The sequence below is a fragment of the Rhodococcus sp. NPDC019647 genome (genome assembly GCF_044389235.1).
GTDB classification, from domain to species: domain Bacteria; phylum Actinomycetota; class Actinomycetes; order Mycobacteriales; family Mycobacteriaceae; genus Rhodococcus_F; species Rhodococcus_F oxybenzonivorans.
Genome location: NZ_JBIRXS010000006.1, coordinates 171015 through 374321, shown reverse-complemented (window position 1 = coordinate 374321; position 203307 = coordinate 171015). Strand labels below are relative to the sequence as shown.

The following is a 203307-nucleotide window of genomic DNA, read 5'->3' as shown; positions in this document are numbered from 1 at the left end:
TGAGTACGCCCGAGTGGCGTGGCGATCTGTGACCAGGATCGTCACCCGTGTCGTCGACGATGCCGTCGGGCGTACTGATCGGCTCCAGGGTTTGCGGCGCTTGGGGATCGACGAAATCGCCTACCGTAAAGGTCACCGATACCTCACCGTGGTGGTCGATCACGACACAGGCCGACTCGTATGGGCAGCCGAAGGGCACAACGAGAGCACCTTGAATCGATTCTTCGACGAGTTGGGTGAAGAACGCACAGCCCGTCTCACACACATCAGTGCTGATGCTGCGAAGTGGATCGCGTCGACCGTGCGTAGTAGGGCGCCACAGGTGAAGCGGTGTATGGATCCGTTTCATGTGATTCAGTGGATGACGCGGGCTCTGGACCGACTACGGTCGCGTGTGTTGTCGCGGCTGTGGGGATTCACCGACCGGGATCGACGGCACCTGCGGTGGGCATTGTTGAAGAACGTCGAGAAACTCACCCCCGCGCAGATCTCAGTCCGAGCAAAGATCCTCGAAGACAGAAACAGCGAACTCTGTCGAGGCTACGTCATGAAAGAACAACTGCAACACGTCTACTCCGGCTCAAAAAAGAGAGCCTCGGTACGACTGCGAGCATGGGTGCAAATGGCCCAGGACAGTCAAATCCCGGAACTAGTAGGATTGGCTAAGAGCATCGTTCGCTATCGCCGCGAGATCCTCAATGCCATCGAATACGGCCTGTCTAATGCCCGCGTCGAGGCCAACAACACCCACCTGCGGTCGCTGACGAAGCGATCCTACGGATTTCACAGCCCAGAGGCCCTGATTGCGATGGCGACACTGACCCGAGGAGGGGCCTGCCCAGCTCTGCCACATCATTAATCGCCCATCAAAGGGTCAGGACAGCCACGCCGGTTCGACGAGATACGCGCCGGGACGGAGCCGTCGCCACTCTCCTCGCGAGTAGCGGCGCCGTATCTCGTCGTCTGTGAACCCGGCCGCTAGTGCGTCCTGCCTCAGAATCAACTCCGCCGAATCGTGTTCCATAGCGATGATCCTCGCGGGCGCCCACTTCAGCCGCATTACCGATCTTCGATCTGTGGACAACTCCCGCACAGCCGCACCCCTTCTCGGCATCCGCATACGAAATGGGGCGCGAGAATGAGTGCGCTTATCCAGAAGGGGTGCGGCTACTCGCCGTCGTCGGGGTCGGGCTTCGGCGCCGGGGACGGGGTGGCGGAGGGAGAGGTGGGGGCCGCCGCGGGGGTGCGATCGTCGGGCTTGGGGGCGGGGACAGGTTCGGGTGCTTCGCACTTCACGATCGGCACGGGGTCGTAGCGCACGGTCCGGGTGTTGCGGGAGATCTCCCGGCCGGTGGCGCGGTCGGTGATCACGCGGGTGTCGCTGGCGGTGAAGCCGGGCGCGCCGCTCGACGGGATGCAGTGATCCCCGGCGGGCAAGGTGACCGTATCGGGAGTCGTGGGTCTGGTGCGATTGCCGGTGATCGAGTCGACGTCGACGGTCTTGGTGCCCCAGAACCTGATCGTCAGTTCGGAACTGCCGCCGATCGCCTGGATCATGACCCCGGTCTTCGCGGTGTTGCGGAACTGGAGATCGATGGCCCCCTCGAAAACCGTGGCCTCCCGCGCCTCCGGATAGCGCGAAATGTAGTAGGAGTGCTCGGTGTGCGCCACGTCTTCCATGCCGGCGAAGTAGGCCGCGTTGTAGAGCGTCGTCGCCACCTGACTGACACCGCCGCCGACGGCCGTATCCGGGCGGCCGTTGTTGATGATCCCCGACTCCACGTAACCCTGAGCGGCTCCACGCGGACCGGTGTGTCCGTTGAGGGAGAACGTGTCGCCCGGCTTGATCAGCGCACCGTTGATTTCGCTGGCCGCCAGCCTGATGTTGGTACCCGAAGCCGCGGAGAAGCCGCCGGTGGTGAATTCGCTGATCACCTCGTTGACGCCGAGGGCTTGCGCCGCCTCGGTGGTCAGGGCCGGCGGGACCGGGCCGTACACGGCCGGGGTGGTGTGCGAACCGGGAGTCGCGAGGAGCTGCGGCAATGTCTCCAACGTCTTGGGCCACTGGATCAGGTCACCGACGACTGCGGGAACGACGCGGGGCGATCCCCCGTCGAGCGTGATCGTGGCGTCCTTGGGTGCGATCTCCGTCGAGACGAGCTGCGGTGCGAGTATTCCGATCGCAGCGTCGACGTTGTACTCGGGCGTCAAGCCACCGTTCCCGTCCGGGCGGAATCCGAGCACGGCGCCGATCTGCTGCCGCGGCAGGGTTGCGACCGAGCCGTTCCGGCCTGGGACGACCAGGTCAGCGGAGGCGGCCGGCACCGCGATCTCGTCGAGCGCCCTCTGGACGCCCTCTTTGGTCACGGTCACCGGCACCGCGTCGACAGGCAACTCCACCGGGCCACCGAACGCCCAGTTCTCCACGATTGCCGCCTCGGCGCCCTCGCCGTTCAGGTTCTGGCCCGCGGACGGGTCGACGGGGACAGGTGTGGGCCCCTCGAACACCACCGTGCCCTCGCGGGATGCACGGTCGGTGCGGGACCGCAGGTTGTCGATGGCAGCCGCCAGCGCGGACTCGTCCCGCGTCGACACGACACCGATCTCGTCGGAAGTGAAGAACGACGCCACTCGGGTGAACGGATTGAGTGGCTGGGCATCGGCCCGTTCGAGCGTGGCCTGCCAGTCGACGTCGAGTCCCGCCTGGGCAGGCACGAGCTCAGCGAATACGTCGCCGGCCTTCACCGACACCGGCTGATTCACGAGCGGCCCGACCTGCGCTTGGAGGATGGCTTCGGCGTCGGCGCGGGACGAACCGCCCACGTCGACCCCGGCCACCGTCACTCCGCGCGGCAGTTTCCCGGACGACATCGCGAGGTCGGCGGCGTAGGCGATGCCGATGATCGCGAAGACACCACCGATGACCGCGGCGATCTTTCCCCACCGGGGCCCCTTCGGACCACCCGCGTCGAGGGGCAGAACGGCCGGGGGCGGCGCGGCGGGGGGTGGCGCGGCGGGGGGTGGGACGTCGCCGGTTGGTTCTCCACCCGCCGGAGACGCCGCTTGCGGAGATGCGGGCGCGAGAACTGTGGGTTCGTCGTCTGCCGGAACTGCCGTGTACGCCTGTGTCGGTCCGCCCGCGGCGTCCGGTGTGATCACCGGGATCACCTGGGTCTCGTCCTCGTTGGGCGCAGGTTCCACCCACAGCGGTTCGGGGCGTGCTGCCAGATCGCCGAGGTCCAGTCGAGTGGTGGGCGCGTCGTCGTCAGCGCCCGGCGGTGTGGGCTGAGGGTCGGGCGATACCGGGCTCTCGGGAGCAGCATCAGGCGTCGACCGTTGGGGTGCTGCGCTCCCTGCTTCGCGGTCTTCGTCGTTCACCGTGGCCCTCTCACCGAGTATCTTCGTTGCCGGCTTCAGCTTGCCGTCGGCGCTCGGTGCATTTCAAGCGGCGTCCGATTTCAGCGATCTCCGGTCCGGACCCCCCACGACAGACTACCGGCCGCCGAAAATGCAGGAGCCCCGCGCTGCTGCCAGGTCGGGGGTCAGGCAGCAACACGGGGCTGATGGGAGTATCGCCAGCTAATCTCCAGCGTTACACCTGCGGAGAAACTTTTCGGGGATTCGACCACCCCTCGTCGCCGGATCCCTTCGCCGGACGCGCGCGAACTGGCCTTTCCGATCTGACAGCTACCAGAAAGGCCAGTCGAATCACGCCTCTATGATTGCCGTCACACCCTGCCCGCCGGCGGCGCAGATCGAGATCAAACCGCGGGCCGAACCGTTGGTGCCGGCCTTCTCGCGAAGCATCTTGGCCAGCGACGCCACGATGCGCCCGCCCGTCGCCGCGAACGGGTGACCGGCCGCCAGCGACGACCCGTTGACGTTCAGCTTGCTGCGGTCGATCGAGCCGAGGGCGCCGTCGAGCCCCAGACGCTCCTTGCAGTACTCATCCGACTCGAACGCCTGTAGCGTCGCGAGAACGACGGACGCGAAGGCTTCGTGGATCTCGTAGTAGTCGAAGTCCTGCAGGGTGAGGCCGTTGCGGGCCAGCAGCCGCGGGATGGCATAGGTGGGGGCCATGAGCAGGCCGTCCTTGCCGTGGATGTAGTCGACGGACGCGGTTTCGGAGTCGACGAGGTGGGCCAGGACCGGCAACTTGCGCTCGGCCGCCCACTCCTCGCTCGACAGCAGGACCGCGGACGCTCCGTCGGTGAGCGGCGTGGAGTTTCCGGCGGTCATCGTCGCATCGCCCGCCTTGACCCCGAACACCGGCTTCAGCGTGGACAGCTTCTCGACGGTGGACCCCGGACGCAGGTTGTCGTCGCGGGTGAGGCCCAGGAACGGGGTTACCAGATCGTCGAAGAATCCGCGGTCGTAGGCGGCGGCCATGTTCTTGTGGCTCGCGGCGGCCAGCTCGTCCTGGTCCTCGCGTCGAACGCCGAACTCCTTGGCGGTGATCGCCGCATGCTCGCCCATGGACAGGCCGGTGCGGGGTTCACCGTTGCGGGGGATCTCGATACCCAGCATCGACGGCCGCACGTTGGCGAGCAGCTTGATGCGATCGCCCGTGCTCTTTGCCCGGTTCAGCGACAGCAGGAACTCGCGAAGGTCGTCGTTGACGCCGATCGGTGCGTCGGACGTCGTGTCGACGCCGCCACCGATGCCGGCGTCGATGCGACCCGCCGCGATCGCGTCACCGACGGCGACGATCGACTGGAGGCCGGTACCGCACGCCTGCTGCAGGTCGAAGGCGGGCGTGTACGGGCTGAGCGCGCTGCCGAGCACACATTCGCGCATCAGGTTGAAGTCGCGGCTGTGCTTGAGAACCGCGCCACCCGCGACGAGTCCGAGCTTCTCGCCCTGCAGATGGAAACGACTTACCAAGCCGTCGAGGGTCGCGGTGAACATGTCCTGGTTGGACGCCTGTGCGTACGCCTTGTCCGAGCGTGCGAACGGGATGCGATTGCCGCCGACGATGGCGACGGGACGCTGCTGCTTCCCGCCTGGCTTCGGCGTCGCGTCGGAGTTCGAATTGGTGCGAGCTTTGCTGGTCACTGACGTCTCCAAGGATCTGGTGCGATTACCTGTTGGCTACTATTCTTACTCAGGAGTAAGTTAATTGTCGACACCGCACTTCTTTCGGTGCTCGGTGACTGACCGCCAAACGACGAGAAGAAGGTAGGACCGTGGCAGCCAGCAAGGGAGCTCCCGACATCTATTCCCAGTTTCTGTCCTCCGCGCCAGGGGCGTTCATCGCCGCGAAGGCGGGCCTGCCCCGGCCCGAGAACCTGCGGCGTTACAAGCACGGCGAGCCGCCCCTCGCCGGCCCGGTGCTGATCGGGGGCAAGGGCCGCCTGGTCGAGCCGCTTCGCGCGCTGCTCTCCGATTACCCGGCCGCCTCCGCCGCCGACGACAACTTCGGCGCCCTGGTGTTCGACGCCACCGGCATCGGCCAGGTCACCGAACTCGAGCAGCTGTTCGAGTTCTTCCAGCCGGTCATCCGTAACCTCGCGCCGTCCGCTCGCGTCGTCGTCCTCGGGACCACTCCGGAAGAGACGACCGACGTCGACGAGCACGTTGCCCAGCGCGCCCTCGAAGGGTTCACCCGCAGCGTCGGCAAAGAGGTGAAGCGCGGCGCCACCGCACAACTCGTCTACGTCTCCCCGAAGGCGTCACCCGGACTCTCCGGCGTGGAGTCGACGCTCCGATTCCTGCTCTCCGCCAAATCGGCGTTCGTCAGCGGACAGGTCATCCGCGTCGGCGCCGAGGATTCCACCGCCCCCGCGGACTGGGACAAGCCGCTCGAGGGCAAGGTCGCCATCGTCACCGGTGCGGCGCGCGGCATCGGTGCCACCATCGCCGAGGTCCTGTCCCGCGACGGTGCGCATGTCATCTGCGCCGACATCCCGGCGGCCGGCGACGCGCTGTCCGAGACGGCCAACAAGGTCGGTGGCACGTCCCTCGCCCTGGATGTGACTGCCCCCGACGCGGCCGACAAGCTCGCCGAGCACGTCCTCGAACGCCACGGCGGCGCCGACATCATCGTCCACAACGCCGGTATCACCCGGGACAAGACGCTCGCCAACATGGACGAGGGCCGGTGGAACATGGTGATGGGTGTCAATCTCCTTGCCCCGCAGAAGATCACCGAGTCGCTGGTCGCCAAGGGTGCATTGAAGGAAGGCGGCCGGGTGATCGACGTGTCCTCCATCGCCGGCATCGCCGGTAACCGTGGCCAGACCAACTACGGGACGTCCAAGGCCGGCGTCATCGGGCTCGTCGAAGCATCGGCACCCGTTCTGGCGGAGAAGAACATCACCATCAACGCCGTCGCACCGGGCTTCATCGAAACCGCCATGACCGCGGCCATCCCCTTCGCCACCCGCGAGGCCGGACGCCGCATGAGCTCGCTGCTGCAGGGCGGTCAGACCGTCGACGTCGCCGAGACGGTCGCGTACTTCGCCAATCCCGCGTCCAACGCCGTCACCGGACAGGTCGTCCGTGTCTGCGGCCAGAGCTTGCTGGGCGCCTGATGGCGGGCAAAGTGGTCGAACTTCCCGCAATGCCGGGCACTCTCGACATCTACGCCCGCGCCGTGCGCAGCGCGCTTCCGGTCGTCGGGGCGAGCGGTGACCGTGCCCCGGACACCACACTGGCGCTCAGCGGTGTCAAGGTGGACCCCGACAACCTCGCGGCGTACGACAGGGTCACCGGCCTGCGCTTCGGCGACACCCTGCCGTTGACCTACCCGTTCACGCTGGTGTTCCCGATCGTGATGAAGCTGATGGTTTCGGACGGATTCCCGTTCCCCGCCATCGGTTCCGTCCACGCCGAGAACGTGATCGAACAGTTTCGTCCCATCTCGGTGAGTGAGCCGCTGGACGTGTCGGTGCACGCCGAGAATCTCCGCGAGCATCGCAAGGGTCTGCTGATCGACGTGGTCAGCGACATCCGGGTGGGACGCGAACTGGTATGGCGGCAGACGTCGAGTTTCCTGCGGCAGCAGAAGACGTCGCTGTCCGGTCAGCCGGGGCCCGAACCGAAACCCGAAGAAGTGCCGCCGCCGCCCCTTCGCACGCTGCGGGTCGACCAGAAGACGATCAGCAAGTACGCCGGGGTGTCGGGCGATCGCAACCCGATTCACGTGTCGACGTTGGGCGCCAAGGCCTTCGGCTTCCCGAAGACCATCGCGCACGGCATGTGGAGTGCCGCCGCCGTGCTCGGTTCCGTGGAGGGCCGGATTCCCGAGGCCGTCACCTACAGCGTGCGCTTCGGCAAGCCCATCCTGTTGCCGGCCACACTGAATGTCTACGCCGACCATACGGGTGAAGGCTGGGAGTTGTCGCTCAAGCACCCGAAGAAGGGGTATCCACACCTCTCGGCGACGCTGCGCTGACGAGTACGAACGGGACGTCGGTTCGATCTGATCGAACCGACGTCCCGTTCGTTCAGTCGGACTTCTTCTTGCCGGCGAGACCCCGCCACGCCAGCGACTCCAGCAGGTCGGCCGCCGCATGCACCTCGACCTCGCCGCCGGCCACCCGGTCGGCGACTGCCTCACCGGCACCGACCAGGGCGATGGCGATGAGTTCGAAGTCCTGGCCCGGATCCGGGTCCTTGGTGCTGGACTGCAGCAGGTGCGCGGTCAATTCGATCAACCGGTCGCGGCTCGACTGCACCGATCCCACGAACGCTTGCTGACCCATCGCCTGCCGGTACAGCACCATCCACGACTTGCGGTGCGCTCCGACGAAGCCGAGAAAGCCCTCGAGTGCCCGGCGCAGCTGCTCACGCGGACTGAGTCCGGGATCTGCGGCCGGCGCGAGCGCCTCGACGAAACGCAGACCCTCACGCTGGATGCATGCGGCGAACAACTCGTCCTTGGAACCGTAATACAGGTAGAGCATCGGCTTGGAAATTGCCGCTTTGGCGGCGATCGCGTCCATCGAGGTCTCGTGAAAGCCCCTGTCGGAGAAGACGTCGACGGCCGCATCCAGCATCTGCTGCTCGCGCACTGCGCGAGGCAATCGCTTGGTGCCGCCGGCCATTCGTCCTCCAATATTCGTCGAACCCGCTATCTTACTCTACGGTAAGAAAACGGGCCCCACCTGGCGAACGAACTTCTACGCAGCCACGGATCAGGGCACACTGTACTGGCCGCTCACCCGGGGCACTCCGGGAGGGCCCGGTTCGAGCCGACCTTCGCAGGCCGACCCGAAGCCTGTGGGCGCCCACTAGCAGGGCAAGGCACCCTTCGCGCGCGCCACGGTCAGCACCGCGTCGTCGACCCGTTGCTGCGGCAACTTGCCCGAGGCCACAGCGCTTTCGAGGTGGTCGAGCACACGCGGGACGTCGTCGGTGGTGAGCCAGAGCGCGATGTCGACGCCGGACGCCAGTGACGTCTCGACCGCCTCGGTGATGTCGTAGCGGTCGGTGATCGCCTGCATACCGCTGAGGTCGTCGGTGAAAATCGGACCCGTGAACGGAGGGGCGCCGTAGCCGGTTCCCCCGCGCAGCAGGGCCACGGCATCGGGACTGATGCTGGCCGGAATGCCGGGGGCGGTCAGCCCGGGCACCTCGAGGTGGCCCAGCATGACACCGACGCCCGTGGTGACGAGGTCCCGATACGGAACCAGATCGTACGTCTGCAGCTGCTCGAGCGGCGGAGTGGTGACTGCTCCGGTGTGCGAGTCGCCCGAGGCCGACCCGTGACCGGGGAAGTGCTTGATCACCGGCAGAATTCCGGCGTCGCGCATGCCGCGGGCGTACGCGTCGGCGTACCGGGTGACGACCGCCGGATCGTCGGAATAGGAGCGGTCACCGATCACACTGTCGTCGGGCTGGGAGCTCACATCGACGTCGGGCGCGAAGTTGACGGTCACTCCGAGATCCTTCAGCCCGCGCCCCCGCTCCAGAGCCATCCGATAGGTCTCTTCCTCGGACATGGTGGCTGCGGTCTTCCGCGCAGAGGGGTCCGGCCCGAGCAGGTCCTCGACGCGCGACACGCGGCCGCCCTCCTCGTCGATGGTCACCATCAGTGGCAGCGCGGAAGCCGACGCCACCTGCGGAACCTCCCGGCCGGCGAGCATGGCCTCATCGGTCCAGCTGCCGATGAAGATGCCACCCACCTGCTCGTTCCGCACCACCTGAGCGGCGTCAGCGGTCCCCGTCACGCCGACGTTCAGCAACTGAGCGAGCTTGCGCCGCAACGGCAGAGACTGCAGGAAGTTCGTTTCGCACGACACCGGCGCGGCAGTGGGCACATCGGTATGCGAGGCCGGCTCCGCCGTGGTCGGGGACGACGGTGTCGAGGACGGTGCCGTGGAGGAGGACGGCGCGGCAGTGTCACCGCCCGAGGAGCACCCGGCGACCAGGCCGGTACAGGCGACGAGCGCAAGGGCATACTTGATCCGCATGCCCCCGACGGTAGCCCAGTGACCGGAATCGTCGTCCCGGCCAGTCCGAATCTCCTGTCAAGACCGGCACTCTTGGTAATCTGGTGGGCGAAAGGTCCCTTTTCCAGGAGGTCGTCGTGCCTGCAGGTCTGATGTTGATCGCTTACGACGGATCCGACAACGCCAAACGCGCCGTGCAGTGCGCGGGCCGCTTTCTCGCGTCCAATCGCGCTGTGCTGGTGACGGTATGGGAACCGATGGTCCGTCAGGCCGCACGCATGTCGGGACTGTCCGGGGTGATGCAGCCCGAGTGGGTTCCCGACGAGGAGACCGAGGATGTCGCCTTCTTGGACGCCAAGGTCACCAACGCCGAAGGTATCGAACTCGCCGAGGCCGCCGGACTGACCACGCAAGGCCGAACCATCGAATGCACCACCACGATCTGGACGGCAATCGTCGAGACCGCCGACGAACTCGGCGTGGACATCATCGTCACAGGGACCCGGGGTACGACGGGACTGCGGTCCCTGCTGCAGAGCAGCGTCGCCGATCACGTGCTGCGGCACAGTCACCGTCCCGTGCTGATCGTGCCGCCCTGCGGCAAGTGATCGGATGAGGGCTGCGCCGGCCGACTACTGTCGGCAGCACCATGGACGGCTTCCTCCTCTCCCGCGCCGACCGGACGTTACGCACGGTCGGCGCCCGCAGTAGATACGACTCCGCGTCGGCGGCGATCACCGCGCTCGCCGACGGTGACACCGAACTCGTCGTGGGCGCACTGCCCTTCGATCCCGCCCGTCCGGCTGCGCTGACCGCTCCCGTCTGGTCGGAAGTCACGAGCGGCCCGTGGCGGCCCCCTCGCGTGGAGCGCCTCCCGGCCGTCCGCGTGGCTCGGCAGGTACCCGAGCCGGCTGAACACGTAGCCCGGGTCGGTGCTCTCGTCGACCGCCTGCGGAGCGGCGCGCTGGGAAAGGTGGTGGCCGCGCGCAGCGTCGTCCTGGCGTCGGAGACACCGGTCGATCCGGAGGCGTTGGCGGCGAGGCTGATTCAGTCGAACCCCCTGGCCAACGGGTTCGCCGTCGACCTCACGTCGGCCGGCGACGGTTTTCGCGGCCACAGCCTGGTCGGTGCGAGCCCCGAAATGTTGATCAGCCGTCGCGGCCGCTCGATCACCTGCCGTCCCCTCGCCGGGACCGCGCCACGGCGCACCGATCCCGCCGCCGATGAACACGAAGGTCGCGGGCTCCTGGACTCGACGAAGAACCTGGCCGAGCACGCATTCGTCACCGCCTGGATCGAGGAGGTCCTCGCCCCGCTGTGCACAGAACTGACCGTCCCCGACGCGCCCGTCCTGACCAGCACTCACGAGGTGTGGCATCTCGCGACACCGATCCTGGGGCTGCTGCGCGACCCGGCGACCGACGCACTCACCCTGGCGACACTGCTGCATCCCACCCCCGCCGTGTGCGGCACCCCTTCCGACCTGGCGCTGGCCGCCATTCGCGAGGTGGAAGAGGAACGGCGGTTCTACGGCGGCGCCGTCGGATGGTGCGACGCGCAGGGAGACGGCGACTGGGTGGTAGCCATCCGCTGCGCCGAGATCACCGCCGACGGCCTCGAGGTGCTCGCGACCGCGGGCGGCGGGATCGTCGCCGGATCGGACCCTCGATCCGAGCTGGACGAGACGACTGCCAAGCTCCGCACCCTCCTCGGAGCGCTCGGCGTGGTCTCCGAAGACTGACGCCGCCACTCGCACTCGCCGGACCTGCGGGAAAGGCACCAATGACCAGCCAGACGGGCCGCGAGTGATACCTTGGCCCGAGCAATTCGTACGCGGCGGTAAGTCGCGCGCGTCGATGGCACGACGGTGGGAGATGTGAGATGGCGAAGTTCCTGGTGCCCGGTGTGATCAGCGCTGTGGCCGGTGTTGCTCTCGGCGCTGTGGCGACTTTCGGCATCACGGCAGCGGCACAGGACAACACCCGCCCCGAGATCGACCGGAGCGGCAACGCAGACTCCTCACTGCTGAACCAGGTTGAGTACGGCAGCCGCTGAGAGCGCCGGCTTCGCGAGTTCCCGCACTACCTCCGAGCCGGTGGCCATGTCGTCCATGGCCCCCTCGGTGGAGCCTCTGTCCCGACGGTGGTTGTTCGGCGCCTCTGTCGTAGCGTTCTTTCTCTCGTTTCTACAAACTCCCGGCCGGCTCGCGGCCGACACCAAATATGACCTCACCCAGAATCCGATCGGATTCCTCGAACGGGCTGCACATCAGTGGAGCAGCCAGGCGCCGATGGGCCAGGTCCAGAACCAGGCCTACGGGTACTTCTTTCCGCACGGTGCCTTCTTCGCGCTCGGCGACGTCCTCAGCATTCCTCCCTGGATAACCCAACGCGTGTGGTGGGCCCTGCTACTCGTGGCCGGGTTCTGGGGCATCGTCCGTCTCGCGGAGGCCCTCGGCGTCGGGAGTCGGTCATCGCGCGTCATCGCCGGAATCGCCTTCGCACTTTCCCCGCGCGTCCTCACCACCCTCGGCTCGATCTCCTCGGAAACTCTGCCGATGATGCTGGCCCCGTGGGTTCTGCTGCCGCTCGTCGTCGCGTTCGGCAATCCGAGTCCCGCAGTCCGCTCCCCGCTGCTGTCGCGTTCACCTGCGCGGCTGGCGGCACAGTCGGCGCTGGCGGTGGCGCTGATGGGTGCGGTGAATGCCGTCGCGACCGCCGCAGCATGCCTGGTGGCGGGCCTCTGGTGGATATCGCACCGGCCCAACCGACGCTGGTGGACGTTCACCGTGTGGTGGTTTCCGTTTCTCGCACTCGCCACCCTGTGGTGGATAGTTCCGCTCCTGCTCCTCGGGACGGTGAGCCCGCCGTTCCTCGACTACATCGAATCGTCCGGGGTGACCACCCAGTGGACCTCGCTCGCCGAGATCCTCCGCGGCACCGACAGCTGGACGCCGTTCGTCTCCCCCGAGCGCATCGCCGGTGCCGTCCTCGTCACCCAGCCCGCCGCGGTTGCCGCCACCGGAGTCATCGCGGCGGCCGGGCTGGCGGGACTGTGCATGCGCGCGATGCCTGCGCGCGGACGCCTCGTGCTCATCCTGTTCGTCGGCGTCACCGGACTGGCCGCCGGTTACATCGGTGAGCTCGGATCTCCCGTCGCGGAACACGTGCGTCTGTTCCTCGACTCCACCGGCGCTCCGCTGCGCAACGTGCACAAGCTCGAGCCGCTGGTGCGGCTACCACTGGTCCTCGGACTCGCTCATCTGCTCGCCCAGGTGCCCTTGCCGGGTTCGGTCCCGGCGGTACGGTGGCGCCGCGCCCTCGCTCATCCCGAACGCGAACCGATGGTCGCGGTCACCAGCCTGGTCCTCGTCGCCCTGACGCTCGCCACCTCCCTGGCCTGGACGGGGAAACTCGCACCGCGCGGGACCTATCCGGAAGTGCCCGACTACTGGCAGCAGGCCGCGACCTGGCTCGAGCACAACGCCGGCGGAATGAGCCCGGACGGGTCCGACGCCGAGCGAGCACTCGTCGTACCGGGTGCGCCTTTCGGCAGTCAGGTGTGGGGTCTGACCCGCGACGAACCGATCCAGGCGCTGGCAACAACACCGTGGGCGTCCCGCGACGCGGTCCCGCTCACCCCGCCCGGCACGATCCGCGCGATGGACTCGGTCCAGCGCCTCATCACCGACGGCCGCCCGTCGGACGGTCTGGCACCCACGTTGCTCGGCCAGGGCATCCACTACCTGGTACTCCGCAACGATCTCGATCCGGACACGTCGCGGTCGACGCGACCGATCATGGCCCACCAAGCGGTCACCGGCTCACCCGGTCTGACCCGGGTGGCCGAATTCGGCGAGGACATCGGGCCCGGCGAGGTGAACGGCCTCGTGATCGACAGCGATCTCCGGCCCCGGTACCCGGCCATCGAGATCTTCGCGGTGTCGATGCCGGACGGCTCCCCGGCGCCGAGCGGGCCGTACACCGCCGACCTCGACGACGTCCCGCTCGTGCAGGGTGGCCCGGAGTCGCTGCAGCGCTTGCGGGAGACCGGGACCCTTCCCGGGGCGGGGCCGGTGCTCCTCGCGGCCGATGCCCAGCGGGCGGGGTTGCCGGTGCACGACGTCACCGTCACCGACACTCCCCGGAACCGCGAGACCGATTACGGTCAGGTCGACAACCACAGCTCGGCGCTGCGGTCCCCGGAGGACGCGCGCCGCACTCACAACCTCGTACCCGACTATCCGGTCGCCGATACACCGCTGGTCGAGGGCAAGTGGGAAGGTGCCCGGCTCAGCGTGTCCAGTGCCGCGTCCGACGCCACACAGCTGGGCGGAACCTCACCTGCCAGCAGTGCCGCCGCTACCGTGGACGGTGACCCCGCGACGGGCTGGTTCAGCAACGGCATCGAGCGGGCGCTCGGCCAGTGGCTTCAGATCGACTTCGACACTCCTCCGACGAGCTCCCTGCTGCAGATCACAACGAGCCCAGCGGCCATCGGCGCCCCAGTCCGCTGGATGGAGGTGTCCACACCCAACGGCAGCACCGCCGTCAAGGTGGATGCACCCGGGAAACCGATCACGGTGTCCGTCCCGGGCGGCGACACTCCGTGGGTGCGGATCACCGCTACCCGCACCGAAAACGGTTCCCCCGGAACTCAATTCGGGATCAGCGAGGTGTCGGTGCAGGATTTTTCCCGCCGCGACGCCCCACCCGTGACCGTCCCCATCCGATACCGCACGGTGCTGCCTCCCACCCCCGACGGCGCGTCGGTGTCCGGGTGGAACCTCACCCAGGAGTTACCCGGCCGCAATGCCTGCGCCGAGTCCCCCGACCGTGTCCGCTGCAGCAACGCCTTCGCGCTGCCACCGGAAGAGGCCGGCACTTTCCAGCGCACCTTGTCGGTGCCCGCCCCCACCGCCGTCACACCGCAACTCACAGTGCGGGCACGCCACGGCGCCGCGCTCGAAGAGCTTCTGACCCGCCCGGACCGACCGACTGCGCACGGCACGAGCAACATCGGCGATCTCCGCGGATCCGCCTTCGCCGCCACCGACGGTGACCCGCGGACCAGCTGGTCGGCCATGCAGGACACCACCAGCGGCAAGGGGGCGAAACCCACACTCACCCTTCGCCTTCCGGAGCCCACACTCGTCACAGGCCTCGAGCTGACCCCCAGCGCAGGAGCCATACCCGCCGCTCCGACGACGGTCGCCGTCGACCTCGGCGACGGCCCTCAGGTCCGAGACATCGGCGACGATCTCACCGTCGCCGTGGAACCCCGCGTGACGGATCGGATCGTGCTCAGCCTGGTGTCGTGGCAGGACGTTCTCGATCAGAACGCCCTCGGCTTCGCGCAGCTGCAACCCGCGGGGCTCGCCGAGGTCGGGGTGCTGGGTGCGGACGGCGCCCTGCTGCCGGGGTCGGGCCCCAGCGACGATTCCGGTGACCACCCCGTCTCGGTGCCCTGCGAGGAGGGCCCGGTGATCTCGGTCGCCGGACGCCTCGTGCGCACGAGCATCTCCACCACCGCGGAACAGTTGCTGTCGGGTGACCCCGCGCCGGCCACGCTGTGCGATTCGCCCGCCGCCGTTCCGCTCGCCGCCGGCGCGCAGGACGTTTTCGTGCAACCCGGGTCGGCCTTCTTCGTCGACGATCTCCGCCTCGACGCGGGGACGGGCGCGCGTGCGGTGCCCGCCGAACAGATGTCGACCACCGCCTGGACGGAGAATCATCGAGAACTTGCCGTTCCCCGGTCGGAATCCGATCGCCTGGTCGTCGTCCCCGAGAGCACCAATGTCGGCTGGATCGCCACCGCACCGGACGGACGCGAACTTGCCCCCGTCGTCGTCGACGGGTGGCAGCAGGGATGGATCCTGCCGGCCGGAACAGAGGGCACCGTCACCCTCGACTTCCCCACCGACCGCTGGTACCGCCTGGGCATCTTCGGTGGGCTGCTGCTCCTCGTCCCGCTGATCGCAGCGGCATGCCTGCCTCGGCGCGCACGAGAAGCAGTCCGGAACCCCGGCGCCGCACCGAGGACATGGGGCAGCGCGACAGGCGGATGGCTGGGACTTCTCGTGGCGTCGACGGTGATCGCCGGACCGGTCGGCGGCGCGACAACCATCCTGCTGACCGCGCTCGCCGCCGGCCTGATCCGGCTACGCGGATCTGCCACCACCGCAAGGGTTCTCGTCGGTGTGGCAGGTGCCTCCACGATGCTCGGGGTGGCGATGCTCTCCACGGGACCGTGGCGTGCGCCCGGTGGATACGTGGGGCACTCGTTCCTCGTTCAGTTCCCGGTGCTGGTGGCGTTGATCGCCGCCGGACTCGCCGTGCTGCCCGTCGGTGGTTCCGCGGCCGCGCGGCGGGTGTTCCACCGGATGACCGCGCGCCGTGCAGGTTCCTCCACCAGCGCGTAGCTGGCCGAGGCCACCGCAATACTGAGCACCGCGGTGAGGATCAGTACGTAGACGAAGTGCCCGGCGAACGGCACGAGACCGAACACCGGAAAGACGATCGAGAGCACCGCCAGGTGCCAGATGAAGATTCCGTACGACCAACGGCCGACGGCCAGAGCAACGGGACTGGCCAGGAATCGGTGACGCGACGTGTCGGACAACACCAGCGGAGCCATCAGCGCGAAGCTCATCACGGCACCGAGAGCCATCTTGATGGCGTATTGCCACGGTTCCGGTCGTACCAGCCCCTCCGGCCCGGCGAGCTCGGTGGTGGTGAGACCGAAGGCCACCGCCGCGACCAGAAACATCGCGACCCGGTGCCGTGCCCAGCGGTGCATCCGCCCGGGTGGGCACACCGACAACTCGGCCAGCACCATCCCCGCGCCGAACCACGGCAGGTATCCGGGCAACCAATTGTCGTGATGGATGCCCTCCGGCGCCGGGATCGGCAGGAAGGCCCACGTCAGGCTCACCGCGATGAGGGCCGTGATCGCGGGAATCCGCAGTCGGGCGGCCGAGCCCCGCAGTCGGACCAACGCGAAGGCCAGAAGAGGAAGCACCAGATAAAACGCCACCTCCACCGACAGGCTCCACATCTGGGTGAGCCCGTCCGTGAGGGTCAGCGGCACGAACACCTGCACGAGACCGAGATTCGCCCACCAGGTGCGGAAACTCGCGTGCGCGGTGGGGAGGAAAGTAAGGACGACCGCCACCGCGACCCAGTAGGCGGGCAGGATGCGCGTGGCCCGCGACAACCAGTACCGCACCATTCCCTGCGCGGGTCCCAAGCCCCGTGCGGCCCCGGCGTGCCCGCGCCACAACAGAAACCCCGACAGCGCGAAGAACACAGCCACCGCCAGATCGAACCGTCCCCAGATCCGACCCAAAACCGCGGTGTGCGTCGCTCCAGTCTGGAAGGCGACATGCGTCACCAGCACACCGAGAGCGGCGAGCCCACGCATTCCCTCGAGAGCGGGAATGAACCCTCGAGGTGTGTCGCGGGTCTCGGCGGGCACCGGCGCCTCCGAGGTCGGAACTGAACTGGTCATCAACAACAGTGTGCCTGGTCCCGGCCTCGAGACGGAAAACTGCGCCCGTGTCACTTCGCTGGAGAAGCGCCGGTGCGTTTACTATCCGATGGGGCAAATGGGCCTTCGGGACTGTTAGTGTTTTGCCTCACGTGGTGTCGATGTGGGCTCCATGCGATCCGTGCAGCCATGCTGCCGGTGGGGGAATCTCAATCGACAGAATTGGGTTAGGAGAGACAGCATGGCGGAGCGCTCAGGGCCGAGCCGGATACTTGCTTGCATTCTGGTGGGCCTCGGTGCCTTCCTCTTGGCCGTCGCCATACTCATTCCCACCTACACGGTGGGCAAGTTGGAGAAGACGCCGTTGGACCTCGAAGTGACGACGATTGCCGAAGGCTCCGGCAGCGTACTCAATTCGCAGGCTCTCCTCGCAGGCAAGGCCGAAGTAAACACGAACGTTCCACTGGTGTCACAGCGCTACGTCACCACCGAAGACCCCGCGAACGCGGACGTCGTCACTCTGCAGGCGGGGCAGACACTGCGGCGCACCGACAAGCAGGGCGACACCGGCCTGCTGTCCGCGATCGTCGACCGCAACACCGTCGACCGCCAGACGTCGATGCCGACGAACGACCCGGTCGGCACCATCCAGACGCAGCCCAACCAGCCTGCCGAGGAAGTTCCGCGCGACGGACTGCAGTACAAGTTCCCGTTCAACGCGGAGCAGAAGAGCTACCCCTACTTCGACCTCAGCGCTCGCGCCACGCAGGACATCAACTTCGTCGAGGAGACGGAGATCAACGGCCTGAAGGTGTACCACTACAACCAGACCATCGAGCCGGTCGATCTGTCGAAGGTGGTCAACTCGCCCACCAACAAGCTGACCCTGCCCGCCGAAGCCTGGGGCGTCCCCGGCGGCACGCTGCCCGTCACCATGACGCGCTGGTACACCAACGTCCGCGACCTGTGGGTCGAGCCCGAAACCGGTGTCGTGGTCAAGGGCCAGGAGCAGCTGCACCAGTACTACGCCCGCAACAAGGCCCGGCCCGAAATCGACGTCCTCAAGGTCGAACTGCCCTTCAACGAGGAGACCATCGAGTACCAGGTTCAGCAGGCCCGTGACGGAATGGACAAGATCAGCACCTTCGGGCGCACCGTCCCGATCATCGCGGGCATCCTCGGCCTCATCGCACTGATCGCGGGCATCATCCTCGGACTCCGCGGCGGCAAGGGCCCGCAGCCGGCCCGGACCACCGGCGGTGGCGTACCCCCCGCGGAAGGTGGACGCCACTATGAAGGTTCGGACGCGCCGACGGAACAGCACGACTGGACCACGGACAAGACCGAAGAAATTCCGGTCGCCGATCCGCGCAGGTACGACCAGCGGTAGAGCAGTCCACCCGGACACCACGTAGACACGACGAAGGGGACCTCGGAAATAACCGGGGTCCCCTTCGTCGTGTCCGCGGCCGGTGGGCTGGGTGCCGCACGAAGCGACCCGAGCGAGCGACCTAGACCGCTACCGCGTGCCGGGCGCTCCGGACCGCGAGAACGCTTGCGACCACCGCGGTGCTCGCCGCAACGGTGACGGCCACACCGATGAACTGACCGACGGTGGAGGCGAGGGTGAGCATGCCGGCCATCTCGACGGCGAATCCGATCCAGGCAATGACTGCCAGGTACGTTCGCTCCCCGGCGATGGCGGACAGCAGGGCACCTTGGAGCACCGCCAGGCAGGCACCTTGGAGGGCGAACAGCCACAGCAGTGACTGCACCGGCTGGTACGCCTCGCCGACGAGGAGTGGGACCAGCGGGGCGCTCACTGCGACGACCGCGACCAAGACGGCGCCGAGGCCGACCAGGACGGCGATCGCCGATCGGACGGCCTGCACGGAGTGTGCTGGGTTGGCCATCCGGGGATACAGCACCACACCGACCGCCTGTGGAAGCCAGAACGCGGCTTTGGTCGCGACCGCGCCGAGGGCGTAGAGACCGGCGTCGTCGTTGCTGAGGACTATGCGGGCGAGGACGAGGTCCATCGACGACAACGCGATCAGCGCCAACTGCACCTGCGACGCCTTCAGGACGGCCGCGACTCCGATGGGTGTGCTCGTCGCCCCGGCCGGGTCCGGGTCGGCGAACACTCGCGCGGCCAGAGCGACGACGCCCGTTCCGACTGCACTGGCGGCGAGCGCGAATCCCGGTCCTCCGCCCACGGCGAGGACCACGACGGCGGGGACGACCTTCGCTATCCCGGCGCCGGCGAGGACGATGCTGAGGGGACCGAAACGCGCGGCGCCCTGCAGGAGTCCCTGTTCGGTGGCGAGCAGGACCAGCACCGGCGCGGTGATCAACGCGGAGACGGTGGCGAGCATGCCCGTCTCCAGTGCCCATGCCACTCCAGGTGCGAGGAGAAGCGCCGCGATTCCGACGATGACGGCGCATCGATAGCCGAGTTGACGCACCGCATGCGCACCCCGGCCCCGGACCACTTCGCGCGCAACGACGGTCTGCAGCGCGAGCGCAGGCACGGCCAGAACCAGCTGGGCGGCCAGCAGGCTCGCGAACTCGCCGTAACCGGCCGGCCCGAGCCAGCGGCTGGCCGGAAGATGCAGCAGGTAGGACGCGACGTTCGCGACCATCGACCCGGCCGTCACCATCGTCACTCCGGCGACTGCCGAGGTGGTGAGGCTCTGGCGGGTCATGCGCCCCATGATGCACTACGCGGCGGACGAGCCGAGCTGATGTACCACGTATCGTGGCCGCTCATGACCGCCCGGAGCCGAACACTGTCCGTTCCGGCGGGCTACAGCCTGGTCTTGGCCGCAGTGATTCTCGGCCCTCTTTTCGGTCCCGGATATCTGCTGCTGCGTGATGCGGTGAGCACACCCCGCTCGTACCCGACGGATTCGGCGTTGGGTCTGACGGACGCCGCGGCGCGCGCGGTACCGCAGGACGCGCTGATCGCGGCGCTGAGCACGATTGTCGACGGTGGGCTGGTGGTGAAAGCGGTCCTGTTTCTCTCCCTCTGGGCCGCCGGTTGGGGCGCGGCCCGGATGGTGCGCGCCGTGCTGCCCACGGCGGGGCTCGGCTCCCAGCTGGTGGGTTCGACGGTGATGCTGTGGAACCCGTACGTAGCCGAGCGACTACTCCAAGGTCATTGGAGCCTGCTGGCCGGGTATGCGGCGCTGCCGTGGACGGTGTGTGCCGCGCTCGCCATTCGCCGGGGTCGACGGGAGGGCTGGTTCGCGCTCGCCGCCTGCTTCGCGGCAGCAGGCCTCACCCCGACCGGTGTGATGCTCGCGGCAGTGACGGCGCTGGCGGTCCTGGTGGTTCCGGGTGGGCGGTCGTCTGCGCTGTGGAGGTCGGCCGGTGTGTTGGTGCTGTTCGGTCTCGCGAGCGCGCCCTGGCTGGCGGCCACCGCGCTCTCCACGGGAGGTGCCGACAGCTCCGACCCCGCCGGGGTCGCGGCGTTCGCGGCGCGCGCCGAGCCGGGACTCGCGACAGTGGGCAGCCTGCTCGGACTCGGCGGGGTGTGGAACGACGCTGCCGTTCCGAACAGTCGCATGACGCTATTCGCCCTGGTGGGAACGGTGATGTTGCTCGTCGTGGTCCTCTGTGGGGTACCGGCGTTGTGGCGGCGACGTCGCCATCCCGTGGTGAAGGCCCTCGCGGTCCTCGCCGTGGCGGCGGTGGTGATGCCGACGATCGGCGCCACGCCCTGGGGTCTCGACCTCGGCCGGTGGGCGGTGCAGAACGTGCCCGGCGCCGGCCTGTTCCGGGACGGTCAGAAGTGGGTGGCCGCGGCGGCACCGCTCTACGTTCTGGCCGCGGCCGCGGCGGTGCTGCGACGCCCTGCCCCCTGGTCGGTGTCGGCCGTCTTGATCGTGGTGCTGGCCCTGCCCGACCTCGTGTGGGGTGTGGGCGGCGCGCTCCGGCCGGTTCGGTACCCACAATCGTGGGAGCAGGTGACGTCCCGGCTCGAGGCCCAACCTGACAGCGGCGACGTCGCGGTCCTGCCCACCGGCATGTTCCGCCGATTCCCGTACAGCGGGGAGGCGGCCGTCCTCGACCCGGCGCCCCGCCTGCTGCCCGTGGACGTCCTGCAGTCGGGTGAACTGGTGGTGGACGGGCGTGCCGTCGCAGGCGAGGGTTCCCGCGCGCAGAAGGTGGAACGGGTCCTCCAGGGCGGGGGTTCGCCCTCGGATCTGGCGTCGCTCGGGGTGCGCTGGGTGCTCGTCGAGCGCGACACGCCCGGGCCGCACGGGCAATCCGCGACCACGCTGGCGGCGCTGCAACCGTTGTTCTCGGACGAGCATCTCGCGTTGTATCGAGTGGACGGCGACGTGACGGCCCGGGAGGCGACCGCGCAGATGCGGGCGACCGTGATCGCAGCACACGCGCTGTGGGCAGCGCTGCTGATCGGCGGACTACTCGGCGCCGGCGTGTTCGAGGCCCTGAAGCGCACTGAGTGTGCGGTCCCGCGCCTCCGGACGCGGCAGCACCGGCGACACCAGTCCTGAGGTCCGCAGACCTGCGGCGGTACCGGCGAGAACCTCGTGTACACCGTTGCCGGTCTGCTCCCAGGAGAATTCTCCCGCACGCACGCGTGCCTTCTCACCGAGAACCATGCGAGTGTCCGCGTCGAGGAGCAACGCGCTGACGGCCGCCGTGAGGTCTCCGACATCGGCGGTGGCGGCATCGATGCCGCCGACGAGGACCCCGGTCACGCCGTCGACGATCGAATCCGTCAGGCCCTTGGAGCTGCGGTAACCGACGGTCGGAACACCGTGCTGCGCAGCCTCGATCACCGCGAGACCCCATCCCTCCTTGCGGGAAGGCATCACGTGCACCCACGACTGTGACAGCAGTTCGTGTTTGCGCGACTCGTCCACGTGGCCGTGGAAGGTGACTGCGTGACCGATGCCGAGTTCGTGGGCACGGTCTCGGAGGTTCTGTTCCCACCAGCCGCCGCCGATGACGTCCAGGTGCAAGTCGGCGATCGTAGGCCGCAGGGCCGCAACAGCTTCCAGGGCGTCCTCGATCTGCTTGTGCGGGACGAGACGCGAGAGGACACACACGCTCGGGTGGCCGGTCCGGGTCTGCGTGGAGCCGACCGCGACGCCGACGGGAATGTCGTCGGCACCGTTGCGCACGACGGCGATCCGTTCGCGCTCGACACCGAGTTCGACCAATTCATCGGCCGAGGGGAGCGACACGGTGAGGTACTGGTTGTCGCGGTGAGTACGCGGGGACAGTCGCGATTCCACCCACCAGCCGATCTTGCCGACCAGCCTTCCTGCGACCGGCCACTGCTCGCGGTGGCAGTGATGCACCAGCAGCGTCACCGGTGCACCCGCCACGGTGCGGGAGAAGAAGGGGATGCCGTTCTGGGTATCGATGACAGCGTCCGGGCGGATGCCCTTGAGGGGTCCGAACCCGAGCCGTCCTGCCGCAATGGCCGCCAGCGCCCGCGGGTAGACGCTGTACCGACCGCCCGCGCGACTGATCTCGATACCGTCGACCGTCTCTTTCTTGGGCGCGCCCCGGTAACCGGCGGTCCGCAGAGTCACCTTGATTCCCCGCGCGGCGAGCTGCGCCCCGACCTGCTCGAGATACCGCTCACTGCCGCCACCCTGCGGGTGCCCGGTGTCTCGCCAGCAGAGCAGCAGAACCTCGTGCACGTTCATGAACTCCTGTGGTCGGTGCGGCTCTTTCTCGGTCCGAGGCGGGGTCGCCGCTCGATAGTCCTCGAACACCCTATCGGTCGTACTGGGTGGAGCGTTGCAGCGTCGCGCAGGATTGCCGTCCGCTGGGGCCCAGTCGCTAAGGTTCTTATCCGTGACGACGCCACCCGTGACCCGACGATTCGGTCGACGGGCAACCTTGAAGCGGTCGTTCGGGCTGCTGAGCGACTTCCGGCACGAGCAGACCGCGCCCGACCTGTTCTATGGGGCACTGGCCCGCGATTCGGTCGAGCTCATCGGCGACCTGTACTGCGGACTCACCGACGACGACCTCACCGGAACCACGGTGCTCGACGTGGGCGGCGGACCGGGCTACTTCGCCGATGTCTTCCTGGAGGCCGGTGCCCGGTACGTCCCGGTCGAACCCGACCCGTCGGAGATGCACGCAGCCGGTCTGACCGTGGGTGGGGCCATCCGCGGTTCGGGGCTCGCGTTGCCGTTCCGCACGTCCTCGGTGGACATCTGCTTCTCCTCCAATGTGGCCGAGCACGTCAGCAAGCCGTGGGCGATGGCCGACGAGATGGTCCGGGTCACGAAACCCGGCGGCCTGATCGTCTTGTCGTACACGTTGTGGTGGGGACCGTTCGGCGGGCACGAAACCGGCCCGTGGCATGCGCTGGGTGGCGAATACGCCGCCCGCCGGTACGCCCGGAAAACCGGTCGTGAACCCAAGAACCGCTACGGCGTGTCGTTGTTCAAAGTCGGTGCCACCGAAGGTCTTCGGTGGGCCGAGCGCACCACCGACGCCGAGCTCCTCGCAGCGTTTCCTCGCTACCATCCGCGGTGGGCGTGGTGGATGGTGCGGGTCCCGGGCCTGCGCGAATTTCTGGTGAGCAATCTCGTCCTCGTGCTGAAGAAGCGCTGACCGTGGCCCGCCTGGCACTCGATATCGGCGGCACCAAGATCGCCGCTGGGCTGGTCGCCGAAGGCGGCACCGTCCCGGAACCGTCGATCACCCCGACCCCCGCGTCCGGAGTCTGGGACGCATGCGCCACGCTGTTGCGCGAAGTCGCGGCCGACGCCACGATCACCTCCGTCGGCATCGCCTGCGCAGGACCGGTCGACTCGACGAGCGGTCGTGTCTCCCCCATCAACATCGACGAGTGGTCGGCCGGATTCGGCCTGGTCGACGCCGTCCGCGGCCTCTTCCCCGACGCGCGGACGCGGCTCGCCATGGACGGCGCCGCAGCTGCCCTCGGCGAGCATCGCCACGGAGCCGGGCGCGGAACGTCGGATCTCGTCTCCCTGGTGGTCTCGACGGGCATCGGCGGCGGTGTGGTTCTCGGCGGGCGTATCGCGACCGGGCGTACCGGGAACGCCGGGCACATCGGGCACCTGGTGGTTCCGGGTGGCACCGAGGCCTGCCCCTGCGGCGGCGTCGGCTGCCTCGAAACGGTGGCGAGCGGTCCCGCGGCCGTGCGGTGGGCGCGTTCGCAGGGCTGGCACGGTACGACGGGCATCGACATCGCGGCATCGGCCGTGTCGGGCGACCCTGTGGCCGTCGCCGCACTCGACCGCGCGGGTACCGCCCTGGGCGTCGCCATCGCCTCCGCTGCGGCGTTGCTCGATATCGACCTCGCCGTCGTCGGCGGCGGATTCGCCCAGGCCGGTCCGGCGCTGTGGCAGCCCCTGCGCGCGGCCGCCGCCCGGCACGCCCGCTTGACGTTCGTCTCGAATCTGCGCGTCGTACCCGCGGAGTTGGGCGCCACCGGAACGCTCGTCGGGGCCGGAGTTCTCGCGCTCGACAGCTGAAGCCCCCGTCGATCCGGGCGCCAGTTCTCCCCTTCTATTCCGAAATTCTGTAACGTGTTCTAGTGTTCAGGGTCACACCACGTTCAGTCGAGGAGGAGGTGACTCGTGAGCACGAGCGCTGCCCGATCTGCCGACGACTCAACCCATCAGTCCGAGGTCGCCCGACCCAGCAGCTCCAAGCGCGATCCCGAAATCCTGCGCGAACGGCTCGAGCGGTGGCTGTCCGCCCAACTGCCCGTCGGCACTGCCGCCGAGGTCACGCACGTCCACCTTCCCGACGCCAACGGAATGTCCAGTGAAACCATCCTGTTCGACGCCGTGTGGTCGGGCCAACGACATCCGCTGGTCGCCCGGGTAGCCCCGGCCGACAGCACCATGCCCGTCTTCCCCCGCTACGACCTCGATAACCAGTTCCAGGTGATGGCCCAGGTCCGCGAACACTCGTCGGTCCCTGTCCCGGTCGTCTACTGGTCCGAGACGAATCCGGAACCACTCGGTGCACCGTTCTTCGTCATGGCCCGGGTGTCCGGCCAGGTCCCGCCGGACGTGATGCCGTACAACTTCGGGTCCTGGGTGACCGAGGCGACCGGCGCCCAGCGCGCACGACTCCAGCACACCTCGGTGGAGGTGCTCGCGAAACTGCACGACATCGACCGCCCGTGGGACCGGTTCGATTTCCTGCGGCTCCCCGATGCCGGCCCGACGGCCGCCGAGTCCCTCGCCGCGCACATCCGCCAGCAGCGTGACTACTACGAGTGGACCACCCTGTCCGGGCCGCGGTCCCCGCTGATCGAGCGCAGCTTCGCCTGGCTCGAGGAGAACCGCCCCGACGATTCGTCACCCGCCGTCTTCTGCTGGGGAGACGCCCGCATCGGCAACATCATGTACGAAGATTTCCGGCCGGTGGCGGTACTCGACTGGGAGATGGCGACACTCGGACCGCGTGAACTCGACCTCGGATGGATGGCGTACCTGCATCGGTTCTTCGAAGACATCGCCGAAGTCGCGGGCCTGGGCGGTCTGCCCGACTTCCTGCGCGTCGACGACATCGCCGCGACCTACGAGGAACTGACGGGCCACGCTCCGCGCAACCTCGAGTACTACACGGTGTACGCGGCGCTACGGCAAGCCACCATCATGCTGCGAATCCAGACCCGCGCCATCCACTTCGGGCAAGCCGTCGCACCGGAAGACCCCGACGACATGATCATGCACCGCGCCTCGCTCGAAGCGATGCTCGACGGCACGTACGGGGAGAAGCTCCGATGAACGCAGACTTCGCGGGCAATCCGCTGTCACCGATGGACGACTACCCGGTGCATCAGGTGGCCGAGCCGATCCGCCGGGTGGGGACGTCCGACCGGAATTTCTACGACCGTTATTACTTCAATTGCTACCCGTCGGCCGAGACGGATCTGTTCCTCATCGTCGGCCTCGGCCAGTACCCCAATCTCGGTGTGGCGGACGCGTTCGCGGTGCTACGCCGCGGTGACGACCACATCGTCGTGCGCGGTTCCAGGGCCCTCGGTCCCGACCGCTCCGACACCACTGTCGGACCCTTCCGCGTCGAGGTCCTCGAGGGCCTGCGACGACTGCGGATCGTGCTCGAACCCGGCGAGTACGACCTCTCGTTCGACCTCACCTTCGACGCCGCCGTCCCCGCGACGCTCGAGCCACGACATTTCCGCCGCCAGCTCGAACGGGTCACCTTCGACACCAGCCGCTTCGTCCAGACCGGTACCTGGACAGGCGAGCTGACGATCGACGGCGCACCACGATCGGTCACGCCGGACAGCTGGCGCGGCAACCGCGACCGGTCGTGGGGAGTACGCCCCGTCGGCGAATCCGAGCCGCCCGGCAGACGTGCCGTGGATGGTATCCAGAACTTCTTCTGGATCTACTCGGTCATGCAGTTCGACGACTACTCGATCTGTGTGGTGCTGCAAGAAGACGAACGCGGCAGGCGCATCGTCGAAGAGGCGGTCCGCATCTGGCCCGACGACGGTCGTGAGCCCGAGTGGCTCGGCAGGCCCGAGCACGAGCTGAAATTCGAGCCCGGCACCCGGGACGTGACCGCGGCCTCACTCACCTTCCACCGGCCCGGGCGTGAGACCGTCAGTGTCACCTGCGAATTCCTGGTTTCGAATTACATCGGGATCGGCACCGGCTACGGGCTCGAAGCCGACTGGCGGCACGGGATGTGGCAGGGCGAACTGGTGGTTCAAGGAGTGCGCAAGCAGGCGTCCGAGATCGATCCGGGACTGCGCATGTTCTGCCCCGTCGACAATCTGACCCGCTTCCGTCTGGACGACGGCGGCGACACCGTGGTGGGCACGGGACTTTTCGAAGTCGCGGCGATCGGCCCACACGCACGTTATGGATTCGACAGTTTCACCGACACCACTCGCTGACCGGGTGGGCAATCAACGAGGGAATGGAAGAATGACCGACTACGACAAGCTCTACATCGGCGGCAAGTGGGTAGCGCCGTCCACCGATCAGGTGCTCGAAGTATTCTCTCCCGCAACCGAAGAACGTGTCGGCTCGGTTCCGGTTGCCGGGCCGCAGGATATCGACGCCGCCGTCGCCGCCGCGAGACGCGCATTCGACGACGGCCCGTGGCCACGCATGTTGCCCACCGAACGGGCGCAGGTGATCGCGAAGGCCGCGAAGCTTCTCGAAGAACGCGCGGCCGACATCGCGGGCGTGCTCTCGTCGGAGATGGGTCAACCTCCCGCGTCGGTGCAGATGATGCAGGTGACCCCGTCCCTCGCCACGATCAACTACTTCGCCGGACTCGCCGATTCGTTTCCGTGGACGGAAGAACGTTCGGGTGCGTTCGGCCGCTCCCGCGTCACTCGGGAGCCGGTCGGTGTCGTGGCCGCCGTAATCGCCTGGAACGTGCCCCTCTTCCTGGCGATCAACAAGTTGGGCCCGGCCATGCTCGCCGGGTGCACGATGGTACTCAAACCCGCCCCGGAGTCACCGCTGACCACCAATATCGTCGGCGAGATCTTCACCGAGGCCGGTCTGCCCGAGGGTGTGCTGTCGCTCGTGCCCGGTGGCGCCGAGACGGGTGAGTACCTCGTCTCGCACCCCGACATCGACAAAATCACCTTCACCGGCTCCACCGCGGTGGGCCGCAAGATCGGCGCCATCGCAGCGCAGAATCTCAAGCGCTGCTCCCTCGAGCTGGGCGGCAAGTCCGCCGCGATCGTCCTCGAGGACGCCGATCTCGCGTCGACGATGCCGATGCTCGTGATGTCCGGGCTGATGAACACCGGTCAGGCCTGCGTCGGTCAGACCCGCATCCTGGCGCCGCGGTCGCGGTACGACGAAGTGGTCGAGGGCATGGTGGCCACCGCCGCTTTCTTCCCTGTCGGACTACCGTCCGACCCGGCGGCGCAGCTCGGTCCCCTGATCTCCGAGAAGCAGCGGGAACGAGTCGAAGGCTACATCGCCAAGGGCAAGGAGGAAGGTGCGAGCCTGGTGCTGGGCGGCGGACGTCCGGCAGGCCTCGAGACCGGGTACTTCGTGGAGCCGACGATCTTCGCAGACGTCGACAACTCCATGACCATCGCCCGGGAAGAGATCTTCGGACCCGTGCTGTGCGTGATTCCCTACGATTCCGTCGACGAGGCCATCAAGATCGCGAACGACTCCGACTACGGGCTCGCCGGCTCGGTGTACACCACCGATGTCGAGAAGGGACTCGAGGTGGCAGCCCAGGTCCGCACCGGTACCTACGGAATCAATTGGTACGCCTTCGATCCCGGTTCCCCGTTCGGCGGGTACAAGAACTCGGGCATCGGGCGCGAGGACGGACCGGAAGGCGTCGAAGCCTTCTGTGAGACCAAGTCCGTGCTCTACCCGCCCGGCTACACAGACTAGGCGGCTCCGCCGCCCGTGCGCCTTTCTGGTAGCCGCTGCTACCAGAAAGGCGCACGAGTGCGAAGCGCTTCGACGTCTAGCTGCCGAACTGGATGCCATCCAGCGGGCCGCCGACGAAGACGATCTGCGGCATTGTGGTCTGCGGGTTCGCGACGGTACTGAGCGAGAGGCACTCGCCGATCACCGCGTAGGCGCCGTCCGCGAGTTCCGATGTGGTGAACGTCTTGACCGCGTCACCGGTGGCGTTCGCAACCACCCGTTCGGGCAGTGGAGTCATCCACGCCGCAAATCCCGGCTGGAGAACGACGGCGGGGTTGGAGAGGACTTCCGGGAGCCTGGTGGCGTCGAACGCGACTGCGCCACAGGACTGTGGATCGGTGAGCTCGAAGACATTCGGGTTGGTCACCGTGATGTCGAGGGTGTTTCCGTCCACCTCGGTCACCACGGTCGGAGGGGCTACCTCCGTTGCTGCCGAAGCAGTCGCCGGCATGGCCATGGATACGGCGGCCGCAGCGGCCGCGGCACATGCGGCACCTCCGGCGAGTCGCTTCATGCCCTTACTGGTTCCTGGCTGCATTCGTCAATCCTTTCGTCGGTGAGCTTCGAAATCATGACACTTACAGACCGAATGGTATGGGATTGGCGGCAGTCCTGCCGGGTTCCCTCCGAATCGGTCGGGTTTGTTCAATGCAGGGCGACCGCTTCGGCTCCTTCGACGCCGAATGCCGCAGTGGTTCAGTCGGGCTGAACTACTGCGGCATTCGGTGGTGTACAGGGACTAGCCCAGGCGCTGCTTCAGTGCCTCGAACTCGTCACGGATACCGGACGGCACCTTCTCGCCGAGGAACTCGAACCATTCCTCGATGAGGGGCAACTCCTGCTTCCACTCGTCGACGTTCACCTTCAGTGCCTCGTCCACGTCCGCCGCGTTCACGTCGAGACCGTCCAGCTCGAGGTCGGCGGCGGTGGGGACGTAACCGATCGGGGTCGACTCGGCGCCGGCCTTGTGCTCGATGCGGTCGACGATCCACTTCAGGACGCGCGAGTTCTCGCCGAAACCTGGCCACAGGAAGCGGCCGTCGTCGCCACGGCGGAACCAGTTGACGTAGAAGATCTTCGGCAGCTTCTGGGCGTCGGCGTTCTTGCCGACGTTGATCCAGTGGTTCAGGTAGTCACCGGCGTTGTAGCCGATGAACGGCAGCATCGCCATCGGGTCGCGGCGCACGGTGCCCACGGCACCTTCCGCGGCTGCGGTCTGCTCGGACGACAGGGTGGCACCGAGGAACGTGCCGTGCTGCCAGTCGAACGACTCGCTGACCAGCGGGACCGTGGTCTTGCGACGTCCACCGAACAGTATCGCCGAGATCGGCACACCCTGCGGGTCGTCCCACTCGGGAGCGAGGATGGGGCACTGCGACATGGGGGTGGTGTACCGCGAATTCGGGTGGGCGGCCTTCTCACCGGACTCGGGCGTCCAGTCGTTGCCCTTCCAGTCCGTCAGATGCTGCGGGTCGCCTTCGAGGCCTTCCCACCACACATCGCCGTCGTCGGTGAGGGCGACATTGGTGAAGAGCGTGTTGCCGGACTCCATCGTCTTCATGGCGTTCGGGTTGGAACCATGGTTCGTGCCCGGTGCGACACCGAAGAATCCGAACTCCGGGTTGACGGCGTACAGGCGGCCGTCTTCGCCGAACCGCATCCACGCGATGTCGTCACCGAGGGTTTCGGCGCGCCAGCCCGGAACGGTGGGCTGGATCATGGCGAGGTTGGTCTTGCCACATGCGCTCGGGAAGGCGGCGGCGATGTAGTACGCCTTGTCTTCCGGCGAAATGAGCTTGAGGATCAGCATGTGCTCGGCCAGCCAGCCCTCGTCGTGGGCCATGGCCGAGGCAATGCGCAGCGAGTAGCACTTCTTGCCGAGCAGGGCGTTGCCGCCGTAGCCGGAACCGTAGCTCCAGATTTCCCGGGTCTCGGGGAAGTGGGTGATGTACTTGGTGTCGCTGCACGGCCACGGCACGTCGGCCTGACCCTCTTCGAGGGGAGCACCCACCGAGTGCAGTGCCTTGACGAACGGCTTGTCCTTGCCCAGCTTCTCGAGGGCAGCGGTACCCATGCGCGTCATGATGCGCATCGAGACGACCACGTACTCGGAGTCGGTGATCTCGACGCCCAGTTTCGGATCCTCGGCACCGAGAGGTCCCATGCAGAACGGGACGACATACATGGTCCGACCCCGCATGGAACCGCGGTAGAGGTCGGTCATGAGGGCCTTCATCTCGGCCGGGTCCATCCAATTGTTGGTGGGACCGGCTCCGATCTCCTCATTGGTGCAGATGTAGGTCCGCGATTCGACACGTGCCACATCCGACGGGTCGGAGTTGCCGAGGAACGAGTTCGGCTTCTTCTCCTCGTTGAGGCGGGTGAACGTACCGGCGTCGACCAGTTGCGAGGTCAGTCGATCCCATTCGTCATCCGAGCCGTCTGCAAAGACGACGCGATCGGGCTGCGTGAGTTCGGCAACCTCTCGAACCCAGGCGAGCAGCTCACTGTGCTCCGTGGGGGGCGTGCCGTCAGTTCCGTTCAGACCGGGAATGGTCGCTGAGGTCATCAAACTCTCCTGGGGTGAGCCGGAACCGGACCATCTGCCGTCCGTTGCGAAAGAGCCCCTCGCAACGAGTGCCAGACGGTCCGATTTTCCCCTCTCGGCGGGGTCCAGCCAGGCCGTCCATGCCACATGGAAGACGCGGGCGCCGGGTGTCCTATCCCTAGAGGTTAACGCCGCGGGTCCCATCTAGGGGAACCGGGTGCGGTAGGAAAGGTCACAGAAACGATTCAGTAGAGCCGTCCGGCGCCTTTCCCGCGCCTGACGGGCGTTTTCGGGGAGATACTAGCCGTTACCGAGGGTCCCGTCATCAGTCTGTTTCCACTGCGCGACGCCGTCCGTGCCGCGGTGGAATTCCCAGGACGCGTACGCGCCGTTGTCGGAGATCGTCGTCAGGTGGTCGGCGTCGCCGTCGCCATCCATATCCGAGACGACTACCAGGGCATTTCCGGATTCGAAGGTCTGCGTGTCGAGGAGGCCGTCGCCGTCGATGTCATGCGTGGGAGCGGTCACAGCCACCGCTCCGGAGTCCTCACCGAACGTGTCGGGATCGAACGAGGGCACATCGGGGACCAGAAAACTCTCAGCGGTGGCCACGGCGATCTCCCTTCACATCCCACAGTTTCACAGAGAGGCGGACGCAATTCAACATGGTTCCACACACATGTGGACACATTCGGCCGACCGCCTCTACGTAGTCTGACGTTCCGGACGATGTTTCGGTTCCCTCGAGATGTCGCGAATTTCCCGCAGCCCGCGATCGATGGCCGCGATGTCGCGGTCGCATGAAGCGAGCTGACCGTTGCGCCTCGACGTCAGTGTCCGCAACTCTCCGTCGATCGACGCCACCCGAGTGTCGACCTCCTGGGCGCGCGACCTGCTCTCCTCGAGGATCATCTCGCTGATCTCCGCTTCGGCGGACAACAACCGGCCGAGAACCAGCTGCTCCCATTGCGCACGAACGGTCGTGAGCGACTCGGTGGCCCACTGACGCACGTGGGAGCGCTCGGCGATGTGACCACGCGCACGGGCGAGCCACCACGCCACCACGCCGCCGAGCGTCAGGGTGAGCGGAACGGACGCGATGTCGAGGGCGGGCACCACCGACAACGGTGCCACCATCAGGCGGCCCAGCCCGAGACCCGCCGATGCCCCGATCAGGATCGTCATGCGGTCTTCCAGCCCCCGGTGGCGCGGTTCGGGGCGTCCAGAGAAGAGGCAACCGGGTTTCGGGCAGGTGTCTCGCGGAGCGGGCGCGGCGACACCGGCGCGCGCACGCAGGTGGTCGAGTCGCGTGGTCACCACGCGTTCGAGGTCGGCGCCCAGCTGCGCCACGACGTCGGCGAGTCGGTCCGGGTAGTCGGCGAGATCCGCACGTCCCGCCCGATCGATGTCGGCGCGCACCGCCACCCCCGCCGCCCGGATCTGCGTGGACACCTCATGTATCAATTCGACCTTGCCGAGCTGCACCTCGCTGCGCAGTCGAGCAACCCGCTCGGCACGCCGGCCATCGCGGTGCGCGAGCAGGTGGGTCCGTTCGGCACGAAGGTCGGCACCGGAATCGGCCTCCCGGATGGATCGGCCGGTGGCCACGATCATCCGGCGAGTCTGCTCGAGAACCCTTTCGGTGCCCGACCGCGCGCTCCTCGATTGGCCGTCTGCCGCGGACAGGAGGGCCTCGAGCAGTGCCTCGACCCCGGATCCGCGTGCCGGGGCGCGCCCGGCTCCGGCCGCGACCGGGTGGATGGTCACGTCGGCGAACCGCTCCGCATGACCGGCGAGCAGGGCGCGGTCACGCTCGCGGACGGTGGCCCACTCTCGGTGGACATCGATTTTCGTCAGGGCGAACACCACCGGGCATGCGGGACGCAAGACCACATCGAGAACGGACAGTTCCTCGCGCCCGAGTGGCGCGGCGGCGTCGAGCACCATCAGCACCACGCCGGCGTCGAGCGGGTCGTCGACGAGATCGAAGGCGGACTCGTCGAGGGAACGGAGCGCGTCGACGAGGGTGGTCTTGCCCGCCCGACGTAGCCCGGCGACGAAGAGCTCGTGTCCGGAGTCGGTCCGGGCCCCGAGCCGGACGGTTGCTGCGGGATTCCACCGGGAAACGACATCGACGGTCTCCGCGGGCAGATCCGTCAACTCCTGCGTCATCCGGGCCCGCGGGCGGCGAGGGTCCGGCCGTCGTCCGGACTGCCGCCCATCCGCCGCCAGATCCGTAGGTAATGCCGCCGGACGTCGACGATGGCCCGTCGTTGCCGGGCCGTGGGGTTTCCACTGAGTTGCGTGCGCCACCAGTGCGCGCACCGGATGGCGTCCTCGGGGGTGCCGGGCTCGGCCGGGGCCTCCCGATTCCAGTCGACGAGGTGGAGTCGACCGGCCGCGGCCGCGAGCGCCACGGCGGCATCGCCCGCAAGGTACTCCTCGAGTGCGTCGCGGACCCCGGCGTTGCGGGCCGCCAACGACCGGAGAAACCGGAGCGCACACTCGCCTCGGCCCGCCCGGACGTGCGCCACTCGCGCGGCGACCGCTCCCACTACCTCGTCCACACCGCTGGCCGTGCGCAACAGGGCGGTGACTGCCGGCGCGTCGAGTTGCACATTCGCCTCGAGCGCCGCGCTCGCTACCGCGACACCGTGGGTATCCCACACCGAAGAAAGGTCGCGCGGACGCTGACGAAGGACGGGCAGGTCGGCCTCCGTCACAGCCCGTGCGCTCGCCAGGGAGCCGATGAGCGGCAGCACGGGCAGGCCGGCATCCGACGAGCACTCCGCCGCCCGCGCGAGCGCCGCCGCCCACACGTCGGCCGGCTCGCGTGATTCGCCGAGTGCGTCCACCTTGTTGAGTACGAGCAGTGCGCGCTCGGCGTCCACCCCGGCGACTGCCACACGGTCGGCGGCACGCACCGATTCGACGAGAACACACACCACGACGTCACCGTCCAAAACGGGGTCGGGCGCGCCGGGCACGTCGAGCGGACCGGGCTCTTCGATCACGGCACCCGGAATTGCACCTTCTTTTACTGCGGTCGCGACAGTGGTTCTCCCCACACCCGCACGACCGGTGATGTGCACACGAATCGGCGCGCGGAGATGTGCCGCGACTTCCCGAACGCTCTCCCCCGCCGCACGGTCCGATACCGCCACCCGATCTGCGAGTTCGTCCAATTCCCCGCCCCCGGCATCTACAGTGCCCATGACGCGATCACCCCCCTTCGTACCGTCAGGATTCTGTCAGACTTCCGCGAAACCGGTGTGGGCAACCATGCAGGCTGCGCCGCCGATCGACCAGAAAGTCTCAATGTCAACTTCAGACCCGTATGCCGGAAACGCCCCCCATGCGTGACAATGGTCCGGTGAACCACGCCGATCAGGAAGCACCCGCCGTCCCCGTGGAGGGACAGACTCCGCGTAAGACGGGATCTCGACTGCACCCCCGGGTGACGAGTTTCCGCTCCCGCCGGGGGGCGCTGACCCCTGCCCAGCAGGAGTCGTGGGATCGGCAGTGGCCGAAAATCGGTGCCGAGGTCTCCGACACCCGCCTCGACGCGGCCACCTGGTTCGGGCGCGACGCACCTCTGATCCTGGAGATCGGCTCGGGCACCGGAACCGCCACAGCGGCGATGGCGAAAGCCGAGCCGCACGTCAATCTGATGGCCGTCGAGGTGTACCGCCCCGGGCTCGCACAGCTACTGCAGCAGATCGAGCGCGACGGCATCCCCAACATCCGCGTTCTGCGCGGTGACGCCATGGACGTTCTCGAGAACATGGTCGAACCCGAATCGCTGACCGGTGTGCGTGTCTTCTTCCCGGACCCGTGGCCGAAGGCCCGTCACCACAAGCGCCGCCTGTTGCAAGCCCCCACCTTTGCGCTGATCGCGAGTCGGTTGAAGCCCGGTGGTGTGTTGCACGTTGCAACCGATCACGCCGAGTATGCCGAGGCGATCGCCGAGGCGGGCAACGCGGAACCGCTGTTGACCTCCCTCGATTGGGAGTCCCCGATGACACACGAGCGTCCGGTGACGAAGTTCGAAGACAAGGCCCATCAGGTCGGGAGTGCGATCACCGAGTTGATTTGGGGGAAGATCAGGTCATGAGCGTCAGCGAGCAGTACATCTCCGGCGGGTTGCCTGCGGGCTCTGCCGGCACCGCGGTGTCGTCAGGATCTCCCGTGGTGGGTGCACGTGACGGACGCCACCAGAAGCGAGTCCTTCTCGTCTGGGACGCGCCGAACCTCGACATGGGCCTGGGCGCCATCCTCGGCGGTCGCCCGACGGCGGCCTACCGGCCACGATTCGACGCCCTCGGCCGCTGGCTGCTCTCCCGGACCGCCGAACTGTCGGCGTCCGGCACCGACACACTCGAACCCGAAGCGACCGTCTTCACCAATATCGCGGCTGGCAGCGCCGATGTTGTGAGACCGTGGGTCGAAGCCTTGCGTAATGTGGGCTTCGCGGTGTTCGCCAAGCCGAAGATCGATGAGGACAGCGACGTCGACTCCGACATGCTGGACCACATCGCGCTCCGGCATGGTGAGGGGCTGGCCGGTGTCATGGTCGCCTCCGCCGACGGTCAGGCATTTCGTGAACCGTTGGAGGACATCGCCGCGACCGGCATACCGGTCCAGATACTCGGGTTCCGCGAGCACGCCAGCTGGGCGGTTGCGTCCGATCTTCTGGACTTCGTCGATCTCGAGGACATCCCCGGCGTGTTCCGGGAACCACTTCCTCGGGTCAGCCTCGACACATTGCCCGACGAGGGTGCCTGGTTGCAGCCGTTCCGACCGCTTTCCGCCCTGCTCGTCGGGCGGAAGAGTGCTGCCGAGTAGGAGTTGATCAGTGTTCGCGAGCTGGGGAAGCGTCGTCTACCGGGCCCGATTCACCGTCATCGGCATCATGGTGGCTTTGTTGCTCGGTTCCGCCGCATACGGTCTGGGTTTGGAGAAGCATCTCAGCCAGTCCGGCTGGGATGATCCGGGCTCGGAATCGGTCGCCGCGTCCAAGCTTGCCGACAGCACCTTCGGCCGCGACACCAACAGTGATGTGGTGGCGCTCTACACCGCTCCCGAGGGCAAGACCATCGAGGATCCGGAGTTCCAGGCGAAGATCGTCGCCAACCTCGAATCGCTGGCCGCGGAACACCCCGACAAAATCCTCAAGATCAACGGCGGGTACTTCAAGGTCGGGTCTGCCCCGACCCTGAGCGCCGCCTCGAGCCCGGACAAGCAGCACGCGATCGAGAGCATCGCCATCGTCGGTGACAACGACACCGAGGTCACCGCCAACTTCCGCGACATCAAGGACGAGTTCTACATCGACGGCGTCGACGTGCAGCTCGCCGGCTTGCAACCGGTGTCGGGCGCGTTGAACGACACGATGGCCAAGGACATCAAGCGGATGGAGATCCTCGCGATCCCGGCCGTCGGCCTCCTGCTCTTCTTCGTGTTCGGTGGTGTCGTGGCGGCGGCGCTGCCGCTGATCATCGGCGGTCTCACCGTGGTCGGCGCCAACGGTGTCGTCCGTCTCATCACCAACTTCACCGAGGTCAACTCGTTCGTCGCGCCCGTGGTCTCCCTCGTGGGTCTCGGCCTCGCCATCGACTATGGCTTGTTCGTCGTCAGCCGTTTCCGAGAAGAGATGGCGGAGGGGTACGACACCCGCTCCGCCGTCCGGAGAACAGTGATGACCTCGGGACGCACCGTGGTGTTCTCGGCCACCATGATCGTCGCCAGCCTCGGTGGTCTACTGCTGTTCCCGCAGGGCTTCCTGAAGTCCGTTGCCTACGGCGCCATCGCGACGGTGGGACTCGCGGCGCTCACGTCCATCACGATCCTGCCCGCGATTCTGGGCATCCTCGGCAAGCGCATCGACGCCCTCAGTTTCGAGCGCTTCCGTCAAACCAAGAACACGGAGGAAATCGAGGCCAGCGTCTGGGGCCGCCTCACCCGCTGGGTGATGCGCAATCCGCTGAAGGTCACCATCCCGATCGTGGTCGGGCTGCTCCTGTTGATCGTCCCGTTGACGGGCATCAAGTTCGGTGGCATCAACGAGACGTACCTGCCGCCGGACAGCTCGACTCGTGCCGCGCAGGAACAGTTCGACGAGATCTTCCCCAGCATGCGCACCGAACCCGTCAAGCTGGTGGTGTCGAACGCAGACAACAAGGCGCTGGGCCAGATCATCAAGGAAGCCAGCGGCGCGCCGGGCCTGATCGAGAAGTTCTCCCCGGAGGGCGCGGTCAAGGACGGCGTCGTCGTCCTCAAGGCGGGCCTGGTGGACCGTAACGAGTCGAAGCCCACGATCGACTATCTGCGCGCAATGGACGCTCCCGACGGCACGCAGGTGCTGGTCGGTGGAACGCCGGCCATCGAGCAGGACAGTATCGCCGCACTGCTCGAACACCTGCCCACGATGGTGATCTCTGTCCTTTTCCTGACGACGTTGCTGATGTTCCTGACGTTCGGGTCCCTGGTGCTGCCGATCAAGGCCGCGCTGATGAGCGCCTTGGGTCTCGGCTCCACGCTCGGCATCTTGACTTGGATCTTCATCGACGGTCACGGGTCGGCCTGGTTGAACTTCACCCCGGGCCCGATCATGTCGCCGGTGCTGGTGCTCATCATCGCCATCGTCTACGGCCTCTCCACCGACTATGAGGTGTTCCTGCTCTCACGCATGGTGGAGGCGCGTGCGCAGGGCGCGAGTACCACGGAATCCATCCGCATCGGCACTGCGCACACCGGGCGGATCATCACCGCCGCCGCCCTCATTCTCATCGTCGTCACGGGCGCGTTCGGGTTCTCGGAACTGGTGATGATGAAGTACATCTCCTACGGCATGATCGCCGCCCTGATCATCGACGCCACGCTCATCCGTATGTTCCTCGTCCCGGCCACGATGAAGCTTCTCGGCGACGACTGCTGGTGGGCGCCCGCGTGGATGAAACGCATCCAGGAGAAGACGGGTCTCGCCGAGCCGATCCTCGACAGCGAACTGATGCCTGCGGACGTCCCCGAACTGACCCCCGTGGGGGCAGCACCACCGCGCAGGAAGCCTTCGGCGCCGCCCGCTCCCCGTAAGCCCGAACCGCTCACCGAGCCGATTCCGCTCGTCACCGCTCAGGCGCTCGCCGCGAAGATGTCCGAGGACGAGGCGAAAGCACGGCGCGCGGAGACCGAGGCCCGTCGGTCGGCCACGGGCAGGCCTGCCCAGCCGCCGAAGCGGGTCGACGACGTACCACCGGCCGAGCCCCCCACCACGGTTCTGCCCTCGCCGGCTGCTCCGCGTCCTGCCACCGATCCGTCGCGCACCAATCGGCAGACCCGTCCCGCGCAACCGCCTCGCCCGGCCCAGCAGCCGCCACGGCAAGCGACGCCTGCTCCCGGCCCTGCCACGCAGTCTCGACCGATCGAGAGTTGGCTCGCAGACCTGCGGTCCACCTCCGCGGCGGGACCCCGCCCGGTCTCGTCTCCCGCGGAACCGCGGCCGAGCACGCCCACGCAACAGACGCCGTCTCTTCCCACCCGATCGCCGCGTTCGGTGCCGGCGCCGTACGAGCAGGAGACCCCCCAGTCGTCTCCTGCCCGGCCGGTTCCCTCGATGCCGACCCGGCGTCGGGCCCTGCCTGACCCCCCGGACCCCGCGAGTAGCACTCGACGCGCGGGCACCAACGGAAACAACTCTGGTGCCACCGGCGGCACGGCACACGTCAGTCCGGGGACCAACGGCAGTCCGGCCACCAACGGCAGTCCGGCCACCAACGGCTCCCGTCGACGCGGCGTCGAACACCCGCCGGCCGACCAGGAAGACACATCGAGCGGCAGGCACCGCGCGGACGACGGCAACGCCGTCAGCGTCAGCGAACTCATCGCTCGGCAGAATCGGCGCTGACCGACGAGCCGCGCCCGGTGTCGCGCTCCGCGAACTCCCTGGCGTAACGCGTTCCCGCGAGCAGTAGCAGCAGGCCGACCACCAGGAAGGCGAGTACGCGGAACAGGCCGTCGAGCATGGCCAGGTCGAACACGAACAGTTTGGCCAGAGCGGCCGCAGTCAGCGCCAGTCCGGCACCCAGCGCGGTGTGGGCATACTCGCGGTGAGCCAGACCGAACACGAGTGCAGCGGTGGCGGCCATCATCCACACGATCGTGGCGACGCAGTGACCGGCGATGAAACCGACGGATGTGCCCGTGATCGCCGTACCCACCGACACCGCGACCGTGGTGACCGCATAGAGGATCACGAGTCCGGCAAGAACCCAGACGGGTTGTGCGGTAGCGCTGCGGATCAGCCGCAACGAGTGCGCGTACCAGACGAGCAACACCACCGTGCCGACGAGAACCAACCCGGACAGCACAGTCGTGACCCTGAGCAGGTCGACCGCGCTGTACTCGTCGACGAGGACGAACGGCGGGGCGCTGTCGAGGAAGATCAGACCACCGATCACCGCGAACGCGGCCCCGACCGCGTAGGCGATGCGTGAGGACGCCTGGCCACCGATGGTGACGAACAGCGTTGCCATCCCGAGTACGACGAGCGGTGCACTCTCTCCGCCGGCACCGACCAGGCACGCGAGCAGCAGCGCGAGGGCCCCGGTGCCTGCGAGCGCACTGCGCGCATGCAGAGGCAGCGGCCGCACCGCCATCCAGATCCCGAACATCGCGGCCGCGAGCGCGAGTGTGATCAAGGTGGACTGCACTCGGCCGAAGAGGTCTGACACCAGAAGCATCGGGACTGCGGTGGTCACGATCATCGCGGTCGCGGTGATGTCACGCCCATTTCTCCGGAGCAGCAGGATCGACGAGACCAGACCGAACGACGCGACCAGCACCGCACTGGCCAACGCCCAGTTCCTCATCTGCCCGTCGTCCGCCCCGAGGTCGACGATCACGATCAGCAGCGCGATCACCACGGGAAGGGTGCGCGTAATCGCCAGATACGGCCACACGCGGCCGAGTTGGGCCGGGAAGCCGGCCACCTGGACGACGAAGAGGAACCCGATCAAGGCGAGCGATATGCCGTCGGTGAGGACCGGGGCGAGCACCGCGGCACCCGTCACGACCAGTACGGCGAGCGGTTGCGACGACCATCTGACGGCCAGAGCGACGCCGACTCCGGCGACCCCGAGTGCCACGACCATCGCCAGGGCTGGAAGCAGCCAGTGATACACGACGGCGACGGCGACCACGTCGAGATACGCACCCGCGATACCCGTTGCGGTGAGGGCGATTCCGCCGACCCTGCCACCCGGTCGGTCGAACACACGCGCACCGAGGACAACGAGCACCACTGACAAAATCGCTCCGGAGGCGACCCGCAGTCCCGGACCGAAGAACCCGGCCTGGGCGGCCAGGACCAGCAGCATGACAACCCCGATCAGGGTCACACCCACACCCGCGACCGCGAGGATGCGGCTGATGACCCCGTCGCGTTGCCACCACGGTTCCCGGGCCACTCTGGGCGGCGGGATGGGTGCAGGCCGGAACTGCGGTGGCGCCTGGGGTACCGGAGGCGGAGGCGCAGAAGGATGAGGAGCCGGCTGCCGGTACATCGGCTGGGGAGGTTGCTGGGGTTGCGGAGGTTGCTGGACCTGCGGAGGTTGCGCCCACCCGGGCTGCGGTCCGGGTCCGGGCCGAGGTGCCGTCTCGGAGGAAGGCTGCGAAACAGTCGACAACTGCGCGTGCAGGATGGCGAGATTTTCGCCGACGTGCCGCATCTGCTGGCCGAGAGCGGAGAAATCGCCGGACAGCTGGGCGATCAGGCGCGGATCGACGGACGGATTCCCGGGTGTGGACATGTATTCATCGTCCGGCGACCAGTCCGTCCGCACATGAGTAGACCTACTCGAGCGGGGTGGGGGTTTCGACGAACCGGCTCACTGGAACATATTGCGGAGTGAGGTGCCGAACGGATGCCGGGCAGTCACGGTGCCGAACCGGACTTTGCCGCGCACCACCAGGTGCAGGGGGCCGATGGGCGGGCCGCTGCGCACCTTGTTGGTGGCGCTGCCGCCCACCGTCTCGATCCCGTTGAGGTCGACGGTCGCCTCCGCGGGGACGATCAGGGTGAGGGAACTCGCGTAGTCGTCGACATCGAGGTACACCACCTGTGTCGCCATGACCGCGCGAGTGAAGTCGAGATTTACGCTCGACACCCGGGTGTCCACTTTCAGGGACGCCGGCACACTCCATGAGCCCGTGCGGGTGACGGAGGACATCCGACCGCGGATGATCTCACCGGGCGGCGGCACGGACACGTGGTGGCCTACCGACGGTGCAGGTGCCGACGAGGGTGGGATCGGCCGCGCGGCGTACGGCCGGTCGGGATACGGGGGCGGGACGAACTCCGAGATCAGCTGTATTCCCGGGAGGTCGACGAGGACGGCATTGAGTTCGCCGCGCGTTTTCGCGGCCAGCGCCGTATCCATTCGTTCTGTGAACTCCCCCAGCGACAGCATCCCCTGGCCCACCGCTCGCTGCAGCAGTTCACCGACGTGTTCGCGCTCCGCATCGGATACGCGTAGATCCCGTGCCTCCATGCCGACCAGGTTAGTGCGCCTCCGCCGCCCGTGAGTACTTGTTAACAACGCGTTGTTAACAAGTACTCACGGGCTACTCGAGGCCCTGCTCAATGGCGTACCGGGTGAGTTCGACGCGGTTGGCCAACTGCAGCTTGCGCAAGGTGGCCTGCACGTGGTTCTCGACGGTGCGGTGGCTGAGCGACAGCTTGGTTGCGATCTGCTTGGCGCTCAATCCTTTCGCGACGAAACGCAGGACCTCCGTCTCCCGCTCGGTGAGCTTCGGAACGGCGGGTCCCCGCTCATCGGCGGGCGCACTCGACATCCGGCGATACTCGCCGAGAACCAGGCCGGCGAGGCCCGGTGTGAAGACGGCCTGACCGGCGGCGGTGGCTCGCACAGCCTCCCGCAGCTCCTCCACCGACGCGCTCTTCACGAGGTACCCGGATGCACCCGCCTTCACGGCGTCGAGGACGTCGTCGCGTTCCGACGACGCCGACAGCACGAGGACCCGGCTGTCGGGCGACACCTCGAGCACCGCAGCGGTGGCGGTCGCCCCGTTTCCGTCGGGCAGCTGCATGTCCATGAGTACGACGTCCGGGCGCGCTGCGGCGGCGCGGCGGCCCGCGGCGGCGACGCCGTCAGCCGTCGCGACGACGGTGAATCCGGCGCCCTCGAGGTCCCGGGCGACGGCGTCGCGCCACATCGGGTGATCGTCGACCACCATCACGGTGATGTGACCGCCGGCTTGCTCCTCATCCATGCTGGTCCTCTCCCTTCGGCACGCGGATCTCCCATTCGGTGCCCTGCCCGGGTTCGGTGTCGAGTTCGGCTGTCCCGCCGAGTACTCGGACCCGCCCCAGGATCGACTTCGATATTCCCATGCGCCCTTCGGCTTCCGCCTCGGCCAGTCTGCCGGGGGCGATCCCGGCGCCGTCGTCGCGCACGCTGACGATCACCTCGTCCCCGAGGTCTTCGAGCAGCACGTAAGCCCTGGCTCCGGCCCCGGCATGCTGCGCCACATTGGACAGCGCCGTGTCGACGATCGCGGCCAGTTCCGTGGCCCGTCCCCGCTCGATCGTCACCGGGTCGGCCGGCGTCGACACCGACACCGTGGTGCTGGCCCGGGTGCTCAGGAGGAGCCGCAGGTCGATCACCGCACCGCCCAGGTCTGCGGTCACCCCGGCGCCCTGTTCGGAAATCAGCATGCGCAGCGCCACCTCCTGCTCCCCCGCCAGGTCCGCGAGCTCGGCTGCGGGACCACCGATTTCGTTTCCGCGCCGACGAACGAGGGCAAGTACCTGGAGAACCCCGTCGTGGACTTCGCGGGCGAGGCGTTCGCGTTCCTCCGTCGCCGCTGCCAGCCGTACGGCCCGTTCCAATTGGGCCTGCGCCCGTCTCGCCGTCGTGGTGGCAAGCCCGAGCGCAAGTCCGACCGACACCAGCACAGGCGCCGTGGCGTCACGCCACAGATCCAGGTTGACCTGGTCACGCACCACCGCGCTCACAGTGGCCATCAGGACGCCCGATGCCATCCCCAGCCACGGCCCGCCGAAGACAGCGGCCGAGATCACCGCGTTGGTGACCCACAACGTCGTCGGCAGAGTCTGGTGGTGCTGATACCAGTCGGGGTCGGACACGAGTCTCGTCGACGCCATCAAGGCGATGACGACGAGTTGGTCCGCGATGACGATCTGATAGCGCGGTATTTTCCCGTGCGAGAGCAGCACCGCCGAGACTCCCGACCACACCGCCATCAGCGCAACGAAGAACCAACTCAGTCGCTGATGGGAGTAGTACTGAACGGACACGAACTGGTAGCTGACCGCATACACCAGGGTGACCAGCCGGAACGCCTGCGCCGCCCGCCACAGCGGTGCATCCGGCTGCGTGTCTCGCTCGGCGGCGGCTCGCACGGTCGGCCGGTAGTGCAGCCGAGTGCGGCGCTCATGGTCGTCGGTCATGGGGAACTGTCGGATCGAGAGTGTTGCGGTTCTTCCGGTTCGTCGGGTTCCGCGGGGTAGAGGGGAACGGCGGGATCATCGACCTCGATCGCGTCGAACGTGGCCTCGGGGTCCCCGGACAGCAGCGACCGGACCGCCGTGTTGAGCACGGCGACGATGGGAACGGCGAGTAGCCCGCCGACGATCCCGGCGAGCACGATTCCGGTCGTGATCGCGAGAACTACCGCGAGGGGATGCAGCCGGACGGCGCGACCGAGCAACAGCGGTTGCAGCACGTGGGCCTCGAGCTGCATCACGCCGATGATGATGCCCAGCACGATCAGCGCGGTGAGGAAGCCTTTGGTGACGAGGGCGACGAGGACAGCGAGAAATCCGGTGAGGAACGCGCCGACGATTGGGATGAACGCACCGATGAAGACCAGCGACGCCAGGGGAAGCGCGAGGGGCACCCCCAGGATGGCGAGTCCCGCGCCGATGCCGATGGCGTCGGCGGCTGCGACCGCAACGGTGGCGCGGACGTAACCGATGAGCGAGCCGAACCCCTGGCTTCCGGCCAGCCGAACGCGGGGGCGGGAAGCAGCAGGCACGAGCCGGGTGACGAACTCCCAGATCTGGCTTCCGCCGTAGAGAAAGAAGATGAGAGTGAACAGGGTCAGCAGTGCCCCGGTGAAGATCTCCCCGATGACGGTGGCCGTGGTCAGCGCACCGCTGGTGAGCTGCTCGCGGTTGTCCTGGATCGACTTGACCACGGAGTCGCCGGCCCGGTGGATCTGATCCTCGCTGAAGTGGAACGGCCCACTGGTGAACCAGTTCTGAATCTGGTCGATGCTCGCCTCGAACTGGGCGGTCAGCCCGGGAAGACCCGCGACGAACTGCTCGACCACGAACGTCATGATCCCGGCGACGACACCGATGGACACGACCAGGACCACCACCACCGCCGCCGATCGGGGCACACCCTTCTCCTGCAGCCAGTCCACGAGAGGCACGAGCAGAGCCGAGGCAAGCAGTGCGAGCCCCACGGGAATGAGCACGGTGTCGAGCCTGGCGACGATGTAGCCGAGGGTCAGCAGCCCGGCAACGATGACGAGCAGGCGCCACGTCCACTCCGCCGCCACCCGCACCACCGGATGCACGGATGCCGAGGCACGGTGTCTACGTTCCGCTGCGGTCACCGGTGTCGAGCCCTCGTTCGAGTTCACCTGCGGAGCGTATCGAGCTTCACCAGGTTGCCGGGGAGTTCGCGCCCGAAACAGGCGTGTCCGGACCCATTAGGGGATGTGTCCTGCGCTGCCGAACTTGCCCACCGCTAAATTGAACGGCGTGCGGAAATCATATAGAGCGATCGCGGCGACGGTCCGCAGCAGGTGGCCGCTCTATATGGTCTCGATGCTCCTCGCCAATTTCATCGGCGCCATCCTGGTTTTCGCGTTCGTGCGCTATGGCGTGCCGATCCCCGAGTCGCAGGCCATCATCGCCGACCGGGTGCGCAATGTCGCGATCTTCGGCGGCTACCTGGCCTTCGCCGCGGTGGTGAGTCTCACTGCGGCAGCGATGATGCTGCGGTCCGTCATCCGCTGGCAATTACGCGGCGGCCCGCCCACCCGCAGTGAACAGATGTCGGCGCTGCACGCACCGCTGCGGCAGGCGATCGTGCATCTGGTCCTGTGGATACTCGGCGGCATCATCTTCGTGCTGCTCACCATCACCGAGATGCCCGAACTGGCGGTCGCGGTGATCGTCACGGTCTGCATGGCCGCGACCACCACCTTCGGCTTCACCTACATGCTCGGGGAACGCATTCTGCGCCCGGTGGCGGCGCGCGCCCTCAGCGAGGGGGAATTCGACCGGACCATGGCCCCCGGGGTCGGCACCCGCCTGGCGATGACCTGGGGCCTGGGCACATTGATGCCCGTCATCGGCATCATCCTGCTCTGCGTCACACAGTTGACTACCGACCTCGTGTTCTCTCCCAACGCACTCGCCTGGGCGATCATGCTGCTGTCGATCATCGCGATCGCACAGGCCTTCGCGCTGTCGATGCTGACCGCCAGCCAAATCTCCGACCCCATCAAGCAGCTGCGGCGGGCCATCGAACGGGTCCAGCGCGGTGCCACCGACGTGCGGGTGGAAGTGTTCGACGGAAGCGAGATCGGACGGCTGCAGGTCGGGTTCAACCGGATGATGCGCGAGTCCGACGAGCGGCGACTGCTGCGTGAACTGTTCGGCCAGCATGTCGGGGAGGACGTGGCACGGCGAGCACTCCAGTTTGGCACCGAACTCGGCGGCGAGACGAGGTTCGTGGCCGTTCTGTTCGTCGACATGGTCGGGTCCACCGGTGCGGCGGCCGAACGTCCGCCCGGCGAGGTTGTGAATCTGCTCAACGAGTTCTTCCGCGTCGTCGTCGATGTGATCGACCGACACCACGGATTCGTCAACAAGTTCATGGGTGACGCGGCTCTCGCAATCTTCGGCGCCCCGCTCGACCGCCCCGACGCCCCGACCGCCGCACTGGCAGCTGCGCGGGAGCTGAGGTTCGCGCTCCACGAGATCACCGGCCTCGACATCGGGATCGGCGTGTCCGCGGGCCTGGCCGTCGCCGGAAACATCGGTGCCGCAGAACGATTCGAGTACACCGTGATCGGCGACCCCGTCAACGAGGCGTCGCGACTCACCGAGCTCGCCAAGCTTCATCCCAGCCGCGTCCTGGCATCCACCAGCGCGCTGTACTTCGCCGACGAGGAGGAGCAGGCGCACTGGGAGCTGGGCGAACAGGTGCAGTTACGTGGGCGTCGTCGCAATACCCATCTGGCTTGGCCGGAGGACTATCCGGAGTAATCCGCTACCCGTTGGTTACGCTTGGGATGTGGCCCTGCCTCGTTCCGACCCGCCCACTGCCGAGCCCCCTCGGCAGCGAAGTCGATTCTGGTGGATCAAATGGCTGCTCGGGGCCGGGCTGCTCGCCCTCCTGACCATCGAGGGCATCTACCTGTGGCCGACCCTCAGCGATTCGTGGAAAGCACTCACCGAGATCCACTGGGGATGGGTCGCTGCCTGCATCGCGGCGCAGGCAGTGTCGCTGAGCGGCTACGGCGCCGTCCAGCAGCGGTTGCTTCGAGCCGGAGGCGTCGTCGTCTCCCAGTTGAAGTCCGTGTCCGTCATCTACGCGAGCACTGCGATGGCCGTCAGCCTGCCGGCAGGCCAGGTCTTCTCCACCGCGTTCACGTACAAGCAGACCCGCAAGTGGGGCGCGACGCCTGTCGTCGCATCGTGGCAGCTCGCGATCTCCGGGGTGATCGCCGCAGGCAGCCTCGCGTTCCTCGGCGTGGCCGGCGCGTTCGCCGTCGGAACCAGAGTCAGCCCCATCACCCTGGTCCTGTCACTGATTGCCGCATTCGCCCTGTTCTACGGCTTGCGATACATATCCCGTAACCCCGACTGCATCGAGTCGACGGGACATCGGGTTCTCACTCGGTACAACAGGTTCCGTAAGAACGCTCCGGAAACCGGCGTCGAGCGGTGGAAGGAGATCCTCAGCCAGCTCGATTCGGTGGAGCTGGGCCGGCGCGATTCCCTCGCCGCCTTCGGGTGGTCGGCGGTGCACCGCCTCGCCGATGTGGCCTGTCTCGGGTTTGCCTGCTGGGCCGTCGGCGCCGAACCCTCGTTCGCCGGTTTGCTCATCGCGTTCGCTGCCGCCAAGGCGGTTGCCAGTATTCCGCTGGCACCGGGGGGACTCGGGTTCGTCGACGGCACCTTGATCGCCACCCTGACGGCGGCGGGAACGACGGCGTCGCAGGCGCTCGCAGCGGTCTTCGTCTACCGCATGGTGAGCTACATTCTCGTGGCCCTGATCGGGTGGATCGTCTTCCTCATTCTCTTCCGCCACAATCAGCACGAGGACCTGGAGATGGACCTCGAGTTCGAGCGCCGGGACCAGCCGGGGGCGGAGCACACCCCGCACAGCACCGGCGAAGCCGACACTGCCTAGCGGCTGGTATTTTCGCGCCGAGCCTCGGCGAGCTGGTCTTCGAGCGAGATGATGCGGCAGGCCGCTTCGACTGCTGTGCCGCTGTCGACGAGCTCCCGGACGCGGGCGGCAAGCCGGAGCTGACGCCGCGAATAGCGGCGATGCCCGCCCTCCGAGCGGTACGCCACCAGCAATCCCATGTCGTCGAGACTTCGAAGAAACGCAGCGGTGACAGCGAGAAGATCGGCGGCGCGCCCCATGGTGTAGGCGGGGTAGTCGTCGTTGTCGAGTTCATTGGTGGTGCCGGTGGAGTTATCCACAGTTCCTGCGTCGAGCCCTTCTTTGCGTCGTAAGGGACCCCGGCGCGAGCTCGCGCCGGGGTCCGAAGGGGTTATAGCTGCACCGGCCGCGGCCGGCACAAGGACAAGACATTCATTGCATACGGATCCTGATGATGGATACGCAACACCCGCCTCTCACCTCGACTTCTTGTGAACAGCGTGAGTAGCTGACCTTCTCCTTCTCACGCCGGGTGTTCGGGGGGCGGAGCCACCTCTTCGTGCTTCCGGCTCCGCCCCGTGCCTTCGTCTTTCCTCGGTAGCCCGTCGGCTACCCCGCTAGTTGATTCCCTTTGTTGACGATCAATACTTTAGAACCGTCGCTACCAAAAGTCTACAGTCTCGGCTGGAGATTTTGAGGAGATGGTCAGCACGGTCCACGTCGCCCAGGATGCTGCGCCTCCGCTGCGCGAACAAGAGCCGGCCGTGCGCGTGGGTCGCATGTGCCGCCGCATTACGCTGACCGGGTGAAGAAGTTCCTTCCCGCGCTCGTCGTCGATGTCGTGCTCGTCGTCGTCTTCTGCGCCATCGGCCGCCGGAGCCACGACGAAGCCAACGCGCTGACGGGACTCGCCATCACGGCGTGGCCCTTCCTCAGCGGCCTCGCCGTCGGCTGGGCCGCGACCGTAGCGCTGTACCGCGACAAGTTCGATGCCGTGTTGATTGTGCCGACGGGGCTGCTGGTGTGGTTCTCGACGCTGGTGGTCGGCATGCTGCTCCGCGTTGTCAGCGGTCAGGGCACGGCCTTCAGTTTCATCCTGGTGGCGGGCACTGTTCTGGCGGTGTTCCTTCTCGGCTGGCGTGCGGTCGCGAGAGCCGTCACGAAGGTACGCACCCCCAGCTGATCGGCCGCGGATCCGCCGCGTCACCGCCCGAACCGACGTGCGAAGTGGGACAGTCGTTGCATGAGTGACACCGTCGATCCGCGGCAGGACGAAAAGCGAGCCGACACCGGTTTCTTCGGCCAGCCGTTCGCCCTCGCGAACCTGTTCGGCGTGGAGATGTGGGAGAGGTTCTCGTTCTACGGGATGCAGGGCATCCTGATCTACTACCTCTACTATTCGGCAGCCGATGGCGGCCTCGGAATCTCCGAGGCCTCGGCCACCAGCATCGTCGGCGCCTACGGCGGCACGGTGTATCTCTCGACGATCCTCGGTGCGTGGATCGCCGACCGACTCCTCGGCTCCGAGCGCACCCTGTTCTACAGCGCTGTACTCGTCATGCTCGGGCACATCGCACTGGCCGTCTTCCCGGGCCTGTGGGGTGTGGGGGTCGGACTCGTCTGCGTGGCCTTCGGCAGTGGCGGTCTGAAGGCGAACGCGACCTCGCTGGTCGGCGACCTCTACGACGAGCACGACGAGCGCCGCGACGCCGGGTTCTCCATCTTCTACATGGGTATCAACCTCGGCGCTCTCGTCGGTCCTCTGCTGACCGGCTGGGCGCAGGACACCATGGGCTTCCACGCCGGGTTCGCCCTCGCTGCCGTCGGTATGGCGTTCGGTCTGGTGCAGTACACGCTGGGCCGCAAGCATCTGCGCGGCATCGGTGCGACCGCCCCCAACCCGCTCCCGTCGGACCAGCGCACCAAGTGGATCGCCATTGCCGCCGCAGCAGTGATCGTGATCGCAGCGGCGTGCCTGACCGGTCTGGTCACCACGAGCAACATGTCGGATGTCGTCGTGGCGCTCACTGTCGTCGCGGCCGTCGGCTACTTCGCCATCATCCTGTCGAGCCGCCGCATCACCGCGATCGAGCGGAGCCGGGTCTACGCGTTCATTCCGATGTTCATCGCGAGTGCCGTCTTCTGGTCGCTGTTCCAGCAGCAGTTCACCACCGTCGCGGTCTACTCCGACAAGCGACTCGACCGCAACCTGTTCGGATGGGACTTCCCGCCCTCCTGGGTGCAATCGATCAACCCGGTCTTCATCATCATTTTCGCGGGCGTGTTCGCCGCCGCATGGACGAAGCTCGGGCCGCGCCAGCCGTCCTCCCCCGTCAAGTTCGCGATGGGCACGATGATCATGGGGTTGGCGTTCCTGGCGTTCATTCCGATGTCCGGTGGTGGCGCCAACAGCGCTCCACTGCTCGGCCTGTGCGGCATTCTCCTGCTGTTCACCTTCGCGGAACTGCTCCTGTCGCCGGTCGGGTTGTCGCTGTCGACCAAGCTCGCCCCTGAGGCTTTTCACACGCAGATGGTTGCCCTGTTCTTCCTGTCCGTGGCGCTGGGTACCGCGATGGCGGGCACGTTGGCCGGTTTCTACAACGAGAGCAACGAGGTTCCCTACTTCACCGCTATCGGCCTCGGGTCCATCGCGGTGGGCGTGCTGCTGGCGGTCGGCTCACCGTGGATCAAGCGTCTGATGAAGGGAGTGCATTGACCCCGGTTCGTGGTCGTCCGCTCACCGCATCCACAGCCACCCGGCGAGGCCGAACCCTGCCACCGCGATCACGACACGGAGTATCGACGGCGGAATCCGCTTGACCACCGGCGGGCCGCACCACCCACCGGCAAGGGCACCGATCGCCATCGCCGCCGCGGCGCCCCAGTGAACGGGTCCGAACACCGCGAAGCTGAGAGCCGCCACGAGGTTCGCGATACCCAGGAGGAAGCTCTTCAGGATGGTGGCGCGCCAGATCGTCTCGGACGTGAGGATCAGCGCGCTCGCCAGGAAGATGACGCCGGCTCCCGCGCCGAAATAGCCGCCGTAGATTGCGACGACGAACAGGGACAGCATGTAGGTACGGGGCAGGTCGCGCTCCCCTGCGAACGCGCGGATCCGCGGCTGCAGGAGCAGGGCAAGCGCGGCGAACGCCACCATGAACGGCACCACGGCCTCGAAGGAACCCTCGGGGGCGCCCAGGAGGATGGCGGCCCCGACGATTCCACCGGCAGCGGACGCCAACACCCAGCGCCACAACTTCGGGCCCGTGTCCGCCACCTCGCGCGTCGAGTTGGAGAGTGCGCCGACGCCGACGGCCACCATCGCAACGGTGTTGGTGACGTTCGCGGTGACAGGCGGCAGGCCCGCGGCGAGTAGGGCCGGGTACGACACGATGGAGGCCAGTCCGGTGACGAAGCCGACCAGTCCCGCGAAGAACCCCGCGACGACGAGTAGACCGATATCGAGCAGGGGCACAGGTGAGAAACTTACCCTTGCGTACTTACTCCTTCAGCGCCGCCGCACGACGCCGGTGAACGCGGGGTCAGCTCGCCGGCTTGGCCATCTCCCGGAACAGCATGTCGGTCATCTTCACGGCGCGGTCGCCACCGTCCGCGTCGGCAACGAGCACCGCGAAGGCGAGGTCTCCGCGGGATCCGTAGAACCAGCGGTCATCGCCGCTGGCCCCGTTCATGCCGATGAGGTCGGGGTAGCCGTTCAGCAGAGAAGCGCCGCCGCGCACCACGTTGTCCCGCATCATTGCGCGCAGCTGATCGGTGACGTTCGCGGGAAGCGGCTGCGCCGCCACCTCGGTGGTCCCCGGCTGACCCTGCACGATCATCGGTGCGGGCGCACTGCCCCGGGCGATCGACGCCGCCACCATCGCCATTCCGAACGGTGTCACGGCGGGTAGGTCCTCGTTCTTGCGGTTCATCACCTGGTTCATTCCCGACTGGTCGGCAGTGAACACCGCGGTCTGGTGGTCGAGCCCCGGAACGTTGTAGTTCATCCCGAGTCCGAATTGGTTCCCTGCCTTCGCGATGTCCTCCATCGACAGCGACGACGGGTCGACGCCCTTCTGCAGTCCTGCGGCCTTCTTGATCAGGTCGAGGTTCGACCCGGCCGGGTAGAGACCCTGGAAGGTGATCGGCCCCTGCTCCATCGCCTGGTTGTTCTGCGCTGCGGCGAGGACGGCCCCGGTGGACGGCTGGATCGCGATGATCGATGCCGGGGTGCCCACACTGACCACCGCTTCCTCCGCAGCCAACTGCAGCCGCGAGTCCATGGTGGCGACGATGTCGGGTCCGGGTGGGCCCTGGAATCCCGCCTGCGGGATCAGCGAGCCGTCGGGATCGACGAGGTGCACGGCCCAGCCGGCGGTGGCGTCACGGTTGGCTTGCCACACCTTCCGCAGCGGGTCGAGCAGCGGGGTGGTGATGCGGCGATCCGCTGTGATCAGTTTCGGTGTCTTGATCACCACGACCCCGGGGATGTTCAAGTCCTCCTCGAGGTACAGGTAGTCCTGATCGCGCAGGAGGACTGCGGTGACCTGCTCTCCCGGTTTCTGGGCGAGATCGGCCATCATCGTGTCTGCCGTCACCAGCGGAGCCACCGGTTCGAGAACTTCGGCAAGGCGGCGGGTAGTCGCGACGGGATCCGGCATCGTGGCCGGATCCAGGGTGATCGCATTGATGGTCTGCTCGTTCATCAGCAGCGCACCGGCGGCGTCGAAAATCCTGGGCGGAGCGGCGTCCGTCCGGTCGTAGCGGACGATACGCCCGTTACCGAGGTCGGGCGCGAGGATCGACGGATCCCACGAGATGCGCCAGCCCACCGACAGATGCCGTACGCCGCCCTGCACCTGATAGCTCCAGTCCTTGCCCTTACCGAAGTTCCACGCGGCACCGACGGTGAAGAATCCGGAGTCGGATCCGAGGTCCATGAACTGGGTGAGGTCGAACTGGGCGTCCTCGGGTTTCAAGCCGTCGAACATCTGCTGAATCGCCGACTCTGCGGCGTTGGGATACGAGGTGTGTGCGGCAGCGGCAGCGGCATCGCGCTCGTTCAGCGCTTCGACGAAGGAGGCGACGACCGACTTGGCGTCGGCCTCCTCTGTCGACATCACGCAGGACGCCAGAACGACCGCTGATATCACAGCCGTTATGAGGGCGATCACGTATTTGTTGCGGCGTCCAAGCGATCGTCCATTCCCCATGTCCACCATCTTGCTTTCAGTCACATGCGTAACAAGCACAACTTGCCTACGAAGGAGTTACGGTTGAGCCACAACTTATCTCGTCGAGCACGACCAGCGAACCGGTTTAGCGCAGAAAACGCCCCGCGGCCTGCACAGCAGGGGCCGAGCTGTCTCCTGTGGCGACAAATACGGCAAATGCGAGATCGTCCTTGATTCCGACGAACCAGCCGTGTGCCGGACCGTTACCGGACTCCGCCGTGCCGGTTTTTCCGAGCAGTCCCGGAATGTCCTGCAGCGCAGTAGCGGTACCGCCGGTCACGGTTTCACGCATCATAGTCCGCAGATCCGCGGTCACCTCGGCAGGCACCGGCGGGGCCGTCCGATCGGCAGTGCCCGGCTGGCCCGCCACGATCATGGGCGCCGGCGTGGAGCCGTGAGCGATCGACGCCGCGACCAATGCCATTCCGAAGGGGGACGCGGTCACCTGACCCTGACCGATCGCCGATTCGACACGAGCCGCCGGGCTGTCGGCGATCGGTACGTTGCCGGTCACGGTTGTCAAACCCGGTGTCACATAATCCACCCCGAGTCCGAACTGCAGGGCCGCGTTCTGTAGGGCATCGGCCGGAAGCCCCACAGCCAACCGGCCCATCGTGGTATTGCACGATCGGGCGAAGGCGGTGTGCAGCGGGACCTGACCCAGGTCGAATTGATCGTCGTTGGGTATCTGCCTGCCCTCGATGTTCTCGGTTCCGGGGCAGGGCAGCACCGTGTCGATGGTGGCGGATCCGGCCTGCAGGGCAGCCGACGTCGTGACCGTCTTGAAGGTGGACCCCGGCGGGTACAGGCCGGTGAGCGCGATCGGGCCGAGCGCGTCGGCGGGAGCGTTCTGCGCGACCGCCAGCACGGCACCGGTGGACGGGCGCAGGGCGACGATCGCGGCCTGCTGCGGCATGTCCGCCAGTGCCCGCTCGGCCGCCGTCTGCATCGGGAGGTCGAGGGTGGTCGTGATGTCGGGGGCGACGGGGCCGTCCTCCCCCGCGATGCTCTCCGCCGAGCCGTCGGCTGAGACCAACTGGACGGCCCACCCGGCGGAGGCGTCCTGCCCCTGCTGCCACAGGTCGGCGAGTCCGGACAGCGTCGGGGATGCCAGTGCCTTGTCGGTGCTCAGCAGTCGCGCCTGCGGGACGAGCGTCACCCCCGGAAGTGCGGTCAGTTGCGCCTCGATGGGCGCCAGATCCTCCGCACGCAGGCTGATCGCGGTGACGGGTTTGCCCTGGGCATCGGCCACATCCTTCTGCAGCGACGCCGGGGTGATCGTGGGTGCGAGGGGGGCGAGCAGCGCTGCGACCGCGGCGGTGTCCGCACCCTGGTCCAGGTTCACCAGAGTGACCACTTGCTCCGTGAGAATCGGCGCGCCCGACGCCGACAGCACCTTTGGCGGCCGCCCGGTCGTCGGGGTGTAGCGAACGGTCGTGTCTTCCGTGAGCCCGGGCGCAAGCACAGCCGGGTCCCAGGTGATCTTCCAGTCGTCACCCTGCTTCGCCGCGTTGCCACTCGTGCTGTACTTCCACTGCTGACCTTCGGCGAAGGGCCAGGTGACCTCCATCGTGAAGGTTCCGGCGTCGTCGCCCGACTCCTGCACTTCGGTACGGGCAAAGGTTCCGTCCTTGTTGCCCAGCCCGTCGTAGAGGGCGGTGATGGCCGCCGATGCGGCGGCGGGGTCGGTGGTGAGGGCCGCGGCTGCCTGGACGTCATCGGCATTCAGAGCATCGACGAATTCCTGGCTGACGGTATCCGGCTGATCCGGTCCGAAGAGGCCGCAGGCGGACAGCGTCATCGCGAGGACGGCTATGCCGGCGATGGCCTTACGTCTGGGGCCGGTGGGACTGTGACGAACTGTTGAGGTGCGCACGTAGTCGATCATGCCTGAGATGCTGGCGGCCCTGACGATAAGGGTGTAATCATGTAATCAGTGCTTCGTCACACAGACAGAGCACCCAGGCTCCCAGGAGGACGCCATGAAGAACGCCCAGGCCCCCGGAGACCGCCGTTTCGGCCGTCCCGGCGGATGGCAGCAAGCAGATGTTCCCGATGCGAGCGACGCGGCCGACTGGTTCGCCGGCCGACTGCCCGACGACTGGTTCACCGGGCCGGCCACCGTCGAGGTCGACCGTGAGGAGATCGTCGTCGTGGGAGAGCTGCCTCCCGTCGAGTCCGGCGACCCCGCCTCGGAGGCCGCCGTCGACGGGCGCATCGCACGCTTCCGCGAAAGCACTCGCGCCGACCGAATGCGCATCGCACACGAGGCCGAGCTCCGCTACGGACGGAAGGTGGCGTGGGGAGTCACCCTCGACGGCCGCCGCTCGTTGTTCACTCACCTCGCCGTGCCGGTGATGACCCGACTTCGCCAGCCCGAACGCAAGGTTCTCGACACACTGGTCGACGCCGGGGTGGCGCGATCTCGCTCGGACGCCCTGATGTGGACGGTTCGACTCGCAGGCAAGCACAGTGAGCAGTGGCTCACCGAACTGCGCGAGGCGATGGCGAAGGTGGACGAACTGCGCGCGGACGGCCCGCAGATTTAATTCGATTGCCGCGGCATCGGGTGGGCCCTACCCTGAACTCACCCGATGCGCCCAGGGCGCGTCAGACGAAAGGACACGGGCCGTTGCTCCTGACGAGGTAGTTCCGCGAGTCTTCATCCGCACACACCTCGGAGTACCCCATGGCCCAGTCGTATCTGTCCCTGTCCGATCTCACTTTTTCATGGCCTGACGGCGAACCGGTCTTCGACGGCGTCGACGCCGTGTTCGGCTCGGGCCGTACCGGCGTGGTCGGCCTCAACGGCACCGGAAAATCCACCCTCCTTCGCCTGATCGCCGGCGTACTGCAGCCCGACCGGGGGTCGATCGTCACACGCGGCGAGGTGGCCTACCTGCCGCAGGACATCACCCTCGATCCGGGTCTGCGGGTAGACCGGATCCTCGGTATCGCCGATCTTCGCCACTCGCTGCACCGGATCGAATCCGGGGTGGGCACCCCTGAGGACTTCGACGCTGCCCAGGGTCGCTGGGACATCGAGGAACGCGCGATCTCGACGCTGCACAAACTCGGGCTCGAGCGGGTGCTCGGCTCCGCGAGAGACCTCGATCGCACGGTCGGCACACTGTCCGGGGGTGAAACGGTCCTGCTCGGCTTCACCGCAAAGCTGCTGACCGAACCGGACATACTTCTGCTCGACGAGCCCACCAACAATCTGGACGGAAGTTCACGCCGCAGGCTCTACTCCCTCGTCGAGCAGTTCTCGGGCGCCATGCTGGTGGTCAGCCACGACCGTGATCTGCTCGACCTGATGGACGCCACCGCGGAGCTACGCGGCGGCGGTATCCGGATGTTCGGCGGCAACTTCAGCATCTACCAGGAGATCGTGGAGGCGGAGCAGGAAGCTGCGTTGGCCGCGGTGCGGGACGCGCGTGGTGACGTGCAGAAGCAGAAACGGGAGCTTGCCGAGGCGCGGGTCAAACTGGATCGGCGCAAACGCTACGGCCAGAAGATGTTCGAGACCAAGCGTGAACCGAAGATCGTGATGGGGATGCGGAAGCGTCAAGCCCAGGAATCGGCGGGGAAGCTGCGGAACAACCACATCGCGAAGGTCGACGAGGCCAGGGAGTCGTTGACGGAAGCGGAGAGTGCCGTCCGGGACGACCGCGAGGTCCGCATCGAACTTCCCGACACGGAGGTGCATTCGGGCCAGGACGTGATTTCGGTGCAGGACCTGAAACTCGGCAGCGGACAACGGGTGTCGCTGCACGTCGTCGGGCCGGAGCGTATCGCACTGGTCGGGCGCAACGGTGTCGGCAAGACGACGCTGCTCGACGCAATCGTGGCAGCGGGACCGCGCGTACCGTTCAAGTTTCTGCCACAGCGGCTCGACGTCTTCGACGAGGCGCTCACGGTGGCGCAGAATGTCGCCGCCGCGGCGCCGCACGCCTCGCAGGCGCAGATTCGCGCACAGTTGGCTCGGTTCCTGTTCCGCGGGAACGACTCCGACGTGCTCGCCTCGGCATTGTCGGGCGGCGAACGGTTACGAGCAGCTCTCGCAACGATGTTGCTGGCCGAACCTGCACCCCGCCTGCTACTGCTCGACGAGCCGACGAACAACCTCGACCTCCCGAGTCTGTCGCATCTCACGCAGGCGCTCCGCAGTTTTCGGGGAGCACTGATCGTGGTGAGTCACGACCGTCGTTTTCTCGAGGACATCGGGGTGACGCGGCGGCTGGAACTCACCGAGGACCGGCTGCTGTAGGACCGGCGGGAAGATCGTGCACACTGGGCGGGTGAAGCACGCTACCAATTCCGTCGACGGTGTCCGGGTCGCGTACGAGACCGTCGGCGACGGGGAACCCTTCGTCCTCATCCACGGCACTGCGCTGTCACATGCCATCTGGCGAGGGTTCGGTTACGTTCGCGCACTTCGGGATCGGTACCGGTTGATCCTCGTCGATCTGCGTGGACACGGCCGCAGCGACAAACCACACGATCCGGCCTCGTATGCCATGGACTTGATGAGCGCCGACATCGTGGCGGTCCTCGACGAGGTCGGGTTGCCCAGCGCGCACGTTCTGGGCTATTCGCTCGGTGGGCGTGTCGCGCTGGCACTGGCGGTTCAGTACCCCGAACGCCTCGAGAGTCTGATCATCGGAGGCGGCAGCAGCGTCTACGTAGATCTCATACTACCTGCCACTGGTGTGGTGTTGGTCGGAGATGTACGTGTGTCACGGCTACCCGCATCACCTTGCGGTGGTGCGGGTTTGACCGTGTCCCATACCGACGCTTGTGGTGCAGGAACATGTTGTTTCGGAGTCACCCCCACCCGCGGCGTTGCGGTGGGCAGGCTGCGGCGGACCCGGCGATGCCGCGGCCTGCTCGGGGTCGGGCTGGTCTTGTCCCGGGACTTGCGGACCGGTGCGTGCTCGGCGACCTGGATCGCGGGCAAGCGCCCTCGCCGACGGGTGGCCTTGCCTTTGCCGAGCAGGGCGCGTTTGGCCAGGTTCACCCCGGCGATGTGGTCCCGGTTGCCGCCGACCCGGCACCCCTGGCACCACGCGGTGTGATAGCCGCCGGGGCGGGTGAGGGGTTCGTCGCAGCCCGGACATTGTGCGGAGGAGCCGCGTGCCGGCACCACGACCACCGCGATACCGACACCCGCAGCGGTGTGCGTAAGCGCAGCGGCCGCTTGGCGGCGGGCGGACTGCGCGGCCCGGTTGTTGTTGACCCGACCGTGTCCGCGGGTCTCGAGGGTGGCCAAGTCCTCGACCGCGATCACCTGCGCGCCCGCCGCGGCGGCGTAATCGGCGACCTGACGGCCGAAGTGGAATCCCAGTTCCCGATTGATCTTCCCCCGCTTGGCGCCCACCGCCTTCCGCTGCCCGTCGAGGACGGCGATCTTCGCCTCCAGCCGGGCACGGACCTCGGGTGGGGCGGTGGCGGCCAGCCGCGTCAACCGGGCCGCCTTGCGGTGCAGCATCTGGCCTTCGGTCTGCAGGCGGGCCAGTTTGATTCCGAGGCCGCGGTCGTCGTACGTCCAGCCCCGGTAATCCGACGACAACCCGGCCGGGCCGTCAGCGGTGATGGCGGCGGCGCCGAGTGTGGACGGGGACCAGTCGACCCCGACCGCGACCGTGCTGGCCATCAGATCGGCGGCGGGGATGAGTTCGGTCGCGGCGCACCGCCAGAGTAGACCCCGGTGGTCGAGGACGAGGGTCGGCAGATGCCAGTCGGTGATCGCCCGACCGTGCAGGTGCGCGGGGATGGCGGCGGTCAGCCGGACCCGCTGCCACTGCGCCCGCCCCGCCGGGGTCGGGCTGGTGGGCAGCTTCACCGTCAACACCAGCTCGTGGTCTGTCGCGGTGAGCTGTGCGAGCTGCCGATCGGCGGCGGAGAGTCGGGCCATCGCGCTCGTCTGTGGTGGTCCCTGGACGTCGGTGATCCGCAACCGCGCCGACTGCGCCCTGTCGGTGCGGCGAGAGCGCGCGATGACCTGGCGTTGCACGCCCCGGGCGAAACCCAATGGCACAGAGTCGCCTGGTTCGGTCGGCGGCGCGAGAGTGCCGGTGGCCGGGTCGAACCGCTCAGACAGCGCCGCGATCGCCGCATCCCGGAAGGCCAGGGTCCGCAGAGACGCCATCACCTGCGCCGTCACCACCCTGCTCACCCGTGAGGGCACGTAGATTCCGTCCGGGTAGTGCGGGTTCCAGCCGAGGCGGGCGGCGGCGACGTGACCCTGTGCGGGCAGCCTGCGACCCGCACCGTCCAGCCCGGCGGCGAGCACGTCGAACGTGACCGGCTGCCACAGCCGTGCCGTCAACTCGGTGCCGACCGCCGCTATCAGGTCGAGCAACCACCCCACCCTGGTATCGACATCGTCGAGTCCAATCTGCTCGCCGGTCGCGTCGTCGACCGCCACATGGGCGCGGGTGGTGAACGCGAACTGCCGCGGCGCAGTCGATTCCGGCCCGATCATGCCGGCCGACCCGGCGCCAGGCACAACCCGAACAAACCCGGGCCGATCGGTCTTCCGAGAAGAGCTACCATCCCCGAAAAGCCCATCGGTCACCCCCCTTTCCCCGCCCTCTGCCACGCCACCTCTCGTAGGGCCTCGACTGTAACGCCGACCTCCGACAAGAACCGCTCGATCCGCGCACCTGTGAACCGAGCCAATCGATCCCGCCACACCACACCACACCAGGTTTCGGGCCCCCGGGCCGCGTCGTCGAGCATCCGGCCGCGCCCCGCCCGCTGCTCCCTCGAGACACGAACCGCGATCCTTGCAGATCCGATACATCGCACCAATATTGCTCTTCCGCAACATCTTGCTGATCGGCTGGCGACGCCTCCCACCCTGCCGAACCCGACACCCCAATAGCACCTTCGTCCTCTCGGGAGTCGCTCCCGCACAACAGGATACAGTCCTGCACAGATCGGCACCCCGGTCCGCGCGGCTACAGAGTGGGGACCCGCGCGCCGAGAAGGCAACCGACCCTCCGTCGGCGTCCTTGCTCACCCCAACGACCGGCAGCCCACGAGTTCCGGAGACGCCAATCAGAGATGACAGACAGTGCCAGAAACTGATAGCGAGTTTTAGATACCTTGGCAACAGATGAGAGCCTCCCGCAGGCCGGCGCTTTCGATCGCTTGTTCTTCCCCGGCTGCATCGACGTGCTTGAGCAGGAGGGGATGGATGCGTTTCTCGAACGATGGAATGCCCGGCGCTCCTGGCCGATCGACGCAGGCACGCGTGCGGCATTCAAAGCCAACGACGCGAAGGCATTGGCGGCGTACATGCGGCGTTCGGGCGACGAACCGGGTGTAGACGACGAGGTGCTACGTCGGATAACCGTCCCGACGCTGCTGTTCGTCGGATCCAAGGATGCCGAACGCCTGGGTGACACGCGGCGGGCGGCGTCTCTCATTCCAGGGGCGTCGTCGGTGATTCTTCCTGGCTTCGACCACTCGAGCGCGGTGGCCGCGAGCACCGAAGTGCTCGCGGCCGTCGAGCCGTTCCTGGCTTCGGCGTGAGAGGCTACACCCACTCCACCAACTGGATGATCACTCCGTTCGGGTCGCTCATCTGGAAGTAGCGCTCACCCCAGGGTTCCGTTTCGATGGGCGTGACGATCGGGACACCCTCGGCCTGCAGCCGCTCGTACTCGGTGTCGATGCCGTCGACGACCAGCGCGATGAGCAGTCCCTGCCCGGCCGCACCCGCGATGTGCGCGGGCTTGAACGTTTCGAGTCCTGTCCGCAGGAAGACCAGGCTGAAGCCGACGTCTTCACGCTTCAGCGACACGAATCCGTCGGCTGCCATGTCCTCGACGAAACCGAGATGGGTCTTGGCGAAATCGGCCGATGCAGTCGGGTCGGCGACGTTCAGTGACAGTGCGCTTGCCGTGACCTTCACAGTGGTGTCCTTTCCTTGACGACACCCCTCTAACGTACGCCGTACGATATTTGTTCCCGAGGTGTCGACGACCTCAGACGCCGAGCAGACCCTTCGCGATGTGCGTCACCTGAATCTCGTTACTCCCGGCGTAGATCATCAGCGACTTCGCGTCGCGCGCCAGCTGCTCGACCCGGTACTCGGCCATGTAGCCGTTACCACCGAACAACTGCACCGCCTCCATCGCCACGTCGGTAGCCGCGCGCGAGGAGTACAACTTCATCGCCGACGCCTCTGCCAGCGTCACCGGGTCCCCCGCCTCCGCCCGTTCGATGGCATTGAAGACCATGTTCTGCACGTTCATCCGGGCAATCTCCATCTCGGCCAACTTGAGCTGCACCAGCTGGAACTGTGCGATCTCCTTGCCCCACAACTTGCGGGACTTGGCGTAGTCGACACACAGACGGTGACATTCGTTGATGATCCCGAGCGACAACGAGGCGATACCGATACGTTCGGCGGCGAAGCTCTCCTTCGCACTGGACTTCCCGTCCGATGCGCCGCCCTCTTCGGTCTCGCCGAGCAGCCGATCGCGGCCGACGCGCACGTTGTCGAAGAACAACTCACCGGTGGGCGAGGAGTTCATCCCCATTTTCTTGAACGGCGCCCCCTGGGTGAGTCCCTCCATGCCCGCGTCGAGGACGAACGTGAGCACCTTGCGGTCGCGGCGGTCGATCGACGCATCGCCGTCGTCGAGCTTCGCGTACACGATCATGACGTCGGCATAGGGCCCGTTGGTGATGAACGTCTTCTGCCCGTTGAGGATGTAGTCGTCTCCGTCGCGCCGGACATAGGACTTCATGCCACCGAAGGCGTCAGAGCCGGAATCGGGTTCGGTGATGGCCCAGGCGCCCACTTTCTCGAAGGTGACCAGGGCGGGAAGCCAACGCTCCTTCTGCGCCAGAGTGCCTCGACTGCGGATGGTGCCCGCCGACAGGCCGAGGCTCACGCCGAGGGAGGCGACGAGCCCGAGACTCACGCCCGCCAACTCGGCATTCATGATGACGCCCATGCTGCCTGCACCGAGACCGGCCGATTTCTCACCCTTCTCCGCGGATCCGGGGTCGTCGCCGCGTTCGCGGGCCAGCGACTTCTCGAGGGCGTCCCGCGCCATCTCGTCGATACCGAAGGTGGCGAAGAGCTTGCGGATGATGTCGAACGGAGGCAACTCCCCGGTCTCGAGCTTGTCGACGTGGGGTCGAATCTCCTTGTCGATGAAGCCGCGGATCGCGTCGCGGAACATCAGATCGGTGTCGGACCACTGATACATGCCGGGGACTCCAGTCGCTGAAAAGACGAGGACACTTCCCCGCAAATATAGAACAGGTTCTCGTTATTGGGAACGAGAACGCGCCCGCTACCGGATGAGCCCCAACCGTTGCGCCAGCCAGGGCGTTTCCTTCTCCAGTCCGGCAGACCACACGGCGAAGCTGTGACCCCCGGGGACCTCGAGGTACTGCACATCCATGCCCGCATCCTTCGCGGCCTGGAAAACCTTCTGCGCGCCGGGCCGGTAGTCCGCGTCGTCGCTGCCGACGACGAAGACCCCGGCCGAGTCCGGGTACTTCTTCGTCGCCATCAGATCGAGCGGATTGACTTTCTCGAATGCAGACTCGCTTCCGCCGAACGCTGCGTCGAGCGTCCGCTGACGATCACCGAGTGTGGGCTCCTCCTGCCCGGAGATGTCGAGGAACGTGGGGTACACCTCGGGATAGCTGGTTGCCATCTGCAGCGAACAGGTGCCGCCGTAGGAGAGGCCACCTATCGCCCAGGCTCGAGGGTCCCGGTTGACCTGAAGGTTCGAGGTCACCCAGGCCGGAACATCTTTGGCCAGATAGGTGGCCACGTTGCCCAGGGGCGAGTCGACGCACAACGGGTTCGCGATCTGTGAGCCGGTAGCGTCCGCAACCACGACGACGGGAGCGAGACCTTCGTGCTCGGCCGCGAAGGCATCCATCGTAGAGGTCAGCTTGCCTCCCGCGAGCCAGTCCTCCGGAGCGCCGGGCTGGCCGGCGAGAAGTATCAGCACGGGCAGGAGAGGTCGAGGGTTCGTGAAATATGCAGGGGGCAGGTAGATTTCGGCGTCGCGGGCGGTGAAATTCGATTGCGTGGCGGGGATGTGCGCGGTGAGGACGCGACCCTGATCGCCCATTCCCGGCGGAGGAGTCCACGACGCGTCGAGTGGCGTCCCGGTGACAACCTTCTCGGTGACACCCCCCAGATCGTGAAGATCCACGCGATCGAACGGTTCGTCTCCGAAAGCGGTGCCCACCGTGGGATACGCGTCGAACACCAGATTGATCTGCGTCGCCGACGCGAGCACGACGGCGATCACCGCCAGTACCGACACCGCCGCGGATGCCGCCGTACGTCCGGCCCGAATCCTCGGAAACAGCAGCAAAATTGCAGCCAGACCCACCCCGATCCACACATAGATGGAAATTTCGATCGGGTCGGGAAAGGGTCGGAGGACCTTCTCGACGGTGATGTAGACGGCAAGGGTGACCACTGCGGCCACGGCGAGACAGAGCGGCAGGGCTTTCCTGCGAAACCACGGGGCGCGGGCGGCCAGCAACCACACGCCACCGAGTGCGCCCAGGCCGGTGAGGATCCAGGGCAGAGGCCCTGAAATCACGCTGAGGTCGCTGAGCCATTCCACGTCACGAAGCCTAGAGCGCGAACCCGCACTGCGTCGGCTACTCGAAGCGACCGTTAAAATCGTGTGGTGACATTCATCAAGGTCTGCGGTCTGCGTGACCAAGCCTCGGTCGATCTGGCCGTGCGACTCGGTGTCGACGCCGTGGGCTTCGTCTTTGCCGAGAGCGTGCGCCGAATTGCGGTGGAGGATGCGGCGTCGCTGATCCGCTCCGTCACCGGTCCCACCGTGGCGGTGGGGGTCTTCAAGGGAAGTTCTGTGCCGGACGTGATCGAGGTCGCGGCCGCAGCCGGGCTCGGCGCCGTCCAGGTGCACGATGTGAGGTCCGCCGAGGACGTCACCCGATTGCGAGAGGCAGGGCTCACGGTGATCCGTGCGGTGGTTGCCGGGGATTCGTCCGGCGATTTCGGGGCCGACCGCCTCCTCGTCGACGGGGCGACAGCCGGCGCGGGAGTGCCGTGGGACTGGGCGGGGCAGGCTCGACCCGATGGTGAGTGGATCCTCGCCGGCGGTCTGAATCCCGGCAACGTCCGGACCGCGATCGACGCCACCGGCGCGTGGGGTGTCGACGTGTCGAGCGGTGTGGAATCTTCCCGCGGCGTCAAGGACGCGGCGCTGATCGAGCAGTTCGTTTCCGCGGTTCGATCAGGGGCGTGACTCAGTCGGGCATCCCTGTCACGGAATCTTCGGCGTCCCAGGAGGCAACTACCGTGCGGATACCCACCACAAGCGCCAACGGCTGGTCGATCATCACGTGATGCCCCGCGTCGGGGATGTCCGTCACCAGCGCGGTCGGGCCGAATCGCGCCCTTATAGTCTTCATCATCTCTTCGTCGACGATCCCGTTCTCGGCACGAAAGAACGCGATGCGGCAGCGGGGTTCTGCCGCGACGAGCCGATCGCTGCCGCTGCGGGCGAAGAATGCGGGGTCGAACTTCCACGACCAGCCGCCCTCCACTTCCCGCATCGAGGTCTCGGCGACGTGGTCGCGGACGGCCGGAACCGCCGACTCCTGCGGCGGCACGAACCGGAAATGCGCGAGCGCATCGGCCTTGCTCGGATACACCTTCTTGGGCCCGAACGCCCGCTGCTGCCGCGCCGCTTCCTCCTCGGGTGTCTGGGCCCGAATGGGTGAATCGATCAGTTGGACCCCGGCCAGATCCTCGCCGAACAACTGCGCGGCCACATACGACACCATTCCGCCCATGCTGTGTCCGACGAAGGCCGGTGGACCGGAGATACCAGCGGGTTTCGCGACGGCCAGGGCCTCTTCGGCCCACTGCTCGAGCCCGTAGTGCTCGCGAGAGTCACTGTCTCCGTGTCCGGAGAGATCGAGAGCGACCACCCGTCGTCCGGTGGCCAGCATGGGTGCGACGTGATCCCACCACCTGCTGTGTGCCGCTCCACCGTGCACCAACACGATTCCGGGGGATCCCGTCGGCCCCCACGCGCGGTACCGGATCTGTGCGCCGGCCACATCTACCTGGCCGACCTCCACCGGGCAGGCCAGGGCCGAGGCGAACCAGGGGGGCGCGTCACTCTGCACGTTGCTCATCAATCGAACATACCGATCACTTCTCCCGACGCTGACGAAGGTCGAACATCGCGGTGACAGCACGGTCGACCACGGGAAATTTGTCCGGAGCCAGGTCGTGGCGCGCACCGTCGAACTCGACGAGGACCGTCGTCGCCGGAATCAGTTCGAGTGCCGATTCCATTTCTTCGGTGGTCGCGAACGGATCCTTCGAACCATGCACGATCACTGTCGGCGTCCGCAGGTCCGGAAAATGGTCTGTGCGACGCTTCTCGGGTTTCGCCGGTGGATGCAGCGGATACGACAGCAACAGCAGGGCATCGATCCCGGCGGGATTCTCCGCGGCCAGCATGGACGCTTGACGACCGCCGTACGAATGCCCGCCGGCCCACACCGGCCCGGGCCCGAAGTCACGCATGACGGCGACAGCCTCCGCGACGCCCTCGCGATCCTCCGCCGCCCTCGACGGATGCGGCGGGCCCGACGCACGGCGCTGCCGAAAGGGCAGGTCGAAGAGCAGGACCAGCACGCCTCGTTCCACGAAACCCTCGGCCATCGCTCGTAACAGCTTTGTGTCGCAGTTACTTCCCGCCCCGTGCGTCAGCACCAACCCAGCCACCGGATCATCCTCCGGGCGATGCAACTGCCCCCGCACCCCCTGCTTCTGCAGCAGTTCACTCATTCGATCACGGTAGCCGGTTCCGTTCCCTCGCCACCGCGCCCGCCCACAGGTTGGTTTCGATTGGCTTTCGATCTGTTTGCCGAGGGGGTCGAGTGGGTATCTTTACCCTACGACTGCTGGGAGTAGCACATGGATACCACCACGACCGTCATTTGGATCGTCGTCGCGATCATCGTCGTCCTTGCCCTGATCGCGCTGGCCGTTGCCGCAACGCGCAAGCGCAAGCAAGCACGGCTCCACGAGGCCCAGGACATCCGCGCGAAAGCCCAGGAACAGGCTTCCATCGTCGGGCAGCGCGAAGCGGTTGCCGATCAGACTGCCGCCGAGGCACGGCGGGCCCAGGCAGATGCCGAGGCCAAAGCCGCGGAGGCGTCGCGACTTCAGCACGAGGCGGCGACGCACCAGCGCACTGCCAGCACGTCCCGGGAAGAGCTGGACAAGGAGTGGAAGCGGGCCGACAAGCTCGATCCCACTACCAAGTCCACGAATGCGGACGCGAACACGAACACGAACACGACCGGCACCCGGTCGAACGACACCCGGACCAATGACGTCCGATCGAATGAAACCCGATCGAACGACACGCCCGGTGCCCATTCAAAGCCGACCGATACAACACCGACGTAACAGTCGGCGCGGCCTGCCTCGCCCCACAGAAGCAAAGTGTGACACTGTGCACCGGCTCGAGCCGGCACTCACCATGGGAGGTCGGAAATGCGCATCGGACGACTCGTCACGATCATCGTCGTGGTGTGGTTGATCATCGGGGCTATCGCCGTCTGGCAGCGCGGCTACTTCAAAGAAGCCAACGCCGACTGCGCGAGCGCGGGCACCATCGCCGTCACTGTCATCGCGGGCCCACTCAACTACGCAGGCGTGAACCCGAAGGTGAATTGTGAAGTGCCACAGCCGAGTCAGTAGTCTCGGTCCGTCGAAAAGGAAATGAGGCAATACCGTGATCATCCTCGGAATCATTCTGCTGATCATCGGTCTCGTCGCGAAGATTTCGATCCTCACGACAATCGGGATCATCCTCCTGGTCATCGGTCTCGTCCTGATGGTGCTCGGTACGACAGGGCGCGCCGTCGGCGGGCGAAAATACTGGTATTGACGGCTCGACCGTCCTCCGGTAACTGACCCTCTCCGACCGCCGTCGATCCCGACGGCGGTCGGAGATGCACGGGGATGGCAACTGGTCCGGCTGTCCGGATTTCAGCTGTCCGGGCTTCAGACGGTGGCGAGGACGTACGAGAGGACGAATCCGGCCGCAGTGCTCAACGCGACTGTCGGGCCGCCCTTTTCGTATGCCTCGGGCATGAGGGTGTCGGCGAGCGAGGCCAGTACGGCACCGGCGGCGAATGCAAGTGGCAGAGAAATGGTCTCGGGTGAACTCGTGGCCAGCGGCCCCGCGCCGATGACGACGGCCGCGGTGAGTAGAACGGCGCACACCACCCAGGTGCCGACAACGAAGGCCTGCGTCCTGCCCTGTGCACGCATCGACGCACTGCCGACCAAGGCCTCGGGAAAGTTGGAGACGAAGATCGCGACGAGAAGGGTTACGCCCCCGGTACCCTCACCGAGAGACACGCCGAGCGCAATGTTTTCCGGCACGCCGTCGAGCGTCACCGCGGCGAGGAGGGCGAATCCGGCCATCCCGCTCACAGAAGCCGTCGAGGGGGCAGTGTCCGACGCGGCTGCGTCGAGGTCGAGTTTCTCACTCCCCTGACGTTGTCGATGTGTGCCCTCCGCGAGACGGTCGAGCCGCTCGCTGAGAACGGTGAAGACTACGGCCCCCACAGCCAGTCCGAGCACCGCCCGCCAGATACCGCCCTTCTCATACGACTCCTCGAAGAGTTCGAAAGTCAACGCCGTAATCAGGGCGCCCGAGGCAAACGCCAGCATGCCGGCGAGCGTGCGTTTGGGAATGGTGAATCGGCCGCCGACCAGCGCTCCGATAACCAGAGCGCTCGACGCGATCACCCCGAAGATCAGCGACTCGACGATGATGATGCCTCCACGTGCGGAGAAGGCCCGATGACCTTCATGGATACACCGAGTACCCCGCACACACAAGTTTGCGCAGCACCGACGAGATCATGTGGTTCAGCGAAGAAAATGCGACGGCACCGGCCGGATGGTAGAAGATCGCACCATGTCTTCTCGTTCGTGGATCGACACCCATGTCCATCTCGTCGACTTTCTGCAAGCTCCCGCCGACACCGCCGAGCTGCGTGACGCGCTCGTCCGCAACGGAGCCCGGCGTGCCGTAGTCTTCGGTCTTCCGGTGAAGAAGAAATGGTCGGTCGCCGAGCCCGTTCGGCCCGACTACTACCTCGACGACAATGCACCGTGCCACTACCATTCGCTGACCGATGCGACCGTCCTCGACCTCCTTCCCGACCTCGAGGCGGAGGGGCAACTCGAGGTGGCGCCCCTGATCTGCGGCTTCGATCCCACCGACAAGCTCGCGATCGACCACCTGGAATTCGTCTGGAGCCGCTCGGACCGGTGGGCCGGGATCGGTGAGGTGATGTTCCGCCACGACGATCTCACCAATTTGACACTCGGCGACGTTCCCGCACCCGATCACGAGGCCATGGACGCGGTTCTCGATTTCTGCGCCCAGCGGAAGGTCCCGATCTCGCTGCACCACGACTCGGCGTCACCGGGCCTGCCGGACCGGCACGAATACGTCGGCAAACTCGAGAACGCGCTCGACCGGCATCCGACCACCTCGGTGGTCTGGTGCCATGCCGGTGTCTTCCGCCGCACCCGCCCCTCCAACCAGCTGGACCTGGTGCGTCAACTGATAGAACGTCATGCCCGTCTGACCATCGAACTGTCCTGGGTGCTGCTCGACCACATCACCGACGGCACCGATTCCGACCCGGACTGGGTCGCACTTCTCGCCCGCCACCCCGATCGCTTCGTGGTCGGCACCGACACCGTCGCAAGGGCGGATACCGTCGACACCCGCGCCCGCCAGATCCACGCCCTGCTCGAGGCTCTCCCCGACCCCGCCGCGAGGTGCGTCGCCGAGGACAACGCGCAGGCACTGTGGTTCCCCTGACAGTGCGCTACCGCGCCTGTGAGTACTTCCTAACCGCGGAATGTTAAGAAGTACTCACGGGTGCCGGAGGCGCTACTCGGGAGCCTGATCCTCGGGCTCTACCGGCTCGACCTCTTCACGATCGGACGCGTTGCCCTCGACTCCTTTGGCCTCACGCTCGGCGGTCAGACGGTCTTCCATGTCGTCGACGAGGTCGGCAATCCGCTGATGCTCGGGGAGGTGCTGACCATGTCGATCTTGGTTCGCCTTCATCACGCTCCTTCCGGGTGGGTGCGGGAGTTCGGTATCGGTCCGACTCGGGTCCACACATTTCGAACTGTACGCCGATCGACGTCCGGCGTCGGGATATGCGACACGGTACTGGACGCCCGTCCTGGTCGCGAAATACCGACAATGAAACGCGTTGCGGACCAGCGGCATACGCTCGACAGCACTGCGAATGTGCCACTGCGCTCGACTATTTCGCCATTGTGATGGCTTGTCCACTTCGACACGGCACGGACTTCGATACGCAATCGACACCGTCTTGTGCATACGGACGGCGAGCACCTCGTACTCTGGACCGGGTACCACCCGAAGGAGGATCGAGATGCCGGCAGTCACCACCCCCCATGTCTACGTGCACCGCGCCGGAGATCGGCTGAAAACCAGGATTTCCTGGTTGGATTCGAAGCATTCGTTCTCCTTCGGTCAGCACTACGACCCGGACAACACCCATCACGGACTCCTGCTCGTGAACAACGACGACACTGTGCTTCCGGGACAGGGATTCGAGACACATCCCCACAAGGACATGGAGATTGTCACCTGGGTGTTGCGTGGCTCACTCGTGCATCAGGATTCGATCGGCCATTCGGGCATCATCTATCCCGGTCTCGCTCAACGCATGAGTGCGGGCACAGGAATCATGCACTCGGAGAAGAACGACAGCTGGCGGCTGGCCGGCGAAGAACACCACGAACCCGTTCATTTCGTACAGATGTGGGTGGTGCCCGACGAGGCAGGACTGACACCGAGTTACGAACAGCTCGAGATCGAGGACGAGATCTTGAAGGGTGGACTGGTACCGGTGGCGTCCGGAATGCCCGAATACCGCGACCATTCGGCCATCCGTATCAACAACAAGCACGCCGCACTACACGTCGCCCGCGTGTTTCCCGGCGCACCGATCAGGTTGCCCGAGGCACCGTTCCTGCACGTCTTCATTACTCAGGGCACCGCCGACATGGAAGGTGTCGGCACCCTGTACGAGGGCGATGCCGTCCGTACCAGCGCATCCGGTGGTCAGGAGATCTCCTCGCATTCCGGCGCAGAGGTGCTGGTCTGGGAAATGCACGCCCGCATCGGCGGGTAAACGGTGTAAGTATGGAGCCATGACCACGGCTCAACGCTCAGGCATCGACCTCAACCACCTCGGCAGCGGCATCCGTGCCCAGGACGACCTCTTCCTCCACGTCAACGGCGGCTGGATCGACAGTTACGAGATACCCGCGGATCGCGCCATCGACGGCGCGTTCCGCACGCTGTACGACAAGGCCGAAGTCGACGTCCAGAACATCATCGAGGAGGCTGCCGGTTCGGGCGCTCCGGCAGGGACCGACGCTCAGCGAATCGGCGACCTGTACGGCAGTTTCATGGACTCCGACGTCGTGGAAGCCGCAGGCCTGACGCCGATCGCCGACGAACTCGCAGCCGTCGCCGAGGCCGGCGATCTCTCGGCGCTGGCCGGAGTGATCGGCCGCCTGCAGCGGACGGGCGTGGGCGGTGCGGTCGGCCACTACGTCGACACGGACGCCAAGAACTCCGAACGCTATCTGGTGCACTTCAGCCAATCCGGCCTCGGACTGCCCGACGAGTCCTACTACCGCCAGGACGAGCACGCGGAGATCCGGGCCGCGTACGTGGCGCACATCGGCAAAATGTTCGAGCTCGCCGGTGTCGGGTACAACGCCCAGCGCGTGTTCGACCTCGAGACCAAGATCGCGGCCGGACACTGGGACGTCGTGAAACGGCGCGATGCCGAATTGAGCTACAACCTGGTAACCCTCGACCAGCTGCCGGAAGGCCTGGACTGGGCCGCGTGGATCGACGGGCTGGGTGGCACCCGTGATCAGTTCGCCGAGATCGTGGTCCGCCAGCCCGACTTCCTCACCACACTCACTGGGCTGTGGACGTCCGAGGATCTGGAGACATGGAAGGCGTGGGCCACGTGGAACGTCATCCGTTCACGGGCGGCGTACCTGACGCAGGCACTCGTCGACGAAAATTTCGCGTTCTACGGTAAGACGCTGACCGGAACCGAGGAGAACCGTGAGCGCTGGAAGCGTGGGGTGTCCCTGGTTCAGGACCTCCTCGGTGAGGCCGTCGGAAAGTTGTACGTCGAGCGCCACTTCCCCGCCGACGCCAAGGCCCGTATGCAGGAACTCGTCGCCAACCTGCAGGAGGCGTACCGCCGCAACATCGCCGACCTCGAGTGGATGAGCCCCGCGACTCGTGAGGCCGCGCTGCGCAAGCTCGAGAAGTTCACGCCGAAGATCGGCTACCCGGACAAGTGGCGCGACTACTCGTCGGTCACCATCTCCCGCGACGACCTGGTGGGCAACTATCGGCGCGGGTACGCGGCCGAGTACGACCGCGACCTGGGCAAAGTGGGTGGCCCCGTCGACCGCGACGAATGGTTCATGACCCCGCAGACGGTGAACGCCTACTACAACCCGGGAATGAACGAGATCGTGTTTCCGGCCGCGATCCTGCAACCGCCGTTCTTCGACGCCGCCGCCGACGATGCCGCTAATTACGGCGGAATCGGTGCGGTCATCGGCCACGAGATCGGTCACGGATTCGACGACCAGGGCGCCAAGTACGACGGCGACGGGAACATGGTCGACTGGTGGACCGACGATGATCGCAGTGAGTTCGGAAAACGCACCAAGGCTCTGATCGAGCAGTACAACCAGTTCGAGCCGAAGGCACTGCCCGGCCATGCGGTCAATGGGGAGTTCACGATCGGCGAGAACATCGGCGACCTCGGTGGCCTCTCCATCGCGATCGCCGCCTACAAGATCGCGACGGAGGGAACGGAGCCTCCGGTACTCGACGGGCTCACCGGTCTACAGCGCGTGTTCTTCGGTTGGGCGCAGGTGTGGCGAACCAAGGCACGCGATGCCGAAGCTCTCCGGCGTCTCGCAGTTGATCCGCACTCGCCGCCGGAGTTCCGGTGCAACGGAGTGGTGCGCAACCTCGACACCTTCCACGACGCGTTCGACGTCCAGCCCGGCGACGCCCTCTATCTCGACCCGGAGCAGCGCGTCAAGATCTGGTAGCGACCGGTCCCCCACCGACGCCCCCGTAGAAAGGCCGTAGCCCGCACAGCGAACTGTGCGGGCTACGGCAGGGTGTTTGGGATCAGATTCAGCGGTTCCAGTCACCCAGACCGTCGGAGCCGCTGAGCACGCCACCGGCGGTGTTCTGCACAACCACGGCGTCGCCCTTCTTGGAGTTTTCGTAGAACCACTTGGCGTCCTCGGTGCTCACGTTGAGGCACCCGTGGCTGACATTGGTGTTGCCCTGCGCGTCCAACGACCACGGCGCAGCGTGGACGAAGATGCCGCTGTACGACATGCGCGTGGCGTACTCGACGTAGGTGCGGTACCCCTCTTCGGAGTCGACCGGCACCCCGTACGTGGACGAATCCATGTACATGTCGCGGAACTTCTCGCCGATGATGTAGGTGCCGTTGGGGGTCTCGTGACCCGGCTTACCCATCGAGGTCGGCATGGTCTTGACCACCTCACCGTTGCGGGTGATCGTGATCTGCTTGGTGTTGTCGTCGGCGGTCGCCACCAAGGCGTCGCCGATGGTGAACGTGGAATGCGCGTCTCCGGCATCCACGGTGACCTGCGTGTTGGCCGGCCAGAAGTCGGTGGGCTTCCAGCGCACCTGGCTGTCGTTGATCCAGTAGAAGCCACCCTCGACGGGCTGGCTGGTGGTGACCCTGATGGCACGCTCGGCGGCGGCGCGGTCACCGATCTCCTCGTTGAACCGGATGATCACCGGCTGCGCGACACCCACGACCTCACCCTCACCGGGGTTGAGGGACGGTGCCGAGAAGTTGGCCGGCGCGGGCGCCGGTTCGGGTAGCGGAAGCTGCGGTGCGCTGGGCAGACCGGGAAGGGTGGGAATCTCCGGTCCACCGGGGAACAGCGGGACGGCCTGAGCGGGTCCTACCAGCGCCGTTCCGGAAACCACCACTCCGGCCACTGCGACGGCGACGCGCGATGACCAGCGCTGATTCCGCGAAGTACAGATTCCTGTCTTGCCCATATGACCACTCTCGTTCGACGACGTGTATTGACGCGCGTCCCCGACGGACCTAACAATCGCGCACTGCCATTAACACACATCATCCGGCGCCGAGCAATTTACCCGCAATCGTTGCCGCTCTGCGCCCTGTGAGTACTTGTTATCACTGGACTGTTAAGAAGTGCTCACGGCGAGGTGTCGGCACGGGCTGCGGCCAGCATGCTGTCGATCGTCACAAGCTTGGTGCGGGCCCGGCCCGCGGCCCGGCCTCCGGCGCGCTCGGTTTTGTCGATACGCTGCCAACCTTGGTAGTCGATCGCATTGGGCGCCCGTTCGGCAATCAACCGATCGAGGGCCTCACGGTCTTCGGGCGCGTCGAGCCGGCCCGCCGAGAAGTCATCGATCACCATGTGTACGGTCTCGGCCGAGCAGTACTTGTTCGTGCCGATCACGCCTGTCGGGCCCCGCTTGATCCACCCCGCCACGTACACACCGGGGATCGGCGTGCCCGACTCCGGGTCGATCACCCGCCCGTTCTCGTTGGGGATGACCCCGCGCCGGTCGTCGAACGGGAGCCCCGCCACCGGACGGCCCCGATAGCCGATCGATCGCAGGATCAGCCCGGTGTCGAGCGTCTCGATGACATCCGACGGTTTGGCACCGAGAACCCCGGAGGCGTCCGCGACCATCTCGTTGCGGGCGATCCGCACGGATTCGACGTGCCCGTCACCGAGGATGTCGACCGGTGAGGTGAGGAAGCGAAGCACGATGCGCTTGTGTGCGGGGTCGGCGGCCCGCTGCGCGAACTCCTCCACCTGCTTCACCTTCAACTGCAGCGACGGCTCCGCATCGTCCGCGTCGACGAGTGCACGGCTGGCTGAATCGAGCACGGCTCCCTCGGGGTCGACGACGACGTCCACGTTGGGCATCCGGCCCAGGGCAAGGAGTTCGGGGTTGGTGTATGCCGCCTGGGCAGGACCCCTGCGCCCGAGGATCACGACCTCCCGGATGTTGCTCGACCGCAGCGCTTCGAGCGCATGGTCGGCCAGATCCGTGGTCGCCAGGACATCGGGATCGGTGACCAGGATCCGGGCCACGTCGAGCGCCACGTTGCCGTTGCCGACGATGACGGCGCGCTCACCGGAGAGGTCGAAGGTGCGGTCGGCGTAGTCGGGATGGCCGTTGTACCAGGCGACGAACTCGGTGGCCGCATGGCTTCCCGGCAGATCCTCGCCGGGTATGTCGAGCCTGCGGTCACCCGCAGCGCCTACGGCGTAGATCACGGCGTGGTGGTGCCGCAGCAGTTCCTCGTGGGTGACGTCCTCGCCGACTGCCACGTTGAAGTGGCAATGCACATTCCGTTTGCCCACTGCCGAACGGAACTGATCGGTGACACCCTTCGTGCCCGGATGATCGGGGGCGACACCGGCGCGCACCAACCCGTACGGGGTGGGCAGGCGCTCGAACATGTCGACCTCCATGCGTGGTTTGGCGGTCAGTTCCATCGCGGCGTAACAGGCCGCGGGACCGGACCCGACGATCGCGACGTGCAGCGTGCCGAGCGCGGCGTCGATCGACGGCAGCTTCACCGGATCCGGCCAGTCGGGACCGATGGGGTGTTTGGTGTAGTACTGCGCATTGATGTCGAGGTAGGGGGCGTCGACTTCTTCGAGGTCGTTCTCCGCATAGATCGCCTCGACCGGGCATTCCTCGACGCAGGCACCGCAGTCGATGCAGGTGTCGGGGTCGATGTACAGCATTTCCGTGGTCGCGAACGGTTTCTCGTCCGGTGTGGGATGGATGCAGTTGACCGGACAGACATCGACGCACGAGGCGTCGTTGCAGCAAGGCTGCGTAATCACATAAGTCACGGCTCTCCCCTACCTGAGTACACGCAGTCCGACTTCGACTGGAAGCCCAGACTATAACGTGTTCCACTTTTGCGCGAGGATGTGACGAAGGGGACGTTCGCCGGGACAGCGTCCGCCCCCTCCCGTCAGACCGCTCCGCCCGGCTCCAGCCGGAATCCGACCTTGAGTGTCACCTGGAAGTGCGCCACCGCACCATCCTCGATGTGACCCCGTGTCGAGACCACCTCGAACCATTCGAGGTTGCGTACGGTCTCCTGCGCGCGCCCGATGGCGTTTTTGATAGCTCCGTCGATGCTGTCTGGCGACGAACCTACGACCTCGACGACCCGGTACACGTGATCACTCATCATGATTCCTTTCGTGGTTACTTGTCGTTACGTACGAGCGCTTGCGCTTCGACCCCGAGCCGCGCCAGACGCAGATCACCGAGAGCGGTGAACGAACTGCCGAGCCGGTTGGTGACGAAGCCGAGCGACAACCCGCTGTCGAGGTCCGCATAGGCCCCGGACCCGCCGACGCCGTAGTGCCCGATCGCGTTCCGTGGTTGCTCTCGGGACGCCAGGATCGGGCGGTGATAGCCGAGCGACCACTGGGGCCGGATACCGAGCACGTAATCGCGGTCCCGAGTCTGCACGGTCGACATCTGCTCGATAGTGGATCGGCGCAGGAAACGGCGTCCGTCGAGCACACCGCCGTTCGCGATCGCGCCGTACATGCGGGCGAGGGCGCGGGCACTGAACACACCGTTCCATCCGGGCATCACTGCGCCGTGCACGGCCGGGTTGCGCACCAGCACGTCGAATCCGGTGGGCATGGCCGCCTCGGCGAGCCCGCGCGTAGGGCCGACGCGCGCGAGGACGGTGGACGTGAGCTCCCAGTTCAATCCGGCGGGGTTGATGTGCGGAAACAGCTTTGCGATCCGTGGCCGGTGCTGCTCCGGGACCAGGTACCAGAAGTCGTCGATTCCGAGGGGACCGGCGATCTCCTCCTCCACCACCTGGACGAACGGTTTCGCCGTCACCCGTGCGACGAGTTCGGCCACCAACCACCCGTAGGTGACGGCGTGATATCCGGGACCGCGGAGTCTGCGTGGGTCGGCCGGGGTCGACGCGAGAGCCTGCACGACCGCGTCGTAGTCGAGTAAATCGAGTGGGCTGCGCATCAGACCTCGCACTCGATGCAAACCGGCGCGATGTGTCAGCAGGTCGCGGACCGTGATGGCGTCCTTGCCTGCCGCACCGAACTCGGGCCAGTAGTCGGCCACCCTCGCGTCGTAATCGAGCAGACCGCGCTCGGCGAGCCTGTGTACGACGGTGCTGGCCACCCCTTTGCCCGTCGAGAACGACAAGGCGACGGTGTCGCGGTCCCAGCGGCGATCACGATCGGCCCAACCCGCCCAGATATCCAGCACCTTCTCGCCGCGGAAATACGCGGTGAGGGCGCCGCCACCCTGCTGAGGTTGCCGGTACATCGCGAAGAAGCGGTCGGCGAGGGGAAGGAACCGAGGGTCGACATGCAGCTCGGTCCGGGGCGCGGCCGCGGGCCTGTGACTTCGAACGCTGGTCGTCATCGACCACCTCCGATCTACTGCCGCTTCATGCGGCAGATGCGTCAGCCCATTGTGACTGCCGTCACCATACGACGCCGACCGGGGGTGTGATCAGGAAACCCGCCAGACCGTTACCCCATCGGTGAAACATGCTTGACCTGCAAGGAAATTGATGGCAAGCGCAGGCCCGCCGGAGCACACGACACCTCGGCCCGGGTCGGCGACGAGGGCCTGACCCCCGGGGCCACTCAACACCAGCGCGGGGCCTGATCCGGCGACCGTCCCGATGGCGACGCTTTTCGGTCCGATCGCGATCGCGGCAACGCCGCCGCCGCGAGCTTCGGCGGCCCCGACACCCCCGCCAACGCCGGCGCCGAGTGCCGCCCCCGCCTCGGCGGCGTCGGCGAAACCGACACCATCGTTGCCGAGCGCTGCAGAGTTGCTGCTCGGGTCGGATTTTGCGCCGCACGCGGTGCGGTCGATGATCGAGGTGGTGTCGCGGCCCGGAGGCGACACGCAGGACAACGATCCTGCCGACGCGGTGGCCGGCGTCGTCATCAGAGTTCCGAGTGCCGTCGCAACGACACCGAGAACGAGTCCGGCAGCACCGGCTGTCGAACGCTCCATGAAGACCTCCCCATGTTCGGACGCAAGTCGCCCGCCTGAGCGTACGTCAGCGTCGGCTACTTTCGGTCTCGGTCCCGACTCGGTTGCACTCGCTTCGGTTCGCCCGGCATCTTGGGATAGTTGGGCGGGTACGGGAGATCGCCCAGGCCGTTCGCGGCGTCCCGGTCTGCCATGTCGAGTAGGACGTCGAGCGACTGCTCCACGTCACGGATGGTCGCCATGGGGTCTCCACGCTTGCCGAGCAGGGCGGGCACGGTGGCGATGGTGAAGTCGTCGGGGTCGACGTCGACGAGTTCCGCCCAGGTCACCGGCGTCGATACCGTCGCGATAGGAGTCTTGCGGGCGGAGTATGCGGAGGCGATGGTCTTGTCGCGCGCATTCTGGTTGAAGTCGAGGAAGATCCGTTCGCCGCGTTCCTCCTTCCACCACGACGTGGTGGCCCGGTCACCGCTGCGCCGCTCGATCTCCCGCGCGAGGGCGATGCCCGCCCGGCGCACCTCCACGAAGTCCCACCGCTGCGCGATGCTCAGATAGATGTGCAGGCCACGACCACCGGACGTCTTCGGGAAGCCGACCAGGCCGAGCTCGTCCAGCAGGGGCTGCACGACGTCGAGAGCCACCGCACGGGCATCGTCGAAGCCGGTGCCGGGCTGCGGGTCCAGGTCGATTCGCAGCTCGTCGGGATGGTCGACGTCGGGGCAGCGGACCGCCCACGGATGGAAGGTGATGTTGCCGAGGTTCGCAGCCCACACGATGTCGGGTGCGCTGCCGACACGGAGTACATCCGCCTTTCGCCCCGACGGGAAAGTGACCTCGCAGGAACCGACGTGTTCCGGACGCTTGGCCGGCACCCGCTTCTGATAGATCTCCTCGCCTTCGACTCCGTCGGGGAACCGCTGCAGATGCGTCGGCCGGTCCCGCAGCGCATCCAACAGCGCACCCTGCACAGCGACGGAGCGGTAGTACTCCACGAGGTGCCGTTTGGTGCCGCCGTCCGCACCGAGTTTCGGGTAGTAGATCTTGTCGGGGTTCGACAGGCGAACGGCGACGCCGTCCACGTCGAGTTCGACGGCCGGGCTCGCCATCACGAACCTCCGGCCAGCACGTCGGCAAGGTCGTATCGCACCGGAACCTCCAGTTGTTCGAATGTGCACTCGTCGGGCGTCCGGTCCGGTCGCCAGCGCAGGAACCGCGCGGCGTGCCGGAAGCGTGCGCCTTCCATCTGGTCATACGCCACCTCCACCACCCGTTCGGGTCGTAGTGGCACCCATGTGCGGTCGTTGCCCGACCGCCAGCGGGTGGGCTCACCCTCGGCGACGACGTCGTCACCGACCCGCAGCTCTTCCAACTCGGCGAGCAGTTCGATTCGCCTCGCCGAGGTGAACGCCGACGCTCCGCCCACCATCGACAGCTGGTCACCGTCGTAGAGCCCCAGGAGCATCGACCCGATTCCGGGCTGGCTCTTGTGGGGCCGGTAGCCGATGACGACGCAGTCGGCGGTGCGGGCGTGCTTCACCTTCACCATTTCCCGCTTGTTCGGCAGGTACGGCCCGGCGAGCTTTTTCGCCACTACTCCGTCGAGGCCGGCACCCTCGAACGTCTGGAACCACTCGGTTGCCAGCTCGCTCGACTCCGTGGCCGCGGTGACATGGCAACTGGGACCGCCACCGACGGCGCCGACCAGCTCCTGTCTGCGAATCGAGAAGTCCTCACGACTGAGATCCCGGTCGCCCAGGACCAGCAGGTCGAAGGCGACGAACTGAGCCGGGGTCTGCTCCGACAACAGTGTCACCCGGCTCTCCGCCGGATGAATGCGCTCCGACAAGGATTCCCAGTCGAGCCGGGTGTGGCCGTCGACAGTGCGGGGCACCACGAGCTCACCGTCCACCACACAGCGCTCCGGGAGCTCCGCGACGGCGGCCCGGACCATCTCGGGGAAGTACCTGGCCAGGTCTTTTCCGCCACGGGAGCCGAGCACCACCTCGTCACCGTCCCGGAAAACGAGGGCCCGAAAGCCGTCCCACTTCGGCTCGTACGACCACACGAGACCCGACTCCGGTTGCGTCGGAACGGACGACGCGGACTTCGCGAGCATCGGTTGCAGAGGAGGCATCACGGGGAGATCCACCCGTCCATAGTGTCATTACGATTGGTAAATCGGTGACCGATGTAATCAAATAATGCGCGACACGGCATGCGCGTGGAGCCGGGATGGCAAGCGGTCATCCGGGAAAGTAGGTGGCACCGCCATCCCGGGATTCGGGGGGCACTGCCATCCAGAACGAGGTGGGGTTGAGATGGCAGGTCTGGTTCGGCGGGTGTGCACCGCGGTCGTCGCACTGTCGGCGACGGCGGTTCTCGTCACGGGGTGCGGTTCGGAGGTCACTCCCACGGCAGTGCCGGAGTCGGGGGCTTCGGCCACCACCACTGAGTCGACGACCGTGATCGACGGACAGGAAGGTGAGAACGCCGGCGGAGACGTCGACTTCGAAGTAGCGATCGGCGAGTGCGTCAAGCTCGGCGGCACGATCACCGACGCCGAGATCGACAAGGCGGCGTGCGGCAGCCCCGAATCGAACTACAAGGTGATCGCCAAGGCGGAGCAGAACAGCCAGTGCATCAGCGACGCCGACTCGTACTACTACGAGACCCTCGGCGGAGTCGAGCAGGGCGCGATCTGCCTCGACGTCGACTGGGTCATCGGCGGATGCATGGACGTCGGTGGTGAGGATCCCAAGCGCATCGAGTGCACCGACCCCACCGCCGTCGACGGGGTGAAGGTGACCGAAATCGTGCAGGGCGCCACGTCCGTGGATTCGTGCACCACGTCCTCCAACGGCTACGAATACCCCGAGCGCAAGTTCGTCGTCTGCGTTGACGAGCTCTGACAGCGTCTACGTACCTCTCATACTTTCTGCCACTGACGCGGCCGATGCCGGAGATGTAAGTACTTCACGGCTACCCGTAACACCGTGCGCTGCTGGTGCGGGTTTGACCGTGTCCCACACCGACGCTCGAGGTGCAGGAACACTCTTTTTCTGATTCACCCCCACCGGGGGTGTCGCGGTGGGAACACTTCGGCGGACCCGGCGATGACGCGGCCTGCTCGGGGTGGGACTGGTCTTGTCGCGGCACTGCCGGACCGGCGCATGCTCGATGTTCCGAATCTCCGGGTTCTTCCCGCGCTTGTGAACAACTTTGCTGCGCCCCAGTAGTGCACGTTTGGCGAGGTTCACCCCCGCCACGTGGTCACGATTGCCGCCGACCTTGCACCGTGGGCACCATGCCCGGTGATAGCCGCCCGGGCGGGAGAGTGTGTCGTTGCAGCCCGGGCACAACGCCGACGTGCCGCGTGCCGGTACGGACACCACCATCACGCCGACCCCCGCGGCGGTGTGTGCGAGAGCGTCGACGGCCTGGCGGCGCGCGGACTGCGCGGCCCGGTTGTTGTTCACCCGGCCGTGCCCTCGGGTTTCGAGGGTGCTGAGGTCTTCGACCGCGATCACCGCCGCACCGGCCGCGGCGGCGTAGTCGGTCACTTCCCGGCCGAAGTGGAAGGCGAGTTCCCGGTTGATCTTGCCCCGTTTGACACCGACCGCGGTGCGGTGGGCGTCGAGGACCGCGATCTTCTGTTCCAGGTTGACGCGCACCTCGGGTGGTGCGGTCGCGGCGAGCCGCGTCAAACGTGCGGCTTTACGGTGCAGGTGTTGACCTTCCGCTTGCAGCCGGGCCAGCCTGATCCCCAGGCCCCGGTCGTCGTAGGTGAAGCCCCGGTAGTCCGAGACCAATCCGTCGGGGCGTTCGGTGACGATCGCGGCGGCACCGAGGGTGGCCGGTGACCAATCCACTCCCACCGCCGTCGATCCCGACGTCAGATCGGGCGCCCGAACAGATTCGGTGGCAGCGCAGCGCAGCAGCACACCTCGGTGGTCGAGGACGAGAGTCGGCAGATGCCACTCCGTGATTGCTCTGGTGTGCAGGTGTGGTGGAATAGCGGCGATCAGGCGGACCCGCTGCCACTGCGCCCGACCTGTCGGGGCGGCGGTGGTGGGCAGTTTCAGCGTCAACACCATCACACCGTCTGCGACGGTGATCTGCGAGAGTTGTCGATCGGCAGCGGAAAGCCTGGCCATCACACAGGTCTGCGGCGGTGTCTGCACGTCGGTGATGCGTAGGCGTTCGGTGGCCGCGCCGTCGGTGCGGCGGGCGCGCGCTGCGAGTTGCCGTGCCACGCCGCGCGCGAAACCCGACGGCACATACTCACCGGCCGTGGTGGGCGGCGCCAGTCGGCCGGCGACGGGGTCGAACCTGGCCGACAGCGCCCCGATGGCGGTATCCCGGTACGCCAAGGTGCGTAGCGTGCCGACCGCCTGGGCGGTGATCACCCGGCTCACCCGCGACGGCACGTACACCCCGGTGGGGTAGGACGGGTTCCACCCCAGACGCGCCGCAGCGACATGCCCCTGCACCGGGAGCTTCCGGCCTTGACCATCACGTCCGGCGGTAAGGGCATCGAAGGTGGCCGGTTGCCACAACCTCGACACCAACTCCGATTGCGCGGCGCCGATCAGGTCGAGCAGCCACCGAACACGAAGGTCGATGGTATCGAGCCCGAGCGGGGCGCCGGTAGCGTCGTCGACCGCCGCGTACGGGCGGGTGGTGAACGAAAACTGACGCGGCACAGTGAATCCGGCAACAGTCATCGGCTATCCCTCCTCCAACCTCGCTGCCGCATCGCCCGAGAAGTCGGCGTTGATTCTGTTTCGACCGCAGCCGGTAGAACCGGCCCGAAAACGAGGCGAGCAACGCATTGAAGTCATCCATCAGCTCCCCACCAGCGTTGTGTCGCCATGCTTCCGCAACACCTCGACCGTAACCCCGACCACCGACAAGAAGCGCTGGATCCAGGCGACTCCGAACCGGGCCAGCCGATCCCGCCACACCACCCGCACCACCGTGAAGTAGCCTTGGGCGGCGTCGTCGAGCATCCGGTCCACACCGGCCCGCGTTTCCCTCACACCAGAACCGCGATCCTTGTACACCCGGTACACGGCCCCGGCGGGATTCACCCGCAGCCGACCTCGCTCACAACCAGCCACGCCGTTTGAAGATGGTGTACAGGCCCGCGCACGTGAGCATCATCAACGACAGGGCGAACGGGTACCCGCCCACCCAGTGCAGTTCCGGCATGTGGTCGAAGTTCATGCCATACACCGTCCCGATGAGGGTGGGGGCGAACAGGATTGCCGCCCAGGCCGATACCTTCTTGATTTCCTCGTTCTGCGCGTAGCTCGCCTGGGTGAGGTTTCGCATCTCCTCGTTCTGTTCCTGCGACACCAGAGTTGCGTTGACGGTGAGGATGTTGCCGAGCAACTGACGGAACCCGTCCGCCCGCTCCACGACGACCGTCGCGTGATCGGTGACGTCGCGGAGATACCGCTGCAGTTCCTCGTCGGTGTTGTATTTCTCGAATCCCGCCGACAGCCCGCGCAGCATTCCGAGCAGCGGCCTTGTGGCCCTCTGGAATTCGATGACCTCGCGCGTGAGTTCGTAGATGCGCCGCGACACACCGGGTTCGCCGCTGAACACTTCGGTTTCGATCTCGTCGATGTCGTTCTGCAGTCCCGACACCACCGGGGCGTAGCCGTCGACCACCGCGTCGAGGATCGCGTACAGGACCGCCTCGGGTCCCAGCTTCAGCAGGTCCGGATTCCCTTCCATCCTCCTGCGCACCGCCGACAGGTCGGGTGACTCACTGTGGCGCACGGTGAGCACGAACGTCGGCCCACAGAAGATGTGCAGCTCGCCGAATTCGACGCGCTCGGTTTCGTCGCAGTACCGTGCGGCCCGCAGCACCACGAACAACGTTTCGCCGTAGCGTTCGAGTTTGGGACGCTGGTGCGCGACGATCGCGTCCTCGACGGCCAGCTCGTGGAGGTCGAATTGCGCTGCTGCAGCGTACAACTGGGCGTCGTTGGGCCGGTACATGCCGATCCAGGCCATCGACGATGCGTCCGGCAAGCTGCCCAGCGCTTCCGACAGCGTGGCCGGTGTGGCGATCTTCTTTCCGTCGCGGTAGACGGCGCTGTTGACCACAGTTTCTTCGGCCGGCGTCGGTTCGGGTGCGCGACGCGGGGTGACGTGACCGGTCTCGGCGTCGGACAGACCGGCGGAACGGCTCGGGAGCAGCGAACGAATGGGACGCAATTGTGGCATGGCACTGGTCTTTCGAGGAAGGATGCGTGCTTGTGGACACACGACTGTGAAACCGTTCCCCGGCGAGGTGAAACGGTTTCAGTAAATACTGGGAGGTTGGCTTCTCATCGGACGCCTCACCTCCACTTCCTCGACATGCTCACAGACGTGAGCGGCGACTGCACTCTGCAGACCGCAGGACAGACTACTCCTGTCGGGCCGATTCCGGGAAGCAGGCCTATGTCCGCCCTGGCCGGGTCACCGATCACGGACCTCGAGCGAGCGTGCCAGGACGGGCCCGATGACGGCGAGGGACTGCGGTTCGATCATGTCGTTGTGCCCGCAATCGACGGGCTGCTCGTCGATCCGGCCGGTCACGAGCGACCGCCACTCCTCGGCGGACCGCGCGCGGACGCCACCGTCTCCGTTGCGCACGGCAGGGAAGAAGAGCACGTTGCCGTCGTACACCCGCGGAACGAACCGGTACCCGAGACGCTTGGAGTTCTCGTACCCCGCAGCGATCCGTTCGAGATGCTCTGCGGTGACACCGGCTTCGGCCCCGAATGTTTCACCGAGCAACTGGGCCGCACGCTCGTAGGTGAGCTGGTTGTCCGACAGGTCGGTCTCCACGCCGAGGCCCCGGAGCAGCTCCCGCAGGTCGAGCTGACCGACTGCGGGTTGCTCTCCGTCCTCGGGGTAGCTGTCCATGAGGGCCAGGGTGGCCACCTCATCTCCCGAGGCCCGGAGTTCGACGGCCATGGCATGTGCGATGACCCCGCCGAGCGACCAACCCAACAGGTCGTAGGGACCTTCGGGCTGTATGTTCCTGATCTCGTCGACGTAGCGGCGGGCGAGTTGTTCGATCGACTCGGGTAACGGCTCACCGCTGATCGCGGGGAGCTGCAGTCCGTACACCGGCCGGTCCGGCGGTAGGTACCGGACGAGGCCGGCGTAACCCCACGAGAGCCCGATTCCTGGATGCACGCAGAACAACGGGGTACCTCTTCCCAGCGCCCGCAACGGAATCACGACGGCGAGTGCCTCTTCCACACCGGTGGCCCGGGCCGGCAGTTCGAGACGGTGGGCGATCCCCGCAGGCGTGGGGTCGAGGAACATCCATTGCAGCGGAACCGTCCGCTCCAGTCTGGCCTCGAGGGCGCTGACGATCCGGGTGGCGAGGAGGGAGTTTCCGCCGAGGTCGAAGAAGCTGTCCGCGGCGCCGACCCGCTCCACGCCGAGGACCTCGGCGAACACTTCCACGATCACGCGTTCGGTGTCCGTGGCCGGTGCCCGGAACGTCGCTCCACTGGAACCGAATTCCGGTGCGGGCAAGGCTTTTCGGTCGAGTTTGCCGACAGGGGTCATCGGGATTTCGTCGAGGACGATCACCGCGGCCGGCGTCATGTGTGCGGGTAGGCGCTCGGACGCGTAGGTGCGCAGTTCCGTAGGCCGCACCTCCTGTCCGTCCTGTACCCGCACATACGAGGCGAGTACGGCGTCGCCCGAGGGAGCTGTGTGACCGATGGTGGCAGCGAATGCGACCGCCGGATGGCGGGCGAGCACGGCGTCGATCTCGCCGAGTTCGATGCGGAAGCCGCGGACCTTGACCTGGAAGTCGCTGCGCCCGATGTACTCCAGGGTGTGCGGTGTGACATCCCCCGTCGCCGGACTCGCCGACTTGCGCCAGCGCACCACGTCGCCGGTCCGGTACATCCGGCACCCCGGCTCGCAGAAGGGGCAGGCGACGAAGCGTTCGGAGGTGAGTGCCGCCCGGTTATGGTACCCGCGTGCCATACCCGGCCCGGCGATGTACAACTCGCCGTGCACGCCGACGGGCACCGGTTGCAGTCGCTCGTCGAGGACCAGGAACACAAGTCCTACTGCCGGCCCCCCGATGTTCACCCCTTCACCGGCATGCATCGGGGCGCTGACACTCGCCTGGATGGTGGTTTCCGTGGGTCCGTACCCGCTGTGCAGGCTGCGACCCGGCGCCCACTGCGCGACCACCTCCGGCGGGCATGCCTCGCCGACCAGGTCGAGGACACGAAGCGAGTGGAGTTCGTCGTTGTCGAGCGCCGCCAGCGCGGTGGGTGTGATGGTGGCATGGGTGACTCGCTCGCGCCGGAACAGATGAGCCAGTTCGCTGCCACCGACGATGGTGGGCGGCACGATCACCACCCGCGCCCCGGCGCTGAACGCCATCATCAGCTCGAACACCGAGGCATCGAAACTCGGGGACGCCAGATGCGACACCCTGGCCTCGGGCGTGACCTCGAAGCAGTCGCGCGTTTCCGCGGTGAAGTTGGCCATGCCCTGGTGAGTGACGACGACGCCCTTCGGTTTCCCCGTCGACCCGGAGGTATAGATGAGATACGCCGGATGGGCGAGTAACAATCGGCTCGTCCGGTCCTCATCTGTCAGCGGCGCGGACGACTCCGCCGCCACCTGCTCGGTGACGTTCTCGTCGTCCAGCACCAGCCATGCAACAGGGTCCGGCAAAGTGTCACGGTGAGCTCGCACGGTAAGGCCCAACGAGGCTCGGCAATCGGTGAGCATGAAGTCAATGCGCTCGCGTGGGTAGGCCGGATCGACGGGCACGAAGGCAGCGCCTGACTTGGTGACCGACCAGATCGAGACCACGGCCTCGATCGAGCGGGGCATTCCGAGCGCGACGAAGGTCTCCGGCCCCACCCCACGGCCACGAAGGACGCGGGCCAACCGGTTGGACCACTCGTCGAGTTCGCGGTAACGCACGTGCCTGCCCTCGCAGGACAGCGCCACCGAGTCGGGGTCGAGTGCGGCGGCAGCGGTCAGCAGGTCGGGCCACAGTTCCGGGTGCATGTCGGGTGCGCCGCGGGCAGGAACCAGGGCCCGCGTCTCCACCTCGTCGAGGAGCGGGAGGTCGCCGACCGGCCGGTCGGGGTTCTCGGCCACGGCCTCGAGAATCCGCAGGAACCGGTCGGCGAAACCTCGGACGGTGCCGGCATCGAAGAGATCGGTGGCGAAATCGATGGCGCCATCCATGCCTGCCGGTGCACCGTTCGCGTCGAACTTCTCGGCCAGGAGGAATTCAAGATCCACCTTGACGACGGCGAGTTCGGGATCGAGTGCACGAACCTCCAGATCCGGCAGTGTCAGCACTGGTTGCTCGTTGTTCTGGAATTCGAGGGAGACCTGGACGATCGGTGAGTGCGCCGTCGATCGAGTCGGACCCACTGCCTCCACCACGCGTTCGAAGGGGACGTCGGCGTGGGTGAAGGCACCGAGGTCGACGTCACGGCACTGGGCCGCCAGGGTGGTGAAGGACGTTGCGGAATCGACCTGCGTGCGCAGGGCGAGCGTGCCCACGAACATGCCGACCAGGTCGTCGAGCGCGGGTTCTCCGCGGCCGGCGATCGGCGTTCCGATCACGACGTCGTCGGTGCGGCCGAGCCGCGACAGCAGCACGGCGAGTGCGGCATGGACGGTCATGAACTCCGTGGAGCGAAGGCGCCGCGACAGTTCTTTGATCCGTCGATGAAGGCCTTGGTCGACGGTGAAGCCGATGCGGGCGCCGCGGAAGGATTGCTGGGGAGGCCGGTCGTGATCGGTGGGCAGTTCGAGGAGGTCGGGTGTTCCTGCCAGCACGGTCCTCCAGTAGGCGAGCTGCGTCCCGATCAGCGACTCGGGGTCGTCGGCCGAGCCCAGCAGCTCCCGTTGCCACAGGGTGTAGTCGGCGTACTGCAGCGGCAGCGGTGCCCACGCGGGCGCGTCGCCGCGGGCCCGGGCTTCGTATGCCGTCATCACGTCGTGCACCAGCGGGACCATCGAGAACCCGTCCGCCGAGATGTGATGCACCACTACGGCAAGCACGTGCTCGGTGGCGGTGAGCGAGAACAGGCGCACCCGCAGCGGCACCCGCGCGGTGACATCGAATCCCGCCGACACCAGCCGGGTCAGCTTCTCTCGCAGATGTTGCTCGTCCACCACGGCGACCGGGATCAGTGTGAGCGCTGCGCTCTCGGCGGGCAGTATTCGTTGGACGGGCCCGTCCTCGCCGATCGGGAACGTCGTTCGCAGGGACTCGTGCCGGGTAAAGACATCGGTGATCGCCGAGCTCAGTGCCCGCACATCGAGCGCACCGCTCAGTCGGACCACGATCGGGATGTTGTAGGCGGCCGAGGTGGTGTCAAGTTGGTTGACGAACCACATGCGCTGCTGAGCGAACGACAGCGGGATGTTCTCGGGTCGCGTGCGGGGTGCGAGCACCGGGCGTTCGGACTGCCGCGCACCGGCGTGCTCGATCCGTGCGGCCAGCGCGGCCACGGTGGGCGCCTCGAACAGGTCACGGACCCCACAGTCGATGCCGAGCAACGCCCGCAACCGGGCCATCGCGCGGGTCGCGCTCAGGGAATTGCCGCCGAGGTCGAAGAATCCGGCATCGGCACCCACCCGTCCTAGTCCGAGTACGTCCGCGAAGACGTCGGCTACCGCTTCCTCGATCGGGTCGGCCGGCGGCCGGTATGGACCTGTCCTGGAAAGGAAGTCGGGCTCCGGCAGTGCCGTGCGGTCCAGCTTGCCGACTGCCGTCAACGGGATTCGATCCAGCAGCACGATCGCGAACGGCACCATGTGCGACGGCAGACGGCGCTCGAGACGCCTGGTTAGCACGGCACTGTCGAGGACGCGACCCGCCGCCGGCACGACGTAGGACACCAGCAGCGTGTCTCCGGCGGGGCCGCGGTGCGCGATCGTGGCCGCGAACCCGACGTCCGGCTCCGACATGAGGGTGGCGTCGATTTCGCCGAGTTCGACGCGGAAACCCCGGACCTTGACCTGGAAGTCGCTGCGGCTCAGGTACTCGATGCTGTGGTCGGCGGTCCACCGCACGACATCCCCGGTGCGGTACATCCTTTCGCCGGGTCGTGTGGGATCGGCGACGAACCGTTCGGCCGTGAGCGCCGGTCGACGGTGATAGCCGCGGGCCAGACCTGCCCCGGCGAGATACAGTTCGCCCGGAATTCCGACCGGGACCGGTTGCAATCGGGTGTCGAGTACCAGTTCCGTCACGCCGCGGATGGGGCCGCCGATGGTGATCGGACCGCCGGGAACCAGCGGTTCGCTGATGTTGGACATGATCGTCGCCTCGGTCGGCCCGTACCCGTTGTACAGCCGACGGCCCGGTGCCCAGCGGGCGATCAGGTCGGGTGGGCACGCTTCACCGCCGAACACCACGTCCGCCAGGTGATCCAACCCGGCTGGGTCGAGTGACGCCAGCGCCGAGGTGGTGATGAACGCGTGGGTGACCTCCCGTTCCGCGAGGAGCCGTGCCAGATCTTCGCCGCCGTATACCGTGGGCGGCGCGATCACCATCGTCGCGCCGGCCCCGAAGGCCTGCAGATACTCGTATACCGATCCGTCGAAGCTGGGCGTCGAGAAGTGCAGGGTGCGGGATTGTGCTGTCGCGCCGCATCTTTCGAGTTGGTCGAGGGCGAAGTTGTCGAGACCACGATGGGTGACGAGGACACCCTTGGGCAGCCCCGTGGACCCCGAGGTGTAGACCAGATAGGCGGCCGTGTCCAGCGCGATCGGACCGGTCCGCTCGACTGCGGTGACCGGCGCCCCCGAACAATCGGCGCATTCGGTTGTGAAGTGGGGGTGGTCCAGTATCAGCCAGTGCGCGGTGCCCGGGAGGCGGCCACGGTGCTGCGTGGTGGTCACGCCGAGTGCGGCTCCGGAATCGGTGAGCATGTGCGTGATGCGCTCGTCGGGGTAGCTGGGGTCGATCGGCACGAACGCCGCTCCCGTCTTCGCCACCGCCCATACCGACAGCATGGAGTCGAGGGACCGCGGTATTCCGATGGCCACGAAGCTCTCCGGTCCGACACCGCGGGCGATGAGTGCGCGCGCCAGACGATTCGACCGCTCGTCCAGCTCGCGGTAGCTCACGTGCTCGTCTTCGAAGGACAGTGCGATCGCATCCGGATCGAGCGCGGCGGCATCGGCGAAAATTTCGGGCAGAGTGCGGGCCGACCCGCCCGGACGGCCGCGGACCGGAACCAGTTCGGCGCGCTCGTCGTCGGTGAGCAGCGACAGCGCGGCCAACGGCTGTTCCGGCCGGGTGCAGGCGTCGAGTACCCGCAGCACACGCCCGGCGATGCCTTCGACTGCGTCCGCCGCGAAGACGTCGGGCAGGTACTCGAACTTCAAGTGCAGACGAGTGTCGACAGACGCGACCAGGCTCAGCGGGTAATGCGCGGCATCGTGCGCATCCACCCCCGCCACGCGCATCCCGGCGATATCGGTGTCGGTCGACAGCCCGGCGCGATCGACCGGGTACGACTCGAACACGGTCAAGGTGTCGAAGCCGACCTCGGGCCCCGCGGCGCGCTGAATCTCGGCCAGACCCAGGTAGTGATGATCCAGCAACGCCGCCTGCTCGGCCTGGACACGTTCGAGGAGCGCACCCATCGATTCTTCGGGACGCAGCTCGATCCGGACGGGCAGTGTGTTGATGAACAGGCCGATCATCGTCTCGATGCCGGCCAGCTCGGGAGGCCGCCCCGAGACGGTGGCGCCGAACAGAACGTCGTCGCGGCCGGTCGACGTACCGAGCACAATTCCCCAGCACACCTGGACGAGAGTGTTGATCGTCACCCCGCGAGAACGCGCCAGCTCGCGCAGGCGGGTGGTCTCGTCCTCGTCCAGATCGAACACCCACTCCTGCGGAATGGTGGACAACTGCCGCCGACGTTCGACGGCTGCTGAATCATCCCTCGCTCCGCTCGCCCCGCTCGCCCGGGCTGAATTCCCCCTCGCTCCGCTCGACCGGGCTGAATTCCCCCTCGCTCCGCTCGACCGGGCTGCCAGCAGGGTCGGACCCTCCACCCCCGCCAGAGCCCGGGCCCACACCGCCCGGGAGGGTTCGAGATCCCGGTGCTTCATCCACGCCAGATAGTCGCGGTAGCCGCGCACACGTGGGAGGGGTGACGGGTCACCGTCGGTGGCGTAGAGCGTCAGCAACTCCGTGATCAGCAGCGGCATCGACCAGCCGTCGAGAAGGATGTGATGGTTGGCCGACACCAGCCGGTATCGGTTTTGTGCCAACGCGATCAGCGTGAAGCGAATCAGCGGGGCAGAAGTCAGGTCGAACGGGCGGATCCTGTCTTCGGCCTCGAGTCGTCTGATCTCGGACGCCGCCGCGGTGTCGTCGAGCGCGGTCAGATCGACCTCACGCCAGGGCACCTCGACGTGTCGCCGGACGACTTGCATGGTGTTGCCCTCGGCGTCGTGCAGGAAAGCGGTGCGCAGGTTGGCGTGTCTGTCGACCAGAGCGGCGACGGCGCGACGCAGGCGAGGTGCATCCACCGCACCGCGAAGGTCGAGACCGATCTGCACGAGGTAGGCATCGACGGAGGCGTCTGCAAGCTCGGCCTGAAAGAGCATGCCGAATTGCAGAGGCGACAGCGGCCACACGTCGATCAGGTCGGGGCAGCGACGTTCGAGGGTCTCGATCGCATCCTGCCCCAGTTCGACGAGATCGAAATCCGATGGCGTGAAGCCGCCACCGCCCGACTCGACGTGCGCACCGAGGGCGGCGAGTGCCTGTACCCACAGTTGCGCGAGTTCGTCGACCTCCTCTCGGGTGAGGACGCCCGGCGGGTAACTCCACGTGGATTTCAGCTGCGGGCCTTCGCCCGCGTCGATGGTCTTCGCATTGACGTCGACGACCGCCGCGACGGGCAGGTCTGCAGCCGCCTTCTCGCGTAGGGCGGGTTCGTCGACGGGCACCCATCCCTCGGCGTTCTCCGGAGCTGTTCCGCCCATTCTGCCGAGATAGTTGAAACTGACCTGCGGCGGCGACAGCGGTGAAAGCGTCTCGGCAGTTTCGTTGTTCAGGTAGCGGAGCAGTCCGAAGCCGATGCCGTGGTCGGGTACGGCGAGGAGCATTTCCTTGACAGCCTTCACCGCGGCTCCTGCGGACGGGCCTCCCGCGAACGCATCGTCGAGGTTCACTCCGCCGAGATCGAAACGCACGGGGAAGATGGTGGTGAACCATCCGACCGTACGGGAGAGATCTGCCCCGGGCACCACCTGCTCTTCACGGCCGTGGCCTTCGAGGTTTACCAAGGCGTCCTGGACATCGATCCTCCGGTGTCGCCGCCACCGGATCAGCGCCATGGTCAGCGCCGTCAACAGCCCGTCTCCGACGCTGCCGTGGAATGCCCGTGGCACGGTTGTCAGCAGTGTCTCGCTCAACGGCGCTGGAAGGTGCACTTCCACGTCCTCGGCGGTGAGGGCGGTGTCCGATTCGGCCACGGGACGTGAGCCCAGGATCGGGTCGGGCTCGTCAAGTATCCGTTGCCACAGTTCGAGTTCGGCTGTTCGTCGAGGCTCGTGAGCGGCGTCGGCGAGTGCATACGCCCATCGGCGCATCGACGTTCCCGGTGGCTCCAGCACCGGTGTCGCGCCGGACTGCAGTTGCGCGCACGCCGTGGCGAGGTCCGGGATCATGATCCGCCAGGACACTCCGTCCATCGCCAGGTGATGGACGGCGATCAGCAACCGGCCATTCCCGCGGCGGTCGGCGTCGAACCAGACCACCTGCATCATCGCGCCCGTTTCGGGGTCGAGCCGATCGAGGGCCGCGTCGAGTTCCCTCGCGGCGAGATCGGAGACGTCGTCACCGTCCACCGGCACCCGGCGTACCAGCGTGGCCGCCCGCACCGCCCCTTCGGCTTGCACCTCCATCGACCAGCCGTCTTCGGTGTGCGAGGTGCGGTACAGACGCGATCGCAGGAGGTCGTGCCGATCCAGCAGGGCCTGGACGGCCTGCGTCAGGGTGTCCTCGTCCAAGGTCGCGGGCACGGTGAACAGTGCGGTCTGCGAGTAACGCCGGAAATCTCCGCCTCGGCCGAGGAGCCACCGCACGATCGGGGTCAACGGAATCTCCCCGAGGCCGCCGCCGGGCAACTCCTCGAGGACAACTGTCTCGTCACCCTGTCCCGCGATCTCGGCCAGAGCCGCAACCGTTTTGCGTTCGAACACGTCTCGCGGCGAGATCACGACCCCGGCTGCCTTGGCGCGGGTGACCAGCTGGATGGACATGATCGAATCGCCACCGATGGCGAAGAACGAGTCGTCGACGCCCACCGTGTCGAGGCCCAGGACCTCGGCGAACAGGCCGGCGAGAATGCGTTCGATCTCGGTGAGGGGGGTACGGCTCGTGGTGACCCGTTGACCGAAGTCCGGTTCGGGCAGAGCTTTCCGGTCGAGCTTGCCGTTCGCCGTCAACGGCATCTCGTCGAGAACCACCACTGCTGCCGGCACCATGTGCGAAGCCAGCCTCTCTGCGGCTGCGTCGATGACCACCGCCGGGTCGATCGATACGCCGGTCTCCGGCACGGCGTACCCCACCAATCGACTCCCGTGTACCGTCACCGCAGACTGCGCCACTCCTTCACACGCGAGGAGTGCCGACTCCACCTCGCCGAGTTCGATCCGGTAACCCTTCATCTGCACCTGGAGGTCGTTGCGGCCGAGGTACTCCAGTTGCCCGTCGCGGTTCCACCTGCCGAGGTCACCGGACCTGTACATCCGCGACTCCGGCAAGAAGGGGTCGGGAACGAACCGGGCGGACGTGAGGGCGGGACGGCCGAGGTATCCGCGCGACACCTGCTCTCCTGCGACGTACATTTCCCCGGCCACGCCCGGCGGCACCGGATGCAGCCGGTCGTCGAGGACGTAGACGCGCAGCCCGGGTAGGCCCCGGCCGATCACGGATGCGGGCTGCTCCGTCACGGTGTCCCGGTCGATCGGCAGGTGGCTGACATGCACCGTCGTTTCCGTGATGCCGTACATATTGACCAGAACCGGCGCGGTGTCGTCCCGGCGTGCGTACCAGCGCTGCAGTTGCGCGAATTCGAGGGCTTCCCCGCCGAAGATCACGTACCGGAGGGACAGTGCGGGACCACCGGCCAGACGATCCGCCTCTGCCAACTGATAGAAGGCAGTGGGAGTTTGGTTCAGGACTGTGACGTGTTCGCCGCGCAGGAGTTCGAGGAACTTCTCGGGTGAGCGCGCGGTGAAGTAGTCCACGAGTACCAGCCGGCCACCGTGCGCGAACGCTCCCCACATTTCCCACACCGAGAAGTCGAATGCGGCGGAATGGAACATGGTCCACACGTCTTCGGGCCCGAAACCGAACAGCGACTGGGTTTGTGCCAGCAAGGCAACCACGTTGCGATGCGAGACCTGCACACCCTTCGGCCGTCCGGTGGAGCCCGACGTGTAGATCACGTACGCCACCGAGTCCGGGTGCAGCGGGCTGCACCGGTCGACATCCGTCATCGGCAGTGGCGAGAAGCGTTGCACCGCGGTCAGGGTGCCGGGGTCGTCCACGACAATGACCGGGGCGCGGGCAGTACCGACAACCGGTGCGTCCGCGGTGGTGGTCAGTACACATCTCGGCTGGGCATCGTTCAGCAGGAAGGTCAGCCGCTCCGGAGGAGAGGTTACATCGACCGGAAGGTACCCGGCGCCCGACTTCACCACTGCCAGAAGCGCAACCACCAAGTCGACGGAACGCGTCATGACCACGGCCACCAGTGTTTCCGCGCCTGCTCCCTGGTCGGCCAGCAGTCTCGCGAGCCGGTTCGCCCGGTCGTCGAGTTCCCGGTAGGTCACGGACGAGCCGTCACAGCGCACGGCGACGGCATCACCGGCGGCGGCCACCGCATGGTCGAAAACGTCCGCCAACGTCGACGGCGCGACGTGCTGTGCCGGTCGATGCGCGGACGTGAGTATGAACTCGCGCTCGGCCGGGAGGAGGAGGTCGATGTCGTCCACGAGCACCATCGGGTCTGCGGACACGGTCTCGACCACACGGAGGAAGCGCTGTGCGAGACGCTCGACCGATGTGCGGTCGAATACGTCGGTCGCGTACCGGAATCCGGCGGTGATCCCGGTCGGCATCCCATTCTCGTCGAGCCGCTCGGCCAGGCTCAGCTGCAAGTCGAATTGCGCCACGTCGAGATCGACGTCGAGAGATTCCACTGCCAACCCCGGCAGTTCCAGGCGTACGCGCGTGTCGTTCCGGAACTCCAGGAGCACCTGGAACAGGGGTGTGTGCGCAGTGGACCGCTCGGGCACCAACTCGTCTACGAGCCGCTCGAACGGGATGTCCGCGTGCTCGAACGCGCCGAGGTCAGCCGAGCGCACCTCGGTGAGTACGTCGGCGAAGGACGCCCCCGACGGCACCGACGTGCGGAGCACCAACGTGTTGACGAACATCCCCACTACATCGTCGAGCGATCGGTGGCCGCGGCCCGCGATCGGCGTTCCCACCACCACGTCGTGTGAGCCGGACAGCCGTTGGAGCAGCACCGCCCAGGCGGCGTGCATCACCATGAACAGAGTCGAACGAGTATGGCGTGCAAGGTCGAGCAAGGCGGAGTGCACGGTAGGCGCGATGTCGGTGGTGATGACGGCACCCCGGGAGGATCTTTGCGCGGGTCGCGGTCGGTCCAGGGGCAGCGGCACAACCTCCGGGCTCCCCGACAGCGTCCGGATCCAGTAGCCGAGTTGCTCCGACAGCACCGACTCGGGCTGGTCCTCGGTGCCCAGGACCTCGCGCTGCCACAGGCTGTAGTCGGCGTACTGCACGGGCAGCGGTGCCCAGCCGGGCGCGCGCTGTTGCTTGCGCGCGGTGTAGGCAAGCATCACATCGCGCGCCAGGGGCGTCATCGAGTACCCGTCGGCCGCAATGTGATGGACGACGAGGGCGAGGACGTGACTCTCGGGAGCGAGGCTCACCAACGTCACCCGGATGGGAAGTTCCTCGGTGACATCGAATCCCCTGCCGAAAAAGGTGGCGAGAAGATCTCGAAGGTCCCCTTCGGCAGCGGGTGTCGAATCTAGTTCAGGGACAGCGGTTGTCGGCTCGACAATGACTTGATGGGGTCCGTCGGCGGAGCCGGGATACACGGTACGCAGTGTCTCGTGCCGTTCGATGACGTCACCGAGTGCCGCCCGGAGAGTCTGCAGGTCTATCACGCCGTCCAGTCGTAGCGCGACCGGAATGTTGTAGGCCGGTGAGGAGGTGTCGAACTGGTTGATGAACCACATACGCTGTTGCGCGAGAGAAAGGGGAAGCCGATCGGGCCGCGGTCGCGCTGTCAGTTCCGGGGCGGCGGATTTCGTCAGCAGGGTCGGCCCGACCCGATCGGCCAGGTCGGATACCACGGGGTTGTCGAACAGCACGCCCACGGAGAGTGTCGTCTCCAGCGCGCTGTTGATGCGGGCCACCGCCCTGGTGGCGCTGAGCGAATCGCCACCGAGAGCGAAGAAGCTGTCGTCCGCGCCGACGCGGTCGACACCGAGGACGTCCGCGAAAGCTGTGGCGACAGCTTGCTCTACAGGTGTCGTGGGAGCGCGATACCCCGCTGTAGTGAAGTGGGGTTCTGGGAGGGCCTTGCGGTCGAGCTTGCCATTCACCGTCACCGGCAACTCATCGAGCACCACCACCACCGACGGCACCATATACCCCGGCAACACCCCCGCCACCCACTCCACCACCGCCCGACCCTCCACCACCACCCCACACTCCGGAACCACATACCCCACCACGAACTCCCCACCCGACCCACCCCGCAACACCACCACCGCCTGCGCCACACCCCCATACCGCAACAACACCGCCTCGATCTCCCCCAACTCCACCCGCTGCCCCCGCAACTTCACCTGAAAATCCACCCGACCCACATACTCGAGCTCCCCACCCGACAACCACCGAACCCGATCCCCCGTCCGATACAACCGCGAACCACACCCGAAGGGATTCGCCACAAACCGATCCGCCGTCAAATCCACCCGACCCCGATACCCCCGCGCCAACTGCACACCCCCCACATACAACTCCCCCACCACCCCCACCGGCACCGGCCGCAACCACCCATCCAACACAAACACCTGCGTATTCCACACCGGAACCCCGATCGGCACCCCCACCACATCCGCATCGGTCACCTCATGAAACGTCACATCCACCGACGCCTCCGTCGGCCCGTACAAGTTATGCACCCGCACACCCGGCACCAACCCCCGCATCCTCGACGCCACCGACGCCGACAACGCCTCCCCCGACGCGAACACCCGCCGCACACTCACACACCGCGCCACCGCCGGCTCCGCCGTGAACACCGCCAACATCGACGGCACGAAATGCACCGTCGTCACCCCATTCCCGACGATCACATCCACAAGATAAGCCGGATCACGATGCCCACCCGGCTCCGCCACCACCAACCGCGCCCCCACCAACAACGGCCAGAACAACTCCCACACCGACACATCGAACGTCACCGGCGTCTTCAACAACACCACATCATCGCAGCCCAGCCCATACTCCCCCTGCATCCACAACAACCGATTCACAATCCCCGCATGCGAAACCACCACCCCCTTCGGCCGACCCGTCGAACCCGACGTGAACATCACATACGCCGGATTCTCCCCCCGCACCACCCCCAACCGCTCCCCATCCGAAATCGGCTCCCCCGAAAACCCCGACACATCAACAACATCCAACTCCACCACCACAACCGAACCCGGTAACCCCACCCGATCCACCGACGTACTCAACACCAACACCGGCGCGGCCACACCCAACACATACTCCACCCGCTCCACCGGCTGATCCACATCCACCGGCACATACCCACCCCCCGCCTCGAGCACCGCATAAATCCCCACCACCAACTCCACCGACCGACCCACCGCAATCCCCACCAACGACTCCGGACCCACCCCCAACCCCATCAACAACCGCGCCAACCGACGCACCCGCACACCGAACTCCCCATACGACAACACCACCGAACCAGACACCACCGCCACCGCATCCGGCACACACCCCACCCGCTCCTCGAACAACCCCACCAACGACACCCCCGGCACCACACACCCCGTCGCATTCCACCCCCCCAACACCAACTCCCGCTCACCCGGCGCGAAGAGATCGACGTCGCCAACCAGAGTGTCGACGTCCCGGGCGATGGTGCCGAGAATCGCGGTGAGTCGCCCCGCCATTCGGGTGACCGTCTCGTGGTCGATGGCATCGGCCTGGTAGCGAAGGCTCAGCCGCAGTTGCGGTTCGAGACTCGTCATCAGGGTGAGGGGATAGTGTGTGGCGTCGCGGGCATCGACGCCCGTCACTCGCATGCCTGCGATGTCGGTGTCCTCGCCCAAGCCGGACGTGTCGATCGGATACGATTCGAACACCGACAGCGTGTCGAACAGGGTTCCCAGACCGATTCGCTGCTGAATGTCACCGAGCCCGACGTGGTGGTGGTCGAGCAGGGCAGTCTGCTCCCCCTGCATGCGGTCGAGTAGTTCCGCGATGGTCTCCGCTGGGTTAACTCGTACCCGCACCGGCAGGGTGTTGATGAACAACCCCACCATGTTCTCGACGCCGGGTAGGTGCGGTGGTCGGCCCGAGACCGTGGCGCCGAAGACCACGTCGTCGCGGGAGAGCAACCGCGACAACAACACTCCCCATGCCGCCTGGATCACCGTGTTCATCGTGCCGCCGAGGCGCCGTGTCACCGCCGCCAGCGGGGCGAACACATCGGCGGGCAGGTCGACCTCGACCTCGCCGGGCACTCCGTACTGCATAGCCGACGCGTGCGGCGCCACCAGTGTCGGCTCCTCGACGCCGTCGAGGGCCTGCTCCCAGGCCCGGGCCGATGTCTCCCGGTCGCGGTTCGCCACCCATTCCAGATAGGTGCGGTACGACGGTGCCTCCGGCAGGTTATCCGAGCTGTCATCGGCGTAACGCACGAGCAATTCCCGCACGAGCAGCGGCATCGACCAGCCGTCCAGGACGATGTGATGGTTGGTGATGGCGAGCAGGTAGCTGCCAGGACCTTTATGCAGCAACATGAATCGCACGAGCGGGGGTGCTTCCAGATCGAACCTGGCGCTGCGGTCTTCGTCGAGGAGGCGTGTCAACTCCGCGGCGGCCACGGGCCCGTGTCCGGTCAGATCCACCTCCCGCCACGGCACCTCCACCGCATCGAGCACCAGCTGCGCCGGAACCCCGTCGTCGTCGTAGACGAATGCAGACCGCAAGTTCGAGTGGTGGGCCAGCAGTCCGGCCGCGGCAGCCCGCAGACGCTCGGTGTCGACTGTCCCGTCCAGGTCGATCCGCATTTGCGCCGTGTAGACGTCCACCCTGTCGGTGACCAGCGACGCGTGGAAGAGCAATCCCGACTGCAGCGGCGACAGCGACCACACGTCCCCCAGCGCCGGAAACCGCTCTTCCCAGCGCTCGAGCTGCTGCTGGCTGACCGACACCAGCGGCACATCGGACGGTGTCAGCCCGCCCGCTCCCGGCCCTGCCACGTGCGCCGCAAGTCCGCCGAGCGCGCTGCGCCACAGATTCGCGAAGGCCGTGACGTCGGCGTTGTCGAGTACGCCGCGGGGATAGGCGATCGTCGCCCTCAGGTGGGGGCCGTCGGGGCGGTCGTCGACCACGGCGTTGATGTCGAGAACGGATGCAACGGGCATGTCGGTGTTCTGGGTTCCGCCGAGCGTGCTCTCCACCGGGAGCCAGTCCTCCGTTCCGCCTGTGGTGACGACCCGGCCCAGATAGTTGAAACTGACCTGGGGAGAACGGAACCCGTGAAGCGTCCTTGCCGTGTCTTCGTTCAGGTAGCGCAGCATCCCGAAACCGATCCCGTGATCCGGAATGGCGAGCAACTGTTCTTTGACCGCCTTGACTGCCTGCCCTGCCGCGCGGCCTCCGGTCAGGGCGTCGTCGATATCGATCCCGGTGAGGTCCACTCTCACCGGGTACACAGTGGTGAACCAACCCACGGTGCGGGACACATCCGCGCCCGCGACGACGTGCTCCTCGCGTCCGTGCCCTTCGAGTGTGATCACGGTGTCCGCTGCGGCACTGCCCTGTTCGCCTCGCCAGGCGGACAGCGCCAATGCCAGCGCGGTCAGCAGCCCGTCGCCGACGCTGCCGTGGAAGGCCGCCGGAAGCGTGGTGAGCAGGGCAGCGGTCACGCTCGACGGCACGTCGACGGTGACCGTGTCCACGGTCGCGGCGACGTCGACTTCGGGGTTCAGCGGGCGCGAACCGATCAACGGATCGGGGCCGTCGAGAATTGACTCCCACATCGGCAGTTCCGGCATTCGTTGCGGCACCGCGTCGCGCAGGCCGTGCGACCACCGCCGCATCGACGTTCCTACATCCGGCAGAGTAGGAGTCGCGCCCACCTGAAGTTGACTGCACGCCGACGCGAGGTCGGCGACGAGAATGCGCCACGACACACCGTCGACCGCGAGGTGATGGACCACCACGAGTAGTCGCCCGACGCCGTTCGGAACGTCGAACCACACCACCCGCAGCATGGCTGCGCCGGCCGGATCCAGGTGGTTGGCCGCAGCATCGAGTTCTGCGGCCGCGAGCGCTGTGAAGCCGTCCCCGTCGACCGTCTCGACCGGCATGTGGCGAACCAACCCCTGCGCCCGCACCGAACCCGATGGCAGCACTTCCATACCCTGGTCGTCGGCGAGCAATCGTGCCCGGAGCATGTCGTGCCGATCGAGCACCGCGTCCACGGCGCCCTCGAGAACGTCCCGGGTGAGGTCGGCAGGGGCCGCGAGCAGCAGCGCTTGGGAGAACCTGTCGAGTCGGCCGCCGCTGCGCTCGATCAACCAGCGCGCCACCGGCGTCGAGGGCACAGTGCCGACGCCCCCGCCCGGCATCTCATCGAGCGCGACTGGACCACCGTCGTCGAAACGCGCCACCTCCGCGAGGCCGGCCACCGTTCTACGATCGAACACGTCGCGGGGAGAAAGGATTACCCCGGCGGCCTTGGCGCGGGCCACCAACTGGATCGACATGATGCTGTCGCCACCGAGCGCGAAGAAATCGGCCGTGGCACCTACCGAGTCGATCCCGAGAACATCCGCGAACAGTCCCGCGAGAAGCTCCTCGGTCTCCGTTCGCGGCGGCCGACTCTGCGACGCCGAGGCGCCGAAATCGGGGGCGGGAAGTGCTGCGCGATCGAGCTTCCCGTGAACAGTCAGCGGAAGCGAATCGAGCACGACCAGCGCGGCCGGCACCATATACAACGCCAACCGGCCACCGACGAAGTCGAGCACCGCCCTCGGGTCGATCACCACGCCGGATTCCGGCACGAGGTAACCGATCAGCCGATCACCATTGCCGTCCCCGTTCCACACGGTTGCGACGGCCTGGGCCACATCGTCGTGGGCAAGCAGGGCGGACTCGATCTCACCGAGTTCGATGCGAAAGCCCCGGATCTTCACCTGGGTGTCGTTGCGGCCGAGGTATTCCAGTTGCCCGTCCCTCGTCCAACGCACCCGATCCCCGGTGCGATACATCCGGCTGCCCGCCGGGCCGAAGGGATCGGCGACGAAGCGTTCGGCCGTCAGAGTGATCCGCCGGTGATAGCCGCGCGCGAGGGCGGCGCCTGCGAGATACAACTCCCCGGGCACATTGACTGGGACCGGCTGCAGACGCGAGTCGAGCACGACCTCGGAGAAGCCACGAGTAGGCGCGCCGATGGTGACCGGCGCCCCCGGTGACAAGACGTCGCTGATACTGGACACGACTGTCGCTTCGGTCGGACCGTACGCGTTGAACATTCGCCTCCCCGGCGCCCACCGCGCACACAGCTCCGGGGGACACGCTTCACCCCCTGTGACCACGCACTCGAGGTCGGTGAGTTGAGCGGCATCGACCGACGCCAGCGCGGCCGGGGTGACGAAGCAATGCGTCACCCGCTCGTCTTCCAGGAGTTGCGTCAGTTCGGCGCCGCCGTACACGGTCGGGGGTGCGATCACCATGGTGGCGGCCGCCCCGACGGCCAACAGCAATTCCAATACGGAGGCATCGAAGCTCGGTGACGCGAAATGCAGCACTCTGGACGCGGCCGTCGTGGCGAAGGTCTCCCGCTCCTGCAGGGCGAAATCTGCCAGGCCGCGATGCGTGGTCACCACGCCTTTAGGCCTGCCCGTCGACCCCGAGGTGTAGATCAGGTAGGCCGGATTGTCGAGCCGGACCGGCGAAGTCCGCTCGTCCTCGGTGACTGCCGACGCCGGGTACGTCGACAGCCCGTCCGCGTCGTCCACCACCAGCCACGGCACCCCGCCGGGCAGTGCGCTGCGGTGCGACGAGGTCGTCACACCCAATACGGCCTCGGAGTCGGTGAGCATGTACTCGATGCGCGCCGCCGGGTGCTGGGGGTCCACCGGAAGGAACGCGGCACCCGACTTGGCCACCGCCCACACGGCCAGAACGGACTCGACGGAGCGGGGCACGCACACGGCCACCACGGTTTCCGGCCCCGCCCCACGCGCGATCAAAACGCGAGCCAATTGATTCGAACGTTCATCGAGTTCGCGGTAGCGCACGTGACGACTCTCGAAGATCAATGCGCCGGCGTCCGGATCGTGGGCGACCGCCGCCGCGAGCAGTTCCGGCAGCGTCCGCGCCGCACCCGCCGCAGCGCCCGTCACCGGAATCAGGTCGGCGCGTTCGCGAACGCCGAGGATGTCGATGTCACCGACCGGGGTGTCCGGGCCGGCCGTGACGGCCGCGAGGATGCGCCGGAGTCGTTCCGCGAACCCGGCGACCGTAGCCTCGTCGAAAAGGTCGGTCGCATAACCGAGTCCCGCGGTGGTCCCAGCGGGGTTCCCGTCCGCGTCCACGTTCTCGGTCAGCGTCAACTGGAGGTCGAAGTTTGCGGTCTCGATCGCCACATCGACGCTCCGCACCCGCAGATTCGGCAGTTCCAGCGTGGGTCGCTCGATGTTCTGGAATTCGAACATCACCTGGAACAGCGGTGAGTAGGCCGTCGAGCGGGACGGACTCACTGCCTCCACCACGCGTTCGAACGGAATATCGGCGTGCATGAAGGCACCGAGGTCGGTTTCCCGAACATTGTCCAAGAACTCGGTGAACGTGACGCCGCCGTCGACTCGGGTGCGGAGGACGAGCGTGTTCACGAACATCCCCACCACGTCGTCGAGTTCACGCTCGCCACGCCCGGCGATCGGCGTCCCGACGGCGATGTCATCGGACCCGCTCAGTCGTGCCAACAAGATCGCCAGCGCGGCATGCACTGTCATGAACACCGTCGTGGTGTGTTGCCGCGCCAGCGCCACCACGCCGGCGTGAATCTCCGGAGCGATCTCGAACTCGACGCGACCGCCGCGAAGTGATCGGACAGCAGGTCGGGGACGGTCGGTGGGTAAGTCCAGTACTTCGGGCAGGTCCGACAACGCGGTGGTCCAATAGGCCAGCTGTCTCGACATCGGCGAAGTTTCCTCCGCCTCCGAGCCCAGCCACTCGTACTGCCACAGCGCGTAATCGGCGTACTGCACGGGAAGCGGGGCCCAATCCGGCGCGGTCCCCTTCGCTCTCGACACGTACGCATCCATGACGTCGCGGGCCAGCGGAGACATCGAGAAGCCGTCGGCCGCAATGTGGTGCACGACCACCGCGAGCACGTGCGCATTCTCGTCGAGTCGGAAAAGGCTCGCGCGCAATGGAACCTGCTGCGTCACGTCGAATCCCTCGGACAGCACCCGCTGGGCACGTGCACGGAGTTCGGCCTCTCCCGTCACACCGACCGGAGTGAGGTCGGGCAGCGCGCTCGTCGTCGGCACGATCACCTGACGCGGTCCGTGGTCGGTGAGGGGGAAGATGGTGCGCACGGCCTCGTGCCGCTCGATCACGTCGGCGACCGCCGCCTGGAGCGCAGGTATGTCGAGTTCACCGTCCAGCCTCAACGCAAACGCCACGTTGTATGCGGACGAGGAGGTGTCGAACTGGTTGATGAACCACATCCGCTGTTGGGCGGGTGACACGGGAACTTCCGCACCGCTTTCCCTCGCCTTCAGCGGCGCGCGAGATTCACGCCCTTCGTGCGACTGCGCCAGCATCGCCAGACCGGCCGCGGTGGGCGCGTCGAACACGTCGCGAACGCTGATCCGGTTTCCGACCGCGGCATTGACGCGCGCCACCAAGCGAGTGGCCGTCAGGGAGTTTCCGCCAAGGGCAAAGAAGTTGTCGTTCACTCCCACCCGCGGAATTCCGAGTAGGTCGGCGACAACCGCAGTCACTATCTCCTCGAAAGCACCACGGGGAGCAACGTATCCGAGCATATCGGCGCCGAAGTCGGGTTCGGGGAGGGCCTTGCGGTCGAGCTTGCCATTCACCGTCACCGGCAACTCATCGAGCACCACCACCACCGACGGCACCATATACCCCGGCAACACCCCCGCCACCCACTCCACCACCGCCCGACCCTCCACCACCACCCCACACTCCGGAACCACATACCCCACCACGAACTCCCCACCCGACCCACCCCGCAACACCACCACCGCCTGCGCCACACCCCCATACCCCAACAACACCGCCTCGATCTCCCCCAACTCCACCCGCTGCCCCCGCAACTTCACCTGAAAATCCACCCGACCCACATACTCGAGCTCCCCACCCGACAACCACCGAACCCGATCCCCCGTCCGATACAACCGCGAACCACACCCGAACGGATTCGCCACAAACCGATCCGCCGTCAAATCCACCCGACCCCGATACCCCCGCGCCAACTGCACACCCCCCACATACAACTCCCCCACCACCCCCACCGGCACCGGCCGCAACCACCCATCCAACACAAACACCTGCGTATTCCACACCGGAACCCCGATCGGCACCCCCACCACATCCGCATCGGTCACCTCATGAAACGTCACATCCACCGACGCCTCCGTCGGCCCGTACAAGTTATGCACCCGCACACCCGGCACCAAACCCCGCATCCTCGACGCCACCGACGCCGACAACGCCTCCCCCGACGCGAACACCCGCCGCACACTCACACACCGCGCCACCGCCGGCTCCGCCACGAACACCGCCAACATCGACGGCACGAAATGCACCGTCGTCACCCCATTCCCGACGATCACATCCACAAGATAAGCCGGATCACGATGCCCACCCGGCTCCGCCACCACCAACCGCGCCCCCACCAACAACGGCCAAAACAACTCCCACACCGACACATCGAACGTCACCGGCGTCTTCAACAACACCACATCATCGCAGCCCAGCCCATACTCCCCCTGCATCCACAACAACCGATTCACAATCCCCGCATGCGAAACCACCACCCCCTTCGGCCGACCCGTCGAACCCGACGTGAACATCACATACGCCGGATTCTCCCCACGCACCACCCCAGGCCGCTCCCCATCCGAAATCGGCTCCCCCGAAAACCCCGACACATCAACAACATCCAACTCCACCACCACAACCGAACCCGGCAACCCCACCCGATCCACCGACGTACTCAACACCAACACCGGAGCAGCCACACCCAACACATACTCCACCCGCTCCACCGGCTGATCCACATCCACCGGCACATACCCACCCCCCGCCTCGAGCACCGCATAAATCCCCACCACCAACTCCACCGACCGACCCACCGCAATCCCCACCAACGACTCCGGACCCACCCCCAACCCCATCAACAACCGCGCCAACCGACGCACCCGCACACCGAACTCCCCATACGACAACACCACCGAACCAGACACCACCGCCACCGCATCCGGCACACACCCCACCCGCTCCTCGAACAACCCCACCAACGACACCCCCGAAACCACACACCCCGTCGCATTCCACCCCCCCAACACCAACTCCCGCTCACCCGGCGCGAGAATGTCGATAGTGCCCAGTGCCGCATTCGGATTCGCCGCCACAGCACGTAGAATTCGAAGGAATCGCTCCCCGAAACCCACCACCGTCGGCCGGTCGAAAATATCCGTCGCGAACGTGAAGGCTGCGGAGATACCTGCGGGACTGCCGGATTCGTCGTAGCGCTCCGCGAGCGTCAACTGCAGATCGAATTGGGACACACCGGTGTCGACCTCGATGACCTCTGCGGTCAGTCCCGGCAGTTCCAGGTGAGCCGTCGCTGTGTTCCGGAATTCCAACATAACCTGGAACAGGGGTGAATAGCTGGTCGACCGGCCGGGATCGAGCGCCTCCACGACACTCTCGAAGGGCACTTCCGTGTGCCCGAACGCTCCGAGGTCGGCGTTCCGTGCACGGGAAATCATGTCGTCGAACGTAATTCCGGAATCCACGGTGGTTCGCAGAACCAACGTGTTGACGAACATCCCCACCAGGTCATCGAGCGCTGCTTCGCCGCGTCCCGCGATCGGCGTCCCGATCGCGATGTCGTCGGATCCGCTCAGCCGCGCCGCCAGCACCGCCAGAGCCGCGTGCATCACCATGAACATCGTCGCGTCATGTTGACGCGCGAGCACCAGAAGCTCGCGATGCAGTTCCGCAGGCACCGAGAACGGGGCAGTGTCGCCTCGCAGCGTCCGGTTCGCGGGTCGCGGACGATCAAAGGGAAGGGCTATCGCGTCGGGGAGGCCGGTGAGTGTCCTCTTCCAGTAGTCCAATTGCGCCGACATCACGCTCTCGGGGTCCTGATCACTCCCGAGGACCGCCCGTTGCCACAGGCTGTAGTCGGCGTACTGAACCGGGAGTGGGAGCCAGTCCGGCCTCTGCTGGCGAACTCGCGCGGAGTACGCCACCATCAGGTCGTGTGCCAGCGGTGCCAGCGAAGCGCCATCCGCGACGATGTGGTGGACCACGAGAAGGAGGACGTGCTCGTCGGGGCCAATTCGCAGCAGTGCACCACGCACGGGTACTTCACCGCTGACGTCGAAGCCCTGGTGAATCAGCGCGGCAATGTGTTCGCGAACCTCGTGCTCGTTGTCGACGACTTTCGGCGTGAGGTCGGGAACCACCTGCGGCGCAGTCACGATCGATTGTTCCGGTCCTACTGCCGAGTCCGGGTATTTGGTGCGCAGGGATTCGTGTCGTTCGATGACATCCTCGGCGGCGTCCCGGAGTGCCTCCACGTCGAGGGTGCCGGATAGTCGGACCGCCATGGGAATGTTGTATGCAGGCGAAGAGGGGTCGAACTGATTGATGAACCACACGCGCTGCTGCGCAAGCGAGAGGGGTATACGGTCCGGACGCTCGCGTGCGACCAGGCTCGGGCGGTCGGTTCTCCGCACGTCCGCAGGCTCGATCCGCCCTGCCAACTTTTTCACCGTCGGCGCCTCGAAAAGGTCCCGGACACCGAGGTCGACGCTCAGTGCGGCATTGACGCGAGCGATTACTTTGGTTGCCACGAGGGAGTTTCCACCGAGATCGAAGAAGTCGTCGTCGACACCGATGTGCTCCACTCCCAGCACGTCCCCGAATACCCGCGCGACAGTCTGCTCCACCGGATTTGCCGGTGCGCGACGCTCGGTGGCCGCACCGCCGAATTCCGGCGCAGGCAGAGCCGCACGGTCGAGCTTTCCCACCCGCGTCAACGGCATCTCGTCCAGCACAGTGATTGCGGAAGGAACGAGGTGTGGCGGCAGCTGCTTTCGGGCATAGGCCATCACATCGGCAGTCGAGAGCCGCTGGCCGGGAGCCGGGAGCACATACGACACTAGGACGGTGTCACCGGACGGCGCGGTCCGCGGTATCGTCACCGCAGTTCTCACCCATGGATGAGTGTGGAGAACCGTGTCGATTTCGCCGGGTTCGACACGGAACCCACGGATCTTCACCTGGAAGTCACTGCGGCCCACGTACTCGATCGTGTGATCGGCCCGCCACCGAACGACATCTCCGGTTCGGTACATTCGGCGGCCAGGGTCGCCGAAAGGATTGGCGACGAAGCGTTCCGCGGTCAGCGCCGGCTTGCCGTGATAGCCGCGTGCCAGCGCGTCACCCGAGAGGTAGAGGTCCCCGGCCACTCCGATCGGTACCGGTTTCATCCGCGCATCGAGGACCACCTCGTGGAATCCGCGGAACGGACCGCCCAGGGTGATCGGTCCCGCAGGCGACATCGGTTCACTGATGTTCGCCATGATGGTGGTCTCGGTCGGTCCGTATGCGTTGCACAACCTGCGGCCCGGGGCCCACCGCTTCACCAGTTCCGGCGGGCACATCTCGCCGCCGAACACCACGTCCTGGAAGTCGGTGAGTCCTTCCGGGTCGATCGATCCGAGCGCAGCGGTAGTGATGAACCCGTGAGTGACTCGCTCGAGTTTCAGGATCCGGGCCAACTCGGTGCCGCCGTATATCGTCGGCGGAACAATCACCATGGTGGCACCGGCACCGAAGGCCTGGAGATACTCGAACAGGGACGCGTCGAAGCTCGGTGTGGAGAAATGCAGGGTCCGTGAGGTCTGCGTCGCTCCGAATCGGAGGCGCTGCTCCACCGCGAAGCTGTCCAGGCCACCGTGGGTGACCGACACCCCTTTGGGGAGTCCCGTCGAACCGGACGTATAAATCAGATAGGCCACATTCTCCATGCGCAGCGGTCGCACCCGTTCGTCGTCGGTGACGGCGGACGCCGGTAAAGCCGCACAGCGGGTATGGAACTCGGCGTCGTCGAGGAGCAGCCACGGAATCGAATCGGGCAGTCGGGATAGCTCGGCAGACACCGTCACACCCACGGCGACTCCGGAATCGGTGAGCATGTGCACGATGCGCTCGGCCGGATAGTTCGGGTCCACCGGCACGAATGCCGCGCCCGATTTCGCTACCGCCAGCATCGACAGAACCGACTCGATCGAGCGCGGCAAGCCCAGCGCGACAGCGTTCTCCGGACCGATCCCGCGTGCGATCAAGACCCGCGCCACTTGGTTGGAGCGTTCGTCCAATTCTCGATATGTCACCTCGACGCCGCGAAAGGTGAGTGCGATGCCGTCAGGATTATTACTTGCTGCCGTGTCGAAGATTTCGGGCAGCGTGCGCTCGGATCGACCCGGCACTCCCGATACGGGGACGAGAGTGGCTCGTTCGGGGTCGGTGAGGATATCGATCTCGCCGACACCTGTTTCCGGGTTTGCGCCGACCGTCTCCAGGATTCGCCGAAATCGCATGCCGAGCCCGACCACCGTCTCCGGGTCGAACAGATCGGTGGCGAATCCGAGACTCACCGTGATTCCGGACGGAGTGCCGTCGGCGTCGAAAAATTCTTCCGTCGCCACCCGAAGGTCGAATCTGCCGATCTCGGGCCGGACACCCTCCGGGTCGTCGCGACGCTCGAGAAGCACCTGGACAATCGGCGAATACGCCGCGGAATCGCCGATCTCGAGCGCCCGCACGACCTGCTCGAACGGAACGTCCCCATGTTGGAATGCTTCCTCTTCCACCTCGTGCACGTGGTCGAGGAGTGCGGTGAAGGCCAGGTCCGGTCGAACGCGCGTCCGCAGCACCACGATGTTCCGGCCGCCGTCCACGGCGGCAGTCGTAGCGACGGCCACATCCGAGGTACCGGCAAGCCGGCTCAGGAGAACTGCCAGGGCTGCGTGCAGCACCGGGAAGACTGTCGTGCCGCGTTCCGATGCCAGCGCGACCACCCGGCGATGTGTTTCGGCACCGATCGGGAGTCCCACGCGGTCTCCCCGCAAGGATTGGACGGCGGGCCGGGCCCGATCGGAGGGCAGATTCAGCACCTCGGTAAGACCCGACAACCGTGCTGTCCAGAACTCGAGGTGACCCGCTTCGAGGCGTAGTCGCTCGCCTATGCGGGCGGTCGTCTGGTGCACGGTCGACAGGGGCACGTGCGTGTCGGCCGCGATGAACTCCTCGAGCAACTCGACGAATCGCCGGTGATGCGTGCGCAGCGCCGCGTCCTCGTACCGATCCGGATTCGCCCGGAAATCGACGGAGACGTCTGCCGGCGTGCCGCTGGAATACACGTTGACCAGCAGATCTTCCACCGGGCCGGAGGTGACGATGTGGTATTCGCCCACCAAGTCGCCCAGCTGGACGTCGTGCGGGAAGAGCATGACGTTGACCATGGGCCCGTACAGCCGGGCGGCACTGCTCGCGCTCATATCGCGGCGGATGTCGTCGATACTGCACCTTTGATGGCGCAGCGCTCCCATCAGTTCACGCTGAACCCGCGACACAAGGCCCCCGACCGTGTCCCCTTCCTCGACCGAGATCGACAGTGGCGCGACATTGACCATCATGCCGCCGGAATTGCGCAGCAACGACGTGGTCCGGCCGGACAGGGGAACGTGCACGAGTACATCGGTTTTTCCGGTCAGGCGCGACAGGTAGCAGGCGAATGCGGCGATGATGGTGGCCGCGGCCGCCGCCGTTGCCTGCCTGCCGGACCCGTGGAGGCCGGTAGTCGCCGCCTCGGACAGCACGGCGCTTTCGACCTTGCTCCTGGCCACTGCCGGCGCGGGCCGCTCGGCCAGGGTCGATCCCTCTACGGCCTCGATGCGTTGTGCCCAGTACGTCCGATCCGCCGTGTACCTATCCGAGGATCGGTAGCGGGCATCGATGTCGTACAGCTCGCGCAGGGTCGCCGCCCGGCTCTGGTCCGGCTCCCGCGCGCTCACCGAGGCCGAATACCGGTGCGCGATGCGGCTGAGCATCGTCATGGCAGCGTATCCGTCCAGGGCGACGTGGTGGATGCGGCTGTACCAGAGGTAATGCGACTCGCCCACACACAAAATCGACGTCTCGACCAGTCGATCGGCCTCGAGGTCGAGGGGGGTTCGGTAGTCCTTGTCCATCCACTCGTGGGCAGCTGCGACCGGGTCGTTCTCGCCGCGGAAGTCGAGGAAGGCGATCGACGTGTCGGTCGTGTGGTCCACATACTGCATCGGCCGGCCGTCGACCTCGACCACCTTCAAAAAGGGTGACTGAAATTCGCGACCGGCGGCGACGGTTTCCCTCCGCAACAGGTCGACGTCGAGGTCGCCGTGCAGCTCCACGTACTGCGCGATCGAAATCGGCACCGCGGGCTCGAGTTGCTGCGCGAACCACGTGGCACGCTGCGCCGCGGACAGCGGGAAGAGTGCCGCGTCCGGGTTGTGCGTCAGGGGGTTGGGCGTGTCGAGACGTTTCACGGCGGCTCCTCCGCGTACGGTATCCCCGACCGAAGAAATCGTGGCCGCGTCCGAACCTGGACACGCGCTTGTGTGAGGCGGACGCTTCTCCCCGCCCCCCGGCTCATCCGTTCGGCTTCACCACAAAACACAACACTTCATGCTTGCATAGCCGCGCGCCTCTTTTGGGCGGATTCGGCCGGTCGCGATGCCCGGTGTTTCAGGTCTGCTGAGCTGTGCAAACCTGCGATCATCCCGTTTCGTTCGACCGACTCCGCGTCCCCTCGATGCGCTGCCGCTGCCGGGCCCCGTACGCCGCCTCCGTGACGGCAGCGTCGTCCTCGAGGCCCGACCCGAGCGCCCCACCGATGGTGGCGATGGACGCCAGCAGCCAGGCGAGCGTGAGGTAATCGGAGAAGTTGACCCCGTGCCCCAGAATGCGGGACAGCAGTTCCGGGGGAAGAGTGAGACACGCCGTGAACAGCAGCAGGCAGAACAGGGCCACGTGGAGGACGATCACGCCGATGACCAGGGTGACGACGGTTGCGGTGTTGTACAGCACCGAACGGTCGCGTTCCTCCGGCGACCGAGGCCGCTCCCAGAGTTCATGATCAAGGATCAACCAGAGAATCATCGCCACGATCGACAGGACCGTTGCCGCACTCATACGCCACGGACCCATCGTGTCGGCGAACATCCAGATCGTGCTGGTCGCCAGCGCGACAGCACCAGTGGCGAAGGCGCCGACGAGGACCTTCGACAGTCCGGTGACCAAGCGCCACGGCCGGTTGGCCCGCACCATCCCCGACAGCAGTCGAAGTCGCCGCAGACCCGAGGGAGCGAAGTACCGGATGCCGTCCTCAATCTCCACACACGGGAACCGTCGCGCCGCGCCCGGCGCCGTCAGTTCCGGTTCACCGAGGATGCGGGCGATCGCGAGTTCGGTGACAGTGCGGACGCGGCCCTCGATGTCGACTCCGCCCACCCCGACGACCGAGATCAGCGCAAAAAGGTGGTCGGCGCTGACGTCGGCGACCACCGGCAGGGTGTCCTCGCGGCGCGGCAGATCGGTGAGGTACACGACGATGTCTTCCCCCTCGGAGGACGGATCGACCGCGTCGATGACATCTGCGAAGTTCGCTTGCTCGTCTGAGAGGTACGGCTTGCTGCGCACGCACGCCGTCCACCGGCGCTCGAGCCGGTCACGGCTCCGCAGGCGCTCGGGCAGGTACTCCGCGACGCGTTCCGCGAGAGCCTGAGGCTTGCCCGGATCTGCGATCAACAGCACCGAGGCCTGTTCACCTATGGCACCGGGCCCTCCCTGCAGATGCTCGTTCGACTTCACCTCGCTCGCGTACCCGCTCGGTCCGACCCCAAACTCGTAGCGCGGTCTTTCCGCCGCACGGCAGTCGCCACCTGATCTGCGAGCGGACTGTAGCAAAACGGGACACTGCCACCGATGTGAGCCAAGTTACATTGCCAGGCGGAATCAGCTCAGGAATTCAGTAGTTATGTAAGGTGGCTATGAGTATCTACAAGGCGCGCCGCGGGCCACGGAACGAACGTGACCGACTCTGGACGAACGAACGTGACCGATTCCGGCCATCAGCGCCATCGCGAAAGAACCAAGAGTTGAGCAATCTCCGACCCGAGATCGAAGCGTCGTGGCGACGGTGTGAAGTTATCGGCGTCTCGTCCGGCGATGACGACCTTCCCTACACGCCGGACGTGGATCGCGACAGCCGGTTGAGAAGAGCCGCCGATCCCGTGATCGACAACCTCGTCCTCCACCTGCTGGACGCCCCCGCGACCATCCTGCTGGCCGATTCCGCCGCGCAGATCGTCGACCGCAGGGCTGGCAACGCTGGGTTGCGAGCGCGTTTGGATCGCGCCTACGTGGCACCCGGATTCCGGTATGCCGAGGAGGACACCGGCACCAACGGGATCGGCACCGCGTTGGAGGAGCGACGACCGTTCCAGGTCAGCGGTGGCGAGCACTACCGTGAGGCGCTGCAGAGCCTGGCGTGCGTCGGTGTTCCCATCATCCATCCGATCACCCGCACCGTGGAGGGGATACTCGACATCACCTCCAACCTGTCGGATTCCAACGCGCTGATGGGCGCCCTGGCGAAATCAGCCGTTCGCGAAATTCAGTCGCGCCTCTATGCCGAGTCCTCCGATCGCGAGCAACGGCTTCTCCAGTCCTTCCTGCAGGCCTCTCGCCGCGGCTCCTCCGCAGTGGTGTCCTTGAACCAGGATGTCATCATGACCACTCCGATGGCCGCGCAGATCATCGACACGTCCGACCAAGCGCTCCTCTGGGATTGGGCATGCCGAATGCTCGCCGGCCGCGACGAATTCATCGGGGAAGTCAGGCTCGCCGACAACGTCACGGTATCCGCGACTGCACGTAGAGTCGGAGACTCCCGATCGCCGGCGGGCATCGTCATCGAGATGCGGCAGCATCTCCGCGATACGAAGAAGTCGTCCGCCCGTCAATTGGCGTCAGCCTCCGCCGTCGAAAAACGCGCGGAGACTGTCAAGATTCCCGGCCGCAGCTTGTCGACGAAACGACTGCAGACCGAACTCGAGCGGCTCGCCTCGATCGACGCGCCTGTCCTCGTCACCGGAGAACCCGGCGTCGGCAAGTTCTTCGCCGCGACCGCCCTCCACCGGATGCAGGATGCCGACGGCCGTTTCACCGTGTTCGACGCTGCTACCGCCTCTGTCGACCCCGACGCGTGGATTACCGGACTGGTCAATTGGAACAAGGTCGACGGCGCCCTTATCATCCGGCACCTCGATCTCCTGCCGGAAAAACTGGTCCCCAACGTCTGCGCGGTCCTCAGTGAGGCAGTCGACCATCGCGCGCAGATCATTGCCACCGCGGGCGAAGCGATCCGTCAAGGTCCCGCCGGACGACTGTGCGATCACTTCATGCGCCGCATCGAGATCGATCCACTGCGACTTCGGTCCGAAGATATCGCCGACATCAGTGTCGCCCTACTACGTAAGCACTCCCCCGACCGAAACGGCCTGCGACTGCAACCCGCTGCTCTGCAACTGCTGGTCGCGCGGGACTGGCCGGGAAATGTCCGAGAACTCGAATCGGTTCTGGCGTCCTCGCTCCTGCGGTCGATGGGCTCCGACATCGGAGTGCAGCATCTGCCCGACGGTTACCGCGACGGTGATCTACGCCGCCGAAATGCCTCGACGTCGCTCGAATTGGCGGAGCGTGACGCGTTGCTCAAAGCACTCGTCGAGACCGACGGCAACAAACTACTGGCTGCGCAACGCCTGGGGGTAGCTCGCTCCACCCTCTACCGCAAAATGCGCGCCCTGGGGATCGACGGGAGCCGGTTCCTTCCGCAGTAACGCCAGTCGATGACGGAACCGTGCCGAGCGCGAGATGGAGCGTCAGTCACCGGCTCGCGCCCAGGCCTCGAGCATGCGCCTCGCAATCGAGGCTGCACCGGGCAACAACACGTGCGCCTTCGTCGAACTCGTCCAATCCCCGGCAGCCAGAGCCTCCCGTACCTCCGCGCGGGTGCACCAGACAGCTTCGCCGATCTCGCCATCCCTGAAGACGAACTCGTCTCGGGGGTCGGCCGTCGCATGGAATCCGAGCATGAGGGAGCGCGGGAAGGGCCAGGGCTGACTTCCGACGTAGACCACATCGGAGACCGTGAGACCGACCTCCTCTGCAACTTCCCGTGCCACACAGCTTTCCAGAGACTCGCCCGCCTCGACGAAGCCCGCGAGCGTCGAGAAATTCCGTGCCGGCCAGTTCGCCTGACGCGCCAGCAGGACTCGGTCTGCCCCGTCGTGCACCAGACAAATGATCGCGGGATCGGTACGCGGATATTCCTCCCGACCGCACGCCGTGCACACGCGCATCCAACCACCTGAGGTGATCGTTGCCGGCGCCCCATCCTTGACGCAGAAAGGGGCGTCGTCCTGCCACGTCAGCAAGGCCATCGCTGTGACATACCGGTCGGTGTCGGCAGCGTCGAGGATTGCTCCGTGTGAGCGCAGGTCACCGAGCTCGACCACGGTTCCTGTCGTGGAATTGTCAGCGAGGGACTCGTCCCGCACCGCCCACTCGTGAACCGAGCCACAGACGCCGAGCAGTACGGCGTGCGCGGGAGGCTCGGCGTAGAAGTCGGTGGCCGGTTCCAGCATCAGTTGTCCGTCTACAAGCCGGACCTGACCACGCCCGTTCACACGAAGTATTCGCGCATCCGGCCACGCCTCCACCCACGCGGTCGAGTCGTCACGCACCGAGACGGGACGGCTCACCGTCACAACGTGATTCAACATGGTGAATTCTCCCTGACTTCATAATTCGAACGTGGCACTCCCGGTACCCGGCTTAAGTTCCCGGTCAGATCAGTACAGGGATTGCTCCCACAACGCCACCGTCTCCGGAGCGTTCTCCACCATGGGGTAGTGCCCGGCTTTGCCCCGCACGGTCCTCAGGTTCCCGTGCGGCAAGGCCACCAATGTGTCCCCTAGGTACTCTGCCGTCACGAAGGGGTCGCTTTCACCCACGATCAGGGTGGTAGGCCCTTCGTAGGTGCCTATCCGGTCGAGGAAGTCGGGGCTGGTCCAGTTCTTCAGGTAGGACTCCCACGTCGCCTGGTCCATCGTCGAGCGGTTGCGGTCGGCCAGGTTCTTCAAATCTGTCTCGTCGATGTGTGGTGCCAGTGCGCCCCGGATGGCTGCACCCGGGTCTGCCCAGGCCGCGGCGAAAGATTCGTAGGTCGCCTGGTCGAGAGGGGTACCCGCCGGGGAGACGGGTGTCAGTGCGACGACCGAGGTCACGCGTTCAGGTGCGAGGGTCGCCACCCGAAGAGCTGTGGTGCCGCCCATCGAATGTCCGAGTACGGAAAAGGTCGACCATCCGAGCTGATCGGCGGCGCCGAGGGCGACCGCGGCCATCCCGTCGATTCCGTCGGCCGGCGCCTCGGGGCGATTCACGCCGTATCCCGGAAAGTCGACGTACGCGTAGGTGAAGCGGGACTGATCCGTCAGGGCGCGTGCTTTGAGCCATACGCTGCTGTCCAGCGCCCAGCCGTGCAACACCAAGACCCGATGGTCACCGTTTCCTTCGATCGCTGCAATCGCGTTCACTGCCGTACCTCCCTGTCGGCGACGCTGAAACTCCAGCCGTCGGTTGATCACTCCGAACGAACCTAGAACCGCAGCAGGGCGTCGGCGTGTCCGATTGTGAAACACACCCACGCGGCGGATGCCTGTGTCAATTTCGGACACTTTCCGCGCCGGACGCACCCATAGTGTGGCGCCACCTGCCTGCTGAACAGACTTGCCCATGACACGAAGGAGAACACACCATGGCACTCGATCCTGCGGTCAAGAATTTGATAGACACTCTGAACGAGCAGGGACTGAAGTCGTTCGAGCAGATGAGCATTGCTGAAGTTCGTGAGGTCGTCGAGTCCTTCAGCGGCCTCCAGGCACCGAAGGCAGACGTCGCGCGTGTCGTCGATACGGTCTACCCCGCGCCCGGTGGAGAGCAGGCAATTCGCCTCTACGTTCCGGAGTCCGACACACCCCTACCGGTCGTGGTGTACATCCACGGTGGTGGCTGGGTCGCCGGCAGCCTCGACGTCACCGAGCAGCCATGTCGCGCACTGGCCTCCGACGCGCACGTCATCGTGGCCGCATTGAGTTACCGGAAGGCTCCCGAGCACAAGTTCCCTGCCGCGTCCGAAGATTCGTTCGCTGCATTGAACTGGGTGATTGAGCACGCAGCCGACTTCGGTGGCGACGGCACACGCGTAGCCGTCATGGGCGACAGCGCCGGAGGCAACCTGGCCGCGGTCACAGCCCTCCGGGCACGCGACAGCGGCGGCCCGGCACTGCGCGCTCAGGTATTGATTTATCCGGTCATCGACGGCACGGCACGATTCCCGTCGCGCGAGGAGAACGCCGAGGGGTACCTGATCACCACGGCAGCCATCGACTGGTTCTGGGAGCAGTACCTGGCCACCCCGGAAGACGCGGAGAATCCGTACGCCTCCCCGGCCAAGGCCGCGGATCTGTCTGGGCTTCCCTCGACCCTGCTGTTGCTCAACGAATACGAGGTCACTCGGGACGAGGGCGTGGACTACGGCAGGAGGCTGGCCGACCAGGGAGTCCCCGTGCAGGTCGAAATGTATGAAGGCCTTGTCCATGCCGTGTACTGGATGACCGGTGCCATTCCGCGCAGCGCTGAACTGCACAGCGCCGTCGTCGAATTCCTCGGCAAGCAGTTCGCCGACTGACCGGGGTGTCCCTCGGTGTCGAGCATCGGCCCTATTACCTATATCTGTAATAAACTCCCTTATTGCGGAATCCCACGCTGACTGTCATAGTCATAAAAATGCTTCCTGTGCAGCGAAAGAGGTTTCAGTGGAACTCACACCCGGCGCTCTCCATGGTCTGCGCGTCATCGATCTGACGACCGTGATCATGGGCCCCTTCGCCACCGCAACCCTCGCCGACATGGGCGCAGACGTCATCAAGGTCGAGAGCCTCGACGGTGACATGAGCCGAGATATAGGTTCCCGCCGCCATGACGGGATGAGCGCTCTGACACTCAACCTCCAGCGCAACAAGCGCAGCATCGCGATCGACCTTGCCTCCAAGGAGGGCCGCGAGATTCTCGACGATCTGTTGCGCAATGCGGATGTGCTGGTGACGAATCTACGGCCACGCTCGCGGCAGAAGCTGGGCATCACCTATGAGCGGCTCTCGGAGAACAATCCGGGACTGATCCTCTGCACCGCACAGGCATACGGCTCCGAAACCGACTTTCGGGACTACCCGGCCTACGATGACATCGTGCAAGCAGCGTCGGGCGCCGCGAAACTCACGGAACTCATCGACGGTGAACCTCGTTATGCGCCATACGTCATCGCCGACAAGGTCGTCGGTCTCTACATCGTCATCGCTGTCCTCGCCGCCGCGATGGAGAAGAGCCGCACCGGCCTCGGCCAGGAGGTCGACGTGCCGATGGTCGACGCAATGATCGGTTTCAACCTCGTCGAACACTTCGGTGGCCACACCTTCGCCCCGGCCGAAGGGAACTTCGGATGGGCACGCGTGCTGACACCGGAACGAGTCCCACACCAAACGTCCGACGGCTGGATTTGCATCATGCCGTACTCGGCGAAGAACTGGAACGACTTCTTCACCATCGCCGGCCGCGACGACCTGGTGAACAACCCCCGCTACGCCTCGGTGAACGACCGCCACACTCACATGGGCGAACTTCTCTCAGCGATCCGAGAGGCCGTCCCGAGCCGAACCACCCAGGAATGGCTGACCTTGTGTGAAGCACACGGAATTCCCGCGTCCGACCTACTCGATCTCGCCCACGCGCACGAAAACTCCTACGTCCTGGAACAAGAACTGATCACCAAGCGTGAACATCCCACCGAAGGCGAGTATTACGCCACCCGCACTCCGTTCACGATGTCGCGCACACCGATCTCATTCAGCCGGCACGCTCCCCTGCTCGGCGAGGACACCTTCACGATCCTCGAAGATCTCGGTTACTCCGCCGATCGCGTCCATGCGCTGGCCGATGCATCCGTCGTGAGGGCGACGTCGCCTCAGGGGACCTCCTCCTGAATAGAAGAAGTAACAATGACTGACGTCGCTGTTCCGCCCGCAGCCGGAGCGGCAACGAGCGCCACGAACGACTTCGCCTCCACCGACACGATCGCATTGTCGCGAAGACAGGTTTTAACGACGACTCTGGCAGGTCCCCGATAGTCGGATCGCGTCGTTCTGGAGTCACGGTTACGCGAGTTTCAGTCGATCTCGCAGCCGTCCACCGGTTGGTGAGTGTGGGTGCAGTGGGCAGCGTACGCCCCTCACCCCCGGCGGGGGCGACCTCTAGGCCGGCGTCAGGTAGCCCGGTGCCGGTGGTGTGGTCGTCCTTGAGGTCGTTGATCACCACCCGAGCTTCGAGCAGGCTCGTCCAGTGGTTCCGGTTCAGGCATTCCTTCTGCAGACGATCATTGAAGGATTCGATGTGCCCGGTGTTCCACGGCTCCCGGGCGGAATGTACGAAATTCCTATCCGATCCTGCAGAACTACTGCAGCACAGTCGAAACAAATTCGCTCCGTTGTCCATTCGAAGCACCAGCGGCGGTCCGCCCCACATCGCGGAATGCCTTGTCCCTCGTCGGTCAACACTGCGCCGTGAGCGAACGCTCCACCACGTTCAGCAGCGACTGCCTCGTGTGCTCGTCGATCATCGAGGCGATCTTGATCGCTTTCCCGTCGATGGTGGAGTCGAACTGGAAATCCACTGCCCACACCACATGGGGGCGTCGGCTTCGAGCTGCGGACACGCAGCGGACACCGGGCCGTGTGCGTGGATGATGAATCCGAAACTGAAGGCCTTTTCCTTCCACAGCCGGTGACCCTTCTTCTTGTTCACCACAGCGCCCTGATCGTGCCTCAGGTGCGCCCAGGCGCGACGAAAACCATGCAACAGACGCGTCCGGGCGTACTCGCGCAGCGTCGCTCTCAAAGCGGCATCGGGGTTTGCTGGTGTCTGAGCGACAGGTATTCGGGCGTAGGTGGAGCGGCCCCAACCATCCTGCAGGCCGATCGCTTCGACATGCTCAACCTCGAGTTCGCAGCGATTTCCTTCTGCGTCTTACCTGCAGCAGTGAGCTCGTCGGCACGGCACAGCTTGCGCACGATGTCCTCTGCGAAGTTTCGCTTCCGTCCAGCCATGTTCCCTGTCGTCCTATCCGCCCAGTTCACGGACAACAAGACTCTGAAACAGGGTGGCCCCGGTCACCGGGGACACGCCAACTTCACCCATCCCGCCCTTGCGTGGCGCTCGGAACTCGGATTGGCCGACGACTGGGAGAAGAAAACACTCCGTGGAAGTGTCCATTCACATCCACGGAGTTATTCGTTTCTCGGGCACGTCACTCGTCAGTGAAGGCGGCAGTTCGCTCTTCGATGACGGTGTCGTCTGCTGACTTCCGTGTGACCTGTCGTCTGCTGAACCACTGCCTGCATGGCACAGTCCCCACTCGAGTGCCTCGACCGCGCCGACACGGTCCCCCCTCACGATCATCTCTGCCGCCCGGCCAGGAGCGCGGGCTTCGTCGAGCAGCCACGTGCCACCGGCACCCGGGATGTTTCCACTTCACGAAGCTCCCTTTCACCGGCAACGCGGAGTCGCACCTGGGGGGCGAGGTCGCATCCAGCACCGATGGCAGGGCCGTTTGTCTCGATGAACCCGTCGCCTTGAACGCGGACTGGACGATCCATGAGTGTATTTCCCCAACCTTTACTGCGATCGATCCTTCGACTGGTACCCGACCGGCACGAACTCGGCGGCGGCCTAAACCGGGTTAGACCGGTATAGACCGCCGCCGCGAACACCTTCACCCCTTACCGGGGAGAACCTGCGCCTTCATACGCACGCTGCGGATTTGAGATTCAGGCGAGGCCCAACTTGGGACGCAGCCACTGGGCGATCCGGCTCAGCGCTTGATCCGCCTCGGGTGCCCGACCCGCATTGAAGTGGAATACGTGCTGTTGCTCATCGACCACGTCCAGCACCACCTCGCCGCTCACCTTCTCGATCAATTCGGCCAACCGACGTGAGTCGTCGAGAAGCGTCTCATAGCCGCCGACAGATACGTACACCGGAGGGAAGTCGGTGTAGTCGCTGAGCAGCGGGTTCGCCCGCGGGTCCGTTGCATCTGCGGGTTCGGAGAGAAACATTCCCCGCATCGTTTCCAGAACCGCCCTCTTGGCCAAAACGTCGACTGCGTCGTTCGATTCGACCGTCATCCCCTTGATCTCCATATCGAGCCATGGTGAAAGCGCGACGACGGCAGCAGGAGTGGGAAGGTCCAGACCCGCGAGCTCGAACGTTGTCGAGATCGCGAGATTGGCGCCCGCCGAGTCGCCGACGCTCGCCGTGTACTCCGCCTTGTAACCCTGCGTGCGGAGCCACTTGTGGACGGCCATGCAATCTTCGAGTTGGGCTGGGTGCTTGTGCTCCGGCGCGAGCCGGAAGTCCACGATCAGGGCGCGAACACCCGCCAATTTAGCCAGGTGTGCTGCAAGCTTGCGGTGTGAGAAGCGTGAACCCGTCGCGAAACCGCCACCGTGGGTAAAGACGATTACGCGGTCTTCGGCGGCCCCCAGAGGCTTGGCCCACATTGCCGGCACACCGTTGGCTGTCACTTCCTCATAGGTGACATCGGTAGGCTCGATGGTCGGAAGATGCCACTCTTCGAACATATCTCGCTGACTGGCGAGGTCCATTCCTTCGGACCGGGTAAGCCACGACGCGTACAGGTCGTTGAGGAACAGGGATTCTTTGCTCACGGACATGTGTTGCTCACTTTCATCACTACTCGAGGGAGGGAGATTTGACTGTTCAGGAAAGCGCGAAGCCCTTGTATCCCGCACACACGGTCTCGTCCCACTTGGCCAGGTAGAGGGGAAGACCACCGGGGTAGTTCAGCAACTGCCGGGGCTTACCCGGGACGTTGGCACCCATGTACCAGGAGTCGGCTTTGTCGTAGAGCGCCTCGGCCGTCAGTTCGGCGACGTGATCGGACCAGGCAGCATCCGCATCCGCCTCGGATTCGATACGGCTCAATCCGTTGTCCCGCATGTAGTCGATGGTGTTGATGACGAGGTCACCTTGGATCTCGGCGCAGCTGGGCCCGTTACAGAAGCCCGACGGGCTGAGTGGTCCGTAGAGGAACAGCAGGTTGGGGAATCCTGCCGTCGCGACCCCAAGGTTTGCCCGTACACCGTTCGACCACTTGTCCCGGAGCAAAGTACCGTCGGTGCCGCGAATGTCGATGGCGGTCAGGCCACCGGTGACGGCGTCGAAGCCCGTTGCATAAACGATGATGTCGAACTCGTGCTCTTCCGAAGCGGTCTTCAGCCCGGTGCGCGTGATCGTCTCGATCGGGTCCTCGTGCAGATCGACGAGACGCACGTTGTCCTGGTTGAAGATGTCGTAGTACGTCTGCTCGAGCGAGGGGCGCTTCACGCCGAAGGGGTACGCCTTCTTCATCGGCGCCAGCTTCTCGGCGATCACCGGGTCCTTGATCCGGGCACGCGTCCGGTCACGCCAGAACTCGTAGGCCGTGTCGTTTGCAGCATCGTCGACGAAGACGTCTTGGTACGTTCCGAGCCAGAACTCGAAACCGTGCTCCCACAGTCGCTCATAAGTGGCGTTTCGCTCTTCGTCGCTCACCTCGAGGGCTGACTTGGGAATGAAGTCGAAGTCGAAGCCGGAGAATGACGCCGGACGACGACTGAATCTGTCCGCCAGATCGGACTTGATCCTCGAGTTGTCCTCGTCGGAGAGCTGACGCTGGCGCATTGGGAGCGCCTGAACGGGGGTGCGCTGGAAGACGGTCAGCTGTGCGGCTTCCTTCGACGCCTCCTGAGCGACCTGCACGCCACTGGCGCCGGTACCGATGATGGCGACTCGCTTTCCTGCGAAATCGATTCCGCCTTCGGGCCACAGACCGGTGTGGTGGTTGATCCCTGCGAAGCTGTCCATTCCCGGGAGCTTCGGGAAGATCGGCTTTGCCGCGAATCCGGTGCACAAAACGAAGTACTGACAGACGAAAACGTTTCCGTTCTCCGCGGTCACGGTCCAGGTGTTCGCCGTCTCGTCGAACTCGGCGGACGCGACCCGGGTGTTGTAGTAAATGTCCTTGCTCAGGTCGAGCTTCGCGTCGACGTACTTGAAGTAGCGGCGCAGTTCGTCACCTCCGGGGTAGAGCTCGGAGAACCCGAAGTCATCCCATAGGTCGGGGCGCGTGAACTGGTAGATGGGACCTTCGCTGTCCACTCGGGCACCCGGGTAGCGGTTCCAGTGCCAGATTCCGCCCAGGTCCTCACCCGCCTCGACTACTTTCACCGAGTACCCTCGACTCCGCAGATTCTCGAGCTGGTACAACCCGGCGAATCCTGCTCCTACGACGAGGACGTCGAGTACCTCGGTCACGGCTGGTGCGGTAGTGCTCATTGTTGTCTCCTCTTGTTACCGAGTGTTGCTGGGGTTTGATGCTGGGGTTTGTTGATTGCGCTCTACGGCGCAGACTGTGTTGAGCTGACTTATGGGAATCCAGTCCTGCGTGGCTTCTAGGTCCAGCGGACATACGCGGTCTTGGTGGTTGTGAAGAAGGTACGTGCGGCCTTCCCCTGTTCTCGGCTCATGCTGCTCGAGCTCTTGAGCCCACCGAACGGCACATGTGGCTCGACACTGCTGGTCTCGCGATTGATGTGCACCAACCCCGATTGTGTGCGCCGGATGAAGGTCATCGCGGTCGCGATGTCTCTGGTGAACACTCCAGAGGACAGGCCGTAGTCCGTGTCGTTCGCGGCCTTCAGCGCATCGTCGAAACCATCAACTTCCTGCACGGTCACGACTGGTCCGAAGATCTCCTCCCGGACGAGCCTGCTCTTCTCCGACACTCCGGTCAGGATGGTCGGTGCGATATAGCAAGTGTCGGAATCGAACTCCCGCCTCGTGAGAAACTGGACGTTCTCGTCGCGGGCGAGTTTCAGGTAGCCGGCCACCGTGTCACGTTGCTCCACCGAGGCTAGTGGGCCGATATCGGTGGCCGCGTCGTACGGATTACCGACGACGAGCGCGTCAGCGTGCTTCACCAGCAGTTCTCGTAGTCTGGGAGCGACGGCGCGGTCGACGTAAACCCGGCTCGTCGCGGTGCAGCGCTGTCCCGTGTGGAGCATCGCGCTCTTCACGATCTGTAGCGCTGCATCCTCGACATCGGCGTCGGCGAGAACAATGGACGGGTTCTTGCCGCCCAGCTCGAGCTGGACCTTGATGTTGCGATCGGCGACGGCCTGACGGAGTCGCGACCCCACTGCACCCGAACCGGTGAAGGTCAAGGCTGCGAGTCGCGGGTTCCCGGTGAGTGCCGCCGAGAGCTTTCTACCACTGCCTGTCACCAGATTGACGACCCCCGCGGGCAACCCGGCTTCTGCGAGAATCCTCGTCAGGAACACTGCGGATCCGCAGGCCGGTTCGGCGGGCTTCCACACAACGGCGTTCCCGAAACCTATTGCCGCCGCAATCTTCCACGCCGGAAGCGCGAAAGGGAAGTTCCACGGTGTGACTACACAGACGACACCGAGCGGCTCCTCTACCGTCATCAGCATCGTGTGTGAGTCGGCACTGGGGTATGTCTCTCCACTGGGTTGCAGTATCTCACCGGCGTAGTAGCGGAGGATGGCGACACTGCGCAGGACCTCGGCGCGTGCGTCACGGATCGCCTTCCCCATGTCTGCGGTGATTGTGAGGGCAGCTTCGTGAACGCGGCTTTCCAGAAGGTCAGCGGCAGAACGAAGATAGTTCGATCGCTCGATTGCTGTCGTCTCGGACCACGCTGGTTGAGCACCGCCTGCGGCCGCGTACGCAGCGTCGACATTGCCGGGAGTCGCTGAAGCGTAGATTCCCGTCACCCGGCGGAGATCGGAAGGATCTAGGCGCTCGAAAGTGTCGGTGGCGGTGCTCCATCGACCCGCGATATACAACGTGGTCCCGTCAGCGATCGACGACGGCAACGTTGGGCTGTCCAAGTTCACGGACATCTTTGTTCCCCGATCTGTGTAGGCGCAGAGGTTGTTGGATTCGCCCTCGGCGCGGAGGTGTTGTGTCTTGTCACCCGCACGCGCAAAGCGGCGGGTGTGCCGGTATGAAAATCTTCTCGGCAATCTTGTAGTGCGTGCTGTCACCGCGGGCGTGTCGATATCGGACGTTCCGGTCTCAGTGCAATCGAGCGGCGGAGTCGAAGTGATTAGGAAACCACTCTTTTGTGGCGATAGCCAGTGGGCTGCCAAAAGCCCTCGGACACCTCACAAAACGATTCAGCAATGACCACTCGAGTGACTTGGAACACGCTGTAGGGAAAGCATGACACCCGGCCTCTGAAAACACAATAGGGGAATTTTTTACGTATATAAGAAATGTCGGGAATGCATGCAGCGGGAAGATGCGCGACCTGTGCAGCATTCTCCCGGACAGATGCGAGCCAATCCGACTTGCCTTCAAGGACTTCGAAACCCAGCGCTCGAGAGCAGGTATGAACCGTCACTCCCGGTCCTCGACGCCATTGTTCGGCGAGAAGGGGCACGTGGGCTGGCAGCCACGACTGTGGCTGGAACTAATGCATTTTCATAGGAGAAAGAAGACTTCATTCCCGTATCGCCACCGGCAAGGTTGCCGGGCCACGCAAATCGCTAGGAAGGCACCTGGCGGAGGTGGGGTTCAGAATAAGAGAACGGCAAGCCCGTTCGTCTGAACCAACACCGCCGACCAAGTACTTACCGCGGCAAACCGCCAAGTAACTTCAACAGCGAGCCACTAGGGACTGAGGTCTGCCGCATTCGCCGTTAGACGCCGACGAGAGGGCCTATGACTGGATTCCATTCGTAGATGCGCTCTCCTACGACGACGCCCTGCGTGACGTAAGGATCCTCCGCGAGCAGAGAACGCAAGGCGTCTTCGCTGTCCGCTTTGAATACCAGTAAGGCTCCGGCGCCGTCGACCCAGGCGCCGGCCTCCTGCAGCACGCCTCGGGCAGCGGCATCCTTGACGAAAACTAGATGTTCGGCATGCGCAGCCTCTTTGACCGACGCATCGGTGGTATACGACCAGATCACAGCGAACAAGGCCATGGTTGCTCCTCAAACGGGGGAATGAAACGGCTCCGAATATGCGCATGAACTGCACACTCGAAAAGGGTAGAAGTACGGGTTAGGTGACTCGTGTCCTATTTCGCGACACTGATTGCTCCAAGAGTGGAGGCATGAAACGGAATCGGATCTGACCAGCGTGTCGCAACCGTCCGACGATGCCCTCGATGACGTTCGCGCCGGTCTCACCGGAGCCGCACCTCTCCCGCCAAGAGGGAGACCCTCTGCTCCAGCGGCTCGAGTGCCGTTACGTTCAGGCCATGGTAGACGAGAAGGTATACGTGGTCGATCGTGTGGTCACAAAACCCGGACGTGCCCGGGAGTTCGTCGACGCGTACGTCACCGAGTACGTACCGGGGGGACGGACACGCGGAATGACCCTGGATCGAATTCTCGTCAGCCCCCCGATCTGGTGGGCGGACGAGCCCAACACCATCACGATCACGTGGGTGGTCGACGGGGTCGACGCCTGGTGGGACATGACCCGGCGGGGCCGCCCCGACCCGGAACTCGGCCGGTGGTGGTCGCGGATGGACCCGATGATCCTCGACCGAACCCGTTCCATGGCGGCAGCGGCCGAGGACGTCGACGGTGTGTGCGATGTATAACGTCACAAGGGTCGTCCACTTCACCGAGGCAGCCGATGCCACTGCGCGGGAAGAGTACGCGAACAATGCGCGTCGAACCATCCTTACCGCCGGCGTGGAACGGATACTCATCGCCCCGACTTTGCCGGGAGTCATCAACGGCGGCGACCTGATCGTGCACCTGCAGCTCGCCGACACCGCCGCCTGGCGGAACCGCGCGGACGACATCGACTCCGCTCTCTCCCAGCCGATTGCCGACCGAGTCGACGGGGTCGAGTACGCCCCCGGACTCGGCGGTCGGGGGCCCGGACAGCATTCGAGCCGCCTGTACCGCGCACTGCTGCTCCGTGTGGAGTCGGGTACCCCGGACTCCGTCATCCAGCGGTTCGAGCGGGAACTACTCCGGATGCCCGAACATATTTCGTCGATCACGGCGTGGCAGCTCAGCAGAGTCGACGCGGCCGTGGGCCCGCAGCGGTGGACGCACGTGTTCGAGCAGGAGTTCACCGACCATGGTGCCGTGACGGGTCAATACCTGAATCATCCGATCCACTGGAGCGTCGTGGACCGGTGGTTCGACCCCGAGTGCACCGACATCATCATCCGAGACCGGGTGTGCCATACCTTCTGCGAACTCGACGACCTCGTCATCCCCGACCGGTAGCTCCCCCGAAAAGCGCTGTGGTGCGGCCGGACCGGTGACCGGCCGACCACACCACAGGTAGCGCGGGTGCTATGCGTTACCGAGTACGTCGCGCATCATTTCCCAGATCTGTTCGCGCGCCGGCGCGGTGAGCGAGAGCGAAGGGAAGGTCAGGAATCCGTGGAAGAGTCCGTCGAACCGGTGGTGCCGGACTCGGACACCGTCCGCGGTAAGGCGCGCCGCGTACGCGTCACCCGATGAGCACGGCGGATCGAGTTCGGCGGTAATCACCACCGCCGGCGGCAGACCGGCCAGTGTCTCCGCCCGGGTGGGAACCAGCCGCACATCGTCGGTCCCGTTCGGCGCATACTGCTGCCAGTACCACTTCATCGCCTCGGTGGTGTTGTAGTACCCGGTCCCGTAGAGGCGGTACGACTCGGTGTCGAAGTCGTCGTCGATCACCGGATACAGCAGCACCTGCGCGGCGACGGCCGGGCCACCCCGGTCGCGGGCCGCAATAGCGACCGTCGCGGCGAGGTTACCTCCGGCGCTGTCGCCCGCCAGTGCGATCCGGGTGGGGTCACCGCCGTATTCGGCGGCGTTCTTCGAGGTCCACTCCAGGGCGGCGTAAACGTCGTCGTGCGCGGACGGGCCGGCATGCTCGGGAGCCAGGCGGTAGTCGACCGACACCACGACCACGCCGGCACCTTGCGCCATGGAACGGCACAGTTCGTCGTGACTGTCGAGGTCACAGAACACGAACCCGCCACCGTGGGCGAACACCACCACAGGCAGTTCCGGATCGTCACAATGCGGCCGGAAAATCCGTAGCGCGAGGTTGCCGTCGGCAGTCTCGATCGTGAGATCGGTGACCTCACGCATGTCCGGCAGTTGCTGCAAGGGCGCCCGCCGGTCGCGGATCAACTTCCGCAGTTCGGTGGGCGGCACAGCCGTAATGTCCGGAAACCCGGCATTCAGGGTGGCGAGCATCGCTGCAACTTCGGGATGCAGGGTGGGTCGAACTGCCATGGTGTGGTCTCCTGGTCGGTCGGCACGTTCCTGCGGTCACGGTAGGCGCGCCGCCGGATGAGCCGGAACCAGGATTCCCGATCAGCGGTCGCCCATCAGCCCACCGGTTCTGCTTCGCGAATCTTCATGTCATTGCTCGTCGCTTACTTGTTCTGTTGTCGGTTCACCATCTCGGTGATCCAGACCGGCGCGAAGGGTGAGGTGCAGTTCCGGGGCGTCGGGTAATCCTCGAGCACGTGCAGCCGCTCGCCGATGTCGATGGCGCGGGCGCGGTGCTCGGCATGCTCGATTCCGATTTGCGCCAAACAGTGATTCATCGCCCACTGCAGGCGATCCGGGGCATCCTTCATCTGCGCTTCGATGATGTCGAGCAGTCCTGTGAGGTCGAGGCCCTCGGGTTTCTTCGCCACGCGATCGGTGGTCAACGCCCACCCGGCACTGGCGACCACCGGATCCGGATCGGCGAACCAGGTCAGGCGTAGCTCCTCGGCGTGCGGGTTCTTCTTCACGACGTAGTTGACGAGCCAGTCGTGCACCTTGGGTGTGCGCGCCTGACGCAGCATTGCATCCAATTCGTCACGCTCTAACGCCTTCGGGCGGCAGATCAGGATCGCCAGCAGTCTCGCCGCGCTGTCATCGGTGTCCCAGAGCTCGCGGGCAAGTTCCTGCTGGATCTTGAGCCGCTTGGCAAGTGCGCGCAGCTTGCCGAGGTTCACGCCGTGGTCGTCACCGTGCTTGGCGTTCACCTCGCGGGCCCTCGGGTCTTCGAGCTCTGCCAGCTCGGCCAACACCTCGGCCACCGTTGTGGGGTTCGCCGTCGTCTGAGCCACGTCTCTCTCCTGTCCGTCGCGTGGGAGATAGCCTACGACGAGGGGTCGACACGTTGCTGACCTGGAGTATCGACGGCTGTGGTGTTGCCGAGGTTGGTGGCGGCCCAGTTGGCGAGCAGGGTCATGGCGTCGGCCGACGGACTGCCGGGTTCGGGACTGTAGAGGGTCAGCACCAGACCGGGGTCGGCGGGCAACGGCATCGTTTCGTAGCCGATGGTGATGTCGCCGACGACGGGATGGTGAAAAGATTTCGTTCCGGTGTAGTGCAGGCGCACATTGTGTTTGGCCCAACGAACCCGGAACTCTTCGCTGCGGGTGGATAGTTCGCCGACCAGGTCGGAAATGCTGCGATCATAGGGGTCGCGGCCGGCGTCGGTGCGCAACAGGTTGACCGAGCTGTCGGCCATCAGCTCCCAGTCGGGGTAGAACTCGCGTGCGCGGGGGTCGAGGAAGCAGAACCGCACGAAGTTGACCGGCTGACTGGGGTCGGGATGTAGTGGGTCCGGGTACAGCGGGCTGTAGAACGCATACGCCAATTGGTTCCCGCAGACGAGATCGTGGCGGGCGTTGCGCACGAACGCGGGTCCGAGGTAGTTGTCACACAGCCTCTGCACCATCGGCCGGATGGTTTTGGTGCGGCGGGGCCTGCTCCGCTGTGGTCCGGTAGTGACGGCACGGTGCAGGTCGAGCAGGTGCGAGCGTTCGGCGTCGTCGAGATTGAGAGCGCGGGCTATCGCGTCGAGCATGGATTCGGAGACGCCGGTAACTTTGCCGCGTTCGATCTGGGTGTAGTAATCGACCGAGAGCCCGGCCAGGGTGGCGACCTCCTGGCGACGCAGACCGGGAACACGGCGTTTGGCAGCGTCGTACACCGGCAGTCCTACCTGGTCGGGGGTGATCTTGGCCCGCCGTGACGCCAGAAACTGGCCGATCTCGGCCGCTCGTTCGGTGGACTCCATAGAAGCGAGGCTACGACCCCCGTGCCCGTGGCTGCCAGGTTCTTGCGAGAGGGGTGTCGCCGGCACCCCTCTCATCTTCGCCTCCCACAGCGGCCGTGTGCGGCGTTGCATGGAGGCCGGAGCGCACAGATGCTCCGACCTTCCCGCACGTTCTCGAGACAACGAGGTGACATGACCGCGCAGCCGGCAATCCGAATGAAGCCGAACACTAGGCTGCCTGTCCTCGTGTACGTGTTGGCGGCCGGGATCTTCCTGATGGGCACCACCGAGTTCATGGTCGCCGGACTTCTGCCCGACGTCGCCGCGGATCTGGGTGTGGATATCGCACAGGCCGGATTGCTGGTCACTGCGTTCGCGGTCGGCATGATCGTCGGGCCACCGGTGATGGCGGTGGCCACGCTGCGGTTGCCCGCACGGGTCACCCTGGTCGGTGCGCTGGCAGTGTTCGCGGCCGGGCATGTGGTGGCCGCGATGAGCGAATCATTTGCCGTGGTGACCGCCTCGCGGGTAGTGACAGCGCTGGCCACCGGCGCATTCTGGGCGACCGGTGCGGTGGTGGCGGCCGCGGTCGCCGGGCCAGGAGCCAGCGCGTGAGGGTGATGTCGGGTGGGCTCAGCGTCTACTTAAATCTCATACTATCTGCCACTGACGTGGCCGATGCCGGAGATGTAGGTACGTCACGGCTACCCGTAACACCGTGCGGTGTGGCGGGTTTGACCGTGTCCCACACCGACGCTCGAGGTGCAGGAACAATTCTTATCTGATTCACCCCCGCCTCGGGTGTCGCGGTGGGAACACTGCGGCGGACCCGGCGATGACGCGGACGGCTCGGGGTAGGACTTTTCTTGTCACGGCACTGCCGGACCGGCGCATGTTCGGCGATCCGGATCTGTGGGTTCTGTCCGCGTTTGCGGACTGCTGCGCGGCGCCCCAGTAGTGCACGTTTGGCGAGGTTCACCCCCGCCACGTGATCACGATTGCCGCCGACCTTGCACCGTGCACACCACGCCCGGTGATAGCCGCCCGGGCGGGAGAGTGTGTCGTTGCAGCCCGGGCACAGCGCCGACGTTCCGCGGGCCGGTACGGACACCACCGTCACACCGACCCCCGCGGCGGTGTGCGCGAGAGCGTCGACGGCTTTGCGGCGGGCGGACTGCGCGGCCCGATTGTTGTTCACCCGGCCATGTCCTCGGGTTTCGAGGGTGGTGAGGTCTTCCACCCCGATCACCGTTGCGCCCGCCGTGGCGGCGTAGTCGACGATGTGACGGGCGAAGTGGAAGGCTAGTTCCCGGTTGATCTTTCCCCGTTTGACACCGACCGCGACGCGGTGGGCGTCGAGGACCGCGATCTTGTCTTCAAGTTCGGTGCGCACCTGTGGTGGGGCGGTCGCGGCGAGCTGCATCAGGCGTGCGGCCTTGCGGTGCAGGTGTTGGCCTTCCGCTTGCAGGCGGGCCAGCTTGATCCCCAGGCCCCGGTCGTCGTAGGTGAAGCCCCGGTAGTCCGAGACCAACCCGTCGGGGCGTTCGGTGACAATCGCAGCGGCACCGAGGGTGGACGGTGACCAATCCACCCCCACCGCCGTCGATCCCGACGTCAGATCGGGCGCTGGAATAGATTCGGTGGCAGCGCAGCGCAGCAGCACACCTCGGTGGTCGAGGACGAGAGTCGGCAGATGCCAATCCGTGATCGCTCTGGTGTGCAGGTGCGGTGGGATCGCGGCGATCAGGCGGACCCGCTCCCACTGCGCCCGATCTGTCGGGGATGTGGTGGTGGGCAGTTTGACCGTCAACACCATGACACCGTCTGCGACGGTGATCTGCGAGAGTTGGCGATCGGCAGCGGAAAGCCTGGCCATCACCGACGTCTGTGGCGGTCCCTGCACGTCGGTGATCCGCAAGCAAGTGGTGGGACCACCCCCGCTTCCAGTGCTGCGCGAGCGCGCTGCGAGTTGCCGTACCACACCGCGCGCGAAACCCGACGGCACATACTCACCGGCCGTGGTGGGCGGCGCCAGTCGGCCGGTAGCCGGGTCGAACCTGGCCGACAGCGAACAGATGGCGGTATCCCGGTACGCCAAGGTACGCAGCGTGCCGACAACCTGGGAGGTGACCACCCGGGTCACCCGCGAGGGCACGTACACACCGGGGGGATAGGACGGGTTCCAGCCCAGACGCGCCGCAGCGACATGCCCCTGCACCGGGAGCTTGCGGCCCGAACTGTCACGTCCGGCGGTAAGGGCATCGAAGGTGGCCGGGTGCCACAACCGTGACACCAACTCAGACTCGGCACACGAAATCAGGTTCAGCAGCCACCGGACACGAACATCGATGGTATCGAGCCCGATCGGGGCGCCGGTAGCGTCGTCGACCGCCGCGTACGGGCGGGTGGTGAACGAAAACTGACGCGGCACAGTGAACCCGGCAACAGTCATCGGCTATCCCTCCTCCAACCTCGCTGCCGCATCGCCCGAGAAGTCGGCGTTGATTCTGCTTCGACCGCAGCCGGTAGAACCGGCCCGAAAACGAGGCGAGCAACGCCATGAAGTCAACCATCAACTCCTCCACCAGCGATGTGTCGCCATGCTCCCGCAGGACCTCGACCGTAACCCCGACCACCGACATTTAGCCTCGGAGGGAGTCCGCAGGTGGGCCGACCGAACCCGCAACACCACCCGCACCTATAAGGATCGCGGTTCTGGTTTGAGGGAAACGCGGGCCGGTTTGGACCGGATACTCGACGACGCCGCCAAAGGCCACTTCACGGTGTCCCGATCCCGGGATCGTGAGGATCGGTGAGATCGACACCGGACTCGACACCATCACCGACGCCGCCGGCAACGCCACCCTCACCATCACCGCCGCCTGACCGCCCAACGACAGAAGAAGACCACCAGTATGCGTGGAGGAAATCGGTGACTCCGTGAAGACATTGAAGGCCGACTCATTCACACACGCCAACCCAGGAGAACAGAAATGAACACCACCACGATCAGCCCGCACCGAGGCCATCGTCGCTGGACCAGAATCGCCGGCGCCGGCATCGCCACGCTCGCCGTCCTGGCCGCCTCGGCCTGCTCGGCTGCCGACTCGACCACCTCCGCCGCAGCACCCGCCTCGCCGGTCGCGAACCTGGCCTCCGGGGACCTGTCCCACGGTGCCGACAACTTCTACACCAGTGACCAGGTCACCATGCAGCCGGTGATCTTCAAGAACCAGTACAAGATGGACGTCTCCGGCAACCTGTTCGTCCCCAAGAACCTCGCCCCCGGCACCCGCGCAGCCGCGATGGTCGTCGGCCACCCCATGGGCGCGGTCAAAGAGCAAAGCGCCAACCTCTACGCCACCAAAATGGCCGAACAAGGCTTCGTCACGCTCGCCCTGGACCTGGCGTACTGGGGCGGCAGCGCGGGTGAACCCCGCAACGCCGTCGCCCCCGACCTCTACACCGAAACCTTCTCCGCCGGCGTGGACTTCCTGCGCACCCAGAACAGCGTCGATCCCGAACGTATCGGCGCACTCGGCATCTGCGGCAGCGGCAGTTTCGTCATTTCCGCCGCCAAGATCGACCCCCGTATCAAAGCCGTCGCCACCGTCAGCATGTACGACATGGGCGCCGCCAACCGCAACGGGCTGGGCCACTCTGTCACCCCCGAGCAGCGCCAGGCAATGCTCGCCCAAGCAGCGACCCCCATCGAACGCGAGTTCTACGACTTCTACCGCACCCAGCGCGGAGCATTCACCCCCGAAGGCACCACCCCGGACCTGACCACGCACCCGACGTTGTCGAGCAACGCGAAGTTCATGAACTTCTACCCCTTCAACGACATCGAGACCATCTCGCCCCGCCCGATGCTGTTCGTCACCGGTGAAAACGCCCACTCCCGCGAGTTCAGTGAAGAGGCCTATCGCCTCGCCGGTAACCGCAAGGAACTGGTGATCGTGCCAGGCGCCGGTCACGTCGACCTCTACGACCGCACTGATTTGATTCCGTTCGACAAGCTGACCGAGTTCTACACCCAGAACCTCGCCTAACGGCATGTGAGCAGTTCCCGAGCCCCGGTGAGGACACCTATGACCCGGAACAGAAGTCCCGACAATCACGATCGAGCAGGAACCGTTGCGATCGGGCTGGCCATCGCGATTACCGCCATCCTGACCTACCTGGATTCACTGGTCTGTTGACCGGCACAGTGGGGCGTTCACCCTCACCCTCGATCTTCGAGGTATCGCGTCAGCACGGGTCCGATGACGGCGAGGGACTGCGGTTCGATCATGTCGTTGTGGCCGCAGTCGACCGGGTGCTCGTCGATGTTCCCGGTGACGAGGGGTTGCCATTCCTGCGCCGACCGCGGTCGCGTGGTGGTGTCGTCGGCGGCGGTCGCCGGGAAGATGAGCAGGCTGCCGTCATACACCTGAGGCACGAAGCGATGGACCAGGTTTCGGGAGTTCTCGTACCCGGTGTTGATCCGCTCGAGATGCTCGGCTCGCACCCCGGAGTCGGTTCCCCAGGATTCGTTGAGCAGCCGGGCCGCTTCTTCGTAGGTGAGATCGCCCTCGATGTCGACGACGAGACCGAGTCCGCGTAGGAGATCGTTCATGTCGAGCTTCCCGAACAGCGGGTCCTCACCGTTGTCGGGATAGCTGTCCATCACGGCCAGCACCCCGACCTCGTCACCGGCGTGTTGCAGTTCGACGGCCATGGCGTGGGCGATCACGCCGCCGAGCGACCAGCCGAGCAGGTCGTACGGGCCCTCGGGCTGGATTGCCTTCATTTCCTCGACGTAGCGGTGCGCAAGTTGCTCGAGAGACGAGTATTCGCCGTCACCACTGATCGTGGGCAGTTGCAGTCCGTAGACGGGGCGGTCGGCGGGCAGGTGACGGACGAGGCCGGCGTACCCCCAGGAGAGTCCGATGCCGGGGTGTACGCAGAACAGCGGGCGCCCTGTGCCCTCGCTGCGCAGCGGGATCAGCACCGCCAGCACATCCTCCACTCCTCCCGCGGCAGTCGGCAGGGCGAGTCGGCGGGCTATCCCGGACGGTGTCGGGTCGAGGAACATCCACTGCAACGGGATCTTTCGGTCCAGTCTTTGCTGAAGCGCCCCGGCCACCTTGGTGGCGAGCAGTGAGTTGCCGCTCCGCTCGAAGAAGTTGTCGTCCGCACCTATTCCGTCGACACCGAGGATCTCGGTGAAGACGTCGACGACCACCACCTCGAGATCGTTCGCGGGCAGCCGGAACCGGTGCCCGGAAAGGAACTCCGGCGCCGGAAGGGCGGTCCGGTCCAACTTTCCCACCGGGGTCAGCGGAATCTGATCGAGCACGACGACAGCGGCGGGCACCATGTGGGCGGGTAGCCGCTCACCGACGAATCGGGTCAGTTCGGCGGTGTCGACGTTCGCGCCTCCCGCCGGGCGCACATAGGACACGAGCAGTGACTCGCCACTCGGCCCGGACCGGCCGATCGTCACGGCATACCCGACCGCGGGGTGATCGGTGAGAGCGGCGTCAATCTCCCCGGGCTCGATGCGGAAACCGCGGATCTTGACCTGGAAGTCACTGCGGCTCACATACTCCAGCGTTCCGTCCCGCCGCCACCGCACCACGTCCCCGGTGCGATACATCCGCTCCCCCGGAGCACCCCAGGGGGCGGCTACGAAACGCGCCGCCGTCAACGCAGGCCGACGGTGGTAACCCGCGGCCAGTGCCCGTCCCGACACGTACAGCTCACCCACCACACCCACCGGAACCGGCCGCATCCGGGAGTCGAGGACCACCTCCGACACACCCCGGGTGGGCGCTCCGAGGGTGATCGGCTCACCCGGCACCAGAGCGGCACTGATGTTCGACATGATCGTGGTTTCGGTGGGCCCGTAGGCATTGAACATCCGGCGGCCCGGTGCCCAGCGGGCGACGAGTTCCGGTGGGCAGGCTTCTCCGGCAACGACCAGCGTGCGCAAGGATTCGAAGCCGACGGGGTCCATCGACGCCAGTGCTGTGGGAGTGACGAACCCGTGGGACACTCGCTCGCTGCCGAGAAGTTCGGCAAGTTCCGTGCCGCCATAGATCGTGGGCGGCGCGATCACCAGGGTGGCACCCGCACAGAATGCCATGACCAATTCGAATACCGACGCATCGAAGCTCGGCGACGCGAAGTGCAGCACCCGGGAGTGGTCGGTGACGGCAAGCACGTCGCGTTCCTCGGCGGCCAGATTCGCCAGGCCACGGTGGGTGACCGTCACACCCTTCGGCATTCCGGTGGAGCCCGACGTGTAGATCAGGTAGGCGGGATGCCATTCGTGCAGCGGCGCAGTGCGATCAGCATCGGTGACCGGGTCGGGCGACTGTGCGGTTATCCGGTTCTCTTCATCCGGATCGTCGAGCACGAGCCAGGTCACGAGGTCGGGCAGGCGATCTCGATGTGCGCGGACCGTGATGCCGGACACCGCGGCGGAGTCGGCGAGCATGTGCTCGATCCGTTCGAGGGGATATCCCGGATCGACCGGCAGGAACGCCGCGCCGGTCCGGGTGACGGACCACACCGACAGCACCGACTCGACCGACCGCGACACGCTCAGGGCCACCGAAGTTCCCGGTCCGACACCCAGCTCGATCAGTCTGCGCGCCAGGCGGTTCGAGGCCTCGTCGAGCTCGCGGTACGACATCGACCGACCCTGATAACGGATCGCTGCCGCAGCCGGGTTGTGCTCGGCTGCCGCAGCCAGCAGGTCCGGCAGCAACAGCGCGGGCGCATCGAGCGGTCCCCGGGCAGGCGTCAGTTCCGCGACCTCGTCGGCGCGGAGTATCTCGATGTCGCCGACGGGGATCCCCGGGTCCGCCGTGACGGCGGTGAGGATACGCACGAACCGCTCCGCGAAGCCCTGTACCGTGCTCGCGTCGAACAGGTCGGTGGCGAAGTCGATGGCACCGTCCATCCCCTCCGCCGCGCCGTCCGCATCGAATTTCTCGGCGAGAATTACCTCGAGGTCGACCTTCACGACGTCGAGGGCAGGGTCGAGGCCCTCCACCCGCAATCCCGGTAATGCCAGCACAGGGCGCTCGTTGTTCTGGAACTCCAGGGAAACCTGGAAGATCGGTGAATGAGCGGTAGAGCGCACCGGTCCCACCGCGTCCACCACGCGCTCGAAAGGAACGTCGGCATGCGCGAACGCAGCGAGGTCCGCGTCCCGCACCTGCGCGAGGAGACCCGAGAAGGGTTGCCCTGGTTCGACGGTACTGCGCAGGGCGAGCGTGCCGACGAACATCCCGACCAGATCGTCGAGTGCCGCTTCCCCACGTCCGGCGATGGGGGTGCCGATCACGACGTCCCCGGTACCTCCGAGGCGGCCGAGTAGCACGGCCAGCGCGGCGTGCACGATCATGAACTCCGTCGAGTGATGCAGACGCGCCGCTGCCCGGATTCGCTCATGCAGTTCGGCGTCCACCACAAACCGCACCCGGTCGCCGATGAACGACTGCTGAGCGGGCCGATGATGATCGGTGGGAAGTTCGAGAAGTTCGGGGAGCCCGGACAGGTTCGACTCCCAGAAGGCGAGTTGCCGCGACAGCAACGACTCGGGATCGTCCTCGGAGCCCAGCAGTCGCCGCTGCCACAGCGTGTAATCGGCGTACTGGACAAGCAGCGGCGTCCAGGCCGGTGGCACGCCCCGCACGCGGGATTCGTACGCGATCATCACGTCGCGCACCAGCGGCGCCATCGAGAATCCGTCCGCCGAGATGTGATGGACCACCACGGCGAGTATGGAAGTGGCGTCGCCGAGCGTGAACAGGGCGATGCGCAGCGGTGGTGCGGTGGTGACGTCGAAGCCGGTCGACACGAGCCGCGTCAGTTCCTGCCCGAGCACGGACTCGTCGGTGAGGGCGATCGGCGCGAGGTCGGGAACCGCCGGTTCGAGTATTTCCTGCACGGGCTCACCGTCCCTGAGAGGGAAGCGGGTGCGCAGCGATTCGTGTCTGGTCACGACGTCGGTGAGCGCGGAAGTCAGTGCGTCGAAGTCGAGTTCGCCGGTGAGCCGCACCAGCATCGGAATGTTGTACGCCGGCGACGACGTATCGAACTGGTTGATGAACCACATGCGTTGCTGGGCGTACGACAGCGGGATGCGGTCGGGGCGCGGCCCCGCGGTGAGGGCGGGGCGACCCGACGGGCCGGCGCCCGCGTGTTCGATGCGGGCGGCCAACGCGGCGACCGTCGGCGCCTCGAACAGCACCCGGACGCCGACATCGGCGCCGAGGGCACCGCGGAGACGGGCCACGGCGCGGGTGGCGCTGAGGGAGTTGCCGCCGAGGTCGAAGAAGTTGTCGTCCGCACCGACCCGGTCGATGCCCAGGACCTCGGCGAACGTGTCGGCCACCATCCCCTCGACCGGATTCGCGGGCGCGCGGTATTCGCCTGCGGCGAGTCCGAAATCGGGTATCGGCAGGGCCCTGCGGTCGAGCTTGCCGACCGCGGTGAGCGGAATCTTCTCCAGCACGGTGATCGACGACGGCACCATGTGGCCGGGCAGACGTTCGGCGAGGTGCCTGCCCATCTCGGCGGTGTCGAGTTGGCGGCCGGGTATCGGCACCACGTACGACGCCAGGAGCGTGTCGCCGGCGGGACCGCGATGCGCGACGGTGACCGCAAACCGGACGTCCGGCTCATCCGCGAGGGTGGCGTCGATCTCGCCGAGCTCGATGCGGAATCCACGAACCTTCACCTGGAAGTCGCTACGGCCCACGTACTCGATAGTCCGGTCGGCCGTCCAGCGCACGATATCCCCGGTGCGATACATGCGTTCGCCGGATCCCGCGGGGTCGGCCACGAAACGTTCCGCGGTGAGCCCGGGACGGCGGTGGTAGCCGCGAGCCAGGCCCGCCCCGGCCACGTACAGCTCTCCCGGGACACCCACCGGCACCGGCTGCAAGCGGGCGTCCAGTACCAGCTCGGTGACCCCGCGGATCGGCCCGCCGATCGTGACGGGCTCACCTGCGACCAGGGGCTCGCTGATGTTCGACATGATCGTGGTCTCGGTCGGCCCGTAGCCGTTGTACAGCCGGCGGCCGGGCGCCCACCGGGACACGAGGTCGGGTGGGCACGCTTCCCCGCCGACGGTGACGTCGGTGAAGTGTTCCAGTCCGGCCGGATCGAGGGACGCGAGCGCCGAGGTGGTGACGAACGCATGGGTGACACGTCTGCGTGCGATGAGGTGGGCGAGTTCGTCACCGCCGAACATGGTGGGCGGTGCGATCACCATCGTCGCTCCGGCTCCGAACGCCAGCAGGTATTCGAACGCGGCCCCGTCGAAACTCGGTGTCGAGAAGTGCAGTGTGCGGGATCCCGGACCGGCGCTGAAGCGGGCGAGTTGTTCGCGCGCGAAGTTGTCGAGGCCGCGATGCGATACCACCACACCTTTGGGCAGGCCGGTGGAACCCGACGTGTACACGAGGTAGGCGGCGCTGTCGAGGGTGACGGGAGCGGGACGTTCGGTGTCCGTCACCGGTGCCGCGGACGCCGCCGCGCACTCGTCGACGAACGACGGTTCGTCGAGAACGAGCCAGGTGGTGTCGCCGGGCAGCCGGGGCCGATGTTCAGCCGTCGTCAGGCCGAGGGCACATCCGGAATCGGTGAGCATGTGCGCGATGCGCTCGTCGGGATAATTCGGGTCGACCGGGACGAAGACGGCCCCGGCCTTGGCCACCCCCCACAGGCACAGCATCGACTCGACCGATCGCGGAATGCCGACGGCCACAGCGGTTTCGGGGCCGGCGCCGCGGGAGAGGAGGACGCGCGCAAGGCGGTTCGACAGTTCGTCGAGCTCCCGGTAGGACACGTCGCGGTCGCCGGACGAGAGCGCCACCGCATCGGGATCCTGCGCGGCCGCGTCCGCGAACAGTTGTGCGAGCGTTCGAGTGGAGACGCCCGGCGCGCCGCGCACCGGCACCAACGTGTCGCGCTCGCGATCGGTGAGCAGCGACAGTGCCGCGAGCGGTACGTCGGGACCGCCGCAGGCTTCGAGCACCCGCACCACCCGCCCCGCGATGCTCTCGACCGCGGGCGTGTCGAAGAGGTCGGGCAGGTACTCGAACTTCAGGTGCAGCCTGGCCTCGGCCGAGGCGACGAGACTCAGTGGGTAGTGGGCAGCGTCGGCCGCCTCCACGCCGATTACCCGCAAGCCCGCGATATCGGTGTCTTCCGACATCCCGGCGCGGTCCACCGGATACGACTCGAACACCGTCAGCGTGTCGAACCCCACGCCCGCCCCCGCGACTTCCTGTATCTGCGCGAGACCGGTGTAGTGGTGGTCGAGCATGGCCGCCTGTTCGGCCTGCACCCGCTCGAGCAACGCGCCCAGCGTGTCGTCGGAGCGCAACGTCACCCGTACCGGCACGGTGTTGATGAAGAGGCCGATCATCGTCTCGATGCCGGACAGCTCCGGCGGCCGACCGGACACGGTTGCGCCGAATACGACGTCGTCCCGTCCGGTGAGCATTCCGAGCACGATTGCCCAGGCGGTCTGCACGGTGCTGTTGAGGGTCAGCCCCCGCGACCGCGCGTACTCGCGCAACCGGTCGGTCTGGTCCTCGTCGAGGTCGAACACCCACTCCCGCGACACGGTGGAGAGGCGCCGGGCCCGGTCCCCGGGGACGAGCAACGTCGGTTCCTCCACGCCGGCAAGGGCATTCGCCCACGCCCGGGCCGATGCGTCGGGGTCACGTCCGGTCATCCACGCGAGGTAGTCGCGATAGTCGCGCACCCGCGGCAATGGTGACAGGTCGGCGTCCGTGGCATACAGCGTGAGCAGTTCCCGGATCAGCAACGGCATCGACCAGCCGTCGAGGAGGATGTGATGGTTCGTCGACACCAGCCGGTATCGACCGCCCGGCATGGTCACGAGCAGGAACCGGATCAGCGGGGCCGTCGCCATGTCGAACGGGGTGGTCCGGTCGGCCGCGAGCAGCCGCTCGAGTTCGACGACGGCCCCCTCGTCACCGAACGTGCTCAGGTCGATCTCCCGCCACGGCACCGTCACACCGCTTTCCACGACCTGGACGGCCCGCCCTTCGGTGTCGTGGACGAAGGCGGTGCGCATATTGGGGTGCCGCTCGACGAGGGCGGCGGCCGCCCGGTGCAGCCGGGACGCGTCCACGTGGCCGCCGAGTTCGAGGCCCAGTTGGACGAGGTAGGCATCCACCGACTCGTCGGCCAGCTCGGCATGGAACAACATGCCCGCCTGCAACGGCGACAGCGGCCACACGTCGATCATCGACGGGTAACGCCGCTCCAGGTCGTCGATCGCACCCTGATCGAGACGGACCAGGTTCAGATCGGACGGGGTGAAACCGCCGCCACCGGACTTCACCTGCGTGGTCAGGGCGGCGAGGGCAGACACCCACAGCTGCGCCAGCTCACCGACATCCGCGGTGGTGAGCACTCCGAGCGGGAACGCCCACGTGGCGGCCAGTTCGGGGCCCGCGCCGGAGTCGGTGGTTCTGGCGTTCACGTCGACGGCAGCAGGCACGGGCAGACCCGTGTGTGCGGCCTCGGCCAGTCCGGCCTCGGATATCGGGGTCCAATCGCCGTCCCCGGAGGCGGCGGCACCGAGCCTTCCGAGGTAGTTGAAGCTCAGCTGCGGTGAGGGCAGAGCCGACAGCGGGAGCGCCGTCTCGGGATTGAGATACCGCAGAAGACCGAAACCGATGCCGTGGTCGGGGATGGCGTGCAGTTGCTCCTTCACGGCCTTCAGCGCGACCGCCGCCGCCGGGCCCCCGGCGAAGGCGTCGTCCACGTCCACCCCGGTGAGGTCGAGCCGGACGGGGAAGATGCTGGTGAACCAGCCCACCGTCCGGGCGAGATCCGCCCCCGGTACCACCTGCTCCTCGCGTCCGTGTCCTTCGAGAGTGACGAGGGCGCCGTCGGATTCGATTCCGCGTGCCCGCCGCCATCGCACGAGTGCCAGGGTCAGGGCCGTGAGCAAGCCGTCCCCCACGCTGCCGTGGAATGCCTGCGGGACCGCGGTCAGCAGCGCCTCGGTCACGTCCACCGGCACCCGGACCTCGACCTCGGCGGTCCGGATGTCGGATGCGGTGAGGGTTCTGGTGCCGAGCAGGGGGTCCGGTGCGCCGAGCATCCCTCGCCACAACGCGAGTTCCTCGATGCGACTCGGTTCCAGCGCTGCGTCGGCAAGCCCGTGCGCCCACCGGCGCATCGACGTTCCGACGGCGGGCAGGGCCGGCGACACCCCCGACTGCACCTGGGCGCACGCCGTGGCGAGGTCGGGGATCAGGATCCGCCACGACACCCCGTCGACGACGACGTGATGGGCGACGATCAACAGCCGTCCGGCGGTCCGGGGGGTGGCCGCGCTCTCGAACAACACCACCTGAACCATCACGCCCGACTCCGGGTCGAGCCGGTCGGTGGCCTCGTCGAGTTCCCGCGCAGCGATGTCACCGAACGTCTCGTCGGCTCCTCGCTCGGTGTCCGGGGGGTCGAGGGGCACCGTGCGCACGACCGCGGTGGCCCGCATCCAGCCGGTCGGCTGCACCACCATCGACCAACCGTGCTCCGCCCGTTCGCTTCGGGACAGCCGGGCCCGCAGTATGTCGTGACGGTCGAGGACCGCCTGCAGGGCCGCCGTCAGCGTGGCCGCGTCCAGGTCGGCGGGGGTGGTGAACAGTGCGGCCTGCGAGTAGCGGCGGAAGTCTCCTCCCCGGCCCACCATCCACTGCACGATCGGCGTGAGGGGAACCTCGCCGACACCTCCCCCGGGCAGCTCGTCGAGGGTGATCGCCTGCTCTCCCGCCGTGGCGATCTCGGCGAGGGCGGCCACGGTTTTGCGCTCGAACACGTCCCGCGGGGTGATGCCCACCCCGGACGCCTTCGCGCGGGTGACGAGCTGGATCGACATGATGGAGTCGCCGCCGACGGCGAAGAACGAGTCGTCGACGCCGACCGACTCGAGACCCAGCACCTCGGCGAACAGATCTGCGAGTATGCGTTCCGTCTCGGTTGCCGGAACACGCCCGATCGACACCTGCCGCCCGAAGTCGGGATCGGGCAGCGCATGCCGGTCGAGCTTTCCGTTCACCGTGAGCGGCAGGCTCTCGAGCACCACCACGGCGGCAGGAACCATGTGCGCGGCCAGCCGGCCGCCCAGCGTTTCGATGATCCACGACGGGTCCAGCGACCGGCCTGCCTCGGGAACGACGTATCCCACCAATCGTTCACGGCGCGACAACACGACCGACTGCGCCACCCCTTCGCAGGCGAGGAGCGCAGATTCCACCTCACCGAGCTCGATCCGGAAGCCCTTCACCTGAACCTGGAAGTCGTTGCGGCCGAGATACTCCAGCTGCCCGTCCGCATTCCACCGACCCAGGTCGCCCGACCGGTACATCCGGGAACCCGGCGCGTACGGATCTGCGACGAACCGGGTGGAGGTGAGGGCGAACCGGCCGAAGTATCCGCGCGAGACCTGCGCGCCCGACACGTAGAGCTCGCCCACCACTCCCGGCGCCACCGGGTGGAGTCGCCCGTCGAGCACGTACACGCGCAGTCCCGGGAGTGCCCGCCCTATGACGGACGCCGAGGCCCCGGCGGCGAGCGCCTCGGTCATCGGCAGATGACTGACATGCACGGTCGTCTCCGTGATGCCGTACATGTTGACCAACGTCGGCGCCGAGTCGTCGTGCCGGCTGTACCAGCGGGTCAGTTGCGCCAGGTCGAGGGCTTCACCGCCGAAGATGACGTAACGCAGTGCCAACTCGGTGCCGCCGGCCACCCGGTCCTCCTCCGCCAGTTGGTAGAAGGCGGTAGGCGTCTGGTTCAGCACGGTCACCCGCTCGTCGCGGAGTAATCGCAGGAACGTGTCGGGTGTCCTCGTGGTGAAGTAGTCGACCACCACGAGCCGTCCGCCGTGGAGGAGGGCCCCCCACAACTCCCACACTGAGAAATCGAACGCGGCAGAGTGGAACATGGTCCACACGTCGGAGGCATCGAACCCGAAGAGCGGCTGAGTGTGTGCAAAGAGGGTGCCGACGTTGCGGTGCGATACCTGAACGCCTTTCGGTTGCCCCGTCGACCCCGAGGTGTAGATGACGTACGCGACGGCATCCGGGTGCAGAAGTCCGGTCCGGTCCGCGTCGGACACCGGCAGGGCCGACACACCGCCCAATTCGGCCACGGTGTCGGGGCTGTCCACAATAATGGTCGGAAAGCCCTGCGCGCGCACCGATTCGACTTCTGCCTCGGTGCTCAGCACGCACACCGGCCGGGCGTCGCCGAACAGGAAAGCCAGCCGCTCGGCCGGGTATGTGACGTCGACCGGAACGTACCCCGCGCCCGACTTCACCACCGCAAGCAACGCCACCACGAGATCGAGGGATCGTGCTGTGGCCACCGCTACCAGCGATTCGGGGCCTGCGCCTCGGGCGATCAGGAGCCGTGCGAGGCGGTTCGACCTCGCGTCGAGTTCTCGGTACGTGAGCGAAGCGCCCTCGTACACGACGGCCGTCGCTGCGAGGTTCCGTTCCGCGGCACGGGCGAACAGTTCCGGCAGTGTCGTCACCGGCTCGGCCGCGGCAGGGGCGGCGACGGGCAGGAGGCGGTCGCGTTCGCCCGGGTCGAGGATGTCGATGTCCCCGACGGGCGTGTACGCGTCGGAGGTCACCGATTCGAGTAGACGCACGAAGCGCTCCCCGAGACGGAGGACAGTTGCGCGATCGAGTACGTCGGTGGCGTATCGGAGACCCGCGCCGATTCCGGCCGGGGCGCCGTCCTCGTCGACGTGTTCGGCGAGGCTCAGTTCGAGGTCGAACTTCGCGACGCCGAGATCGACCTCGAGCGAGTCGACGACGAGGCCGGGCAGCTCGAGGCGGGTGCCGGTGGCGTTGCGGAACTCGATGAGTACCTGGAACAGCGGGGCGTGAGCGGTCGACCGCTCGGGGGCGAGCTGATCGACCAGCCGCTCGAAGGGGATGTCGGCGTGCTCGAATGCACCGAGGTCCACCGAGCGCACCGCGGTCAGCACCTCGGAGAAAGATGCCCCGCCGTCCACCGGAGTCCGGAGAACCAGGGTGTTGACGAACATCCCCACGACGTCGTCGAGTACCGCCTGCCCCCGACCGGCGACCGGTGTGCCGATCGGAACGTCGTCCGTTCCGGACAACCTCGACAGCAGCACAGCAAAGGCGGCATGAACCACCATGAACAGCGTCGAATTATGCTCTGTCGCCAACTCGTTCAGCGCGGTGTGCAGCCGCGCGGGCACGGTGAACTCAACGACGTCGCCCCGGTACGAGCGCTGGGCCGGGCGCGGCCGGTCCAGCGGGATCTGCAGCACCTCCGGTAACCCGGACAGGGTGCGGGTCCAGTACCCGAGTTGTCTCGACACGATCGAGTCGGGGTCCTCCTCGGCGCCGAGAACGCTCCGTTGCCACACGCTGAAGTCGGCGTACTGCACCGGCAGCGGAGTCCACGCGGGTGTCTCCCCGATGGTTCTGGCGGTGTACGCGAGCATGATGTCGCGGGCCAGCGGCATCATCGAGAATCCGTCGGCCGCGATGTGATGGACGACGATGGCGAGGACGTGTGACTCGGCGTCGACCTCGAAAAGAGTCGCCCGGAACGGCACGTCGACGGTCACATCGAAGCCGGTGGCAGCCAGGGCGGCGATCGCGTCCCGCAGATCACGCTCACCGGCCACGGTGACCGGGTGCAGGGACGGGGATGCCCGCCCCGGATCGACGATGACCTGGTGCGGCCCGTCGATCGAACCGGGAAACACGGTGCGCAGGGATTCGTGCCGCTCCACGACGTCACCGACCGACGCGAGCAGGGCAGCACGGTCGAGTACACCGGTCAGTCGCAGTGCGATCGGAATGTTGTACGCCGGCGACGAGGTGTCGAACTGGTTGATGAACCACATGCGCTGCTGCGCCAGCGACAACGGTATCCGCTCGGGACGCGGCCGGGCGGTGAGAGCCTCCGAGGGAACACTCGCGGTGGCCGCCGACTCGATCCGCACGGCGAGGTCTCCCACTACCGGTGCGTCGAACAGGGCGGCCACCCCGATCCCGGCGTCGAGTGCCGCGTTGATGCGTGCGACCGCGCGAGTGGCGCTGAGTGAATCGCCGCCCAGTTCGAAGAAGCTGTCGTCGACCCCCACCCGCGCAATTCCGAGGACCTCCGAGAAGACCCGTGCGACAGCTTCTTCGACCGGTGTGGCAGGCGCCCGGAAACCCGCGGACGTCGACGCGAAGTCGGGTGCCGGCAACGCTTTCCGGTCGAGTTTGCCGACGGGTGTCAATGGGATCTCGTCGAGTACGACGACGGCGGCGGGAACCATGTACTTGGGCAGGATGCGTCCCGCGAACGCGAGTACCTCCGGCGCCACCACTTCCTCGCCGTCGTGCGGCAGGACGTACGACACCAGCGCCGTGTCGCCGAGCGGGCCGGGCCTGCCCACGGTGGCGGCGAAGTCCAGATTCGGGTGGGTGGTGAGGACGGAGTCGATCTCCCCGAGCTCGACCCGCTGCCCGCGAATCTTGACCTGGAAGTCGCTGCGCCCGAGGTACTCCAGGGTGTGGTCGCGGCGCCACCGCACGACATCACCGGTACGGTACATCCGGCCGGAGCCGTGGGGATTGGCAACGAACCGTTCTGCGGTGAGTGACGGACGACGGTGGTACCCGCGGGCCAGGGCCGGTCCCGAAATGTACAGTTCGCCCGGCACCCCGGCCGGCACCGGCTGCAGTCGCGGGTCGAGAACGGACAGGGTGATGCCGCGCACCGGGCTGCCGATCGTGACCGGCTCACCCGGCATCATCGGCCGGCTCAACGTGGTGAGAATAGTGGCCTCGGTGGGCCCGTACCCGTTGAACATGGCCCGGTCCACACCCCAGTTGGCCACCAGTTCGTCACCGACCGCATCGCCGGCCACCACGAGCACCTCGAGATGCTCGATGCCGTCGCGGTCCACCGTGGCGAGTACCGCCGGAGTGATGCAGGCGTGGGTGACGCGTTCGCGCCGCAATAGCGCCGCGAGTTCCGCACCGCCGTAGATTCCGGGTGGCGCGATGACCAGCGTCGCCCCGGCGGCGCACGACTGGATCAGCTCGAGGATGGCCACATCAAAACTGGGAGAACAGATGTGGAGGCAGCGCGCCTGACGAGAGATGACGTAGTGCGAGCTCTGCTCGGCGAGAAGATTGGCCAGTCCGCGGTGGGTGACCACGACACCTTTCGGTCGGCCGGTCGAGCCGGACGTATAAATCGCGTACGCGGCGTGGTCGACGACGAGCAGTGAACGGCGATCGACGTCGGTGACGCGAGCGCAGGACGCGGCGGCCAGGGTGTCGTCGACCTCCGGGTCGTCGAGCACCAGCCACGGCACCGAATCGGGTAGGCGGTGCCGGTACGCGGAGGTCGTCACCCCGAGCGCCGCACCGGAGTCGGCGAGCATGTGCTCGATGCGGTCGGCGGGATAGTTCGGGTCCACCGGCACGAACGCAGCACCCGCCTTGGCGACCGACCACACCGACAGCACCGACTCCGGTGAGCGCGGAAGGCCCAGTGCCACGAACGTTTCCGGTCCGGCTCCCCGCCCGATCAGCACGCGGGCCAGGGCGTTGGATCGCTCGTCGAGTTCGCGGTAACTCGTCTCCCGCCCCTCGAAGAGGAGTGCGGCGGCGCCGGGATGCTCGCCGACCGCTTGGGTGAGCAACTCGGGCAGCGTGCGTGGTGCGCCGGACGGTGCGCCGGACACGGCGGTGTATTCCTGCAGTTCCGCCTCCGACAGCAGAGTCAGCCGGGCGAGCGGAATGTCGATGTCCGACAGCATGATCTGCAGGACCCGGGCGACCCTGGCCGCCACCGACTCGGCGAACTCGCTGTCGATCACGGCCGGCTGGTACCGCAGTCGCAGATGCAGTGCCGTGTCCACATGCGCTATCAGGGTGAGCGGATAGTGGGTGGCGTCGATCCCCTCGACCCCCGCTAGCCGCATGCCGTCGATGTCCGTGTTCTCCGACAACCCCATCCGGTCCACCGGATACGACTCGAACACGGTCAACGTGTCGAACACGGCACCGTCTCCCGCGGCGCGCTGAATTTCTGTCAGGCCCACATAGTGGTGGTCGAGGAGCGCCGACTGTTCGGCCTGGAACCGTTCGAGGAGTTCGGCGAGTGTCTCCTCGCGGCGCAGGCGCAGCCGGACGGGCACGGTGTTGATGAACAGGCCGACCATCGACTCGATGCCGGCGATCGCGGGCGGGCGTCCGGACACCGTGGCTCCGAACGTGACGTCCTCGCGGGTGCTCAGTGTCGCGAGTACCAGCCCCCAGGCGACCTGCACGAGCGTGTTGGTCGTGAGACCGCGCGCACGGGCGAGTGCCTCGAGCACCCGGGTCTTCTCGTCTCCCACGTCCAGGCGCACGTCCTCCGGGTCGGCGAAGCTCGGCTCGCCGCGCGCGGCGGGTGCCACGATGGTCGGCTCGTCCGCACCGGCGAGTGCGGACACCCAGGCGCCGGTGGACCGTTGGGAATCCTGTGTCGCAATCCACTGCAGGTAGTCACGGTAGGAGGTGACCGCCGGGAGCGCGGTGGTGTCGCCCGCGGTGGCGTACAGGACGAGCAGGTCCTTGATCACCAAGGGCGTCGACCAGCCGTCGAGAAGGATGTGGTGGTGCGTGAGCACCAGTCGGTAACGCCCGGGTGCTGTGTGCAGCAACGTGAATCGCAGCAGCGGCGCCGCGGACATGTCGAACGGGAGTGCGCGGTCCATAGCCATCGCCGCCGCAACTTCCGCGGTGATCCGGGAGCTCGGCAGACCGGACAGGTCGATGTGCGACCACGGTGCCGTGACGGATTCGAGGACTACCTGCACCGGTCCCGTGCTCGTCTCGGCGAATGCCACCCGCAGGTTGGAATGCCGGTCGAGCAGGCCTTGCGCGGCACGGTGCAGACGACCGGCGTCGACGACGCCGTGCAGGTCGAGCACCAACTGGACCATGTAGGCGTCGACGTGTTCCTCGGACAACTGGGCATGGAACAGCAGGCCCGCCTGCAACGGCGACAGCGGCCAGATGTCCGCGAGTGCGGGATAGGTGTTCTCCAGGCGGTCGATATCCGCCTGCCCGAGGGACACCAGATCGAGATCGGACGGCGTCAGGCCGCCGGCGTCGGGCCGGTTCGCGTGTTCGGCCAGCAGGGTGAGGGTCCGAACCCAGAGGTCGGCGAGCTCGTCCACGTCCGCACTGAAGAGCACACCGGTCGGGAACGTCCACGTTGCCGTCAGCACGGGGTCGCCGTCCCGGACGGTCGTCGCGGCGTTGACATCCACGACCCACGCCACGGGCATGTCGGGGTTCTGTGTTCCCCCGAGATCGGAGCTGCCCTCGACGGGAAGCCAGGGCACGTCACCCGCGCTGGTCGCCACCCGGCCGAGGTAGTTGAAGCTCACCTGCGGCGGCGGGAACCGGCGGAGCATCTCCCCGGTCTCCGGGTACAGGTACCGGAGCAGCCCGAACCCGATCCCGTGGTCGGGGATCGCGAGGAGTTGTTCCTTGACCGACTTGATCGCGGTTCCGGCAGCGGCACCGCCGGCGAGGACGGCATCGACATCGATACCGGTGAGGTCGAGACGTGCGGGAAACAGGCTGGTGAACCAGCCGACGGTCCGGGACAGGTCGGCACCGGGGACGACGTGGTCCTCGCGACCGTGACCTTCGAGATTGATCAGGGCATCGGTCGTGTCGACACCGCGCTGCCGACGCCAACGGATCAGGGCCAGCGCCAGCGCGGTGAGAAGGCCGTCACCGACGGTGCCGTGAAACGCCGCGGGAAGAGTGGTGAGCAGGGCGCCCGTCACGCTCGGCGGAACCTCGACGGTGATACTGCCCTGTGCAGTGTCGACGTCGATCGCCGGATCCAGCGGCCGGGAACCGAGGAGTGGGTCGGCGCCGTCGAGCATGGCTCGCCACAGCTCGACTTCGTCGCGCCGTCGTACCGCGGCGTCCACCAATCCGTGCGCCCATCTCCGCATCGACGTGCCGATGCCCGGCAACGCCGCGGTGAAGCCTTCGGTGATGCGTGCGTGCGCCGCAGCCAGATCGGTGATCAGGATGCGCCACGACACCCCGTCGACCACCAGGTGATGGGCGACCAGCAGCAGACGTCCGAGCCCGCCGGGGCCGTCGAACCACAGCACCTGCACCATACTCGCGGTGGCCGGATCCAGGCGGTCCGCCGCCGCATCGAGTTCGGCGGCCGCGATCGCGGCGAACTTCTCGCCGTCGAGCGAGGCGACGGGTACGCGGTGGATCACCGCTTCCGGGGACACGGCCCCCGACGGCAGCACCGTCATCCCCCACTGCCCGCCCAGGCCTTCCTGCCCGTCGTCCCGGGTGAGTCGTGCACGTAGCATGTCGTGCCGATCCAGCACCGCGCCGACGGCACCGACGAGATCCTCGTGGGTGAGCCCGGGGGGCGCCGTCACCAGCACCGCCTGGGAGAAGCGGTTCAGTGTGCCCCCGCTGCGGTCGAGCATCCACGCGACGACGGGGGTCGGCGGTACCGCACCGACACCGCCGCCGGGAAGCTCCTCGAGGACAACGGAATCCGGTCGCTCGCGGTGTGCCGCCTCAGCCAGGCCCGCCACGGTGCGGCGCTCGAAGACATCACGCGGCGAGAGGATCAGACCCGCCGCCTTCGCCCGCGCCACCAACTGGATGGACATGATGCTGTCGCCGCCCAGCGCGAAGAACGAGTCCTCCACCCCCACCGACTCCAGTCCCAACACGTCTCGGAACAACGCGGCAAGCAGTTCCTCCGTCTCCGTGCCGGGCGCCCGGCCGCCGGTGACGACAGCACCGAAATCCGGTTCCGGCAATGCCTTCCGGTCGAGCTTTCCGTGAACGGTCAGCGGCAGCGCCTCGATCACCACGATCGCGGCAGGCACCATGTACGACGCCAGGCGCGAACCGGCGAAGTCGAGGAGAGCCCCCGTGTCGAGGTCGGCCCCGGGCACCGGAACCACGTATCCGACCAGGCGATCGGCCGACCCTGCACTGTGCCGCACGTCCGCGACGGCGGCCGCGACATCCTCGTGTGCGAGCAACGCCGAGGCCACCTCGCCCAGTTCGATCCGGAAGCCGCGGATCTTCACCTGGAGGTCGGTGCGCCCCAGATACTCCAGTTGCCCGTCCTTCATCCACCGCACGAGGTCACCGGTCCGGTACATTCTGCTGCCGGCCGGCCCGAACGGGTTGGCGACGAAACGTTCGGCGGTGAGGGCGTAGCGGCGGTGATACCCGCGCGCGAGCGCCGGACCGGCAAGATACAACTCGCCCGCGATTCCCACCGGCACCGGCTGCAACCGCGCGTCGAGGACGGCCTCACCGAAGCCGAGAGTGGGTGCCCCGATGGTCACCGGCTCACCCGGCACCATCGGGGAACTGATACTCGACACCACCGTCGACTCCGTCGGCCCGTACGCGTCGAACATGTTCCGGCCCGGCGCCCAGCGTGCCACCAGCTCGGGCGGGCAGGCTTCGCCGCCCGTGACCACACAGACCAGGTCGTCGAGCCCGGCAGGGTCGACGGAGGCCAGTGCCGCAGGTGTCACGAAGCAGTGGGTGACCCGCTCACGACGGAGCAGGTTCGACAATTCCTCGCCGCCGAACACGGACGGCGACGCGATCACCATCGTCGCGCCCGGCCCCACCGCGAGCATCAGCTCGAGGATCGAGGCGTCGAAGCTCGGGGAGGCGAAGTGCAGCGCTCGTGCCGTCGACGTCGTGGCGAACGTGCGCTGCTGCGCCGCAGCGAAATTCGCCAGTCCGCGGTGTGTGGTCACCACTCCCTTCGGCCTGCCGGTCGAACCCGAGGTGTAGATCAGATACGCGGGGTGATCGACCTGCAGGGCCGACGTCCGGTCGGTATCCGACACCACCGTCGCCGGGAGAAGCTCCAGCTCCGCCTCCATCCCGGGATCGTCGAGCGCCAGCCACGGGAGCGCACCAGGAAGGGACGGCCGGAGCTCGGTCGTCGTGAGGCCGGCCACGGCGCCGGAGTCGTCGAGCATGTACTCGATGCGCTCGGCGGGATGGTTCGGGTCGACCGGCACGAAGGCGGCGCCGGACTTCGCCACCGCCCACACCGCCGTTACCGACTCGATCGACCTCGACAATGCCAGCGCAACCACATGTTCCGGACCCACCCCGCGTGCGATCAGGAGTCGCGCGAGCCGGTTCGACCGGTCGTCGAGGTCACGGTAGGTCACACGCTGCCCCTCGAAGGACAGCGCCTCGGCGGCCGGGTCGACGGCGGCGGCGTCGATCAACAGTTCGGGCAACGTGCTCGCGGGCACGCCGGGGCCACCGGTCACCGAGGTCAGGGCGGCCCGCTCCGGTGGGGCGAGCACGTCGACGTCGCCCACCCGGACGTCGGGATCGGCGGCGACTGCGGCCAGGATCCGGACCAGGCGCTCCGCGAAGCCGGCCACGGTGCCTTCGTCGAAGATGTCGGTGGCGTACCCGAGCGCGGCAGTGATACCGGCGGGAGCGCCGTCACTGTCGGTGTTCTCGCGCATGCTTACCTGCAAGTCGAAATTGATCGTGTCGAAGGGGAGGTCCAGCGCTTCGACGTGCAGTCCCGGCAGTTCCAGGACGGGCCGCTCGGTGTTCTGGAATTCGAGCATCACCTGGAACAGCGGCGAGTACTCCGTCGACCGCGAGGGTCGCAGGCTTTCGACGACCCGCTCGAACGGGACGTCCGCATGGGTGAACGCACCCAGGTCGGTCTCGCGTACGCCGGCGAGGAGTTCGGCGAACGTGCGGGCTCCGTCGACGCGGGTGCGGAGCACGAGGGTGTTCACGAACATTCCCACCACGTCGTCGAGCGCGGCCTCGCCTCGTCCCGCGATCGGGGTGCCGACGGCGATGTCGTCCGAGGCGCTCAGTCGCGACAGCAACACCGCCAAGGCCGCGTGCAGGGCCATGAAGACGGTGGAGCCGTGGGTGCGCGCGACCTGCACGATGTCTTGGTGGAGTTCGGGAGGAATCCTGAACTCGACCCGGCCGCCCTCCAGAGAACGGGCAGGCGGACGCGGCCGGTCCGTGGGAAGTTCCAGCACGTCCGGAAGGTCGGCGAGCGTCGCGGTCCAGTAGCCGAGTTGACGTGCCAGCGGCGACGACGGATCGTTCTCGGGACCGAGCCAATCCCGCTGCCACAGGGTGTAATCGGCGTACTGAACCGGCAAGGGCCGCCAATCCGGTGCGGTCTCATGGTGTCTGGCGGTGTACGCGGCCAGAACGTCGCGGGCCAGCGGCACCATGGAGAAGCCGTCGGCGGCGATATGGTGTACCACGACGGCGAGCACGTGTTCGGCCACGCCCCGCTCGAACAGCCGGGCCCGTAGCGGGGTTTCGACGGTCACATCGAACCCCGTCGACAGCAACCGGTCGACCTGCTCACGAAGGTTGTCCAGGCCGGTGGTGGGCTCCGGGTGAAGAATCGGCACCACCTCGGCGGCGGGCAGTATCACCTGCCGCGGCCCCCGATCGGTCAAAGGAAAGACGGTGCGGAGCGACTCGTGCCGCTCGACGACGTCGGTGATCGCCGCCTGCAGAGCGGGTACATCCAGCGTGCCGGCGAGCCGCAGGGCGATGGCCACGTTGTAGGCCGAAGACGCGGTGTCGAATTGGTTGATGAACCACATCCGCTGCTGCGCGAGCGACACAGGGACCTCGCGCGCCGGATCCCTCGGCGCCAGCGCCGGCCGCACCCAGTCCACCGCGATTCCCGCCTCGGCACGGGCGGCGAGCCCGGCCACGGTGGGAGCGTCGAACACGTCGCGCACGCCGAGACGGTCCCCGACTGCGGCATTGATGCGTGCCACCAGCCGGGTGGCGGTCAGCGAGTTCCCGCCCAGGTCGAAGAAGTTGTCGTGCGCGCCCACCCGCGCGATGCCGAGAAGGTCGGCGAACACCGCGGCGACGATCTCCTCCACCGGGTTACGGGGAGCGACGAACCCGACCGTCGCCGTGCCGAAGTCCGGTTCCGGCAGCGCTTTACGATCCAGCTTGCCGTTCACGGTCAGAGGCAGCGCGTCGAGAACCACCACTGCCGACGGCACCATGTACGTGGGTACCGACGCCCCGACCGCATCGAGTACGGCTGCCGGGTCGACGGCGGCGCCCGCCTCGGGAACGACGTACCCCACCAACCGATCGCCGTCACGGTCGTCGACGCGGACCACGACCACCGCTTGCGCCACCCCGGCACACGCGGCGAGGGCCGCCTCCACTTCGCCGAGTTCGACCCGGAAGCCGCGAAGCTGTACCTGGAAGTCGCTGCGGCCCACGTACTCGAGCCGACCGTGGGAGCCCCACCGCACGATGTCGCCGGAACGATACATGCGCGCACCCACCCGGTCGTGGGCGAAGGGGTCGGCAACGAAACGGTGTGCCGTCAGCTCGGATCGGCCCGCGTACCCGCGGGACACCTGTTCGCCGGACACGTACAACTCGCCGACCACACCAGGCGGCACCGGATGGAGCCGGCCGTCGAGGACATACACCCGCAACCCCGGGAGCCCGCCACCGATCACCGACCCGGACGCGGCGGACACCAGCGCGCGATCGAGTGCGAGGAAGCTGACGTGCACCGTGGTCTCGGTGATGCCGTACATGTTGACGAGTACGGGTGCACGGTCGTCGTGCCGGGAGTACCACCGGCCGAGTTGACCGAGGTCGAGCGCTTCACCGCCGAAGATCACGTACCGCAACGACAGAGCCGCCCCGTCGGCGTCCTCGACCACGCTCGCCGCACGATCCGCCTCCATCAGCTGGTAGAAGGCGGTCGGTGTCTGGTTCAACACTGTCACCCGCTCCCGGTGCAGCAGTTCGAGGAAGGTATCGGGCGACCGTGCGGTGAAGTAGTCGACCACGACCAGCCGGCCCCCGTGGACGAGTGCACCCCACAGTTCCCACACGGAGAAGTCGAAGGCGTACGAATGGAAGAGGGTCCACACATCGGACGAGTCGAACCCGAACAGGTCCCGGGTGTTGGCGAGCAACGCGACCACACAGCGGTGCGATACCTGAACACCCTTCGGTCGTCCGGTCGATCCCGACGTGAAGATGACGTAGGCGACGGCGTCCGCCCGTAGCGGACGCAACCGGTCCGAGTCGGTGACGGGCAGGCCCGAGAAGCTGTCCAGGGCGCGGTGCGTCGCCGGATCGTCGATCACCACCAGCGCAGTGCCGTCCGGCGCCAGGGCCCCGAACTCCGCACTCACCACAGCACACACCGGGTGCGCATCCTCGAACATCGCGGCCACGCGCTCGGCCGGATAGCTGACGTCGACCGGGACGTAGCCGCCGCCGGCCCCGAGCACCGCCAGCAACGCAACAAGCAGGTTCGGTGTCCTGTCCACCATCACGGCGACCAAAGATTCGGTACCGACACCACGCGCAATCAGCAATCGGGCCAAACGATTCGCGCGTTCCTCGAGTTCGGCGTAGGTAATACTGTCTTCGCCGCACACCACCGCGACGGCCTCCGGGGTCCGGGCCGCCGCGCGTGCGAACAATTCGACGAGGGTCAGCGACCCGGCGCCGACGCCCTCGTGATTCCACTGGTCCAGCACGAGGCCGCGCTCGACCGCGCCCATAACGTCGATGTCCCCCACCGTCGTGGCCGGATCCGTCACGACCGCCCGCAGTACGCGGAGGAGCCGTTCCCCGAATCTGATCACCGACGCGCGTTCGAAGACGTCGGTGGCGTACAGGAAACCCGCCGACATACCTGCCGCAGAACCCTTGTCGTCGTAGTGCTCCGCCAGGGAGAGTTGCAGGTCGAATTTGGCGACACCCGGGTCGACGTCCACCGCTTCGACTGTCAGACCGGGCAGCTCGAGGTGCGCTCGCACCGTGTTCTGGAACTCCAGCAAAACCTGGAACAGCGGTGAATACGACGTCGAACGCACCGGAGCGAGTTCGTCGACGACGCTCTCGAACGGCACATCGGTATGCCCGAACGCAGCGAGGTCCGTGTCACGGGCCTGGGCGAGCACGTCGATGAAGGAGGCATCCGGCCGGACCCGGGTCCGGAGCACCAGCGTGTTGACGAACATCCCCACCAGGTCGTCCAGCGCCGCCTCACCGCGTCCCGCGATCGGTGTGCCCACGGCCACGTCGCCCGATCCCGACATGCGTGACAGCAACACTGCGAAGGCCGCGTGCATCACCATGAACAGCGTCGCATTGTGCTCGCGCGCAAGCAGAAGCAGTTGCCGGTGCAGGCCGGCGTCGATGGGGAACGACGCGCATCGACCTTGAAGTGACCGTGCGGCGGGCCGGTTCCGGTCGAGCGGCAGATCGGTGACCTCGGGCAGTTCCGCCAACGTATCCCGCCAGTACCCGAGCTGCCGGGACATGAGACTGCCGGAATCCTCGGGGCTACCGAGGAGCGCACGCTGCCACACGCTGTAGTCGGCGTACTGCACCGGCAACGGTTCCCAGTTGGGCCGAGCACCCGCCCGCCGGGCGGAATACGCAACCATGAGATCGCGGGCCAGCGGTGCGAGCGACGCACCGTCGGCCGAGATGTGGTGCACCACCATGACGAGCACGTGTTCGTCCGGGCCGATCCACAGCAGCGCGGCGCGTAACGGCACGGCCCGGCTGACGTCGAACCCCACGGCGAGAAGCGTCTCGATCCGCTCGTTCAGCGACTCGTCGCCATCGACCCGCGGGGTGAGGTCGGGAATGACCTGTGCTGCGTCGACGATCTCCTGATACGGGCCGTCCGCCGACGCGGGGTACTTGGTGCGCAGCGCTTCGTGCCGCTCGATCACGTCACCGACCGCGTCCCTCAAGGTGTCCGAGTCGAGCGGACCGAGGAGCCGCACCGCCATCGGAATGTTGTAAGCCACCGAACCCGTGTCGAACTGATTGAGGAACCACATCCGCTGCTGCGCCAGTGACAGCGGAATCCGGTCGGGCCGCTCACCCCGAACGAGAGGCCGGCGATCCGCGAGTTCCATACCCGCACGCCGGATATGCGCGGCCAGCAGTTCGGCGGTGGGTGCATCGAACAGGGCACGCACGCCCACCTCCGAACCCAGAGCGGCATTGATCCGCGCGATCACCCGCGTCGCGACCAGCGAGTTGCCGCCGAGGTCGAAGAAACTGTCGTCGACGCTGATCCGCTCGACACCGAGAATCTCCGTGAAGACCTCGACGATCGACTCCTCCACCGGATCGGCAGGCGCCCGGAACTCCGCGGCGGCCGACAGGAACTTCGGTTCCGGCAACGCTGCCCGGTCCACCTTCCCGACCGGGTTCAACGGAATGTCGTCCAGCACCACGATAACCGCGGGCACCATGTACGCCGGCAACCGATTCCGCACCTGCCGCAACAGCTCGGCGGTCTGGATCGGCCTGCCGGCCGCCGGCACGACGTACGACACCAGCACGGTGTCCCCGGACGGGCCCGGCCGCCCGATCGTGACCGCGAACCGCACGTCCTGATGCGCCTGCAGTAAGGCGTCGATCTCGCCGAGCTCGATCCGGAATCCTCGAACCTTTACCTGGAAGTCGCTGCGCCGCAGATATTCCAGCGTGTAGTCGGGCCGCCAACGCACTACGTCGCCGGTGCGGTACATCCGCCCGGGGCCGTACGGGTCGGCGACGAACCGCACAGCGGTGAGCGCGGGCCGTCCGTGATAACCCCTGGCCACACCGGCACCGGTGATGTACAACTCGCCCGGTGCGCCGACGGGTACCGGATGCAGCCGAGCGTCCAGGACCACCTGCTGGGTGCCGCGGATCGGCCCACCCAGGGTGATCGGGCCGCCGGGTGTCATCGGCGCACTGATGTTCGCCATCACGGTGGTCTCGGTGGGGCCGTACGCGTTGTGCAACCGGCGGCCAGGCGCCCACCGGGCCACCAGTTCGGGCGGGCAGGCCTCCCCGCCCACGACGACGTCGAGGAAGTCGCCGAGCGAATCCGGCGGAATCGTACTGAGCGCCGCCGTGGTGATGAAGCCGTGGGTGACGCGCTCCGACCGCAGTACATCGGCGATCTCGGTGCCCCCGTAAGTGGTCGGCGGCACGATCACCATCGTCGCCCCCACCCCGAATGCCTGCAGGTACTCGAACACGGACGCGTCGAAACTGGGCGTCGAGAAGTGCAGCGTGCGAGACGATCTGGTGGCGCCGAACCGCTCCCGTTGGTCGACCGAGAAGGAGTCCAGACCACGGTGCGTGACGACCACGCCTTTGGGCCGCCCCGTGGAGCCCGAGGTGTAGATCAGGTACGCGGCGCTGTCGAGCGACACCGGCCCATTGAGGTCTCCCTCGGTCAGCGGCGCGTCGGACCGGGCGGCGCACTCGGACCGGAAATCGGGATCGTCGAGCGCTAGCCAGGGGATCGAGTCGGGCAACCGCTCACGCAGTGCTTCTTCCGTCAGACCGACCACCGCCCCGGAGTCGCCGAGCATGTAGTCGATTCGGTCGGCGGGATAATTCGGGTCTACCGGCACGAACGCCGCACCCGTCTTGGTGACCGCCCAGACCGAGGCCACCGACCGGAACGACCGCGGCAATGCCGTCGCCACGAACGACTCCGGGCCCACCCCACGATCGATCAGCACTCGCGCGACCCGGGTCGACCAGGTGTCCAATTCCCGATAGGACACCTTCTCGCCCTGCTGGTACAGAGCCGTCGCCGCCGGATCGAGCGCCGCAGCGTCTGCCAACAGGGTGGGCAGGGTTCGCTCGGACCGGCCGGGTCGGCCCCGCACCGGAGTCAGCGCGGCACGTTCCTGGTCGGACAGGATGGCGATGTCGCCGATCGGAACGTCCGGGTCCGCGGCCACCGCGTCGAGGATGCGGCCGAAGCGCTCGGCCGCGATGTGAATGGTGTGAGGGTCGAACAGGTCGGCTGCAAAGCCGAATTCGACGGTGACACCCGCCGGTTCACCCGACTCGTCGATCGCCTCGGTGACCGACGCGCACAGATCGAGGCCGGCGACGGGCGCACTGCGCGCGCTGTCCTCCCGGGTGTCGAGGAGCACCTGGAAGATCGGCGCGTACGCATCCGACACGGAGATGTCGAGTTCCCGCACCAGACGCTGGAACGGGACCTCGGTGTGTGCCGTCGCCTCGGCGGCGACGTCCCGTACCTGATGCAGGAAGTCCTGGAACGACGCCTCGCCCGTGTACCGGGTCCGGACCACGACGACATCGGTGCGCTCGCTCACGTCCACCGGGATTCCCACGGCGAGGTCCTCGCTGCCGGTGACCCGGCCGAGCAGAACCGACAGAGCCGCGAGGAACACCGTGCGGGTGGTGGTGCCCGCGGCCGCGGCGAGTCCGGCGACACGTCGGTGCAGCGCACCCGTCAGCATTACGGATACTCGATCACTCGCCTGCGACAGCTGCGCGGGCCGCGGCCGGTCACTGGGCAACGGCAGCAGGTCGGGCAGCCCACCCAGCTGCTTACGCCAGTACTCCACTTCCGCCGCCTCGCGCAGCAGGCGCTCACCGGTGCGGGCACTGATTCGGTGAACACTGTCCACCCGCGACTGCGGAACGGCGGTGGCGAGTTCCTCGAGCAGCTCCAGGAACTGTCGATGATGTTCCCGCAGCTCGGTGCGCTCGTAACGGCTGGGGTTGGCCCGGAAGTCGACGAAGATCTTGGTCGGGGTCCCGCTCTGGTACACGTTGATCAGCAGGTCTTCCACCGGACCGGACGTGACGATGTGGAAATCCCCCGTGAGGGTGCCCAACGCCACCTCCTGACGGAACAGCATGACGTTCACCATGGGCCCGTACAGCTCCGCCGCCTTGTCGCCGGCATCGCGGCGGATGTCGTCGAGACTGCACCGCTGATGCCGCAACGCGCCCACCAGTTCGCGCTGCACCCGTTCGACGAGCTCGCCGACGGTGTCCTCCCCGCGGACACTGACCGGCAACGGCGCCACGTTGACCAGCATCCCGCCGGAATTGCGCAGCACCGCTGTGGTGCGCGCCGACACCGGGATGGTCACCAGCACATCGGTCTTGCCGGTACGCCGCGACAAATAGCAGGCGGCAGCCGCGATGAGGGTGGCCGCCGACAGACTGTCGCGGGAATCGAGCACCGCCACCACGGCCTCGGACAGCGAGGCGCTCTCGACCGTGCTGGTGGCTGACACGTGTCCCGTCGTACGAGCCAGGGTGGTTCCCTCGACCCCGGCCACCCGCTGCGCCCAATACTCCCGGTCGCTGACGAATCGGTCGGACGTGCGGTACCGGTTGTCGAGGTCGTACAGCTGCCGCAGGCTCACCGCACGGTTCGCATCCGGCGCCCGACCGGCAACCGACGCGGAGTAGCGGTGCGCGATGCGGCGCAGCATCGTCATGGCACCGTATCCGTCGAGCGCCACGTGGTGAATTCGGCTGTACCAGAGGAAATGCGTGTCACCGATCTGCAGGATGGACGTCTCCACCAGGCGATCGGTGCTGAGGTCTATCGGGGTGACGTAGTCACGTTCCATCCAGTCGTGCGCCGCCGCCTCGGGATTGTCTTCGCCGCGGAAGTCGAGGTAGGCGATCGACGTGTCGGTCGCATGGTCGACGTACTGGAGCGGCTGACCGTCGATGTCGTCGACCTTGAGCAATGGCGACTCGAACTCGCGAGCCGCCTCGACCGTCTCCCGCCGGAGCAGGTCGACGTCGAGCGCGCCCGCGAACTCGACGTACTGGGCGATGAAGATCGGGACCCTGGGTTCGAGTTGCTGAGCGAACCAGGTGGCCCGTTGCGCTGCCGACAGGGGGAACGGTTCCGCGTGACCCGGACCCGAACTGGCCGTTTTCTGCGATTTGGCGGGTGCCACTGTCTTTCCCTTCGGAAACGGATCCCCGACAGGATCAGCGCGCGCGGTGAGTCTGCCGAGACAGAGGGAGGCGGGAGCCGGCGCTCTTCTCCCGTCTCCGGAATGGGTACCTCACGTCGTCCAGGGCACACTCGAACTCAACCTCGCCCCGCCCTCACCAGGACGGACACACTATTTACGAGTATCCGCCCCGCGGAGCACCGGCGTCCAGAAAACGGCAGGTTCGGCACCGATGGATACTGAGGCCATGCCCGAGCGACTCGACACCCCAGGGATCGATGCGGCGGACTTCCGGGTCCATGTCGTCACGCAGGCCATTCGTCTCTTCGCCGAGAACGGCTACGAGGCCACCACCGTCGAGCAGATCGCGACGGCCGCGGGCGTGTCCCGCCGCACCTTCTTCCGTCAGTTCCGCTCCAAGGAAGACGTGATCTTCGCCGACCACGAATCGTTGCTCCAGCAGGCGGGCGACTACCTGACGTCGGAATCCGACGACCCGTGGGCGGCGGTCTGCAGCACCGCCTGCCTGGTGTTCGACCGGTTTCAGGAAAACCGGGAACTGTCCGAGCGCCGGTACCGGGTGGTGCAGCGCGTCCCGGCGCTGCGCGACCGTGAGATCGTGACCGGCGTGCGGTACGAGCGATTGTTCGTCGACTACCTCCGGAACGTGGTCCCTACCGAGCCGGTATTGAAGGTGATCGGATTCGCGGCCGCCGTCACCGCGTGCCACAACCATCTCCTGCGGAACATGATCAAGGGTGACCCGGCGGCCACCGCCGATGCGCTGGAACGCGCCCTGCTCGACGTTCGCCGGACGTTCGGGGTCGCCGCGGGCGCGCCGTCGCGGGAACAGAATGCGGTGGTTGTCGTGTCGTATCCGCCGGGGACCCCGGTGGACAAGATTACGGATGGCATCGCGGCGCAGTTGTCGCAGCGTCATCCCTGAGGCGCCGTCACTCTTGACTGGCACTCAGTGCCGTGGTTGACTGCACAGTACTAGCAGTACTATGCCCGACGACGAACATTGTGGCACGCGTGGCCGAAGATAGCCCTGGCACGGAGTGCCGCTCGAGTTCGATGCCGTTGCAATCGACAAGGAGCGCCAACATGGCCGGAAATCCGGACTTCGATCTGTTCAAGCTCGCAGAAGAGCACGACGAACTGCGGTCCGCGATCCGCGCGCTCTCCGAGAAGGAGATCGCGCCATACGCGAAGGAAGTGGACGAGGACTCGCGGTTCCCCGAGGAAGCGCTCACCGCTCTCGTGAACTCGGGTTTCAATGCCATTCACGTTCCGGAGCAGTACGACGGCCAGGGCGCCGACTCGGTCGCCACCTGCATCGTGATCGAAGAGGTCGCCCGCGTCTGCGGCTCCTCCTCCCTGATTCCTGCAGTGAACAAACTGGGCACCATGGGCCTGATCCTCAACGGCTCCGAGGAGCTCAAGCAGCAGGTGCTGCCGCAGCTGGCTTCCGGTGAGGCGATGGCCTCGTACGCTCTCTCCGAGCGCGAAGCCGGATCGGACGCCGCGAGCATGCGCACCCGCGCGAAGCAGGAGGGTGACGACTGGATCCTCAACGGGTCCAAGTGCTGGATCACCAACGGCGGCAAGTCGAGCTGGTACACCGTCATGGCCGTCACCGACGCCGACAAGGGTGCCAACGGCATCTCCGCGTTCATGGTGCACAAGGACGACGAGGGCTTCGTCGTCGGCCCCAAGGAGAAGAAGCTCGGCATCAAGGGCTCACCCACCGCGGAGCTGTACTTCGAGAACTGCAAGATCCCCGGAGACCGCATCATCGGCGAGCCCGGCACCGGGTTCAAGACGGCGCTGCAGACCCTCGACCACACGCGGCCGACCATCGGCGCGCAGGCCGTCGGCCTCGCGCAGGGCGCTCTCGACGCGGCAATCGCGTACACCAAGGACCGCAAACAGTTCGGCAAGTCGATCAGCGACTTCCAGGCCGTGCAGTTCATGCTCGCCGACATGGCGATGAAGGTCGAGGCCGCGCGCCTCATGGTGTACACCTCCGCCGCCCGCGCGGAGCGTGGCGAGAAGAACCTCGGTTTCATCTCCGCCGCCGCCAAGTGCTTCGCGTCGGACGTCGCCATGGAGGTCACCACGGACGCAGTCCAGCTGTTCGGTGGAGCCGGCTACACCACGGACTTCCCGGTCGAGCGCATGATGCGGGATGCGAAGATCACCCAGATCTACGAAGGCACCAACCAGATCCAGCGCGTCGTCATGTCGCGTGCCCTGTTGAAGTAGGCGGCTACGCCGCCCGTGCGCCTTTTTGGTAGCTGCCGCTACCAAAAAGGCGCACGGGCATGACTAAGGAGAATCGTGGAACTAGTAGGAGTGATCGGCGGCGGCACCATGGGCGCCGGCATCGCCGAAGTATGTATCAAGGCCGGTAGCTCGGTGCTGATCCTCGAAACCAAGCAGGAGTACGCCGAGGCCGCGCAGGGTCGGATCGAGAAATCGCTGGCCCGAGCGGTGAAGGCAGGCAAGCTCGACCAGGACGCCGCGGACGCCGCCCTCGCCCGCGTGCGCGTCACCCTCGACATCGACGACTTCGCGGACCGCGATCTCGTGATCGAGGCTGCACCGGAGATCGAGTCGCTCAAGACCGACATCTTCCAGAAGCTCGACAAGATCGTGAAGCCGTCCGGCATCCTGGCGTCGAACACGTCGTCCATCCCGCTGATCAAGATGGCCAACGCCACGCAGCGCCCCGGACAGGTCGTCGGTATCCACTTCTTCAACCCGGTTCCGGTGATGCCGCTGGTCGAGATCGTGGTCAGCCTGGTCACCTCCGAGGAGACCGTCACCGTAGTCACCGACTACGTCAAGAACACCCTGCGCAAGAAGACGGTGCGTGCCGGCGACCGCGCGGGATTCATCGTCAATGCGCTCCTCATCCCGTACCTCACGTCGGCGGTCCGCATGCTCGAGTCGGGCTACGCCACCGCCGAGGACATCGACGAGGCGATGAAGGGCGGCTGCGGCTACCCGATGGGTCCGCTGACCCTCATCGACACCGTGGGCCTCGACATCACCCTGGCCGCGGCGGAGTCGCTGTATGCCGAGTTCGCCGAGCCCCACTACGCCCCGCCGACGCTGCTCAAGCGCAAGGTCGATGCGGGACACCTGGGCAAGAAGAGCGGTAAGGGTTTCTACGACTACAGCTAGTTCCGTGTCTGCGGGAGCCCGTCGCGACGTCGCGGCGGGCTTTCGCCGTTCTTGACCGCGTACCCCATATAGGAGATGGCGGTGCTGCGCACCTGCCCGAAGTCGAGTCGCCGGCTCAGCTCTCCGTAGGTCAGTGTTCGTCCGCCTGCCCGGGCGAGGTCGAGGAGGCGCAGTGGATTTTTCGACCGCGGCCCGAGTCCGACGACCTCTCCGAGTCGCAGCCCGTGCCGCTTCATCACGGATTCCAGTTCCTGCGGCCGCACGCACATGGACCAGTCGTGGATGGGTGTATCGAACATTCTGGTCATACGCCATTCCTGCATGATCTTGATGGCCACCAGTTTGCTGACGAAGGTCCGGTTGATGGTGTCGAACAGGTACAGACCACCCGGCTTCAGCGCCCTGGCCGTCTCGGCGATCACGCCGTCGAGATCGGAGACGTGTTCGAGGACATCGCAGCAGTAGACGACGTCGAACGAGGCGTCGGGCACCGGCAATTTCTCCCCGGCACCGATGCGGTACTCGATGTCCAGATCGGCGTCGGTGGCGTGCCGGCGCGCCGTAGCGATCGACACCTCCGACGGGTCGACCCCGACCACCCGGAAACCGATGTGGGTGAACTCCTCGGCGAGAAATCCGCCGCCGGAGCCGACGTCGAGTGCGCAGAGACCGCGATAGTCCGACCCCAGATGCTCGGTGAGCACCGTGCGGAAGTATGCGAAACGTCCCGGCGTGAGGCTCCCGTGCAGCAAGTTCAGTGGGTTGTCCTCCTCCCACCACGACTCGCCTCGACGGTTGTAGACGTCGTTGTCGATGACCACGGACCACCTTCCCGACCCAGGACGCACGAAGACACGGTCCACCCTTCCCCTGCGCGTCGATCTCTTCAACCCGGCGGGTGTGCGCAATGCTCGTTCCATGACAATCCGGGCCGCACACGTCGGCATGGTGCTCGGTGGGTTCACCGTCGGCGTGGCATCGACCTCGCCGATGCCCACCGAGTACGCGTTCGTGATCGTGAGCTCCCGCGACGGGACGCTGTACACCAGCGGCGTCGTCGGCGCAGTCCTCGGCGCGCTCGTCGCCGTGGTGGTGGCCGCACGCCTGCGCTCCCGACTCGGCCTGGCGATGTCGGCGGTGTCCGGCCTGACGCTTCTGGCGATCGGCCCGGTGGTCGGGTCTTCGCCGTTCGTGCTGTACACCAACGGGATCGGTGTGGGACTTCTGCTGGGCGGATTGGCGGGTCTGTCCGGCGCGAGCGACCGCGCCCGACTCCAGACCGCCCTCGCGGCGGGCGTGGTCGGCGGGCTGCTCCTGGCGGGACCACTCGACCAGTACCGGCACTCCACCGCTGTGCCCTCGAGGTACGCGGACTACCTGTCCGAGCCGCAGCACAACACGGATCTGCTCGCCCTGGCGTTCCTCGCCGTGACGGCGATCGTGGTGGTGGTCGCGCTACAGTCCGGCGACTTCGACGCGTCGTCGGAGTCCTCGCCCGACCGCCCCACAAGGCCGCTGGTGGTGGGATTGATCCTGCCTGTGCTCGGACTGCTGCTGTACTGGCAGCTCGTCCGGGCGATCGATGCTCTGGGTACCGGCCCCGCAGTGCAGGATCGGTGGATACTCGGGGTCGCTCTGGTCCCGGTCGTCATCGCCGCGGCAGTGTGGTTGGAGAACCGCACCGGAACAGTGCTTCTCGCGGCGACGGCGTTCATCGCGGCGAGTGAGGGCGCGCAGACGGCCTGGTTCACGGATTCGTGGCTGTGGTTACTCGTTCCCGCCGCACTCTTGGCGCTCGGCGCGGCACTCGGCCGGAGTCTGACCCAACCCCTGTTCGGCATCGCGGCGCTCACCCTCGTGGCGGTGTCGGCGGTCTTCGACACGGCGCGCTGGGACAATCTGCAGACCGGTGCCGTGGTGCTTCTGCTGCCGACCGCCGCCGCGTTCACCCTGACAGCGAGCCTGCCGTCGAGCACACCCGTGGTGACCACGTCGCTGGCTGGACCGGCGGTGTTCGCGATTCCCTTGACAGCCGATTTCGGTTGGACCGCCTATACGCCCCTGAAGCGAGGCGATTCCACGTTCGAACCGAGCGCGTGGGACGGAATGTCGACCGCGGCTCCGGTGGTCGCGGTGGTGGCGTGCGGGCTGGCGATCGCCTATCTCCAGCGCCGACCGGCCCGATAGTGCCAAGCTGGTTCATGGCACTTCATCGGCGGGCTTTCCTGTTGGCGTGCGTCCTGGCTCTGGGAGCTGCGTGCACGACCACCGATCCGGGGACGGGCCCGGCCACCTCGGCGAGCGCGGCCGCGTCGGGAACGGAATCCGCCGATCCGGCGCAGGCGGCCGGGGTGATGACGATCGTGCGCGACGCGATGGCGCAGGCCCACCTACGGGCGGTGATCGTCCGTGTCACGGTGGACGGCAAGGAAATCGTCACCGAAGCCGTCGGCGAGTCGATGACGGGAGTGCCGGCAACCACCGACATGCACTTCCGCAACGGCGCGGTAGCCATCTCGTACGTGTCCACGCTGCTGCTCCAACTCGTCGACGAGAAAAAGGTGAGCCTCGACGACAAGGTGTCGACGTGGCTGCCCGACATTCCCCACACCGACCGCGTGACGCTCCGTCAGCTCGCCCAGATGACCTCGGGCTACGTCGATTACGTGCTCGGCAATACCGACTTCGACAAGGCGATCTACGCCGACCCCTTCCGTAATTGGACCCCCGAAGAACTTCTGGCCTACGCCACCTCCAAGCCACTGCTCTACGAGCCCGGAACCAACTGGAACTACGCTCATACCAATTACGTCATTCTCGGGTTGGCGCTCGAGAAGATCACCGGTCAGCCGATGACGACGCTCATGCAGGACAAGGTGCTCGGTCCACTCGGCCTGGACAACACCACGGATCCGGGGACGGCGGCGATCACCGAACCGGTCCTGCACGCGTTCTCGTCCGAGCGACGGGAGGCACTGCAAATTCCACCCGGCACCTCGTTTTACGAGGAATCGACATTCTGGAACCCGTCGTGGACGATCACCCATGGCGCCATCCAGACCTCGAACATTTACGACCTCCACGAGACTGCGATAGCAATCGGCACAGGCAAACTCCTCTCCCGCGAGTCCTACGAGGCCATGATCTCGACGGACCTGCGGGGCAAGACGACCGCGCTGCCCGGCTGTCCCACGTGCTTCCCGCAATCGGACGACTACACCTACGGCCTCGGGCAGCCCATCGTCGGCAACTGGTTGATGCAGAATCCCCTCTTCAGCGGATATGCGGCGGCCGAGGCGTACTTGCCGTCGAAGAAGATCGCGATCGCCGTGGCCGTCACCTATGACCAAGCCGCGTTCGACGACACCGGTGCGTACAAGAACGAGGCCGATATTCTGTTCCGGAAAATCGGCGCGTATCTCGCTCCCGACGACGCTCCGGGCATCCCGGCCGGAGCCTGACATGGCGGCGGCTCTTCGGTTGAACACGCGACAGGGCCGTTGGGTTGTCGTCGCCACCGTCCTCGGCTCCGGCCTCGCCCTTCTGGACGGCACGGTGGTGAACATCGCGTTGCCGCACATCGGTGAGGATCTCGGGTCGGGTGTCGAGGGTTTGCAGTGGACCCTCAGTGGTTACACCCTGGCGTTGGCGTCCTTGATTCTGCTGGGTGGGGCTCTCGGCGACCGCTGGGGCCGCAGACGTGTCTTCGTCTGGGGGACAGTGTGGTTCACCGTGGCGTCGGTGCTGTGCGGCCTCGCGCCCGACATCACCTTTCTGGTGGTCGCCCGCATTCTTCAGGGAATCGGAGCCGCGCTGTTGACTCCGGGAAGTCTCGCCTTGATTTCGGCGTCCCTGCACGAGGACGACCGCGGTGCTGCGATCGGACTGTGGTCCGGACTCGGCGGGGTGGCCGGGGCGATCGGGCCGTTGCTCGGCGGGTGGCTGGTGGAAGTGGCGGGGTGGCGATCCGTTTTCTTCCTGAACGTTCCCCTGGCCGCCGTGGTCATCTGGGCGTCTATTCGCCACATACCCGAAAGCCGCGACCCTCATCCGCCGGATCATCTGGATGTCCTCGGGTCGGTGTTCGCGGTGTTCGGGCTGGGCGCCCTCACCTACGGGCTGATCGAAATGAATCCGATCGCCGGTGTGGGCGGGGCCGTGGCGCTCACCGCGTTCGTCGTGGTGGAACGCCGATCCCCCGATGCCCTCGTGCCGCCCGCGCTTTTCACGTCCCGCATGTTCGTGGCAGCGAACCTGGTGACTTTCGCCGTGTACGCGGCGATCGGTGGGGTCTTCTTCCTGTTGGTGATGCAGCTTCAGCTGGTGGCGGGGTATTCGCCCGTTGCCGCCGGCCTTGCCACCATGCCCATCACCCTCGCAATGCTGGCCCTCTCCTCCCGCGCCGGTCGCTATTCGCAGAACCACGGTCCCCGACTGCCGATGACGATCGGCCCCGCGCTCGCGGCCGTCGGCCTCCTCCTCATGACACGGATCGGGGCCGAGGCGTCGTACTGGTCCGACGTCCTGCCCGGCGTGATCGTGTTCGGACTCGGACTGTCGGCCATCGTCGCCCCGCTGACCACCGCGGTTCTCGGATCGGTTCCCGTCGAGCAGGCCGGTATCGCGTCCGGGGTCAACAACGCCGTCGCGCGCACCAGCCAGCTACTCGCCGTGGCCGCGCTGCCGGGCCTCGCCGGGATCGACGCTGCCAGCCTGGCCGAACCCGACAGCTTCTCGCAGGGCTTCCGGATAGCGATGTACCTGTGCGTCGCCATGCTTGTCGTCGGCGCGATCATCGCAGCCGCCCTCATTCGCACGCCGGCGGCGCCCGCACAGGTTCCCCCAGATTCCGTTGCCTGCCAACCACATTGCGACGTCACCGGCCCCGCGGTACAACCGACCAGCGTCCGGTCCGGGACTAGTCCTGAATGACCCGCAGTGTGGTGCCGGGCCCGCGCACTTCCTCGTGCAAGCCCTCCATCTTCACGTCGAGGTGCCGGGCCACGTCGGCGGCGTCTCTCAACTCGTCGAGCAGCGCCTCGGGGACCGCCTTGTCGTATTTGTAGAAAATCTTGTGCTCGAGACTGGCCCAGAAATCCATGGCCACCGTCCGGATCTGGACTTCGACGCGTACCGATTCCACTCGATCGGACATGAAAACGGGCACCTCGACGATCAGGTGGAGACTGCGGTAGCCGTTGGCCTTGGGTTCCGCGATGTAGTCCTTGACCGCCACCACGGTGATGTCCTGCTGACCGGTGAGCATGTCACTGATTCGGTATGCGTCTCGGATGAAACTGCAGGTGATGCGGATTCCGGCGATGTCGTGAATGTTCGCGCGGATCGCGTCCAGGGTGAGCGGGAGTCCTTTGCGGGCGGTCTTGCCGAGGACGCTGTCCGCCGATTTCAGGCGCGACTTCACATGTTCGATCGGACTGTAGTCGTGAATGTAGGTGAACTCGTCCTTCAAGATGTTGATCTTGGTCATCATCTCGTCGATCCCGAATTTGTACGACATCAGGAAGCGAGTGAACTCGCGGCGCTGGTCGAACTCCAGGAGATCTCGCAGATCCTGCTGAGCCTGTCCACTGGCGTCACGTGCCACGTCCGGTCCCGGTGTCGCCATGCGCTCGATGGTACCGGTTGCGGAATGAGGGCCTCCGCTTATAGAGGTCGGGCCTCTCGTATTCTGGTCGCGTGGTGACTTCGGGTACCGACCCCGCGAGCGTGCGCGTCGACAGCTGGACCTGGGCGGTCCGGCTGTTCAAGACGCGCTCGGCGGCAGCTGCGGCGTGCCGGTCGGGGCACGTGCGGGTCAACGGCTCCCCGGCCAAGCCTGCGCAGCCGGTGAAGGTGGGCGACGAGGTCCGTATTCGCGCCGCCGGAACCGAGCGCATCGTGGAAGTGACCCGCCCCATCGCCAAGCGAGTCGGTGCTGTCATCGCCGCGGAGTGCTACACCGACAACACACCGCCACCTCCTCCTCTCGAGGTTCTCGCCTCTCTTCCCCGGCGCGACCGCGGGGCCGGCCGGCCGACCAAACGCGAACGTCGGGAGATGGATCGGCTCCGTGGGATGACGGACTCAGACCGGGGTATGGCTGAGGATGTGTAGCGCGCCGGGCACGGCCTCGATCGTCACCGGGAGCGGACCGACGCGGTCACCGTCCGCGTAGACCGTGATGCCTTCGCACCGCAACCGCACCGTCCGCGAACGGTAGGTCTGCACTTCGGGAAGATCGACATGGGTGCCCTTGTAGACCCGGGGGAACAACCGGACCAGCCGAGCCCGTGATCCATATCCCACCACGGTGACGTCGAGAAGGCCGTCGGCCTTGTTCGCTCCGGGGCAGATCTGCATTCCGCCGCCGTAGGATCGGCCGTTGCCCACCGCAACCAGTGTGGCGTCCACCTGCACAGTGGCGTCGTCCAGTTCGATCGAATAGTCCAGGGGACGAAGCCGCGTGAGCTCCGCCAGCATGGCCAGGTTGTACCGCATCGGCCCCTTGGGCCACGTCATCCGATTGGCCCGATCGGTGACGAGCGAATCGAAACCGCTCGCCACCACCGTGCCCGCCCAGACGATCGCACCGTCCGTGAGCGTGATCCGGGCGAGATCCGACTCCTGGACCTCACCGTCCGCGATCACATCGGCCGCCGCGACCGGATCGCCGACGGGAACCCCGAACTCGCGCGCATGATCGTTTCCGGTGCCTGCGGGGATCAACCCGATCGGTGTTCCCGACCGTGCCGCGGCCTGCAAGCCGATGCTGATCGCACCGTCCCCACCGACGACGACCAGCGCATCGGTGCCGTCATCGATAGCCCGGCGGGCGAGCGTGCGCGCATGATCGGCGTCGGTCCCGATGATCTCGGTGACTGTCACACCGCGTTCACGCAGCCGCCCCACGCCCTTACGTCCGGCGACCGGGGCGTGGCCGTGCCCGGCCAACGGGTTGATCAGGACCGTGACCCGCTCGACAGTCTTCCTCGTGCTCACGGAATCAGCTTCCCGGGATTGAGGATTCCGGCCGGGTCCACCGCATCCTTGATGGCCCGCAGGATGGTGACCCCGAGGTCGCCGATCTCCTTCCGCATCCAGGGGCGGTGGTCGACGCCGACCGCGTGGTGATGCGTGATGGTCCCGCCGGTGGCGATGATCGCGTCACCCGCAGCGGTTTTCGCTTGTCGCCACTGTTCGAGTGGATCGGCCGCCTGAGCGCAGACCACGGTGAAGTACAGCGAGGCCCCCGTCGGATACGTGTGGGAGATGTGGCACAGGACGAGCGGTGGAGTGCCCTGCTCGGACAGCGCCGAGGTGAGCGCCGTCGTCACCGCAGCACGGAGCGCGGCGAGATTGCCCCAGTGCGTAGACGTTTCGAGGGTTTCACAAAGCGCACCGGCGTCGAGCAGGGAGTCGCGTAGATAAGGTGCATCGAAACGTCCGTGCTCCCAGCTGTTCCCGGGATCCGCCCCCAACGACGTGCCTCCGTGCGCCTGCAGCACCGCGCGAGCCTCGGCCACCCGCTCGGCGGTGTGTGCGGCGGTGCCTTCGAACGTGGTGATCGCCAGGCAGCCACCGGCGACGGCCTCGTCACCGATCTTGTCCGTGGTCGCCAGATTCACACCGGTTTCGGCCTCGTCCGACAGTCGCAACACGGTGGGAATAGCACCTTCCTGCCGCAGGGCGCGCAGAGCGGCAGCGCCTGTCTCGAAGTCGGGGAAGTTCCAGCCCTCACGGACGGTCGATTCGGGAACGGCATGCACCCGCACGCGCACCCGGGTGATCACGCCGAGGGTTCCCTCCGAGCCGACGAACAACTCCCCCAGGTCCGGTCCCGCAGCGGACGCCGGCGCCCGTCCCGTGTCGAGAATGCCGGCCGGAGTGACGACGCGCAGCCCCTCCACCATGTCCTCGAACCGGCCGTAGCCGGCGGACGCCTGCCCCGAGGAACGGGTCGCGGCGAACCCGCCGATGGTGGCGAACCGGAAGCTCTGCGGGAAGTGCCCCAGCGACAAGCCGTGCACCCCCAACAGCTCTTCGGCACGCGGTCCCGTCACACCGGCGCCCAGGGTCGCGACACCGGACTCGGCATCGAGGTCGAGCAGGGTGTCGAACCTCCGCAGATCGAGCGACACGACGGCGGCGAATCGGTCGCGCACCGGATCGAGACCGCCCACGACGCTCGTGCCACCCCCGAACGGCACCACGGCGATCGCGTTGTCCGTGCAGTAGCGCAGCACTTCACCCACCTCGTCGTCGGTTCCCGGGGTGATCACCGCGTCGGGCGCATCCTGCGGTTCCGAGCTGCGACGACGCAGCAGGTCGAGCGTGCTTTTCCCGCCGGCACGCAGGAGGCGATCGGTGTGCGCGGTACTGCAGAACCGCTCCCCGACGATGGTCGCCAGGGCGGCCAGGTCCTTCTCGAACAGGGCGCTCGGCGCAAGGACGACGTCGTCCGGGTTCCGCTCCGGAGCCTCGGTGATCGACACCCCCAGCGCCTGCTGCAGTAGGGCTTTGATCCCGTCGGAGAGAACCTTCCGCTTCTCCGGCGCACCCCAGGCATCCCACTGCATCGGGGGTGCCGTCATGACGGCCTGATCATCCGATCGCTCATTGCTCATGCGTTATAGTGTTACACATCATGTAAGAGTGTAACTAGGGCTTCAGCGTCGACCGCGCTCCCGCCACACCTGCCGGATGGGTCGCAACACCAGTCCCATCTGCCTGCGGGTCTTGCCGCGGGTCACCAGCACACCGATGATCGCGACCGCCCAGACCGGGTACTGCACCAGCCAGGCCACGCGGAACGCCGCGAACGAGTACCCGCCCATCGCGTCGAGGATGAGCCCCATCGCCTGAATGACCAGCAACGAAGCGAGGAAGCCGCCGATGTTGACCATCCCCTGCGCGGTACCCATGCTGGTGCTCGGGTTGAACATGCGGGCGTAGTCGAACCCGATCATCGAACCGGGCCCGCCCACCGAAACGACCACCACGAGCAGGACCAGCATCCACATCGGCGCCGGCTCCGAAAGAGCGAGGACCGCGGTCCACATGCCGGCATTGCTGATCATGATCGACAACACGAGGTATGACCGGCGCATGGGGAAACGCCCACTGAGGACGCCGATGATCGGTCCCGCGACGATCGCCGAGATCACCGACAGGGTCAGCAGCGAGCCTGCCTCCGCCGCTGACAGACCCTGCGCCGACCGTAGGTACGGCACCCCCCACAGCAGGGCGAACGTGGTCATCGAGAACTGTGTGCCCATGTGCGTGAAGAATCCGAGTCGAGTGCCGGGACGCGCCCACACGGTTCTGATCTGCCGTCCCACCTCCCGCAGTCCCGCGGGCGCGGCCACGACCTCGAGGCCCGGCGGCGAGTTCCGGATCACCGAGGCGGCCAGCACGAAGGACAGCAACCCCAGTGAGGCGGCGCTGCCGTAGGCGAAGTTCCACCCGGGACCGTTGAGCAACAGCATCAGCGGCAATGCTGACAGGATCTGGCCGATCTGCCCGAAGATGCCGGTCAGCTGGGACACCAGCGGGACGCGTCGCGGCGCAAACCATTGCGGCACCAGACGCAGCACCGAAATAAACGTCATCGCGTCGCCGATTCCGACGAGCACCCGCGCCGCAATGGCGATCGGCAGCGATTCTGTGACCGCGAGAAGCATCTGCGCCGACGCCATGATGAGGGCGCCGGACGCGATCATGCGCCGCGAACCGTACCGGTCGAGGAGTACTCCCGCCGGAATCTGCATTCCCGCGTACACCACGATCTGCAGCACGACGAAGCTGGAGAGCACGCTGGGACTGATCGAAAACCGTTCCGTCGCAGCGAGACCCGAAACACCGAACGACGTGCGGTGGAGCACGGCGACGATATAGGCGATGACCCCGACACCCCACACCAACCACACTCTGCTCATCGCAGATCAAACTACTCCCCGGCGACCGTTACCCGCCGGTTGCGCTACTCCCGCCCGAAGGACACCCACTGGGGATCGGCCGAGCGGGGGCCGACGGTGAGATCGGCGAGCAGATCGAGACGGGCGATCTGGTCGTCGGTGAGCGTCAGCGCGAGCGCACCGGCATTCTCGGTGACGCGGGCAGCGAACCGGGTCCCGGGAATGGACACCGTCGGCAGCCCGAATGCGCGTCCTTTCGCGTCGAGCCACGCCAACGACACCTGGGCGGGGGTGGCGTCGAGTTCGGCGGCCACCTCGCGAACGACGTCGAGCAGCTTCGAATTCGCGGTCAGTGCGTCGTCACCGAAGCGCGGGAAACGCCGGCGCAGGTCGTGCTCGCCCAGGGCAGCCGGGTCATAGGTGCCGGTGAGGAAGCCGCGGCCGACCGGCGAGTACGGGACGAATCCGATGCCGAGCTCTGCCGCTGCAGGGACGACGTGCCGTTCCACGTCACGACTCCAGATGCTCCACTCGCTCTGGATCGCGGCGATGGGATGCACTCCCGACGCTCGCCGCAGTTCGTCCCCTGTGGCCTCGGACAGTCCGATGTGCCGGACCTTGCCTGCGGCGACCTGCTCGGCGATTGCCCCGACTGTCTCCTCGATCGGCACGGTCGGGTCGACGCGATGCAGGTAGTAGAGGTCGACGTGGTCGACGCCGAGCCGGGCCAGCGAAGCCTCGAGCGCCTGCGCCACATACTCGGGCTTGCCGTTGATTCCGCGCTGACCGTTGGCGATGTTTCCCACGAGACCGAACTTGGTGGCCAGCTGCACTTCGTCGCGGCGTTCCTTCAGGACCTTGCCCACCGCCACCTCACTGGCACCTCCGCCGTACACGTCGGCCGTATCGATGAACGTCACACCGATGTCGATTGCATGATGCAGGGTCGCGAGGGCTTCACCGGGATCCACGGGTCCGTACACCGGGGCGACGGACATGGCGCCGTACCCCTGCGCACTCACGGTCAGCCCTTCGGACAATTGCACGGTGGGGAGGGAGTTACTCATGCCGACCATCTTTACCGACTGGGCAGCACCGTGCACCGTCTGGAATCGCACTGATCGATATGGGGATCGGGTGGCTCCGGCCTGCCACGAGATTCGGGCGACCGGGCTGTCGGCGCGCGCCTAGGCTGTGACTCATGACAATCTCGGATCCGAAACCCCGCAGCCGCGACGTCACCGACGGACTGGAGAAGACCGCAGCCCGCGGAATGCTCCGCGCGGTGGGCATGGGCGACGACGACTGGGGGAAATCGCAGATCGGCGTCGCATCGTCGTGGAACGAAATCACCCCCTGCAACCTCTCGCTCGACCGCCTCGCGAAGTCGGTGAAGGACGGGGTTCATTCCGGCGGTGGATACCCGCTCGAGTTCGGCACCATCTCCGTCTCCGACGGGATCTCCATGGGTCACGAAGGCATGCACTTCTCCTTGGTGTCGCGTGAGGTGATCGCCGACAGCGTCGAAACGGTGATGCAGGCCGAGCGCCTCGACGGTTCGGTCCTCCTCGCCGGGTGCGACAAATCGCTGCCCGGGATGCTGATGGCCGCCGCCCGGCTCGACCTGGCCAGCGTCTTCCTCTACGCCGGCTCCATCCTGCCCGGTATCGCGAAACTGTCCGACGGCAGCGAACGACAAGTCACCATCATCGACGCGTTCGAAGCGGTCGGCGCCTGCTCCCGCGGACTGATGAGTCGTGAGGATGTCGACACCATCGAGCGCGCCATCTGTCCCGGTGAAGGTGCCTGCGGCGGAATGTATACCGCCAACACCATGGCCAGTGCCGCGGAAGCACTGGGTATGTCCCTTCCCGGTAGCGCCGCTCCCCCGGCGACCGACCGCCGTCGGGACGGCTTCGCCCGGCGCAGCGGCGAAGCGGTGGTCGAACTGCTTCGCCGAGGCATCACCACCAGCGACATCCTCACCAAAGAGGCATTCGAGAACGCGATCGCCGTCGTCATGGCGTTCGGTGGATCCACCAACGCCGTCCTGCACCTTCTCGCCATCGCTCACGAAGCCGGGGTCGAACTCACCCTCGACGACTTCAGTCGGGTCGGAGCACGCGTCCCGCACCTGGCGGATGTCAAACCGTTCGGCTCGCACGTCATGACGGATGTCGACCACATCGGCGGTGTTCCCGTCGTCATGAAGGCACTCCTCGACGCCGGACTCCTCCACGGCGACTGCCTGACGGTCACCGGCAAGACCATGGCCGAGAACCTCGCGGACATCGCACCCCCGGACCCGGACGGCAAGGTGCTTCGCGCGATGAGTTCACCGATCCACCCGACCGGTGGCATCACCATCCTGAAGGGTTCACTCGCACCCGGGGGTGCCGTGGTGAAGTCGGCAGGTTTCGACTCAGACGTGTTCACCGGCACCGCCCGCGTCTTCGACCGCGAGCGGGCCGCCATGGACGCCCTCGAGGACGGCACCATCACCAGCGGTGACGTGGTGGTCATCCGCTACGAGGGACCCAAGGGCGGTCCCGGAATGCGGGAGATGCTGGCCATCACCGCCGCAATCAAGGGCGCCGGCCTCGGCAAGGACGTGCTGCTCCTCACCGACGGGCGCTTCTCCGGCGGCACCACCGGCCTGTGCGTCGGCCACGTCGCACCCGAGGCTGTCGACGCCGGGCCCATCGCCTTCGTGCGCGACGGCGATCAGATTCGGCTCGACGTGGGCACCGGGACGCTGGACCTGCTCGTCGACGAAGAGGAACTCACCGCCCGGAAGAACGGGTGGGAGCCACTCCCGCCGCGCTATACCCGTGGCGTTCTGGCCAAGTACACCAAGCTGGTCGGCTCCGCTTCCGGCGGCGCTGTCTGCGGGTAGGCGCTCCGCGCCCGTGCGCCTTTTTGGTTGCTCCCACTACCAGAAAGGCGCACGAGCGCCGAAGGCGCCTAAATGGGCCGGAAGCCTGCGCCCGGACCGCCGCTCGCATTCATGTCGCCGACGATCACCGACATGTTGGTTCCGATCTCCGGGCCGATGCATGGAGCAGCCAGATACGCGTTGACCATGGCAACGAGGGTGGTACCGACGACCATCGGTGCACCGGAATCGCCCTCCACCACACACGTCTGCGACCACGTCTCCTGCGTTTGCATCAGGTCGCCGTACACTATTCCGCAGGTGTTGCCGGTGGTTCGCCCTTCCTTGCATGCGACCTGCGGGAAGCTGGCCGGAGCACCGATCTGGGTGATGGTGACGTTGCCGACCCGATTGACCGGCACCACCTTCGCCCGATCGAACTGGATCACCGCGTAGTCGAGCGCCGGGTTCGACGCCACGAACCTGCCCACCACTCCGGTGTCCAACGCAGCTTCGGAGACCACGGTCGAACCGACATCACCACAATGGCCCGCCGTCAAACCGACCAGGCGACCGCCACTGTCATTCCCGATGGTGGTGAGCGTGCACACCAACTCGTCATTCATCACGATCCCCGACCCACCCCCGAGGACCGCCGGAGGCGCGGCCGTCGCGATACCACTGCCAAGAAAACCCAGAATTCCCACCGTGGCTGCAACAACCGCCGCGAATCGTTTCAACATTGTTCGAACCTTCCCGGAAAATGAGCCCCGACGGCCGCGTGTCTCCCCATAAGAATCCCACCCCGCCCATTGCGCGCGTGGGGGAATGCGACGGAGAATCGCGACCGCCAGCTCACTTACCGGCGCCGAGCGCCACAGCTCACTCCCCGGCGCCGAGCGCCACAGCTCACTCCCCGGCGCCGAGCGCCACAGCTCACTCCCCGGCGCCGAGCGCCTCCAGCGCCTTCCGGGCGTCCTCGAGTTGCCTGCTCAGCTCCTCGACCCTCGCCGCGGCGAGGTTGCGCGCCGCAACGATGATCGATTCGACGGCCTCGATCGCCGTCTCCTCGCCCAGTTCGCGCACGGCGCGCTCCACGGCCTCCGGCGAGACGGGGACGGCCTTACCCGGGCGTTTGGCCCCGTGCGCGACGGTGACACTCCAGTCGTTGTCCGCGCCGGCGTGGATGGTGACGCTCACGCCGGCGGGGGCTTTCTTCGTGGCCCGTTTCGCGGGCGTCGCGGGTTTCGGTGCGGGAGCGATGGGCTCGGGCGCCGACACGGTGCTCGGCGCCGGACCCTTGGCGGCGGGCGGACCGGGCTCGATCTCCTGGTGGACAGAGGGCTTGGCGGGTGCGGTCGCGGCTGCGGTCTTCGGTGCCGGAAGGCGTTTCATCATGAGCTCCTCCGCTTCGAACGGAAGCTCGTCGTCGACACCCTTGGGCCGAATCATCACCGTATTACCCTGCACCGAAAGAGCTCTCGCCGACGCGCCTGCTTCGAGACGAAGACTCGGCATCGCCTCGCGCAGATACACGGTGGCGCGTCTGCCCTCCGCGATCGCGGCAGCGAGGGTCTCGAGATTCTCCGCTGTCAGGTGATCCGGTGTGGCGGCTGCACCGGAACGTCTACGGGGCGGCATGGCGCTGTCCTTTCTGGGGTGATCTCGCGAACGGGCTCGTGAGCCCAGCAACTCTCGCACACACCACCGACGTTTCCGCACCGGGCGGGCCCGCACAATGGCAGATTGAGAGCAGATCGAAGGCAAGGCATGCGCACGCGAGAGGACAGCAGTGGTCGCGGACACCAATGACGACGAGACGGCGACGGTTCCGGAGGTCGAGCCGAGCCTGCTCCGCGACATCCAGGCCGACCTGGAGGAGTCGCTGCTCGGTGGCCCTCGGCGATACACCCGGCTGGAGATCGCCGAGTTCGCGGGAGTGTCGGTCGAACGGGCGGACCGACTGTGGGTGTCCATGGGTTACGCAGTGGACACCGACCCACACGGGGTGATGTTCACCCAGGGAGACATCGAAGCCCTGCGCACCATCGCGTCTCTCGTCGATCGAGGGATCATCTCGCCGGACCGCGAAGTGGCGGCTGCCCGTGCGCTCGGCCAATCGATGTCCAGGCTGGCCGAGTGGCAGGTGTCGCTGATCAGCACCCACATCATCGAACAGCTCGCCGGCTCCACCGATAGTGATCCGGAAGCGATCCGGCGGCAGGTGCGCGAACTGACCGCCGACATCCTGCCCGCGGTCGAGTCGCTGCAGGCTTACGTGTGGCGACGGCACATCGCGTCCACGACGGGCCGCAACGTCGGAAACCCGGGCGAGGAAGTGGCGAGCCGCACCCTGGTCGTCGGCTTCGCGGATATCGTCGGGTACACCTCGCTCACCCGCCAATTGGGCGCGCGGGATCTCGCCGACCTGCTGGAACGGTTCGAGTCGGCTTCGGCGTCCGTGATCAGCGGACATCACGGCTGGGTGGTGAAAACTGTGGGCGACGAGGTGATGTTCGCGGTCGAGTCGCCGGCCGACGCCGCCGCCATCGCCTTCACTCTTCAGGAACAGGTACTCCCCGACGAGGGCGACCCGAATCTCCGGGTGGGCCTCGCGATGGGACCGGCTCTCGTACGATTCGGGGATCTCTACGGCTCCGTCGTCAACACCGCGGCGAGACTGACAAGTTCGGCACGTCCCGGCACGGTGCTGATCGACGACGAGCTCGCCGGCGCACTGGCCGACACCCCCGGCTGCTATCTCAAGCAGCTACGACCACGACGGGTCCGGGGCATACGACGGCTCGAGCAGTACGTGCTGCGACGCGACCGCGAGGGCTAGATCTCTGGTGTCAGCTTCCGAAGGGCAGGGTTCCCGGCGGAATGGAGTATCCACTGCTTCCTGCGGCTACCCCGCCCCACGCACCGAGGATCCAGTTGAGTGCTTCAGTGATCATCGAGAAAGCCCTTCCCACATCATCTTGTCGACACGACCGGCAATTGGGTGCCGGGCGCAGGTGCCACGGTAACGACGCGGTCCCGAACTGTCGACGTCACAGAGCCTGAGCTGGCGGAACCTCAGCGATCACCGGCGACGGCCGCAACGCGATCTGCGGGGCCCGCGCGGTCTCGATCTGCGCGGCCCGCGCGGTCTCGATCTGCGCGGCCCGCGCGGCCAGAAAGTCGTCGACGATCCGTTCACAGGCCTCCCGGCCCAGCGGGGTCAGCGTGGCGAGGCGGGTGAAGACGAGTGGGCCGACCAGTTGCGCGAGCGCGAGGTCGTAGTCGAACTCACCGAGCTGCTCGGCGGCCTCCGGTGTCCCGAAGATCCGGTCGAACGCCGCGCGGTACTGTTCCACGATCGTCTGCCTCAGCGTGCGCAGTTCCGGCTTCTCCGACTCCAGCGCGGCCGCACTGGAATAGTCCTCCAGCGCCGGGCCCATTCCCAGCCAGCACATCGCGGTGACGTGCATCGGCGCGCTCTCGATCAGGGTGGCCTGACTGACCATCAACTCGACCAGCTGGTCCCGGAGATCGCCCTCCTCGGACACGGTCGGCGCGGGTGGGATGAGTCGTCCGAATGCAGCGGCCACCAACTCTGTGCCGTTGCCGAAATGCCGGTACAGCGTGGCGCGCGCCACCTTCGCCAGTGCGGTCACGGCATCGATGGTGACGGCTTCCGTACCGCCCTTGGCGAGCAAGGTCGTCGCCGCGTCGAGAAGCCTCGCGCGGGAACGCTGCTTGCGGGGATCCTGCTCGGTCATCTGCGCCGCCGTTCTCGCCGTGGTCACCACTTGTGAACTGACAGTCTACCAACGATACTGACAGTCTCATTTCCTACCGGGAGGACCACCGTGCATCCTCGCAACGAGGCACCACAGGCACAGGCCGACCAACCGGACACGACTGGATGGACGTTCCGGCAGATATGGATGCTGACGGTTTCCTGCTGCGCGGTCGCGCTCGTCGTCGCAGCGATGGCGGCGCTGAACACGGCATTGCCGGACCTGGCACGCGACACCGGGGCCACCCAAAGTCAGCTCACCTGGATCGTCGACGGCTACACCCTGACGCTTGCGGCCCTGCTCCTGCCCGCAGGCGCGCTCGGGGATCGGTACGGCCGCCGTGAACTCCTCATGCTGGGCCTGCTCGTTTTCGGCGTCGCCACGGCGGTGCCGCTCATCAACGACGCGCCCGAGTGGATCATCGGATCGCGAGTGGCCGCGGGAGTGGGGGCAGCCTTCGTGATGCCCGCGACGCTGTCGTTGCTCACAGCGGGTTTTCCGCCGTCGCAGCGCGGGCGGGCGGTGGGCATCTGGTCCGGCGTGGCCGGTTCGGGTGCCATCGCCGGAATGCTGGTGTCGGGGGCGCTGCTCGAGAAGTGGTCGTGGATGGCGATTTTCGTCAGCTTGGCGGTGGTGTCCGGGCTCATCCTGCTCGTCAGCTTCACCATCTCCTCGTCCAGGGACGCGAGCCACGCTCCGCTGGACCTGCCCGGTACCGCTTTGATCGTGACCGCCGTCGGCATGTTCGTCTTCGGCACCATCGAGGCCCCGCATCGGGGCTGGCTGGATCCTGTCGTCCTGGTTCTGCTCATCGGCGGCCTCGTCGCCGCGGGCGCTTTCGCCTGGGTGGAACTCCGCCGAGAACATCCCCTTCTCGACGTGCGGTTGTTCGGCAATCGCGCCTTCGGGTCGGGGTCGCTGTCACTGCTCCTGCAGTTCCTCGCCTCCCTCGGGCTCTTCTACCTGGCGATCCAGTACCTGCAGTTGGTGTTGGAGTACTCGCCCCTGCAGTCGGCACTGGCGCTCGCTCCCATTGCGGTGCCGGTCGTCATGATGTCCGCCGTCATGCCGCTGGTCGTCCCGCACGTCGGGCTCCGGCCACTCCTGGCGGCCGGCACCGCCATCCTCGGCGCGGGAATCTTCCTGCTGGTTCGCCTGGATGCGGATTCGAGTTACCTGGAGGTGTCCTTCCCCCTCATCGTCGCCGCCTTGGGCATCGGACTGTGCACCGCACCTGCCACCGCCGCGATCGTCCAGAACACTCCCGACGCCAAGCAGGGCGTCGCCTCGGCCGTGAACGACGCCTCCCGCGAGATCGGGTCGGCCATCGGAGTGGCCCTGGCCGGCAGCATCCTCGCCACCGGCTACAGCCGGAACGTCCAGCCGGCGGTCGACGCACTTCCCGAACAAGCGAAGGAACCGGTCTCCGGCTCACTGGCTGCCGCGCTGCACGTCGCCGACATGGCGGGCCCACAGGGCGAGCAGCTGGCGACGTTCGCGCGCGACGCATTCCTGAAGGGAATGGACGAGGCCTCCGTCGTCTTGGCCGGAGTGTTGTTCGCCTCCGCGGTCCTACTCGGAGTGTGGGCGCCCGGTCGCCGACACCCGTCGGTTCGCGTCGATGCGGCCGAGCGGGACGCCGCCGAGAGGACGGCCGACATCGACTGAATGAACGTTGCCCTTGTGACCCCTGTCATTGTATCGTTCAGTATCAGTAACACGCTGTCACACTTAATTGACCGCACCGGCCACTGATCAAGGGGTAGTCATGACCGCATCGATTGTCGTCTCCGACCGCGAAGAGACCGCTCAGCGCCTGCTGGCGTCCTCGGCCCGCAAGTCCTACGACCCGATGGTGGAGGTCGACTGGGAAGCACCCATTCCCGACGACAAGTTCGGGCTCACGCCCGAGTGGAGCACCCTGTACGGCACCGCGCTGTGGGACGAGATGACCGACGCGCAGAAAATCGAGCTCACCAAGCACGAGGCGGCGAGCGTCTCGAGCGTCGGGTTGTGGTTCGAGATCCTGTTGATGCAGATGCTGCTCCGCGACGTGTACGGGCGCGACAAGCACTCCCGGCACGTCCAGTTCGCTCTCACCGAGGTGGCCGACGAGTGCCGCCACTCGGTGATGTTCGCCCGCGCCGGCGAACGCCTCGACATGCCGAGTTACGGCCCGCACCCCGTGATCCACAAGCTCGGACGTATCTGGGGTGGCTTCTTCAAGGGCGCCAATGCGTACGCCAGCGTGATGGCCGCCGAGGAGATTCTCGACATGATGCAGCGCGACTTCATGAAGGACGAGCGGGTCCAGCCCGTCACTCGGACGGTGAGCAAGATCCACGTCCTCGAGGAAGCCCGGCACATCCGCTTCGCACGCGAGGAAGTCGGACGACGCATCGAGGGCGCCAGCTGGGCACGACTGCAGCTGGAGCGCCTCAACACGGCCGTCGTCGTCTACTTCGTCATGAAGAGCATGATCCGCAAAGAGGTGTACTCGAATGCCGGCTTGGATCCGGAGCGTGCCATCGCCGAGGCCAAGCGGAACCAGCACTACAAGGACACCGTCCGCACGTCCGGTTCCAAGCTGATGCAGTTCCTCGACAGCGTCGGCCTCGTCGGCGGCCCGTCCAAGCGGCTGTACAAGAAGGTCCACCTGCTCTGAGTCAGCTGGGCACAGTGTCCAGATAGGACACACCGGTCGAGGTGATTTCGAGTACGCGTGCCGAAGGGATGTCGAAGAACATTCCCGCCACGCGAACTCGTCCCTCGGCCGCTGCTGCGCCGACCACCGGATGCCGCTGCAGGGTCTGTAGCTGTACCGCTACGTTGACCATTCCCAACCGGTCCACTTCGTCGAAGCCGAGCTCCTCAGCCGCACGTGCCACCGGATGACCACTGAGGAACGCCTTGCGGCTCGGCTGCGCGAACGTCAGCCACTGCTCGACGGGCCCCTGCTCGGTGAGGGAGTGATCGTCTCGCTGTCCTCCCTGCCCGAGTACGGCTTTCATGGCGCCGCACCCCGAGTGGCCGCACACGATGACGGAGCTGACGTTCAGTTCCTCCAATGCGAACGTCAGCCCGGCTTCGACCGACACGTCCTGTCGGCCCACCGGGACGAGATTGCCGACATTTCGCACCGTGAAGAGATCGCCCGGACCGCTGCTGGTGATCACGTTGGGCACGATGCGGGAATCGGAACAGGTGAGGAAAAGCGAATCGGGGCTCTGGCCGTCCTTCAGGTCGTCGAGGTGCGACTGTAGGTGCGCGGCGTTGCGCCGGTGGTATTCGGCTACTCCCGCCAGCAGTGGGCGCAGGGCGGCCGGCGTGGAGTCGTCTGCCCGAGAGTGCCGCGGCTGCCAGCTTTTCCAGGGGGCAAACCTCCGGGCGCTCGCCACTCCGACCCCGCGCTGTGGAGGCGCGTCACCGACGGAGTCCATGTCGACGGTGCCGAGAGCGTCGATCACCACAATTCCACCCGACCGCTCATGGTGCCGCTTCCACTCGTCGATCGCCTCGAACATGGCGTGGTCCAGAAAGTCGACAGCCAGTTCCACGGTGACGTGCGCACCGTCGGGCACCTTCGCGAGCAGCCCGGTCAATGCGGGCATGGACAGGAAGCTGCATGACCCCTCGACGGTCACGCGCCACCGGCCGGAGCCCTCGGATTCGGAACCACCGATGGGCTCGGCACGCATCCTCGGGTGGATGACCCGCCACAGCAGCAGGATCACGGCGAGAGCCAGGCCGAGGAGCACTCCCTCGAGCAGGTTGAGGAAGACGACACCCGCCACGGTGACCCCGTACACCCAGAGGTCGCCGGTGCGCCCGGCCGTGCGCAGGTCAGCGAGCTTGACGAGCTGGATACCGATCACGATGAGCAGTCCGGCGAGCGCGGCCATCGGGATCTGCTGGACCAGCGCGGTCAGCAGCGCGGCGAAGACGAGAATCCACACTCCGTGCAGTACCGCGGACGCCCGGGTTCGCGCACCCGCCGCGACGTTGGTGGAACTCCGCACGATCACACCGGTGACCGGCAGTCCGCCGATCAGCCCCGAGACCATGTTGGCCGATCCCTGGCCGACGAGTTCCCGGTTGAATTCGGTTCTTTCGCCGCCGTGCATCTTGTCCACCGCGACTGCGGAGAGCAGGCTCTCGACGCTGGCGATCAGCGCCACCGTGAGCACACCTGTTGCCACCGCCAGCCACGGGCCTTGGGGCATCGCAGGTAGCGACAGCGCGTCGAACAACGAGCCGTCCAACGTGATTCGATCGACGTCGAGCGGAAGAACCAGTGAGGCAAGGGTGGCCACCGCTACCGCGACGAGCGGTCCGGGGAGCATGCCGAACTTGCGTGGCACCCTCTTCCACAGCAACAGGATGGCGATCACGGCCGATCCGATGAGAACCTCGCCGTATCGTGCGGATGCGAGCTGAGACGGAAGCTGCGTGATATTGGCCCACGTCGAGCTGTGTGATCCACCTCCGAGTAGAACGTGAATCTGCTGAAACGCGATGGTGATTCCGATCCCGGCCAGCATTGCATGGACCACGACGGGGGCGATCGCCAAGGCAGCTCGCGCAATTCGACTGAGCCCGAAGATGATCTGCAGGAATCCGGCCGCGACGGTGATGGCACAGGTGGCGCGCCAACCGAAGGTGCCCACCAATTCTGCTACTACGACGGTCAATCCGGCCGCCGGACCGCTGACCTGAAGGGGTGATCCGCCGATCGACCCGGCCACCACGCCGCCGACGATCGCGGCAATGAGGCCAGCCATGACCGGGGCATCGGATGCGATGGCGATTCCGAGCGACAGCGGCAGGGCTACGAGGAAGACGACGAGCGAGGCCGGCACGTCGTACCGGGCGTTGCGTCGCAACCTCTCACCGAGGGTCGGTCCGGGGACGGCAGCGGATGGGGGCGCTTTCTCATTCTCGAGGATCGACATGTCGACACCTTACGGTGACGACCGGGCGAAACGCCCGAATCGGATGCCGTCCTGTGGCATGTGTCACCGACACTGAAGGTTTCGCGCGAACACAACGAAAACAACTGGACAACAGGCATATACATCGGGACCCTGTCGTCCTGCCCTCCGGCCGAGGCCGGACGTTCACTCCGCCCACAACGTCTCACGGCACCTCGTGCACCATATGCTTCGCCTACCGCGCGGGGTATCGTGGGAGAGGAAAGCAGCCCCGAGGGAGCACCATCATGAAGCTCGCACTGTCGACGACTTTGCACACCTCGTTCGATGACGCCGTCGAGCGCACCCGCCAGGCTCTGGCCGAGCAGGGTTTCGGAGTGCTCACCGAGATCGATATGAAAGCCACCCTGAAGGCGAAGCTCGGTGAGGATATGGAGGACTATCTGATCCTCGGAGCCTGTAATCCGCCGCTCGCGCACCGCGCGGTCGACGTGAACCGGCAGATCGGCTTGCTCCTGCCCTGCAACGTGGTGGTGCGCGCCGATACGTCCGACGAGAACACGATCATCATCGACGCGATGAATCCGGCACTGATGGTGTCCGTGGCCGAGGAGCAGGGCCTCTGTGAGGTCGCAGACGAGGCCACCACCAAGCTGCAGGCAGCCATCGACGCCCTCACCGCGCAGAACGCCTGACCACGCCGCCGCCGAAGTCAGCGCACCTTCGGCGTCTTCCTCGTGCTCACAGCGATCCGATTCCAGGCATTGATCGTGAGAATCAGGGAGATGAGCTGAGCCAGCTCGGACTCGTCGAAATGCTCCTCCGCCTGCTCATACACCGAGTCGGGGACGAATCCGTCGGTCAACACCGTGATCGACTCGGCCAAGACGAACGCCGCCCGCTCCTTCTCGGTGTACAGGCCGTGCGCCTCCTCCCAGGCGTTGAGGAGAAACAGCTTCTGTTCACTCACCCCGATCTTCCTGGCGTCGGCAGTGTGCATGTCGATGCACCACGCGCAGTGGTCGATCTGGGAACACCGGGTGAGTACCAGCTCGACCAGCTCGGGGTCGAGTCCCTGACGAGCCGCGGCGTCGAGGGCGATCACTGCCTTGTATACGGCGGGCGCCTTCTTCGCGATGTCGACCCGCGTCTTACGTTCCGTTGTGGTCATACGACAAGACTATGCGGCCAGTAGCCCAGATTCGTGGTTCAATCCGGTCATGGAAAGCTGGGCCAATTCGGGCGTGGGACGGGATCTCCACCTCGACATGGCGTCCTCCTCCGGCACTCCGTCGACCACGCCGCGCGCCGACCTGGTCGCGGCGCTGCGCACGGCCATCCGTTCGGGCCGACTCCTACCCGGCACCGTCCTGCCACCGTCGCGCACCCTGGCGGCCGACCTCGGTCTCGCACGCAACACGGTGGCAGGCGCGTACGCCGAGCTCGTCGCCGAAGGCTGGCTCACCGCACGCCAGGGTTCGGGCACCCGGGTGGCGGACCGCGCCCGGGAGCCGCAGCAAACCCCCCGCATGCGTCGGGGCGTCCCACCTCCACCACCGATGAGTCTGATGCCCGGCTCCCCCGATGTCGCAGAGTTCCCGCGAACCGCCTGGACAACCGCGGCACGACGCGCCCTGACAGCGGCACCCCATGACGCGTTCGGCCCCGGCGACCCACGGGGACGGATCGAATTACGCCGCGCCGTAGCCGAATACGTCACCCGCACGCGAGGCGTCCGCGCCGACCCGGAGTCGGTGGTGGTGAGCGCGAGTTCCGGACACGGATTGTGGCTGCTCGCCCGTGCTCTCGGCGGCCCGATCGGAGTGGAGAGTTATGGGTTACATCTGCACCGCGCACTCCTCGGTGATGCCGGGGTGGCCACCGTTCCGTTGGAACTCGACGATCGGGGCGCGCACCCCCCCGATGTGACAGGCCACTCTCTCACCGCGGCACTCGTCACGCCGGCGCACCAGTTCCCGACCGGTGGCCCGCTTCACCCCAGTCGGAGAACCGCTTTCGTGGACTGGGCGAGCAGTACCGGCGCGGTAGTGATCGAAGACGATTACGACGGCGAATTCCGCTACGACCGACAGCCCGTCGGTGCGCTCCAAGGTCTGGCGCCCGAACACGTGGTGTATCTCGGCACCGTGAGCAAAAGCCTGTCTCCCGCGGTGCGCGTGGGCTGGATGGTGCTCCCCGATCGGCTGATCGACGATGTGCTCGCGGTCAAGGGCGACTACGAAAGATGGGTCAGCGCTACGGAACAGCTCACCCTCGCCGAATTCATCGGCTGTGGCGGGCTCGATCGGCACGTCCGTCGGATGCGCACCCTGTACCGCCGACGCCGCGACACCCTGGTTGCCACCCTCGCCGCCCGCGCACCGCACGTGCACGTCGCCGGCATCGCGGCCGGATTGCACGTCGTACTCGAACTTCCAGCAGGAACGGAGGAGGCCACGAGGGCACGCGCCGAGGCGCTGGGTCTGGCCGTCATCGGTCTGCGCACGTTCCGCCATCCGGATGCCGAAGACGATCGGCCGGACGGTCTCGTCGTCGGCTACAGCACACCGTCGTCCGCGCGCTTCACCGCCACACTCGACGCGCTGTGCCGTGCGCTGCCCACACGTTGAGCGCATTTCCTATAGGACTAGTCGGAATGCGTGTCTTCCGGTTACAGTCTGTTCCGTGACCGACTTCCGCGCGATCGATTCCGGCGAGCTGCTGACGCGGCGCCGCCATGTCGATTTCGCATTGGTGTGTACCTCAGGGTGTCCGAGTCTCTGATCGGACTCATCCCGGCGTGACGTTTTCCCTCCGCCGGGCCAATCCCGTACACCCTCCGTTCGAAGGATCGCCATGTCTGCCACAGATACCGCGTCACTGTCACACCTGTCGTCCGTCATCGCCGCCACCTCCGACGCCGTTTCCCAGAATCCCGCCAACGCCCAGGTCGTCTTCCGCGCGTCCGCCCAGGCGCACGACGCTGTGGCCAGCACTGTCACTCTCGGCAAGTACCGCGTCGAGGTGGACGAACCGCCCGCGCTCGGTGGTGACAACGCCGCCGCCAACCCTGTCGAGTACTACCTCGCGTCGCTGCTGTCCTGCCAGGTGGTGACCTACCGCTTCTGGGCCGACAAGCTCGGAATCCGAGTGGACGACATCTCCGCCCGGGCCGAGGGAGATCTCGACGTGCGCGGGTTCTTCGGCTTCGACGAGTCGGTCCGTGCCGGGTTCGGCGAAGTGCGCGTCGTCGTGACACTGACCGGCCCCGACTCGCAGGAGCGCTACCGCGAGCTGCAGGAAGCGGTGGATGCACACTGCCCCGTCCTCGACCTCACCCGCAATTCGACCCCGGTCCACACCGTGGTCGAAACACTTACCAGCGAGAACTGATTCACCACATCCACCTCACCGAATTCGGAGTACATCACTCGTGACCGAGAGCATCGACCCCAGCATCAACTGGTCGTTCGAGACGAAGCAGATCCACGCCGGGCAGACATCCGACGCCACCACGAAGGCGCGGGCACTGCCGATCTACCAGACCACCTCGTACACCTTCGACAACACCGATCATGCTGCCGCACTGTTCGGTCTGGCCGAGCCGGGCAACATCTACACCCGCATCATGAACCCCACCCAGGACGCCGTCGAGCAGCGCATCGCTGCACTCGAAGGGGGCGTCGCGGCCCTGTTGCTGTCCTCCGGACAGGCGGCGGAGACCTTCGCGATCCTCAACCTCGCCGAGGCCGGCGACCACATCGTCTCCAGCCCATACCTCTACGGCGGCACCTACAACCTCTTCCACTACACGTTGCCCAAGCTGGGCATCGAGGTGTCGTTCGTCGAGGATCCCGACGAGCTCGAGCAGTGGGCGTCGGCCGTCCGACCGAACACCAGGGCGTTCTACGGCGAGACCATCGCCAACCCCAAGAATCACATCCTCGATCTGCCCGGGATCTCGAAGATCGCGCACGACAACGGCCTTCCGCTGATCGTCGACAACACGGTGGCCACACCGTACCTGCTCCAGCCGTTGAAGCACGGAGCCGACATCGTGGTGCATTCGGCCACCAAGTACCTCGGCGGGCACGGCACGGCGATCGCCGGTGTGATCGTCGACGGCGGCACCTTCGACTGGACCCAGGGCAGGCACCCGAACTTCACCACCCCCGACCCGAGCTACCACGGGGTCGTCTTCGCCGATCTGGGTGCTCCCGCATTTGCACTGAAGGCGCGCGTGCAGTTGCTGCGCGACCTCGGTTCCGCGGTGGCCCCGTTCAACGCGTTCCTCATCGCTCAGGGCATCGAAACGCTGAGCCTGCGTCTCGAACGGCATGTGGCCAACGCCCAGAAGGTCGCCGAATACCTCGAAGCCCGCAGCGAGGTGACGACGGTGGCCTACGCCGGTCTCGCGTCTTCACCCTGGCACGAGCGCGCACAGCAGCTGACCCCCAAGGGAGCCGGCGCCATCGTGACGTTCGAACTCGCCGGGGGCGTCGACGCCGGTAAGAAATTCGTCAATGCGCTGACCCTGCACAGCCATGTCGCCAACATCGGTGACGTGCGCTCCCTGGTGATCCATCCCGCGTCCACCACCCATTCGCAGTTGACTCCGGAGGAACAGCTCGCCGCCGGGGTCACACCCGGGCTGGTCCGCCTGGCCGTGGGCATCGAAGGGATCGACGACATCCTCGCCGACCTCGACGCCGGGTTTGCCGCAGCGAGCGTCTGATTCGGAAGACGAGAGGGTGCGGGGTGCTCGGCCCGCACCCTCTCGCGTCGGATCATCCGCGCTCGTACGGACGCTCACTCGTGCCGAGGTACGCCCGACACGACGCGGGAAAGTGCGTGTAAGTCTTCTGTCAGCAGGCGGAACAGCCAGTACGCCGCGACGAACGCGAAGACACTTCCGACGCACAGCACACGTAGCGCGACCACCACGTGCGGTAGGTCTTCCGGGGGAATGAACGTTGCACCCGCGACACCGAGCAACGGCACCGCGGCGGCCGCGGCCAAGAAGAACATGCTGCGCCGACCCAGCCGGTGCAGCATGCGGGCGTCGGCAGTACTGATCTCCCCGTGCGGCAGGAAGACCGGGTACAGGCAGCGGACGGCATAGAAGTTGACGAAGAAGAACGGATAGACGACGGCGATGGCGCCGCAGACCAGTTGCGCCGCCGTGAAGTGGACGACCGTGTTCCACGGCACCTCACTTCCACTGATCTGCAGCGTGGCCGGGACGATGATGCCGGTCACCGCCCACAGTCCGAGACACAGTAGGGCGCATCGCTGTCCGAGCAGCAGGGTGTCTTTGCGGGCGCGGGCGAGGTGGCCGCCGTCGTACGCCTTTCCCTTCCGTAGCCCACCGGCCACCGTGGTCAGATACAGCGTCATCGAGACGGTGCCCACCACCCCGATCACAAAGGCCGTGGCGTAGTCGATTCGCGTGATGCGCTCGAAACTGTTCTGCGCGGTGGGCGGTAGCTTGCTGATGATCAGCGTGGTGTTGTGTTGATAGCTGTACAGAATTGCCAGGAGATTCGGTACGGCGATGGCGAGGAACATGATCGGGTGCGTCCACCGTCGCATCCGCAACCGCCAACTTCCCGGTGGCGGATCGACGAGATCGCGGGCGTGGGCATCGAGACACACGTCGAACTGTTGCGACATTTCGGCGCCGGTGGAGAACCGATCCGCCGGCTCGGGCTCGAGCGACTTCAGCAGCACTCGCCGCAGCGCGCTCGGGCAGTCGGCCGGCAGGTCCGTGATCGCGGGTTCGTGACGGCCGCGGCGTCGTTCGAGCATCGCGTCGAGGGTGGTGCGATCTCCGGGCGGGTGCGTTGCCGGTTCCGCGTCGGTGTCACCGGACGGTGTGTCGTCGAAAGGTTTTCTTCCGGTGAGCAGTTCCCACAGCACGACGGCAAGCGAGTACAAATCGCTTCGGGTGTCGAGGTCTGCCGCGGTCCCCGGCCGATCCGGGTGGATCGCCTCGAGCTGCTCCGGCGACATGTACGCGAGTGAACCACCGAAGTACGCGACCGGGCTGGTCCCGGGAAGGGTCTCGCTGAAGCTGATGTTGAAATCGGCCAGCTTGGGGACGCCCTCTGCCGTCAGCAGCACGTTGGCGGGTTTGATGTCGCGGTGTAGAACACCGTGTGTGCCGGCGTAGTCGAGGGCCTCGGCCAATCGGCGGCCCAGCCACGCCACGGTCTCCGGCCACGACAGGGCTGCGACTTCCTCACGTACCCGGGATTCACTGGGCCGTATCTCGCCCTTGCTGACCAACTCCCGATCGACTGCCTCCAGCAGCAGAAGTCCGGTACGCATGCCGGGCGCCGTCTCGCGCACTCGCGCGACCACCCCGAGCAGCGTGCCACCCGGCACATACTGCATGTACAGCAATCGCAGCATTCGATCGGCGAGGAGGCGCTGATCGAAGACCCGGACGATGTAGTCGTGATCGAACTGGGCGAGGGTTTGCGGCTCGGTTCCGTGGTCTTCGGAAATCTTCACCGCGACCAGTCGTTGCATCGACCGCTGACGGGCGAGGAAGACCCGGGCAAACGCTCCTCGCCCCAGGACCGTCATCAAGTCGAAGTCGTCGACCCGCTGCCCGACGTCGAGATCGCCGAGTTCCCTACTCCTCGGGGGCGGCGCCGCGGAGGTGTGTTCGAGGTGGTGAATCGAGGTGCTGTGGTACTCGCCGGTGCTCAGCAATTTTTCGAGTTCGTCGGCCTGCGCCGGGAACGTCCGCGTGTATTCTGAGGCGTCGACCGGCTGACCGCTCCGCCGGCGTAGATGGAATTCCTCGTAGATCAAGTCTGGCGGTAACGGCCACCTGCCGAGCTCGGGAAGCTCGTCGCGGTACTCGGCCAGCCGCTTCGGGTGGTCGCCGCGGAGCCACCGCTTTTCCAGGTCGACCTTGATCAACTCGATCAGCGACACCCTGCGCAGCGCCGGATCGGCGGGCAGGTAATCGGTGAGGTCCGGAGCGGAGCCGGACGACTCCCACGCTGCCGCGAATCGCCCGACGATGTCTCCCACCGCCGTCGACTGTGGCGGCGGGCCGCTGGACACCGTCGCTTCCGGTGTCGGTCGGACCAAGCGCGTCACAAGCTTCTCGGACGCTAGCGGTCGTTCCGTGAACCTCGCCCGGGGCACATGCAGACCATCGTAGCCCGACGATCCCCCGCGCTACTGCAGTTCGGATACGGGGGTGGTGAGGTCGATGTGGACGCCGATGCCCTGCAAATTTCCCTGCAGCACCTGCCAGATCGAGACCTCGAGGAACTGCGCCACCGCGTCACTGCCCAGTGTCGACTGCGGATTGCTCAGCCATCGGTTGACGCTCGCGTCGACCAGTCCCACCAATCCGAAGGCCAGCGGCTCCGCAAGATCTGCGTTGTCTGCCACCTTCTCCAGCACGGCCGCCAGCAGGCCGGCGAGCTGGAGTGCGATGGCAGTCTTCGTCCCGGTCACGACACGCGAACCGGTAGTGCGCCTGCTCGGCGACCCGGTGCCGAGGAATTGGTGCAGACGGGGGAATTCGACGATCCACGCCAGGTACGTCTCCACGGCCCGCGCGATGGCTTCACCTACCGTCCCCTCCGGGGTCAGCGTCGGCGCGAGGTCTGCCATCAGACGTTCGATGATGCGTCCGCGGAGCTGCTCGTCGAGGTCGCCCCGGTCGGTGAAGATGCGGTAGACCACCGATCGTGGGACGTCGGCGCGTTGCGCGATCTGCTGCACCCCGACGTCGGGGCCGTCCTCGTTGATGGCCTCCATCGCGGCATCGAGAATCCGGCTTCGGCGTTCCGCCTTGTGATCCTCCCAGCGGGTGGCGCGACCGTCCCCGGTGGGCGAGGTGGCGGTGTCGACTTTGTCCGGCATCCGCCATACGTTACTCACCACGTAGTTGACTGGACAGCACGTCTCACATACTTTTGGTGGACAGCGTGTCACACACACATTTCTCAGGAGCCGCAATGGGTAACAGGGTGTTCGTGGTCGGAGTCGGGATGACAAAGTTCGAGAAGCCCGGCGCACGCGAATGGGACTATCCGGACATGGCGCGGGAGGCCGGCGGCAAGGCGCTGGCCGATGCCGGAATCGACTATTCGCTCGTCGAGCAGGCGTACGTGGGGTATGTGTACGGCGAGTCGACGTCGGGGCAGCGCGCCGTCTACGAACTCGGCCTCACCGGCATCCCGATCATCAACGTCAACAACAACTGTTCGACGGGGTCGACCGCCCTGTTCCTCGCCACGTCGGCGGTCCGGAGCGGCCAGGTCGACTGCGCACTGGCACTCGGCTTCGAGAAGATGCAGGCCGGTTCGCTCGGGTCCACGTACGACGATCGCGAACAGCCGATGATGCGCCACCTCCTCGCGCTCGCGGAACTGCAGGAGTTCGCGATGCCGCCCGCGCCGTACATGTTCGGTGCAGCCGGTAAGGAGCACATGGAGCGATACGGCACCACCGCGGAACAGTTCGCCAGAATCGGCGTCAAGAACCACCGCCACTCACAGAACAACCCCTACGCCCAGTTCCAGGACGAGTACACACTCGACCAGATCCTCGATTCCAAGCAGATCTACGGTCCCCTCACCAAGTTGCAGTGCTCCCCGACGTCCGACGGCTCCGGCGCCGTGATCGTGGCCAGTGAGGACTTCGTCGAGAAGCACGACCTCGCCGGTCAGGCAGTCGAGATCGTCGGGCAATCGATGGTGACCGATCTCCCCAGCACGTTCGAGGACGGGAGTGTGATCAGCCTGGTCGGTGCAGACATGACCCGCACGGCCGCCGCTCGCGTCTACGAACAGGCCGGGATCGGTCCCGAAGACCTCGACGTCATCGAACTGCACGACTGCTTCTCCACCAACGAATTGCTCACCTACGAGGCGCTCGGTCTCTGCGCCGAGGGCGAGGGCGGCAAACTCGTCGACAACGACGACACCACGTATGGCGGACGCTGGGTGGTCAACCCGTCCGGCGGTCTGATTTCCAAGGGACACCCGCTGGGGGCCACCGGACTCGCCCAATGCAGCGAACTCACCTGGCAGCTCAGGGGAACCGCAGACGCACGGCAGGTCGACGGCGCGAGCGTCGCCCTCCAGCACAACATCGGCCTCGGGGGCGCAGTAGTCGTCACCGCGTACCGCGCTCTCTGAATCTTTCCTACCCACCTCGAACACACCTAGGAGTAACTCATGGCTTCCGTTTCCGTCTCTGCTGCGCTTCCCGCCTCCCCCGACAAGGTGTGGGACGAGCTGTCCAACCTGTCCCGCTGGGAAGAGTGGCTCACGATCCACCAGTCGTGGAAGAGCGAGGTCCCCGCCGAGGTGGCTCTCGGATCGAAGTTCACCGAGGTGGTCTCCGTGATGGGCATGGCCAACAAGATCGAGTGGACCGTCACCGAGGTGCAGGTGCCCGAAATGGTCAAAATCTCCGGCACCGGCATGGCGGGTGTCACCGTCGAATTCACGCTGAAGGTCGAGCCGGACGGCGCCGGATCCAAGGCGATCATCGACGCAAGCTTCACCGGCACGATGATCGTCGGCCCCATCGGGAAGGCCGTCGCCAAGAACGCCAAGGCGGATCTGGAGGCGTCCCTGGCCGGGTTCGCCGACATGGTGGGCTGATCCATATGACCACCTCCACAGTCGAATTCGACACGAGTGGTCTCGGCGAGTGGACGGATCCGGAGCGGTTCGAGGTTACTGCCGAGCGCATCGCCGAGTACGCCGCGGCCACCAACGATCCCATCGAACGCCACCTCGCCGGAGAGGTCGCGCCACCGGTGTTCGCCGTGGTGCCGGCGTTCACCTCGATGGCGCCGGCCGCATTATCCGTCGCCCCGGTCGAACTGCTCATGAAGCTCGTGCACGGGGAACAGGATTTCTCCTTCCACCGTCCGATCCGCCCCGGCGACAACCTGGTGGTCCGCGCGAAGCCGATCGGATTCGAGGGGCGGACGAACGGTTCCACCGTCGTCGTGTACGTCGAAACCCGCACAGAGCACGGCGAACTCGTCAACGAGCAGTGGATGACCGCATTCTTCCGGAAGGTCGACGCGGGAGCAGGGCTCGGCGCGCAGGCACCTGCACACCGGTTCGACGAATCCCTTCGCGGGCAGGCGCCGGTAGCGTCGATCACCCAGCACATCGAGGACGACCAAACGTTCCGGTACTCGCCTGCCTCCGGTGATCCGATGCCGATCCACCTGGACGACGAGATCGCGCGGATGTCCGGGCTCCCCGGAATCATCAACCACGGTCTGTGCACCATGGCGTTCACCTCGTGGGCGGCGCTCACCGAACTTGCCGACGGCCGGGTCGAACGCCTCCGCAGGCTCGCGGTGCGGTTCGCCAAGCCAGTCCTGCCCGGCCAGGACATCACCACGCAGTTCCGGCGGGTCGCCGATTCCACGGGCGGGACAACGTCGTACGCCTACGAGACGACCGTCGGCGACGAACTCGTCATCAAGGACGGCCTCGCCGTCATCGCGGACACCGAGTCTTAGGAGTACGTACGCATGGGAACACTCGACGGACGGGTAGCCATCGTCACCGGCGCCGGGCGCGGGATCGGGCGGGAGCACGCACTGCTTTTCGCCCGGGAGGGGGCCGCCGTGGTCGTCAACGACCTCGGTGGCGCGAACGACGGCACCGGCGAGGACGCGGGCCCGGCTCAGCAGGTGGTCGACGAGATCGTCTCCGGCGGCGGTAAAGCCGTGGCGAACACCGACAACGTGGCGTCCTGGGACGGCGCCGAAGCGCTCGTCAATCAGGCGGTCGGGGAGTTCGGTCGGCTCGACGTCCTGGTGAACAACGCGGGCATCCTGCGCGACGCCTTCATCGCGGGAATGTCCGAAAGCCAATGGGACGCCGTCATAGCCGTGCACCTCAAGGGACATGCCGCGACGCTGCATCATGCAGCGGCGTACTGGAAAGCGCAGACCAAGGCGGGCGAGACGGTGAACGCTTCCGTGATCAACACCGCGTCCGCGTCCGGCACGTTCATGCCCAACGCCGGGCAGGGCAACTACGGCGCCGCGAAGGCGGGTATCGCCGCGCTGACGCTCGTCGCAGCCGACGAGCTCGAACGGTACGGCGTCCGGGTCAACGCGATCGCGCCGATCGCCCGCACCCGGCTGACGCTGGCCACTCCCGGTATGGGCGCATTATTCGCCGAAGAGGTGCCGGAAGGTGAGTTCGACGCATTCAGTCCGGCCAACATCTCCCCGCTCGTCGCCCGGCTCGCGGATGCGGACTGCAAGATCACGGGCAAAGTGTTCGCGGTGCAGGGCGGAGCCATCTCCGAACTGGCCGGCTGGCACGACGTGAAGACCATCGAGAGCGACGGCCCGTGGACCGTCGCCGACCTCGCCGACCGGCTCGGCTGAAGGGTTTCGGACATGGCCAAGAATACGTATGAACTGGGCCTCGGGCTCACCGAGGAACATCGTGCCCTCGCCGATTCCGTTCGGGCCTTCGCCGAACGCGCCATCACGTCCGAGCAGGTGCGTGCCGCGGTCGAGTCGAAAGGTGAGGACAAGTTCCCGCCGTTCTGGGACGCACTCGTCGGCCAGGACCTGCTGGGCCTACACATCCCCGAGGACAAGGGCGGCCACGGCGCCGGGCTGCTCACCCTGGCCGTCGCGCTGGAGGCGCTCAGCCGCACGGTGGCCCCCGGCCCATTCGTTCCGACCGCACTGTCCGCCGCCCTCGTCGCAGCCGCGGATTCCAAGGTCGGAATCGAGCTGATTCCTGCCCTTCTCGATGGATCACGCACCGCCGCGGTCGCCTTGGGCACCGCGCTCCACGCGCAGGCGCACGATGGCGGTTACCGGATCGTCGGAAGCGCAGACGCCGTTCTCGGCGGCGAGCACGCCGACATCCTGCTCCTGCCGATCACCGTCGGCAACGACGTGCGCTGGGCCGTCGTCGAGTCGGCAGACGTCACCGTCACCGCGCAGGACAGCATCGACGTACTGCGGGGCTCGGCAAGAATCACGGCAGACGGCGTCCACGTCGGCGCCGATCGGATTCTCGACGGACTGAGTGAACGACGCGTCCGATCGATTGCCGCGGTCGTGCTGGGCGCCGAAGCGATCGGCGTGATGTCGTGGTGTGTCTCCACTGCGGCCGAATACGCGAAGACCCGAGTGCAATTCGGGCGTCCCATCGGACAGTTCCAGGGTGTCAAGCACAAGTGCGCCCACATGGGGATCGCCCTGGAGAAGGCCCGCGCCGTGTTGTGGGATGCCGCGTCCGCCCTCGACAACGGCGACGACACCGCTGATTTCGCCGCGGACATCGCCGCCGTCATCGTTCCCGATGCCGCGGTGCAGTGCGCGCAGGACTGTATCCAGGTCCACGGTGGCATCGGATTCACCTGGGAATATGACGCGCACCTGTATTACCGGCGGGCGCTGGCCATCCGGGGGCTCCTCGGTACCCGCGAGGAGCGGGCTACCCGCGTCGCCGAACAGTCGCTCGCCGGCACCGCCCGCTCTTCCGAACTGGAACTGCCGGACGAGGCCGAGGCGATTCGGACGCAGGTACGGGCGGAACTCGCCCCGCTCGTCGACCTCGACGAGGACGACCAGTTGATTGCCCTCGGCGACGGCGGCTGGGTGCAGCCGCACCTGCCGAAGCCGTACGGCCGCAGCGCGTCTCCGCTCGAGCAGATCGTGATCGCCCAGGAGATCAAGGCGGCCGGAATTCCGATGCCGCAGCTGCTGATGGGCGGCTGGGCGGTGCAGGCCGTCGTCGCCCACGGCACCGAGTCGCAGAAGCAGGATCTCGCTGTCCCCACCCTGCGCGGAGATGTGGTGTGGTGTCAGCTGTTCAGCGAACCGGGGGCCGGCTCCGACCTCGCGTCGCTGACCACGAAGGCGGAGAAGGTCGACGGCGGCTGGAAGGTGACCGGCCAGAAGATCTGGACCACCGTGGCACAGTTCTCCGACTGGGCCATGCTGATCGCCCGCACCGACCCGTCGAAGCCGAAACACGAGGGCATCACCTACTTCGTCCTGGACATGTCGACACCGGGGGTTACCGTCCGGCCGCTGCGCGAGATGACCGGGTCGGCGCTGTTCAACGAGGTGTTCCTCGACGACGTGTTCATCCCGGACGAACACGTGGTCGGGAACGTGAACGACGGCTGGAACGTGGCCCGTACGACCCTCGCGGGCGAGCGGGTGGCACTCAGCCAGAAGATGGAGGCCTACGCCACCGACAAGGACCTGCTCGAATTCGCCCGCGGGCGCAACCTCGGACCGTTGGCGCGGTACCGCGTCGGCGAACTGGTCGCCGAAAGCCAGGCCATCGATCTGATCGGCTCCCGGATTGTGCTGAAGCAGTTGTCGGGGGCGGACGTGAGCACCACGTCGAGTGTCGGCAAGTTACTCGGCATGGGCCTCGGGCAGGCGATCGCCGAGTTCGTCGTCGCTGAACTGGGACCGGCCGGTGCCGTGAGCATTCCGGGTGAGCCGAGCGACAAGGCGATGGAGCAGTTGATCGCCGGCCGGGCCACCACCATCTACGGTGGCACGACCGAGGTGCAGCTCAACGTGATCGGGGAACGCATGCTCGGACTGCCCCGCGACGCGCAGGGGGTGTCGTGACCGGCGGGCCGCTGAGTGGGCTGACCGTCGTCGAGATCGCGAGCCTCGCGCCCGCCCCGTTCGGCTGCATGATCCTCGCCGACCTGGGCGCGGACGTGATCCGCGTCGAACGGGCCGGTGACGGCGGCAGCGGGCTGATGGCACCCTCGGGTGTACTCGACCGCGGGCGACGATCGATCGCCGTGAACCTGCGCACTGCGGAGGGGCTGGAAGCCGTTCTGGCACTTGTCGAGTCAGCCGACATCCTCGTCGAGGGTTTCCGTCCCGGCGTCGCGGAACGGCTGGGCATCGGCCCCGACGACTGTCTGTCCCGCAACCCCGGCCTGATCTACGGGCGCATGACCGGCTGGGGTCAGGACGGCCCCCTCGCGGCGCGGGCCGGGCACGACATCAACTACATCGCGCTCGCGGGCGCGCTCGAACCCATCGGGCGCGCCGGCGAGCGGCCGGTGCCGCCGCTGAACCTGTTGGGCGACTTCGGCGGTGGCGGCCTGATGTTGACGATGGGGATCCTGGCCGCGCTGCACGAGCGTTCCCGGTCGGGCCGCGGACAGGTGGTGGACGCGTCGGTGGTCGACGGGGCGGCGCTGCTGACGGCGTTCGTCCACGGCATGAACGCCGCCGGGCTGTGGCAGGAGGGCCGCGGGCGGAACGTCCTCGACGGGGCCGCCGCGTTCTACGACACCTACGAGTGTGCCGACGGTCTGCACGTGGCGGTCGGGTGCGTCGAACCGCACTTCTACGGTGAACTCCTCGACGTGCTGGGGTTGAGCGGCGAGGATCTGCCGTTGCAGTACGACCTCGATGCGGCGCCGGAACTGAAGAAGCGCCTCGCCGAGGTGTTCGCGACCCGTCCGCGGGACGAATGGGCGGCACTGTTCGCCGATTCCGACGCGTGCGTGTCGCCCGTCCTCTCGCCGTGGGAAGCGCACGAGCACCCCCACAACAAGGAACGGGAGACGTTCGTCGAGGTGGGTGGCATCCGCCAGCCCGCACCGGCACCGCGCTTCAGCCGCACCCCGGCGCCCGTTCCCCGGCCGGCCCCGCGGCCCGGGCAGGACACCGATGCGATCCTCGCGCAGGCCGGCTACGACGCGGCGGGCATCGAGCGCCTGCGCTCGGCGGGTGCCGTCGAGTAGGTGACGGGGACCTATCCGCGATCGGTGTCCGGTGGGAACCCACCGGTCGCGATGGGTCCCCACTCGTCGATGGTGATCCGGATGAGACTTTTGTTCTGCTTCCGCATGGCGTCGCGGTAATCGTTCCAGTCGGGATGCTCGCCGGAGATTCCGCGGAAGTACTCGACCAGAGGCTCGAGTGCATCGGGCATGTCCAGTACCTCGGCCGTGCCGTCGATCTGCACGTAGGCACCGTTGAACTCGTCGGAGAGCACGCACACGCTCACGGCGGGGTCGTGCCGCACGTTCGCGGCCTTGGCGCGCTGCGGGTAGGTGGAGACGACGATCCGTCCCTCCGCGTCGAGTCCCGACGTGACCGGGGAGATCTGCAGGCCCCCGGACCTCTTGCGGGTGATCAGCACGCTCCGGTGCCGGGGACGGACGAAGTCGAGCAACTCCTCACGCGACACGTGCTGTGCGGTAGCGACGGCCATGGTGCACCTTCTCTTGTCGACGGGTCGTTGCCCTCACCCTAGGCGGACCCGGTGACGGGAACTATCAGTCGACGCTCTTGATCGTCTTCATCGTGATCAGCGAGGTGACCCGCGACACCGCCGGGAGTCCCCCGAGTTTCGTCACCATGAACCGCTCGTAGGTGGCAAGGTCGCGTACGGCGACGCGGATGAAGTAGTCGGGGATTCCGAAGAGGCGCCGACATTCGATCACCTCGTCGAACGCAGCCACGCGCGATTCGAACTGCTCGATGGTGGCCTGGTCGTTCACCCCGATTTCGGCCGTGACGATCACCTGGAAGCCACGATCGAGCGCTTCTTGACTGACGACCGCGCGGTAGCCGGTGATGATTCCGTCCGCCTCGAGCTTCTTCACGCGCCGCAGACACGGCGATGGAGTCAGGCCGACGAGATCGGCCAGCTCGGTGTTGGTCAGACTGGAGTCCCGGCGCAGATGCGCCAGAATTGCGTGGTCGATGGCGTCCATTGATCAATTATTGCGCACAAGCCACTGTAGAAGCATTTGTTCGCAATCGCTCACCTCGATGATCGCTATACCTTTGCGTAGTGACCGAATCAGCACCCCACTCGACGGCCGTCGTCGCCGGCGCCGAGGTTCTACCTTCCTCGGAAGTACGCGGCGCTCTCCGAGCCTCACTCCCCGTCGGGGTCGGACTGTTTCCCCTCGGTATCGCCCTCGGGGTCCTCGTCGTACAGCAGGGGCTGAGCCCGTGGTGGGCACTGGTCTTCACGTCACTGATCTATGCCGGTTCTCTCGAATTCGTCGCAGTGGGACTGGTGACCGCGATGACGCCACTGCCCTACATCGCGTTGACGGCACTGCTCGTGAACTTTCGGCACGTCTTCTACGCGCTCAGCTTTCCGCTCGACACGATCAAGGGCCGGGCGGCACGCCTCTACAGCATGTTCGCGCTCACCGACGAGGCCTACGCCATGGCGGTCACCAGCGACCGCAAGACGGTGTCCGGGCGGATGATCGTGTACACACAGCTGTACCTCCACGCCTACTGGATCGGCGGCGCCGGGCTCGGTGCGATTGCCGCGCAATGGATCCCGGACAATATCGTCGGCATGGACTTCGCGCTGACCGCATTGTTCGTCGTACTGTCCATCGAGGCAGTCCGAGCGCAGCGTGGCCTCGCAGTTCCCCTGATGGGCGTCACCTGCGCTGTGGTCGCGCGACTGATCGACGTCGACCACATGCTGCCGCTGGCAATGGGGGCATTCGTGAGTCTGCTCGTCCTTCGATACGTCCTCACTCGGCAGAAGGGTGCCGCAGATGCCTGAGTCGGGTTACCTACTCGCCGCCGTGGCCATCATGGCGATTGTCACCTTCGCCCTCCGCGCCGTCCCGTTCGCGGTTCTCCACCCGCTGCGTTCCTCGGCGCTGGTCGGCTATCTCGGCGTGTTCATGCCGGCCGGAATCATGTCGATCCTGGTGGTCTACTCGCTGAAGAACGTGTCGATCACCGTCCCGGCGCACGGCTTACCCGAACTGCTCGCCGTGGCAACAACGGCTGTGGTGCACCTGTGGCGGAAGAATGCGGTGCTCTCGATCGTGGTCGGGACCGGACTGTACGTGATCCTGATGAACTGGGTGTTCGGCTGAGTAGAGGGCGTATCCGCCGGCACCTCCTGCCTTCGCCCGATACATCGCCGAGTCTGCGCGGCGAACCAACTCTTCCCGCGTGCAATCCGGGTCCGAGAGGGCGATTCCGACGCTGCCACTGATCGGCAATTGGAGGTGTGCAACCTGGTTCAGCATCGCGAGGCTGTCGGTGATGCCCTTGGCGACGGCAATTGCCTCGTCGGCATCCGCCAGGTGCTCGCACACGACGACGAATTCGTCACCCCCGATCCGCGCGACAGTGTCGTCCGGACGCACTGCCGAGCGCAGATGCTCGGCGAGGACGACGAGTACGTCGTCACCACCGGCATGACCGAGACTGTCGTTCTGGATTTTGAAATCGTCGAGGTCGATGAGCAGCAGAGCCATGACCGTACTCTCGCGACGTGCCGCGTCGAGCGCCGAATCGATGCGTCTGCGGGCCAGCGTCAGGTTCGGCAATCCCGTCAGGGGGTCGTGCAAACTCTGGTGCAGCAGTTGCGCTTCCGCCTCGATCCGGCGGATAGCCGCCGACAGCACACCCGTCACCGAGCGGAGAAAGGACAAATCCCGGTCGGTGTAGTCGCGGGGGCGGTGACTGTGCGCGGTGAGAACTCCCCACACGGGGTCGGCACCGATCGGTACACACACCCCGCTCTGTAGTGCACGCCTGGTCATCGCTGTGGTGGAGAAGCGGGTCTCCTGGGTTCTGTCTCGGCACACCACCACCGATTCGGCCGCGGCGGCATATCCCGGCTGTGAGCCCGTACCGGGCGCAAAGCTGGCCGGTCCCGGTGCCGGACCTCGGTACGCGAGAACGGTCAGTTCTTCCCCTCCACCTGAGATCCGGGCAATGGAGGTACAGCGCACACCCATCAGCGCCGTAGCTGCCCTGGTCGCCGCGTCGAGAAGTTCGTCGAGGTCACCGTCGACGGCGAGCTGGCTCAGCTCGGCGATCGCCTGTTGCTCGCGGGCCCGGTACGCGGCCGCCCCGAGCGCGCTGTGCAGCCGGCGTTCTTCGATCTGCGCACTGCGGCGATCGTGCGCAATCGAGGCAATCACCGCCGGACCGGAGTTGTCCGATTCCACCACGAACGTCGAGATCAGCATGGGGATCGGCTCCCCGGTCACGAAGTGGCGGAGCTCGGTGAGCCCGGACCACTCCCCCCGTTCCACGAGTGCCGACTCCACTTCGGGCGCCTGCACCAGACCGACATCGGTGAAGAACTCCGCCGTCGTCCTCGAGTAGGCATCGGCGGCGGTGGTGAAGCCCATGAGGCGGACGCCCGCCGGATTGAGGAAGACGATCCGGCCGGAGACGAATTCCGACAGGACTACCAGCGTCGGGGCCTGCTCGAGGACTGCGAGAAGCATCTGTGAGTTCTGCAGTCGCGATTCCATTGCGGCTCCTCCCTAGCCAGTGGTGCCGTCCACGATATGTCGGATGTAGGCGCGCGTGACGACCGAGCCTGCCTCCGCATCGATCGAGACCACCGATCGACGAACCCGCCCACCCCAACGGCGGTATGTTGCGACGGTGGCAGCCGAGTCACCACTCCTCCTGCGTCACCGGCTCCAGTGGGTCGCGGCGGCGATTCTCCTCGCCCTCGTCTACGCCGCGTCCCTCACCGTCTACGGGTTGAGCAGCAACGCGATCGAGGACGACGCGCCGTTCGCCATCGACGACGACGTGATCATGGTGCTCGTCACCGCGAAGTCGCTGCAGCCGACGGTCGACCGGATGCAGGCAGAGGTGACGATCGCCGCCGGTCAGGATTACCTCCATGCCAACGGCGACACCCTCAACCGAGATATCACTCTCCTACTCGTCCCCAGCACCAGCCACGAGCAGATCGTTTTCCGCGAAGGCACCGCGCCCACCACGTTCGACACCGAGTTCATCGCGAACGGCAACGCCGCCATGTGGCCCTTCGACCGGTTCGAGGTGAATCCGATGGTGGTCGAGGCCTACGAGGGCCTCGGCGCCCAACGCGAATTGGTACCCACGGGTGTTCTCCTGGACGGGCGGGTCGACGGATGGAAGGCGAAGGCCGAACCGGTTGCGGTCGACACCGACATC

The 203307-nt window shown here is 66.5% G+C and carries 131 protein-coding genes and 4 pseudogenes (1 of these 135 cut by a window edge); 64 read left to right on the top strand and 71 right to left on the bottom strand.

Features of this window, described 5'->3' with window-relative positions; translation table 11 throughout:
• Positions 1 to 13 precede the first annotated feature (13 nt).
• Positions 14 to 859: an ISL3 family transposase gene (locus ACH49N_RS15780; protein ID WP_397504682.1), complete on the top strand. Its 846-nt coding sequence runs from the start codon at positions 14 to 16 to the stop codon at positions 857 to 859.
• Between the two features lie 15 nt (positions 860 to 874).
• On the opposite strand, the gene ACH49N_RS15775 is transcribed toward ACH49N_RS15780, so the two are convergent.
• The 3 genes from ACH49N_RS15775 to ACH49N_RS15765 all read right to left on the bottom strand — a co-directional run bounded on the left by ACH49N_RS15775 (position 875) and on the right by ACH49N_RS15765 (position 5055).
• Complete coding sequence (locus tag ACH49N_RS15775; protein ID WP_358276802.1) at positions 875 to 1024, bottom strand: hypothetical protein; 150 nt, start codon at positions 1022 to 1024, stop codon at positions 875 to 877.
• Between the two features lie 143 nt (positions 1025 to 1167).
• Positions 1168 to 3378 carry a VanW family protein gene (locus tag ACH49N_RS15770; RefSeq protein WP_358276801.1) on the bottom strand — a complete coding sequence of 737 codons (2211 nt, stop codon included), beginning with the start codon at positions 3376 to 3378 and terminating at the stop codon, positions 1168 to 1170.
• Between the two features lie 330 nt (positions 3379 to 3708).
• Positions 3709 to 5055: an acetyl-CoA C-acetyltransferase gene (locus tag ACH49N_RS15765; RefSeq protein ID WP_109333256.1), complete on the bottom strand. Its 1347-nt coding sequence runs from the start codon at positions 5053 to 5055 to the stop codon at positions 3709 to 3711.
• 131 nt (positions 5056 to 5186) lie between these two features.
• On the opposite strand from ACH49N_RS15765, the gene ACH49N_RS15760 reads away from it, so the two are divergent.
• Together ACH49N_RS15760 and ACH49N_RS15755 are read left to right on the top strand one after the other, a co-directional pair.
• The gene (locus tag ACH49N_RS15760) at positions 5187 to 6533 is read left to right on the top strand and encodes a 3-oxoacyl-ACP reductase (protein ID WP_317768728.1); all 1347 of its coding nucleotides are present in this window, start codon (positions 5187 to 5189) and stop codon (positions 6531 to 6533) included.
• Complete coding sequence (locus tag ACH49N_RS15755) at positions 6533 to 7396, top strand: MaoC/PaaZ C-terminal domain-containing protein (RefSeq protein ID WP_358276800.1); 864 nt, start codon at positions 6533 to 6535, stop codon at positions 7394 to 7396. The genes ACH49N_RS15760 and ACH49N_RS15755 overlap by 1 nt, the downstream gene beginning before the upstream one ends.
• Before the next feature lie 52 nt (positions 7397 to 7448).
• On the opposite strand, the gene ACH49N_RS15750 is transcribed toward ACH49N_RS15755, so the two are convergent.
• Both ACH49N_RS15750 and ACH49N_RS15745 read right to left on the bottom strand, forming a co-directional pair.
• Positions 7449 to 8048: a TetR/AcrR family transcriptional regulator gene (locus ACH49N_RS15750; protein ID WP_159924147.1), complete on the bottom strand. Its 600-nt coding sequence runs from the start codon at positions 8046 to 8048 to the stop codon at positions 7449 to 7451.
• Between the two features lie 186 nt (positions 8049 to 8234).
• Positions 8235 to 9416, bottom strand: coding sequence for a glycoside hydrolase family 3 N-terminal domain-containing protein (locus ACH49N_RS15745; protein WP_358276799.1), 1182 nt, complete (start codon positions 9414 to 9416; stop codon positions 8235 to 8237).
• A 116-nt stretch (positions 9417 to 9532) separates the two neighbouring features.
• Between ACH49N_RS15745 and ACH49N_RS15740 the strand changes: the two genes are divergently transcribed.
• The 4 genes from ACH49N_RS15740 to ACH49N_RS15725 all read left to right on the top strand — a co-directional run bounded on the left by ACH49N_RS15740 (position 9533) and on the right by ACH49N_RS15725 (position 15816).
• Positions 9533 to 10003, top strand: coding sequence for a universal stress protein (locus ACH49N_RS15740; RefSeq protein WP_358276798.1), 471 nt, complete (start codon positions 9533 to 9535; stop codon positions 10001 to 10003).
• Positions 10004 to 10044: 41 nt separating this feature from the next.
• Positions 10045 to 11136, top strand: a complete 1092-nt coding sequence (locus ACH49N_RS15735; RefSeq protein ID WP_358276797.1) for an isochorismate synthase — start codon at positions 10045 to 10047, stop codon at positions 11134 to 11136.
• Between the two features lie 140 nt (positions 11137 to 11276).
• A complete protein-coding gene (locus ACH49N_RS15730) occupies positions 11277 to 11450 on the top strand; it encodes a DUF2613 domain-containing protein (RefSeq protein WP_159924141.1) in 174 nt (57 codons plus the stop codon).
• Positions 11451 to 11496: 46 nt separating this feature from the next.
• Entirely contained in the window at positions 11497 to 15816 is a 4320-nt protein-coding gene (locus tag ACH49N_RS15725) for an alpha-(1->3)-arabinofuranosyltransferase (protein ID WP_358276809.1), read from the top strand.
• Between the two features lie 23 nt (positions 15817 to 15839).
• On the opposite strand, the pseudogene ACH49N_RS15720 reads toward ACH49N_RS15725, so the two are convergent.
• Positions 15840 to 16904: pseudogene (locus tag ACH49N_RS15720) on the bottom strand (acyltransferase family protein); the annotation flags it as partial.
• Positions 16905 to 17124: 220 nt separating this feature from the next.
• On the opposite strand from ACH49N_RS15720, the gene ACH49N_RS15715 reads away from it, so the two are divergent.
• Entirely contained in the window at positions 17125 to 18273 is a 1149-nt protein-coding gene (locus tag ACH49N_RS15715; RefSeq protein WP_109333274.1) for a DUF3068 domain-containing protein, read from the top strand.
• Between the two features lie 121 nt (positions 18274 to 18394).
• Here ACH49N_RS15715 and ACH49N_RS15710 read toward each other — a convergent pair whose 3' ends face one another.
• The gene (locus ACH49N_RS15710) at positions 18395 to 19597 is read right to left on the bottom strand and encodes a polysaccharide biosynthesis protein (protein ID WP_159924139.1); all 1203 of its coding nucleotides are present in this window, start codon (positions 19595 to 19597) and stop codon (positions 18395 to 18397) included.
• Between the two features lie 54 nt (positions 19598 to 19651).
• On the opposite strand from ACH49N_RS15710, the gene ACH49N_RS15705 reads away from it, so the two are divergent.
• Positions 19652 to 21406: a hypothetical protein gene (locus ACH49N_RS15705; RefSeq protein WP_358276796.1), complete on the top strand. Its 1755-nt coding sequence runs from the start codon at positions 19652 to 19654 to the stop codon at positions 21404 to 21406.
• On the opposite strand, the gene ACH49N_RS15700 is transcribed toward ACH49N_RS15705, so the two are convergent.
• Entirely contained in the window at positions 21314 to 22567 is a 1254-nt protein-coding gene (locus ACH49N_RS15700; protein WP_358276808.1) for a glycosyltransferase family 4 protein, read from the bottom strand. The two genes, ACH49N_RS15705 and ACH49N_RS15700, sit on opposite strands and share 93 nt — an antisense overlap.
• 172 nt (positions 22568 to 22739) lie before the next feature.
• Between ACH49N_RS15700 and ACH49N_RS15695 the strand changes: the two genes are divergently transcribed.
• From ACH49N_RS15695 to ACH49N_RS15675, 5 genes are all read left to right on the top strand, one after another.
• Positions 22740 to 23495, top strand: a complete 756-nt coding sequence (locus ACH49N_RS15695) for a bifunctional 2-polyprenyl-6-hydroxyphenol methylase/3-demethylubiquinol 3-O-methyltransferase UbiG (protein ID WP_159927395.1) — start codon at positions 22740 to 22742, stop codon at positions 23493 to 23495.
• A 2-nt stretch (positions 23496 to 23497) separates the two neighbouring features.
• Positions 23498 to 24382 carry an ROK family protein gene (locus ACH49N_RS15690; protein ID WP_358276795.1) on the top strand — a complete coding sequence of 295 codons (885 nt, stop codon included), beginning with the start codon at positions 23498 to 23500 and terminating at the stop codon, positions 24380 to 24382.
• A gap of 105 nt (positions 24383 to 24487) precedes the next feature.
• Positions 24488 to 25651 (top strand): phosphotransferase family protein, encoded by a 1164-nt coding sequence (locus ACH49N_RS15685; RefSeq protein ID WP_358276794.1) that lies wholly within the window; start codon positions 24488 to 24490, stop codon positions 25649 to 25651.
• Positions 25648 to 26793, top strand: coding sequence for a hypothetical protein (locus ACH49N_RS15680; RefSeq protein WP_358276793.1), 1146 nt, complete (start codon positions 25648 to 25650; stop codon positions 26791 to 26793). Before ACH49N_RS15685 ends, ACH49N_RS15680 begins: the two co-directional genes overlap by 4 nt.
• 31 nt (positions 26794 to 26824) lie before the next feature.
• Complete coding sequence (locus ACH49N_RS15675; protein WP_397504667.1) at positions 26825 to 28273, top strand: aldehyde dehydrogenase; 1449 nt, start codon at positions 26825 to 26827, stop codon at positions 28271 to 28273.
• 76 nt (positions 28274 to 28349) lie between these two features.
• Here ACH49N_RS15675 and ACH49N_RS15670 read toward each other — a convergent pair whose 3' ends face one another.
• The 5 genes from ACH49N_RS15670 to ACH49N_RS15650 all read right to left on the bottom strand — a co-directional run bounded on the left by ACH49N_RS15670 (position 28350) and on the right by ACH49N_RS15650 (position 34075).
• A complete protein-coding gene (locus ACH49N_RS15670; protein WP_358276792.1) occupies positions 28350 to 28850 on the bottom strand; it encodes a hypothetical protein in 501 nt (166 codons plus the stop codon).
• 201 nt (positions 28851 to 29051) lie between these two features.
• Positions 29052 to 30881, bottom strand: coding sequence for a phosphoenolpyruvate carboxykinase (GTP) (locus ACH49N_RS15665; RefSeq protein ID WP_358276791.1), 1830 nt, complete (start codon positions 30879 to 30881; stop codon positions 29052 to 29054).
• A 279-nt stretch (positions 30882 to 31160) separates the two neighbouring features.
• Positions 31161 to 31472 (bottom strand): DUF6802 family protein, encoded by a 312-nt coding sequence (locus ACH49N_RS15660; protein ID WP_358276790.1) that lies wholly within the window; start codon positions 31470 to 31472, stop codon positions 31161 to 31163.
• A 93-nt stretch (positions 31473 to 31565) separates the two neighbouring features.
• Positions 31566 to 33032 carry a hypothetical protein gene (locus ACH49N_RS15655; RefSeq protein WP_358276789.1) on the bottom strand — a complete coding sequence of 489 codons (1467 nt, stop codon included), beginning with the start codon at positions 33030 to 33032 and terminating at the stop codon, positions 31566 to 31568.
• The gene (locus ACH49N_RS15650) at positions 33029 to 34075 is read right to left on the bottom strand and encodes a hypothetical protein (protein WP_358276788.1); all 1047 of its coding nucleotides are present in this window, start codon (positions 34073 to 34075) and stop codon (positions 33029 to 33031) included. The genes ACH49N_RS15655 and ACH49N_RS15650 overlap by 4 nt, the downstream gene beginning before the upstream one ends.
• 122 nt (positions 34076 to 34197) lie before the next feature.
• Between ACH49N_RS15650 and trmB the strand changes: the two genes are divergently transcribed.
• The 3 genes from trmB to ACH49N_RS15635 are packed head-to-tail and all read left to right on the top strand — an operon-like array spanning position 34198 to position 38763.
• Complete coding sequence (trmB, locus tag ACH49N_RS15645) at positions 34198 to 34974, top strand: tRNA (guanosine(46)-N7)-methyltransferase TrmB (RefSeq protein ID WP_358276787.1); 777 nt, start codon at positions 34198 to 34200, stop codon at positions 34972 to 34974.
• Positions 34971 to 35705 (top strand): NYN domain-containing protein, encoded by a 735-nt coding sequence (locus ACH49N_RS15640; protein WP_358276786.1) that lies wholly within the window; start codon positions 34971 to 34973, stop codon positions 35703 to 35705. Before trmB ends, ACH49N_RS15640 begins: the two co-directional genes overlap by 4 nt.
• 10 nt (positions 35706 to 35715) lie before the next feature.
• Positions 35716 to 38763 (top strand): MMPL family transporter, encoded by a 3048-nt coding sequence (locus ACH49N_RS15635; RefSeq protein ID WP_358276785.1) that lies wholly within the window; start codon positions 35716 to 35718, stop codon positions 38761 to 38763.
• On the opposite strand, the gene ACH49N_RS15630 is transcribed toward ACH49N_RS15635, so the two are convergent.
• The 5 genes from ACH49N_RS15630 to ACH49N_RS15610 form a co-directional block, all read right to left on the bottom strand.
• Positions 38738 to 40666 carry a DUF2339 domain-containing protein gene (locus ACH49N_RS15630; protein ID WP_358276784.1) on the bottom strand — a complete coding sequence of 643 codons (1929 nt, stop codon included), beginning with the start codon at positions 40664 to 40666 and terminating at the stop codon, positions 38738 to 38740. The two genes, ACH49N_RS15635 and ACH49N_RS15630, sit on opposite strands and share 26 nt — an antisense overlap.
• A gap of 78 nt (positions 40667 to 40744) precedes the next feature.
• Positions 40745 to 41407 carry a DUF1707 domain-containing protein gene (locus tag ACH49N_RS15625; RefSeq protein WP_159924113.1) on the bottom strand — a complete coding sequence of 221 codons (663 nt, stop codon included), beginning with the start codon at positions 41405 to 41407 and terminating at the stop codon, positions 40745 to 40747.
• Between the two features lie 73 nt (positions 41408 to 41480).
• Positions 41481 to 42149, bottom strand: a complete 669-nt coding sequence (locus ACH49N_RS15620) for a response regulator transcription factor (protein WP_159924111.1) — start codon at positions 42147 to 42149, stop codon at positions 41481 to 41483.
• Entirely contained in the window at positions 42142 to 43350 is a 1209-nt protein-coding gene (gene macS, locus ACH49N_RS15615) for a MacS family sensor histidine kinase (RefSeq protein ID WP_358276783.1), read from the bottom strand. Before macS ends, ACH49N_RS15620 begins: the two co-directional genes overlap by 8 nt.
• A complete protein-coding gene (locus tag ACH49N_RS15610; protein WP_358276807.1) occupies positions 43347 to 44486 on the bottom strand; it encodes an AI-2E family transporter in 1140 nt (379 codons plus the stop codon). Before ACH49N_RS15610 ends, macS begins: the two co-directional genes overlap by 4 nt.
• 244 nt (positions 44487 to 44730) lie before the next feature.
• Between ACH49N_RS15610 and ACH49N_RS15605 the strand changes: the two genes are divergently transcribed.
• Together ACH49N_RS15605 and ACH49N_RS15600 are read left to right on the top strand one after the other, a co-directional pair.
• Positions 44731 to 46188, top strand: coding sequence for an adenylate/guanylate cyclase domain-containing protein (locus tag ACH49N_RS15605; protein WP_109333310.1), 1458 nt, complete (start codon positions 44731 to 44733; stop codon positions 46186 to 46188).
• 28 nt (positions 46189 to 46216) lie between these two features.
• Positions 46217 to 47338 carry a YbhN family protein gene (locus tag ACH49N_RS15600; RefSeq protein WP_358276782.1) on the top strand — a complete coding sequence of 374 codons (1122 nt, stop codon included), beginning with the start codon at positions 46217 to 46219 and terminating at the stop codon, positions 47336 to 47338.
• Here ACH49N_RS15600 and ACH49N_RS15595 read toward each other — a convergent pair.
• Positions 47335 to 47577, bottom strand: coding sequence for a MerR family transcriptional regulator (locus ACH49N_RS15595; RefSeq protein ID WP_358276806.1), 243 nt, complete (start codon positions 47575 to 47577; stop codon positions 47335 to 47337). The two genes, ACH49N_RS15600 and ACH49N_RS15595, sit on opposite strands and share 4 nt — an antisense overlap.
• A gap of 545 nt (positions 47578 to 48122) precedes the next feature.
• On the opposite strand from ACH49N_RS15595, the gene ACH49N_RS15590 reads away from it, so the two are divergent.
• Together ACH49N_RS15590 and ACH49N_RS15585 are read left to right on the top strand one after the other, a co-directional pair.
• The gene (locus ACH49N_RS15590; RefSeq protein ID WP_159924105.1) at positions 48123 to 48500 is read left to right on the top strand and encodes a DUF3054 domain-containing protein; all 378 of its coding nucleotides are present in this window, start codon (positions 48123 to 48125) and stop codon (positions 48498 to 48500) included.
• A gap of 60 nt (positions 48501 to 48560) precedes the next feature.
• On the top strand, positions 48561 to 50033 hold the full coding sequence (locus tag ACH49N_RS15585) for a peptide MFS transporter (protein WP_358276781.1): 1473 nt from the start codon (positions 48561 to 48563) through the stop codon (positions 50031 to 50033).
• 21 nt (positions 50034 to 50054) lie between these two features.
• Here ACH49N_RS15585 and ACH49N_RS15580 read toward each other — a convergent pair whose 3' ends face one another.
• The 3 genes from ACH49N_RS15580 to ACH49N_RS15570 all read right to left on the bottom strand — a co-directional run bounded on the left by ACH49N_RS15580 (position 50055) and on the right by ACH49N_RS15570 (position 54439).
• Positions 50055 to 50792 (bottom strand): sulfite exporter TauE/SafE family protein, encoded by a 738-nt coding sequence (locus tag ACH49N_RS15580; RefSeq protein WP_358276780.1) that lies wholly within the window; start codon positions 50790 to 50792, stop codon positions 50055 to 50057.
• Positions 50793 to 50859: 67 nt separating this feature from the next.
• On the bottom strand, positions 50860 to 52539 hold the full coding sequence (locus tag ACH49N_RS15575) for an NTF2-like N-terminal transpeptidase domain-containing protein (RefSeq protein WP_358276805.1): 1680 nt from the start codon (positions 52537 to 52539) through the stop codon (positions 50860 to 50862).
• Positions 52540 to 52636: 97 nt separating this feature from the next.
• Positions 52637 to 54439, bottom strand: coding sequence for a penicillin-binding transpeptidase domain-containing protein (locus tag ACH49N_RS15570; protein ID WP_250776555.1), 1803 nt, complete (start codon positions 54437 to 54439; stop codon positions 52637 to 52639).
• 94 nt (positions 54440 to 54533) lie between these two features.
• Between ACH49N_RS15570 and ACH49N_RS15565 the strand changes: the two genes are divergently transcribed.
• From ACH49N_RS15565 to ACH49N_RS15555, 3 genes are all read left to right on the top strand, one after another.
• Positions 54534 to 55100, top strand: coding sequence for a hypothetical protein (locus ACH49N_RS15565; RefSeq protein ID WP_358276779.1), 567 nt, complete (start codon positions 54534 to 54536; stop codon positions 55098 to 55100).
• A 140-nt stretch (positions 55101 to 55240) separates the two neighbouring features.
• On the top strand, positions 55241 to 56821 hold the full coding sequence (locus tag ACH49N_RS15560) for an ABC-F family ATP-binding cassette domain-containing protein (RefSeq protein ID WP_358276778.1): 1581 nt from the start codon (positions 55241 to 55243) through the stop codon (positions 56819 to 56821).
• 13 nt (positions 56822 to 56834) lie between these two features.
• Entirely contained in the window at positions 56835 to 57629 is a 795-nt protein-coding gene (locus ACH49N_RS15555) for an alpha/beta fold hydrolase (RefSeq protein ID WP_358276804.1), read from the top strand.
• Here the strand turns inward: ACH49N_RS15555 and ACH49N_RS15550 are convergent.
• Positions 57614 to 58042, bottom strand: a pseudogene (locus tag ACH49N_RS15550) (transposase); the annotation flags it as partial. The gene ACH49N_RS15555 and the pseudogene ACH49N_RS15550 overlap by 16 nt on opposite strands.
• 1637 nt (positions 58043 to 59679) lie before the next feature.
• On the opposite strand from ACH49N_RS15550, the pseudogene ACH49N_RS15545 reads away from it, so the two are divergent.
• A pseudogene (locus ACH49N_RS15545) lies at positions 59680 to 60093 on the top strand (alpha/beta fold hydrolase); the annotation flags it as partial.
• A 4-nt stretch (positions 60094 to 60097) separates the two neighbouring features.
• Here the strand turns inward: ACH49N_RS15545 and ACH49N_RS15540 are convergent.
• From ACH49N_RS15540 to ACH49N_RS15530, 3 genes are all read right to left on the bottom strand, one after another.
• A complete protein-coding gene (locus ACH49N_RS15540) occupies positions 60098 to 60475 on the bottom strand; it encodes a VOC family protein (protein ID WP_159924097.1) in 378 nt (125 codons plus the stop codon).
• Between the two features lie 73 nt (positions 60476 to 60548).
• Positions 60549 to 61784, bottom strand: a complete 1236-nt coding sequence (locus tag ACH49N_RS15535) for an acyl-CoA dehydrogenase family protein (protein ID WP_358276777.1) — start codon at positions 61782 to 61784, stop codon at positions 60549 to 60551.
• Positions 61785 to 61871: 87 nt separating this feature from the next.
• On the bottom strand, positions 61872 to 63173 hold the full coding sequence (locus tag ACH49N_RS15530) for an alpha/beta hydrolase-fold protein (RefSeq protein ID WP_358276776.1): 1302 nt from the start codon (positions 63171 to 63173) through the stop codon (positions 61872 to 61874).
• 66 nt (positions 63174 to 63239) lie between these two features.
• Between ACH49N_RS15530 and ACH49N_RS15525 the strand changes: the two genes are divergently transcribed.
• Positions 63240 to 63827: a phosphoribosylanthranilate isomerase gene (locus ACH49N_RS15525; protein ID WP_358276775.1), complete on the top strand. Its 588-nt coding sequence runs from the start codon at positions 63240 to 63242 to the stop codon at positions 63825 to 63827.
• Position 63828: 1 nt separating this feature from the next.
• Here ACH49N_RS15525 and ACH49N_RS15520 read toward each other — a convergent pair whose 3' ends face one another.
• Both ACH49N_RS15520 and ACH49N_RS15515 read right to left on the bottom strand, forming a co-directional pair.
• Positions 63829 to 64725 (bottom strand): alpha/beta hydrolase, encoded by an 897-nt coding sequence (locus ACH49N_RS15520; RefSeq protein ID WP_358276774.1) that lies wholly within the window; start codon positions 64723 to 64725, stop codon positions 63829 to 63831.
• A gap of 16 nt (positions 64726 to 64741) precedes the next feature.
• Positions 64742 to 65386, bottom strand: coding sequence for an alpha/beta fold hydrolase (locus tag ACH49N_RS15515; protein WP_358276773.1), 645 nt, complete (start codon positions 65384 to 65386; stop codon positions 64742 to 64744).
• Positions 65387 to 65515: 129 nt separating this feature from the next.
• Between ACH49N_RS15515 and ACH49N_RS15510 the strand changes: the two genes are divergently transcribed.
• The 3 genes from ACH49N_RS15510 (at position 65516) to ACH49N_RS15500 (ending at position 66497) form a co-directional block, all read left to right on the top strand.
• Complete coding sequence (locus ACH49N_RS15510; RefSeq protein WP_358276772.1) at positions 65516 to 66013, top strand: hypothetical protein; 498 nt, start codon at positions 65516 to 65518, stop codon at positions 66011 to 66013.
• An 87-nt stretch (positions 66014 to 66100) separates the two neighbouring features.
• Positions 66101 to 66307 (top strand): hypothetical protein, encoded by a 207-nt coding sequence (locus ACH49N_RS15505; protein WP_159924088.1) that lies wholly within the window; start codon positions 66101 to 66103, stop codon positions 66305 to 66307.
• A gap of 34 nt (positions 66308 to 66341) precedes the next feature.
• Positions 66342 to 66497: a DUF6131 family protein gene (locus ACH49N_RS15500; protein WP_201453406.1), complete on the top strand. Its 156-nt coding sequence runs from the start codon at positions 66342 to 66344 to the stop codon at positions 66495 to 66497.
• 116 nt (positions 66498 to 66613) lie between these two features.
• On the opposite strand, the gene ACH49N_RS15495 is transcribed toward ACH49N_RS15500, so the two are convergent.
• The gene (locus ACH49N_RS15495; RefSeq protein ID WP_358276771.1) at positions 66614 to 67453 is read right to left on the bottom strand and encodes a zinc permease; all 840 of its coding nucleotides are present in this window, start codon (positions 67451 to 67453) and stop codon (positions 66614 to 66616) included.
• A gap of 85 nt (positions 67454 to 67538) precedes the next feature.
• Between ACH49N_RS15495 and ACH49N_RS15490 the strand changes: the two genes are divergently transcribed.
• Entirely contained in the window at positions 67539 to 68456 is a 918-nt protein-coding gene (locus ACH49N_RS15490; protein ID WP_358276770.1) for an amidohydrolase family protein, read from the top strand.
• Between the two features lie 72 nt (positions 68457 to 68528).
• Here ACH49N_RS15490 and ACH49N_RS15485 read toward each other — a convergent pair whose 3' ends face one another.
• Positions 68529 to 68708, bottom strand: coding sequence for a hypothetical protein (locus ACH49N_RS15485; protein ID WP_159924084.1), 180 nt, complete (start codon positions 68706 to 68708; stop codon positions 68529 to 68531).
• Positions 68709 to 69045: 337 nt separating this feature from the next.
• Between ACH49N_RS15485 and ACH49N_RS15480 the strand changes: the two genes are divergently transcribed.
• Positions 69046 to 69810 (top strand): pirin family protein, encoded by a 765-nt coding sequence (locus ACH49N_RS15480; protein WP_159924082.1) that lies wholly within the window; start codon positions 69046 to 69048, stop codon positions 69808 to 69810.
• 19 nt (positions 69811 to 69829) lie between these two features.
• Entirely contained in the window at positions 69830 to 71779 is a 1950-nt protein-coding gene (locus tag ACH49N_RS15475) for a M13 family metallopeptidase (protein WP_358276769.1), read from the top strand.
• Positions 71780 to 71867: 88 nt separating this feature from the next.
• Here ACH49N_RS15475 and ACH49N_RS15470 read toward each other — a convergent pair whose 3' ends face one another.
• The 7 genes from ACH49N_RS15470 to ACH49N_RS15440 form a co-directional block, all read right to left on the bottom strand.
• Entirely contained in the window at positions 71868 to 72779 is a 912-nt protein-coding gene (locus ACH49N_RS15470; protein ID WP_358276768.1) for an Ig-like domain-containing protein, read from the bottom strand.
• Positions 72780 to 72943: 164 nt separating this feature from the next.
• Positions 72944 to 74629: an FAD-dependent oxidoreductase gene (locus ACH49N_RS15465; protein ID WP_358276767.1), complete on the bottom strand. Its 1686-nt coding sequence runs from the start codon at positions 74627 to 74629 to the stop codon at positions 72944 to 72946.
• A gap of 125 nt (positions 74630 to 74754) precedes the next feature.
• On the bottom strand, positions 74755 to 74976 hold the full coding sequence (locus tag ACH49N_RS15460) for a dodecin (protein WP_358276803.1): 222 nt from the start codon (positions 74974 to 74976) through the stop codon (positions 74755 to 74757).
• A 17-nt stretch (positions 74977 to 74993) separates the two neighbouring features.
• A complete protein-coding gene (locus tag ACH49N_RS15455) occupies positions 74994 to 76199 on the bottom strand; it encodes a serine hydrolase domain-containing protein (RefSeq protein WP_358276766.1) in 1206 nt (401 codons plus the stop codon).
• A 90-nt stretch (positions 76200 to 76289) separates the two neighbouring features.
• On the bottom strand, positions 76290 to 76805 hold the full coding sequence (locus tag ACH49N_RS15450) for a DUF6764 family protein (RefSeq protein WP_358276765.1): 516 nt from the start codon (positions 76803 to 76805) through the stop codon (positions 76290 to 76292).
• Between the two features lie 56 nt (positions 76806 to 76861).
• Positions 76862 to 77890: a DNA polymerase domain-containing protein gene (locus ACH49N_RS15445; RefSeq protein ID WP_358276764.1), complete on the bottom strand. Its 1029-nt coding sequence runs from the start codon at positions 77888 to 77890 to the stop codon at positions 76862 to 76864.
• The gene (locus tag ACH49N_RS15440; protein ID WP_250776538.1) at positions 77890 to 78933 is read right to left on the bottom strand and encodes an ATP-dependent DNA ligase; all 1044 of its coding nucleotides are present in this window, start codon (positions 78931 to 78933) and stop codon (positions 77890 to 77892) included. The genes ACH49N_RS15445 and ACH49N_RS15440 overlap by 1 nt, the downstream gene beginning before the upstream one ends.
• A 169-nt stretch (positions 78934 to 79102) precedes the next feature.
• Here ACH49N_RS15440 and ACH49N_RS15435 point away from each other — a divergent pair, with 169 nt between their 5' ends.
• On the top strand, positions 79103 to 79693 hold the full coding sequence (locus tag ACH49N_RS15435) for a hypothetical protein (protein ID WP_358276763.1): 591 nt from the start codon (positions 79103 to 79105) through the stop codon (positions 79691 to 79693).
• A gap of 6 nt (positions 79694 to 79699) precedes the next feature.
• Here ACH49N_RS15435 and ACH49N_RS15430 read toward each other — a convergent pair whose 3' ends face one another.
• The 5 genes from ACH49N_RS15430 to ACH49N_RS15410 form a co-directional block, all read right to left on the bottom strand.
• Positions 79700 to 81508 carry a zinc ribbon domain-containing protein gene (locus ACH49N_RS15430; RefSeq protein WP_358276762.1) on the bottom strand — a complete coding sequence of 603 codons (1809 nt, stop codon included), beginning with the start codon at positions 81506 to 81508 and terminating at the stop codon, positions 79700 to 79702.
• Positions 81509 to 81628: 120 nt separating this feature from the next.
• A complete protein-coding gene (locus ACH49N_RS15425) occupies positions 81629 to 81823 on the bottom strand; it encodes a hypothetical protein (RefSeq protein ID WP_358276761.1) in 195 nt (64 codons plus the stop codon).
• 67 nt (positions 81824 to 81890) lie between these two features.
• Positions 81891 to 83021, bottom strand: coding sequence for a magnesium and cobalt transport protein CorA (locus ACH49N_RS15420; protein ID WP_109333359.1), 1131 nt, complete (start codon positions 83019 to 83021; stop codon positions 81891 to 81893).
• 237 nt (positions 83022 to 83258) lie between these two features.
• Complete coding sequence (locus ACH49N_RS15415) at positions 83259 to 109991, bottom strand: non-ribosomal peptide synthase/polyketide synthase (RefSeq protein ID WP_397504655.1); 26733 nt, start codon at positions 109989 to 109991, stop codon at positions 83259 to 83261.
• A 229-nt stretch (positions 109992 to 110220) separates the two neighbouring features.
• Positions 110221 to 111315, bottom strand: coding sequence for a hypothetical protein (locus ACH49N_RS15410; RefSeq protein ID WP_358273001.1), 1095 nt, complete (start codon positions 111313 to 111315; stop codon positions 110221 to 110223).
• A 287-nt stretch (positions 111316 to 111602) separates the two neighbouring features.
• On the opposite strand from ACH49N_RS15410, the gene ACH49N_RS15405 reads away from it, so the two are divergent.
• Positions 111603 to 113345 (top strand): sigma-54-dependent Fis family transcriptional regulator, encoded by a 1743-nt coding sequence (locus ACH49N_RS15405; RefSeq protein WP_236603218.1) that lies wholly within the window; start codon positions 111603 to 111605, stop codon positions 113343 to 113345.
• Between the two features lie 42 nt (positions 113346 to 113387).
• On the opposite strand, the gene nudC is transcribed toward ACH49N_RS15405, so the two are convergent.
• Complete coding sequence (nudC, locus tag ACH49N_RS15400; protein ID WP_317767549.1) at positions 113388 to 114290, bottom strand: NAD(+) diphosphatase; 903 nt, start codon at positions 114288 to 114290, stop codon at positions 113388 to 113390.
• A gap of 69 nt (positions 114291 to 114359) precedes the next feature.
• The gene (locus ACH49N_RS15395) at positions 114360 to 115103 is read right to left on the bottom strand and encodes an alpha/beta fold hydrolase (protein WP_250769439.1); all 744 of its coding nucleotides are present in this window, start codon (positions 115101 to 115103) and stop codon (positions 114360 to 114362) included.
• Between the two features lie 221 nt (positions 115104 to 115324).
• Between ACH49N_RS15395 and ACH49N_RS15390 the strand changes: the two genes are divergently transcribed.
• Positions 115325 to 116257, top strand: coding sequence for an alpha/beta hydrolase (locus ACH49N_RS15390; RefSeq protein ID WP_358273004.1), 933 nt, complete (start codon positions 115325 to 115327; stop codon positions 116255 to 116257).
• Positions 116258 to 116384: 127 nt separating this feature from the next.
• Complete coding sequence (locus tag ACH49N_RS15385) at positions 116385 to 117608, top strand: CoA transferase (RefSeq protein WP_358273006.1); 1224 nt, start codon at positions 116385 to 116387, stop codon at positions 117606 to 117608.
• Here ACH49N_RS15385 and ACH49N_RS15380 read toward each other — a convergent pair.
• The 6 genes from ACH49N_RS15380 to ACH49N_RS15355 form a co-directional block, all read right to left on the bottom strand.
• Positions 117508 to 118116: an integrase core domain-containing protein gene (locus ACH49N_RS15380; RefSeq protein WP_397504652.1), complete on the bottom strand. Its 609-nt coding sequence runs from the start codon at positions 118114 to 118116 to the stop codon at positions 117508 to 117510. The two genes, ACH49N_RS15385 and ACH49N_RS15380, sit on opposite strands and share 101 nt — an antisense overlap.
• Before the next feature lie 55 nt (positions 118117 to 118171).
• Positions 118172 to 118336: a hypothetical protein gene (locus tag ACH49N_RS15375; RefSeq protein WP_358273009.1), complete on the bottom strand. Its 165-nt coding sequence runs from the start codon at positions 118334 to 118336 to the stop codon at positions 118172 to 118174.
• Positions 118337 to 119447: 1111 nt separating this feature from the next.
• The gene (locus tag ACH49N_RS15370; protein ID WP_358273010.1) at positions 119448 to 120353 is read right to left on the bottom strand and encodes an alpha/beta hydrolase; all 906 of its coding nucleotides are present in this window, start codon (positions 120351 to 120353) and stop codon (positions 119448 to 119450) included.
• Positions 120354 to 120399: 46 nt separating this feature from the next.
• Positions 120400 to 122016, bottom strand: a complete 1617-nt coding sequence (locus tag ACH49N_RS15365) for an NAD(P)/FAD-dependent oxidoreductase (RefSeq protein WP_358273012.1) — start codon at positions 122014 to 122016, stop codon at positions 120400 to 120402.
• Positions 122017 to 122132: 116 nt separating this feature from the next.
• The gene (locus ACH49N_RS15360) at positions 122133 to 123605 is read right to left on the bottom strand and encodes an aldehyde dehydrogenase family protein (protein ID WP_358273013.1); all 1473 of its coding nucleotides are present in this window, start codon (positions 123603 to 123605) and stop codon (positions 122133 to 122135) included.
• Positions 123606 to 124406: 801 nt separating this feature from the next.
• A complete protein-coding gene (locus ACH49N_RS15355) occupies positions 124407 to 124691 on the bottom strand; it encodes a YciI family protein (RefSeq protein WP_358273015.1) in 285 nt (94 codons plus the stop codon).
• A gap of 278 nt (positions 124692 to 124969) precedes the next feature.
• Between ACH49N_RS15355 and ACH49N_RS15350 the strand changes: the two genes are divergently transcribed.
• Both ACH49N_RS15350 and ACH49N_RS15345 read left to right on the top strand, forming a co-directional pair.
• Positions 124970 to 125317 carry a hypothetical protein gene (locus ACH49N_RS15350; protein ID WP_250770088.1) on the top strand — a complete coding sequence of 116 codons (348 nt, stop codon included), beginning with the start codon at positions 124970 to 124972 and terminating at the stop codon, positions 125315 to 125317.
• Entirely contained in the window at positions 125310 to 125960 is a 651-nt protein-coding gene (locus tag ACH49N_RS15345) for a Dabb family protein (protein WP_358273017.1), read from the top strand. The genes ACH49N_RS15350 and ACH49N_RS15345 overlap by 8 nt, the downstream gene beginning before the upstream one ends.
• Before the next feature lie 69 nt (positions 125961 to 126029).
• Here ACH49N_RS15345 and ACH49N_RS15340 read toward each other — a convergent pair whose 3' ends face one another.
• The 3 genes from ACH49N_RS15340 to ACH49N_RS15330 all read right to left on the bottom strand — a co-directional run bounded on the left by ACH49N_RS15340 (position 126030) and on the right by ACH49N_RS15330 (position 128757).
• Complete coding sequence (locus ACH49N_RS15340) at positions 126030 to 126968, bottom strand: alpha/beta hydrolase (protein WP_358273019.1); 939 nt, start codon at positions 126966 to 126968, stop codon at positions 126030 to 126032.
• Positions 126969 to 127111: 143 nt separating this feature from the next.
• Positions 127112 to 127798 carry a DNA alkylation repair protein gene (locus ACH49N_RS15335; RefSeq protein WP_358273021.1) on the bottom strand — a complete coding sequence of 229 codons (687 nt, stop codon included), beginning with the start codon at positions 127796 to 127798 and terminating at the stop codon, positions 127112 to 127114.
• 32 nt (positions 127799 to 127830) lie between these two features.
• Entirely contained in the window at positions 127831 to 128757 is a 927-nt protein-coding gene (locus tag ACH49N_RS15330) for a helix-turn-helix transcriptional regulator (protein ID WP_358273023.1), read from the bottom strand.
• A gap of 171 nt (positions 128758 to 128928) precedes the next feature.
• Between ACH49N_RS15330 and ACH49N_RS15325 the strand changes: the two genes are divergently transcribed.
• On the top strand, positions 128929 to 129351 hold the full coding sequence (locus ACH49N_RS15325) for an MFS transporter (RefSeq protein WP_397504649.1): 423 nt from the start codon (positions 128929 to 128931) through the stop codon (positions 129349 to 129351).
• Between the two features lie 25 nt (positions 129352 to 129376).
• Here ACH49N_RS15325 and ACH49N_RS15320 read toward each other — a convergent pair whose 3' ends face one another.
• Positions 129377 to 131188, bottom strand: a complete 1812-nt coding sequence (locus tag ACH49N_RS15320) for a zinc ribbon domain-containing protein (RefSeq protein ID WP_358273024.1) — start codon at positions 131186 to 131188, stop codon at positions 129377 to 129379.
• A 541-nt stretch (positions 131189 to 131729) separates the two neighbouring features.
• Here ACH49N_RS15320 and ACH49N_RS15315 point away from each other — a divergent pair.
• Positions 131730 to 132788, top strand: a complete 1059-nt coding sequence (locus tag ACH49N_RS15315) for an alpha/beta hydrolase (RefSeq protein ID WP_358273026.1) — start codon at positions 131730 to 131732, stop codon at positions 132786 to 132788.
• Between the two features lie 173 nt (positions 132789 to 132961).
• On the opposite strand, the gene ACH49N_RS15310 is transcribed toward ACH49N_RS15315, so the two are convergent.
• Positions 132962 to 159640: a non-ribosomal peptide synthase/polyketide synthase gene (locus ACH49N_RS15310; protein WP_358273028.1), complete on the bottom strand. Its 26679-nt coding sequence runs from the start codon at positions 159638 to 159640 to the stop codon at positions 132962 to 132964.
• Between the two features lie 247 nt (positions 159641 to 159887).
• Here ACH49N_RS15310 and ACH49N_RS15305 point away from each other — a divergent pair, with 247 nt between their 5' ends.
• From ACH49N_RS15305 to ACH49N_RS15295, 3 genes are all read left to right on the top strand, one after another.
• A complete protein-coding gene (locus tag ACH49N_RS15305; RefSeq protein ID WP_358273265.1) occupies positions 159888 to 160586 on the top strand; it encodes a TetR family transcriptional regulator in 699 nt (232 codons plus the stop codon).
• 161 nt (positions 160587 to 160747) lie between these two features.
• On the top strand, positions 160748 to 161908 hold the full coding sequence (locus ACH49N_RS15300) for an acyl-CoA dehydrogenase (RefSeq protein WP_109333462.1): 1161 nt from the start codon (positions 160748 to 160750) through the stop codon (positions 161906 to 161908).
• 75 nt (positions 161909 to 161983) lie between these two features.
• Positions 161984 to 162832 (top strand): 3-hydroxybutyryl-CoA dehydrogenase, encoded by an 849-nt coding sequence (locus tag ACH49N_RS15295; RefSeq protein WP_358273030.1) that lies wholly within the window; start codon positions 161984 to 161986, stop codon positions 162830 to 162832.
• Here the strand turns inward: ACH49N_RS15295 and ubiG are convergent.
• Positions 162829 to 163653 carry a bifunctional 2-polyprenyl-6-hydroxyphenol methylase/3-demethylubiquinol 3-O-methyltransferase UbiG gene (gene ubiG, locus ACH49N_RS15290; protein ID WP_236603213.1) on the bottom strand — a complete coding sequence of 275 codons (825 nt, stop codon included), beginning with the start codon at positions 163651 to 163653 and terminating at the stop codon, positions 162829 to 162831. The two genes, ACH49N_RS15295 and ubiG, sit on opposite strands and share 4 nt — an antisense overlap.
• On the opposite strand from ubiG, the gene ACH49N_RS15285 reads away from it, so the two are divergent.
• Genes ACH49N_RS15285 through ACH49N_RS15275 form a run of 3 tightly spaced genes read left to right on the top strand, consistent with a single transcriptional unit; the run spans position 163646 to position 167764 of the window.
• Positions 163646 to 165019, top strand: coding sequence for a hypothetical protein (locus tag ACH49N_RS15285; protein ID WP_358273032.1), 1374 nt, complete (start codon positions 163646 to 163648; stop codon positions 165017 to 165019). The genes ubiG and ACH49N_RS15285 overlap by 8 nt on opposite strands.
• A gap of 14 nt (positions 165020 to 165033) precedes the next feature.
• Positions 165034 to 166293 carry a serine hydrolase domain-containing protein gene (locus tag ACH49N_RS15280; protein WP_358273034.1) on the top strand — a complete coding sequence of 420 codons (1260 nt, stop codon included), beginning with the start codon at positions 165034 to 165036 and terminating at the stop codon, positions 166291 to 166293.
• 1 nt (position 166294) lies between these two features.
• On the top strand, positions 166295 to 167764 hold the full coding sequence (locus tag ACH49N_RS15275; RefSeq protein ID WP_358273035.1) for an MFS transporter: 1470 nt from the start codon (positions 166295 to 166297) through the stop codon (positions 167762 to 167764).
• Here ACH49N_RS15275 and ACH49N_RS15270 read toward each other — a convergent pair.
• Positions 167751 to 168458 (bottom strand): GTP pyrophosphokinase family protein, encoded by a 708-nt coding sequence (locus ACH49N_RS15270; RefSeq protein ID WP_358273037.1) that lies wholly within the window; start codon positions 168456 to 168458, stop codon positions 167751 to 167753. The two genes, ACH49N_RS15275 and ACH49N_RS15270, sit on opposite strands and share 14 nt — an antisense overlap.
• A gap of 71 nt (positions 168459 to 168529) precedes the next feature.
• Here ACH49N_RS15270 and ACH49N_RS15265 point away from each other — a divergent pair, with 71 nt between their 5' ends.
• On the top strand, positions 168530 to 168946 hold the full coding sequence (locus tag ACH49N_RS15265; RefSeq protein WP_358273039.1) for an RNA-binding S4 domain-containing protein: 417 nt from the start codon (positions 168530 to 168532) through the stop codon (positions 168944 to 168946).
• Here the strand turns inward: ACH49N_RS15265 and ACH49N_RS15260 are convergent.
• From ACH49N_RS15260 to ACH49N_RS15245, 4 genes are all read right to left on the bottom strand, one after another.
• A complete protein-coding gene (locus ACH49N_RS15260; protein ID WP_358273041.1) occupies positions 168917 to 169831 on the bottom strand; it encodes a diacylglycerol kinase in 915 nt (304 codons plus the stop codon). The genes ACH49N_RS15265 and ACH49N_RS15260 overlap by 30 nt on opposite strands.
• On the bottom strand, positions 169828 to 171408 hold the full coding sequence (locus tag ACH49N_RS15255; RefSeq protein WP_358273266.1) for an FAD-binding oxidoreductase: 1581 nt from the start codon (positions 171406 to 171408) through the stop codon (positions 169828 to 169830). Before ACH49N_RS15255 ends, ACH49N_RS15260 begins: the two co-directional genes overlap by 4 nt.
• A gap of 90 nt (positions 171409 to 171498) precedes the next feature.
• Positions 171499 to 172767, bottom strand: coding sequence for an MFS transporter (locus ACH49N_RS15250; protein ID WP_358273042.1), 1269 nt, complete (start codon positions 172765 to 172767; stop codon positions 171499 to 171501).
• A 44-nt stretch (positions 172768 to 172811) separates the two neighbouring features.
• Positions 172812 to 173822: an aldo/keto reductase gene (locus ACH49N_RS15245; protein ID WP_397504676.1), complete on the bottom strand. Its 1011-nt coding sequence runs from the start codon at positions 173820 to 173822 to the stop codon at positions 172812 to 172814.
• 125 nt (positions 173823 to 173947) lie between these two features.
• Between ACH49N_RS15245 and ilvD the strand changes: the two genes are divergently transcribed.
• Entirely contained in the window at positions 173948 to 175642 is a 1695-nt protein-coding gene (gene ilvD, locus ACH49N_RS15240) for a dihydroxy-acid dehydratase (protein ID WP_109333477.1), read from the top strand.
• A 68-nt stretch (positions 175643 to 175710) separates the two neighbouring features.
• Here ilvD and ACH49N_RS15235 read toward each other — a convergent pair whose 3' ends face one another.
• Both ACH49N_RS15235 and ACH49N_RS15230 read right to left on the bottom strand, forming a co-directional pair.
• The gene (locus tag ACH49N_RS15235; RefSeq protein WP_159923952.1) at positions 175711 to 176364 is read right to left on the bottom strand and encodes a serine protease; all 654 of its coding nucleotides are present in this window, start codon (positions 176362 to 176364) and stop codon (positions 175711 to 175713) included.
• Between the two features lie 193 nt (positions 176365 to 176557).
• Positions 176558 to 177262 (bottom strand): DUF6319 family protein, encoded by a 705-nt coding sequence (locus ACH49N_RS15230; RefSeq protein ID WP_358273047.1) that lies wholly within the window; start codon positions 177260 to 177262, stop codon positions 176558 to 176560.
• A 151-nt stretch (positions 177263 to 177413) separates the two neighbouring features.
• On the opposite strand from ACH49N_RS15230, the gene ACH49N_RS15225 reads away from it, so the two are divergent.
• The gene (locus tag ACH49N_RS15225; protein ID WP_250769542.1) at positions 177414 to 178463 is read left to right on the top strand and encodes an adenylate/guanylate cyclase domain-containing protein; all 1050 of its coding nucleotides are present in this window, start codon (positions 177414 to 177416) and stop codon (positions 178461 to 178463) included.
• 211 nt (positions 178464 to 178674) lie between these two features.
• Here the strand turns inward: ACH49N_RS15225 and ACH49N_RS15220 are convergent, their stop codons facing one another.
• Positions 178675 to 179385 (bottom strand): TetR/AcrR family transcriptional regulator, encoded by a 711-nt coding sequence (locus tag ACH49N_RS15220; protein WP_358273048.1) that lies wholly within the window; start codon positions 179383 to 179385, stop codon positions 178675 to 178677.
• 168 nt (positions 179386 to 179553) lie between these two features.
• Between ACH49N_RS15220 and ACH49N_RS15215 the strand changes: the two genes are divergently transcribed.
• Both ACH49N_RS15215 and ACH49N_RS15210 read left to right on the top strand, forming a co-directional pair.
• Positions 179554 to 181074, top strand: a complete 1521-nt coding sequence (locus ACH49N_RS15215; RefSeq protein ID WP_358273268.1) for an MFS transporter — start codon at positions 179554 to 179556, stop codon at positions 181072 to 181074.
• A gap of 100 nt (positions 181075 to 181174) precedes the next feature.
• Positions 181175 to 182071: a diiron oxygenase gene (locus tag ACH49N_RS15210; RefSeq protein WP_109333487.1), complete on the top strand. Its 897-nt coding sequence runs from the start codon at positions 181175 to 181177 to the stop codon at positions 182069 to 182071.
• A gap of 1 nt (position 182072) precedes the next feature.
• Here ACH49N_RS15210 and ACH49N_RS15205 read toward each other — a convergent pair whose 3' ends face one another.
• On the bottom strand, positions 182073 to 184358 hold the full coding sequence (locus ACH49N_RS15205) for a bifunctional SulP family inorganic anion transporter/carbonic anhydrase (RefSeq protein WP_358273050.1): 2286 nt from the start codon (positions 184356 to 184358) through the stop codon (positions 182073 to 182075).
• A 266-nt stretch (positions 184359 to 184624) separates the two neighbouring features.
• Here ACH49N_RS15205 and ACH49N_RS15200 point away from each other — a divergent pair, with 266 nt between their 5' ends.
• Complete coding sequence (locus ACH49N_RS15200; protein WP_159923944.1) at positions 184625 to 185032, top strand: DUF302 domain-containing protein; 408 nt, start codon at positions 184625 to 184627, stop codon at positions 185030 to 185032.
• 17 nt (positions 185033 to 185049) lie between these two features.
• Here the strand turns inward: ACH49N_RS15200 and ACH49N_RS15195 are convergent, their stop codons facing one another.
• The gene (locus ACH49N_RS15195; RefSeq protein ID WP_358273052.1) at positions 185050 to 185508 is read right to left on the bottom strand and encodes a carboxymuconolactone decarboxylase family protein; all 459 of its coding nucleotides are present in this window, start codon (positions 185506 to 185508) and stop codon (positions 185050 to 185052) included.
• A 49-nt stretch (positions 185509 to 185557) separates the two neighbouring features.
• Here ACH49N_RS15195 and ACH49N_RS15190 point away from each other — a divergent pair, with 49 nt between their 5' ends.
• From ACH49N_RS15190 to ACH49N_RS15180, 3 genes are all read left to right on the top strand, one after another.
• Positions 185558 to 186967 (top strand): PLP-dependent aminotransferase family protein, encoded by a 1410-nt coding sequence (locus ACH49N_RS15190; protein WP_250769551.1) that lies wholly within the window; start codon positions 185558 to 185560, stop codon positions 186965 to 186967.
• A gap of 226 nt (positions 186968 to 187193) precedes the next feature.
• Positions 187194 to 187730 carry an OsmC family protein gene (locus tag ACH49N_RS15185; RefSeq protein WP_358273054.1) on the top strand — a complete coding sequence of 179 codons (537 nt, stop codon included), beginning with the start codon at positions 187194 to 187196 and terminating at the stop codon, positions 187728 to 187730.
• A 40-nt stretch (positions 187731 to 187770) separates the two neighbouring features.
• Complete coding sequence (locus ACH49N_RS15180; protein ID WP_358273056.1) at positions 187771 to 189072, top strand: bifunctional o-acetylhomoserine/o-acetylserine sulfhydrylase; 1302 nt, start codon at positions 187771 to 187773, stop codon at positions 189070 to 189072.
• 74 nt (positions 189073 to 189146) lie between these two features.
• Here the strand turns inward: ACH49N_RS15180 and ACH49N_RS15175 are convergent, their stop codons facing one another.
• Positions 189147 to 191384 carry a serine/threonine-protein kinase gene (locus ACH49N_RS15175; protein ID WP_358273058.1) on the bottom strand — a complete coding sequence of 746 codons (2238 nt, stop codon included), beginning with the start codon at positions 191382 to 191384 and terminating at the stop codon, positions 189147 to 189149.
• A 150-nt stretch (positions 191385 to 191534) separates the two neighbouring features.
• Positions 191535 to 192230, bottom strand: coding sequence for a TetR/AcrR family transcriptional regulator (locus ACH49N_RS15170; RefSeq protein ID WP_250769554.1), 696 nt, complete (start codon positions 192228 to 192230; stop codon positions 191535 to 191537).
• 95 nt (positions 192231 to 192325) lie between these two features.
• Between ACH49N_RS15170 and ACH49N_RS15165 the strand changes: the two genes are divergently transcribed.
• From ACH49N_RS15165 to ACH49N_RS15140, 6 genes are read left to right on the top strand one after another with little or no spacing between them, the layout of a single operon-like run.
• Entirely contained in the window at positions 192326 to 193510 is a 1185-nt protein-coding gene (locus tag ACH49N_RS15165) for a lipid-transfer protein (RefSeq protein ID WP_358273060.1), read from the top strand.
• A gap of 39 nt (positions 193511 to 193549) precedes the next feature.
• Complete coding sequence (locus ACH49N_RS15160) at positions 193550 to 193981, top strand: SRPBCC family protein (protein WP_109333505.1); 432 nt, start codon at positions 193550 to 193552, stop codon at positions 193979 to 193981.
• Between the two features lie 5 nt (positions 193982 to 193986).
• On the top strand, positions 193987 to 194862 hold the full coding sequence (locus ACH49N_RS15155; RefSeq protein ID WP_358273062.1) for a MaoC/PaaZ C-terminal domain-containing protein: 876 nt from the start codon (positions 193987 to 193989) through the stop codon (positions 194860 to 194862).
• A gap of 12 nt (positions 194863 to 194874) precedes the next feature.
• Positions 194875 to 195744 carry an SDR family oxidoreductase gene (locus ACH49N_RS15150; RefSeq protein WP_358273063.1) on the top strand — a complete coding sequence of 290 codons (870 nt, stop codon included), beginning with the start codon at positions 194875 to 194877 and terminating at the stop codon, positions 195742 to 195744.
• Between the two features lie 12 nt (positions 195745 to 195756).
• Entirely contained in the window at positions 195757 to 197970 is a 2214-nt protein-coding gene (locus tag ACH49N_RS15145; protein WP_358273065.1) for an acyl-CoA dehydrogenase, read from the top strand.
• Positions 197967 to 199109 carry a CaiB/BaiF CoA-transferase family protein gene (locus ACH49N_RS15140; RefSeq protein WP_358273066.1) on the top strand — a complete coding sequence of 381 codons (1143 nt, stop codon included), beginning with the start codon at positions 197967 to 197969 and terminating at the stop codon, positions 199107 to 199109. The genes ACH49N_RS15145 and ACH49N_RS15140 overlap by 4 nt, the downstream gene beginning before the upstream one ends.
• A gap of 11 nt (positions 199110 to 199120) precedes the next feature.
• On the opposite strand, the gene ACH49N_RS15135 is transcribed toward ACH49N_RS15140, so the two are convergent.
• Entirely contained in the window at positions 199121 to 199582 is a 462-nt protein-coding gene (locus ACH49N_RS15135; protein ID WP_159923922.1) for a PPOX class F420-dependent oxidoreductase, read from the bottom strand.
• A gap of 64 nt (positions 199583 to 199646) precedes the next feature.
• Positions 199647 to 200087: an Lrp/AsnC family transcriptional regulator gene (locus ACH49N_RS15130; RefSeq protein ID WP_109333515.1), complete on the bottom strand. Its 441-nt coding sequence runs from the start codon at positions 200085 to 200087 to the stop codon at positions 199647 to 199649.
• An 80-nt stretch (positions 200088 to 200167) separates the two neighbouring features.
• Here ACH49N_RS15130 and ACH49N_RS15125 point away from each other — a divergent pair, with 80 nt between their 5' ends.
• Entirely contained in the window at positions 200168 to 200908 is a 741-nt protein-coding gene (locus ACH49N_RS15125) for an AzlC family ABC transporter permease (RefSeq protein ID WP_358273068.1), read from the top strand.
• Complete coding sequence (locus tag ACH49N_RS15120) at positions 200901 to 201230, top strand: branched-chain amino acid transporter permease (protein ID WP_159923918.1); 330 nt, start codon at positions 200901 to 200903, stop codon at positions 201228 to 201230. The genes ACH49N_RS15125 and ACH49N_RS15120 overlap by 8 nt, the downstream gene beginning before the upstream one ends.
• Here the strand turns inward: ACH49N_RS15120 and ACH49N_RS15115 are convergent.
• A pseudogene (locus ACH49N_RS15115) lies at positions 201231 to 202628 on the bottom strand (diguanylate cyclase domain-containing protein); the annotation flags it as partial.
• A 136-nt stretch (positions 202629 to 202764) separates the two neighbouring features.
• Between ACH49N_RS15115 and ACH49N_RS15110 the strand changes: the two are divergent.
• Positions 202765 to 203307, top strand: partial view of a DUF4436 family protein gene (locus ACH49N_RS15110; RefSeq protein WP_250769563.1) — the 5' portion only. 345 nt of this gene lie beyond the right edge of the window; the window shows 543 of its 888 coding nt (coding positions 1–543); it begins with the start codon at positions 202765 to 202767; the stop codon falls past the right edge of the window.

Coding starts and splice junctions, on each gene's coding strand:
- ACH49N_RS15775 (WP_358276802.1), bottom strand. CDS start 1,024: ATGGAACACGATTCGGCGGAGTTGATTCTGAGGCAGGACGCACTAGCG.
- ACH49N_RS15755 (WP_358276800.1), top strand. CDS start 6,533: ATGGCGGGCAAAGTGGTCGAACTTCCCGCAATGCCGGGCACTCTCGAC.
- ACH49N_RS15750 (WP_159924147.1), bottom strand. CDS start 8,048: ATGGCCGGCGGCACCAAGCGATTGCCTCGCGCAGTGCGCGAGCAGCAG.
- ACH49N_RS15745 (WP_358276799.1), bottom strand. CDS start 9,416: ATGCGGATCAAGTATGCCCTTGCGCTCGTCGCCTGTACCGGCCTGGTC.
- ACH49N_RS15735 (WP_358276797.1), top strand. CDS start 10,045: ATGGACGGCTTCCTCCTCTCCCGCGCCGACCGGACGTTACGCACGGTC.
- ACH49N_RS15730 (WP_159924141.1), top strand. CDS start 11,277: ATGGCGAAGTTCCTGGTGCCCGGTGTGATCAGCGCTGTGGCCGGTGTT.
- ACH49N_RS15725 (WP_358276809.1), top strand. CDS start 11,497: ATGTCGTCCATGGCCCCCTCGGTGGAGCCTCTGTCCCGACGGTGGTTG.
- ACH49N_RS15715 (WP_109333274.1), top strand. CDS start 17,125: ATGGCGGAGCGCTCAGGGCCGAGCCGGATACTTGCTTGCATTCTGGTG.
- ACH49N_RS15710 (WP_159924139.1), bottom strand. CDS start 19,597: ATGGGGCGCATGACCCGCCAGAGCCTCACCACCTCGGCAGTCGCCGGA.
- ACH49N_RS15705 (WP_358276796.1), top strand. CDS start 19,652: ATGACCGCCCGGAGCCGAACACTGTCCGTTCCGGCGGGCTACAGCCTG.
- ACH49N_RS15680 (WP_358276793.1), top strand. CDS start 25,648: ATGAACGCAGACTTCGCGGGCAATCCGCTGTCACCGATGGACGACTAC.
- ACH49N_RS15675 (WP_397504667.1), top strand. CDS start 26,825: ATGACCGACTACGACAAGCTCTACATCGGCGGCAAGTGGGTAGCGCCG.
- ACH49N_RS15670 (WP_358276792.1), bottom strand. CDS start 28,850: ATGCAGCCAGGAACCAGTAAGGGCATGAAGCGACTCGCCGGAGGTGCC.
- ACH49N_RS15665 (WP_358276791.1), bottom strand. CDS start 30,881: ATGACCTCAGCGACCATTCCCGGTCTGAACGGAACTGACGGCACGCCC.
- ACH49N_RS15655 (WP_358276789.1), bottom strand. CDS start 33,032: ATGACGCAGGAGTTGACGGATCTGCCCGCGGAGACCGTCGATGTCGTT.
- ACH49N_RS15650 (WP_358276788.1), bottom strand. CDS start 34,075: ATGGGCACTGTAGATGCCGGGGGCGGGGAATTGGACGAACTCGCAGAT.
- trmB (WP_358276787.1), top strand. CDS start 34,198: ATGCCGGAAACGCCCCCCATGCGTGACAATGGTCCGGTGAACCACGCC.
- ACH49N_RS15640 (WP_358276786.1), top strand. CDS start 34,971: ATGAGCGTCAGCGAGCAGTACATCTCCGGCGGGTTGCCTGCGGGCTCT.
- ACH49N_RS15630 (WP_358276784.1), bottom strand. CDS start 40,666: ATGTCCACACCCGGGAATCCGTCCGTCGATCCGCGCCTGATCGCCCAG.
- ACH49N_RS15625 (WP_159924113.1), bottom strand. CDS start 41,407: ATGGAGGCACGGGATCTACGCGTATCCGATGCGGAGCGCGAACACGTC.
- ACH49N_RS15620 (WP_159924111.1), bottom strand. CDS start 42,149: ATGGATGAGGAGCAAGCCGGCGGTCACATCACCGTGATGGTGGTCGAC.
- macS (WP_358276783.1), bottom strand. CDS start 43,350: ATGACCGACGACCATGAGCGCCGCACTCGGCTGCACTACCGGCCGACC.
- ACH49N_RS15605 (WP_109333310.1), top strand. CDS start 44,731: ATGGTCTCGATGCTCCTCGCCAATTTCATCGGCGCCATCCTGGTTTTC.
- ACH49N_RS15595 (WP_358276806.1), bottom strand. CDS start 47,577: ATGGGGCGCGCCGCCGATCTTCTCGCTGTCACCGCTGCGTTTCTTCGA.
- ACH49N_RS15585 (WP_358276781.1), top strand. CDS start 48,561: ATGAGTGACACCGTCGATCCGCGGCAGGACGAAAAGCGAGCCGACACC.
- ACH49N_RS15575 (WP_358276805.1), bottom strand. CDS start 52,539: ATGGTGGACATGGGGAATGGACGATCGCTTGGACGCCGCAACAAATAC.
- ACH49N_RS15570 (WP_250776555.1), bottom strand. CDS start 54,439: ATGATCGACTACGTGCGCACCTCAACAGTTCGTCACAGTCCCACCGGC.
- ACH49N_RS15565 (WP_358276779.1), top strand. CDS start 54,534: ATGAAGAACGCCCAGGCCCCCGGAGACCGCCGTTTCGGCCGTCCCGGC.
- ACH49N_RS15560 (WP_358276778.1), top strand. CDS start 55,241: ATGGCCCAGTCGTATCTGTCCCTGTCCGATCTCACTTTTTCATGGCCT.
- ACH49N_RS15535 (WP_358276777.1), bottom strand. CDS start 61,784: ATGTATCAGTGGTCCGACACCGATCTGATGTTCCGCGACGCGATCCGC.
- ACH49N_RS15520 (WP_358276774.1), bottom strand. CDS start 64,725: ATGAGCAACGTGCAGAGTGACGCGCCCCCCTGGTTCGCCTCGGCCCTG.
- ACH49N_RS15515 (WP_358276773.1), bottom strand. CDS start 65,386: ATGAGTGAACTGCTGCAGAAGCAGGGGGTGCGGGGGCAGTTGCATCGC.
- ACH49N_RS15510 (WP_358276772.1), top strand. CDS start 65,516: ATGGATACCACCACGACCGTCATTTGGATCGTCGTCGCGATCATCGTC.
- ACH49N_RS15505 (WP_159924088.1), top strand. CDS start 66,101: ATGCGCATCGGACGACTCGTCACGATCATCGTCGTGGTGTGGTTGATC.
- ACH49N_RS15490 (WP_358276770.1), top strand. CDS start 67,539: ATGTCTTCTCGTTCGTGGATCGACACCCATGTCCATCTCGTCGACTTT.
- ACH49N_RS15485 (WP_159924084.1), bottom strand. CDS start 68,708: ATGAAGGCGAACCAAGATCGACATGGTCAGCACCTCCCCGAGCATCAG.
- ACH49N_RS15480 (WP_159924082.1), top strand. CDS start 69,046: ATGCCGGCAGTCACCACCCCCCATGTCTACGTGCACCGCGCCGGAGAT.
- ACH49N_RS15475 (WP_358276769.1), top strand. CDS start 69,830: ATGACCACGGCTCAACGCTCAGGCATCGACCTCAACCACCTCGGCAGC.
- ACH49N_RS15470 (WP_358276768.1), bottom strand. CDS start 72,779: ATGGGCAAGACAGGAATCTGTACTTCGCGGAATCAGCGCTGGTCATCG.
- ACH49N_RS15460 (WP_358276803.1), bottom strand. CDS start 74,976: ATGAGTGATCACGTGTACCGGGTCGTCGAGGTCGTAGGTTCGTCGCCA.
- ACH49N_RS15455 (WP_358276766.1), bottom strand. CDS start 76,199: ATGACGACCAGCGTTCGAAGTCACAGGCCCGCGGCCGCGCCCCGGACC.
- ACH49N_RS15450 (WP_358276765.1), bottom strand. CDS start 76,805: ATGGAGCGTTCGACAGCCGGTGCTGCCGGACTCGTTCTCGGTGTCGTT.
- ACH49N_RS15445 (WP_358276764.1), bottom strand. CDS start 77,890: ATGGCGAGCCCGGCCGTCGAACTCGACGTGGACGGCGTCGCCGTTCGC.
- ACH49N_RS15435 (WP_358276763.1), top strand. CDS start 79,103: ATGGCAGGTCTGGTTCGGCGGGTGTGCACCGCGGTCGTCGCACTGTCG.
- ACH49N_RS15430 (WP_358276762.1), bottom strand. CDS start 81,508: ATGACTGTTGCCGGATTCACTGTGCCGCGTCAGTTTTCGTTCACCACC.
- ACH49N_RS15420 (WP_109333359.1), bottom strand. CDS start 83,021: ATGCCACAATTGCGTCCCATTCGTTCGCTGCTCCCGAGCCGTTCCGCC.
- nudC (WP_317767549.1), bottom strand. CDS start 114,290: ATGTTGAATCACGTTGTGACGGTGAGCCGTCCCGTCTCGGTGCGTGAC.
- ACH49N_RS15390 (WP_358273004.1), top strand. CDS start 115,325: ATGGCACTCGATCCTGCGGTCAAGAATTTGATAGACACTCTGAACGAG.
- ACH49N_RS15380 (WP_397504652.1), bottom strand. CDS start 118,116: ATGGACAACGGAGCGAATTTGTTTCGACTGTGCTGCAGTAGTTCTGCA.
- ACH49N_RS15370 (WP_358273010.1), bottom strand. CDS start 120,353: ATGTCCGTGAGCAAAGAATCCCTGTTCCTCAACGACCTGTACGCGTCG.
- ACH49N_RS15365 (WP_358273012.1), bottom strand. CDS start 122,016: ATGAGCACTACCGCACCAGCCGTGACCGAGGTACTCGACGTCCTCGTC.
- ACH49N_RS15360 (WP_358273013.1), bottom strand. CDS start 123,605: ATGTCCGTGAACTTGGACAGCCCAACGTTGCCGTCGTCGATCGCTGAC.
- ACH49N_RS15355 (WP_358273015.1), bottom strand. CDS start 124,691: ATGGCCTTGTTCGCTGTGATCTGGTCGTATACCACCGATGCGTCGGTC.
- ACH49N_RS15350 (WP_250770088.1), top strand. CDS start 124,970: ATGGTAGACGAGAAGGTATACGTGGTCGATCGTGTGGTCACAAAACCC.
- ACH49N_RS15345 (WP_358273017.1), top strand. CDS start 125,310: ATGTATAACGTCACAAGGGTCGTCCACTTCACCGAGGCAGCCGATGCC.
- ACH49N_RS15340 (WP_358273019.1), bottom strand. CDS start 126,968: ATGGCAGTTCGACCCACCCTGCATCCCGAAGTTGCAGCGATGCTCGCC.
- ACH49N_RS15330 (WP_358273023.1), bottom strand. CDS start 128,757: ATGGAGTCCACCGAACGAGCGGCCGAGATCGGCCAGTTTCTGGCGTCA.
- ACH49N_RS15325 (WP_397504649.1), top strand. CDS start 128,929: ATGACCGCGCAGCCGGCAATCCGAATGAAGCCGAACACTAGGCTGCCT.
- ACH49N_RS15320 (WP_358273024.1), bottom strand. CDS start 131,188: ATGACTGTTGCCGGGTTCACTGTGCCGCGTCAGTTTTCGTTCACCACC.
- ACH49N_RS15315 (WP_358273026.1), top strand. CDS start 131,730: ATGAACACCACCACGATCAGCCCGCACCGAGGCCATCGTCGCTGGACC.
- ACH49N_RS15305 (WP_358273265.1), top strand. CDS start 159,888: ATGCCCGAGCGACTCGACACCCCAGGGATCGATGCGGCGGACTTCCGG.
- ACH49N_RS15300 (WP_109333462.1), top strand. CDS start 160,748: ATGGCCGGAAATCCGGACTTCGATCTGTTCAAGCTCGCAGAAGAGCAC.
- ACH49N_RS15285 (WP_358273032.1), top strand. CDS start 163,646: ATGACCACGGACCACCTTCCCGACCCAGGACGCACGAAGACACGGTCC.
- ACH49N_RS15280 (WP_358273034.1), top strand. CDS start 165,034: ATGGCACTTCATCGGCGGGCTTTCCTGTTGGCGTGCGTCCTGGCTCTG.
- ACH49N_RS15275 (WP_358273035.1), top strand. CDS start 166,295: ATGGCGGCGGCTCTTCGGTTGAACACGCGACAGGGCCGTTGGGTTGTC.
- ACH49N_RS15270 (WP_358273037.1), bottom strand. CDS start 168,458: ATGGCGACACCGGGACCGGACGTGGCACGTGACGCCAGTGGACAGGCT.
- ACH49N_RS15255 (WP_358273266.1), bottom strand. CDS start 171,408: ATGCAGTGGGATGCCTGGGGTGCGCCGGAGAAGCGGAAGGTTCTCTCC.
- ACH49N_RS15250 (WP_358273042.1), bottom strand. CDS start 172,767: ATGAGCAGAGTGTGGTTGGTGTGGGGTGTCGGGGTCATCGCCTATATC.
- ACH49N_RS15245 (WP_397504676.1), bottom strand. CDS start 173,822: ATGGTCGGCATGAGTAACTCCCTCCCCACCGTGCAATTGTCCGAAGGG.
- ilvD (WP_109333477.1), top strand. CDS start 173,948: ATGACAATCTCGGATCCGAAACCCCGCAGCCGCGACGTCACCGACGGA.
- ACH49N_RS15235 (WP_159923952.1), bottom strand. CDS start 176,364: ATGTTGAAACGATTCGCGGCGGTTGTTGCAGCCACGGTGGGAATTCTG.
- ACH49N_RS15230 (WP_358273047.1), bottom strand. CDS start 177,262: ATGCCGCCCCGTAGACGTTCCGGTGCAGCCGCCACACCGGATCACCTG.
- ACH49N_RS15220 (WP_358273048.1), bottom strand. CDS start 179,385: ATGACCGAGCAGGATCCCCGCAAGCAGCGTTCCCGCGCGAGGCTTCTC.
- ACH49N_RS15215 (WP_358273268.1), top strand. CDS start 179,554: ATGCTGACGGTTTCCTGCTGCGCGGTCGCGCTCGTCGTCGCAGCGATG.
- ACH49N_RS15210 (WP_109333487.1), top strand. CDS start 181,175: ATGACCGCATCGATTGTCGTCTCCGACCGCGAAGAGACCGCTCAGCGC.
- ACH49N_RS15205 (WP_358273050.1), bottom strand. CDS start 184,358: ATGTCGATCCTCGAGAATGAGAAAGCGCCCCCATCCGCTGCCGTCCCC.
- ACH49N_RS15200 (WP_159923944.1), top strand. CDS start 184,625: ATGAAGCTCGCACTGTCGACGACTTTGCACACCTCGTTCGATGACGCC.
- ACH49N_RS15195 (WP_358273052.1), bottom strand. CDS start 185,508: ATGACCACAACGGAACGTAAGACGCGGGTCGACATCGCGAAGAAGGCG.
- ACH49N_RS15190 (WP_250769551.1), top strand. CDS start 185,558: ATGGAAAGCTGGGCCAATTCGGGCGTGGGACGGGATCTCCACCTCGAC.
- ACH49N_RS15185 (WP_358273054.1), top strand. CDS start 187,194: ATGTCTGCCACAGATACCGCGTCACTGTCACACCTGTCGTCCGTCATC.
- ACH49N_RS15170 (WP_250769554.1), bottom strand. CDS start 192,230: ATGCCGGACAAAGTCGACACCGCCACCTCGCCCACCGGGGACGGTCGC.
- ACH49N_RS15165 (WP_358273060.1), top strand. CDS start 192,326: ATGGGTAACAGGGTGTTCGTGGTCGGAGTCGGGATGACAAAGTTCGAG.
- ACH49N_RS15160 (WP_109333505.1), top strand. CDS start 193,550: ATGGCTTCCGTTTCCGTCTCTGCTGCGCTTCCCGCCTCCCCCGACAAG.
- ACH49N_RS15155 (WP_358273062.1), top strand. CDS start 193,987: ATGACCACCTCCACAGTCGAATTCGACACGAGTGGTCTCGGCGAGTGG.
- ACH49N_RS15150 (WP_358273063.1), top strand. CDS start 194,875: ATGGGAACACTCGACGGACGGGTAGCCATCGTCACCGGCGCCGGGCGC.
- ACH49N_RS15145 (WP_358273065.1), top strand. CDS start 195,757: ATGGCCAAGAATACGTATGAACTGGGCCTCGGGCTCACCGAGGAACAT.
- ACH49N_RS15135 (WP_159923922.1), bottom strand. CDS start 199,582: ATGGCCGTCGCTACCGCACAGCACGTGTCGCGTGAGGAGTTGCTCGAC.
- ACH49N_RS15130 (WP_109333515.1), bottom strand. CDS start 200,087: ATGGACGCCATCGACCACGCAATTCTGGCGCATCTGCGCCGGGACTCC.
- ACH49N_RS15120 (WP_159923918.1), top strand. CDS start 200,901: ATGCCTGAGTCGGGTTACCTACTCGCCGCCGTGGCCATCATGGCGATT.